This is a genomic window from Kribbella sp. CA-247076 (assembly GCF_050942445.1).
Taxonomy (GTDB): domain Bacteria; phylum Actinomycetota; class Actinomycetes; order Propionibacteriales; family Kribbellaceae; genus Kribbella.
On sequence record NZ_CP192051.1, the window covers coordinates 7,296,766 to 7,517,013 of the forward strand.

The 220,248-nt window shown below is 70.0% G+C and carries 227 protein-coding genes and 1 riboswitch (2 of these 228 cut by a window edge); of the genes, 99 read left to right on the top strand and 128 right to left on the bottom strand.

The annotated features are described in order from the left end of the window. The 3 genes in view from ACQPYZ_RS34845 to paaN are tightly spaced (at most 14 nt apart) and all read right to left on the bottom strand, a layout consistent with a single transcriptional unit that may run on beyond the window. Positions 1–245, bottom strand: partial view of a flavin reductase family protein gene (locus ACQPYZ_RS34845; protein WP_433163526.1) — the 5' end (the start) only. 274 nt of this gene lie to the left of the window's left edge; the window shows 245 of its 519 coding nt (coding positions 1–245); it begins with the start codon at positions 243–245; its stop codon lies off the left edge, out of view. 14 nt (positions 246–259) lie between these two features. After that, a complete protein-coding gene (locus tag ACQPYZ_RS34850; RefSeq protein WP_433163528.1) occupies positions 260–1,645 on the bottom strand; it encodes a serine hydrolase in 1,386 nt (461 codons plus the stop codon). Continuing rightward, the gene (gene paaN / locus ACQPYZ_RS34855) at positions 1,638–3,305 is read right to left on the bottom strand and encodes a phenylacetic acid degradation protein PaaN (RefSeq protein ID WP_433163530.1); all 1,668 of its coding nucleotides are present in this window, start codon (positions 3,303–3,305) and stop codon (positions 1,638–1,640) included. Before paaN ends, ACQPYZ_RS34850 begins: the two co-directional genes overlap by 8 nt. Before the next feature lie 97 nt (positions 3,306–3,402). On the opposite strand from paaN, the gene paaI reads away from it, so the two are divergent. From paaI to paaK, 3 genes are read left to right on the top strand one after another with little or no spacing between them, the layout of a single operon-like run. Continuing rightward, positions 3,403–3,840 (top strand): hydroxyphenylacetyl-CoA thioesterase PaaI, encoded by a 438-nt coding sequence (gene paaI / locus ACQPYZ_RS34860; protein WP_433163531.1) that lies wholly within the window; start codon positions 3,403–3,405, stop codon positions 3,838–3,840. Beyond that, positions 3,837–5,042 carry a 3-oxoadipyl-CoA thiolase gene (gene pcaF / locus ACQPYZ_RS34865; RefSeq protein WP_433163533.1) on the top strand — a complete coding sequence of 402 codons (1,206 nt, stop codon included), beginning with the start codon at positions 3,837–3,839 and terminating at the stop codon, positions 5,040–5,042. Before paaI ends, pcaF begins: the two co-directional genes overlap by 4 nt. 15 nt (positions 5,043–5,057) lie before the next feature. Next, positions 5,058–6,359, top strand: coding sequence for a phenylacetate--CoA ligase PaaK (gene paaK, locus ACQPYZ_RS34870; protein WP_433163534.1), 1,302 nt, complete (start codon positions 5,058–5,060; stop codon positions 6,357–6,359). Positions 6,360–6,372: 13 nt separating this feature from the next. Here the strand turns inward: paaK and ACQPYZ_RS34875 are convergent, their stop codons facing one another. Then, positions 6,373–7,062 carry a hypothetical protein gene (locus ACQPYZ_RS34875; RefSeq protein ID WP_433163536.1) on the bottom strand — a complete coding sequence of 230 codons (690 nt, stop codon included), beginning with the start codon at positions 7,060–7,062 and terminating at the stop codon, positions 6,373–6,375. 227 nt (positions 7,063–7,289) lie between these two features. On the opposite strand from ACQPYZ_RS34875, the gene ACQPYZ_RS34880 reads away from it, so the two are divergent. Together ACQPYZ_RS34880 and ACQPYZ_RS34885 are read left to right on the top strand one after the other, a co-directional pair. Then, positions 7,290–7,823 (top strand): DinB family protein, encoded by a 534-nt coding sequence (locus ACQPYZ_RS34880; protein WP_433163538.1) that lies wholly within the window; start codon positions 7,290–7,292, stop codon positions 7,821–7,823. A gap of 100 nt (positions 7,824–7,923) precedes the next feature. Next, positions 7,924–8,550 carry a TetR/AcrR family transcriptional regulator gene (locus tag ACQPYZ_RS34885; protein WP_433163540.1) on the top strand — a complete coding sequence of 209 codons (627 nt, stop codon included), beginning with the start codon at positions 7,924–7,926 and terminating at the stop codon, positions 8,548–8,550. Here the strand turns inward: ACQPYZ_RS34885 and ACQPYZ_RS34890 are convergent. Beyond that, positions 8,537–11,788 carry a BTAD domain-containing putative transcriptional regulator gene (locus ACQPYZ_RS34890; RefSeq protein WP_433163542.1) on the bottom strand — a complete coding sequence of 1,084 codons (3,252 nt, stop codon included), beginning with the start codon at positions 11,786–11,788 and terminating at the stop codon, positions 8,537–8,539. The genes ACQPYZ_RS34885 and ACQPYZ_RS34890 overlap by 14 nt on opposite strands. A gap of 73 nt (positions 11,789–11,861) precedes the next feature. Between ACQPYZ_RS34890 and ACQPYZ_RS34895 the strand changes: the two genes are divergently transcribed. Continuing rightward, positions 11,862–13,211: a serine hydrolase domain-containing protein gene (locus ACQPYZ_RS34895; protein ID WP_433163544.1), complete on the top strand. Its 1,350-nt coding sequence runs from the start codon at positions 11,862–11,864 to the stop codon at positions 13,209–13,211. Positions 13,212–13,215: 4 nt separating this feature from the next. Here the strand turns inward: ACQPYZ_RS34895 and ACQPYZ_RS34900 are convergent, their stop codons facing one another. The 6 genes from ACQPYZ_RS34900 to ACQPYZ_RS34925 form a co-directional block, all read right to left on the bottom strand. Next, a complete protein-coding gene (locus ACQPYZ_RS34900; protein WP_433163546.1) occupies positions 13,216–13,638 on the bottom strand; it encodes a PPOX class F420-dependent oxidoreductase in 423 nt (140 codons plus the stop codon). Then, positions 13,626–14,150, bottom strand: coding sequence for a pyridoxamine 5'-phosphate oxidase family protein (locus ACQPYZ_RS34905; RefSeq protein WP_433163547.1), 525 nt, complete (start codon positions 14,148–14,150; stop codon positions 13,626–13,628). The genes ACQPYZ_RS34900 and ACQPYZ_RS34905 overlap by 13 nt, the downstream gene beginning before the upstream one ends. Before the next feature lie 118 nt (positions 14,151–14,268). Then, positions 14,269–15,084, bottom strand: coding sequence for an ABC transporter permease (locus tag ACQPYZ_RS34910; protein WP_433163549.1), 816 nt, complete (start codon positions 15,082–15,084; stop codon positions 14,269–14,271). After that, on the bottom strand, positions 15,081–16,070 hold the full coding sequence (locus tag ACQPYZ_RS34915) for an ATP-binding cassette domain-containing protein (RefSeq protein ID WP_433163551.1): 990 nt from the start codon (positions 16,068–16,070) through the stop codon (positions 15,081–15,083). The genes ACQPYZ_RS34910 and ACQPYZ_RS34915 overlap by 4 nt, the downstream gene beginning before the upstream one ends. 88 nt (positions 16,071–16,158) lie before the next feature. After that, complete coding sequence (locus ACQPYZ_RS34920) at positions 16,159–17,475, bottom strand: MFS transporter (protein WP_433163553.1); 1,317 nt, start codon at positions 17,473–17,475, stop codon at positions 16,159–16,161. Next, entirely contained in the window at positions 17,472–18,227 is a 756-nt protein-coding gene (locus ACQPYZ_RS34925) for a GntR family transcriptional regulator (RefSeq protein WP_433163554.1), read from the bottom strand. The genes ACQPYZ_RS34920 and ACQPYZ_RS34925 overlap by 4 nt, the downstream gene beginning before the upstream one ends. Before the next feature lie 284 nt (positions 18,228–18,511). Here ACQPYZ_RS34925 and ACQPYZ_RS34930 point away from each other — a divergent pair, with 284 nt between their 5' ends. The 3 genes from ACQPYZ_RS34930 (at position 18,512) to ACQPYZ_RS34940 (ending at position 22,264) form a co-directional block, all read left to right on the top strand. Beyond that, complete coding sequence (locus ACQPYZ_RS34930; protein WP_433163555.1) at positions 18,512–19,945, top strand: S8 family peptidase; 1,434 nt, start codon at positions 18,512–18,514, stop codon at positions 19,943–19,945. 186 nt (positions 19,946–20,131) lie between these two features. Then, positions 20,132–21,679, top strand: coding sequence for an MFS transporter (locus ACQPYZ_RS34935; RefSeq protein ID WP_433163556.1), 1,548 nt, complete (start codon positions 20,132–20,134; stop codon positions 21,677–21,679). Positions 21,680–21,700: 21 nt separating this feature from the next. Then, positions 21,701–22,264 (top strand): TetR/AcrR family transcriptional regulator, encoded by a 564-nt coding sequence (locus ACQPYZ_RS34940; protein ID WP_433163558.1) that lies wholly within the window; start codon positions 21,701–21,703, stop codon positions 22,262–22,264. Positions 22,265–22,276: 12 nt separating this feature from the next. On the opposite strand, the gene ACQPYZ_RS34945 is transcribed toward ACQPYZ_RS34940, so the two are convergent. The 5 genes from ACQPYZ_RS34945 to ACQPYZ_RS34965 form a co-directional block, all read right to left on the bottom strand. Beyond that, positions 22,277–23,113 carry an EamA family transporter gene (locus tag ACQPYZ_RS34945; RefSeq protein ID WP_433163559.1) on the bottom strand — a complete coding sequence of 279 codons (837 nt, stop codon included), beginning with the start codon at positions 23,111–23,113 and terminating at the stop codon, positions 22,277–22,279. 108 nt (positions 23,114–23,221) lie between these two features. Continuing rightward, complete coding sequence (locus ACQPYZ_RS34950) at positions 23,222–24,604, bottom strand: dihydrolipoamide acetyltransferase family protein (protein ID WP_433163561.1); 1,383 nt, start codon at positions 24,602–24,604, stop codon at positions 23,222–23,224. Continuing rightward, positions 24,604–25,581, bottom strand: a complete 978-nt coding sequence (locus ACQPYZ_RS34955) for an alpha-ketoacid dehydrogenase subunit beta (RefSeq protein WP_433163563.1) — start codon at positions 25,579–25,581, stop codon at positions 24,604–24,606. The genes ACQPYZ_RS34950 and ACQPYZ_RS34955 overlap by 1 nt, the downstream gene beginning before the upstream one ends. Continuing rightward, positions 25,581–26,747 (bottom strand): pyruvate dehydrogenase (acetyl-transferring) E1 component subunit alpha, encoded by a 1,167-nt coding sequence (pdhA, locus tag ACQPYZ_RS34960; protein ID WP_433163565.1) that lies wholly within the window; start codon positions 26,745–26,747, stop codon positions 25,581–25,583. The genes ACQPYZ_RS34955 and pdhA overlap by 1 nt, the downstream gene beginning before the upstream one ends. 342 nt (positions 26,748–27,089) lie before the next feature. Next, the gene (locus ACQPYZ_RS34965; RefSeq protein ID WP_433163567.1) at positions 27,090–28,289 is read right to left on the bottom strand and encodes a phytase; all 1,200 of its coding nucleotides are present in this window, start codon (positions 28,287–28,289) and stop codon (positions 27,090–27,092) included. A gap of 158 nt (positions 28,290–28,447) precedes the next feature. Between ACQPYZ_RS34965 and ACQPYZ_RS34970 the strand changes: the two genes are divergently transcribed. After that, positions 28,448–29,428: an EamA family transporter gene (locus tag ACQPYZ_RS34970; RefSeq protein WP_433163569.1), complete on the top strand. Its 981-nt coding sequence runs from the start codon at positions 28,448–28,450 to the stop codon at positions 29,426–29,428. A gap of 478 nt (positions 29,429–29,906) precedes the next feature. Further along, positions 29,907–30,494, top strand: a complete 588-nt coding sequence (locus ACQPYZ_RS34975; protein ID WP_433163570.1) for a hypothetical protein — start codon at positions 29,907–29,909, stop codon at positions 30,492–30,494. A 283-nt stretch (positions 30,495–30,777) separates the two neighbouring features. Here the strand turns inward: ACQPYZ_RS34975 and ACQPYZ_RS34980 are convergent, their stop codons facing one another. Together ACQPYZ_RS34980 and hisC are read right to left on the bottom strand one after the other, a co-directional pair. Next, complete coding sequence (locus ACQPYZ_RS34980; RefSeq protein WP_433163572.1) at positions 30,778–31,488, bottom strand: SDR family NAD(P)-dependent oxidoreductase; 711 nt, start codon at positions 31,486–31,488, stop codon at positions 30,778–30,780. After that, positions 31,485–32,564 (bottom strand): histidinol-phosphate transaminase, encoded by a 1,080-nt coding sequence (hisC, locus tag ACQPYZ_RS34985; RefSeq protein ID WP_433163573.1) that lies wholly within the window; start codon positions 32,562–32,564, stop codon positions 31,485–31,487. The genes ACQPYZ_RS34980 and hisC overlap by 4 nt, the downstream gene beginning before the upstream one ends. 175 nt (positions 32,565–32,739) lie before the next feature. On the opposite strand from hisC, the gene ACQPYZ_RS34990 reads away from it, so the two are divergent. Beyond that, positions 32,740–33,612, top strand: coding sequence for a dimethylarginine dimethylaminohydrolase family protein (locus tag ACQPYZ_RS34990; RefSeq protein WP_433163575.1), 873 nt, complete (start codon positions 32,740–32,742; stop codon positions 33,610–33,612). Here ACQPYZ_RS34990 and ACQPYZ_RS34995 read toward each other — a convergent pair whose 3' ends face one another. Then, positions 33,613–34,215, bottom strand: a complete 603-nt coding sequence (locus tag ACQPYZ_RS34995; RefSeq protein WP_433163577.1) for a PEGA domain-containing protein — start codon at positions 34,213–34,215, stop codon at positions 33,613–33,615. After that, a complete protein-coding gene (locus ACQPYZ_RS35000; protein WP_433163579.1) occupies positions 34,208–35,812 on the bottom strand; it encodes a phage tail tip lysozyme in 1,605 nt (534 codons plus the stop codon). The genes ACQPYZ_RS34995 and ACQPYZ_RS35000 overlap by 8 nt, the downstream gene beginning before the upstream one ends. 260 nt (positions 35,813–36,072) lie before the next feature. On the opposite strand from ACQPYZ_RS35000, the gene ACQPYZ_RS35005 reads away from it, so the two are divergent. Next, entirely contained in the window at positions 36,073–37,248 is a 1,176-nt protein-coding gene (locus ACQPYZ_RS35005; protein WP_433157307.1) for an IS110 family transposase, read from the top strand. Between the two features lie 80 nt (positions 37,249–37,328). Continuing rightward, on the top strand, positions 37,329–38,000 hold the full coding sequence (locus tag ACQPYZ_RS35010) for a GntR family transcriptional regulator (RefSeq protein ID WP_433163581.1): 672 nt from the start codon (positions 37,329–37,331) through the stop codon (positions 37,998–38,000). A 5-nt stretch (positions 38,001–38,005) separates the two neighbouring features. Here the strand turns inward: ACQPYZ_RS35010 and ACQPYZ_RS35015 are convergent, their stop codons facing one another. From ACQPYZ_RS35015 to ACQPYZ_RS35050, 8 genes are all read right to left on the bottom strand, one after another. Then, positions 38,006–40,048 carry a hypothetical protein gene (locus ACQPYZ_RS35015; protein ID WP_433163583.1) on the bottom strand — a complete coding sequence of 681 codons (2,043 nt, stop codon included), beginning with the start codon at positions 40,046–40,048 and terminating at the stop codon, positions 38,006–38,008. Further along, complete coding sequence (locus ACQPYZ_RS35020) at positions 40,045–41,259, bottom strand: enolase C-terminal domain-like protein (RefSeq protein ID WP_433163585.1); 1,215 nt, start codon at positions 41,257–41,259, stop codon at positions 40,045–40,047. Before ACQPYZ_RS35020 ends, ACQPYZ_RS35015 begins: the two co-directional genes overlap by 4 nt. A gap of 32 nt (positions 41,260–41,291) precedes the next feature. Beyond that, positions 41,292–42,065, bottom strand: a complete 774-nt coding sequence (locus ACQPYZ_RS35025; RefSeq protein ID WP_433163587.1) for an SDR family NAD(P)-dependent oxidoreductase — start codon at positions 42,063–42,065, stop codon at positions 41,292–41,294. 101 nt (positions 42,066–42,166) lie between these two features. Beyond that, complete coding sequence (locus ACQPYZ_RS35030) at positions 42,167–42,991, bottom strand: carbohydrate ABC transporter permease (RefSeq protein ID WP_433163589.1); 825 nt, start codon at positions 42,989–42,991, stop codon at positions 42,167–42,169. After that, the gene (locus tag ACQPYZ_RS35035) at positions 42,988–43,911 is read right to left on the bottom strand and encodes a carbohydrate ABC transporter permease (RefSeq protein WP_433163591.1); all 924 of its coding nucleotides are present in this window, start codon (positions 43,909–43,911) and stop codon (positions 42,988–42,990) included. The genes ACQPYZ_RS35030 and ACQPYZ_RS35035 overlap by 4 nt, the downstream gene beginning before the upstream one ends. Beyond that, entirely contained in the window at positions 43,908–45,191 is a 1,284-nt protein-coding gene (locus ACQPYZ_RS35040; RefSeq protein ID WP_433163593.1) for an ABC transporter substrate-binding protein, read from the bottom strand. The genes ACQPYZ_RS35035 and ACQPYZ_RS35040 overlap by 4 nt, the downstream gene beginning before the upstream one ends. 17 nt (positions 45,192–45,208) lie before the next feature. Next, positions 45,209–45,916 (bottom strand): FadR/GntR family transcriptional regulator, encoded by a 708-nt coding sequence (locus tag ACQPYZ_RS35045; RefSeq protein ID WP_433163594.1) that lies wholly within the window; start codon positions 45,914–45,916, stop codon positions 45,209–45,211. Then, a complete protein-coding gene (locus ACQPYZ_RS35050) occupies positions 45,913–47,070 on the bottom strand; it encodes a DUF4185 domain-containing protein (RefSeq protein ID WP_433163596.1) in 1,158 nt (385 codons plus the stop codon). Before ACQPYZ_RS35050 ends, ACQPYZ_RS35045 begins: the two co-directional genes overlap by 4 nt. A 137-nt stretch (positions 47,071–47,207) precedes the next feature. Between ACQPYZ_RS35050 and ACQPYZ_RS35055 the strand changes: the two genes are divergently transcribed. Further along, complete coding sequence (locus ACQPYZ_RS35055) at positions 47,208–47,597, top strand: phage holin family protein (protein WP_433163598.1); 390 nt, start codon at positions 47,208–47,210, stop codon at positions 47,595–47,597. 2 nt (positions 47,598–47,599) lie between these two features. Beyond that, positions 47,600–48,031, top strand: coding sequence for a low molecular weight protein-tyrosine-phosphatase (locus tag ACQPYZ_RS35060; protein WP_433163600.1), 432 nt, complete (start codon positions 47,600–47,602; stop codon positions 48,029–48,031). On the opposite strand, the gene ACQPYZ_RS35065 is transcribed toward ACQPYZ_RS35060, so the two are convergent. Beyond that, entirely contained in the window at positions 48,028–49,239 is a 1,212-nt protein-coding gene (locus tag ACQPYZ_RS35065) for a pyrophosphate--fructose-6-phosphate 1-phosphotransferase (protein WP_433163601.1), read from the bottom strand. The two genes, ACQPYZ_RS35060 and ACQPYZ_RS35065, sit on opposite strands and share 4 nt — an antisense overlap. Before the next feature lie 186 nt (positions 49,240–49,425). After that, positions 49,426–49,887: an Lrp/AsnC family transcriptional regulator gene (locus tag ACQPYZ_RS35070; protein ID WP_433163603.1), complete on the bottom strand. Its 462-nt coding sequence runs from the start codon at positions 49,885–49,887 to the stop codon at positions 49,426–49,428. A 63-nt stretch (positions 49,888–49,950) separates the two neighbouring features. Here ACQPYZ_RS35070 and ACQPYZ_RS35075 point away from each other — a divergent pair, with 63 nt between their 5' ends. From ACQPYZ_RS35075 to ACQPYZ_RS35100, 6 genes are all read left to right on the top strand, one after another. Beyond that, positions 49,951–50,850, top strand: coding sequence for a DMT family transporter (locus ACQPYZ_RS35075; RefSeq protein WP_433163605.1), 900 nt, complete (start codon positions 49,951–49,953; stop codon positions 50,848–50,850). Positions 50,851–50,931: 81 nt separating this feature from the next. Next, positions 50,932–51,624 carry a response regulator transcription factor gene (locus ACQPYZ_RS35080; RefSeq protein WP_433163607.1) on the top strand — a complete coding sequence of 231 codons (693 nt, stop codon included), beginning with the start codon at positions 50,932–50,934 and terminating at the stop codon, positions 51,622–51,624. Further along, positions 51,621–53,219, top strand: coding sequence for a sensor histidine kinase (locus ACQPYZ_RS35085; protein WP_433163608.1), 1,599 nt, complete (start codon positions 51,621–51,623; stop codon positions 53,217–53,219). Before ACQPYZ_RS35080 ends, ACQPYZ_RS35085 begins: the two co-directional genes overlap by 4 nt. A 110-nt stretch (positions 53,220–53,329) precedes the next feature. Then, positions 53,330–54,727 carry a trypsin-like peptidase domain-containing protein gene (locus ACQPYZ_RS35090; RefSeq protein ID WP_433163610.1) on the top strand — a complete coding sequence of 466 codons (1,398 nt, stop codon included), beginning with the start codon at positions 53,330–53,332 and terminating at the stop codon, positions 54,725–54,727. A gap of 106 nt (positions 54,728–54,833) precedes the next feature. Beyond that, positions 54,834–55,349: a DinB family protein gene (locus tag ACQPYZ_RS35095; protein WP_433163611.1), complete on the top strand. Its 516-nt coding sequence runs from the start codon at positions 54,834–54,836 to the stop codon at positions 55,347–55,349. A 5-nt stretch (positions 55,350–55,354) separates the two neighbouring features. Further along, complete coding sequence (locus tag ACQPYZ_RS35100) at positions 55,355–56,053, top strand: pirin family protein (protein ID WP_433163613.1); 699 nt, start codon at positions 55,355–55,357, stop codon at positions 56,051–56,053. On the opposite strand, the gene ACQPYZ_RS35105 is transcribed toward ACQPYZ_RS35100, so the two are convergent. After that, on the bottom strand, positions 56,050–56,382 hold the full coding sequence (locus tag ACQPYZ_RS35105; protein WP_433163615.1) for an L-rhamnose mutarotase: 333 nt from the start codon (positions 56,380–56,382) through the stop codon (positions 56,050–56,052). The genes ACQPYZ_RS35100 and ACQPYZ_RS35105 overlap by 4 nt on opposite strands. Before the next feature lie 136 nt (positions 56,383–56,518). Between ACQPYZ_RS35105 and ACQPYZ_RS35110 the strand changes: the two genes are divergently transcribed. Both ACQPYZ_RS35110 and ACQPYZ_RS35115 read left to right on the top strand, forming a co-directional pair. Then, the gene (locus tag ACQPYZ_RS35110) at positions 56,519–57,283 is read left to right on the top strand and encodes a VOC family protein (RefSeq protein WP_433163616.1); all 765 of its coding nucleotides are present in this window, start codon (positions 56,519–56,521) and stop codon (positions 57,281–57,283) included. A 198-nt stretch (positions 57,284–57,481) separates the two neighbouring features. Next, positions 57,482–59,389, top strand: a complete 1,908-nt coding sequence (locus ACQPYZ_RS35115; RefSeq protein WP_433163618.1) for a penicillin-binding transpeptidase domain-containing protein — start codon at positions 57,482–57,484, stop codon at positions 59,387–59,389. A gap of 38 nt (positions 59,390–59,427) precedes the next feature. Here the strand turns inward: ACQPYZ_RS35115 and ACQPYZ_RS35120 are convergent, their stop codons facing one another. After that, entirely contained in the window at positions 59,428–60,765 is a 1,338-nt protein-coding gene (locus tag ACQPYZ_RS35120) for an FAD-binding oxidoreductase (protein WP_433163620.1), read from the bottom strand. A 131-nt stretch (positions 60,766–60,896) separates the two neighbouring features. On the opposite strand from ACQPYZ_RS35120, the gene ACQPYZ_RS35125 reads away from it, so the two are divergent. Both ACQPYZ_RS35125 and ACQPYZ_RS35130 read left to right on the top strand, forming a co-directional pair. Beyond that, positions 60,897–61,295, top strand: a complete 399-nt coding sequence (locus tag ACQPYZ_RS35125) for a nuclear transport factor 2 family protein (protein WP_433163622.1) — start codon at positions 60,897–60,899, stop codon at positions 61,293–61,295. Between the two features lie 138 nt (positions 61,296–61,433). Beyond that, on the top strand, positions 61,434–61,727 hold the full coding sequence (locus ACQPYZ_RS35130) for a zf-TFIIB domain-containing protein (protein ID WP_433163623.1): 294 nt from the start codon (positions 61,434–61,436) through the stop codon (positions 61,725–61,727). A 9-nt stretch (positions 61,728–61,736) separates the two neighbouring features. On the opposite strand, the gene ACQPYZ_RS35135 is transcribed toward ACQPYZ_RS35130, so the two are convergent. Next, on the bottom strand, positions 61,737–62,150 hold the full coding sequence (locus ACQPYZ_RS35135; RefSeq protein WP_433163624.1) for a PaaI family thioesterase: 414 nt from the start codon (positions 62,148–62,150) through the stop codon (positions 61,737–61,739). A 33-nt stretch (positions 62,151–62,183) separates the two neighbouring features. After that, complete coding sequence (locus tag ACQPYZ_RS35140) at positions 62,184–62,498, bottom strand: WhiB family transcriptional regulator (RefSeq protein WP_433163626.1); 315 nt, start codon at positions 62,496–62,498, stop codon at positions 62,184–62,186. A gap of 140 nt (positions 62,499–62,638) precedes the next feature. Between ACQPYZ_RS35140 and ACQPYZ_RS35145 the strand changes: the two genes are divergently transcribed. Together ACQPYZ_RS35145 and ACQPYZ_RS35150 are read left to right on the top strand one after the other, a co-directional pair. Beyond that, on the top strand, positions 62,639–63,073 hold the full coding sequence (locus tag ACQPYZ_RS35145; protein WP_433163627.1) for a GNAT family N-acetyltransferase: 435 nt from the start codon (positions 62,639–62,641) through the stop codon (positions 63,071–63,073). Then, on the top strand, positions 63,073–64,176 hold the full coding sequence (locus tag ACQPYZ_RS35150; RefSeq protein WP_433163628.1) for a DNA polymerase IV: 1,104 nt from the start codon (positions 63,073–63,075) through the stop codon (positions 64,174–64,176). Before ACQPYZ_RS35145 ends, ACQPYZ_RS35150 begins: the two co-directional genes overlap by 1 nt. Here the strand turns inward: ACQPYZ_RS35150 and ACQPYZ_RS35155 are convergent. Beyond that, positions 64,173–65,012: an amidohydrolase family protein gene (locus ACQPYZ_RS35155; protein WP_433163630.1), complete on the bottom strand. Its 840-nt coding sequence runs from the start codon at positions 65,010–65,012 to the stop codon at positions 64,173–64,175. The genes ACQPYZ_RS35150 and ACQPYZ_RS35155 overlap by 4 nt on opposite strands. Before the next feature lie 55 nt (positions 65,013–65,067). Beyond that, complete coding sequence (locus tag ACQPYZ_RS35160) at positions 65,068–66,159, bottom strand: mandelate racemase/muconate lactonizing enzyme family protein (protein ID WP_433163632.1); 1,092 nt, start codon at positions 66,157–66,159, stop codon at positions 65,068–65,070. 105 nt (positions 66,160–66,264) lie between these two features. Between ACQPYZ_RS35160 and ACQPYZ_RS35165 the strand changes: the two genes are divergently transcribed. The 5 genes from ACQPYZ_RS35165 (at position 66,265) to ACQPYZ_RS35185 (ending at position 70,102) form a co-directional block, all read left to right on the top strand. Beyond that, positions 66,265–66,960, top strand: coding sequence for a GntR family transcriptional regulator (locus ACQPYZ_RS35165; RefSeq protein ID WP_433163634.1), 696 nt, complete (start codon positions 66,265–66,267; stop codon positions 66,958–66,960). Positions 66,961–66,985: 25 nt separating this feature from the next. Next, positions 66,986–67,849: a fumarylacetoacetate hydrolase family protein gene (locus ACQPYZ_RS35170; protein WP_433163636.1), complete on the top strand. Its 864-nt coding sequence runs from the start codon at positions 66,986–66,988 to the stop codon at positions 67,847–67,849. 37 nt (positions 67,850–67,886) lie between these two features. Beyond that, the gene (locus ACQPYZ_RS35175) at positions 67,887–68,483 is read left to right on the top strand and encodes a class I SAM-dependent methyltransferase (protein ID WP_433163637.1); all 597 of its coding nucleotides are present in this window, start codon (positions 67,887–67,889) and stop codon (positions 68,481–68,483) included. A 9-nt stretch (positions 68,484–68,492) separates the two neighbouring features. Beyond that, a complete protein-coding gene (locus tag ACQPYZ_RS35180; protein ID WP_433163638.1) occupies positions 68,493–68,861 on the top strand; it encodes a VOC family protein in 369 nt (122 codons plus the stop codon). A 494-nt stretch (positions 68,862–69,355) separates the two neighbouring features. After that, a complete protein-coding gene (locus ACQPYZ_RS35185) occupies positions 69,356–70,102 on the top strand; it encodes a hypothetical protein (protein ID WP_433163639.1) in 747 nt (248 codons plus the stop codon). A 316-nt stretch (positions 70,103–70,418) separates the two neighbouring features. Here the strand turns inward: ACQPYZ_RS35185 and ACQPYZ_RS35190 are convergent, their stop codons facing one another. The 5 genes from ACQPYZ_RS35190 to ACQPYZ_RS35210 form a co-directional block, all read right to left on the bottom strand. After that, complete coding sequence (locus ACQPYZ_RS35190; RefSeq protein ID WP_433163641.1) at positions 70,419–70,796, bottom strand: hypothetical protein; 378 nt, start codon at positions 70,794–70,796, stop codon at positions 70,419–70,421. Next, complete coding sequence (locus ACQPYZ_RS35195) at positions 70,793–72,052, bottom strand: alpha/beta hydrolase (RefSeq protein WP_433163643.1); 1,260 nt, start codon at positions 72,050–72,052, stop codon at positions 70,793–70,795. The genes ACQPYZ_RS35190 and ACQPYZ_RS35195 overlap by 4 nt, the downstream gene beginning before the upstream one ends. Positions 72,053–72,116: 64 nt before the next feature. Then, complete coding sequence (locus tag ACQPYZ_RS35200; RefSeq protein WP_433163645.1) at positions 72,117–72,668, bottom strand: histidine phosphatase family protein; 552 nt, start codon at positions 72,666–72,668, stop codon at positions 72,117–72,119. Then, positions 72,665–73,420, bottom strand: coding sequence for a CbtA family protein (locus ACQPYZ_RS35205; protein ID WP_433163647.1), 756 nt, complete (start codon positions 73,418–73,420; stop codon positions 72,665–72,667). The genes ACQPYZ_RS35200 and ACQPYZ_RS35205 overlap by 4 nt, the downstream gene beginning before the upstream one ends. A 4-nt stretch (positions 73,421–73,424) precedes the next feature. Continuing rightward, positions 73,425–73,622, bottom strand: a complete 198-nt coding sequence (locus tag ACQPYZ_RS35210) for a CbtB domain-containing protein (protein ID WP_433163649.1) — start codon at positions 73,620–73,622, stop codon at positions 73,425–73,427. A gap of 50 nt (positions 73,623–73,672) precedes the next feature. After that, a riboswitch (adenosylcobalamin (AdoCbl) riboswitch) is annotated at positions 73,673–73,743 on the bottom strand. Positions 73,744–73,890: 147 nt separating this feature from the next. Between ACQPYZ_RS35210 and ACQPYZ_RS35215 the strand changes: the two genes are divergently transcribed. Further along, complete coding sequence (locus tag ACQPYZ_RS35215; protein WP_433163650.1) at positions 73,891–74,532, top strand: LysE family translocator; 642 nt, start codon at positions 73,891–73,893, stop codon at positions 74,530–74,532. On the opposite strand, the gene ACQPYZ_RS35220 is transcribed toward ACQPYZ_RS35215, so the two are convergent. Both ACQPYZ_RS35220 and ACQPYZ_RS35225 read right to left on the bottom strand, forming a co-directional pair. After that, on the bottom strand, positions 74,513–75,895 hold the full coding sequence (locus ACQPYZ_RS35220) for an MFS transporter (protein ID WP_433163652.1): 1,383 nt from the start codon (positions 75,893–75,895) through the stop codon (positions 74,513–74,515). The genes ACQPYZ_RS35215 and ACQPYZ_RS35220 overlap by 20 nt on opposite strands. 127 nt (positions 75,896–76,022) lie before the next feature. Further along, positions 76,023–77,534: a DEAD/DEAH box helicase gene (locus ACQPYZ_RS35225; RefSeq protein ID WP_433163653.1), complete on the bottom strand. Its 1,512-nt coding sequence runs from the start codon at positions 77,532–77,534 to the stop codon at positions 76,023–76,025. A 347-nt stretch (positions 77,535–77,881) separates the two neighbouring features. Between ACQPYZ_RS35225 and ACQPYZ_RS35230 the strand changes: the two genes are divergently transcribed. After that, a complete protein-coding gene (locus ACQPYZ_RS35230) occupies positions 77,882–78,391 on the top strand; it encodes a DinB family protein (RefSeq protein ID WP_433163654.1) in 510 nt (169 codons plus the stop codon). Here the strand turns inward: ACQPYZ_RS35230 and ACQPYZ_RS35235 are convergent, their stop codons facing one another. From ACQPYZ_RS35235 to ACQPYZ_RS35245, 3 genes are read right to left on the bottom strand one after another with little or no spacing between them, the layout of a single operon-like run. Then, positions 78,392–79,060, bottom strand: coding sequence for a TetR family transcriptional regulator (locus ACQPYZ_RS35235; RefSeq protein ID WP_433163656.1), 669 nt, complete (start codon positions 79,058–79,060; stop codon positions 78,392–78,394). After that, a complete protein-coding gene (locus ACQPYZ_RS35240) occupies positions 79,032–79,445 on the bottom strand; it encodes a thiol-disulfide oxidoreductase DCC family protein (RefSeq protein WP_433163657.1) in 414 nt (137 codons plus the stop codon). Before ACQPYZ_RS35240 ends, ACQPYZ_RS35235 begins: the two co-directional genes overlap by 29 nt. Before the next feature lie 2 nt (positions 79,446–79,447). Beyond that, positions 79,448–79,843: a hypothetical protein gene (locus tag ACQPYZ_RS35245; RefSeq protein WP_433163658.1), complete on the bottom strand. Its 396-nt coding sequence runs from the start codon at positions 79,841–79,843 to the stop codon at positions 79,448–79,450. Between the two features lie 127 nt (positions 79,844–79,970). Here ACQPYZ_RS35245 and ACQPYZ_RS35250 point away from each other — a divergent pair, with 127 nt between their 5' ends. Both ACQPYZ_RS35250 and ACQPYZ_RS35255 read left to right on the top strand, forming a co-directional pair. Beyond that, entirely contained in the window at positions 79,971–80,330 is a 360-nt protein-coding gene (locus ACQPYZ_RS35250) for a YybH family protein (protein WP_433163660.1), read from the top strand. Between the two features lie 143 nt (positions 80,331–80,473). Then, positions 80,474–81,916 (top strand): ankyrin repeat domain-containing protein, encoded by a 1,443-nt coding sequence (locus ACQPYZ_RS35255; protein WP_433163661.1) that lies wholly within the window; start codon positions 80,474–80,476, stop codon positions 81,914–81,916. Here ACQPYZ_RS35255 and ACQPYZ_RS35260 read toward each other — a convergent pair. Beyond that, positions 81,882–83,027, bottom strand: coding sequence for a calcium:proton antiporter (locus ACQPYZ_RS35260; protein WP_433163663.1), 1,146 nt, complete (start codon positions 83,025–83,027; stop codon positions 81,882–81,884). The two genes, ACQPYZ_RS35255 and ACQPYZ_RS35260, sit on opposite strands and share 35 nt — an antisense overlap. Before the next feature lie 72 nt (positions 83,028–83,099). Here ACQPYZ_RS35260 and ACQPYZ_RS35265 point away from each other — a divergent pair, with 72 nt between their 5' ends. Beyond that, positions 83,100–83,603, top strand: coding sequence for an N-acetyltransferase family protein (locus tag ACQPYZ_RS35265; protein ID WP_433163665.1), 504 nt, complete (start codon positions 83,100–83,102; stop codon positions 83,601–83,603). On the opposite strand, the gene ACQPYZ_RS35270 is transcribed toward ACQPYZ_RS35265, so the two are convergent. Next, complete coding sequence (locus ACQPYZ_RS35270) at positions 83,604–84,485, bottom strand: LysR family transcriptional regulator ArgP (RefSeq protein ID WP_433163667.1); 882 nt, start codon at positions 84,483–84,485, stop codon at positions 83,604–83,606. A 74-nt stretch (positions 84,486–84,559) separates the two neighbouring features. Between ACQPYZ_RS35270 and ACQPYZ_RS35275 the strand changes: the two genes are divergently transcribed. Both ACQPYZ_RS35275 and ACQPYZ_RS35280 read left to right on the top strand, forming a co-directional pair. Then, positions 84,560–85,156, top strand: coding sequence for a LysE/ArgO family amino acid transporter (locus ACQPYZ_RS35275; protein ID WP_433163669.1), 597 nt, complete (start codon positions 84,560–84,562; stop codon positions 85,154–85,156). Positions 85,157–85,170: 14 nt separating this feature from the next. Beyond that, complete coding sequence (locus tag ACQPYZ_RS35280) at positions 85,171–85,971, top strand: MBL fold metallo-hydrolase (RefSeq protein ID WP_433163671.1); 801 nt, start codon at positions 85,171–85,173, stop codon at positions 85,969–85,971. Here ACQPYZ_RS35280 and ACQPYZ_RS35285 read toward each other — a convergent pair. After that, complete coding sequence (locus ACQPYZ_RS35285; RefSeq protein ID WP_433163673.1) at positions 85,968–86,879, bottom strand: SDR family oxidoreductase; 912 nt, start codon at positions 86,877–86,879, stop codon at positions 85,968–85,970. The two genes, ACQPYZ_RS35280 and ACQPYZ_RS35285, sit on opposite strands and share 4 nt — an antisense overlap. Positions 86,880–86,926: 47 nt before the next feature. Between ACQPYZ_RS35285 and ACQPYZ_RS35290 the strand changes: the two genes are divergently transcribed. Beyond that, the gene (locus ACQPYZ_RS35290) at positions 86,927–87,622 is read left to right on the top strand and encodes a TetR/AcrR family transcriptional regulator C-terminal domain-containing protein (protein WP_433163674.1); all 696 of its coding nucleotides are present in this window, start codon (positions 86,927–86,929) and stop codon (positions 87,620–87,622) included. Here the strand turns inward: ACQPYZ_RS35290 and ACQPYZ_RS35295 are convergent. The 3 genes from ACQPYZ_RS35295 to ACQPYZ_RS35305 all read right to left on the bottom strand — a co-directional run bounded on the left by ACQPYZ_RS35295 (position 87,541) and on the right by ACQPYZ_RS35305 (position 90,358). Then, complete coding sequence (locus ACQPYZ_RS35295) at positions 87,541–88,473, bottom strand: DMT family transporter (RefSeq protein WP_433163676.1); 933 nt, start codon at positions 88,471–88,473, stop codon at positions 87,541–87,543. The genes ACQPYZ_RS35290 and ACQPYZ_RS35295 overlap by 82 nt on opposite strands. A gap of 10 nt (positions 88,474–88,483) precedes the next feature. Then, positions 88,484–89,620: an MFS transporter gene (locus ACQPYZ_RS35300; RefSeq protein WP_433163678.1), complete on the bottom strand. Its 1,137-nt coding sequence runs from the start codon at positions 89,618–89,620 to the stop codon at positions 88,484–88,486. A gap of 159 nt (positions 89,621–89,779) precedes the next feature. Then, positions 89,780–90,358 carry a DUF4865 family protein gene (locus tag ACQPYZ_RS35305; RefSeq protein WP_433163680.1) on the bottom strand — a complete coding sequence of 193 codons (579 nt, stop codon included), beginning with the start codon at positions 90,356–90,358 and terminating at the stop codon, positions 89,780–89,782. 73 nt (positions 90,359–90,431) lie between these two features. On the opposite strand from ACQPYZ_RS35305, the gene ACQPYZ_RS35310 reads away from it, so the two are divergent. After that, positions 90,432–91,307 (top strand): hypothetical protein, encoded by an 876-nt coding sequence (locus ACQPYZ_RS35310; protein WP_433163682.1) that lies wholly within the window; start codon positions 90,432–90,434, stop codon positions 91,305–91,307. On the opposite strand, the gene ACQPYZ_RS35315 is transcribed toward ACQPYZ_RS35310, so the two are convergent. From ACQPYZ_RS35315 to ACQPYZ_RS35325, 3 genes are read right to left on the bottom strand one after another with little or no spacing between them, the layout of a single operon-like run. Continuing rightward, positions 91,294–91,692 (bottom strand): GNAT family N-acetyltransferase, encoded by a 399-nt coding sequence (locus tag ACQPYZ_RS35315; RefSeq protein WP_433163683.1) that lies wholly within the window; start codon positions 91,690–91,692, stop codon positions 91,294–91,296. The two genes, ACQPYZ_RS35310 and ACQPYZ_RS35315, sit on opposite strands and share 14 nt — an antisense overlap. An 18-nt stretch (positions 91,693–91,710) precedes the next feature. Beyond that, positions 91,711–92,697: a pyridoxal-phosphate dependent enzyme gene (locus ACQPYZ_RS35320; protein WP_433163685.1), complete on the bottom strand. Its 987-nt coding sequence runs from the start codon at positions 92,695–92,697 to the stop codon at positions 91,711–91,713. Positions 92,698–92,700: 3 nt separating this feature from the next. Further along, complete coding sequence (locus ACQPYZ_RS35325; RefSeq protein ID WP_433163686.1) at positions 92,701–93,057, bottom strand: helix-turn-helix domain-containing protein; 357 nt, start codon at positions 93,055–93,057, stop codon at positions 92,701–92,703. 124 nt (positions 93,058–93,181) lie between these two features. On the opposite strand from ACQPYZ_RS35325, the gene ACQPYZ_RS35330 reads away from it, so the two are divergent. Next, positions 93,182–93,751: a ClpP family protease gene (locus ACQPYZ_RS35330; protein WP_433163687.1), complete on the top strand. Its 570-nt coding sequence runs from the start codon at positions 93,182–93,184 to the stop codon at positions 93,749–93,751. 108 nt (positions 93,752–93,859) lie between these two features. Here the strand turns inward: ACQPYZ_RS35330 and ACQPYZ_RS35335 are convergent, their stop codons facing one another. Then, positions 93,860–95,014: a trans-sulfuration enzyme family protein gene (locus tag ACQPYZ_RS35335; RefSeq protein ID WP_433163689.1), complete on the bottom strand. Its 1,155-nt coding sequence runs from the start codon at positions 95,012–95,014 to the stop codon at positions 93,860–93,862. 139 nt (positions 95,015–95,153) lie between these two features. Between ACQPYZ_RS35335 and ACQPYZ_RS35340 the strand changes: the two genes are divergently transcribed. Beyond that, a complete protein-coding gene (locus ACQPYZ_RS35340; protein ID WP_433163690.1) occupies positions 95,154–95,657 on the top strand; it encodes an Lrp/AsnC family transcriptional regulator in 504 nt (167 codons plus the stop codon). Here ACQPYZ_RS35340 and ACQPYZ_RS35345 read toward each other — a convergent pair. From ACQPYZ_RS35345 to ACQPYZ_RS35355, 3 genes are all read right to left on the bottom strand, one after another. Beyond that, positions 95,644–96,663: an LLM class flavin-dependent oxidoreductase gene (locus tag ACQPYZ_RS35345; RefSeq protein WP_433163692.1), complete on the bottom strand. Its 1,020-nt coding sequence runs from the start codon at positions 96,661–96,663 to the stop codon at positions 95,644–95,646. The two genes, ACQPYZ_RS35340 and ACQPYZ_RS35345, sit on opposite strands and share 14 nt — an antisense overlap. Before the next feature lie 134 nt (positions 96,664–96,797). Then, on the bottom strand, positions 96,798–97,325 hold the full coding sequence (locus ACQPYZ_RS35350) for an NADPH-dependent FMN reductase (RefSeq protein ID WP_433163693.1): 528 nt from the start codon (positions 97,323–97,325) through the stop codon (positions 96,798–96,800). Between the two features lie 45 nt (positions 97,326–97,370). Continuing rightward, positions 97,371–97,775, bottom strand: a complete 405-nt coding sequence (locus tag ACQPYZ_RS35355) for a hypothetical protein (RefSeq protein WP_433163695.1) — start codon at positions 97,773–97,775, stop codon at positions 97,371–97,373. Positions 97,776–97,915: 140 nt separating this feature from the next. On the opposite strand from ACQPYZ_RS35355, the gene ACQPYZ_RS35360 reads away from it, so the two are divergent. Beyond that, positions 97,916–100,162, top strand: a complete 2,247-nt coding sequence (locus tag ACQPYZ_RS35360; protein WP_433163697.1) for a HelD family protein — start codon at positions 97,916–97,918, stop codon at positions 100,160–100,162. Here ACQPYZ_RS35360 and ACQPYZ_RS35365 read toward each other — a convergent pair. Together ACQPYZ_RS35365 and ACQPYZ_RS35370 are read right to left on the bottom strand one after the other, a co-directional pair. After that, entirely contained in the window at positions 100,159–100,731 is a 573-nt protein-coding gene (locus ACQPYZ_RS35365; RefSeq protein WP_433163699.1) for a hypothetical protein, read from the bottom strand. The genes ACQPYZ_RS35360 and ACQPYZ_RS35365 overlap by 4 nt on opposite strands. Before the next feature lie 13 nt (positions 100,732–100,744). Beyond that, positions 100,745–102,568, bottom strand: coding sequence for a histidinol-phosphatase (locus ACQPYZ_RS35370; RefSeq protein WP_433163701.1), 1,824 nt, complete (start codon positions 102,566–102,568; stop codon positions 100,745–100,747). Positions 102,569–102,977: 409 nt separating this feature from the next. Between ACQPYZ_RS35370 and ACQPYZ_RS35375 the strand changes: the two genes are divergently transcribed. Next, the gene (locus ACQPYZ_RS35375; RefSeq protein WP_433163703.1) at positions 102,978–103,379 is read left to right on the top strand and encodes a M23 family metallopeptidase; all 402 of its coding nucleotides are present in this window, start codon (positions 102,978–102,980) and stop codon (positions 103,377–103,379) included. Here the strand turns inward: ACQPYZ_RS35375 and ACQPYZ_RS35380 are convergent. The 6 genes from ACQPYZ_RS35380 to ACQPYZ_RS35405 all read right to left on the bottom strand — a co-directional run bounded on the left by ACQPYZ_RS35380 (position 103,327) and on the right by ACQPYZ_RS35405 (position 107,330). Further along, positions 103,327–103,914 carry a hypothetical protein gene (locus ACQPYZ_RS35380; RefSeq protein WP_433163705.1) on the bottom strand — a complete coding sequence of 196 codons (588 nt, stop codon included), beginning with the start codon at positions 103,912–103,914 and terminating at the stop codon, positions 103,327–103,329. The two genes, ACQPYZ_RS35375 and ACQPYZ_RS35380, sit on opposite strands and share 53 nt — an antisense overlap. A 61-nt stretch (positions 103,915–103,975) precedes the next feature. Further along, positions 103,976–104,629: a response regulator gene (locus ACQPYZ_RS35385; RefSeq protein ID WP_433163707.1), complete on the bottom strand. Its 654-nt coding sequence runs from the start codon at positions 104,627–104,629 to the stop codon at positions 103,976–103,978. After that, on the bottom strand, positions 104,626–105,720 hold the full coding sequence (locus ACQPYZ_RS35390) for a sensor histidine kinase (protein ID WP_433163708.1): 1,095 nt from the start codon (positions 105,718–105,720) through the stop codon (positions 104,626–104,628). The genes ACQPYZ_RS35385 and ACQPYZ_RS35390 overlap by 4 nt, the downstream gene beginning before the upstream one ends. A 178-nt stretch (positions 105,721–105,898) precedes the next feature. After that, positions 105,899–106,252 carry a YciI family protein gene (locus ACQPYZ_RS35395; protein ID WP_433163710.1) on the bottom strand — a complete coding sequence of 118 codons (354 nt, stop codon included), beginning with the start codon at positions 106,250–106,252 and terminating at the stop codon, positions 105,899–105,901. Beyond that, the gene (locus ACQPYZ_RS35400) at positions 106,252–106,701 is read right to left on the bottom strand and encodes a YdeI/OmpD-associated family protein (protein ID WP_433163712.1); all 450 of its coding nucleotides are present in this window, start codon (positions 106,699–106,701) and stop codon (positions 106,252–106,254) included. Before ACQPYZ_RS35400 ends, ACQPYZ_RS35395 begins: the two co-directional genes overlap by 1 nt. Beyond that, a complete protein-coding gene (locus tag ACQPYZ_RS35405) occupies positions 106,698–107,330 on the bottom strand; it encodes a DUF998 domain-containing protein (RefSeq protein WP_433163714.1) in 633 nt (210 codons plus the stop codon). Before ACQPYZ_RS35405 ends, ACQPYZ_RS35400 begins: the two co-directional genes overlap by 4 nt. A 58-nt stretch (positions 107,331–107,388) precedes the next feature. Here ACQPYZ_RS35405 and ACQPYZ_RS35410 point away from each other — a divergent pair, with 58 nt between their 5' ends. Together ACQPYZ_RS35410 and ACQPYZ_RS35415 are read left to right on the top strand one after the other, a co-directional pair. Further along, positions 107,389–110,028 carry an alpha/beta fold hydrolase gene (locus ACQPYZ_RS35410; RefSeq protein ID WP_433163716.1) on the top strand — a complete coding sequence of 880 codons (2,640 nt, stop codon included), beginning with the start codon at positions 107,389–107,391 and terminating at the stop codon, positions 110,026–110,028. A gap of 66 nt (positions 110,029–110,094) precedes the next feature. Then, positions 110,095–110,460, top strand: a complete 366-nt coding sequence (locus ACQPYZ_RS35415; protein ID WP_433163718.1) for a VOC family protein — start codon at positions 110,095–110,097, stop codon at positions 110,458–110,460. 231 nt (positions 110,461–110,691) lie between these two features. On the opposite strand, the gene ACQPYZ_RS35420 is transcribed toward ACQPYZ_RS35415, so the two are convergent. Continuing rightward, entirely contained in the window at positions 110,692–110,922 is a 231-nt protein-coding gene (locus ACQPYZ_RS35420; RefSeq protein WP_184800512.1) for a hypothetical protein, read from the bottom strand. 212 nt (positions 110,923–111,134) lie between these two features. Further along, positions 111,135–111,905: an SDR family NAD(P)-dependent oxidoreductase gene (locus ACQPYZ_RS35425; RefSeq protein WP_433163720.1), complete on the bottom strand. Its 771-nt coding sequence runs from the start codon at positions 111,903–111,905 to the stop codon at positions 111,135–111,137. A 95-nt stretch (positions 111,906–112,000) separates the two neighbouring features. Here ACQPYZ_RS35425 and ACQPYZ_RS35430 point away from each other — a divergent pair, with 95 nt between their 5' ends. Then, the gene (locus ACQPYZ_RS35430) at positions 112,001–112,582 is read left to right on the top strand and encodes a MarR family transcriptional regulator (RefSeq protein WP_433163722.1); all 582 of its coding nucleotides are present in this window, start codon (positions 112,001–112,003) and stop codon (positions 112,580–112,582) included. A 72-nt stretch (positions 112,583–112,654) separates the two neighbouring features. Then, positions 112,655–113,020 (top strand): VOC family protein, encoded by a 366-nt coding sequence (locus ACQPYZ_RS35435; RefSeq protein WP_433163723.1) that lies wholly within the window; start codon positions 112,655–112,657, stop codon positions 113,018–113,020. On the opposite strand, the gene ACQPYZ_RS35440 is transcribed toward ACQPYZ_RS35435, so the two are convergent. Both ACQPYZ_RS35440 and ACQPYZ_RS35445 read right to left on the bottom strand, forming a co-directional pair. Continuing rightward, positions 113,007–113,789, bottom strand: a complete 783-nt coding sequence (locus ACQPYZ_RS35440) for a DUF3152 domain-containing protein (protein WP_433163725.1) — start codon at positions 113,787–113,789, stop codon at positions 113,007–113,009. The genes ACQPYZ_RS35435 and ACQPYZ_RS35440 overlap by 14 nt on opposite strands. A gap of 118 nt (positions 113,790–113,907) precedes the next feature. Next, positions 113,908–114,387: a GNAT family N-acetyltransferase gene (locus ACQPYZ_RS35445; RefSeq protein ID WP_433163726.1), complete on the bottom strand. Its 480-nt coding sequence runs from the start codon at positions 114,385–114,387 to the stop codon at positions 113,908–113,910. A gap of 52 nt (positions 114,388–114,439) precedes the next feature. On the opposite strand from ACQPYZ_RS35445, the gene ACQPYZ_RS35450 reads away from it, so the two are divergent. From ACQPYZ_RS35450 to ACQPYZ_RS35460, 3 genes are all read left to right on the top strand, one after another. Next, entirely contained in the window at positions 114,440–116,005 is a 1,566-nt protein-coding gene (locus ACQPYZ_RS35450) for an LCP family protein (RefSeq protein ID WP_433163727.1), read from the top strand. A gap of 82 nt (positions 116,006–116,087) precedes the next feature. After that, the gene (locus ACQPYZ_RS35455) at positions 116,088–116,612 is read left to right on the top strand and encodes a helix-turn-helix domain-containing protein (RefSeq protein ID WP_433163729.1); all 525 of its coding nucleotides are present in this window, start codon (positions 116,088–116,090) and stop codon (positions 116,610–116,612) included. A gap of 8 nt (positions 116,613–116,620) precedes the next feature. Further along, positions 116,621–117,193 carry a PIN domain-containing protein gene (locus ACQPYZ_RS35460; RefSeq protein WP_433163731.1) on the top strand — a complete coding sequence of 191 codons (573 nt, stop codon included), beginning with the start codon at positions 116,621–116,623 and terminating at the stop codon, positions 117,191–117,193. 10 nt (positions 117,194–117,203) lie between these two features. Here ACQPYZ_RS35460 and ACQPYZ_RS35465 read toward each other — a convergent pair whose 3' ends face one another. Then, the gene (locus ACQPYZ_RS35465; RefSeq protein ID WP_433163733.1) at positions 117,204–117,971 is read right to left on the bottom strand and encodes an SDR family NAD(P)-dependent oxidoreductase; all 768 of its coding nucleotides are present in this window, start codon (positions 117,969–117,971) and stop codon (positions 117,204–117,206) included. A 15-nt stretch (positions 117,972–117,986) separates the two neighbouring features. Further along, the gene (locus ACQPYZ_RS35470; protein WP_433163735.1) at positions 117,987–118,589 is read right to left on the bottom strand and encodes a TetR/AcrR family transcriptional regulator; all 603 of its coding nucleotides are present in this window, start codon (positions 118,587–118,589) and stop codon (positions 117,987–117,989) included. 70 nt (positions 118,590–118,659) lie between these two features. Here ACQPYZ_RS35470 and ACQPYZ_RS35475 point away from each other — a divergent pair, with 70 nt between their 5' ends. The 4 genes from ACQPYZ_RS35475 to ACQPYZ_RS35490 all read left to right on the top strand — a co-directional run bounded on the left by ACQPYZ_RS35475 (position 118,660) and on the right by ACQPYZ_RS35490 (position 122,356). Then, entirely contained in the window at positions 118,660–119,487 is an 828-nt protein-coding gene (locus ACQPYZ_RS35475; RefSeq protein WP_433163737.1) for a Vgb family protein, read from the top strand. 63 nt (positions 119,488–119,550) lie between these two features. Further along, positions 119,551–120,465: a UbiA prenyltransferase family protein gene (locus ACQPYZ_RS35480; protein WP_433163739.1), complete on the top strand. Its 915-nt coding sequence runs from the start codon at positions 119,551–119,553 to the stop codon at positions 120,463–120,465. Between the two features lie 42 nt (positions 120,466–120,507). Then, positions 120,508–121,467 (top strand): prolyl aminopeptidase, encoded by a 960-nt coding sequence (pip, locus tag ACQPYZ_RS35485; protein WP_433163740.1) that lies wholly within the window; start codon positions 120,508–120,510, stop codon positions 121,465–121,467. A 46-nt stretch (positions 121,468–121,513) separates the two neighbouring features. Next, positions 121,514–122,356 (top strand): phytanoyl-CoA dioxygenase family protein, encoded by an 843-nt coding sequence (locus tag ACQPYZ_RS35490; protein WP_433163742.1) that lies wholly within the window; start codon positions 121,514–121,516, stop codon positions 122,354–122,356. On the opposite strand, the gene ACQPYZ_RS35495 is transcribed toward ACQPYZ_RS35490, so the two are convergent. Both ACQPYZ_RS35495 and ACQPYZ_RS35500 read right to left on the bottom strand, forming a co-directional pair. Then, positions 122,357–122,941, bottom strand: coding sequence for a YdeI/OmpD-associated family protein (locus ACQPYZ_RS35495; protein ID WP_433163744.1), 585 nt, complete (start codon positions 122,939–122,941; stop codon positions 122,357–122,359). After that, positions 122,938–123,906: a helix-turn-helix transcriptional regulator gene (locus tag ACQPYZ_RS35500; RefSeq protein ID WP_433163745.1), complete on the bottom strand. Its 969-nt coding sequence runs from the start codon at positions 123,904–123,906 to the stop codon at positions 122,938–122,940. The genes ACQPYZ_RS35495 and ACQPYZ_RS35500 overlap by 4 nt, the downstream gene beginning before the upstream one ends. An 88-nt stretch (positions 123,907–123,994) precedes the next feature. On the opposite strand from ACQPYZ_RS35500, the gene ACQPYZ_RS35505 reads away from it, so the two are divergent. The 3 genes from ACQPYZ_RS35505 (at position 123,995) to ACQPYZ_RS35515 (ending at position 127,041) form a co-directional block, all read left to right on the top strand. Next, on the top strand, positions 123,995–124,966 hold the full coding sequence (locus ACQPYZ_RS35505) for an ATP-binding cassette domain-containing protein (protein WP_433163747.1): 972 nt from the start codon (positions 123,995–123,997) through the stop codon (positions 124,964–124,966). Continuing rightward, positions 124,966–125,778: an ABC transporter permease gene (locus ACQPYZ_RS35510; RefSeq protein WP_433163749.1), complete on the top strand. Its 813-nt coding sequence runs from the start codon at positions 124,966–124,968 to the stop codon at positions 125,776–125,778. The genes ACQPYZ_RS35505 and ACQPYZ_RS35510 overlap by 1 nt, the downstream gene beginning before the upstream one ends. 93 nt (positions 125,779–125,871) lie before the next feature. After that, positions 125,872–127,041, top strand: coding sequence for a hypothetical protein (locus tag ACQPYZ_RS35515; protein ID WP_433163750.1), 1,170 nt, complete (start codon positions 125,872–125,874; stop codon positions 127,039–127,041). Positions 127,042–127,141: 100 nt separating this feature from the next. Here ACQPYZ_RS35515 and ACQPYZ_RS35520 read toward each other — a convergent pair whose 3' ends face one another. Together ACQPYZ_RS35520 and ACQPYZ_RS35525 are read right to left on the bottom strand one after the other, a co-directional pair. Then, the gene (locus ACQPYZ_RS35520) at positions 127,142–128,446 is read right to left on the bottom strand and encodes an erythromycin esterase family protein (RefSeq protein ID WP_433163752.1); all 1,305 of its coding nucleotides are present in this window, start codon (positions 128,444–128,446) and stop codon (positions 127,142–127,144) included. Positions 128,447–128,534: 88 nt separating this feature from the next. Further along, positions 128,535–129,377 (bottom strand): NAD(P)H-binding protein, encoded by an 843-nt coding sequence (locus tag ACQPYZ_RS35525; RefSeq protein WP_433163754.1) that lies wholly within the window; start codon positions 129,375–129,377, stop codon positions 128,535–128,537. Positions 129,378–129,468: 91 nt separating this feature from the next. Between ACQPYZ_RS35525 and ACQPYZ_RS35530 the strand changes: the two genes are divergently transcribed. Next, complete coding sequence (locus tag ACQPYZ_RS35530) at positions 129,469–130,410, top strand: cupin domain-containing protein (RefSeq protein WP_433163756.1); 942 nt, start codon at positions 129,469–129,471, stop codon at positions 130,408–130,410. Here the strand turns inward: ACQPYZ_RS35530 and ACQPYZ_RS35535 are convergent. Continuing rightward, positions 130,407–131,096 carry a dienelactone hydrolase family protein gene (locus ACQPYZ_RS35535; RefSeq protein WP_433163757.1) on the bottom strand — a complete coding sequence of 230 codons (690 nt, stop codon included), beginning with the start codon at positions 131,094–131,096 and terminating at the stop codon, positions 130,407–130,409. The two genes, ACQPYZ_RS35530 and ACQPYZ_RS35535, sit on opposite strands and share 4 nt — an antisense overlap. A 10-nt stretch (positions 131,097–131,106) precedes the next feature. Further along, the gene (locus ACQPYZ_RS35540) at positions 131,107–132,348 is read right to left on the bottom strand and encodes an MFS transporter (RefSeq protein ID WP_433163758.1); all 1,242 of its coding nucleotides are present in this window, start codon (positions 132,346–132,348) and stop codon (positions 131,107–131,109) included. An 82-nt stretch (positions 132,349–132,430) separates the two neighbouring features. Here ACQPYZ_RS35540 and ACQPYZ_RS35545 point away from each other — a divergent pair, with 82 nt between their 5' ends. The 4 genes from ACQPYZ_RS35545 to ACQPYZ_RS35560 all read left to right on the top strand — a co-directional run bounded on the left by ACQPYZ_RS35545 (position 132,431) and on the right by ACQPYZ_RS35560 (position 135,530). After that, entirely contained in the window at positions 132,431–133,327 is an 897-nt protein-coding gene (locus tag ACQPYZ_RS35545) for a LysR family transcriptional regulator (RefSeq protein ID WP_433163760.1), read from the top strand. Between the two features lie 153 nt (positions 133,328–133,480). Then, positions 133,481–134,557: an ABC transporter ATP-binding protein gene (locus ACQPYZ_RS35550; RefSeq protein ID WP_433163761.1), complete on the top strand. Its 1,077-nt coding sequence runs from the start codon at positions 133,481–133,483 to the stop codon at positions 134,555–134,557. A 33-nt stretch (positions 134,558–134,590) separates the two neighbouring features. Next, the gene (locus ACQPYZ_RS35555) at positions 134,591–135,019 is read left to right on the top strand and encodes a protein-tyrosine phosphatase family protein (RefSeq protein ID WP_433163763.1); all 429 of its coding nucleotides are present in this window, start codon (positions 134,591–134,593) and stop codon (positions 135,017–135,019) included. Between the two features lie 115 nt (positions 135,020–135,134). Then, entirely contained in the window at positions 135,135–135,530 is a 396-nt protein-coding gene (locus tag ACQPYZ_RS35560; RefSeq protein WP_433163765.1) for a RidA family protein, read from the top strand. 4 nt (positions 135,531–135,534) lie between these two features. On the opposite strand, the gene ACQPYZ_RS35565 is transcribed toward ACQPYZ_RS35560, so the two are convergent. Both ACQPYZ_RS35565 and ACQPYZ_RS35570 read right to left on the bottom strand, forming a co-directional pair. Further along, the gene (locus tag ACQPYZ_RS35565; RefSeq protein ID WP_433163767.1) at positions 135,535–135,936 is read right to left on the bottom strand and encodes a hypothetical protein; all 402 of its coding nucleotides are present in this window, start codon (positions 135,934–135,936) and stop codon (positions 135,535–135,537) included. Next, complete coding sequence (locus ACQPYZ_RS35570; protein WP_433163768.1) at positions 135,933–136,454, bottom strand: DoxX family protein; 522 nt, start codon at positions 136,452–136,454, stop codon at positions 135,933–135,935. Before ACQPYZ_RS35570 ends, ACQPYZ_RS35565 begins: the two co-directional genes overlap by 4 nt. Before the next feature lie 83 nt (positions 136,455–136,537). On the opposite strand from ACQPYZ_RS35570, the gene ACQPYZ_RS35575 reads away from it, so the two are divergent. Then, a complete protein-coding gene (locus ACQPYZ_RS35575; RefSeq protein WP_433169832.1) occupies positions 136,538–137,170 on the top strand; it encodes a MerR family transcriptional regulator in 633 nt (210 codons plus the stop codon). Here the strand turns inward: ACQPYZ_RS35575 and ACQPYZ_RS35580 are convergent, their stop codons facing one another. Next, a complete protein-coding gene (locus ACQPYZ_RS35580) occupies positions 137,171–140,764 on the bottom strand; it encodes a replicative DNA helicase (RefSeq protein ID WP_433163770.1) in 3,594 nt (1,197 codons plus the stop codon). It lies immediately after the preceding gene. An 18-nt stretch (positions 140,765–140,782) separates the two neighbouring features. On the opposite strand from ACQPYZ_RS35580, the gene ACQPYZ_RS35585 reads away from it, so the two are divergent. Both ACQPYZ_RS35585 and ACQPYZ_RS35590 read left to right on the top strand, forming a co-directional pair. Further along, positions 140,783–142,111 (top strand): MATE family efflux transporter, encoded by a 1,329-nt coding sequence (locus ACQPYZ_RS35585; RefSeq protein ID WP_433163772.1) that lies wholly within the window; start codon positions 140,783–140,785, stop codon positions 142,109–142,111. Positions 142,112–142,154: 43 nt separating this feature from the next. Next, on the top strand, positions 142,155–142,862 hold the full coding sequence (locus ACQPYZ_RS35590) for a hypothetical protein (protein ID WP_433163774.1): 708 nt from the start codon (positions 142,155–142,157) through the stop codon (positions 142,860–142,862). Between the two features lie 47 nt (positions 142,863–142,909). Here the strand turns inward: ACQPYZ_RS35590 and ACQPYZ_RS35595 are convergent, their stop codons facing one another. The 9 genes from ACQPYZ_RS35595 to ACQPYZ_RS35635 are packed head-to-tail and all read right to left on the bottom strand — an operon-like array spanning position 142,910 to position 152,621. Then, the gene (locus ACQPYZ_RS35595; RefSeq protein ID WP_433163775.1) at positions 142,910–143,284 is read right to left on the bottom strand and encodes a DUF4913 domain-containing protein; all 375 of its coding nucleotides are present in this window, start codon (positions 143,282–143,284) and stop codon (positions 142,910–142,912) included. Continuing rightward, complete coding sequence (locus ACQPYZ_RS35600; RefSeq protein WP_433163777.1) at positions 143,274–145,112, bottom strand: type IV secretory system conjugative DNA transfer family protein; 1,839 nt, start codon at positions 145,110–145,112, stop codon at positions 143,274–143,276. Before ACQPYZ_RS35600 ends, ACQPYZ_RS35595 begins: the two co-directional genes overlap by 11 nt. Beyond that, positions 145,112–146,725, bottom strand: a complete 1,614-nt coding sequence (locus ACQPYZ_RS35605) for an ATP/GTP-binding protein (RefSeq protein ID WP_433163779.1) — start codon at positions 146,723–146,725, stop codon at positions 145,112–145,114. The genes ACQPYZ_RS35600 and ACQPYZ_RS35605 overlap by 1 nt, the downstream gene beginning before the upstream one ends. 16 nt (positions 146,726–146,741) lie before the next feature. Next, positions 146,742–148,247: an SCO6880 family protein gene (locus ACQPYZ_RS35610; protein ID WP_433163781.1), complete on the bottom strand. Its 1,506-nt coding sequence runs from the start codon at positions 148,245–148,247 to the stop codon at positions 146,742–146,744. Then, entirely contained in the window at positions 148,234–149,898 is a 1,665-nt protein-coding gene (locus tag ACQPYZ_RS35615; RefSeq protein WP_433163783.1) for a hypothetical protein, read from the bottom strand. The genes ACQPYZ_RS35610 and ACQPYZ_RS35615 overlap by 14 nt, the downstream gene beginning before the upstream one ends. Position 149,899: 1 nt before the next feature. Then, complete coding sequence (locus ACQPYZ_RS35620) at positions 149,900–150,802, bottom strand: hypothetical protein (protein WP_433163784.1); 903 nt, start codon at positions 150,800–150,802, stop codon at positions 149,900–149,902. Then, positions 150,802–151,647: a hypothetical protein gene (locus ACQPYZ_RS35625; protein WP_433163785.1), complete on the bottom strand. Its 846-nt coding sequence runs from the start codon at positions 151,645–151,647 to the stop codon at positions 150,802–150,804. Before ACQPYZ_RS35625 ends, ACQPYZ_RS35620 begins: the two co-directional genes overlap by 1 nt. Positions 151,648–151,700: 53 nt before the next feature. After that, entirely contained in the window at positions 151,701–151,985 is a 285-nt protein-coding gene (locus ACQPYZ_RS35630) for a TrbC/VirB2 family protein (protein WP_433163787.1), read from the bottom strand. Between the two features lie 18 nt (positions 151,986–152,003). Then, a complete protein-coding gene (locus tag ACQPYZ_RS35635; RefSeq protein ID WP_433163789.1) occupies positions 152,004–152,621 on the bottom strand; it encodes a DUF6668 family protein in 618 nt (205 codons plus the stop codon). 306 nt (positions 152,622–152,927) lie between these two features. On the opposite strand from ACQPYZ_RS35635, the gene ACQPYZ_RS35640 reads away from it, so the two are divergent. Beyond that, complete coding sequence (locus ACQPYZ_RS35640; protein ID WP_433163791.1) at positions 152,928–154,343, top strand: hypothetical protein; 1,416 nt, start codon at positions 152,928–152,930, stop codon at positions 154,341–154,343. Between the two features lie 62 nt (positions 154,344–154,405). Then, positions 154,406–154,630 carry a hypothetical protein gene (locus ACQPYZ_RS35645; protein WP_433163792.1) on the top strand — a complete coding sequence of 75 codons (225 nt, stop codon included), beginning with the start codon at positions 154,406–154,408 and terminating at the stop codon, positions 154,628–154,630. A gap of 163 nt (positions 154,631–154,793) precedes the next feature. Here the strand turns inward: ACQPYZ_RS35645 and rplI are convergent, their stop codons facing one another. From rplI to ACQPYZ_RS35675, 6 genes are all read right to left on the bottom strand, one after another. After that, positions 154,794–155,240 carry a 50S ribosomal protein L9 gene (rplI, locus tag ACQPYZ_RS35650; RefSeq protein WP_433163794.1) on the bottom strand — a complete coding sequence of 149 codons (447 nt, stop codon included), beginning with the start codon at positions 155,238–155,240 and terminating at the stop codon, positions 154,794–154,796. A gap of 14 nt (positions 155,241–155,254) precedes the next feature. Beyond that, positions 155,255–155,488 (bottom strand): 30S ribosomal protein S18, encoded by a 234-nt coding sequence (gene rpsR / locus ACQPYZ_RS35655; protein ID WP_012924539.1) that lies wholly within the window; start codon positions 155,486–155,488, stop codon positions 155,255–155,257. An 80-nt stretch (positions 155,489–155,568) separates the two neighbouring features. Then, entirely contained in the window at positions 155,569–156,156 is a 588-nt protein-coding gene (locus ACQPYZ_RS35660) for a single-stranded DNA-binding protein (RefSeq protein WP_433163796.1), read from the bottom strand. A 64-nt stretch (positions 156,157–156,220) separates the two neighbouring features. Continuing rightward, on the bottom strand, positions 156,221–156,511 hold the full coding sequence (gene rpsF, locus ACQPYZ_RS35665; protein WP_145804544.1) for a 30S ribosomal protein S6: 291 nt from the start codon (positions 156,509–156,511) through the stop codon (positions 156,221–156,223). A 232-nt stretch (positions 156,512–156,743) separates the two neighbouring features. Beyond that, positions 156,744–157,403 (bottom strand): DUF4241 domain-containing protein, encoded by a 660-nt coding sequence (locus ACQPYZ_RS35670; protein ID WP_433163798.1) that lies wholly within the window; start codon positions 157,401–157,403, stop codon positions 156,744–156,746. Positions 157,404–157,412: 9 nt separating this feature from the next. Beyond that, positions 157,413–158,543, bottom strand: a complete 1,131-nt coding sequence (locus ACQPYZ_RS35675; protein ID WP_433163800.1) for an MFS transporter — start codon at positions 158,541–158,543, stop codon at positions 157,413–157,415. Positions 158,544–158,637: 94 nt separating this feature from the next. On the opposite strand from ACQPYZ_RS35675, the gene ACQPYZ_RS35680 reads away from it, so the two are divergent. Both ACQPYZ_RS35680 and ACQPYZ_RS35685 read left to right on the top strand, forming a co-directional pair. After that, positions 158,638–159,138, top strand: coding sequence for an Lrp/AsnC family transcriptional regulator (locus ACQPYZ_RS35680; RefSeq protein WP_433163802.1), 501 nt, complete (start codon positions 158,638–158,640; stop codon positions 159,136–159,138). 30 nt (positions 159,139–159,168) lie between these two features. Beyond that, a complete protein-coding gene (locus tag ACQPYZ_RS35685; protein ID WP_433163804.1) occupies positions 159,169–159,972 on the top strand; it encodes a deoxyribonuclease IV in 804 nt (267 codons plus the stop codon). Here ACQPYZ_RS35685 and ACQPYZ_RS35690 read toward each other — a convergent pair. Continuing rightward, positions 159,953–160,387 (bottom strand): hypothetical protein, encoded by a 435-nt coding sequence (locus tag ACQPYZ_RS35690; protein ID WP_433163805.1) that lies wholly within the window; start codon positions 160,385–160,387, stop codon positions 159,953–159,955. The two genes, ACQPYZ_RS35685 and ACQPYZ_RS35690, sit on opposite strands and share 20 nt — an antisense overlap. A gap of 108 nt (positions 160,388–160,495) precedes the next feature. Between ACQPYZ_RS35690 and ACQPYZ_RS35695 the strand changes: the two genes are divergently transcribed. Next, a complete protein-coding gene (locus ACQPYZ_RS35695) occupies positions 160,496–161,029 on the top strand; it encodes an NUDIX hydrolase (RefSeq protein ID WP_433163807.1) in 534 nt (177 codons plus the stop codon). On the opposite strand, the gene ACQPYZ_RS35700 is transcribed toward ACQPYZ_RS35695, so the two are convergent. From ACQPYZ_RS35700 to ACQPYZ_RS35710, 3 genes are read right to left on the bottom strand one after another with little or no spacing between them, the layout of a single operon-like run. Further along, the gene (locus ACQPYZ_RS35700) at positions 160,998–162,206 is read right to left on the bottom strand and encodes an MFS transporter (RefSeq protein ID WP_433163809.1); all 1,209 of its coding nucleotides are present in this window, start codon (positions 162,204–162,206) and stop codon (positions 160,998–161,000) included. The genes ACQPYZ_RS35695 and ACQPYZ_RS35700 overlap by 32 nt on opposite strands. A gap of 33 nt (positions 162,207–162,239) precedes the next feature. After that, positions 162,240–162,956 carry an SDR family NAD(P)-dependent oxidoreductase gene (locus tag ACQPYZ_RS35705; protein ID WP_433163810.1) on the bottom strand — a complete coding sequence of 239 codons (717 nt, stop codon included), beginning with the start codon at positions 162,954–162,956 and terminating at the stop codon, positions 162,240–162,242. A gap of 1 nt (position 162,957) precedes the next feature. Then, positions 162,958–163,524, bottom strand: a complete 567-nt coding sequence (locus ACQPYZ_RS35710) for a TetR/AcrR family transcriptional regulator (RefSeq protein ID WP_433163811.1) — start codon at positions 163,522–163,524, stop codon at positions 162,958–162,960. A 121-nt stretch (positions 163,525–163,645) separates the two neighbouring features. On the opposite strand from ACQPYZ_RS35710, the gene ACQPYZ_RS35715 reads away from it, so the two are divergent. From ACQPYZ_RS35715 to ACQPYZ_RS35725, 3 genes are read left to right on the top strand one after another with little or no spacing between them, the layout of a single operon-like run. Then, on the top strand, positions 163,646–164,563 hold the full coding sequence (locus ACQPYZ_RS35715) for an SDR family NAD(P)-dependent oxidoreductase (protein ID WP_433163813.1): 918 nt from the start codon (positions 163,646–163,648) through the stop codon (positions 164,561–164,563). Between the two features lie 59 nt (positions 164,564–164,622). Further along, positions 164,623–165,753 carry a lipid II:glycine glycyltransferase FemX gene (locus ACQPYZ_RS35720; protein ID WP_433163814.1) on the top strand — a complete coding sequence of 377 codons (1,131 nt, stop codon included), beginning with the start codon at positions 164,623–164,625 and terminating at the stop codon, positions 165,751–165,753. 4 nt (positions 165,754–165,757) lie between these two features. After that, a complete protein-coding gene (locus tag ACQPYZ_RS35725; protein WP_433163815.1) occupies positions 165,758–166,759 on the top strand; it encodes an alanine racemase in 1,002 nt (333 codons plus the stop codon). A 17-nt stretch (positions 166,760–166,776) separates the two neighbouring features. Here ACQPYZ_RS35725 and ACQPYZ_RS35730 read toward each other — a convergent pair whose 3' ends face one another. After that, entirely contained in the window at positions 166,777–167,142 is a 366-nt protein-coding gene (locus ACQPYZ_RS35730; protein ID WP_433163817.1) for a VOC family protein, read from the bottom strand. A gap of 118 nt (positions 167,143–167,260) precedes the next feature. Between ACQPYZ_RS35730 and ACQPYZ_RS35735 the strand changes: the two genes are divergently transcribed. Continuing rightward, positions 167,261–167,983, top strand: a complete 723-nt coding sequence (locus tag ACQPYZ_RS35735) for a methyltransferase domain-containing protein (protein WP_433163818.1) — start codon at positions 167,261–167,263, stop codon at positions 167,981–167,983. A 10-nt stretch (positions 167,984–167,993) separates the two neighbouring features. Next, positions 167,994–168,350 carry a VOC family protein gene (locus ACQPYZ_RS35740; RefSeq protein ID WP_433163820.1) on the top strand — a complete coding sequence of 119 codons (357 nt, stop codon included), beginning with the start codon at positions 167,994–167,996 and terminating at the stop codon, positions 168,348–168,350. Here the strand turns inward: ACQPYZ_RS35740 and ACQPYZ_RS35745 are convergent. Beyond that, on the bottom strand, positions 168,347–169,504 hold the full coding sequence (locus ACQPYZ_RS35745) for an NAD-dependent epimerase/dehydratase family protein (protein ID WP_433163822.1): 1,158 nt from the start codon (positions 169,502–169,504) through the stop codon (positions 168,347–168,349). The genes ACQPYZ_RS35740 and ACQPYZ_RS35745 overlap by 4 nt on opposite strands. A 156-nt stretch (positions 169,505–169,660) precedes the next feature. Between ACQPYZ_RS35745 and ACQPYZ_RS35750 the strand changes: the two genes are divergently transcribed. Further along, entirely contained in the window at positions 169,661–170,161 is a 501-nt protein-coding gene (locus ACQPYZ_RS35750) for a GtrA family protein (RefSeq protein WP_433163823.1), read from the top strand. Here the strand turns inward: ACQPYZ_RS35750 and ACQPYZ_RS35755 are convergent. Both ACQPYZ_RS35755 and ACQPYZ_RS35760 read right to left on the bottom strand, forming a co-directional pair. Beyond that, positions 170,061–172,268, bottom strand: a complete 2,208-nt coding sequence (locus tag ACQPYZ_RS35755) for a glycosyltransferase family 2 protein (RefSeq protein WP_433163825.1) — start codon at positions 172,266–172,268, stop codon at positions 170,061–170,063. The two genes, ACQPYZ_RS35750 and ACQPYZ_RS35755, sit on opposite strands and share 101 nt — an antisense overlap. A 44-nt stretch (positions 172,269–172,312) precedes the next feature. Beyond that, positions 172,313–173,212 (bottom strand): NAD-dependent epimerase/dehydratase family protein, encoded by a 900-nt coding sequence (locus ACQPYZ_RS35760; protein WP_433163827.1) that lies wholly within the window; start codon positions 173,210–173,212, stop codon positions 172,313–172,315. Positions 173,213–173,516: 304 nt separating this feature from the next. Here ACQPYZ_RS35760 and ACQPYZ_RS35765 point away from each other — a divergent pair, with 304 nt between their 5' ends. Next, positions 173,517–177,416, top strand: a complete 3,900-nt coding sequence (locus ACQPYZ_RS35765) for a GH92 family glycosyl hydrolase (RefSeq protein WP_433163828.1) — start codon at positions 173,517–173,519, stop codon at positions 177,414–177,416. Positions 177,417–177,614: 198 nt separating this feature from the next. Here the strand turns inward: ACQPYZ_RS35765 and ACQPYZ_RS35770 are convergent, their stop codons facing one another. The 4 genes from ACQPYZ_RS35770 to ACQPYZ_RS35785 form a co-directional block, all read right to left on the bottom strand. Further along, positions 177,615–177,911, bottom strand: coding sequence for a hypothetical protein (locus ACQPYZ_RS35770; protein ID WP_433163830.1), 297 nt, complete (start codon positions 177,909–177,911; stop codon positions 177,615–177,617). Positions 177,912–177,959: 48 nt separating this feature from the next. Next, positions 177,960–179,069 carry a mannosyltransferase family protein gene (locus ACQPYZ_RS35775; protein WP_433163831.1) on the bottom strand — a complete coding sequence of 370 codons (1,110 nt, stop codon included), beginning with the start codon at positions 179,067–179,069 and terminating at the stop codon, positions 177,960–177,962. Between the two features lie 179 nt (positions 179,070–179,248). Continuing rightward, on the bottom strand, positions 179,249–181,480 hold the full coding sequence (locus ACQPYZ_RS35780; RefSeq protein WP_433163833.1) for a transglycosylase domain-containing protein: 2,232 nt from the start codon (positions 181,478–181,480) through the stop codon (positions 179,249–179,251). A 160-nt stretch (positions 181,481–181,640) separates the two neighbouring features. Continuing rightward, the gene (locus ACQPYZ_RS35785; protein WP_433163835.1) at positions 181,641–183,125 is read right to left on the bottom strand and encodes a short-chain fatty acid transporter; all 1,485 of its coding nucleotides are present in this window, start codon (positions 183,123–183,125) and stop codon (positions 181,641–181,643) included. Positions 183,126–183,345: 220 nt separating this feature from the next. Between ACQPYZ_RS35785 and ACQPYZ_RS35790 the strand changes: the two genes are divergently transcribed. From ACQPYZ_RS35790 to ACQPYZ_RS35820, 7 genes are all read left to right on the top strand, one after another. Then, positions 183,346–183,930: a helix-turn-helix transcriptional regulator gene (locus ACQPYZ_RS35790; RefSeq protein WP_433163837.1), complete on the top strand. Its 585-nt coding sequence runs from the start codon at positions 183,346–183,348 to the stop codon at positions 183,928–183,930. Further along, positions 183,927–185,006, top strand: a complete 1,080-nt coding sequence (locus ACQPYZ_RS35795; RefSeq protein WP_433163839.1) for an inositol-3-phosphate synthase — start codon at positions 183,927–183,929, stop codon at positions 185,004–185,006. The genes ACQPYZ_RS35790 and ACQPYZ_RS35795 overlap by 4 nt, the downstream gene beginning before the upstream one ends. Before the next feature lie 32 nt (positions 185,007–185,038). Then, positions 185,039–185,869 carry a DUF72 domain-containing protein gene (locus ACQPYZ_RS35800; RefSeq protein WP_433163840.1) on the top strand — a complete coding sequence of 277 codons (831 nt, stop codon included), beginning with the start codon at positions 185,039–185,041 and terminating at the stop codon, positions 185,867–185,869. Positions 185,870–185,956: 87 nt separating this feature from the next. After that, entirely contained in the window at positions 185,957–186,175 is a 219-nt protein-coding gene (locus ACQPYZ_RS35805) for a hypothetical protein (protein WP_433163841.1), read from the top strand. 26 nt (positions 186,176–186,201) lie between these two features. Further along, positions 186,202–187,224, top strand: coding sequence for a hypothetical protein (locus ACQPYZ_RS35810; RefSeq protein ID WP_433163843.1), 1,023 nt, complete (start codon positions 186,202–186,204; stop codon positions 187,222–187,224). A 30-nt stretch (positions 187,225–187,254) separates the two neighbouring features. After that, the gene (locus ACQPYZ_RS35815; protein ID WP_433163845.1) at positions 187,255–187,674 is read left to right on the top strand and encodes a hypothetical protein; all 420 of its coding nucleotides are present in this window, start codon (positions 187,255–187,257) and stop codon (positions 187,672–187,674) included. Beyond that, positions 187,671–188,909 (top strand): M20 metallopeptidase family protein, encoded by a 1,239-nt coding sequence (locus ACQPYZ_RS35820; protein ID WP_433163847.1) that lies wholly within the window; start codon positions 187,671–187,673, stop codon positions 188,907–188,909. Before ACQPYZ_RS35815 ends, ACQPYZ_RS35820 begins: the two co-directional genes overlap by 4 nt. A gap of 232 nt (positions 188,910–189,141) precedes the next feature. On the opposite strand, the gene ACQPYZ_RS35825 is transcribed toward ACQPYZ_RS35820, so the two are convergent. Then, on the bottom strand, positions 189,142–190,581 hold the full coding sequence (locus tag ACQPYZ_RS35825; RefSeq protein ID WP_433163849.1) for a zinc-dependent metalloprotease family protein: 1,440 nt from the start codon (positions 190,579–190,581) through the stop codon (positions 189,142–189,144). Positions 190,582–190,766: 185 nt separating this feature from the next. Here ACQPYZ_RS35825 and ACQPYZ_RS35830 point away from each other — a divergent pair, with 185 nt between their 5' ends. Then, complete coding sequence (locus ACQPYZ_RS35830; protein ID WP_433163850.1) at positions 190,767–191,210, top strand: YciI family protein; 444 nt, start codon at positions 190,767–190,769, stop codon at positions 191,208–191,210. Here the strand turns inward: ACQPYZ_RS35830 and ACQPYZ_RS35835 are convergent. Both ACQPYZ_RS35835 and ACQPYZ_RS35840 read right to left on the bottom strand, forming a co-directional pair. Next, positions 191,192–192,298, bottom strand: a complete 1,107-nt coding sequence (locus tag ACQPYZ_RS35835) for a zinc-dependent alcohol dehydrogenase family protein (protein WP_433163852.1) — start codon at positions 192,296–192,298, stop codon at positions 191,192–191,194. The genes ACQPYZ_RS35830 and ACQPYZ_RS35835 overlap by 19 nt on opposite strands. Beyond that, positions 192,295–192,711 carry an acyl-CoA thioesterase gene (locus ACQPYZ_RS35840; protein ID WP_433163854.1) on the bottom strand — a complete coding sequence of 139 codons (417 nt, stop codon included), beginning with the start codon at positions 192,709–192,711 and terminating at the stop codon, positions 192,295–192,297. The genes ACQPYZ_RS35835 and ACQPYZ_RS35840 overlap by 4 nt, the downstream gene beginning before the upstream one ends. A gap of 23 nt (positions 192,712–192,734) precedes the next feature. Here ACQPYZ_RS35840 and ACQPYZ_RS35845 point away from each other — a divergent pair, with 23 nt between their 5' ends. Beyond that, positions 192,735–193,361, top strand: a complete 627-nt coding sequence (locus ACQPYZ_RS35845) for an alpha/beta fold hydrolase (RefSeq protein WP_433163856.1) — start codon at positions 192,735–192,737, stop codon at positions 193,359–193,361. On the opposite strand, the gene ACQPYZ_RS35850 is transcribed toward ACQPYZ_RS35845, so the two are convergent. Beyond that, positions 193,358–193,711 carry a VOC family protein gene (locus ACQPYZ_RS35850; protein ID WP_433163857.1) on the bottom strand — a complete coding sequence of 118 codons (354 nt, stop codon included), beginning with the start codon at positions 193,709–193,711 and terminating at the stop codon, positions 193,358–193,360. The genes ACQPYZ_RS35845 and ACQPYZ_RS35850 overlap by 4 nt on opposite strands. A 53-nt stretch (positions 193,712–193,764) precedes the next feature. Between ACQPYZ_RS35850 and ACQPYZ_RS35855 the strand changes: the two genes are divergently transcribed. Further along, entirely contained in the window at positions 193,765–195,123 is a 1,359-nt protein-coding gene (locus ACQPYZ_RS35855; RefSeq protein ID WP_433163859.1) for an MFS transporter, read from the top strand. Here ACQPYZ_RS35855 and ACQPYZ_RS35860 read toward each other — a convergent pair. The 4 genes from ACQPYZ_RS35860 to ACQPYZ_RS35875 form a co-directional block, all read right to left on the bottom strand. Further along, positions 195,025–196,182, bottom strand: a complete 1,158-nt coding sequence (locus ACQPYZ_RS35860; protein WP_433163861.1) for an ABC transporter permease — start codon at positions 196,180–196,182, stop codon at positions 195,025–195,027. The genes ACQPYZ_RS35855 and ACQPYZ_RS35860 overlap by 99 nt on opposite strands. 113 nt (positions 196,183–196,295) lie before the next feature. After that, a complete protein-coding gene (locus tag ACQPYZ_RS35865) occupies positions 196,296–196,988 on the bottom strand; it encodes an ABC transporter ATP-binding protein (RefSeq protein WP_433163862.1) in 693 nt (230 codons plus the stop codon). 75 nt (positions 196,989–197,063) lie between these two features. Next, the gene (locus ACQPYZ_RS35870) at positions 197,064–198,359 is read right to left on the bottom strand and encodes a peptidoglycan-binding protein (protein WP_433163864.1); all 1,296 of its coding nucleotides are present in this window, start codon (positions 198,357–198,359) and stop codon (positions 197,064–197,066) included. Next, on the bottom strand, positions 198,356–199,414 hold the full coding sequence (locus tag ACQPYZ_RS35875) for a hypothetical protein (RefSeq protein WP_433163866.1): 1,059 nt from the start codon (positions 199,412–199,414) through the stop codon (positions 198,356–198,358). The genes ACQPYZ_RS35870 and ACQPYZ_RS35875 overlap by 4 nt, the downstream gene beginning before the upstream one ends. 113 nt (positions 199,415–199,527) lie before the next feature. On the opposite strand from ACQPYZ_RS35875, the gene ACQPYZ_RS35880 reads away from it, so the two are divergent. The 3 genes from ACQPYZ_RS35880 to ACQPYZ_RS35890 are packed head-to-tail and all read left to right on the top strand — an operon-like array spanning position 199,528 to position 202,529. After that, the gene (locus tag ACQPYZ_RS35880; RefSeq protein ID WP_433163868.1) at positions 199,528–200,241 is read left to right on the top strand and encodes a response regulator transcription factor; all 714 of its coding nucleotides are present in this window, start codon (positions 199,528–199,530) and stop codon (positions 200,239–200,241) included. Then, positions 200,231–202,093 carry a sensor histidine kinase gene (locus ACQPYZ_RS35885; RefSeq protein ID WP_433163870.1) on the top strand — a complete coding sequence of 621 codons (1,863 nt, stop codon included), beginning with the start codon at positions 200,231–200,233 and terminating at the stop codon, positions 202,091–202,093. The genes ACQPYZ_RS35880 and ACQPYZ_RS35885 overlap by 11 nt, the downstream gene beginning before the upstream one ends. Before the next feature lie 10 nt (positions 202,094–202,103). After that, positions 202,104–202,529, top strand: coding sequence for an MmcQ/YjbR family DNA-binding protein (locus ACQPYZ_RS35890; RefSeq protein WP_433163872.1), 426 nt, complete (start codon positions 202,104–202,106; stop codon positions 202,527–202,529). Here the strand turns inward: ACQPYZ_RS35890 and ACQPYZ_RS35895 are convergent. The 8 genes from ACQPYZ_RS35895 to ACQPYZ_RS35930 form a co-directional block, all read right to left on the bottom strand. Further along, the gene (locus tag ACQPYZ_RS35895) at positions 202,526–202,852 is read right to left on the bottom strand and encodes a hypothetical protein (RefSeq protein ID WP_433163874.1); all 327 of its coding nucleotides are present in this window, start codon (positions 202,850–202,852) and stop codon (positions 202,526–202,528) included. The genes ACQPYZ_RS35890 and ACQPYZ_RS35895 overlap by 4 nt on opposite strands. 116 nt (positions 202,853–202,968) lie before the next feature. Then, positions 202,969–203,391, bottom strand: a complete 423-nt coding sequence (locus ACQPYZ_RS35900) for a hypothetical protein (protein ID WP_433163875.1) — start codon at positions 203,389–203,391, stop codon at positions 202,969–202,971. Positions 203,392–203,462: 71 nt separating this feature from the next. Beyond that, complete coding sequence (locus ACQPYZ_RS35905; RefSeq protein ID WP_433163877.1) at positions 203,463–204,410, bottom strand: LLM class F420-dependent oxidoreductase; 948 nt, start codon at positions 204,408–204,410, stop codon at positions 203,463–203,465. Further along, the gene (locus tag ACQPYZ_RS35910; RefSeq protein WP_433163879.1) at positions 204,410–205,153 is read right to left on the bottom strand and encodes an SDR family oxidoreductase; all 744 of its coding nucleotides are present in this window, start codon (positions 205,151–205,153) and stop codon (positions 204,410–204,412) included. Before ACQPYZ_RS35910 ends, ACQPYZ_RS35905 begins: the two co-directional genes overlap by 1 nt. 8 nt (positions 205,154–205,161) lie before the next feature. Next, positions 205,162–205,824: a histidine phosphatase family protein gene (locus ACQPYZ_RS35915; RefSeq protein ID WP_433163880.1), complete on the bottom strand. Its 663-nt coding sequence runs from the start codon at positions 205,822–205,824 to the stop codon at positions 205,162–205,164. After that, positions 205,824–206,870, bottom strand: a complete 1,047-nt coding sequence (locus ACQPYZ_RS35920) for a phosphotransferase family protein (RefSeq protein WP_433163881.1) — start codon at positions 206,868–206,870, stop codon at positions 205,824–205,826. The genes ACQPYZ_RS35915 and ACQPYZ_RS35920 overlap by 1 nt, the downstream gene beginning before the upstream one ends. Then, entirely contained in the window at positions 206,863–207,657 is a 795-nt protein-coding gene (locus ACQPYZ_RS35925; protein WP_433163883.1) for an SDR family oxidoreductase, read from the bottom strand. Before ACQPYZ_RS35925 ends, ACQPYZ_RS35920 begins: the two co-directional genes overlap by 8 nt. Continuing rightward, the gene (locus ACQPYZ_RS35930; protein WP_433163884.1) at positions 207,654–208,895 is read right to left on the bottom strand and encodes an acyl-CoA dehydrogenase family protein; all 1,242 of its coding nucleotides are present in this window, start codon (positions 208,893–208,895) and stop codon (positions 207,654–207,656) included. Before ACQPYZ_RS35930 ends, ACQPYZ_RS35925 begins: the two co-directional genes overlap by 4 nt. 56 nt (positions 208,896–208,951) lie before the next feature. On the opposite strand from ACQPYZ_RS35930, the gene ACQPYZ_RS35935 reads away from it, so the two are divergent. Both ACQPYZ_RS35935 and ACQPYZ_RS35940 read left to right on the top strand, forming a co-directional pair. Continuing rightward, the gene (locus tag ACQPYZ_RS35935) at positions 208,952–209,527 is read left to right on the top strand and encodes a TetR/AcrR family transcriptional regulator (RefSeq protein WP_433163886.1); all 576 of its coding nucleotides are present in this window, start codon (positions 208,952–208,954) and stop codon (positions 209,525–209,527) included. A 153-nt stretch (positions 209,528–209,680) separates the two neighbouring features. Further along, positions 209,681–211,579, top strand: coding sequence for a discoidin domain-containing protein (locus ACQPYZ_RS35940; protein ID WP_433163888.1), 1,899 nt, complete (start codon positions 209,681–209,683; stop codon positions 211,577–211,579). 1 nt (position 211,580) lies between these two features. Here ACQPYZ_RS35940 and ACQPYZ_RS35945 read toward each other — a convergent pair whose 3' ends face one another. Further along, positions 211,581–213,143 (bottom strand): alkaline phosphatase D family protein, encoded by a 1,563-nt coding sequence (locus tag ACQPYZ_RS35945; protein WP_433163889.1) that lies wholly within the window; start codon positions 213,141–213,143, stop codon positions 211,581–211,583. A gap of 143 nt (positions 213,144–213,286) precedes the next feature. Here ACQPYZ_RS35945 and ACQPYZ_RS35950 point away from each other — a divergent pair, with 143 nt between their 5' ends. Continuing rightward, a complete protein-coding gene (locus ACQPYZ_RS35950; protein ID WP_433163891.1) occupies positions 213,287–213,745 on the top strand; it encodes a GNAT family N-acetyltransferase in 459 nt (152 codons plus the stop codon). On the opposite strand, the gene ACQPYZ_RS35955 is transcribed toward ACQPYZ_RS35950, so the two are convergent. Further along, entirely contained in the window at positions 213,742–214,362 is a 621-nt protein-coding gene (locus ACQPYZ_RS35955; RefSeq protein ID WP_433163893.1) for a hypothetical protein, read from the bottom strand. The genes ACQPYZ_RS35950 and ACQPYZ_RS35955 overlap by 4 nt on opposite strands. Positions 214,363–214,380: 18 nt before the next feature. On the opposite strand from ACQPYZ_RS35955, the gene ACQPYZ_RS35960 reads away from it, so the two are divergent. Next, positions 214,381–215,157: an aminotransferase class IV gene (locus ACQPYZ_RS35960; RefSeq protein ID WP_433163895.1), complete on the top strand. Its 777-nt coding sequence runs from the start codon at positions 214,381–214,383 to the stop codon at positions 215,155–215,157. Here the strand turns inward: ACQPYZ_RS35960 and ACQPYZ_RS35965 are convergent. After that, on the bottom strand, positions 215,154–216,575 hold the full coding sequence (locus ACQPYZ_RS35965) for a CCA tRNA nucleotidyltransferase (RefSeq protein WP_433169834.1): 1,422 nt from the start codon (positions 216,573–216,575) through the stop codon (positions 215,154–215,156). The genes ACQPYZ_RS35960 and ACQPYZ_RS35965 overlap by 4 nt on opposite strands. A gap of 63 nt (positions 216,576–216,638) precedes the next feature. Here ACQPYZ_RS35965 and ACQPYZ_RS35970 point away from each other — a divergent pair, with 63 nt between their 5' ends. Continuing rightward, positions 216,639–218,981, top strand: a complete 2,343-nt coding sequence (locus ACQPYZ_RS35970) for a DUF6049 family protein (protein WP_433163897.1) — start codon at positions 216,639–216,641, stop codon at positions 218,979–218,981. Further along, on the top strand, positions 218,974–220,248 hold the 5' portion of the coding sequence (murJ, locus tag ACQPYZ_RS35975; RefSeq protein WP_433163899.1) for a murein biosynthesis integral membrane protein MurJ. Its footprint extends 372 nt past the window's final position; only the first 1,275 of its 1,647 coding nucleotides appear in the window; it begins with the start codon at positions 218,974–218,976; its stop codon lies beyond the right edge, outside the window. Before ACQPYZ_RS35970 ends, murJ begins: the two co-directional genes overlap by 8 nt.

Here is a 220,248-nt window from a genome sequence, read left to right on the forward strand (position 1 = left end):
GCGACCACCGCGGTCCTTGCCTGGCGCAACGTCTCCCAGAGGTCCGAGTCCGGGTCGACCAGCCCGATCACCGATCCCGGCTCGCCGTCGGCCACGAGCATCGACGACACCGTGAGCCCGGCGCGCTTGCCGTCGTACTGCGTGGTCCACAGCCCGACCGGGGACGGCAGCCGCCCGCGCAACCGCCGTACCGGGCTCCGCTCGGACTCGGGCGGCAGGAACGGATGATCGCCATGGATGGTCATACCCGGCACGGTACTTACTGCACGGTGAGCCGGGGCGGCAGGGTGAAGCGGTCGATGGGGTGGGAGAGCAGGCCGCTCGAGCCGCGGAGGGTCTCGACCCGGTCGTCGGCGTCGAAGGTGAAGCGGTAGAACTCGCCGTACGCGCCGTAGCCCGAGCCACCGGTGACCCGCAACGTGTCGCCCTCGACCTCGAGCGACTGCGGCTCGGCGCCGGGGTCCGGGGACGCCGGGTCGATCGCGTACAGGCGGCCGCCGAGCTCGACGATGTCGTTGACACCCCAGAGGTTCGCGTACCGGCCGGTGAACCGGCTCAGTCCGGCCGGGTCCCCGGGACGATCCTTGGACTCGGCCAGGTCGAGCAGCTTGAAGAACCCCTCGGTCAGTTGCTGCGCGGGCCCGTCGATCGCGTTCGTCAGCACGCTGACGACGAGCTTGGCCGACCCGTCGACCATCGACTTGGTGATGTGCCCCGGATAGCCGCCGGCGTGCCCGAACAGGTGCCGCTCGCCGATCTTCGCGACCTGCACCCCCAACCCGTACCGCGGCCAGTCGTCGGTCGCGGTCTGCCACAGCGGGTGCTGCATCTCGCGCTTCGAGGCGTCCGTCAGCAGCCGGTCGTCGCCGGGCAGGTGGGCGGAGAAGTAGGTGACCAGGTCGCGGGCGTTCCCGAAGAACCCGGTCGCGGACGCGAGCGCACGGGTGTCGACGTGGTCGATCGGGATCCGCGTGTCGGCGTACGCCAGCGCGCTGTAGCCGGCGGCGTACTCGTGGCCGCGGGCCGGGTCCAGCTCCGGGCCGAGTCCGGACAACCCGAGCTTGTCCACGATCGCGCTCTGCACGTAGGAGTTGTACGGCGTCCCGGCCGCGGCCTCGACCACGAGACCGAGCAGGCCGTAACCGATGTTCGAGTACTTGAAGCGCTCGTTCTCGGGCAGCACGGCGGACGACTCGACCCGCAGGACCTCGAGCAGCTCGTCACGGTCCGGGAACTTGCCGGCCAGCTGCCACCAGTCGGCCTGCAGGCTGTCCCGGGTGATCCCGCCGGCGTGGGCCAGCAGGTCGCGGACGGTCCGCTCGCCCAGCGGCGTACCGACGAGCTCGGTGACGTGCTGCCCGGCCTTGTCGTCCAGTCGCAGCCGGCCCTGCTCGACCAGCTGGAACACGGCCGTCGCGGTGAACGTCTTCGAGTGCGACGCGATCCTGAACAGGTGCTGCTCGTTCAGCGGTACGCCGTTCTCGACGTCCGCCAGCCCGTACGCCGCCGAGAAGGCGATCCCGTCGCCGGCGTACACCGCGGCCTGGACGCCGGGCACCCGCTGGTACCGCTGGTTGAACGCCAGCCAGCTGTCGTAGTAGGAGAGAACGTCGCGCAGGGTGTCAGGGTCCGGGGCGTCAGACATGTCGCCTAGACTGAATGACGCGGAAGCGACTCGCAACGTAAGAGCCGTCGGTGTATGTCGCGTTGGCGGCCGGATTCGCTCCGGTCCCGTGGAAATCGCTGAACGCGGCCGACTGGTTCACGAAGACCTGGCCGGTCAGGTTCTCCGACAACGCGACGCCGGCGTCCAGCGCGGTGTCGCGGGCCGCCTCCAGGGTCGGGGCGTCGGTCGAGTAGATCCCGGCCGTCATCGCCCCGCCGTCGACGACGGTCTTGCGGAACACGTCGATCGACTCCGCCGTGTCCGCGGTCCGGACCAGGAAGGACACCGGGCCGAAGCACTCCCGCCCGTACACCTCCTCGTCCTTGGCGTCGATCGCGACCAGCAGCGGCGTCCGGACGACCGCGTCCGGGAACGCCGGGTGCTGGATCGCCCGCGACTCCAGTACGACGTCGCCGTACTCCGGGGCGAGCTCGAGCCGGCTGACCACGGCCTGGTTGACGATCCCGCCGAGGATCTCGACCGCGCGGGCGTCGTCACCGAGCAGCTTGCTCATCGCGCCGGCGATCCCTGCGCCGACCTCGTCGAAGGACTTGTGGCCCTCGTCGGTCTCGATCCCGCCGGCCGGGACGAAGATGTTCTGGGTGGTCGTGCACATCTGGCCCGAGTACAGCGACAGCGTGAAGGCGAGGTTGCCGGTCATCGCCTTGAACGAGTCGGTGGAGTCGATCACGACCGCGTTCACGCCGGCCTTCTCGGTGAAGACGGTCGCCTGGGTCGCGTTCTGCTCGAGCCACTCGCCGAACTCGCTGCCACCGGTGAAGTCGATCAGCTTCACCTCGGGCCGGGTCGCCAGCGGCTTGGCCAGGCCGTCGCCGGCCCGCTCGGCCGCGAGCGTGACCAGGTTCGGGTCGAGGCCGGCCTCGGCGAGGACCTCGCGGCACACCTCGACGGTGATCGCCAGCGGCAGCACGGCCAGCGGGTGCGGCTTCACCACGACGGCGTTGCCGGTGACCAGCGACGCGAACAGGCCGGGCCAGGAGTTCCAGGTCGGGAACGTGTTGCAGCCGATCACCAGCGCGACCCCGCGGCCGGTGACGGTGAACGTCTTCTCCATCCGGATCGGGTCGCCCTTGGCCGGCTTCTCCCAGGTCGCCTCGGCCGGGTAGCGGTTCATCTCCTCGTACGCGTACGCGACCGCCTCGAGTGCCCGGTCCAGCGCGTGCGCGCCACCGGCCTGGAACGCCATCACGAACGCCTGGCCGCTGGTGTGCTGGACCGCGTTCGCCAGCTCGAAGACGCGCTTGTGCAGCCGGTCGAGGATCTCCAGGGTGACCCCGGTCCGGCCGTCGATCCCGGCGTTGCGCCAGTCCTTGAGCCCGGCCTGCGCGGCCGCGAGCAGCTCGTCGAGACCGTCCTCGACCATCCGCGGGTAGGCGATGTCCATGGCGATCCCGTACGGCGAGTGCTCGGTGACGACCTCGCCCCGCGACCCCGGGATCTCCAGCGGGAACGTCGTACCGAAGTAGCGCTCGAAGGCCGCCTTGCCGTCGGCGGCCGCGGTCTCGCCGTACACCCGCGGGCTGGGCGACTCCGGGAAGGCGGAGTGGTAGCCGCGGCCGTGGATCGCCGTCAGCGCGTCGTGAAGGCGCTCGCGGTGGGTCGCCAGCCAGTCGGTCATGGATCCTCCAAGCTCGGGGTCTGCGTCTGTGATGTTACAGTCGTTGGCGCGACCGGGGATAGAGTGTCACAACCCTTCGTCTCGAGAGGGCGTGCGGATGGCTGACGACCTGGCGGCCCGGGTGGCCGCGGCGATGTGGGCGGACGACACCGCCAGCGCCGGCCTCGGGATGCGACTGGTCGAGGTCGCCGACGGGTTCGCCCGGATCGAGATGCCAGTGCGCGAGGACATGGTCAACGGGCACGGTATCGCGCATGGTGGATTCGTGTTCTGTCTGGCCGACTCCGCGTTCGCGTTCGCGTGCAACTCGCGCAACCAGGTCACGGTCGCGCAGACCTGCGACATCGTCTTCGTCGCCCCGGCCAAGCGTGGTGACCTGCTGGTCGCCGAGGCTCGGGAGCGGACCGCCTTCGGCCGGAACGCGATCTACGACGTGACCGTGCGCCGCGGCGACGAGGTGATCGCCGAGTTCCGCGGCCGCAGCCGGCAGCTGTCCGGCACGATCATTCCCTCATCGGATCCGGAGGAGTCATGACCCGAGCGGCGTACCTGGTGGACGGCGTCCGGACGCCGATCGGTCGGTACGGCGGTGCGCTCGCCGCGGTCCGCCCCGACGACCTGGCCGCCCACGCGGTCTCGTCTCTGCTGGCCCGGCACAGGGGGCTGGACGCCGAGCGGATCGACGACGTGATCCTGGGGTGCGCCAACCAGGCCGGCGAGGACAACCGGAACGTCGCCCGGATGGCCGTGCTGCTGGCCGGGCTGCCCGCGTCGGTGCCCGGGACGACGATCAACCGGCTGTGCGGATCGGGTCTGGACGCGGTCGCCTCCGCGGCCCGGTCGATCATCGCCGGGGATCACGACATCGTCGTCGCCGGCGGGGTGGAGTCGATGTCGCGGGCGCCGTTCGTCATGCCGAAGGCGACCACCGCGTTCTCCCGGCAGGCGGAGATCTTCGACACGACGATCGGCTGGCGGTTCGTGAATCCGGTGCTGCAGGAGCAGTACGGGATCGACTCGATGCCGGAGACGGCCGAGAACGTCGCCGAGGACTACGGGATCTCGCGCGCGGACCAGGACCTGTTCGCGTTGCGCAGTCAGCAGCGCGCGGCCAAGGCGCAGGCGAACGGGCGGCTGGCCGGGGAGATCGTCGCCGTCGAGGTCCCTGGCAAGCGGGGCGCGGTGACGGTGGTGGACACCGACGAGCATCCGCGAGAGACGTCGCTGGAGGCTCTCGCGGCGCTGAAGACGCCGTTCCGGTCACCGGGCACGGTCACGGCCGGCAACGCGTCGGGGGTCAACGACGGCGCGGCCGCGCTGCTGGTGATGAGCGATGCGGCGGTCGAGCGCCTGGGTGTCACGCCGCTCGCCCGGATCGTCGGTACGGCGGCGGCCGGCGTACCACCGCGGATCATGGGCATCGGGCCGGCGCCGGCCACCCGGAAGCTGCTCGACCGGTGTGGGGTCGGCCTGTCCGAGGTCGGCGTGATCGAGCTGAACGAGGCGTTCGCCTCGCAGTCGCTGGCGGTCCTGCGTGAGCTCGGGCTGCCGGACGACGCCGAGCACGTGAACCCGAACGGCGGCGCGATCGCCCTCGGCCACCCGCTCGGCATGTCGGGGGCGCGGTTGGCCTTGAGCGCAGCGCTGGAGTTGCGGCACCGGGACGCCGGGTACGCGCTGGCCACGATGTGCATCGGCGTCGGGCAGGGCATCGCGACCCTGCTGGCCCGGCCCTGATCGGGAGGTGTGGTGATGCTCGGCCCAGCGTGCCCGCAGGACCTTCGGGACGACGGTGAGCGGCTGTCCGTCGACGAGCTCCGGTCGCGGCAGTTGTCGTTGCTGCGGTCAACGATTGCGTCGGCGTACGAGCGGGTGCCGCACTACCGGGCTGCGTTGGACGGCGTGGGGTTCGTTCCCGGTGATCTTCGGGAGCTGTCCGATCTCAGTCGGCTGCCGTTCACCGGGAAGGCGGAGCTGCGGGACAACTATCCGTTCGGGATGTTCGCCGTACCGCGGTCCGAGGTGGTCCGGGTGCACGCGTCGTCGGGGACGACCGGGCGGCCGACGGTGGTCGGATACACGCGGACGGACCTGGACAACTGGGCGGACCTGATGGCGCGGTCGATCCGGGCCGCGGGCGGTCGGCCGGGCGACGTGTGTCATGTTGCCTACGGCTACGGGTTGTTCACCGGCGGGCTGGGGGCACACTACGGAGCCGAGCGGCTCGGGTGCACCGTCGTACCCGTGTCCGGCGGGATGACCGAGCGGCAGGTCGACCTGATCCGTGACTTCGGCGCCCGGATCATCATGGTCACGCCGTCGTACTTCCTCGCGATCGTCGACGAGATGGAGGCTCGCGGGCTCGACCCGCGCGACACCTCGCTGCAGATCGGGATCTTCGGCGCCGAGCCGTGGACCGAGCAGATGCGCGCCGAGGTTGAACAGCGCACCGGCATGCACGCGGTCGACATCTACGGGCTGTCCGAGGTGATGGGCCCGGGCGTCGCGCAGGAATGCGTCGAGACCAAGGACGGGCTGCACATCTGGGAGGACCACTTCTACCCGGAGATCATCGACCCGGTCACCGGCGAGGTCCTTCCCGACGGCTCGATCGGCGAACTCGTCTTCACGACATTGACCAAGGAAGCCTTCCCGGTACTGCGCTACCGCACCCGCGACCTGACCCGGCTGCTCCCCGGCACCGCCCGCCCCGGAATGCGCCGGATGGAGAAGATCACCGGCCGCACCGACGACATGATGATCGTCCGTGGCGTCAACGTGTTCCCCACCCAGATCGAGGAACAGATCCTCCTGGTCGAAGGCCTCACCCCGCACTACCTCTGCATCCTCACCCGCCCCGGCCGCCTCGACGAACTCACCGTCCAGGTCGAAGCCGCCCCCGACCTCCCCGACCACACCACCGCCGCCAAGCACCTGGCCCACCGCATCAAGGACCGGGTAGGCGTCACCGCCACCGTCGAAGTCCTCCCACCCCACACCCTCGAACGCTCCCTAGGCAAAGCCAAACGCATCAAAGACAACCGCGGCTTCTAGGCCCGGCGGACGGTCAGAGTAGGGGGTTTGGGGTTGGGGTGGGGTGGCGGGGGCGGCGGGGGGTGGGTGGGCGGATGTGGGGGCGGATGAGGGCTTCTATTTCGAAGTCTTCGAGGGAGTACTTGGTGGCGAGGTCCCGGTTCGGGGTGCCGGTGCGGGCTTGGTGGATGACGTCTTCGACGAGGATGTCGGTGTCGGCCACCAGGGGTTGGCCGGCGGCTCGGGTGGGGTCTACGAGGACGTCGATGTCGTGGTAGGTGACCAGGCGCAGCGTGGCGGCATACCCGTCGTCGGACCAGGTGATGGCGGCGGAGCCTCGGCGGAGTACGCCGGGGAGGCCGCCTTGGGCGTCGCGGATGCGTTCCCAGCCTTGGTCGCGGCCTTCGGCGGCGATCTCGACGAGGAGGTCGCGGCCGTCGTGGGCGAGACCGGACCAGGCCAGTGGGTAGCGGCGGCCGGCTCGGGACCTCAGGGCGACGGCGGCTTCCCCGATCGCCTGGAGGGAGAGGCCGGAGTGACGGAGATGGCGGAGCATGTGCGTCTCCACCAGTCCGGCGAAGGTGATGGTCGGCTCGCCCCGGCCGGCGGTGGTCGACTCCAGGGCGCCGGAGCGGAGCCAGTCGCCGAGGGTGGTGGCGGGCAGGCCCAGGTGGAGGGCGACGTCGGCGCGGGTGTACAGCGGCAGGTCGAACCGTGGGTCCACGTCTCACCTCTTCGCGCGGTGCGGGCGCTGTCGGCACAGCGCCGTACGGTGCGCAGCGCTGTCCCGGACAAGACTGCCAGAAACCCGGTTCCGGTCCGGCCGTCGCGCCGATAGGGTGCAGGCACCAGCGGAGAGGAGGTGAGCGCGATGTCGTCCGACCGTCGTGCCGCCCGTCCGCCGTACCCACGGTTGAGAACGGGTGGCTCCAGCAACAGGAGCTGAACAGAATGACCGAAGTGTCCCGTCCCCCGCTGACCGCCGACGAGCGCGCACAGCTGACCGGATGGCTCGACCTGCAACGTTCCTTCGTGCGGATGAAGTGCGAGGGACTGTCCGAAGAAGATGCCCACCGCAAGCTTCTGCCGACCTCGCCGCTGACCACGGTGGCGGGCCTGGTGGCGCACCTGCGCTGGGTGGAGTACTCGTGGTTCCACCTCGGTCTGCTCGGTGTTCCCGACACCGGCCAGACCCCGTGGACCGAGGACGGCCATCCCGACGCCGAGATGTTCGTCGACGACGTACCGCTCGGGCAACTCCTCGACGAGTACGACGCCGAGTGCGCGCGCTCGAACGCGGCCATCGCCGACCTGCCGCTCGACGCCGTGGAGAAGGGCCTGCCCGCGGAGAAGGCCGCGTCCCTGCGCTACATCCTGTGTCACATGATCGAGGAGACGGCCCGCCACGTCGGCCATCTCGACATCCTCCGGGAGCTCCTCGACGGCGCCACCGGGTACACCGCGATGACCGCGACCGAGGCCTGACCCCGGACTGTCGCCAGGTGCCCCCGCGCACCTGGCGACAGTGCGCTGAGGGGTGGATAGGATGTCCGGCATCTGGCACGGGGTAGCGACAAGAGGTGTGATGAGGGAACCCTCCGTACGCCGTTATTCCGGGCGGTCAGTCGAGGAGTGGAAGGCTGCGCGGCGCGAGCGGTTGCTGGCCGCCGCGCTGGAACTGTTCGGGACCGAGGGGTATCCGGCGACGTCCGTGGAACGCCTGTGTACACAGGCGAAAGTGTCCACCCGGCACTTCTACCACGAGTTCCAGAACAAGGAAGCCGTGCTGCTCGCGGTGCACGCGCAGGTGATCGAGCTCGCGGTCCGCAGCACCGGCGACGCGCTGCGCCGGACCGCCGGCCGGCCGGTGCGGGAGCGGATCGAGGAGGCCGTCGACAGCTACCTGCGCACGGTGATGGCGGACCTGCGCCGGGCCCGGATCTCGTACGTCGAAGTGGTCGGGACCAGTCCGGCGGTCGAGGAGCAGCGGATCGCGTTCCGCGAGTTGCTGATCAAAAGCGTGCAGGACCTCGGCGACACCGCGGTCGGCCGCGGTGAGATCAAGGACAAGGACTTCCGGTTCCTCGGGCTGTGCTTCTTCGGCGCGGTGAACACGGTCGTCTACGACTGGATGCTGGCCGATCCGCGGCCGCCGGAGCAGACGGTGCAGCAGGCCCTGCGCGAGCTGGCCGTGCAGCTCATGACGAGCTGAACCGCTTGCGCAACTCGGCGATGGCGTCGTCCCGGGCCAGCGCCGCGCCGGCGCCGTACGCCGCCTCGAACGCCTCCGCACCGAGTACGTCGGTCAGCCGGTCGAAGCCGGCCCGGACGTCGGCGTCCGCGATGCTGCGCATACCGCGCATGGCCGCCGCGAGCCCGAGGGTCCGGGCCGCCAGCTCGTGGTCGCCGGCCAGGATGTCGACGGCCGCGGCCCCTTCGGCGACAGCCGCCGCCACCGGCATGTCGCCGGTGCCGAGACCGAGCTCCATCGCCTGGCGGTTGTAGTCGACCGCCTGCTCGAGCTCACCGCGCGCGACACTCACCCGGCTCAGCTGCGCCAGCATCATCGCCTGGCCGTGCGGCGCCATCCGCTCGGCCTCGAGGTCGAGCATCGAGTACGCGCGTTCGGCCAGCTCCTGGGCCTCGTCCAGGCGACCGGCCCGCAGGGCGATCCGCGACATCCCGGCGTACGCCATCCCCTGGCCGCTGCGCGAACCGGTCTCCTCGGCGAGCTGCATGGCGCGCCGCAGGTCGTCGCGGGCGCCGTCGAGGTCGCCCAGCTCGATCCGGCTGACCGCGCTCTGCCCGAGGATCTGGGTCACGCCGTCGGTGGTGCCGAGCTCCTGCAGCAGGCTGAGCGCCTCCTCCAGCGACGCGACCGCGCCGGCGTGATCGCCCTTGTTGCCCTGGTAGCTGGACAGGCCGCGCAGGGCGAGCGAGATGCCGAACCGGTCGCCGAGCGACCGGAACCCGTCGAGCGCGAGGGTCAGGTCGGCGGCCATCTGGTCGACCTCGCCCTCGTTCTCGCGGAACATCGCGGTCATCATCACGCCCATGTTCCGGGTCCACGGATCGTTGTGCTCCCGGGCCTTCTCCAGCTCACGGAAGCAGCCGGCCTTGTCCCACCGGATCATCGCCCAGATCGCGTTGGCGAACAGGCCGATGCCGGACGCCGCGACGGCGGCGTGCCGCCGGCTCAGCAGGCGTACTTCGGCCAGCCCGCGCAGCGCGTGCGGGAACGCGCCCGCCGGGTCGTCGCTCCTGGAGATCGTGCCGAGCGAGTACAGCATCAGCGCCGCCGCCCGGTCGATCGGTGAGCTCGGACCGGGTACGTCGAGGGCCGCGCGCAACCACGTGACGCTCTCGGACGGCCGGCCGCACATGTTCCAGTACTCGCCGAGCACCGAGACGAGTTGGACCGCGGTCCGCGCCGATCCGGTGTCGATCGCGGCCCGCAGGGCATCCAGCAGGTTCTCGTTCTCGGCGGTCAGCCGGGCGATCCACTGGGTCTGCTCGGCGGTCCGCAGTTTCGGCCGGGCCTGCCGCAGCAGCCGGCTGAAGTACGACGTGTGCGCGTGCCGGAAGCGGCCGTACTCACCGGAGTCCTTCAGCTGCTCGGCGCCGTACGCCCGGACGGTCTCGAGCATGCGGTAGCGCACCGATCTGTCGTCGGCCGCGGCCTCGACGAGCGACTTGTCGACCAGCGAGGCCAGCACGCCGAGCACCGACTCGGACGGCAGCTCGTCGTCGCTGCACACCTGCTCGGCCGCCTCGAGGGTGGCGCCGCCGGAGAACAGCGACAGCCGCCGCGCGACCGCCTGCTCCTCCGGGTCCAGCAGCTCCCAGCTCCACTCCACGACGGCGCGCAGCGTCTGGTGCCGCGGCATCGCGGTCCGCGACCCGCTGGTCAGCAGGCGGAACCGGTCCGCCAGCCGGTCGACGATCTGCAGCGGCGTCAACGCCCGGAGCCGCGCGGCCGCGAGCTCGATCGCCAGCGGCATCCCGTCGAGCCGCCGGCAGATCTCCGCCACGGCGCCGCGGTTGGTGTCGGTGAGGACGAAGTCCGGCCGTACGGCGCGCGCCCGGTCGACGAACAGCTGCAGCGCCGGGTACTCGTCGGCGGCGGTGTCGTCCTCGGGCGGCAACCCCAGCGGCCCGACCGGATGCAGGTGTTCGCCCGGGATGCTCAACGGCTCGCGGCTGGTGGTGAGAACGCGGAGCCTCGGACAGGCCGCCAGCAAGGAGTCGACCAGGCCGGCGACCTCCTGGACCAGGTGCTCGCAGTTGTCGAGCACGAGCAGGATCCGGCGGTCGGCGATCACCTCGACCAGGCGCGCGGTCGCCGCCCGGCTGGTCGGGAACTGTTTGGGCGCGAGCGTCGTCCGCAGCTCGTCGACGTACTCGGTCGCGCCGAGCGCGGACAACACCGTCGGCGCGACGTCGGCCGCGTCGCCCAGGGGAGCGAGCTCGACGAACCAGATCCCGTCGCCGCTCTGCTCGACCAGCGTCCGTCCGGTCTCGGTCGCGAGCCGGGTCTTCCCCGCTCCGCCCGGGCCGACCATCGTCACCAACCGCGTGCCGTTGCTCAGCAGTCGCGCCAGCTCGGTCACGTCCTCGCGGCGCCCGACGAAGCTGGTCAGCGGCGCGCGCAGGTTGCTGCGGGGCGCGGGCTTGGCCGGCGCGGGTACGACGGTCGCGGTGGCGGGCGGGTCGATCGAGTCTCCTCGCAGTACGGCGACGTGCAGGTCACGCAGCCTGGAACCCGGGTCCGCACCGAGCTCGTCGGCGAGCGTCTCCCGGACCCGCTCGTACGCCGCCAGCGCCTCCGCCTGGCGGCCGTCGGCGTACAGGGCCCGGATCAGCAACTCGTGCAGGCGCTCGCGGAGTGGATGCGCGGTGGTCAGGCGCTCGAGCTCGGCGATCAACTCACGGGCATGACCGCAGCCGACGGCTGCCTCGGCGAGGTGCTCGGTCGCGGCCAGCCGCAGCTCGGCCAGCCGGTCGGCCTCGATCGCGGCGAACGGGAGGTCGCGGAGGTCGGCGAGCGCGTCACCACGCCACAGCTTGTCGGCCTGGGTCAGCAGGGTCCACGCCTTCTCCGGGTCCGAGGCGATCAGCGTGCGGCCCCGACGTACCAGCTCCTCGAACTGGAGTACGTCGACACAGTCCGGCGGGATGGTCAGCGTGTAGCCGGCCGGTCCGGACTGGACGGAGATGCTCGACTCGGTCGCGGGCAGTCCGGCGCGCAGACGGGAGACGAGGGACTGCAGCGCGTTCGCACTGGGCGCCTCGCTGCCCCACAGGCCGTCCACGAGCGTCTCGACGCTGACCGGCTTGCCCGCGCTCAGGGCGAGCCTGGCTAGCAGTCCGCGCAGCCGGACGCCGCGGACGTCGAGCGGAGTCCCGTCGGCCGCCCACATCGCGAGAGGCCCAAGCACCGCTATGCGCACGCGTCCAGCCTCGCACATCGGTCCGACCAAAACCCCTGCCTTTTGTCACAGGGTTCCCATAGGGTCGGCAGTCGTGACAGCTATCGCCGCGCCCACGCAGACCGCGCTCACCCGCCTCGTCGCCGACCGTCAGACCAAGGGCCGCGTCCCCGGAGTGGTGGGCGCCGTCGCCCGCGCCGGCGCGTTGGCCTGGTCGCACGGAGCCGGGTCGGCCGACCTGGACGCCCCGGGCACACCGCCGACCGCGGACTCGCAGTTCCTGATCGCGTCCCAGAGCAAGACGCTGACCGCGGTCGCGATCATGGCGCTGCGCGACGAGGGCAGGCTCAGCCTGGACGACACGGTCGAGAAGCTGATCCCGGAGAGCAAACACGAGGGCGTCACCGTCCGGCAGATGCTCAGCCACGCCAGCGGCATGCAGCGCGAGCCGGTCGGCGACGTCTGGGACCTGATGAGGTTCCCGGACCGCGCCGAGCTGGTCGCCGGCTGGAACGAGGCGGAGCGGGTCGGCAAGCCGCACCACCGGTTCCACTACTCGAACCTGGTGTACTCGATGCTCGGCGAGATCGTCGCCCGGCTCGACGGCCGGTCCTGGTACGACGCGATCAAGGCCCGGATCCTGGATCCGCTGGAGATGCGCCGGACGACCGTCGGCATGGACGGCGGACCGGCCGCGGTCGGGTACTACGTGCCGCCGTTCTCCGACGTACCGGTCAAGGAGCAGTTGCTCGACATCGGCTCGATGGACGCCTGCGGCGGCCTCGCGAGTACGGCGGAGGACCTGGCCAAGTGGGCCATGTTCATCGCGGACCCGGTCGACGAGGTGCTCGCGAAGGACACCCTGGACGAGATGTGCCAGGTGCAGATCATGGCCGACCTGGACCGTTGGCAGCTCGCCTTCGGCCTCGGCTTCATGCTGCTGCGCCGCGGCGACCGGGTCTTCGTCGGCCACGACGGCGGCATGCCCGGTCACATCACCTCGACGTTCGTCCACCGGCCTTCGGGAACGGCGGGGATCGCGCTGCAGAGCTCCACCTCCGCGCCGGCGCCGAGCGCCCTGGCCACGGACCTGATCATCAAGGTCCTCGAGGACGACCCGCTGCCGTCCGAGCCGTGGGTCCCCGGGACGACGATCCCCGACGACCTGGCCGGCGTCCTCGGGACCTGGTTCTCCGAGGGCACGCCGTACGTGTTCTCGGTCAAGAGTGGGCAGTTGCAGGCGAAGTCACCGGCCGCCGCCGAGCACCTCGCCCCGGCCGTCTTCGAGCGGATCGCCGACGATGTCTACCGGACCGTCTCCGGCCGCGAGACCGGCGAGCTCCTGCGCATCACCCGCGACGCCGGCGGCATCCCGGTCAAGTTGCACTGGGCAACGTACCTCTGCACCCGTGACCCCCTGGCCTTCGGCGAACACCTGCGCTGAGTCATCAGCCGAGGCCGGAGCGTGCGATGACATTGGTGACGGTGATGTGGACCGCGCTGAAGCCTTCGTGCAGGAAGGCTTCAGCGACCTCGGCGGCGGGCTGGTCGGGGTAGTAACGGCCGGCGATGCCGGCGCCGACGTGTCTGACCTGGCCCGGCTCCGCGGAGACCCGGGCGTCACCTTCGATGGTGACGAAACTGTAGGGCTGCTGGTCGTCGCTGATGCAGACGGCCACGCGCCGGTCACGCGCCAGGCTCTTGCCCTTCACGCTGCCAGGTGAGAGGACAAAGGCCAGTTCGTCGCCGTCGAGCACGAAGCAGACCGGAGTGACGTGCGGTCGCCCGTCGGCGCGGGTGAGAGCGATGTGCGCCAGTCTGGTGCCCGTCGTGACGAAGGACCGCCATTCGCTCGTGGTCATCGTCGGCATTCCGTCGATCCCCTTTCGTTCGAGAAGCGCCAGCGGGTGGCGCTGAACCCGTGCTCCTTGCCGAACGCGAACACCTGCGCCGGCAGCACCGCGTAGACATGCCGGGGCTCGTCATCGGCCGGATCGTAGAACTCGCCGTCCCTGACGATCGGATGCCACCACGGATACTTGGCCGGGAACAGGTCCGCCACACCCTGGAGCCGGGCTTCGTCCCGAACACGATCGGCGGTTCCTTCGATCACCAGGTCGACATCGCCACCGGGCACGGTGACCGCGCAGCCTTTGTTGCGCTCGAGGTTGCGGGTCTTGCGGGATCGCCGGAAGGTGACGAAGCAGACCGTTCCTTCGAGCGATACCGCCAGCACCGGCACGACGTGCGGCCGCCCGTCCGCGTCGGTAGTGGCGAGCAGGTAGTCGTCCGCCTGGGCTGTGCGCGTCTGCACGTCTGCCCAGTCGAGCGTTGTCAGCGGCGTACCGGGCGGGCTGGACACTTGCTCGGGCTTCGGCTCCATCTCCACGACAGTAGGTTCGACTCCCGTTGTGGAAAAGCGACGATCTGCGATCGACTTGATCGCTGGGCGCGATGTCGCCGCGCGAAGGGCCGGAGACAACTCTCCGGCCCTCTTCCGATCAGGTACGGCGGCGGTAGGCGCGGATCGCGAGTGGGGCGAAGACCGCGACCAGGCCGACCATCCAGGCGAGCGTGATCAGCAGCGGCTGCTGGATCTCGCCGCCGAGCATCATCCCGCGCATCGCGTCGACCAAGTACTTGACCGGGTTCACGTTCACGAACGCCTGCAGGAATCCCGGCAGGGTGTCGGTCTGGACGAACACGTTGCTGCCGAAGGTCAGCGGGAACATCACCAGGAACGCGATGCCCTGGACCCCTTGCGCGGTCTTGAGCTTCAGCCCGAGCCAGACCCAGATCCAGCACATCGACAGCGCGAACAGCAGCACGACCACGAGTGCGAGCAGGCCGTAGCCGACCCCGTTCTGGAACCGGAAGCCGAGGGCGAACCCGGTGCCCATCAGGATCACGATCGACAGCGTGTACCGGACCGCGTCGCCGAGGACGGCGCCGATCAGCGGCGCCACCCGGGCGATCGGCAGGCTGCGGAACCGGTCGAACACTCCCTTGGCGAAGTCGTCGTTCAGCCCGACCCCGGTGCCCATCGTCGAGAAGACCACGGTCTGCACGAGCAGGCCCGGCAGCAGGAACGGCAGGTAGTCCCGCCAGGTGCCGCCCTGGGCGATCGCGCCGCCGAAGACGAACAGGAACAGCACCAGGAAGATGATCGGCTGGAACGTCACGTCCGCCAGCGCCTCCGGGTTCTGCCGGATCCGGACGATGTTGCGCCAGGCAAGCGTCAGGCTCTGCTCGACCCAGGCGAACGGCCTGACCCGGCGGCCGGCATGTGCCGGGGCTTCGAGGGTTGCGGTGGTCATCGGCCCACTCCTTCCAGAACGACGTCCGACGTCTTCTCCTCGGCGGTGTGACCGGTCAGCGCGAGGAACACCTCGTCCAGGCTGGGCAGCCGCAGCGCCAGCTCGGTGACCGCGATGCCCTCCTCGTCGAGGCGGCGTACCACCACGGGCATCGGCGTACCGTCGCTGACCGGGGCGCTCACGAGCGCGTTCACCACGTCGACGCTCGGCCGGACGCCGACCGACTCGGCGACGATCGCGGCGACCCGCTCGAGGTGCGCGGGCTCGGCCGGACGGACGTCCAGGGACTGCTTGCCGGCCTGCGCCTTGAGCTCGGCCGGCCGCCCGGAGGCGACCACCCGGCCCTTGTCGAACACCATGATCGAGTCGGCCAGCGCGTCCGCCTCCTCCAGGTACTGCGTGGTGAGCAGCACCGTGGTCCCGTCGAGGACCAGGTTGCGGACCGTCTCCCAGACGCCGTTGCGGGCGTGCGGGTCGAGGCCGGTGGTGGGCTCGTCGAGGTAAAGGATGCTCGGGTCGCCGACCAGGCTGGCGGCCAGGTCGAGACGCCGGCGCATCCCGCCGGAGTACGTCTTGGCGATCCGGTCGCCGGCATCGGTGAGCTCGAACCGCTCGAGCAGCTGATCCGCCTTCGCCCGGGCCTGTGCCCGCGAGTGGCCGAGCAGTCGGCCGATCATGATCAGGTTCCGGCGGCCGGACATGTCCTCGTCGACCGAGGCGTACTGCCCGGTCAGGCCGATGATCTCGCGGACCCGGCCGGCGTCCCGGACGACGTCGTACCCGCCGACCGTGGCGTGCCCCCCGTCGGGCTGCAGCAGGGTCCCGAGGATGCGGACCGCGGTGGTCTTGCCGGCGCCGTTCGGGCCGAGGACGCCGAGCACCGTGCCGGTGGGCACGCTCAGGTCGACACCGGCCAGGGCGGTGGTGTTGCCATATCTCTTGACCAAGCCGACCGCCTCGATGGCGACCTGGTTCGTTGTGGTCATCGGGTCCTCCCAGTCTGCTCACTTGACTGGGACCACCGTGCCGGGGCGGCCTGGCACCGCCCTGGCACTCCGCTGTCAGGCCGCTGTCTCAGCCCTTGAGGGGCATGACCCGGTTGGCCAGCAGCGCCTGGTACGCCTCCGGGTTGTAGCGCGCGAGGTTGCCGCGCGCCTTGCGGCGGTACTTGATGATCTGCCGGGTGCCGATCGCCCACAGCACGTATTGGAACGCGAACGCCCACTTGAAGTCGTCGATCGTCTGCGGTGCACCGCCCGACGACACGTCCAGCAGGATGCCGACCATGCCGATGGTGATCAGCATGGCGATGAAGCCGCCGGTGTTGACCATCCCGTTGGCCGCACCGAACCGCGTCGCCGGGTTGAACGTCCGGGCGTAGTCCAGCCCGAGCATCGACCCCGGTCCGCCCGCGGCCTGGACGACGATCAGCATCAGGAGTACGGGCATCGGCGCGCGGCCGGGCCACAGCAGGACGACGGTCCACATCAGCACCGAGCCGCCGATGACGGCCAGCACGATCCAGGACCGGTAGAACGGGAACCGAGCGGCGTACCTGCCGACCAGAGGCCCGTAGAACAGGCTCGCCAGCACCGGAAGGATGAGCATCGCGGCAGCGGTGGTCGGAGCGACCCCTTGGCCCTGCACGAGGAACGGGTAGCCCCACAGCAGACCGAACGTGCCACCGGAGAAGCTGGTGGTGAAGTGCGTCCACAGGCCCAGGCGCGTGCCCGGCTCCTTCCACGCCCGGCGCAGGTTGCCCCGTACTTCGGTCAGCGACTGCTTGGCTCGACGCAGCGGCTCGTCGTACGGCGTGTCCTTGATCAGGAGCAGTACGCCGAGACCGGTCAGCAGACTGAGGACGCTGGCAGCCGCGAACGTGGTCGTCCAGCCGAAGGCGTAAAACGCGGTGGCCATCGGCACCGTCGACACGATCGCACCGACACCACCGAGCATCCCGGTGGCCTGCGACATCACCGGCTGGCGCAGCGCCGGGAACCACGACATCACCACGCGCAGCACGCTGATGAACACCAGTGCGTCGCCGACACCCAGTACGGCGCGGGCGGCGAGCGCGGCCGGGTAGGAGTCGACCAGGCTGAACGCGGACTGTGCCGCGAACAGCAGAACCGACGCGGTGATCAGCAGCCGCTTGGACCCGTACCGGTCCAGCAGGATGCCCACCGGCACCTGCATGGCGGCGTACACAGTGAGCTGTACGACGGTGAAGCTGGCCAGTGCGGACGCGGAGATGTCGAAGCGTTCGGCGGCCTGCAGGCCGGCGACGCTCATCGAGCCGCGGTGCAGCACGGTCACCAGGTAGGTGAGGACAGCAGTGGCCCACACCGCCCAGGCGCGACGTCCGCCCAGGGGGAAGAGTAGTTCGCTCAACGGGTGCTCCGCAGGTCGGTCGCGGCCTCGTTGATGTGCGTGACGACCAACTCTCGGAACCGCTCGACGCTGTTGCCGTCGAGCGCGGCGATCATCTCCTGGTGCGCGGTGATCGACTTGTCCATCCGGGCGGGCTGCATCTCGATTCCGGGCACGCCCATCCGGACCTGGCGGTCGCGCAGGCTGTTGTAGAGCTTGGCGAGGATCTCGTTGCCGGCGGCACCGACGATCGCCTCGTGGAACGCGCGGTCCCCCTCGAGGAAGCTCTTCGCGTCGCCGGCATGGCGATGCGTGCGCATCTCCTCGACGCGCTCGGACAGGGTCGCGATCAGCTCCCGGCGCCGCGGCCAGACCTTGGCGGCCGCGTGCGTCTCGATCAGCTCGCGAGCCTCGAGGACGTCGTCGATCTCCTTCGGCAGCACCGGCTGCACGAGCGCACCCTTCTTCGGGTACAGCTTCACCAGGCCGGACTCCTCCAGCCTGAGCAGCGCCTCCCGCACCGGGGTGCGGGACACCCCGACCGCGGTGGCCAGCTCACCCTCGGTGAGCAGCACTCCGCCCGGGTACGCCCGGTCGAGGATGGCGGCCTTCACGAACGCGTACACGCGCTCGGCCGCGGGGATCTTCTCCACCCCCGGCGCCTCTTCGACCACCACCCGCGCGATCTCCGCGGTCTCGTCCCCGAGATGTACGTCGGTCCCGGTCTGGACCCTTGCCAGCGCCGGCTCGTGCTCCGGCTCCCCGCCTACCACTGAACTCCTTCACCCATACGACTCGTATCTCTGTTGTATCTATCCTACCAACGATGAGTCGTCCACCGTTGTTCCCCAGCTTGTCCACCAGTTATCCACAGGCAAATCCACAGATGTGGGCAACTCGCTGTGAACAATCGGACCGTGAGTAGTGACCGTGGGGTGCGGGTGGAGGGTTTCCCCTGCGTTGTGGAGGAAGAACTCCGCCGTCCGGCAAACCGGCCTAGAGTCTCGGGTTACCAAGCTCTTGGGGCCTCACCGGCCCCCGCCCTGGAGGAGTCCGCGTGACCCGAAGCTCCCGCTCCCACCGGCTGACCGCCGGCCTGGCAGCCGCCGCCCTGGCGCTGACCACCCTCGGTGCCACCACGGCGAACGCCGTACCCACGGCTGTTGCCGAGCAGGCCGCGGCGGCCGCGCCTGGGCCGCTGATGAACTACGTCGTCAACACCAAGGCCTCGCCGGGGCACGTCCGCAAGGTCGAGAAGGCCGTGGAGGCGGCCGGCGGCACGGTGCTGCAGGCGTACAGCCAGCTCGGCGTGGTGGTCGCGCAGTCCACCAACCCGGACTTCAAGGCGGCCGTCCGCGCGGGCAAGTACGGGCGTGAGGTGCAGTCCGTCGGCGCCACCCGCACCGCAGCGGTCAGCGAGGGACCGGCCACGTCCGGACTGAAGTCGCTCGGCGAGGTGGAGGCGGCGCCGGTGCCGGATCCGCGTGAGGGCGAGCAGTGGGACATGGTCCAGATCAAGGCGGACCAGGCGCACGCGGTCACCGACGGCTCCCGCCGGGTCCTCGTCGGCATCAACGACAGCGGGGTCGACGACGCCCACCCGGACCTCGCGCCGAACTTCTCCAAGGCCGACTCGGTCAGCTGTGTGGACAACGGCGTACCGGACCGGACCGAGGGCGCCTGGCGGCCGACCACCAGCGCGCACGGCACGCACGTCGCCGGCACGGTCGCGGCCGCCCGCAACGGCGTCGGCATCGTCGGGGTCGCGCCGGGCGTCCGGATCGCCTCGGTCAAGGTCGTCAACGACGACGGCTTCATCTACCCGGAGTACGCGATCTGCGGTTTCGTCTGGGCCGCCCAGCGCCACATGGACATCACCAACCACAGCTACTTCATCGACCCGTACATGTTCTGGTGCGACGACGACGGTGACCAGGGCGCGGTCCAGGAGGCCGTACGGCGTGCGGTCGACTACGCGACGGGTCGGGGCGTACTGTCCGTCGCGGCGGCCGGCAACGCGAACTACGACCTGGCCAACAAGACCACCGACACCACGAGCCCGAACGACACCACCCCGGTCACCCGCCCGATCACCAACGACTGCCTGGACATGCCGACCGAGCTCCCCGGTGTCGTCACCGTCGCCTCGACCACACAGGCCGGCGTCCGCAGCGGCTTCTCGAACTTCGGGCTCCGCAAGATCGACGTCGCCGCCCCCGGTAGCTCGATCCTGTCCACGCTGCCCGGCGGCGGCTACGGAAACATGAGCGGTACGTCGATGGCGTCGCCGCACGTCGCCGGCGTCGCGGCCCTGATGAAGTCGGCCCACCCGTGGTGGGGCCCCCGGCTGCTCGAGTTCGCCCTCCGCAAGCAGGCCGACGACCGGGCCTGCCCGACCGCCCCGGTCGACACCCGCTGCACCGGCACCACCGCCAACAACGCCTTCTACGGCGAAGGCCTCGCGGACTCCCTAGACGCAGTCCGCCGCTGACTGAGAGGGGGTCCCCCGCCCGGGACCCCCTCTCCTCCCACCCCCGGGGTCACCCACGCGCCGCTACGCGCGACTCTCCGTCGGCGCCGGACCAACTTCATCGCACCATCATCCACCCTTGCCTGCATCTAGTTGAACTATGGTACAAGTAGTACGTAAGTTCAACTATCGCGAGGTGTGGTGCGGATGCAGGCGGTGCGGGCTGGGTGGCGGGAGTGGGGTGGGTTGGGGTTGTTGGCGTTGCCCACGATGGTGCTCGGGCTTGATGTCACGGCGCTCTACCTCGTTGTGCCGAACTTGTCCGCGAGCCTGAACCCGACCGCTACCGAGACGCTCTGGATCATGGACGCCTACGGGTTCCTGATCGCGGGCTTCCTGATCACGATGGGGACCCTGGGCGACCGGATCGGGCGGCGGCGGCTGTTGATGATCGGGATGGCGGCCTTTGCTGCGACCTCGGTGCTCGCGGCGTTCGCTCCCAGCGCCCTTTGGCTGATCGTGGCGCGGGCGCTGCTGGGGGTCGCGGGCGCGACGCTCATGCCCTCGACTCTGTCCCTGATCAGCAACATGTTCGGCGACGTCCGGCAACGAGCGCTGGCGATCGGCCTGTGGGCGACGATGTTCGCCCTGGGGATGGCGGCCGGCCCGGTCGCGGGCGGGGCGCTGGTCGCCGGCTTCTGGTGGGGTGCCGTCTTCCTGATCGCCGTACCGATCGCCGTACTCGTGCTGGCCTTGGCGCCGATGCTGTTGCCGGAGTACCGAAGCCCGGCCGGTCCGATCGACCTGCTGAGCGTCGGGTTGTCTCTGGTCGCGATGCTGCCGATCATCTACACGATCAAGCATGCGGCCGCTCACGGTCTCGACCTCCAGGCGTTGGCCGCGGTCCTGGTCGGGAGTGCCGGCGCAGTCGGTTTCGTACGTCGTCAACTGCGTCTCCGCGAACCGCTGCTGGACCTGAAGCTCTTCACCGACCGGGCGTTCTCCGCAGCTCTGTCCGTGCTGCTGATCGGTCTGGTCGGCTTCGGCGGGGTGATGTTCCTGGTCACGCAGTACCTGCAACTCGTCGAAGGCCTCTCGCCCACGACGGCGGGCCTGTGGATGGGCCCGCCCGCGCTGGCCATGCTCGTCGGCGCCGTGGGAGCCCCGCTTCTGGCCGGCCGCGTATCACCCGGTGCCGTCATGTCCGGGACGTTGGCGCTGTCGCTCTCCGGGTACGCCGTACTCGCCGTCGCCGGCGTGGACAGCAGACTGAGCGTGGTCGCCGGATTCACGTCCGTCTATCTCGGGCTCGGGGTGATCGCCGCGCTCGGTACCGACATCGTCGTGGGTGCGGCACCGGCCGAGAAGTCCGGATCGGCGGCGGCGCTCTCCGAGACCGTTCAGGAGCTCGGCATCGCGGCAGGAGTCGCGCTGCTCGGAAGCCTCACCACGGTGATCTACCGCAGCAAGATCGAAGCACCGTCCGGACTGTCACCCTCCGCGGCGGACGCGTACACCGGCAGTCTGTCCGGAGCCTCCGCACTGACCGACGAACTGCCGGTCGAGGCTCTCGACCGGGCGCGGATCGCGTTCACCAGCGGACTGAACACGGCCGCCGTGGTGGCGGGCGTCGCCGTAGCGGCGGCAGCGCTGGTCTGCTTCACGACACTGCGACATCTCCGGCCCCTCGGCCACCCCGACCCGGAGGCGGAGCCGATAACCTCGACGAGCAGGAGCGGCGGCGACAACGGGTGAGCGACAACGGGTGAGCGAGTGATGGCGGCTGAACACGAGACTGTCGATGGGCGCAAACTCCGCGGTCAGCGGCGCCGGGCCCAGATCATCGAGGCGACGCTCGCGATCGTTCGGCGTGACGGCGCCACGGGAGTCACCCACCGCACCGTCGCGAAGGAAGCGGGCATCACGACCAGCCTGACCCTCTACTACTTCGCGACCTTGGACGACCTGCTGGTCGCCGCCGTGACCACCGTCACCGACGAGTACACCGATCGCATCCGCCAACTCATCGAGTCCGACGAGGATCCGGTCGAGGGTCTCGCTCAGCTCATCGCCGAGTCCGCCGGCTCAGGGCGGGCCCGCGCGCTCGCCGAACGGGAGCTGTCGACGCTCGCGGCCCGGCGGCCCGCCCTACGACCAGCAGCACGACGCTGGCGCGACAACGTCAGGGAGCTGGCGCGGACGCAAACCGAGGATCCCGATGCGATCGAAGCCTTCGTCGCCCTGTCCGACGGCCTGTGCACAGCGATCCTGCTCGACAACGACGAAGCCGACCCGGTCCACATCCGCACCGTCCTCGGAAAGGCCCTGCAGCAAACCTGACAGCTGATGCCGTCAGTCGGCGGTGCTGATGAGGATGATGCCGGCGACAACGACCGCGGCGGCGACGGCTCGGCGGGGGCCGAAGCGTTCGTGGAAGAAGAGGGCGCCGATGATGGCGCCGAAGATGATGCTGGTCTCGCGGAGGGCGGCGATGGCGGCCAGGGTGCCGCGGGTCTGGGCCCAGAGGACGAGGCCGTACGCCGTCATCGAGACCACGCCACCGCCGAGACCGGTGAGGACGGCGGATCGAGACTGGCGGAAGACGCTCGGACCGCGGACGCACAGGCTGACGATCGGGACCAGGAAGCCCTGGATCATGAACACCCAGCCCATGTACGTGATCACCGGCATCTTGTGGACCGCGATCCCGTCGACCACCGTGTAGGCCGCGATCGCGAGACCCGTACCGATTGCGGCCAGCAGCGCGCCGGTCTGTGCGCGTCCCGCGGTCCGGCCGACGAACACCAAAGCGATCAGCCCGGCCGAGATGAGCAGTACGCCGGCCAACTCGGCCACGGCCAGGCTGTGGTGCAGTACGACGATCGACACCACGGCCACCACCCACGGCGACGTACCGCGGGCCAGTGGGTACATCTGGCTGAACTGCCCCAGCTCGTACGACGCGAGCAGGCCGAAGTAGTACACGCAGTGCAGCACGACCGAGGCGACGATGTACGGCCAGGTGCCCGCCGGTGGCAGACCGACGATCAGCACCGCGACGAGCCCGATGACTCCCGTCGACAACCCGAGCAGCGCGAACCCAGCCAGCCGGTCCGGCACCCCGTGCGCCATGGCGTTCCACACCGCATGCAACACCGCCGCACCGAGCACCACCATCAACACCACCACCGCTACACCCTCTCACCGAGGCACGCACCGGTCAGACAGATTTCCGACGAGCAGACGAAGGCCCGGGCGCTACTGCTGCGCCCGGGCCGACCGTCGTACGTCGTACTGCTAGAACATCAGGGCTCGGGCGGGGTCCTCGAGGATGCCGGCGACGTCGGCGAGGAAGGTGGAGCCCTTCTCGCCGTCGATCAGGCGGTGGTCGAAGGACAGCGCGAGCGTGGTGATCCAGCGCGGGACGATCTCGTCGTCCACCACCCACGGCTGCTTGCGGACCGCGCCGAACGCGAGGATCGCGGCCTCGCCCGGGTTGATGATCGGTGTCCCGGCGTCGACCCCGAACACGCCCACGTTGGTGATCGTGAACGAGCCGCCCGCCTGGTCGGCCGGCTGGGTCTTGCCCTCGCGGGCGGTCGCGACCAGGTCGTTCAGCGCCGCGCAGAGGTCGGGCAGCGTGAGCGAGTCGGCGCGCTTGATGTTCGGCACGATCAGCCCGCGCGGGGTCGCCGCGGCGATGCCGAGGTTCATCGAGCCCTTGTAGACGATCTCCTGCGCTTGCTCGTCCCAGGCCGCGTTGACGATCGGCGTACGGCGGGCCGCCAGGGTGACCGCCTTCGCGACGATCAGCAGTGGCGAGACCTTGAGGTCCCGGAACGCCTTGTCGCCCTTCAGCCGGTCGACCAGCGCCATCGTCTCGGTGACGTCGACGGTGATCCACTCGGTCACGTGCGGGGCTGTGAACGCGCTGGCCACCATCGCCTGCGCCATCACCTTCTGCACACCCTTGACCGGCACCCGGGTGTCACCCTGTCCGGACACCACCGGACCAGCCTCGACGGGTGCCTCCTCAGGAGCCACCGCACCCGAAGCATGCGCCTCGACGTCACCCCGGGTGATGATCCCGCCGTCGCCAGTCGGAGTCACGGCCGACAGGTCGATCCCCAGGTCCTTCGCCAACTTCCGCACCGGCGGCTTGGCCAGCACATGCACGGACCCCGCAGGCTCATTGCTCTTGGCAACTACCGGCTCGGGCACCGGAGCAGCTACCGGCTCAGGCACCTGAACAGCAGCCGGAGCCGAGGCGGGTGCGCCCTTGCGGGGGCGGCGTTTGGCTTCGGTGGTGCGAGGGCCGTAGCCGACCAGGACGGCGGTGCGGCCGCCGGGGGCCTCGCCGCCGATCGTGCCGGCCTCGGGCTCGTCGGGGATGGCCGGGACCATGTCGTCGGCGAGCTGGCCCTCGTCGCCGGCGACGGACTCGGTCTGGACGGCGATGATCGGCGTACCGACCGGGACCGTCTCGCCCTCCGGCACCAGGAGCTCGGTGACGGTGCCGGCGAACGGCACCGGCAGCTCGACCAGCGACTTCGCGGTCTCGATCTCGACCACGGTGTCGTTCAGCTTGACCGTGTCGCCGGGCTTGACCTTCCAGCTGACGATCTCGGCCTCGACCAGGCCCTCACCGACATCGGGGAGCCGGAACTGCTGGATGCCCATCAGTACTCCATCACCCGGTCGACGCCGTCGAGCACCCGGTCCAGGTCGGGCAGGTACTCCTCCTCCATCCGCGACGGCGGATAGGGGGTGTCGAACCCGGCGACCCGCAGGACCGGCGCCTCGAGGTGGTAGAAGCACTCCTCGGTGATCCGGGCCGCGAGCTCGGCACCCGGGCCGAGCGTGTACGGCGCCTCGTGTACGACGACCGCCCGCCGGGTCTTCTTCACCGACGCGAAGATCGCCGGCAGGTCCAGCGGCGAGATCGTCCGCAGGTCGACGACCTCGAGCTGCCGACCGTCCTCGACCGCGGCGTCGGCGGCCTGTACGCAGGTCTTCACCATCGGGCCCCAGCAGAACAGCGTCGCGTCGGTGCCCTCGCGGACGACCTTCGACTGGTGCAGTGGGAGCGCCGGCGGGACGGCCTCGTCCAGCTCGGCCTTCTCGTGGTAGCGCCGCTTCGGCTCGAAGAACACCACCGGGTCGTCGGAGGCGATCGCCTGCTGGATCATCCAGTACGCGTCCACCGGGTCGCCGCAGGAGACCACCTTGAGGCCGGCCACGTGCGCGAACAGCGACTCCGGCGACTCCGAGTGGTGCTCGACCGCGCCGATGCCGCCGCCGAACGGGATCCGGATGACGACCGGCATCCTGATCTTGCCGAGCGACCGGTAGTGCATCTTGGCGACCTGGTTGATGATCTGGTCGTACGCCGGGAAGACGAACCCGTCGAACTGGATCTCACAGACCGGCCGGTAGCCGCGCAGCGCCAGGCCGACCGCGGTGCCGATGATGCCGGACTCGGCCAGCGGGGTGTCGATCACCCGGTCCTCGCCGAAGTCCTTCTGCAGGCCCTCGGTGACCCGGAAGACGCCGCCGAGCTTGCCGATGTCCTCGCCCATCACGACGACCTTCGGGTCGGCCTCCATCGCCGCCCGCAGACCCATGTTGATGCCCTTGCCGAGGCTGATCTTCGCCATCAGTGACCCTCACCTTCGAACGAGGCGGCGTACGCGGCGTACTGCTGCTTCTGCTCGGTCAGCTGTGCGGTCTGCTCGACGTACACGTGGTCGAAGAAGTCGGTCAGCGACGGGTCCGGCATGGACAGGCAGCCGGCCCGGAGCTCGGCGGCGATCTTGTCCGCGTCGGAGTCGATCTGGTCGAACCAGTCGGCGTCGACGCCGGCCGAGCGGGTCAGGTACGCGCGGACGCGGGCGATCGGGTCCTTGAGCTTCCAGTGCTCGAGGTCCTCGTTCAGCCGGTACTTCGTCGGGTCGTCGGAGGTGGTGTGCGCGCCCATCCGGTACGTGTACGCCTCGACCAGGGTCGGCCCGCTGCCCTCGCGGGCCCGCTTGAGCGCCTGCTGGCTGACGGCGTACGTCGCGAGGACGTCGTTGCCGTCGACCCGGACGCCGGGGAAGCCGAAGCCGGCCGCGCGCTGGTACAGCGGGATCCGGGTCTGCCGGTCGATCGGCTCGGAGATGGCCCACTGGTTGTTCTGGCAGAAGAACACGACCGGCGCGTTGAACACCGAGGCCCAGATGAAGGCCTCGTTGACGTCACCCTGGCTGCTGGCGCCGTCGCCGAAGTACGCGATCGTGGCCTCGCCGTTCTCGGAGTCGCCGATGGCGTGGTCGCGCTGCTGGCCCATCGCGTACCCGGTGGCGTGCAGCGTCTGTGCGCCGATCACGATCGTGTACAGGTGGAAGTTGTTGTCGCGCGGGTCCCAGGCACCCTGGTCGACGCCGCGGAACAGGCCGAGCAGCCGCAGCGGGTCGACGCCCTGGCACCAGGCGACGCCGTGCTCGCGGTAGGTCGGGAAGACCATGTCCTTGCTGTTGAGGGCGCGGCCGGAGCCGATCTGCGCGGCCTCCTGGCCGAGCAGCGACGCCCAGATCCCGAGCTCACCCTGGCGCTGCAGGGCGGTCGCCTCGGTGTCGATCCGGCGGACCAGGACCATGTCCCGGTAGAAGCCCTTCACCGCCTCGTCGTCCAGGTCGAAGGAGTAGTCCGGGTGCTCGACGCGCTCGCCCTCGGGCGTCAGCAGCTGGACGAACTCGACCTCCTCGGAGGCCTGGGGCGGACTGACCGGCGCCTCGACGGGCGCGAACACTTCCGGGGCAATTCCCGGCACCGACTCACTCACATGCACTCCTCGGGTTCGAGCGCGGGATCGCCGCGACCGCAACGTTGCACGGGGGCCGGCCCTTCAGCCGGGTGAGGCTTCGCAGGCAGGACCGCGTGGATCCAGGGGTTGATGCACTGTCTCTACACCCAGTAGACCTCCTCACCGGCCTCACTGGCTGCATTACTTGCCGGACACCGTACCCAGCAGGTGCCTGATCCGCTAACTGTCTGGACGCTCGCGGGTACCGGGGTACCGAAACCGGTCCTCGGCTGAGACACCAGTCCATCAAGTGGTCATATCTTCCCGCTCGTGTGACAGGATTCGTCGCATCGTGCGACGAGTGTCACAACTGAGTACCGATTACGGCAGCTTCTCCAGCCGGACGAGCTTGAAGTTCGTGCCCTCGCGATCACCGTCACCAGGCGTGTTCTCGCCGTCATGCACAGCGAACAGCCCGTGCGGGAACAGCGGTCCGAGCGGCTGAGTCGTCACCGCGGCCCCGTCACTGTGCTGTACGCCGTCCGTCCGCGACCCGTCCGTCACGCGGAAGCCGGAGCGGTACGACAACCGGTGCCCGGTGATCCGGTAGCTCGCGAACATCGAGTCACCCTGGCTCGAGGCGTACAACGTGCGTACGCCGTGCTTGTAGGCAATCGTCAGCCCTTCGGCGTCAGCACTCAGGTGCTTGCCCGCGTCCGGGCTGACCGGCCCGGTCGGCGCGCACTCCTCGGTCTCCTCGTCGTACGCGGCCGGCTGGCCGAACTCGCGCACCTTCTCGAGCAACTGGGGCTTGCCGTGCAGCGGGATACGCCAGACGCCGACGTCCTCCTGGGCGGCGTACAGGTCGTTCGTGGTGCGGTCGAACACCATGCCCTCGAGCTGCGGGCGGTCACCCGGCTCCTCGCACGGGGTCCAGGTGCTGCCGTCGGACAGGGTGAAGCTGCTGGGGAGATCGACCTTGCCGATCGGGCGGTAGGTGACCTTGCCCTTGCCGTCCGGGACCAGCTTGAAGAAGCCGACGCGGGTCTCACTGCGCCGCGTCACCGCGACGATCGGCTGCCCGTGGAGCGTGGTCGCGGCCAGGCCGTACGCGGTTCGCTGTTCCTGGACCTCCTCGGTGTCCTTGCTGAACACCAGTGGGGCGTCGGCACTGGTGACATCGGTCAGCCGGCCGGACTTCACGGCGTACGTCCGGAGTTGGTCCCGGCCGCGGTCCGTGACGACCGCGAGGTTGCCGACCAGGTCGACGTTGTTGAAGCGGCCTGGCTCCTGTCCCGGGGCGGGTGGCGGTGGGGTGTCGAACCGCTGCACCTCCTTGCCGGTGAGGTCGAAGACGGTCAGTCCGCCGTTCTTCAGCGTGCCCAGGACGACGCTGCGCTCGGGGTGCCTGGTGTCGATCCAGATGGCCGGGTCGTCCGCGTTGGCGTTGCCGCCCGCGTCGTCGTCCCAGTTCGGCGCGGTCTCGGCGGAGGCGGTCACCCCCGGCAGCTCACCCGCGTACGCCGGCTGGACTCCCAGCGTCACGACCAGCGCACCCACCACGACTCCGGCGATCCGCATCGCACTCTCCTCACTGTTAGGCACTCGGCACCCTGCCGGGTCCTGATGGCGTGGCGGGAAACAGCGGATTGCCGACCGGAAACTGCCTTGCGCCGGTCCGATCGGAGACTTAGCGTAATGACTGTTCTTGCACTACACCCCTGACAGTGAGGACGAGGATGGCCGCCGCTTCTTCCGCCGTTCTGCCCGACGCCGGTGGCCGCCAGGCGTCCACCGCGATGATCTGGTCCGCGCTCGCGGTGGTGTACGTCGTCTGGGGTTCGACGTACCTCGGGATCCGGGTGGTCGTCGAGGCGGAGATCCCGCCGATGCTCGGGATGTCGGCGCGATTCCTGGTGGCCGGCGTCCTGCTGGCCGCGTTCCTGAGCCTGAAGTCGGGGTGGCGGCGACTGCGGATCACCCGGCAGGAGGCGCTCGGCGCCGCCGTGGTCGGGCTCCTGCTCCTTGCCTTCGGCAACGGTGCGGTCGCGGTCGCGGAGCAGACCGTGCCGTCCGGGCTGGCCGCGCTGCTGGTGGCCGCGATCCCGCTGTGGCTCATCCTGCTGCGCGTCGGCGGTGGCGACCGGCCGCGTGCGCTGACGTGGGTCGGCGTACTGGTCGGCTTCGGCGGGGTCGCGCTGCTCGCGCTGTCCGGCGGCGACACGAGCGCGAAACCGCTGTCGGTGGCGATCCTGGTCGTCGGCACGATCTCGTGGGCGATCGGCTCCCGCTTCTCACCCCGGCTCGGCCTCCCCCGGGACCCGTTGGTGGCGGCGCTCTACGAGATGCTCTTCGGCGGTACGGCGATGGTGCTGATCGGCGTACTGCGGGGAGAGCCCGGACGGATCCACCTCGACCGGATCGACACGTCGGGGTGGATCGCGCTGGCGTACCTGATCGTGTTCGGGTCGCTGCTCGCGTACACGGCGTACAGCTATCTGCTGGCGAACGCGCCGATCTCGCTGATCGGGACCTACGCGTACGTGAACCCGGCGGTCGCCGTCCTGCTCGGCTGGCTGATCCTGGACGAGCACGTGACCTGGCAGATCCTCTTCGGCGGCGCGGTGATCATCCTCGGGGTCGCGCTCGTGGTGTCGGCCGAACGCCGGCCACGGACCACGGCCGTCCGCACCGAACCGGACGACGGCCGGTCGTCCTGACAAGGAAGAACCCGGGCCCCTGAGGACCCGGGTCTCCCACCGCTGCCGATGCGCGCGGCAGCGGGACCTGGTTGCCGGCCGGCGCTGTGCCCCGAAAAAACACGGCGCGAAACTCCGGCAATGGTTCCAACGATATTCCGATTCATCATGGTATTGCCAATTCGGCGACCACCGAGCCCACCGAGAACAATCTTCCGAATCACCGGGTTTCATCCGTCACCCGCGCACACTCAACGACGGACCCCGGCATCGGTTACGGGCCGCCGTCGAGGAAAAGTGAGCCGTGCTTCAAAACCCGGCCACTACCTGCAAGTTGCCTGGTCAGCGCGGACTTCGTTGCGCCGTCAACCAACTCATCACGTCGCGCCTATGGGCGCCGAGGTGGACCAAATAGTTGACGAAAAAGTTTGTAACCGGCCCCGCCAGGTGTCGTTACCACTAAGACGAATCCGTCAAACCCGAAAGGAAACCTGGCATAATGCAGGTAACTCGCAAGATCGCCGCTGCCGCGGCCGTGGCGACCGTCGCCACCCTGGGCCTGGCCACCGTCGTGAGCGCGAACATGATCGACGACGCCAAGAGCAACACCGGCCTGGCCGACGCGGCGTCCCTGGCCAGCAAGGGCTACGGCAAGGGCGGCAAGCACTGGTACTGGGTGAAGGGTGACGGCTCGCTCGTCTCCGTCGACCAGAACAACGTCGGCCCGTTCCAGGCCTGCCACAACTTCATTCCGGTCAACGCGGTCGGCGGCCAGGTGCCCGTCACCGACATCACCGGGATCGTCGGTCTGAGCAACGACGGCAACAGCGCGACCGCCGTCAAGACCTGCGAGCTGGACTCGGAGCAGAACAACGGCAAGTGGTACCGCGTCGGTGACGACGGCCTCGTGTCGGTCAGCCGCAACAACGTCGGTCCGTTCCAGGTCTGCCACAACGACGTTCCGGTGAACGCCGTAGGTGGGCAGGTCCCGGTCAGCGACCTGGCCGGCATCCTGGGCCTGGGCAACGACGGCAACTCCGTCGACGTGCTCAAGACCTGCGAGCTGGACTCCGAGCAGGACAACTGACCCCTCCCTGGTCAGTGATGCAGGACCCGAAGGAGTCACCTCGGTGGGGTGACTGATTCGGTAGCACCAAACGGCGGCGCCGGGAGAAAGCCTCACTCCTCCCGGCGCCGCCCCACGCCCGGCCCGTCCCAGCGCGGCCGGGCGTTTCTTGTGCGCGGGCGTACGGCGCGCGGAGTGATGACCAGCCCGGGGGCTTGAACAGGAATTGGTGGCAGACCACCCGAAATAACCTGTTCACGAGCACCGTCGGGTGATGCCTCCCCCGAGAGCCGGCAGCGGCTGGCTAGAGGTTTCGCAGGTCCACGCAGGTGCCGTTGGGGAGGTTGCGGGTGAGGAGGGACCAGATGCCGGTGGCTGCGGCGGCGGGGGTGGAGAGGGCGCCGGTGTTCTTGAGTTCGTGGAAGCGGCCGACCGTGGGGAAGTTCTCGGCGGAGGTGGCGCGGATCTCGGACTGCATGGCGGTGTCGACCACGCCGGGGGCTACGGCGATGACTCGGCAGCCGCCCGGGCCCTGTTCGGCGCCGACCGTCCGGACCCAGTGCTCGACGGCGGCTTTGCCGGCGTTGTAGGACGACCAGCCGGCGTACGCCGTCTTCGCCGCGCCGGACGAGAGCATGACCAGGTGGCGCTCGCAGGTCAGCGGTGCGGTTGCGGCCAGGAAGGCTCGGCCGAGGATCTGGGGTGCGGCGGAGTTCAGCAGGACCGCGCGGGTGTAGTCCTCGCGGTCGGCCTCGGCGGCCGGCCCGATCGGCGTGATCGTCCCGGCGTTGTGGATGAACACGACGCGCTCACCGTCGTACCCGGCGAGCTCCTCGCGGAAGTGTGCCTCGACCCGTGCCCAGTCGGCCGGGTCCGACAGGTCGGCCTTGAAGTGTTCGGCCGAGCCGCCGCTGCGCGACACGTCGATCACCCGGGCGTCGGCGTACGGGACCGACGCCGCCAGCGCCGCGCCGATGCCGGCCGAGGCGCCGGAGATCCAGACGAGCGAGCTCACTGGCGCCAGGCGCGGGCGACGGTCAGGAACAGGTCGTTGGCCTCACGTTCACCGATGCTCACCCGGGCACCGTCACCCGGGAACGGACGGACCGACACACCTTCCGCCTGCACCGCCTCCGCGAAGGCGACGGTGTCGTCGCCGAGTGGCATCCAGACGAAGTTCGCGTGCGTCTCCGGCACGTCCCAGCCGGCGGCGCGCAGCTCGTCGACCACTCGCGTCCGCTCCGTCACCAACGCCTCGACTCGCTCGAGCAACTCCTCCTCCGCGGCCAGCGACGCGATCGCGGCCGCCTGCGCGACGTGGCTGACGCCGAACGGGAGCGCGCACTTGCGGATCGCGGCGACGACCGGCGCATGCGCGACGGCGTACCCGACCCGGAAGCCGGCCAGGCCGTACGCCTTGGAAAAGGTCCGCAGTACGACGACGTTCGGCCGGTCGCGGTAGACGTCGATGCCGTCGACCACCTCGGGTTCGCGGACGAACTCGCGGTACGCCTCGTCGATCACGACCAGCACGTTCGACGGTACGACGTCCAGGAACGCGAGCAACTCGTCGCGGCGTACCACCGGTCCGGTCGGGTTGTTCGGCGTACACACCAGCACGACCTTCGTCCGCTCGGTGAGCGCGGCCTCCATCGCCTTGAAGTCGTGCCGGGCGTCCTCGGTCAGCGGCACCTGCACCGAGGTCGCGCCGGTGAGCTGGACCGCGATCGGGTACGCCTCGAACGAGCGCCACGCGTAGACGACCTCGTCACCGTCGGTGCACGACGCCTGCAGCAGGTGGTACAGCAGGGCGACCGACCCGGTCGCGACGGCGAGGTCGCTCGTCGGTACGCCGAACCGCGCCGACAGGGCCTCGAGCAGGTCGACCGCACCCATGTCGGGGTAGCGGTTCATCTGCGCAGCGGCCTCGGTCGCGGCGGAGAGCACACCCGGCAGCGGCGGGTACGGGTTCTCGTTGCTGGACAACTTGTACGTCGGCCGGCCGTCGGTGCGCGCGGGCGGACGACCGGGCTTGTAAGCCGCCACATCGTCCAGACAACCGCGGAAGCGAACCTCGTTGTCAGGGGTCATGCCCGCAGGTTAGTCCTTACCTCACCCCCGGACCAGCCTGGCTTGATCACATCCGGCGGCGGTGTTGCGCGCGAACCGACCAGGCTGCACACTGACTGATTGTCGGACAATCAGAGGATCTGGCAAAGCCGTCGAAGGCATCGCGACGCCGGTGTCAAGAGCCGAGGGAGTGGTCATGGGTGAGTCGCTGGGGTGGGGTCGCCGGTATCTGATGGTCCGCCCGGACCATTTCCGGATCGACTACGTGATCAACCCGTACATGTCCACGCACGACCAGCCGGACCCCGAGCTGACGCTGAAGCAGTGGGACTCGCTGCGGCAGGCGATCGTCGACGCCGGCGGTGAGGTCGAGGTGCTCGCGCAGCGGCCGGACTCGCCGGACATGGTGTACGCGATGAACCTCGGGCTGGCGACCGCGGACGGACGGGCGATGCTCTCGCACATGCGGTTCGCGCCGCGGCGGAAGGAGTCGCTCACCGCGGCCGACTGGTTCACCGGGCACGGGTTCGCGCTCGCGCGGACCGGGTCGGACGGGGTCGGGCCGCACTTCGAGTCCGGGGACGCGTTCGTGTTCGGCGACAGCCTGGTTGTCGGGTACGGGCCGCGCACCGAAGGTGAGGCGCTCAAGCACCTGGCGACCGAGTGGGGCGTCCGGGTGCGTGGGCTGCGGATCATGCACGAGGGCATGTACCACCTCGACCTGCCGTTCTGCCCGGTCGACAGCACGCACGCGATGGTCTACCCGCCGGCGTTCGACGCGGAGAGCCAGGCGGAGCTGTTCGGGATCGTGCCGGACCCGATCGTGCTGACCGACGAGGAGGCGTTCGCGTTCAGCGCCAACTCGATCGTGGTGAACGAGACGATCATCATGCCGGCCTGCTCCCCGCGCCTGCGCGAGATCCTCACCGGCCTCGGCCTCCGCGTGGTCGTGCTCGACCTCACCGAGTTCCACAAGGGCGGCGGGTCGGCTCGCTGCCTCACCAACCCCTTGGACTTCCCACTCACCGCCATCACCACCCCCGGCGGTGAGCTCGTCCTCCCGGCCTGACTACGTCGTCCAGATGAGCTCGAGGGTCTCGGGCTTGTACCCGTGGCCGGTGAGCCACTCGAGGGCCTTCTTGCGGCCTTCGGAGTCGGTGACCTTGATGTAGAAGGCGAGGTACTCGGGGTCACCGGGGTGCGCCTGGGAGATGCCCTGGTTCACGGTGAAGCCGGGGCCGATGTACGGGAGCTCCTCGAGGATCGGGTACTTCGCCCGGAGCCGGTCGTTCAGCTCGTCGAAGCGGCGGCCGGCCTCGGACTCGGCCTCGAGCGTCTCCCCCGGGTGCGACTTCTCCCGGGCGCGGCCCTCGGCGCTGTTCGAGAACAGGTACATCTTGAACCGTGAGTCCTCGGTGACCTGCACGGTCTGGGTGTAGCTCTGGAAACCGCGCCGCTCGCCGGTCAGCGTGTGGGTGCCCTCCTTCACCGTGACCTCGCCGTTGGCCGGGATCTCCTTGCCGTCCAGCGTGAGCGTCAGGTCGCTCGGGACCGAGCGCACGGACAGCGTGTGCTCGGGGTTGCCGCGGAACGCGAGGAACCCGCCGAGCACGACGAGCGCGACCACGACCACCGTGCCGCTGAGCAGGAACAGCCGCCGGTTCTCATCCATCAGCCGAAGCTCCCGATTGCTTGAGCCGGGCCACCGTGTAGTGGCCGCGGTAGTCGGAGAAGTACACGTGCGAGGCCTCCGGCACGTGACCGTACAACGACGCCGACGCCGCGTTGTACGTCCTCCCGTCGCCGCCTTCGTAGTTCCCGGTGTACAGGTAGGTGTGACCGTCGATGATGAAGATGTCGCCGGGTTTCAGCTGACCCTCGTTGTTCAGGTTCTCGAGGATGTCGTACTTGCCCGAACTGCGCAGGTAGTCGATCTGGACGCTCGTCCCGCGGACGGCGTACTCCGGGTCGGCCCCGCTCATCCGCATCACGGTCGCCACGAACACGCCGCAGTCGGTCAGCACGTCCTCGCCGGAGGATCCGTTGTGCTCCTGCACGGCCTGCTCGTAGGTGGGGTTGATCGGCTTGGGCGAGTGGCCGTGGCCCGGAGTGTCCCAAGCCAGCTGGAGCGCGGTCCGGACGATGTCGCCGTTCCCGGCGCCGCAGCTGGCGCCACCCTCGCCCGGCGCGGCCCCGCCGAAGGTGGACAGCACCTCCCGGGCGGCGGTCTTGCGCTGGGTGTAGCGCGGGTTGCTGAGGTCATCGGAGCCGGCGAACCGTTCGTAGTACCGGCCGAAGGCGACGGCCGCGTCCTCCGCGGTGTTCGTCCGCTTCAGCATCTGGCCGGCGTTCGCCTCCGGGATCGCGGTCTCGCCGTCCAGCTGCTTCTTGAGGAACTCCAGCTGGTACTCGAGGGAGCCGATGACCGCGTCGTCGACACCGGCGCCCCGGGACGGCCGGATCATCTTGCCGGCCGGGGTCCATTGCACGATGCCCCAGCCGAGCGGGCTGTCGATCGCGTCGGCCGGGTTGGTGACCTGGCCGGGCGGGGTGTTCTGCAGCCGGCCGGGCTCGACGCCCGACTCGTGGATCATGTTGCCGACGATGCCGGCGGCCTGCTCCTTGGAGTACCCGTTCGAGGTGAAGTAGTTGAACGCCTTCTGCTGGTTGTTCGACCCGACCAGGGTGCTGCAGCCGCAGCCGGACTCCGTCTCCCCGGTGTCCTCGCCGAACGTGTCGCCGTCCGGATCCGGGTCGACCGCCTCGAGCTCGCCGCCCTCGTCCTTCTGCACCCACAGCTCGAAGTGCAGGTGCTCGCCGGTCAGCCCCGGGGCCGCCTCGTCACCCGAACCGGAGGTGCCGATCTGGTCGCCGCGCTTGACCTCCTGGTCGACCCGGACGGAGATGTTCTCGAAGTACTTGTACCGGGTCTCGACGCCCTCGTCGTGCCGGATCCGGATCTGGTTGTCCGCGATCGAGACGACGGTGCCGTCCTCGGCCGCGTAGACCTTGCTGCCCGCGTCGACGTCGAAGTCGATGCCGCGGTGCGGGCTCTCGCCCTCGCCCGTCCCCTCCGACCAGCCCTGGTCGATCTCCTGCCGGTCGGTCGGCCAGCCGAAGGCCTTGCCCTCGGTCTGGGTGGGCGTGCACGCCTCCGCGCTCGCCATCCCGGCCAGGCCGCCGAGGATCAGCGCGATCACGATCAGCAACGGCAGGAACAGCACCAGCAGGACGCCGCCGGCGATCGGCAGTGCTTTGCTGTCACCCACGATCGGCTCCTCGCTGGCTCAGTGGCCCTCCACGCCGGCGGTGGAGAGGGGCGGCCACTGGGAAAATGCTGCCCCAAAACCAGGTCATCATGTCGAGAGTTATCCACATGGATGATGTGCTTGCCGGCCGGGTGACCCAGTTATCCACCGTCACCCCGAGCGGGGTTGACTTTTGCCTGATCTGTCTTTGGCCGGCGAGCTGCACGCACCGGCCGGACGGAACGTGACCTGATAGGAGCCTGTCTCAGAGGCCCGTCCATGTGCTGTCCGCCCAGCCGGCGGTGCGTGCCGTCCGTACCGGTTCGCAGATGGAAAGGACGGCTGTCTCTACGATGACAGACCCGATCAGCACTACCCACTTCGCCGTCACCGACATCGCGGGGCCAGGTCAGGTTGTCGGCGGGGTCGACACCCACCTGGATACCCACACCGCGGCGTGTGTGGATCATCTCGGCCGGCTGCTGGCCCATGCCCAGTTCCCGGCCACCACCGCCGGAGAGAAGCGGCTGCTGGCCTGGTTGGGCGGCCATGGCGAGCTAGCTGCGGTGGGGGTGGAGGGCACCGGCAGCTACGGCGCCTCACTGGCGCGGCTGCTGACCGCCGAACACGTGCAGGTGGTGGAGGTGTCGCGGCCGAACCGGCAGACCCGCCGCCAGCGCGGCAAGTCCGACCCGATCGACGCCGAGGCCGCGGCCCGCGCGGTCTTGGCCGGCACCGCGACCGGCGCGCCGAAGACCCGCACCGGTGTGGTGGAATCCATCCGCGTCCTGCGGGCCACGCGCTCCGGCGCGGTCAAGGCCAGAACCGCCGCGACCAACACGCTCAAGCACCTGGTCGTCACCGCCCCCGAGCCGCTGCGCAGCCAACTCGCCAGCCTGCCCACCGACCAACTCCTCGAGCACGCCATCGCGCTCCGCCCGGCGACCGATCCGGCCGACCCGGTCCAGGCCACCAAGACCGCACTGCGCCGCCTCGCCCGCCGCTGCCAGCACCTCACCGAGGAAATCACCGACGCCGACACCCAACTCCGCGCCCTGACCCGCCACACCGCACCCGCGCTGCTCGAGCGCTGCGGCGTCGGCCCCGAAACCGCCGGCCAGCTGCTGACCACCGCCGGCGACAACCCCCACCGCCTCCACAGCAACGCCGCCTTCGCCGCGCTCTGCGGAACCTCCCCCGTTGCCGTCGCCTCCGGCCGCACCCACCGCGTCCGCCTCAACCGCGGCGGCGACCGCCACGCCAACTCAGCCCTGCACACCATCGTCTTGGTCCGCATGCGCCACCACGAACCCACCCGCGCCTACGTCACCCGACGACGCGCCGAAGGCAAAACCACCAAAGAAATCATGCGCTGTCTCAAACGCGCCCTGTGCCGAGAACTCCTACCCCTCATCACCCAAGCCCTCACCCCGAACTTGACACCCGGCGCTCTATAGGAGCATCAGGTACGCCGTCAACCGTGCCCGCGGACCGGGTCGCGCGCGACAACGGACCTGGACTGGACGAGAATCTTCCCATGTACGAACGGCTGCGGGTGGACCGATCGACCACGGTGGACCGGGTGGTCGACGCGCTCCGCGCCGCCCTGTTCGCCGGTGATCTCGAGCCGGGTACGCCGTTGCGCGAACAACCGCTCGCGGAGGCGCTGGGAGTTGCCCGGAGCACCGTTCGCGAGGCGATGACGATGCTGGTCACCGAGGGGCTGGCGATCCGGGAGCCGAACAAGGGCGTCAGCGTGGCGATCCTGCACCCGGACGCGGTCGCGGACATCTGCCGGGCCCGGTTCGTGCTGGAGTCGGCCGGGATCCGGGCCTGGTTCGACGCCGACGAGCCCGCGCGGGAGCGGGTCCGGGAGGCGATGCGGGTCTTCGCCGCGACCGCGAAGGACGGCGCCGACCCGGAGGCGATGACCGAGACGCACCTGGCCATCCACCGCAGCCTGGTCGCGCTGACCGGCAGCGAGCGGCTGATCGCGACCGCCGACTCGGTCACCGGCGAGGCCCGGCTGGCGCTGGCGCGGGTCGACGCCCTGCGCCAGGACGCCCGCCAGCAGGTCGCCTCGCACCGCAAGCTGGTCCGCCTCCTGGAACGCGGCGAGCTCGACGAGTGCGTCGAGGAGCTCCGCCGTCACCTCGCCGGCGCCCAGGAATCCCTGCTCGAGGCCATCGCCACCCCTGACCCCCGCTGAGCGCGTCAGCCCGCTGGGGTGAGGCCGGACGCGGTGACGTCGTAGACCGCGGAGCCGACCCGGAGGCCGGTGAGGCGGGCGTTCGGGTCCAGGGCGCTGACCTGCGGTTTCGCGGTGACCGTGCCGTCCAGGGCGACCTCGACGCCGAAGACGCCCTCCAGGATCAGGCTGACCCAGGAGCCGGACGACGAGCAGGACCAGTCGATCAGGTACGGGTACTGCGGCGGCGACTTCCGCGCCCCGCCCGCCATCGCCGGCTCGGCCTCCTCGACGAAGTGGGCCTGACCGCACGGCCCCTGGTTCGCCGAGCGCGCCAGCCCGGGCAGCCAGTCGAGGACGACGTCGCCCCGCCCGAGCGCGAACAACGCCCGCCCCGCGTCGGCCGGCCAGGCCGGGTACGCGCCGTTCCACTGGTGGTCCGGCCGCAGGCTGAACGCGGCGTCCGCGTCGTACGGCGACAACGCGCGCATCCACGTCGGCGTCTGCAGCTCCCGCTGGAAGAACGACACCATCTCGGTCCGCTGCGACGGCGAGAGGTCCGCGGCGATCGTCGTACCCACGATGTTGAAGTCGTAGCAGTGCCGGACCGGGACCAGTGAGCCGTCCGGCTGGCGGGCGTGCCAGAAGCCCTCGCCCTCGATGTACAGCTCGCTGACGTGGCCGGCCTGCTCGTCGGCCTCCTTCAGCAGGAGGGTGGCGCGGTCGTCGTCCCCGGCGCGGGCGGCGACCTCGGCGGCCACGCGGAGGCACCAGACGTTGGCCGCGTTGAAGCTGGCCACCTCGTGCACGTAACTGCTGACGCACTCCAGGAGGTTGTCGATGCCGCCGTAGTCCGCCAGCGCGTGCTCGCCACGCAGGCCGCGCCACGCCGTCGCCCAGTCGTGCAGGTGCTCGGCCATCGGCTTGTCGCCCACCGACGCGTCCAGGAACCCGGCGTCCCCGGTGAACCGGACGTAGTCGCGCACCAGCCGCGTCATGGCGAAGTCGTTGACCGAGTACCAGTAACCGACCGGCCCACCGGTCAGCCACTCGGTGCCGAAATGCTTGTGGATGTCGAGGTCGACCCAGTGCTCGATGTGCTTGCGCATCGGCTCCGGGTCGAGCAAGGCGTGGGTCAACGACGAGAGGCTGTAGTCCCAGATGAACGTCGTCGTCTGCCAGTACCGCGGCATCAACGTGTCGTACGTCCGCCCGAGCACGCTGGCCGGGTTGTCGCGCCGGAACCAGATCACCCCGAGCACGCCCCACCAGTACAGCTTCCGCAGCGCCTCGTTCGAGGTCTCCAGGACCGGCAACGACCCGCTGAACCCGTCACCCTCAGGGTCGAAGGCGTCCGCCAGCGCCTTGTCCCAGGCGGCCTCCGACGCCGCGAACACCGCCGGTACGTCGGCCACGCAGGCGTCGAAGTGGTCCGTGGCCTCGGCCAGGTCACCGGCCAGCACGTGCACGTACCCGACCCGTCCACGCCCGGCGGCGTCCAGCTCGACCGTTGTCTCGAGCATCGACCGGTCCGCCGAGCTCGGTACGTCGAGGCCCTGGAGGCTCACCGCGGAGCCGGACTCCCCTGTCCCGACGACACGGCCGTCGACCGCGGTCAGTGTGTTCGGCTCCGACGGTGGCTCCGGCTTCAACCACCCGCTCGGCGAGCGGGTCGCCGTACTGTCCAGGGCGAAGCCGAGCCGGACGGTCCGACCCGGTGCGCCCTCCACGTCGAGGCGGACGACGACAGCCGGACGACCGGGTGCGCAGGCCGTGACCGACCGCAGCTTGAGCCCGTCGACGACGGTCGACCGGACCACGCAGTCCGGCCGCCACAGGACCTCCACGGTGCCGCCGTACGAGCGGGCCAGCCGGCCGTCGACGTACAACTGGCCGGTGATGCAGTCGCCGTGGGAGTACGGCGGGAAGTTGACCGAGCGGATCGCGAACACGTCCAGGTCGACCTGGGCGGTGCCCAGGAAGTTGGTCAGCCCGGGCGGGTTGAACATGTCGTCGTAGGTGTGCGTGAGGACGTCGCTCGCCAGGTCGGCGCTGGTGGGGATCGTCATGAGGGGTCGGCCCAATCGGTGTTCGGAAGCAGGGGGTACCAGTCCGGGCGTGCCGGGTCACGGTCGTACGGGTAGGGGCCGAGCTCGCGGAAGAGCTCGGCGTACTCGGCGAGCTTGTCGCGGTCGAGCTCGACCCCGAGTCCGGGCCCGTCGGGTACGGCGATCGCGCCGCCGGCGTACGGAAGCTTGCCGCCGGCAATGATGTCGTCGCGCAGGTGGTGGTAGTGCGCGTCGGCGGCGAACGAGAGGTTCGGGACGACCGCGCCGAGGTGCAGCATGGTGGCCAGCTGGATGCCGAGCTCACCCGAGGAGTGCACGGCGACGCCGAGCTGGAACGTCTCGCAGACGCCGGCGGCCTTGATGCACGGCCGGATGCCGCCCCAGAACGTGGTGTCCAGCAGGATCACGTCGACCGCGGGGTCGAGGACGTTGGCGGCGAGCTGCTCGAAGTTCACCACCACGGTGTTGGTGGCGAGCGGGATCGAGGTCTTCTCGCGGACGCGGCGCATCCCGTTCAGGCCCCAGGTCGGGTCCTCGAGGTAGTCGTTGTCGAGGTCCTCGATACCGCGGGCGAACCGGATCGCCTCCTCGACGCCGAAGGCGCCGTTCGGGTCGAACCGCACCCGGTGCCCGGGGAACGCCTCGGCGAGCGCGCGGAAGCACTCGCGCTCGTAGTCCGGCGGGAAGACGCCGCCCTTCAGCTTGTGCACGCTGAAGCCGTGCTCGTCGACGAGCTCCCGGGCGTGCTTGACCAGCTGCTCGGCGGTCCGGATCTCCCCGGTGCCGTCGTCGGCCGGATGCCGGAAGAACAGGTAGCTGGCGAACGGCACCTTCTCGCGGACCTTGCCGCCGAGCAGCTCGTGCACCGGGACACCGAGGGCCTTGCCCTGCAGGTCGAGACAGGCGAACTCGATCGCCGCCAGCAGTTGCGTGCGGTTGTTGTAGAGGCTCGCGGTCGGGTTGGCGAGCATCCAGCGCAACGCCTCGGTGCGTGCGGGATCGTGGCCGACCAGGTATGGCTTCAGGCCGGTCACTGCGGCCTCGGCACTCTGCCCGCCACCGCCCATCTCGCCGAGACCGATCAATCCGTTGTCGGCCTCGACCTCGACCACGGTCCGCACGAAGCGGCCCCAGTGCGCGCCGTTGCTGTGCCGCAGCGGCGCCTCGAGCGGCATCGTCACGGTCGTGGCGCGGATGTCGACGATTCTCATGGCTTTCCCCACCCCACCACCCCGGTCTGGCTTCACTTCTGGTCCTCCGGCAGTACGACGGCCAGCCCGGCGGTCAGCCCGCCGTCGACCTTGACGTCGGCGCCGGTGACGAAGGCCGCGGCCGGGGACGCCAGGAAATGGATGACTTCGGCAACTTCTCCCGGGGTCGCGACCCGGCCGAGCGGATGCGACCGGCCCCACTCCGCGACCACGTCGTCGGTCGAACGCCCGCCACCGAACTGGGCGGCCGAGGTCCGCAACATCGGCGTGTCCACGGAGCCCGGGCAGACCGCGTTCACCCGGATCCCGTCGGCGGCGTGGTCCACGGCCATCGCCCGGACCAGGGACAGCAACGCACCCTTGCCCATCGAGTACGCCGCCACACTCTTCTGCGCCGCATACGCCTGCACCGAGGCGACGACCACGACACTCCCACCCCGCGGGAGCTTCGGCACGAACGCCTGGCAGGCGAAGAACACCCCGCCGACGTTGACCGCCATCACCTCGTCGAACACCTCCGGCGGAGTGTCCACGACCGTCCCGTACCGCTGGACGCCGGCCGCGCAGACGAGCACGTCCACCCGGTCGAGCTCCGCGGCCGCGGCGGCGAGCGCGGACCGGTCACCGACGTCGACGACGAGACCACGGACGCCGAGTTCCTTCTCGAGCGCCGTCAGCGCATCCGCGTCCCGATCCAGGACGACGACGCTGTCACCGGCGGCGACGAAGCGCTCCACAGCACCCCGCCCGATCCCGGCGGCCCCGCCGGTCACGACGACTGTGCGAGTGCCGGACGCCAGGGCCATCACGAATCCCCGTTCCCGGCCGGCCGACGCTCACCGCGGCCGCCATCGGGCGATTGTGATGGGCTGGCGGTCCATAGCTGCTGCATGAATCCTCCGAGAGATCAGAACTGGCCGAGGGCGAGGCCTCGGGAGAAGAAGCGCTGGGCGGCCAGGAAGAGCACGACCGTGGGCAGCGAGACCAGCAGGCCGCCCGCGAGCACGGTCGGCAGCGCGGCGCCGCCGTACGTGCTCTGCAGGCCGGTGAGGGCCGGCATGATCGGGCGGACCGACTCGGACTGGCTCAGGGTCAGGCCGAGCAGCAGGTCGTTCCAGACGAAGGTGGCCTGCAGGATGAAGATCGCGGCCAGCGCCGACCCGGCCATCGGCAGGTAGATGCTGCGGAAGATCCGGAACATCCCGCCGCCGTCCACGATCGCCGCCTCGAAGACGCTGCGGGCGATCCCGGTGAAGAAGTTGCGCATCACGAACGCCGAGAACGGCACGCTGATCGCGGTGTACACGATGACCATGCCGGTCCGGGTGTCGTAGAGCCCGGTGTCGGCGTACCCGGAGAACAGCGGCATCAGCACCATCTGCAGCGGGAAGATCGTGCCGCCGAAGATCACGATGAACCACAGGAAGCCGTAGCGCAGCCGGAGTACGACGATCGCGTACCCGGCGGCCGCGCCGATCAGGACCGCGAGGATCGGCGAGACCACGCTGTAGATCGTCGTCGCCACCAGCGTGTCACTGAGGGCGGCCTTCTCCCACGCCTCGGCGACGTTGCCGAACAGCGAGAACCCGGACGGTTTCCAGACTGTCGCGGCGTCGTAGGAGTCGACGGACTTGGACGCGTTCACGATCAGCAGGTAGAGCGGCGCGAGCCAGATCAGGCCGAGGACGACGAGCACGGCCGTCCGGACCGGGCCGGAGGAGGTCTTGTTCACTTCGACTCCCCCAACTGGTAGCGCAGGTACAGGATCGAGGCGGCGAACGTGACCAGGCTGAGGAACAACGCGATCGCGGACCCTTGGCCGTAGTCGTTCAGCACGAACGTCTCCTTGTACATCGAGAGCGCGAGCGTCTCCGACGACGTCCCGGGACCGCCCTGGGTCATCACCCAGACGACGTCGAAGGTCTTCAGGCTGCCGACGATCGACAGGCCGATGACGACCGTGGTGATCGGCCGGAGCTGTGGCCACAGGTGGTGCAGGAACAGGCTGAAGCCCTCCGCGCCGTCGAGTCGGGCGGCCTCGAGCGGCTCGGCCGGGATGGACTGCAACCCGACCACGAACAGCAGTGCGTTCACGCCCGCCGCCTGCCAGGTCACCGCCACGATCATCATCAGCGTGTTGCCCGGACCGGCCTGCAGCCAGCCGGTGTGCTCACCCGGCAGCCCGAAGAACCCGAGCGCCTGCCCGAGCGCGCCGTCCGGCTGCAGCACGAATCCCCAGATGACACCGACGGCCACGCCGGAGATCGCGTACGGCAGCAGGAACGGCAACCGCAGCCACGTGCCCCACTTGTGCCCGTACGTCAGTACGGCGACCAGCAGCCCGAGCACCACCGGGAGCGTGATCATGCCGACGACCCACAGCAGCGTGTTCACCAGCGACCCGATCAGGTCCGGGTCGCTGAACATCGCCTGGTAGTTGGCCAGGCCGGTCCACACCGGCGAGGCCAGGCCGTCGTACTCGGTGAAGCTGACGTACGTCGTCCACAGGAACGGCAGGTACAGCAGCAGGGCGACCACGGCCACCGCCGGTACGCCGAACAGTGGCGCAGACCGGCCGCCGTGCCGCAACGGGCGGGCGCGGACCGGCGTCGGCTTCACCGGCGCCGGTCGCTGCAGGGTCGAGGAACTCACTTCTGCTTGGCCCAGTACGCGTCCGCCTCGGCCTGGATCTTCTGCAGGCCCGGCATCGGGTCACCCGGCTTGGTGACGAAGGCGCCGAACACCTCGAGCGCCTTGTTCGCGACCGGGACCGGCGTCGCCTCGAACCAGCGGTTGATCAGCCGGTACCCGTCGCCGCCGACGTCCTTGTTCAGCGCCGCCAGGCTCGGGTCCTTGACCTCGGCCTTCGGGTTGAAGGACAGGTCGCCACGGGAGTTCGCCCAGGCGGTCTGCGCCTGCGGCGTGACCCACCAGTCGGTCCACTTCTTCACCGTGCCGGTGTGCTCGCTCTGAGCGGCCGAGCAGACCGGGCCGGTCTCGAAGATCATCGAGGTCTTCGGCAGGGACGCGTTCACGTTCGGGATGACGAAGAAGTCGTAGTCGGTGCCGGCCTTCATCTTCAGCGAGTTCAGGTTGCCGCTGAACCAGGTGCCGAAGTTGATCATCGCCACGTCGCCGTTCTTCAGCTGCGCCTGCGGCTCGGTCTTCGAGCCCGGGTCGCTGAAGTAGCCGGCCTCGATCATCTTCTTCCAGTCGTTCATCACCTCGACCACACCGGCGTCGGTGTACTTCGCCTTGCCGGCCGCGAGGGCGTCGTACAGGTCCGGGTCCTTGCCGGCCAGCAGGGTCTCGAACCAGACGAAGCTGAACAGGATGTTGGTCTGGTAGAACGGCTTCACGCCGGCCGCCTTGACCTTGTCGGCGACCGCCAGGAGCTCCGGCCAGGTCTTCGGGGTCTGGGTGATGCCCGCCTTCTTGAAGACGGCCTTGTTGTAGTACATCACCCAGTAGCCGGCGTTCAGCGGGACGCAGTACTGCTTGCCGTCGTAGGTGAAGTACTGCTTGAGCTGCTCCGGGATGTTGCCGTCAGCAACCGCCTTGTCCCACTGCTCGGTGGTCTCGGCGACCAGCTTCTGGTCGACCAGGTCCTCCAGCTCCTTGCCGGTGTGCCAGGTGAACAGGTCGGCCTTCTCCTTGGTCCGGAACGACGACCGGATGAACGCGGTGTAGGTGTTGGAGTCGGAGTACCCGACCGGCTCCATCCCGACGCCGATGTCCTTCTTGCTGGCCGCGCCGACCTGGACGAACGCGTCCTTCCAGCCGCCCTTGTCGTTGTAGAACTTCAGCGAGTCGACCGGCTTGTCCTCGCCCTTGGCGGCCTCCGACCCGCCGTCGCCCCCACAGGCGGACAGCACGAGCGCACCGGCCACCGCCAGAGCGGTCAGTGCCTTCCGGTTGGTGATGCGTTGCATGGTGCGTCCTCTCAGCTTCAGGGGGTCTGAAGGCGGTGGTTGATGACGGCCAGGACGCCGTCGAGGTGTTCACGGGTGAGCAGCTCGGCCAGGTCCGGGTCGCCGGCCAGCACGGCCTCGTAGATCGCCCGGTGCTCGTCCAGGTCGGCCTGCCGGTCGCCGTGGATGTGCAGGATCTCCAGCTGCTCGCGAACGTTGACGACGGTGACGGACTCGACCACCTCGGCCAGCGTCGCGTTCCCGGACGCCTGCGCGAGCGAGCGGTGGAAGTCCATGTTGATCTCGGCCAGCCGGGCGTGGTCGCCGGCCGCGATCAACTCCGCGGCCGCGGTCAGGTCCTTGTCCATCCGGTCCAGCGCGGCCTCGGTCCGGACCCGGGCGGCCAGGGCTGCCACCGGCGGCTCGATCAGGGCGCGCGCCTGCAGCAGCTCGACCAGCCGGTCGGACGACGGGGTCGGCGCCAGCGGGTTCGGCAGCACCAGCCGGCCGATGTGCGGTCCGACGTACACCCCGGAGCCGTGCCGGAGCTCGACCGCTCCGGTGGCCTCGAGCCGGCGCAGCGCCTCCCGGACCGTCGGTACGGCGACCTTGAACCGGTCGGCCAGCGACCGGACGGACTCGAACTGGTCGCCCGCGGCCAGCTTGCGGTCCGCGATCAGCGCGAGCATCGACGTCGCCAGGTCGTCGAGCAGACTCCGGCGTACGACGCCTCCCGACGTACTCATCGGGCCGCTTCCAGGGCGACCTCGACGAACCGCGGGCGGTAGATGCTCACGTCGGCGTACAGGTCGGTGTTGGCGTCCAGGCTGTTGACGTTGTAGCTGACCAGGAGACGGTTCCCGCGGCGCCGGTCGGGGTGGTCGTGCGAGTTGTAGGTGATGATGTTGGCGTTGCCGTAGCTGCCGTCCGCGCCGGTCTCGGGGGTCTGGTAGAGCTCGACCGGCTTCACCCACGGGCCGGTCGGCGAGCAGGAGAAGTACCCGAGGACCCGCTTGCTGAACAGCTCGGTGGTGTCGTGCGTGACCAGCAGGTAGCCGTCCCGCCAGCGGGTCACGCTGTGCTCGTTGGCGACGCCCTCCAGCACCCGGGCCGACGCGGACTCGTCCGCCGACCAGCCGTTACCGGTCCAGTACTCCCACGGCTTCGCGAGGAGATCGGTGCCGCGGACCCTCGCGACGTGCTGGTACTTCGAGCCGCCCAGGTCCTCGACGCCGTAGATGTAGGTGTACGCGCCCTCACGCTGCAGCCACGCCGACCACTGCACGTTGGCCGCCGACGGGATCGGGGCGAGTTTGCGGAGCTTCAGCGTCTTGCTGTCGAACCGGGCGAGGTAGTTGCTGTGCCAGCGCCAGTCCCACTGCCCCGGCCCGGTCCTCTCGAACCGCAGGGCGACGACGTCGAGGTTGCGGCCGGCATTGCTGGTCTGGGCCGCGCCGAACCAGTACCAGCCGTTGGCCGGCGGCTTCACGAGCGCTGTCGGGTTGGCCGGCGTACCTCCGGTGACGGTCTTCAGCGAGTCGCCGCGTTGCACGACGAACGAGTTGTTGATGAACGGCGCCGTGGTCGGGCGGCTGCCGTCGGGGTTCACCGGGCCGAGGAACGTGTCGGAGAAGATCCAGACGGTCCGGCCGCCGGAGAGCTTCACCGAGTACGTGCTGTCGCCACCGGTCCAGCCCTTGCCGGTGTTGCTGTAGGCGTTGAGCAGGCGCTCGGGGTCGGCCTGTGGTGTCGCCCGCGCGGTCCAGTCGGTCCGGACCGCGTCGCACTCCGACGGGCCAGTGGCGTCGGGCTCGGCGGCCTGCGCGGTCGGGATGCCGGTCGCGACCAGCGCGAGGGCAGCCGCAGCTACGCCCAGTCTTCGTGACTTGTTGGCTCTCACGCTGATCCCCTCCGGCATCTGTTCACCTCACGAGTGAAAATGATCAGATCACTTGGTCATTAGCGTGTCAAGAGTCAGGGTCGACTCAGGGCGCGTACGGGGCTTGGCGCTACCGGTGGGGTGGGAGGATCGACCGCATGAAGAACTTGATCATCAAGTTGCTCGCCAACGCGGTCGCGCTGGCGATCGCGGCCTGGCTCATCAGCGGGATCACCATCCAGGGCGCGACCACCGGCCGGCGGATCCTGACGCTGCTGATCGTCGCGGCGATCTTCGGCCTGGTGAACGCGATCGTGAAGCCGATCGTCAAGCTGCTGTCGCTGCCGTTCATCATCCTGACGCTGGGGCTGCTGATCTTCGTCATCAACGCCGCGATGCTGCTGCTGACCTCGTGGATCACCGGGAAGCTGGACGTCCAGTTCCACGTGGCCGACTTCTGGCCGTCCGCGCTGCTCGGCGCCCTGGTCATCACGGTCGTCGGCCTGCTGCTGAACGCCGTACTCCCGGACAAGGCGGAGATCCGCTGACGATGCGGAAGGTAGAGGTCGTCTGCTCGGGCAACATCTGCCGGTCGCCGATCGGGGAGGTGGTGCTGCGGGCGAAGCTGGCCGAGGCCGGGATCGACGACGTGGTCGTCACCAGTTCGGGGACCGGCGGGTGGCACACCGGCGACCCGATGGACCCGCGGGCCGCGGCGGCGCTGCGCCGGCGTGGGTACGACGGGAGCGCGCACCGGGCGCAGCAGTTCCGGGCCGACTGGTTCGGCGACCGGGATCTCGTGCTGGTGATGGACTCCGGGCACCACTCGGAGCTGACGCGGCGCGGCGGGACGGTCCAGCTGTTCGCCGAGATCGACGTACCGGATCCGTACTACGGCGAGGACGACGGGTTCGACGAGGTCCTCGACCAGATCGAGAAGGCGGCCGACATCTGGGTCGGCCGCCTCCGCACTCCGTCCTAGGGCTGCTCGATCTCGGCCTTCAGGGCGACGAACCAGTCGACGCCGGGGTCGAACTCCTTGCCGCCGGCGATCCGCGGGAACTCAATCGCCCGCAGTTCGTCCCCGCGCTCTTCGTCGTGGCCGACCACGCCGCTCTCACCCCGCAGCGCGGCGTCGACGGCGAAGTCGGTGCACTCCTTGATCAGCGCGAGGTCGCGGTCGTTGGCCGCGGCCGAGCGGCTGAAGTAGCCGCTCTTCTGCACCATCGTCTTCTCGGCGCCGATCCGCTCGGCGAACTGCTTGGCGAACCAGGCCCCCGGATTGATGGTGTCCAGCTTCACGTGGCCGAACGGGTCCCGGGCGACCGTCTCACCACGAGCTTCGAGCTCCGCCACGATCGCCGGTACGCCGGCGCCCTCGGACAGGAAGATGTTCACACAGTCCTCGCGGTCCATCACCGCCTTGAGCCGCTCCGCCTCGGCGTCCAGGTCGATCGACTCCTCCGGCACGTACACCGCGTCGACGTCCCAGCGGCCGGCCGACAGGCCGATCCCCGGGTTCCACTCCTGCTCGGCCCACCAGTCCCGGTACGCCTTGGTTGTTGCCGCGGTCAACCATCCGCAGTTGCGGCCCATCACCTCGTGGACGATCAGCATCCGCGGGTTCGACGAGTGCTCGGCGATGATGTTGCGGGCGTAGTTCGCGCCCTGCTCGGCCGCCGTCCAGGCCCCCAGGCTCTGCCGGATCGGGACCACGTCGTTGTCGATCGTCTTCGGCAGGCCGACCACGGTCAGGTCGTAGTCGTGCTCGTGCAGGTACGCCGCCAGGTCGGCGGCCGTGGTGTTGGTGTCGTCACCGCCGATGGTGTGCAGGACGTCGACCCCGTCGGCCACCAGCCGCTCGGCCGCGACCTGGAGCGCGTTCTGGCCGTCGGCGATCAGGCCACGCTTGACCAGGTCGGCGGTGTTGGTCAGCTTGACCCGGCTGTTCCCGATCGGGCTGCCGCCGAACCTGTGCAGCACCGCGGCCTTCGCCCGGACGTCCGGGGTGACCTCGACGTGCCGGCCGCTGAGCAGACCGTGGTAGCCGTTCAGGTAGGCGATGATCTCCACGTCGGGCGCCACCTCGGTGTAGCGCTCGATCAGCCCGCCGACGGCGGACGACAGGCAGGGCGCGAGCCCGCCGGCGGTGAGCAGGGCAACTCTGCGGACAGGCTTGTCGGCAGCCATGGGTCAGGGTCCTTCCGAAGGTCCATGCAGGTCACTGAAGTCGCCACCAGACTAGTGAGGTAGACCACCTTCGGCGGTGGTTCGGCCCAGCTTTCGGACCGGCAGGCCATCACAACGTGCGGCGGCGCGGGCGGCTGAGCCGGAGGCGGGTCGGTCGGCGCGATTGTGATGGCCTGGCGGTCCGGGTCAGACCAGCGGGACCGGGCGGGGTGGGATCGGGGTGGAGACGACGAACGAGCTGGTGGTCTGGCCGTGCACGATGAACTTGTCCAGCACGTCCTCCAGCGCGGCGATCTCGGCGACCTGGACGCGCATCAGGAAGCAGTCCTCCCCCGAGATCCGGTGGCACTCGACGACCTCCGCCGTCCGCTCGGCCAGCTCGATGATCTTCGGGATCTGCCCGGGCCCGGGGCGTAGTCGCACCCAGGCCGCGACCGGGCGGCCGAGCGCGCCCGGATCCACGTCGAGCCGGTAGCCGCGGATCACCCCGGACTCCTCGAGCCGGGCGACGCGTTCGCGCACGGTCGGCGTGGACACCCCCAGCCGCCGGGCCAGCTCGGTGGTCCGCGACCGGGGGTCGGCGGTCAGCTCCTCCAGGATCCGGATGTTGAGCTCATCCAGCAGCTGACTTCTCGTTTCGGTAAGCAAAGCAGCCTCCCAGCCTCCGATCCGCCATGGGAACCAGCGGATCCAGTTCCTACGATAGTCAGCGTGACGACCCGCGCCGAGGCCCCTGCCCGTTCCACGCACGCGACCGCGGCGGCGGCCGTGACCGTCGTCCTCTGGGCCTCGTCCTTCGTCGCCATCCGGCACGCCGGCACCGAGTTCTCGGCCGGCGCGCTCTCGCTGGCACGGCTCGGGCTCGGCAGCATCCTCCTCGGTGCTCTCCTCTTCACCCGTCCCCGCCCGGAGGCCGCCGTTCGGCGGTGGCCGGCCAAGCGTGACTGGGCACCCCTGCTCGCCTGTGGCGTGCTGTGGTTCGGCGTCTACAACCTCGCCCTGAACGACGCCGAGCGCCGACTCGACGCGGGCACCGCTGCCATGCTCGTCCACATCGCCCCGCTGCTGATCGCCGTACTGGCCGGCTTCGGTCTCGGCGAGGGCTTCCCGCGGAACCTGGTCATCGGCGGCCTGGTCGCGTTCGCCGGCATCGTCGTCATCGGTACGTCGAGCTCCGACGGCCGCGCCGAGTTGTGGGGCGTCGTCCTCTGCGTGATCGCGGCCGTCTCGTACGCCGTCGGCGTGGTCACCCAGAAGCCGCTCCTCAGTCGCCTCCCGGCCGCGGAGGTGACCTGGCTCGCCTGCACCATCGGCGCGGTCGTCTGCCTTCCGTTCGCCCCGGCGCTGCTCGACGAACTGCGGACCGCCGACGCGACCACGATCTGGTGGGTCGTCTACCTGGCCGCCTTCCCCACGGCGCTCGGGTTCACCACGTGGGCTTTCGCCCTCCGGCGTACGAGCGCCGGCCGGATGGGCATCACCGTGTACGCCGTTCCCGTCGTCGCCATCATCCTCGGCTGGCTCTTCCTCGGCGAGACCCCCGCCGCCCTGGCCTTCGTCGGCGGCGCGCTCTGCCTCGCCGGTGTCGCCATCTCCCGCCGCGCGGCGTGAACCAGCGGGTTCTCAGGCGTTTCTCAAACAGACGGCCTACGCTCGCGGAAAGGCAACTTTCGAGCGGAGCGGGGCAGGATCATGCGGGTACTGGTGGTGGACGACGACCGGGCGGTCCGGGACTCGCTGCGCCGTTCGCTGGAGTTCAACGACTTCGAGGTGGTGACCGCGGCCGACGGCGCCGAGGCGCTCGCGGTGATCGGCAACGTCGAGCCGGACGTCGTGGTGATGGACGTGATGATGCCGCGGCTGGACGGGCTGGAGACCACCAAGGCCCTGCGGGCCGCGGGCAACAACGTGCCGATCCTGGTGCTGACCGCCCGGGACGCGGTCGCCGACCGGGTCGACGGCCTGGACGCCGGCGGCGACGACTACCTGACCAAGCCGTTCGCCCTGGAGGAGCTGCTCGCCCGGCTGCGCGCCCTGCTCCGCCGCAGCACCGTGCCCGGCGAGGGCGGCCAGCGTGGCGAGGTGCTGCAGTACGCCGACCTCGTGGTCGACGTGGACGCGCACGAGGTGCACCGCGGCGACATCCCGATCCCGCTCACCCGGACCGAGTTCTCGCTGCTCGAGCTGCTGATCCGCAACCCGCGCCGGGTGCTCGAACGCGCGGTGATCCTGGACGCCGTCTGGGGTTACGACTTCCCGACCACCGCCAACTCCCTCGAGGTCTACATCGGCTACCTGCGCCGCAAGACCGAGGTGAACAACCTGCCGCGGCTGATCCACACCGTCCGCGGCATCGGCTACGTCCTGAGAGACACCCCACCGTGACCCCCACCAACCCCGACTTCCCGTCCTACACCAACCACCCCGAACCCCAGCACCCCGGCCGGAACCCCTCACCGGCCGGCGAACAACCTGTTGCCAACAGCAATGGAAATCGGGTGGCGGCGACCGCCGCCCGGACCCAGACCTGGGCGCAGCAGAAGCTGCACCGGCTGAGTCTGCATGCTCGGGTCACGCTGCTGGCCGCGGTCGCCGTCGGCCTGGCGGTCGCGTTCGTCAGCGCGGCGGCCTACCTCACGGTCCGCCAGCAGATGTACCGGAACCTGGACGAGAGCCTGACCGACCGGGCGACTCAGGCCGCGAACAAGGGGGTGCTGACCGATCTCCGCAATCTGGAGCGGATCCCGTCGGACGCACTCGGGCTGAGCGACATCCAGCTGGGCGTGCTCACCGCTGACGGGCAACGGTTCGGGGCGACCGAGAGCTACATCCCGCCGATGGGCGAGCTCGAGCTCGCCGTTGCCCAGCAGCAGGAGGAATCGAGCATCCGGACTGTCGGCGTGCGCAACGGCGCGCACTTCCGGGTCGTCGCGGTCCCGGCGAAGCTCTGCACACCGACCAACAGCCCGTGCGGCTCCCCCGAGGAGCTCGAACCGGCAGCCCTCGTGGTCGCCCAGTCCCTCGCGCCCATTGACCGAACCCTGCACAACCTCGGGATTGTGTTGTGGGCTGTTGGGTTGCTCGGGGTGATCGGGGCCGCGATTGCCGGGAATGCGGTGGCTGCTTCCGGGTTGCGGCCGTTGGCTCGGTTGACGGGGGCGGCGGAGCATGTGGCCCGGACGGAGGATCTGCAGCCGATCCCGGTGACCGGGACGGACGAGATCTCCCGGCTGGCGCAGGCGTTCAACGCGATGCTGGCCGCGCTGGCGCGGTCGCAGGACCGGCAGCGGCGGCTGGTCGGGGATGCCGGCCACGAGTTGCGGACGCCGCTCACCAGCATCCGGACCAACCTCGACCTGCTCGCCCAGGCCGACAAGCGCGGCGGCCTCCGCCCGGAGGACCGGCAGCAACTGCTGGACGACGTACGCGCGCAGATGGACGAGCTGACCACGCTGATCGGCGACCTGACCGAGCTGGCCCGCGACACCCCGCAGGTCCGCAACGCCGAGCTGATCGAGCTCGCCAACGTGGTCGAGGACGCCGTCATCAAGGTACGACGCCGCGCGCCCGGGCTGGAGTGGGACGTGCAGCTCGCGCCGTTCCCGGTCTGGGGCGACGAGCGCCTGCTGGGACGGGCGGTGACGAACCTACTCGACAACGCCGCGAAGTACAGCACTCCCGAGGACGCCTCCACGCGTCCCGACGGGCAGCCGGTCGGCCACGTCACGGTGCGACTGCTGGACGGCGTACTGACGGTGACTGACTCCGGTCCGGGCATCGCCGAGGCGGACCTGCCGCACGTGTTCGAGCGCTTCTACCGCTCCAGCGAGGCGCGCAGCCGCCCCGGCTCCGGCCTCGGCCTGGCGATCGTGAAGCACGCGGCCGAGCAGCACGGCGGCATGATCTACGCCCGCAACCTCCCCGGAGCCGGCGCCCAGTTCACCCTCTGGCTCCCCCACGCCGCCACCCAGACCCGCTGAGCTGTCTGAAGAGGGGCTGACAGGTCCTTCAGGGGATCTTCATGGAGTTCTTCGGTAGCTCTGACGGGATCTTCAGGGGCTTCTCAGGTCGGGCCGACAAAGTACTCGTCATGACCGAGAACCAGCCGCAGCAGCCGCAGAACCAGCCGGGTCACGACCCGCAGCAACCGGAGCGGACGCAGCAGATGCCTGAGCGGACGCAGCAGTTGCCGATGGGCGGCTACGGCCACCACCAGCAGCAGTTCGCGCCGGGCGCTGGGCAGCCGCGGCCGGGTCAGCACCCATCGGGCGGGAGTGCTTACCCACAGTTCGGTGCCCCGGGGCCGCATCAGGGGGCGTCTCCGGGCCCGAACTGGCCCTTCGGTCCGCAGCCCGCGCAGAGCGCGGCGGCGGCGCCGGCCAAGCCGAAGCGGATGGGCCTGGCCCTGGTGGCCGCGACGGCGCTGCTGGTCGGCACCGCGGGCGGGGTGGGCGGCGCGGCCGTCTACTCCGCGACCAATGACTCCGCCACCAACAGCCCGTCGGTGACCGCACCGCTGAACGGCAACCAGGCCGCGCCGGCCTCGGCACCGGACGGCTCGGTGCAGGCCGCGGCCGCCAAGGTCCTGCCGAGCACGGTGAAGATCGCGGTCGCGACCTCGCGGGGCTCCGCGGGCGGGTCGGGCATCGTGATCAGCAAGGACGGCCTGATCGTCACCAACAACCACGTGGTCGCGGGAGCCGGCGACGGCGGCCGGATCTCGGTGATCCTGAATGACGGCCGGACCGTCCCGGCCACCATCAAGGGCACCGACCCGCTGACCGACCTGGCGGTGATCAAGGCGGACGCGACCGACCTGACCCCGGCCACCCTCGGCAGCAGCGGCAAGCTCGCCGTCGGCCAGGGTGTGGTCGCGATCGGTTCGCCGTTCGGCCTGGAGGCGACCGTGACCAGCGGCATCGTCTCCGCCCTGGACCGGCCGGTGACCTCGGGCGACGACGATCCGGGCAGTACGACGGTCTTCCCCGCAGTACAGACGGACGCCGCCATCAACCCGGGGAACTCCGGTGGCGCCCTGATCGACCTCGCCGGCCAGGTGGTCGGAATCAACAGCGCGATCAAGACCGCCGGCGGATCGGGACAGTCCGAAGGCGGCAACATCGGCCTGGGCTTCGCGATCCCGATCGACCAGGCCAAGCCGATCATCGACGAGCTGGTGGCCAAGGGCAAGGCCACGCATGCGCGGCTCGGAGTGACGGTCGGCGACGCGCAGTCCTCCGACGGGCTCTCGAACGGAGCACGCCTCGGCGAGGTGACGTCCGGCGGTGCGGCGGACAAGGCCGGTCTGCAGTCGGGTGATGTGGTCACCGCTGTGGACGGCAAGGCGATCGCGTCAGGGGACGCGCTGGTCGCCGCGGTCCGTTCGCACCGCCCGGGCGACGAGGTGAAGCTCACCGTCATCCGGGGCGGCAAGACCCAGACGGTGACCGCCACCCTCGGCTCCGACAACGGCAACCCCACCGGCTGACCCCCAGTCATCCCTCCCTGGTCGGGACTGCGGCCGCCCACCGAGCGGCCGCAGTCCCTTGTGTTAATCCGGTGCGCGGCGGGGGCCGGCAGGCTACGGTCCGGCCATGACTTTCTCGCGGGAGCGGCCGCCGTTCGTGGCCGATGAACGGACCCAGTTGGTGGGCTGGCTGGACATGCAGCGGGCGCTGGTGCGCTGGAAGCTGGAGGGCCTGGCCGAGGCCGACGAGCACCGGGCGGTGCTGCCGACGTCGCCATTGATGACGCCCGCCGGGCTGGTCTCGCACCTGCGCTGGGTCGAGCACTGCTGGTTCAACGTGCTGTTCCTGGGTGAGTCCTCCGAGGGCAACCCGGGGTTCCAGGAGGAGCCCGAGGACGCTGACATGATGGTCGACGGCGTACCGCTCGCGCAGCTGCTGGACGAGTACGAGGCCCAGTGCCACCGGTCGAACGAGATCGTCGCGGCGCACTCGCTCGACGACGTCGGCAAGCACCCGGACTTCGGTTCGGCCCAGGCGACGCTGCGCTGGATGCTGATCCACATGGTCGAGGAGACCGCCCGCCACGTCGGTCACCTGGACACCATGCGCGAGCTCCTCGACGGCCAGAAGGGGTATTACTAGACCCCATGGAGATCCGGCGGGCGGACGAGCGGTTCCGGACCGTGAACGAGTGGCTGGACTCGCGGCACTCGTTCTCGTTCGGTCCGCACTACGACCCGGCGAACGTCGGCTTCGGCTTCCTGGTCGCCCACAACGACGAGATCGTTGCCCCCGGCACCGGTTTCGGCACGCACCCGCACCAGGATCTGGAGATCGTCACCTGGGTACTGCGGGGCACGCTGGCCCACCGGGATTCGCAAGGCAACAGCGGGGTCGTGCATCCCGGCCTGGCGCAGCGGATGAGCGCCGGCTCGGGTATTCAGCACTCCGAGTGGAACGACGGCGGTGAGCCCGTGCACTACGTGCAGATGTGGGTCCGCCCGGAGGAGCTGGACCTGACCCCGTCCTACGACCAGGCCGAGGTCGAGCTCGGCACCGGCGAGTTGGTGCCGATCGCGTCCGGCCTGCCGAAGCACGCGAGCACGGCCGCGATCCACCTCAACCAGCGGTCCGCCGGAATGTCGGTCGCCCGGCTGGGTCCGGGTGACCACGTGGACCTGCCGTCGGCGCCGTACGTCCACCTCTTCGTTGCCCAAGGCACCATGGGCCTGGAGGGCGCGGGCGACCTGGGTACGGCGGACGCCGTCCGGCTGACCGGAGTCGACGGGCCACGCGTCACCGCGGGACCGGACGGCGCCGAGCTGCTCGTGTGGGAGATGTACTAGTCCCGCTGCTCGCTCATGGTCCAGACGTGCCGTAGGGCCTGGCCGGCCACGCCTTCCGGGTTCTGCGCGAAGCCCTCGACGAACTGGCTCATGTGCTGCTGCCAGCGCTGGTCGACCGGGTCGTCCTTGAGCCGGGCGACAGCGGCCTCGAAGTCGGCGCACACGACCAGGTGGAACAGGTCGCGGCCGCTGCGCCAGATAGACCAGTCGTCGATGCCGGCGGCGCGCATCACGGTGATCAGTTCCGGCCAGACGCGGGCGTGCTCGAGCTCGTAGGCCTCTTCGGTCCCGGGGATCAGGCGGCTGTGGAGAGCTAGGCGGGTCGTCACAAGGGAGCAGGATACGCCGGGCCCCGGCAGGGGTGACCGAACCGTTACGCAGCCAGTTGGTCTGTTCGTCTCGACGTGACGCCCCGGTCACTGGCAGGTTTGGGGGCTCATCGGACAACGCGTTCCCGGAGGGCTGATGGGCGAGCGGACCCGGCCGTGGCCGGCTGGTACGCCGAACTGGGTCGACCTGTCGGCCGACGATCCGTCGGCGGCGACGGCGTCGTACTCCGACCTCTTCGGCTGGAAGTGTGTACGCCGGGGCGCGCAGGAGTACTGGGTGTCGTCGCTGGACGGCCGGGACGTCGGCGGGATCGGCGCGAAGCGGACCGGGGACGCGCCGAGCCGGTGGACGACGTACCTGGCGACCGACCAGGTCGACCGGACGCTCGACGCGGTGGTCGCGCACGGCGGCCGGGTGGTGGCCGGGCCGCGCGACCTCGACGAGCACGGGCGGCTGGCGCTCGCGGCCGATCCCGACGGCGCGGTCTTCGGGCTGTGGCAGGCGGGCGAGCACATCGGCACCGAGCGCCGTACCGATCCCGGATCGCTGGTGTGGAGTGAGGCGCTGAGCCGCGACTTCGAGGCCGCGAAGGCGTTCTATCTCGCGGTGTTCGGCTACGAGGCCGAGGAGATCGGCGGCGACGGGCCTCGGTACGCCGCGCTGTACGCCGGTGGCCGGCCGGTCGCCGGGGTCGCGGAGTTGCACCCGGACCTGCCGGCCGGAGCGCTGCCGCCGCAGTGGTTGCCGATCTTCGCGACCGACGCGACGGACGCGGCCGTGGACCAGGTGTGCGCGCGGGGCGGTGACGTGGTCTGCGCGCCGTTCGCCACCGACTTCGGCCGGATGGCGATCCTGCGCGACGCCGAGGCCGCGCCGTTCGCGGTCATCCACCTCGGGTGATTCGTCCTGCCTCTTGCCACTGATTCGCGGTGGCGATCACTCCCTGCCGGATCAGGTGTTTGCGCGGATCGGTGCCAACTCCGGCCGCGGACCGTGCGTCGTACTTGAGTGGCTTGAGTAGTTTCGCCCTCGTGGGCCGGAGCCACACGCCGAAGACTGTGTCAGGCCTCCATCCGTCGTCGTGCGAGAGTTGGGAACGTGAAGCGAACCACTGCGATCGTCTGTCTGAGTAGTCTGCTGATCACCGCCGGTTGTTCCGACAGCACCTCTGGCAGCGACGGTGCACCGGATCCGAACGACGAGAAGCAGGCGTCCGCCGAGGTGGTGAAGCAGTTCGCCGCCGCCTGGATCGCCGCCTGGGCACCGGACGGCAAGCCCGACGCGGCCGGCGCGCTGACCGACAACCCGACAGTGTTCGCCAAGCGGCTGGACGACGTCGACTCCGCCCTGGTCGCGAGCACCGTGAAGGTGGAGCCCCAGGGCGAGCCCGAGTGTGCCGACGACACCAACTGCACGCAGGACCTGGCGGTCGAGGCCGAGCTGCGCGGCATCGGCCCGATGAGGTGGACGAGTACGGCGACCGCGACCAAGGTCGGCGACGCCTGGAAGATCAAGGCCGCCGGCGACACGATCTACCCGGGGCTCGGGGACGCGAACTACCTGAAGCGGGTCCGCGCGCTGCCGGCCCGGGCGTCGATCCTGGACCGCAACGGCGCCGCGCTGACGGCGAACCGGCCGGTCGTGATCGTCGGCGTCGCCTCCGGCTCCGTGGCCACGGCCGCGACGTACGCCGCGTTCACCAAGAACCTCGACGTGGACGGCGCCAAGCTCGCCGCCCGGGCGAAGGCGGCACCGGCCGGTCAGTTCGTCGACGCGATCACCATCCGGGCCGAGGAGTGGCAGAAGCTGCGGCCGACGATGGGCAAGCTGCCCGGCGTGCTGACGATGGGCGGCACGCAGTCGCTGCCGCCGACCTCGACGTTCGCCCGGTCCGTGATCGGCACGATGAAGACCGCGACCGAGGAGACCCTGAAGAACGCCGGCCCGACCGCGTCCGCGCAGGACCAGGTCGGCACCACCGGTCTGCAGTACGCCTTCCAGCAGCAACTCGCCGGGACGCCGGGCGGCACGGTCACCCTGCGGGACGGCAAGACCAAGCTGACGATCAAGGTGGTCCACGACCAGAAGGGCACCGTCGGCAAGCCGGTCAAGACCACCCTCGACCTGGGCCTGCAGAACGCCGCCGAGGCCGCGCTGGCGACCAGCAAGCTGCCCGCGTCCCTGGTCGCCGTCCAGGCCTCGACCGGCCAGATCCTGGCCGCCGCGAACGGGCCGACCGCGACCAACTACAACCGCGCGTTCCAGGGGCACTACGCGCCCGGGTCGACGTTCAAGATCGTCACCTCCGCGGCCCTGCTCGGCAGCGGTCAGACCGCGGCGACCTCGCTCCCGTGCTCGAACACGATCACCGTGTTCGGCAAGTCGTTCAAGAACTACGACGGCCTGGCGGCGTACGGCGCGGGGACCATGCAGAAGGCGTTCAACGAGTCCTGCAACACCGCGTTCATCTCCCAGCACGGCCGGCTGCCGAAGGACGGGATGACCAAGGCGGCGGCGATGTTCGGCATCGGCCCGGAGCTGAAGCTGTCGATCCCGGCGTACGGCGGCGAGGTGCCGGCGCCCAAGGACGACGTCGCCGAGGCGGCGTCGATGATCGGCCAGGGGACGGTGACCGCGAGCCCGCTCGGGGTCGCGATGATCGGTGCGGCGGTCAAGCACGGGACGGCGATGAAGCCGGTGCTGGTCCCGGAGAAGGACGCCGCCGGCCCGGCCGCGTCTCCGTTGCCTGCAGCAACTGTTGCGGCGCTGCGGACGTTCATGCGGACGACGGTCACCGGCGGTACGGCGAACGTCCTGGCGGCGAACGGCGCCGTGGCCGCGAAGACCGGCACCGCCGAGGTGGTGCAGAACGGCAAGGTCGTCACCAACGGCTGGATGGTCGGCTACCGCGGCGACGTGGCCTTCGCGGTCATCGTCGAGGGTGGTGAGTCCGGCAGCAAGGCGGCCGGACCGATCCTGAAGAACTTCCTCGGACGGTTCAAGTAGAACCGGCGGCCCCTTGGCAGGGGCCGCCGTTCCACTGTCTACGGCCGGACGTTGTGGTTGCCGGCGAACAGGTTGCCCGGGTCGTACTGGCGCTTGACCGCCGCGAGCCGCTGGTACGTCGCCGCCGGGTAGACGGCCTCGACGTCCTGGTCGGTGGCGGTGGTCAGGAAGTTCGCGTACGCGCCGCTGACGTGCGGTGCGAGCCGCGCCCAGATCGCGTCCAAACCGGCTCTGGCGCCCTCGACCACCGGCTCCGGACCCACGACGGTGGTGACGATCATCAGCTCCGCCTGCCGGTGCGCGTAGGCGGTGGCGTCGGCCGGCACCCGGGCGACCGCCCCGCCGACGCTGCGGACGGCGATGAACGGCGGGCGCTCGGACGTCCCCACCTCGGCGAGGATCCGCAGCGCCTCGGCCACGGACTCCTTGTCGACGAACCCGCTGCGGGTGAGGATCCGGATTCCGGGCGGCGGGACCATGCCGTCCTCGAGGATCTCCGCCGCCGGCCGCAAGGTGACCGCGTCCTCGAGCACCGTGCCGAGCCGGCGGATCGGGTCGATCGCGGCCGCGGCGGCGTCCGGGTCGTCGCCGTCGAACGCGACGTGGAGCTCGACCGGCGCCTCCGGACCGCCGGCGAACGGGTTCGCACAGTTCGCGATCGCGGTCAGCTCCTCGGGTGCGGTCCGCTGGTACTCCGCCCAGCCCTGGAGCACCGTGGCCGCCTCGGCCGCGGGGAACGTGATCCGGCCGAAGAAGATGTCCGTCGTCGGGTGCGCGGTGAACTCGAACGCGGTCACGATCCCGAAGTTGCCGCCACCACCCCGGAGGGCCCAGAACAGCTCCGCGTTCTCCGTCGTACTGGCCCGGACGACGGATCCGTCGGCGGTGACCACCTCCGCGGCGACCAGGTTGTCCAGGGCCAGGCCGTACTTCCTGACCTTCCAGCCGATGCCGCCCGACAGTGTCAGGCCGCCGACGCCGACGCTCTTGGTGTCGCCGGAGGAGATCGCCAGCCCGTGCGGGGCGAGAGCGGCCGCGACCGCTCCCCAGGTGGCACCGCCGCCGATCCGGACGAGGTGACGGTCGGCGTCCACGACCTCCACGCCCGCCAGCTTTCCGAGGTCGATGACGACGCCGCCGTCATTGGTCCCGAAGCCAGGGAAGGCGTGCCCGCCGCCGCGTACGGCGAGCGCGAGCCCGGACCCGGCCGCGAACTTCACCGCTGCCTGCACGTCCTCGATACTCCCCGGCCGCAGTACACAGGCCGGGCTCCCCACCACCAGCACCGACCGAGCGGCCGCGTCGTACTCCGCCGCCCCCGGTTCGATCACGTCTCCGCCGAACCCTCGGCGCAGCTCCTCAAGCGCTGAACTCATCACGTCATCCCTCACTGCCGATCCGGTTCTCTACACCCCACTGACGAGAGCGGCGACCCAGATGTGAGACCACCGGGATATGACCTGGGTCACCCCACGGAAATGTCGGCGGCACGGTCTACCGTGCGGGGATGAGCACACGGGACGTGGTGGAGCGGTACTTCGAGACGATGCGCAGACGGGACTGGGACGCGTTCGGGGAGGTGCTGGCGGACGACGTCCGGTACGAGCTGCCGCAGACCCGCGAGGTGATCTCGGGCAAGGCGAAGTACGTCGCCTTCAACCGGGAGTATCCGGGAGACTGGGAGCTCACGCTGACACGGCTGATCGTGGACGGGGCGACCGCGGCGGGGTCGATGAACTTCCGGGTGGGTGAGCAGGACCTGGTCGGCCTGGTCTTCCTCGAGGTCCGGGACGGGCTGGTCGCCACGGTGACGGACTTCTGGCCGGAGCCGTACGAACCGCCGGCCGGGCGGGAGCATCTGGTCGACCGGGAAGCCGCGTCCGTCGACCGGCTCTCCGTCCCCTGACGCGGCGACCGGTTGCGCGGGCCAACCACCTCTGCCCTGGATTCACCTGAGAGTTCCCTGAGGTGGCGGCATTTCGGGGAAATTCTCACTTAGGGTGGCTGGATGGAGAGCCTGACCTGTCCCAAGTGCCGTGGCGCGATGCGTACCTACGAACGCAGCGGCGTGACCGTCGACCAGTGCACCGAGTGCCGCGGGATCTTCCTCGACCGCGGTGAGCTGGAGCGGCTCGTCGACGCCGAGCTGAAGTACAACGCACCGGCCCAGCAGCAACCTCGCTACGAGGAGAAGCGGTACGACGACCGGCGCGACGACCGCCGCTACGACGACGACCGCCGGCGGTACGACGACGATCGCCGCTACGACCCGCGGTACGGCAACCAGCAGTACCCGCGCAAGAAGAAGAAGTCGTTCCTGGAGGAACTCTTCGACTGACCCCACCCGCTACCGGCGGACCGCGAGCACCGTCCCCTGGGCGATCGCGCACACCCGGGCGGAGCCTGCCTCGTCGACGGTCGACAGCTCACAGGTACACGTGGCCTGTCGACTGCCGGCGTGGGCGACCTTCGCCTCGGCCCGCAACCGGACCCCTCGGGCGGGTCGCAAGTAGCTGATCGTGAAGCCGCCCGTCAGCACCTCGGGTCCCAGGGCGGTGCCGGCGGCGAACGTGATCGCATTGTCCGCGGCGTACCCGAGCACGCCGCCGTGCAGGAAGCCGTTCTGCTGCAGCAGCTCCGGGCGGATGTCGAGCTCCAGCGTCGCACCGCCGTCGCCGAAGGCGGTCAACCGGGCTCCCAGCAACACACTGAACGGCTGCTCGGCCAGAACCTTCTCGGCGACGTCCGGGGTCAGCTCCATGCCCCCAGGTTAACCAGCGGGTAGCTCTTCAGCTCAGTGCTGACGGGCGTGCAGCGCGGGTTCGCGCTCCTCCTCGGTGGTCCCGCCCCAGACGCCGTACGCCTCGCCGACGACCAGCGCGTGCTCGCGGCACTCGCGCCGTACCGGGCAAGTGCCGCAGAGTGACTTCGCGAGCACCTCGCGGGCATGTTTGCGCAGCCCGCGCTCGGACTCGGCGGCGAAGAACAGCTCGGGGTCGACGTCGCGACAGGCGGCGCGGTCCTGCCATGCCCAGTTGTCCATCAGCGGGTACGGCAGGCCGACGGGTGCTTTCGCGACTGCCCCGGCGGGCGGTTTGCGCCGTCTCATGACGGGCTCCTCACGTGCGACCTGATCACGTGTTCTGGTACCCGCAGGGCAAACCCCGGAGCTATGGTCGCCCCATGACCGTGCCGCCTCCGCCGCCCAGGCCACCTACGCCGCCCACGCCGCCCGTCACGCTCCGTCCGATGACCGAGACCGAGTTCGAGGCCTGGAAGCACCGCAACGCCGAGTCGTTCGCGGCCGGCATGGGTCCGGCCCGCGGGCTGGGCCCGGAAGAGGCGATCGAGGTCGCGCACCGCGAGGTGGAGAAGCTGCTGCCGGACGGCCGGGACACCGACAAGCACGTGATCTGGATGGCCTGCGACGGCGACGAGCCGGTCGGCAGCCTGTGGATCACCACCAAACCGCGGATCCCGTTCGTCTACGGTCTCGAGGTGGACGAGAAGCACCGCGGCAAGGGGTACGGGCGTTCGATCATGCTGGCCGGCGAGGAGGAGTGCCGCCGCCTCGGCCACCGCCAGCTCGACCTGAACGTGTTCGGCAACAATGCCACCGCGATCAACCTCTACACGTCGCTGGGTTACACGGTCACCTCCCAGCAGATGCGCAAAGAGCTCTGATGTCGCGCGCGCCGGACTGGTGGCTCCTGCACGTGGACATGGACCAGTTCATCGCGGCGGTGGAGATCCGGCGCCGGCCGGAGCTGAAGGGTTTGCCGGTCGTCGTCGGCGGGTCCGGGGACCCGACGCAGCCACGGCAGGTGGTCGCCACCGCGTCGTACGAGGCCCGCGAGTTCGGGGTGCACTCGGGGATGCCGGTGCGGGCGGCGTACAAACGGTGCCCGCAGGCGGTCTTCCTGCCGTCGGACCCGGCCGCGTACGAAGCCGCGTCGACCGAGGCGATGGACACGCTGCGGTCGTTCCCGGTGGTGGTCGAGGTCTGGGGCTGGGACGAGTGCTTCGTCGGCGCGCGGACCGACGACCCCGAGCGGCTCGCGGCCGAGCTGCGCGCGGCGGTGGTCGAGCGGACGACGCTCACCTGCTCGATCGGGATCGGTGACAACAAGCTCCGGGCCAAGCTGGCGACCACGTTCGCCAAGCAGCCGCGGTCGCACGCCGGACCGTTCGAGGAGGCCGGCCGGCGCGAGGTCGAGGGCGTCTACCGGCTGACCGGCGACAATTGGCGCGAGGTGATGGACCACCGCGCCGTGCGCGAGCTGTGGGGAATCGGCAGCCGGATGGAACGCAACCTCAACGAGCTCGGGATCGTGACCGTGGCCGACCTCGCCGCCGCCGACCTCGACGTCCTCCGCAAGCGCTTCGGCCCGAAGATGGGTGCCTGGTACGCCGCCCTCGGCCGCGGTCTCGGCGACACCGAGGTGACCGACGTACCGCGGGAGCCGGTGTCCCGCAGCCGGGAGGAGACCTTTCCCCAGGATCTGGCCGAGCGTGGTGAGATCGTCGATCAGGTACGCCGGATCGCCGTCGAGGTCACCCGGGACGTCGTCGCCGAGGGCCGCACGATCCAGCGGATCGCGGTCAAGGTCCGGTTCAGGAACTTCTACACCCCGATCAAGAGCCGGAAGCTCCCGGAGGTCACCCAGGATCCCGAGGTGGTCGCGGCCGCGGCACTCGAGGTGCTGGAGAAGTTCGACCTGAACCGCCCGGTACGCCTGCTCGGCGTCCGGGTGGAGTTCGCCCAGGCCCCGGCCGACGCCGGCTAGAGCTTGTAGGTGCGGGTCGCGGTGTCGGCGAAGACTGCCGTGCGTTCGCTCGGGGTGAGGTCGGCGGTCAGGGCTTCGGCCGTTTCGACGACCTCGGCGTAGGTGGCGGCGAGCAGGCAGACGGGCCAGTCGGAGCCGAACATGACCCGGTCGGGCCCGAACGCGTCGAGGACGACGTCGGCGTACGGCTGGAGGTCGGCGGGTTTCCAGTCGGTCCAGGACGCCTCGGTGACCATGCCGGAGAGCTTGCAGGTCACGTTGGGGAGGGCGGCCAACTCGCGAAGGTCGGCGGCCCAAGGATCGAGGGGTTCGCCGATGACCGGCTTGGAGATGTGGTCGACCACGAACGTCAGTTCCGGGAAGGAGCGGGCGGTCTCGATGGCGGCCGGAAGGTGCGGCGTCTTGGTGAGCAGGTCGTAGACCAGACCCGCTTCGGCCACCGCGCGCAGGCCGTGGTGGACGTCCGGTCGCACCAGCCAGTCGGTGTCCGGCTCGTCGTGGACCTGGTGCCGGATTCCTTTCAGGTACGCGCCGTCCGGCCGGGCCTGCAACCCGGCCAGCTGGTCGGCGACGTCGGTGGCGGTCAGGTCGACCCAGCCGACCACGCCCGCGACCAGGTCGTTGCCAGCAGCAACCTCGAGGAACTCGACGGTCTCGTCGACCACACCGACCGTCTGCACCAGCACGGTCGCGGTCACGCCCGCGGCCGCGGCCTGCGGGGCCAGGTCGTCGATCGAGAAGCTCCGCCGGATGGGGTCCAGTTCCGGGCCGATCATCCAGCTCTGCTCGCGGACGGACAGGTCCCAGACATGGTGGTGGGCGTCGACCCTGCTCATGCGGCTCCTCTCAACACCGGCGATTCCGGTCATCCCTGAACACTGGCGCTCGCGATCATCCGACCCGGCGGTCGTCGATCGCGTCCCGGTCCCAGTCGATCCCGAGCCCGGGCGTGTCCGGGGCGACCGCGTGACCGTCGTCGACCACCATCTCGGACCGGGTGATCGCCCGCAACTGCGGGATGTGCTCGACGTACCGCCCGTTCGGTACGGCGGCCGTCAGGCTGACGTGGAGCTCCATCAGGAAGTGTGGACAGACCTCGAGGTTGAAGGTCTCGGCCAGGTGGGCGACCTTCAGCCACGGGGTGATCCCGCCGATCCGGGCGACGTCGGCCTGGACGATCCCGGCTCCGCCGGCGGCGACGTACTCGCGGAACTGCGAGACCGAGTACAGCGACTCGCCGACCGCGATCGGGATCGAGGTCGACGCGGCCAGCCGGACGTGCCCGGTGAGGTCGTCGGCCGGGAGCGGCTCCTCGAACCACGACAGGTCCACGGCCTCGAACGCGGCGGCCCGTCGTTTCGCCTCGGCGTACGTCATCGACTGGTTCGCGTCGACCATCAGGTCCATCGACGGCCCGACCGCGTCCCGGACGGCCTGCAGCCGCTCGATGTCCTCGTGCACCCGCGGCTTGCCGACCTTGAGCTTGACCCCGGGCCAGCCGGCCTTCTGCGACGCCAGCGCGCCGGCGACCAACTCGTCGGTTGTCAGGTGCAACCAGCCGCCCTCGGTGTCGTACAGCGGGACGCGCTGCCGGTAGCCGCCGGCCAACCGCCACAACGGCTCGCCCGCCCGCAGGCACCGCAGGTCCCACAGCGCGGTGTCGACCGCCGCGAGCGCCAGCGAGGTGATCGCACCGACCGTGGTCGCATGTGTCGACCAGAACAGGTCCGACCACAGCGCCTCGACGTTCCGGGCGTCCTGTCCCTTCAGTCGCGGCAGCAGGTGGTCACGGAGCAGCGCCAGTACGGCGGTGCCGCCGGTGCCGATCGTGTAGGAGTACCCGAGCCCGGTGAGCCCGTCGGCGGTCTCCAGCTCGACGAAGATGGTCTCCTGCTTCAGGAACGACTGGACCGCGTCGGTACGGACCGTCTCGACCTCGAGGTCGACCAGGAACGCCTCCGCCCGGACGATCGGCGTACTCACCGGTTGGCCTCCACGATCCTATAGGATATTGCCAACCTGATGGTGCCGCTTCACACTGGAGCCGTCAAGTGTGGGGCAGAATGAGAGCCTCTGGGAGGAGTGACGGTGACGGATGCGCATGTGGGTCTGGCGGGGCAGCTCACGCGCCTGCCCCAGCGACAGGTACTGAGCGACGACGTCTACGAGACGGTCAAGGGCCTGATCATGGACAGCGTGGTCGAGCCGGGCACCCGGCTGAACATCGACGCGCTGACCCGCGAGCTGGGCATCTCCCAGACCCCGATCCGGGAGTCGCTGGCGCGGCTGGAGTCCGACGGCCTGGTGATCAAGGAGCCGCTGCGCGGTTACCGGGTGTCCTCCCGGCTGACGCTGGCCGAGTTCGAGGACCTGTTCGAGTACCGGCTGCTGATCGAGCCGTGGGCCGCCGGCCGGGCCGCCGAGCGGGCCGCCGCCGACGACCTGACCCGGCTCAAGGCCGAGATGCTGAGCTACACCGACGTACCGGACCGGCCGGCGTACGAGAGCTACCGGGCGATGGCCGCGCACGACCAGCGCTTCCACGACCTCGTGCTGGAGCTGTCCGGCAACGAGACCGCCCGGCTGTCCTTTGCGCGGACACACTGCCACCTGCACCTCTTCCGGCTGTACTACGGTGGCGGCATCGCGACAAAGGCGTTGCGTGAGCACAAGGCGGTGGTGACCGCGGTCCGCAAGGGCGACCCCGCGGAGGCGTCCGCCGCGATGCGGGCGCACATCGAGGCCTCCCGGGCCCGGTTGCGGCCGATGTTCGACCGAGAGTGATCCGTCCTCATCCAGGGAGAATCCTGTGGAACTGCTGCGCCTCGGCGCGGTCGGCGAGGAGCGCCCGTACGTGCGCGCCGCCGACGGCACCGTTCACGACCTGAGCCCGCTCACCCGTGACACCGGCGGCGACATCGACGGCGCGTTCCTCGCCGCGGACGGCATCGCGCGGACCCGCGCCGCACTTGAGGCCGGTGAGCTCCCGGTGGCCGACGTCGAGGGCCTGCGGGTCGGCGCGCCGATCGCCCGGCCGCCAGCGGTGGTCTGCATCGGCCAGAACTACGCCGCCCACGCGGCCGAGTCCGGCGCCGAGCCGCCGAAGCAGCCGATCGTCTTCTTCAAGCACCCGAACACGGTCGTCGGGCCGTACGACGACGTCCTCGTGCCGCGCGGCGCGACCAAGACCGACTGGGAGGTCGAGCTCGCCGTCGTCATCGGCAAGGAAGCCCGGTACGTCGAGACCGACGAGGAGGCGCTGGCCTGCATCGCCGGGTACGCGGTCTCCAACGACGTGTCCGAGCGCGCCTTCCAGATCGAGCAGTCCGGCGGGCAGTGGTCGAAGGGCAAGTGCTGCGAGACGTTCAACCCGCTCGGTCCGGCGCTCGTGCCCGCCGACGAGGTCGACGACGTACAGAACCTCGAGCTGAAGTCGTTCGTGAACGGCGAGCCGCGGCAGGCCTCGAACACCCGGGACATGATCTTCACCGTCGCGGCGCTGATCCGCGACCTGTCGCAGTACATGACGCTGAGCCCGGGGGACATCGTCAACACCGGCACCCCGGAAGGCGTCGCGCTGTCCGGCCGCTTCCCGTACCTGGCGCCCGGCGACACCATGGAGCTGGAGATCCAGGGCCTCGGCAAGCAGAAGCAGACCCTCGGCAAAGCCTGACGCCGTAGTGTCCCCGGTCGGCCGTAGGGTCGGCCGGGTGACCGACTTCCTGGACGACATCCGCACCTCCTACGACACCGTCGCCTCGTCGTACGCCGACCTCGTGCGGGATCCGGCGCCCGGCGAGCCGGAGTGCCTCGACCTGTTCGCGTCGTTGGCCGTCGCCGGGCCGGTGCTGGACGCCGGCTGCGGACCGGGCCGGCTCGCCGGTCACCTGCACGCGCGCGGTCTCCAGGTGATCGGCATCGACCTCTCGCCCGGCATGATCGAGATCGCCCGCCGCGACCACCCCGACCTGGACTTCCGCGTCGGCTCGATGACCGCGCTCGACCTCCCGGACTCATCGGTCGGCGGCGTGGTCGCCTGGTGGTCGATCATCCACCTGCCGCGCGACGTCGTACCGCAGGCGTTCGCCGAATTCCACCGCGTGCTCGCCCCCGGCGGGGTGCTGCTGGCCGGCTTCCACGTCGGCGAGGAGTCGACCCACAAGACCTCCGGGTACGGCGGTCATCCGATGAACGTCCACGTGCACCGGTGGACCGCGGCCGCGCTCACCGACCTCGCGGTCGCCGCCGGCTTCACGCCGTACCCGGATCCGGTAATCTCCGACGACCGGGTGTGCTTCCGAAAGTAGGGTCGGCGCATGACCTCGCGCGTGCGTACCGTGACCTTCGACAGCCACAACCCCTACGAACTGGCCGGCTTCTGGCTGCAGGTCCTGAAGGCTCCCCGCCCCGACGACGACCACCCCGGCGACCCGTACGCCGCCGTCGTCACCGACTCCGTCACCCTGCTCTTCGAGCAGAACGACGACGAGAAGGCCGTCAAGAACCGCGTCCACCTCGACCTCGAACCCGACGGCCCCCGCGACGAGGAAGTCGAATGGCTCCTCACCCTGGGCGCCACCATCGCCCACGACCGCCGAGAACCCGACGGCACCGGCTGGGTCGTCATGCACGACCCCGAAGGCAACGAGTTCTGCGTACTACGAAGCGCCGCCGAGCGGGGGTGAAGCTGTCCCCTGCGTTCTGCGCGGGGGATGAGTCTTCCCACGCGTGCTGCGCGGTGGCTCCTTCTCGCAACCGCTCCGCGCGCTCCCGCCCACCCAGTTGAGTCAGCGGGCTACCGCCCGCACGCCGCGCTGCCGCGCGGAATCGGCGCTGCCGCGCCGGGTCGGCGATGCGGCGCGGGTACGTGTTGCTGCCGCCGCCGGACGCATCGGCCACCGCACCGGACACCTGCGCTGGAGACCCGTGGTTGACACGATTCATCCACGCGCTGGTCCGGGCGTGTTCCGGACGCTCGCGAGCCCGCCTGCGGCGGCTGGAAGACGCGATCGGCGGCTCGCTTTGATAGACCCCCGCAGTACGTAATACGTTTCGGCATGCGAAACACGCACGGGAGTTCTCATAGCGACCAATACCCCCGTGTCGATGACCCGGTCCGCGACCAACTCCAGGCCGCGTCCGCGGTCCACCCCAGCCACCGGACCGGAAGGTGACCAGCATGCGCGTTGGGGTCTACATCGACGGGTTCAACCTCTACTACGGCGGCAAGTTCCTCGTGGGCGGCGGCGGCCTGCCGGGGTGGCGCTGGCTCGACCTACGCGGGTTGGCCGCCAAGATCATCGCCGCGAACTCGGGCTGGGCTCCGGCTACCGCGATGCGCGTCGTCTACTGCACCGCCAGGATCCGAGCCGACGCGAACAACCCCGGCGCGGCCGGCCCGCGCGAACAAGACGTCTACCTGCGCGCCCTGGCCGCGTCGAAATCCGTCGACGAGATCACGTACGGCACCTACGTCAGCCGCGTCGCGACCGCGCCCCTGGCCACCGCCAATCGCCGTGGTCGTCCGACGCTCGCCCGCCCCGGTTGGCCCGTGATGATCAAGGACGGCACCTGCTCCACAGACATTCCCGACGCAACCTTCATGGCATCGGTGGCCCGCAGGGAAGAGAAGGGCAGTGACGTGAACGTCGCCGCGCACCTGCTTCTGGACGTCCTCCAGCACGACGTCGACGCCGCGGTTGTCATCAGCAACGACAGTGACCTTGAGTTCCCCGTCCGTCAGGCTCGCGATCGCGTGCCGGTCGGCACGGTCAACCCGACCAAGGGCTATACCGCAGGCGCACTGAACGGCGCGCCCAGCGACGGTGTCGGCGGGCACTGGTGGTACCAATTGACCCCTGCGGACCTCTTCGGATCCCAGTTGCCCACCACGGTGGGGAATCTCAAGAAGCCGGCTCCGTGGTGACCCCACGGGCAGCCTCGTCACCATGCTGGAGGCAAAAGTAAACCCGTCCCACGAAGGAGACGGGCGGTATAGAAAGATCTTAGCCGGGCCGAGGCCGTGCTGACAAACGATGCACAGCGCGGCGAGAACTTCCCCGCGCTGGCCGCTGCCTGAAACGAGTGCCGATACCCGCGGCCGGAACCGCAGTCGGCTCCCGGCATCACGCCGACCCCGTGCACTCGACCGCGGGCGGCAGCCCGCCAAGAAGACAGGGTGGGCGGGAGCGCGCGGAGCGGTTGCGACGAAGGAGCCACCGCGCAGCACGCGTGGGGAAGATCTATCCGATGCGTGGGGTTTCGCCGGACACGGTTAGGCGCCAGTCGTTGTCCCAGGCGTGGACGGTGACCTCGAAGCCGTCTCGGCGGGCGGTGGCTCGGTGGTGGCCGCTCTCGACCGGCGCCACCTCGGCGGACCAGCCGCGCTCCGTCAAGGCCGCGACCGCAGCAGCGACCTCGCCGGCGGGGTCGGTCACCGCGGGGTCGCCGTTCTCGACGGTGATGGAGCAGACCGTGTCCGGGCCGGCGCCGTCGGAGAGTACGTCGGGGTTCACCGGGCCAACGTCGCTGGTGACGACCCCGTCGTACCCGGGGACGGCGGCCGCCGCGACCGCGAGGAGTTCGGCGCGGAGGAAGTCCCGGGCCTCGGTCAGCGTCATCGTGCGGGTCCTTCCGGTGTGCGTGCGGTGGTGCTGCCGTCGCGGCGCTGCCGGGCGCCGTCGAGCGCCTGGCTCCGGGACGGCGTCGTACTGATCGTGCGCAGCGTCGCGAGACCATCGAACACCTTGGAGATCGGCGCCGCCGCATCGGAGTGCGCCAGGGTGCGCAGCGGGCCGGCCCAGGACACGCCCAAGACCCGGCTCTCCTGCTCGGGGGTGGTGTTCGCGGCCCGGGTGACCGCGTCGAGGTCGCCGCGGATGATCCGGCCGATGTTGATCATCGACTCGCTGTTCTTCTCGAAGTAGCTCATGTGCCCGGTGATCGAGACGGACTCGTTGTCGGTCTCGAAGCGGAACACGTCCGCGAAGCCGGCCGGGTCCGGGCCATGCTGCTCGGCGTACGAGACGTAGTCGCCCCGGGTGCGGGCGACGAAGAGCAGGGTGCCGGGCGGGGTCAGCTGGGCGGCCGAATGGATGCTCGGGTCCACGCCCGGGCTGCCGGTCAGGATCACCCGGTCCGCGCGGACGCCGGCCATCATCGCCCGGCCGACGACCTGGGCGCCGTAACTGTTGCCGATCAGCGTGCTCTTCGAGTACGGCGCCTTGACCACGTCCAGCCCCGCCTGGAACCGGCACAGCTGCGGAGCGGCCGCCCGGGAGCTCTCGGTCGACCGGCCGGCGGTCAGCCCGATCGGCGCGTGGTACCCGAGCCAGACGACGGTCGCGGTCTTCCGCGGATTCGCCTGCTCGCGGAGCTCCTTGGCGCGGACCGACTGCGAGCGGACCCGCTCGAGGTCGTTGTTCATCCCGGGGACCAGGACGGCCACGTTCTCGGCCCGCTCGAGGTCGCCCTGCACCTCGATCATCCGGCCCTGGCCTTCCGGGTCGACCAGCAGGAACTGACGGGGCTCGGGCACCTCGATGCGGTTGCCGTCGGCATCGACGTCCAGGCGGGTCGAGATCGGCTTCAGCATCTCCGTCAGCGTGACCAACCGCCGGCGTTGCTCCGGAGTCGCCTGCCGGCTCTCAACCAAGGCATGAAGCCGCTGCTGGGCGGCGACCAGGATCAGGTGGTTGGCGCGGTACCGCAGCTGCGGCGGTGCCCCTTCCAGCGGGCCGACCTGCTCCGGCCGGCTCTCCGCCAGCGCCCGGGCAGTGGCCTCAGGCAACGACCGGAAGAAGTCGTTCACCTCCCGGACCGCCACCTCGTCCGGCAGACGCTGCGTGCGAAGGATCAGTTGGTCGAGCTCGATCATGACCCTTCCTTGTCCCCAGGAGTCGTTCAAGACAAGCGGTCGACGGTTAACCGTAGTGGGTGGGTCAGTGGAAGGCGAGTGACCAGGAGCCGGCGTGCAGGGAAAGTGTGACCGTGGCGAGCGGCCGGACGTCGACGTGCCGCAGCGACTCCGGCGGGGCGTCGAGGACGTACAGGACGGTCGCCCGGACGACCGACGGGTGGACGACGGCCACGACCGTACGGCGCTCGTCCTCCTGCGGAACCAGGTCGCCGAGCCAGTCCGCGACCCTGGTGAGTACGTCGTTCTCGGTCTCACCACCCGGTGTCGCGGTGTGCGGCCGCTCGAGCCAGGCGGCTGCCCGGTCCGGCTCGGCGGCCAGCAACTCCTCCAGGTCGCGTCCGGCCCATTCGCCGTACTCGCGGTCGCGCAGCGCCGGCTCGACGACCGCGGTGAGGCCGAGCGCCTCGGCCGTGCGTACGGCGGCGCGCTCCGGGCCGGCGTACACCGTGTCGGCGGCGAGCTTCAACTCGCGGGCCGCCGCCAGGCTCGCCAGGTCCGGATCGGCGTCTCCCCCGAGGACGAGGCCGCGCAGCGCGGGTGTCAGGGCGTGCGCGACCAGCGTCAGTGTGCTCAAGCGGCGACCACTTTCTCTCGGGACAGCCGGCGGTCCACCGCGGCGGCGTACCCGAAACCGATCAGGAGCCACAGCGTCGCCTGCGTACCGAGTGAGGCGAGCCGGAACTGCCACAGCAGCGTAGCGGGGAACTCGCCCGGAACCTCGTTGATCGTGGGCAGGATCAGGTACGCCGCCACGATCGTCGCGAGGAACGCCGCGACCCCCGCACCCAGCCGGGCCAGGTCGCCGAAGCGAGCGGCCCAGCGGGAGGCCGCGACCCCCGCCCACACGGCGAGCAGGCCGATGACCACGGTCAGCAAGTAGGTGAGCGTCCGCTTGGTGATGGTCTCGGGGTCGCCGACCGCGGGCGGGTTGGGCGGATACTTCAGGAACGGCACGAGCACGATCCCGACGAACCCGGCGGCGGCCAGGCCGAGGGCGGCGTACGCGTCGTTGCCGGTCCGCAGCCGGCGCCGGAGCAGCGTGAAGGCGACCGCGAAGATGCCGCCGAGGACGACGCCGTACAGGGCGGTGGCCAGGAACAGGCCGGCCCGTTGGCCGTCCCGGGTGACGAGTGGCTCTTCCTCCTCCTGTGAGGAGGCAGCAGCGTCCCCGCCGTCGTCGTGAGTGTGCGCGCCGGCGGCTTCCTCGATCGCGATCGCGGAGTCGATGTGCGGTTCGCCCATCGAGTACGCGAAGGCTCCGGCCAGCAGGCCGGCGAGGACTCCGACGATCAGGCCGCGCACCAGGAGCGATCCGAAGGTGCGCATGTCGCTAGTGGCAGGGCACGCCGAGCAGGTGGCGCCCGTCGTGCATCAGCTCGTGCAGGTACATGCCCGACTGCGACACGGCCCCCTGGTCGAAGGCGACCAGATAGCCGAGCAGGAGCAGCAGGCCGACGCTGAGCAGCGCCACGGCGAGCAGACGGGGTGAAACAGCCGGTACGGCGACCGAGCGGGCAGGAGCTGCCATCTGAACCTCCTGGGGAAGTGCGCGTCCCCTTCGAAAGGCTGCTGGTGCCCGAGCGTCCTGACTCACGAGCAGTGCTCGCTCACAGTGGCGCGGCCGTGCCGGACTCTCACCGGCTTCCCTCCTGGCACCGCAGGTTGTCCCACGCACCGTAGGCCCCGGCAAGGACGGCGGTCAACGGATGGCGGCGTGGCGGTGACCTATCCCACCCGCCGTCCCACGCGGCGAAATCACCGGTGCGCGGCGGGCGCCCGGTACTTACTCTGAGGGCATGCCGTCCGCTCACCACCTGGTCGCGTTCGCGATCACCGCGTTCATCATCATCGTCGTGCCCGGTCCGAGCGTGCTGTTCATCGTCGGTCGCGCCCTCGCCGTCGGCCGCCGGGAGGCGGTGCTGACGATGCTCGGCAACACCGTCGGCGCCGCGGTCATGCTGGTCGCGGTCGCCCTCGGCCTCGGCACGCTGATCGCCGCCAGCGCGATCGCCCTGACCGCGGTGAAGCTCGCGGGTGCGGCGTACCTGATCTACCTCGGGGTGCAGGCGTTCCGCAGCCGCAAGTCGCTGGTGGCGGCGATGACGAGTGGCGTGCAGCCGGGCAACAGCCGCAAAACGATGCGTCAGGGCTTCCTGGTTGGGGTCACCAACGCCAAGACCGCGGTCTTCTTCGCGGCCGCGCTGCCGCAGTTCGTCGACCCGGGCGCGAGCAGCCCGGCGTGGTTGCAGATCCTCATGCTCGGCCTGATCTTCATCCTGATCGCACTCGTCTCGGACAGCGTGTGGGCCCTGGTGGCCGGTACGGCGCGCGAGTGGTTCGCCCGCTCGCCGCGCCGGCTCGAGCTGGTCGGCGGCACTGGCGGCCTGATGATCATCGGCCTGGGTGCGAGCATCGCGGTCACGGGATCGAAGGAGTAGTCCTCCGGCCTGCCAGTACGCCGAGAAGCGCGAGCAGCGCCGGGAGTCCGAAGGCGACCAGGTAGGCGGTTGTCGCGGAGTGCGGCTCCAGGACGGCGAAGAGTGAGCCGCCGACGGCCAGGACCGTTGCGGTGGACAACGAATCGCTGAGCTGCAGCGCGGAACTGTTGGCGCCCTGCTCGTCCCGCTCGGAGTACTCGAGCACCAGCACCGACAGGGTCGGGAAGACCGTCCCCATGCCGAGCCCAGTCAGGCCCCAGCCGAGGATGCCGATGGCGACCGGGACGTTGTCGTTCAGGGTCAGGGCCGCGGTGACGATGCCGAGCAGGATCGCGACCATGCCGGCCTGGAGGAAGACCGCGTGCGAGAACGGCTGCTCGGGCCGACCGCGGTACCAGGAGGCCGCCGTCCAGCTCAGCGCGCTGACGGTCAGCACCAGACCGGCCAGCGCCGGCGACAGGCCGCGCTCCCGGGTGAGCATCAACGGCAGGAACACCTCGGCGCCGAACCCGGCGGCAGCGACCAGGCCGCGCAACGCGACCACGGACGGCAGACCTGCCCGGAACGTGAAGGTCCCGCTGGGCAGCAGCCGCGGAGCGAACGCGACCACGCCGGCCAGGCCGACGGCGAGCAGGCCGAACTGGAGTACGCCGTGCTGATGGCCGCCGTAGTGGAGCAGGCCGACACCGATCGCGGCCGCAACCGCCCAGAGCGCTCGGTGGTCCCACAACCGACCCTCGCGCGCCTCGTGGGCGTCGCCGCGGGCGAGGCCGGGCCGCATCACCAGCGCCGCCGGGATCGCGATCGCGGGTACGGCCAGGAACACGATCCGCCAGTTGGCGTGCTCGACGATCAGCCCGGCGATCGCGGGACCGACCAGCGACGGCACCACCCAGCCGGTGGCGAAGGCGGCGAAGATGCGCGGCCGGAGCCTGGCCGGGTACAGCCGGCCGACGACGACGTACAGGGCGACCGTGAGCAGGCCGGACCCGAAGCCCTGGATGATGCGGCCGGCGACCAGCACCTCCATCGTCGGGGCCAGGCCGGCGATGATCAGGCCGGCCAGGAACCAGGCGGTCCCGTGCCAGAGCGGGCGGGTCGGGCCCTTCAAGTCACTCCAGGTGCCGGAGATCACCATCGCGACCACGGCGGATGCGAGTGGTCCGCCGAAGGCTAGCGCGTACAGGTACAGCCCGTCGAGCGCCTGGGCGACGGTCGGCATCGCGGTCGTCACGGCCAGTGACTCGAACGCGACCAGGGTGATCAGGGCGACCATGCCGATGGTCAGCGCCCGGTACTGCGGCGAGAGCACGCCACCGGCCGGCGTGCCGCGATGAGCCGAGGGCTCGACAGTTGTCGTCATGCCGAGAACCCTCGGACATCAAGTCGACTTGAAGTCAACTCCACGACCGCGGCGAACGCCGGCGGTGTCAGCGACCGCGGCGAACGCCGACAGTCGGTCAGCGACCGCGGCGAACGCCGACAGTCGGTCAGCGGCCGCGGCGGGTGCTGCCTGCTCGGGTGCCGGCGGAGAAGGCTGCGGCGCCCGCCGTGCGGGTGCTGGCTCCTGGCGTGCTGGTGCTGTAGGTCTTCGGCGTGCTCGCGGCCTTGGCACGTCCGCGGCCGCGGCCACCGGACCGTCGGTTGCCCGGGCCCTGACCGGTCGGCAGCTGGTCCCCCGGCCGCTGCTCGGCCGACGGCTGGGCGCCGCGGCGCCGGCGGTTGCTCCGGCCGGTTCCCCGGCCCGTGCCGCGTGGCGTCGGGGCGGACTCCGTCCTGGCGGGCGGCTCGACGAAGGTGCGTTCGCCCGGAGCCAGCTCGGACAGCAGTGGATCGCCGGTGGACAGCTTGGTGACCGTCGGCGCGATCCCCGCCTTCCGGGTGAGATCACGGACGTCGCGGACCTGGTCGTCGGTCATCAACGTGACGACCGTGCCCTCGGCGCCGGCCCGGGCGGTGCGGCCGCTGCGGTGCAGGTACGCCTTGTGCTCGATCGGCGGGTCCGCGTGGATCACCAGCGCGACGTCGTCGACGTGGATCCCGCGGGCCGCGATGTCGGTGGCTACCAACGTCTTCGCCATACCGTTGCCGAACGCCTCCAGGTTCCGCGTGCGGGCGCCCTGGGAGAGGTTGCCGTGCAGCTCGACGGCCGGGACGCCCTGGGCGATCAGCTTCTTCGTCAGCGCCTTCGCGCCGTACTTCGTCCGCGTGAAGACGAGCGACCGGCCGGGCGCCGCGGTCAGGTCGACCAGCACCGGCAGGCGGGTGTCGGCCTGGACGTGCAGCACGTGATGGGTCATCTTCGCGACCGGTGACTGCGCCGAGTCCACGCTGTGGGTGACCGGGTCGGTCATGAAGCGCTGCACGAGTACGTCGACGCCGGCGTCCAGCGTGGCCGAGAACAGCAGCCGCTGCGCGCCGGCCGGGGTCGCCTCGAGGATCCGGCGTACGGCGGGGAGGAAGCCGAGGTCGGCCATGTGGTCGGCCTCGTCGAGCACGGTGATCTCGACCGCGTCGAGTTTCGCGTGCCCGGCCTGGAGGTGGTCCTCGAGCCGGCCCGGGCAGGCCACCACGATGTCGGCGCCCTTGCGCAGACCGGTGATCTGCGGACCGTGGCCGACGCCGCCGAAGATCGTCATCGTGCGCAGGCCGAGCGCGTCGGCCAGCGGGGTGATCGAGGCCTGGATCTGGGTCGCGAGCTCGCGGGTCGGCGCGAGGATCAGCGCGCGCGGATGGTTGGGCCGGCTCTTCGCCCGGCTCGCGGCCAGGCGGGCGAGCACCGGCAGCACGAACGCGTACGTCTTGCCGGAGCCGGTCCGGCCACGGCCGAGGACGTCCTTGCCGGCCAGCGAGTCCGGCAGCGTCGCCGCCTGGATCGGGAACGGCCTGGACACGCCGGTCGCAGACAGCGCGGTCACCAGCGGAGCGGGTACGCCGAGATCGGCGAACGTGAGGTCGTCCGGAACGACCATCGGCGCGACCTCGTCGTACGCCGCGACCATCTCGTTGCTCTGAGCAACCGAATTGTTGCGTGCGGCACCGGACCGGCGGCGTCGGCGCGGACGCCGCGCACCGGCGGAGTCCTGCGAGGGGTTGGTGGATCGGTTCTGGGGGGATGTGGACGTGGGGCGGCGGGCCGCCATGTGGTACTCCAAAGCTGTCGGGGGGTCGTCCTGCCCGGCGCGGCTCCGGCCGCGGCGCGTGGTAGTCGACTGCTGGCGCAGTGTGTTTGCGCTCACCGGCCCGAGGCAGAACTGGGCGGGCCGTCCCCGACAGTCTACGGCACCGAGGGCCACGAACCAGCGGGTTGTTCACCGGAGCCACGTCACACCGGCTAGGTTCATGCCCTGTGACGACTGAGTTCCGGGTGGATCCGCCCACCGCCGCCGGTGAACGCGAGCTCCTGCAGGGCTTCCTCGACTTCCATCGCAGCACGTTGCTGTGGAAGGTCTCCGGACTCACCGGAGAGCAGCTCGTTCAGCGCAGCGTCGAGCCGTCCAGCATGTCGCTGATCGGCCTGGTCCGGCACCTGTCCGAAGTCGAGAAGTACTGGTTCCACCGCGCGCTCGCGCAGGCGCCGTCGGAGCCGAAGTTCTGGACCGACGAACACCCCGACGGCGATTTCGATCTCGCCGACCCGGCGCGGGCCGAGCAGGATCTCCAAGACTTCCGGGAGATCGTCAGGACCTCCGACGAGCTCGCCGCCCGGTTCCAGCTCGACGACACGTTCGCCCGGCCGGGCCACCCGGGCGACTACTCGCTGCGCTACCTCTACCTGCACCTGATCGAGGAGTACGCCCGGCACAACGGCCACGCCGACTTCCTTCGCGAGCGGATCGACGGCCTCACCGGCGAGTAGCTACGGCTTGATCGAGCGGATGAGGCCGACGATGTCGTTCGTCACCCCGCGCACACCCGGGATGCGGGTCAGCCGCAGCAGGCGGTCGACCAGCGGCACCGACCGGTCGACCAGCGCCCTGGTGCGGCGTACGTCCGCGCTCTTGTCATGCACCCAGAACAGCACGATCCCCATCTGCATCAGCCACAGCAGCTCGGGCAACTCCGCCTTGAGGTCGGCCGGCAGCTTGAGGTCGGAGCCATCGACGACCCGGCGGAAGATCTCCACGCTGGCCTCCCGGGCCGGCCGCGACTCGTCGCTGAACGGCGACAACGGGCTGGTCGGCTCGGCTGCCGTCTTGAAGAACGTCCCGGCGAACTCGTGGTACGGCGCCGAGACGTCGAGCCACGCCCGCAGTACGCCGGCCAGCCGCGGAACGAACGCCTTCTCGGTGGTGAGAACCGACTCCACCGCGTCCCGGTGCTGCTCCAGCAGGTGGTCGTAGTACGCCTGCATCAGGTGCTCTTTGGAGCTGTAGTAGTAGTACGCGTTGCCCACCGAGACACCGGCCTCGGTGGCGATCGCGCGCATCGTGGTCTTGCCGTACCCCTGCTCGCGGAACAGCCGCAGCGCGGTCGACAGGATCAGCTCCCGGGTCTGCTCACCCTTGGACGTCGCACTTTCCGTCACATCCGTCAGCGTAGTCACCACCCTTGGTCAGGCTACGCAGACCGGCGGCGGCCTGAACCATCGCCCGCGCCACCGGCCGCATCGCCGGACCCGACAGCCGTACGGCCGTGTGCCGGTGCTCCCACGTGGTCCACAGGCACACGATCCACGCCCGGTCGCCGACGTACACGGACCCGTCGTCGGCGACCACCGTCACCTCGCGCAGCGTCGCCGCGTGGTCCAGACCGGGCAAGAGCGCCCTGGCGTCCGCCGACCCCGCCGCGACGAACCTCAGGCGCAGGACCCCGCCCTGCCCGTCCGGCGCCGGCCGCTGCGCCGCCAGCCAGGACCTGAACCGGCGGCACAGTCCGCACTCCGCGTCGTACAGGACGGTCAGCTCCCGCATGGTCAGTAGCCCGCCGGGAGAACTTCGTTCGGCGGGACGGGCGGGCTCGTCATCTCCCGCAATTGGCTGCGGTTGCGGATCTTGTTGAAGACCCAGACGTTCGTCAGGTGCAGGCCGCCGAGCACCAGCATCACGATCCCGAGCTTGACGCTGAGCTGCTCGAACACACCCCGGGCGTCGACGACCACCTTGTCGGCGCGCAGGAAGAGCGTCACGAACCCGAGGTTCACCAGGTAGAACCCGACCACCAGCAGCCGGTTCACCGCGTCGGCGAAGTCCTCGTTCCCGTGGAACACGTCGACCAGGAAGATCCGGCCGTTGTGGCTCAGGGTCCGCGCCACCCAGATCGTCAGCGGCACCGCGATCGCCAGGTACAGCAGGTAGGTCACCACGGTCATGCTCACCACGTCCTCACTATTTGAACACGTTCAAAACCTGTTGAGCCCGACTCTAGGCCGAGTTTTTGAACATGTTCAAGTACGTCGTGACGTGAGCTGGGTCTCCTCGTCGGGCAGGATGTGGCTCGTGCGGGAGAAGCAGCTCGACCGGTGGGTGGCGAAGTACCGGAAGGCGTGGGAGACCAACGACCCGGCCGACGTCGCGGCGCTGTGGACCGAGGACGCGGCCTGGTACCGGCGGCCCGACGAGGAGCCGGTGCTCGGCCGGGACGCGATCGTGTCCGCCTGGCTGGAGGTCGCGGACGCGCCGGGCGAGACGACCTTCGAGTACGAGGTGCTCGGGTTCGGTGACGGCGTCGGGTTCGTCCGCGGGTGGACGACGTACCGGACCCAGCCGCCGGCCGAGTTCAGCAACCTGTGGGTGATCCGGCTGGACAAGGACCGCGCGTACGAGTTCGTCGAGTGGTGGATGGAGAAGCCCGCGTGAGCTAGCCTTCCGGGTAGGCGCTCAGGGTGCCACCGGTCCGCGGGAAGGGCTCAGCCCACCTGGATCACGCAGCTGTGCGGCACGTGTTCACCTCCTTTCTCGCCTGACGACGCGGACAGCAGGCTCGTAGAGAGGAGGTCGGTATGCCGACCCGGAATCTCCCGAACGACCCGCACCTGGACCATCTGCGCAAGCAGGCCAAGGCCTTGCTCAAGCAGGTCCGCGCCGACGATCCCGCGGCCCGTGCGCTGGCGGACGAGTTCCATCCCGTGCGGACGCTGGCCGACGCACAACTGGTGATCGCGCGGAGCTACGGATTTCCCAGCTGGCCGCGGATCGTGCGGCATCTCGAGTTGGTCGACCGGTACAGCCGGGCGCCACACCGCCAGCAGGTCGGCGGTCCGCTCGACACGCCCGAGCAGCGCGCCGACGAGTTCCTCCGGCTCGCGACCTTGCACTACGGCGAGGACGATCCCGCCCGGCAACGGTCCGCGCGGCAGCTGCTCGACCGCTACCCGGAGATTGCCTTCAGCAACATCTACACGAAGGTGGTGGCCGGTGAGCTGGACGCCGTCCGGGACGAGCTGCCCCAGTGGGCCCGGGAGGAAGGCGGGCCGTACCGCTGGGAGCCGCTGCTCTACCTGACCTACAGCCGCCTCGATGCACCCCATCAGGTGGAAATCGCCCGCCTGCTGCTCGAGCACGGCGCGGATCCGAACGCCGGCTACCTGTGGCAGGGGCTGCCGTCACCGTTCACCGCGCTGACCGGCGTCTTCGGCCGCGGGGAAGGTGATCAGCCACCGCATCGCGACCGGCTCGAGCTGGCCCGCCTGCTCCTCGACGCCGGCGCCGACCCGAACGACAGCCAGACCATGTACAACTGCGGCCCGGGGTCTCCCCCGCCGTACGACGAGGTCCACCTGGAGCTCCTGCTCGAGTACGGCCTCGGACGCGGCGACGGCGGCCCGTGGCACAAGCGGCTGACCGCGGCGCACCCGACGCCACAGCAACTGCTCGAGGACGAGCTCGTCTTCGCGGCCTACCAAGGACAGCTCCGCCGCGCCGAGCTGGTTCTTGCGCAGGGCACCGATCCCGAAGGCAAGGGCACCGAACACCCGGCCTACCACGGACACCGTCCCTACGAACTGGCCGCGATCCAGGGCCACACCGAGGTCGCCGCATTGCTCCGCGCACACGGCGCCGCGCCGCTGGACGACGTCCACGAGGTGTACGCCGCGATCATGCGTGGTGAGACCCCGGACATCAGCCCCGAGCTCGCCGCCCGGGCCATCGCTCGCAACCCGTATCTGCCGATCCGGGCGGCCGAGATCGGCCGGACCGAAGCCCTGCAACCGCTGCAGGATCTGGGGTTCGACCTCAACGTCAACCGGGGCACCACGCCCATCCACCGGCCCGCGCTCAACGGGCACCTCGACACCGTCAAGAAGCTGATCGAGCTGGGCGCGGACCCGACCGTTCGGGACACGATGTACGGCGGGGACGCGCTGAGCTGGGCCGAGCACAACCACCAGCAGGAGGTGGCCGACTACCTCAGGGGCTTACCGCGAGGAACAGGAACGCGCTGAACACCATCAGGTGTACGGCGCCTTGCAGCAACGTCGCCCGACCGGTGGCCAGCGTCAGCATGCTGGTCACCACGGTCAGCGCGAACAGCACCATCTCCTTGCCACCCAGGCCGAGCACGAGCGGTCCGCTGAGCCAGATGGACGCGATCGCGATGGCCGGGATGGTCAGGCCGATGCTGGCCAGCGCCGAGCCGAGGGCGAGGTTGACGCTGGTCTGGAGGCGGTTGCGCAGGGCGGCGCGGACTGCCGCAACCGTCTCCGGCAGCAGCACCAGCAAGGCGATGAGAACGCCGACCACGGCCAGCGGCGCGCCGGCCGACTCCACCGCGGCCTCCAGCTTCGGCGACACCGTCTTGGCCAGTCCGACGACCGAGACCAGGCAGACGAACAGCAGTCCCAGGCTGATCAGCGCGATCTTGCCGCTCGGCGCGACGGCGTGCTCGTCGTTGTCCTCGTCGACGGCGACGGCCAGCTCTTCGACGTCGCGGTGCCGCTGGACGTCCGGCGTACCGGACGAGACGGGGAGGAAGTAGTCGCGGTGGCGGACGGTCTGCACGAAGACGAAGACGCCGTACATCACCAGTGAGACGACCCCGGCGAACGCGAGCTGCGCGGCGCTGAACTGCGGCCCCGGCGCGCTGGTGGTGAACGTCGGCAGCACGAGGCTGAGCGTGACCAGAGCGGTCATGACGGCCAACGCGCTGTTGGACGCGCGCACGCGGAACTCCTGCACGTGGTGGCGCAGCGAGCCGACGACCAGTGACAGACCGAGGATGCCGTTGCAGGTGATCATCACCGCGGCGAACACGGTGTCCCGGGCCAGTGACGCCGCCTTGTCGCCGCCAGACGCCATCAGCGTGACGATCAGCGCGACCTCGATCACCGTCACCGCGAGGGCCAGGATCAGCGTGCCGAACGGTTCGCCGACTCGGTGGGCGACCACTTCGGCGTGGTGGACGGCGGCGATCACCGCGGTCCCGAGACCCGCGCAGACCAGGATCAGCAGGATCGCGCCCAGGTCGCGGCCCCAGGACAGCAGCAGGACGACGAATGCGAGCGGGGGCACGGCCAGACTCCAGCGCGGCAACCCATGGACCACCGTGTTTGTCATCCTCAGCAATCCTATGCGCTCGCGCGATAACCGCTTGGCAACCTCCGCCTGGCAGGTGATGCTTCTCGCATCATGTCAGTACGAATCAGAGATGCGGTCGACAACGACTGGCCGGCGATCTGGCCGTTCTTCCGCGACATCGTCACCGCGCGTGAGACCTACGCGTATGACCCGGACCTGACCGAGGAGCAGGGGCGGGCGCTGTGGATGTCGCCCTCGGCGGATCCGCTCAGCCGGACCACGGTGGCGGTCGATGCCGACGGCACCGTCCTGGGCAGCGCGAACATGTACCCGAACCGGCCGGGGCCCGGGTCGCACGTCGCCAGCGCCAGCTTCATGGTCGACGCGGCGGCGCGCGGGAAGGGTGTCGGGCGACTGCTGTGCGAGGACATGATCGCCTGGGCGGGCCGCGAAGGCTTCCGGGCGATCCAGTTCAACGCGGTGGTCGAGACGAACGAGCCGGCCGTCCACCTCTGGCAGGAGCTCGGCTTCGCCGTCATCGGCACGGTCCCGGAGGCCTTCGACCACCCCAAGCACGGGTACGTCGGCCTGCACGTCATGCACCGCTCGCTCTGATCAGCGCAGTCCCGCCGACGCCGCCCGCAGTACGGCAGCGGTCAAGGCGTCCAGGAGCCCGGACTGGAGTTTCCAGTGCTGCCAGTAGAGCGGGACCTCGATGTACTTGCCAGGAGCAACATTCACCAATCGGCCGGCCGCCAGCTCCGGCTGGGCGACCTCGTCCTCGATCATGCCCCAGCCGAGACCGATCCGGACCGCCTGGTGGAAGGCACCAGGCGCGGGCACCGCGTGCGTCGGGGGATCGAGCTTGCGGCGGGTGACCTTGCGGAGCAGCCGGTGCTGCAGCAGGTCCTTGGTGTTGAAGACCATCATCGGTGCCTCGGCGAGCGCGTCGGCCAACGGCTTCCCGGCCAGCCACCGGTCGGCGTACTCCGGCGTCGCGACCGCGAGGTAGCGCATCTTCCCCAGCGGTACGACGCGACAGCCCTGGACCGGCCGTGGATCGGCGGTGACCGCGGCGAGCACCGTGCCGTTGCGCAGGAACTCGGCGGAGTGCTCCTCGTCCTCCTGGTGCACCACGAACCGGGCCGCGTGCTGCTCGGACAGGTCGAGCATGGCGGGCAGGAACCAGTTGTTGAGCGAGTCCGCGTTCACCGCGATCGGCAGCCGGAGCGTGTCGGCCCGGCCGCGGACGGCGGCGATCGCCTCGAGCTCCAGCAGCGAGACCTGCCGGGCGAGCCGCAGCAGCGCCTCTCCCGCCTCGGTCGGTCGCGCCGGCTTGCCACGCATCACCACCACCTGGCCGAGCCTGCCCTCCAGCGCTTTGATGCGCTGGCTCACGGCCGAGGGCGTGATGCTCAAGCGCCGAGCCGCCGCGTCGAAGCTGCCTTCGTCGACCACGGCCGCGAACGTGTCGAGCTGTGCTGAGTCGATCTGCATGATGAAGCCATGCTAATGCCGCTGCAGAATCTTTAGCTGGTGTGACCGAGCGTCGGATGCCTAACGTCGACGACATGCCCCTCCTCGCCGGCTTTGCCACGACGTTGTCCCTAATCGTCGCGATCGGAGCGCAGAACGCGTTCGTTCTGCGGCAGGGCCTGCGCCGCGAGCACGTCCTGCCGGTCGTGCTGGTCTGCTCGCTGTCCGACGCGCTGCTGATCTCCAGCGGCATCGCCGGTCTCGGCGCTCTGTTGACCCGCAGCGAGGTCGCTCTCGGCATCGCGAAGTACGGCGGCGCCGCCTTCCTCTACGCGTACGCCGCCTTCGCCTTCAAACGTGCACTGAAGCCGGGCGCGATCAGCCCGGCCGACCACGCGCCCGCCGCGTTGCGTAGCGTCCTGCTCACCTGTCTCGGGTTCACCTACCTCAACCCACACGTCTATCTCGACACCGTCGTCCTGCTCGGCTCGCTCGCCAACCAGCGCGGCGCGGACGGACGGTGGATCTACGGCCTGGGCGCGGTGACCGCGTCGTTCAGTTGGTTCTTCGCGCTCGGCTTCTTCGCGCGCAGGCTGACGCCGCTGTTCGCCCGGCCGCGCGCCTGGCAGATCCTCGACTCGGGGATCGGGGTGGTGATGGCCGGTCTGGCCACGTGGATGCTCCTTCCCTGACCCACACTGACTCCGTGGACGTGACAGTGTTGTGTGACGCGGTGGCGGTGTTCCCGGAGCCGATCGACGAGGCGTTACCCGGCTGGACGCCGACGCACGCGGAGTGGACGGCCGAGGTGATGCCGGGCAACGTCCAGGGCAGCGGGTGGTGGCTGCACTTCCACAGCTACCTGCTGACCGGCGAGGCCGGCGTCGTCCTGGTCGACGCGGGCATCGGGCCCGCGGGTGGCGAGGCGGCGACGTGGCTCGGGGTGAGCGGCCGGTTGCCGGCGCTGCTCGCGAAGGTGGGCGTCCAGGAGTCCGACATCGACACCGTCGTGCTGACGCATGTCCATCTGGATCACGTGGGGTGGAGTGCCGAAGGTGAGCGTCCACGGTTCACCAACGCGGAGTACGTCGTCCAGCGCGACGAGATCGAGCACGTGCGCGGCGGGACGACGTACGAGCGGATGATCCGGCCGATCGTCGAAGCCGGTCAACTGCGGGTTGTGGACGGCGAGACCGCGTTGCCCGGGATGCGGCTGCTGCCGACGCCGGGGCACACACCCGGGCACCAGTCGGTCGTGACTGAACGGGCAGTGCTCGGCGGTGACGTGTGGGTGCACCCGGCGCAGGCCCGGTGGCCCGAGCTCACCTACGTGTACGAGCGTGATCCCGCCAGGGCGATCACCTCGCGGCGAGAGGTGCTCGCGGTGGCGGCCGCATCGGGGATCCCGATCGCGGCCGCGCATCCGCATGCGGCCCTGTCCGGTGACGTCCGTCCACTGTCGACACCGACGGCCGGCGTCGAGGTGTGCCCGCCGTACAGGCTTTAGCGGTAGCCGGTGGTGTCGGCCGGCTTGCCCGGGCCCTGGACCTCGACCATGTAGCGCCAGGCGTCCGGGCAGCTGCCGTCGAGATCGGTGAAGCCGTACAGCCGGGCGAGCTCGCCGCTCGACGTGGACTTGCCGTTCCAGCGGCGTACGTCGGGATCCGCGGCCAGGGCGGCCACCGCGCGGCCGACGTACGACGGGCTCTCGGAGATGGCGAAGTGCGGGATCCGCTCGGTCGCGTCCCGCCAGGTGTCCTCGGTCACGCCGAAGCCCTCGAGCATCGCCTCGGACCGCAGCCAGCCCGGGGTCAGCAGGACGGCGGTGGCGTCGTACTTGTCGAGCTCGTGCGCGAGGGCGAACGCGATCCGGCTGACCGCGCCCTTGGCGACGTCGTAGAAGAACGAGACCCGGTAGTTGTCCGCGTTGTACTCGTTGGTCCCGTCGGTCATCTCGACGACCAGGCCGCCCGGTGACTTGATCAGCAACGGCAACGCGAAGTGGCTGGTGATCACGTGCGTGTCGACACCGAGCCGGAGCAGCCGGAGACCGGCGTCGAGGTCGCTCTCCCAGACGGTCTTGTCCCACTCGGGCTCACCGAACTGACCCCAGATGTCGTTCACCAACAGGTGCAGCGCGCCCTGCTCGCGCTCGATCCGGTCGACCAGTGCGCGGACCTGCTCCGGGTCCAGATGGTCGGTCGGTACGGCGATGCCGTGGCCGCCGGCCCGGTCGACCAGCTCGGCGGTCTCCTCGATCGTCTCCGGCCGGTTCATCTCCGACCGCCTCCCCTGCGTACTGCGCCCGGTCACGTAGACGGTCGCGCCGGCGGCCCCGAGCTGGACCGCGATCCCGCGCCCGGCCGCCCGGGTCGCCCCGGTCACCAACGCCACCTTCCCCGCCAACGGCTTCATCGCCCACTCCTTTTCCATACGTTGTATGGTTATGTACCATACGGCGTATGGTTAATGCTGGCAAGCGGTCTGGACGGCCCCGGGCCGGCGAGGAGCGGCTGAGCCGGGAGGCGATCCTGGCGGCGGCGCTACGGCTCGTCGACGACGAGGGCATCGAGGCGCTCACCATGCGCCGGCTCGCCGCGACCCTCGGGGTCAACCCGATGTCGCTCTACCACCACCTGCCGAACAAGGCCGCCGTCCTGGCCGGCCTGGCGGAGCTGGTGTTCGCCGACCTGGAGCAGCCCGATCCGGGCGACGCGGTGCCGTGGCAGGACCAACTGAAGGACGCGGCCCGGACCTACCGGAGCGCGCTCCAGGCGCATCCGAACCTCGCCCTGCAGGTGCTGTCCGACCCGGCCGCGGTGTCGGACGTGGTCGTCGTGACCGTCGAGCCGTTCTACCGCGCGCTCGACCGCGCCGGCTTGTCACCGCGCCAGATCTTCGAGTCGGTGAACACGCTCGTCGACTTCATCCACGGCTTCACCCTCGGCGAGGCCGCGGTGCGCGCCGAGACCTTCGAGCTGGCGCCGGACCTGCTCACCCGGGTGCGGAGCCTGCCCGCGGGCAAGGCGCCGACGCTCGCGCGGATCGTCGGCGAGCTCGGCCCGGAGGGTCTCGCCTACGACTTCGACAGCGGCTTCGAGTCCGGCCTGACCGTCCTCACCACCGGCTTCGCCGCCGTCCCCCGCCGCGCCCGGTAACGCGAGACCGCGACGCCGATCAGGCAGAGCGCGCCGCCGAGGTAGGCCAGCGGTGCCGGGCTCTCGTCGAGCAGCAGCCAGCCGAGGAGGATCGTCAACGGCGGGACCAGGTACGTCGTCGCGCCCATCCGCCCCGCCGTCGTCCGGGCCAGCGCGTACGCCCAGGTCGTGAAGGCGATCGCAGTCGGGAACGCACCGAGGAACACGACCCACCAGATGGTCGACGGTCGTGCGTCAGCCGTCTCCCGGACCAGCGCGGGCGTGAAGGGCAGGCAACTCACCGTACCGATCACGCACGCCAGCCAGGTGACCTCGAGTGCCGGCAGTCTGGCCAGCAACGGTTTCTGCGAGACGACCCCGATCGCGTACGCCGCCGCCGCGACGAGGCAGAGCACCACACCCCAGGTCTCGGCCCGGCCTTCCGACGAGGACAACCCGATCAGGACGACCCCGCCGAACGCGGCGATGCTTCCGAGCACCAGTTGGCGCGGAAATCCCTCGTGCAGGAGCACGCCGGCCAGCAAGGCGATCAGCAGCGGGCCGATGTTCACCAGCATCGCGGTCGTGCCGGCGTCGAGGCGTTGCTCCGCCTCGTTCAGAGCCAGGTTGTAAACGCCGAACCACAGCAGGCCGCAGACGAGCAGGAACTTCCAGTCACCTCGGGCCGGCCAGCGGCGTGGGCGGGTGAACGCGAACACGCCCAGCAGCACGCTGCCCACCAGCAACCGGCCCAACGACAGCGCACCGGCCGAGAACTCGTGCCCGACGTGACGGATGGCCACGAAAGCCGACGCCCACAGCACCACCGTCACCGCCGCGGCACCAGCCGCCAGCACTGCCTCCTTCTTCATGCTTGCCAGGCTAGGTGTCCGATAGTTCGGCGGGCACCGAATTCTTCGCCGGTGGGAGCGCGAAGGGTACGACGGCCGCCGTGAGCAGCACGGGGACCGTCAACGCGGCCACCAGGACCGCCAGGCTGAACCACAGCGAGCCGAGGGCGAAGCCGGCGTACACCGCGACCGCGAAGACCTCGGCGAAGAACCCGGACACCGAGGTCACGGTCGCCCGCGCCCGACCGGTGATCGAGTCCTGCAGTCGCGCCTCCGCGATCACGATCACCAGCTGCATCACGCCGTACCCGAGCGCGATCGGCGCGAAGCCCCAGGCCGACCCGCTCAGTGCTCCCCAGGCGATCAGTCCCGCGGTCGCGCCGAGACCGACGGCGAAGGTTGCTGCAGGCAACTTATACGCCGGTCCCGCGAGCGCACCGCCGATCGCCTGGGCGGCCACGGTGCCCGCGATCAGGAGCGGCACGATCGTCGTGGACGCGCCGGCGTCCCGGGCGAGCAACGGGAAGTACTCGTCAAATGCCAGGAAGCCGCCGAGCAAGGCCACCAGCGCCACCGCCCTCCGCACCGGACGACTGGTCAGCGCCTCGGTCACACCGGCCTTCAGCGTGGACCAGTACTCCGCCAGGGCCGCCCGGGTCGTGGTCGGCTCCGGCTCGGCCTCGGGATCCCCCGGCTCCTCGGCCGAGGTGGCCCGGGGTGCCTCCGGGAGCGACCACGCCACGACCGCCTGGGCGAGACAACTGAGCACGCTGACGACACCGGCCAGCACGTAGCCACCGAGGTCGAACAACGGCGCGGCCAACGCGGTCGCGGCCAGGTTCAGGGCGAGGGCGGCCGACCGGGCCCGGCCGAGCAGTCCGGCGTACCTGTCGGTGCGGTCGCGTGCGGCCAGCTCGTCGTACACGAAGGCCTCGAACGTGCCGGAGATCAGCGCGGACGACATCCCCCACAGGACGAAGCCGAGCGCGAAACCGGCGAACGAGGGCACCGCGATCCAGGCGGCGTACCCCAGCCCGCTGATCAGCGCGCCGAGGATCAGCAGCTTGCGTCGCGAGTACGTGTCCGCCCAGGCGCCCGACGGCACCTCGAGGACGAAGGCGGTCGTCGACCAGATGACGAACAGCAGCGAGATCTGGGCGGGCGACAACCCGTGGTCGGCGAACAGCAGCTGGTACAGCGGATACAGCGGGATGAAGTCCTGCAGCGCCTCGAACGCGACGATGCGGGCGGACAGGCTCTTCGGTAGGCGGTCAGGGCGTCAAAGGTGCGGGCTCGTGTACTTCATGTCTGGAAAGATACGGCGAAATCACCGCCCGAGCAGGTCCTTTCTGCCGGGTGTGGACAAGTGCAGCACCTGGTACCGCGTGCCGGGCACCACGCCCGGCTCCGCCGAGCTCCACAGGGTGAAGTGCACCAACTCCCAACGCGTCGGATCCACCGCCAGCGCGGCCGAGTGGACATCGTCGCGCGCCGCGGTCCGCCGCAGCGTCTCGAGCGCCTCGGCGACCGGATCCGCCGGGTCCACATCGCTTGCCAGCGTCTCCACGTGCTTGGTTGCGCTCAACGCGGGCAGATCGACGTCCGGCCCGGGCAACGCCTCCACGCCGGTCCAGTGCCGCACCGGGGGCCGGCCGAACGACGTGCAGATCGCGGTGAAGAAGCCGCCGCCCCAGAGGAACCGGCTCATCCCGGCCGGGTCGTTCCAGAGGTAGAACGGCGCGTACTGGTTGACCATCGCGCCGTTCGCCCGGTCCTGGATCAGGTACGCCTTGATCCCCAGGCCCTCGAAGTCGTCCAGCCGATGCCCGGTCGTCTCCACCCGCCGCCGGATGATCCCCAGGTCGTAGTCCGCCGGCAACGTGATCTCGTACTCCATCGCATCCATGAGATCCAACATACTAGTAGGTACAGAGGTAAATGAGGAGCGCTTTCGGCCCGTGCTCGGTCAGAGTGGGGTGATGGGAGCTGTGAGTGAGCGGGTCTGGGCAAGGCTGCCCGAGGGCGCCCGGGACGTGCTGGTCGACGGACTCAGTCAGTCCGACCTGCAGTCGGTGCTGCTGGACGTGAGCCGGGAGCGGGCGGCGAAGGTGACGCCGGCACGACTGCTGCAGCGTTGGCAGCAGGACCGGTTCGTACAGCCGTCCGAGACGGATCCGCGGCGGCTCGTGCAGACCCAGCAGCGGCTGTGGGAGCTGCTGCCCGAGCGGTTCGCCGGGGTCGAGCTCTCGCCGGTGACACCGCTCGGCACGTGCTCGGCGATCGCCACCATCAACCAGCACCAGGTGCTCACCACGATGCGCAGTACAGAGGTCGCCAGCGATCCGACCAACGAGCTCGCGCTGGAGGCCGCTGTACGGCGTCGGGCCGGGCAGGCGCGGGTGGATCTGGCCGCGTGTCAGCGGGTCGTCCGGGCGCAGGCGGTCGAGGGGCCGGGGATGTTCGCGCACTTCCAGCTGTTCGCGCTGGTGTCGAGTGCGCGGGACACCGGCTCGGGCCGGACCGAGGCGGAGATGCTGATCGACCACCTGCGGTTCTGGCGCGACGTACTGGGTGATTCCGCCGAGCTGACCTTCACCACGTTCACGCCGTCGGCCGTCCGGGAGCGCATCGACGACACCGTCCGCCCGGCGCTGAAGACCGACCTCGTCGAGGACACCGAGCGGACCACAGGCGCGAACTACTACTCGGGTACGGCGCTGGGCATCGCGGCCGGTGGTGCCGGGCTCGGGGACGGCGGTTTCACCACCTGGACCGCCGATCTGCTGGGCGACGCGAAAGAGCGGTGCCTGACGTCCTGCATCTCGACCGAGCGGCTTACCGCTATCTCAGCTTGAGCAGGCCCGCGTCGGTGGGCCGGAAACCGCAGGCCTCGAGGTAGAAGGCGGTCAGGTGCGGCTCGAAGTCCACGTGCAACCACTCGCACCCGGCGGCCTGCGCCTCATCCGCCGCGGCCAGCACCAGCCGCTTCCCGATCCCCTGCCGCCCGTGGTCGGGATGGACGGCTGTGTCCAGGACGAACGCGTGCCCACCGCCGTCCCAACACACCTGGACGAATCCGATCAGCTCATCGTTGCTGAAGGCACCCACCCAGGTCAGCGCCCAGCGCTCCAGCCGCTCCCGCCACGGCTGCATCGTCACCTCGCAACCGAACGCGATCCCGTGCAGCGTCGACAGCTCCCTGTCGTCGACCGGAAACCGCACCACAAGCTCGACGGACATGACGGAACACCACCTGCTTCAGTTGTGGGCTGCTTCGGTGCTGACGAGGACCACCGTGCTGTCCGCGGTCAGGGCGAGGTGTTCTCGCGCCGCGCGGACACCTGCGAGGGTTGCGGCTCCGCTGGGGCCGGAGGAGATGCCGGCCGCGGCCAGGTCGGCCACGGCCTGCAGGGCTGAGTCGTCGTCGACCGTGACCGCGTGGTCGAGGCCTGACCGCAGTACGGGCCAGGCGAGGCTGGACGGCGTACCGCAGTTCAGACCGGCCATCACCGTCTTGCCGGTCGGGACAGTCATCAGCTCACCGGCCAGCAGGCTCGTGGTGACGCAGGAGGCGCTGGCGGGCTCGACACCGAGCACGGCCGGGGTGGACGAGCCGCTGCGGTAGTGGGTGACGGCCGCTTGCGCGATCGACCCCACACCCATCGGCACCACGACCAGGTCGGGCTGTACGTCGAGCTCGCGGAACAGCGTCGAGTAGCCGTCGACGATGTGCTGCGGCACCACGTCGTACCCAGGCCAGGCGGAGTCCTGGATCAGCAGCCGGTCGTCCACCGCGTACGAGGCTGCCTCGGCGACCGCGGCGTCGTACGAGTCCGGTACGACGGTCACGGTCGCACCCTCCGAGCGGATGGCGTCGATCGCCGCGTCACTCACGACGTCCGGCACGAACACGTGGGCCGGCAGACCGAGCATCGCGGCCCGGCGGGCGACCGCGCGACCGTGGTTGCCGTCGGTCGCGGTGACCAGCTCGACCGGGCCGGGGTGGTCCTGCAGCACGCGGTGGATCGCCCACCACGCGCCGAGGGCCTTGAACGCGGGCAGGCCGAGGCGCTGCGACTCGTCCTTCACCAGCACCTGGCCGACACCCAGCTCCGCGGCCAGGGACGGAACGGAGGTCAGCGGAGTCGGGCGGTGGCCCGGGAGCGTCTGGTGGAAGGCGAGCACCTCGGCCGGCGCAGGGGTCGTCCGCCAGGCCTGCGCGGCCGGGTTGTCGTACCGACGCACCAGCTAGGCGACCAGGCAGAACGCGTCGGCAGAACCGGAGTAAACACGCGGGGAGGAGGTGATCCGGCGCGGGGCCGACTCCTGGACCCGGATCGCGGCGGTCTGCAGCCGGACCGGCAGGGTCGACCGGACGGCGGTGGTCAGGTCGAACTGCACCTCCGCCAGCAGGTCGGTCAGCTCGAGGTCCAGCGCCCGGCAGATCGCGGCCAGGATCTCGGACGACGGCTCCTTGCGGCCGCGCTCGATCTCGGACAGGTACGGCACCGACACCTGCGCCAGCTCGGCGAGCTCGCGCAGGGTGATCCCGCGCTCGCGCCGCAACCGGCGGAAGACGTTCCCGATCACCTGGCGTAGCAACACGTCTGGCCTCCTCGCGTGCGATGTCCTGTACCGAGTGTGCCATCCCGGCCAGGTCTGCGGTGGGCAGATCTGCCACGGGCAGATTCCCGGGCCGTTCCGGGCGGTCCGTGCCCAGGCTGGAGGCATGGAGCTACCGAACACCCTCGACACCCATATCTACCAGCGGCTGCTGTGGCAGCGGATCCTCGTCCTCGGCGACGAGATCAAGGACGAGAACGCCAACGCGCTGTGCGCCCAGCTGATCCTGCTGAACGCCGAGGACCCGAAGGCGGACATCTCGCTCTACATCAACTCCCCCGGCGGCTCGGTGTCGGCCGGGCTGGCGATCCACGACACGATGAACTTCATCAGCAACGACGTGGCGACGTACGCGATGGGACTGGTCGCGTCGATGGGTCAGGTGCTGCTCACCTGCGGGACGCCCGGGAAGCGGTACGCGCTGCCGCACGCGCGGATCATGATGCACCAGCCGACCGGCGGGATGGGTGGTACGGCGTCCGACATCAAGACCCAGGCGGAGCAGGCGATCAAGGCCCGCGAGGACCTGGCTCGCTTGATCTCCGACCGCACCGGGCAGCCGCTGGACCGGATCGAGACGGACTTCGACCGGGACCGCTGGTTCACGCCGGACGCGGCCCGCGACTACGGGATCATCGACCGCGTCCTCACGCGACCCACCCCGGTGCCGGCCTGACGGCCGGCACCGGGGGGAGGAGAAGGAGGAGCCGCGGGCGCTCGGTCGGGGACGGGCGGCCGGAGCGGCTCGGCACGGTGCGGACGGTCGGGGCGGGGTGCGGGCGGCTCAGGGTTGGGGGAGGGCTTGGGCCAGGTCGGCGGTGAGGTCTTCGGGGTCTTCGAGGCCGAGGCTGAGGCGGAGGAGGCTTTCGGACGGTTTGGCCTCGGGCGTGACCAGGCGGTGGGTGAGCGCGGCGGGATGCTGGATGAGGGTGTCCACGCCGCCGAGTGAGACCGCGTGGGTGATGAGCTTCAGACTGCCGGCGACCCGGGCGGCGGCCTCGTAGCCGCCGGCAACGGTGAAGGCCAGGACCGCACCGGGCCCGGACTGCTGCCGGCCGATCAGCGCCTGCGGGTCGGACAGCCCGGGGTAGAACACCTCCGAGACCGCCGGCTGCGCGGACAGCCAGTCCGCCACCTTCCCGGCAGTCGCCTGCTGCGCCCGCACTCGCACCGGCAACGTCTGCAGTCCCCTGTGCAGTTCGTACGCCGCCAACGGGTGCAGCAGGCCGCCGGTGACCGCCCGGATCTGGCGCAACCGGGCGATCCATTCCGCGTCGGCCGCGACGACGCCGCCCATGACGTCTCCGTGGCCGCCGAGGTACTTGGTTGCCGAGTGCAGCACCAGGCTCGCCCCGTGACGAGCCGGTTGCTGCAGGACCGGTGTCGCGAACGTGTTGTCCACGAGCACCGGCACGTCGCCCGCCTGCCGCTTCACCGCGGCCAGGTCGACCAGCTCCACGGTCGGGTTCGCCGGCGTCTCGACGATCACCAGCCCCGTGTCCGGCCGGAGCTCCGCCGCGACGGACGCGGCCGACGTGTAGCTGACCGTCGTACCCAGGAGGCCTGTGGACAACAGGTGGTCCGACCCGCCGTACAACGGCCGGACGGCGACCACGTGCGGACGGTCGGCGGCGACGGTGGCGAGCAGGCAGGCGGTGAGCGCGGCCATGCCCGAGCCGAAGGCGACCGCGCCGTCGGTGTGCTCGAGCTCCGCGAGCGCCTCCTCGAAGCGGGCGACGGTCGGATTCCACAAGCGCTGGTAGACGAGGCTCCCGCCGTCCGGGCCGTCGCCCTGGGCGAGCGCGTCGTACGACGTTCCGCCCGCCGCCACCCCGGGCAGCGGGTACGTCGTGGACAGGTCGATCGGCGGGACGTGGACGCCCAGCGCGGTCAGGTCGTCGCGGCCGGCGTGCACCGACCGGGTGTCGAACTGGGCCATGCGTGCCTCCTCGCGGCTCTGTGGGTAACGCAACGAGAATGGAATCTTCTGCAGATGAGACGCAAGGGTTCCGAAGAAAATTCATCCACAGGCTCATCCACACGCTGTGGATTCTGTGGAGGAGTCCTACAGTGGTGGCATGCCGAAGGATCGTCGGGCCCCCGGTCCCGCTCCGCGCGCGGCCCCCGGCGGGGTCGACGAGGTCGACCGGGAGCTGGTCCGGCTGCTGGCGGCCGACGGCCGGATGCCGAACAACGCGCTCGCCGAGGCGGCCGGGATCGCACCGTCGACCTGCCTGATGCGGGTGCGGTCGCTGCGGGACCGCGGCGTGATCCGCGGGTTCCACGCCGACGTGGACCTGGGCGCGCTCGGGCAGCCGCTGCAGGCGCTGGTCGCGGTGCGCATCGGCGCGCACTCGCGGGACGAGATCAACCGGTTCCGGACGAAGGTGCCGGGCCTACCGGGTGTGCTGTCGCTGTTCCACGTCAGCGGGGCGAACGACTATCTGCTGCACGTGTCGGCGGCGTCGCCGGACGCGCTCCGCGAGTTCGTGCTCGACCACCTGACCGCCGATCCGGCGGTCGCTCATGCCGAGACGAGCCTGATCTTCGAGCACGTCCGCGGTGGCACTACCGGGGCTTGAGACTCCAGGCGGACGCGAGGTGGGTGAAGGACGCGCGGCGCTCGGCCGGGTTGTGGATGTTCGTGGTGATGATGAGTTCGTCCGCGCCGGCGGCGGACGCCCGGCGGGACAGGTCGGCGGCCACCTGGGCCGGCGTACCGACGGAGACCAGGCCGGACCACTCCTCGACCGCAGCGCGTTCGGTCTCGCTCCACGGATAGGCCGCAGCCTCCTCGGGTGACGGCAGCGGGCCGGGGCGGCCGGAGCGCAGACGGAGCATGGACAGAGCGTTGGCGTCCGCGAGCTGCTGCGCGCGTTCCTCGGACTCGGCGACGATCGCGGCCAGCGCCAGGATGACGTGCGGCTCGGTCTGGTGGTCCGACGGCTGGAAGTTCTCCCGGTACGACGCGATCACGCCGGCCGGGTCGAGCGTGCCGAAGTGGCCGGCGTACGCGAAGCCCGTCCCCAGAGCGGCCGCGGCCTGACCGCCGTACGTGCTCGAGCCCAGGATCCACACCGGCGGCAGCGGTACGTCGTCCGGTTGCGCGGAGATCGGCGCGAACGGGTGACCCGTCGGGAAGCCCTCGGCGTACGCGCGGAGCTCGGCGTACTGCTCGGGGAAGTCGTCCGCGCCGAGCGCCTCGCGGCTGCGACGCAGGGCGAGCGCGGTCCGCTGGTCGGTGCCGGGCGCGCGGCCGATGCCGAGGTCGATCCGGCCGGGATGCAGGCCAGCCAGCACGCGGAACGTCTCGGCGACCTTGAGCGGCGAGTGGTTCGGCAGCATGATGCCGCCGGAGCCGACCCGGATCCGCGAGGTGGAGGCGGCGACGGCCGCGATCATCACCTCGGGGGTCGAGCTGGCCACGCTCGGGATGTTGTGGTGCTCCGCCAGCCAGAAGCGGTGGTACCCGGCGGCTTCGGCGGTCCGCGCCAGCTCCAGCGTCTCGTGCAAGGCCTCGGACGGTCGCGTTCCGGTCGGGACCGGCGAGAGGTCGAGCACGGACAGCGGCAGCGGTTCGGCAGTCACGTTCAACCTCCAACCCCTCGGCGCCGGGCCCTATTCCAGGACGCGGACCGCCAGGCCATCACATTCGTCCGCCTCGGCCGGTTCTCAGCGGGCCGGCGGTCGAGTCGCCGCGATTGTGGAGTGCTGGAGGTCCGCTATCCCGGGTACGGCGTCTGGGCGCGGGCGTCCCGGAGTGGCCGGGCCCACCACGCGAGCTGGTCGAGCAGCGCCGTCGCGGCCGCCGGCGTCGTCGGGTCGACCGGGTCGCCGTCCGGGGTGAACGCGTTCTCGGGGAAGCCGAGGGTGTCCCGGATCGTGACCGCGTGCAGCTCGCCGAAGACCAGCCGGAGCTGCTCGGCGGCCCGCAGTCCGCCCGAGCGGCCGCCGTACACGACGAAGGCGATCGGTTTGCCGTACCAGGGCCGGCGGACCGCGTCGATCGCGGTCTTGAGGTCGCCCGGGTAGGCGTGGTTGTACTCGGCGGTCACGATCACCGCGGCATCGGCCTCGTCGATCCTGGCCGGCAGAGCGTCCAGCGGTACGGCGCTCAGGTCGATCAGATCGAGTTTGAAGTCGTCGGACCGCTCGACCTCGCGGGCGAACCACCGGGTGACCACGGTGCCGAAGCGGCCGGCGTCGACGGTGCGGCTGAGCAGGGCCAGCCGCAGCGGATGAACGGTCACGCCGGCGACCGTAGTACCTCAACAACGCTTGAGGTCAAGCTCGTCTCAGCGGCGGTCGAGCGGCGGGTGCGGCGGTTCCGGCAGCCTCGACGGGACGACGCGCAGCCCCGCGAGCGCGAGCGCGGCGACCAGCAAGAGTGCGCCGACGATCGACCACAGGACCAGCCCGGGCAGCAGGCGGCCGACCAGGACGGCGAGGCCGGCACAGCAACAGGCGGCAGCGAGAGCGGTCCCGAACCCGGACTTCCGCCGGCCGATCAGCAGGGTCAACGCGATCAGCGAGATCCCGACGACGACGGCGACCGGCAGGACGCTGAAGATCGCGACGTACCCGTGCGGGTCGCACCGGGGGCCGCACGGCGCGTGCAGGATCGCGACCGGCTGGACGATCGCGGCGGCTGCCGTCACCAGCGTCGCCACCGCGTTGGCGGGATACAGCCAGTGAGTCACGAACGTCCCCACGCTTCGGACCGGCAGTACAGAAAATGCGCCATCCGGGATAACATCAAGGATTTGTGGATACCACCGGAGGAAATGCGGAAATGTCCTTCGGGAACCAACGGGTGGCATTTTATCACGAGGGGTTTGAATTGCCGAATCCGGTCCAGGCCGAGCAGCGTCACCTGACGACCTTCTACGCCGCGCTCGACGCCGAGCGCGAGCGCGCCGAGGCCCGCAAGCAGGACGAGCAACTGGTCCAGACCCGCAACGCGCAGGCGCTGCACCAGCGTGACGGCCGGATCCGTGAGCTGAACGTCCGGCTGGCCCGGCTGAACTCCGCGGAGGAAGGCCTGTGCTTCGGCCGGCTGGACGACGCCGACGGCGAGACCCTGCACGTCGGCCGGATCGGGCTGCACGACGCCGACTACGAGCCGCTGCTGGTCGACTGGCGCGCTCCCGCCGCCCGGCCGTTCTACATCGCGACCGCGGTCGCGAACGAAGGAGTGGTCCGCCGCCGGCACATCAAGACCCGGCTGCGCACGGTGGTCGACGTCCAGGACGAGCAGCTCGACCTCGACCGGGCCGCGCCGGACGCGTCCAAGCCGGGCACCGGGGTGATGGGCGAAGCGGTCCTGCTCGCGGCCCTCGACGCCCGGCGGACCGGCCGGATGGAGTCGATCGTGCAGACGATCCAGGCCGACCAGGACCGGATCATCCGCTCCGAACTGCCTGGAATCCTGGTCGTGCAGGGCGGACCGGGCACCGGGAAAACCGCGATCGCGCTGCACCGCGCCGCGTATTTGCTGTACACCCACCGTGAACAACTGGAAAAGCGCGGAATTCTCGTCGTCGGGCCGAATCCGGCGTTCCTCCGATTCATCGGCGAGGTGTTGCCGTCCCTCGGTGAGGACGGCGTCCGGCTGGTCACGGTCGCCGAGCTGATCCCGGGCCTGACCGCGACCCGGCCCGAGGACGCGGAGAGCGCCGAGGTGAAGGGCCGTCCGGTGATGGCCGAGGTGATCGCCAAGGCGGTCGCCGACCGGCAGTGGGTGCCCGAGCGGCCGATCCGGGTGACCGTCGACCGCACGGTGCTCCGGCTCGACCCGTCGTACTGCGCGGACCTCCGGGACCGGGTGCGCGAGCGGCACCTGACGCACAACCAGGCCCGGCCGTTCTTCCTGACCGAGATCGTCGACTACCTGACGAACCAGTACGCCGAGCTGATCGGTGCGGACCCGCTCGGCGGCGAGAACCTGCTGGACGAGTACGACCTGGCCGAGCTGCGCAAGGAGGTGCTCGCCGAGCCGGCCGTGCAGGCGCTGCTCGACCGCCTCTGGCCGCTGCTCAGCCCGCAGCAACTCCTCGAGGACCTGTACGGCGACGAGGATCGGCTGGCCCTGGCCGCACCACAGTTGAGCGTGCTCGACCGCGAACACCTCCTCCGGTACGGCGCCGACTGGAGCCCGTCCGACGTACCACTGCTCGACGAGGCCGCCGAGCTGCTCGGTGACGACGGGCAGGAAGCGGCTCGGGAGCGGGCGGCCCGGGCCCGCCGGATCGCTTACGCACAAGGGTCGCTGGACGTGCTGACCGGGTCGGCGTCGACCGACTTCGACGACGAGGACGAGTCGGAGGTGCTGACCGCGAAGGACATCCTGGACGCCGAGATGCTCGCGGAACGGTACGAGGCCGAGGACGACCGGACGCTGGCCGACCGCGCCGGGTCCGACCGGCGGTGGACGTATGGGCACGTGATCGTCGACGAGGCGCAGGAGCTCACGCCGATGGCGTGGCGGGCGATCGCACGCCGGTGTCCGTTGCGGTCGATGACCGTGGTCGGTGACGTCGCGCAGACCGGTGCGGTCGGCGGCGGGACGAGCTGGCAGGGTGCGCTCGGGTCCACGTTCGGCGACCGGTGGCGGCTGGCCGAGCTCACGCTGAACTACCGGACGCCGGCGGAGGTGATGGAGCTGGCGGGCGACGTACTGCGCGAGGTCGATCCCTCGGTCGAGGCGCCGCGATCGGTGCGGTCGACCGGGGTCAAGCCGTGGCACGCGGACATCGCGGCCGCGGATCAGGCGGCGTACGTGCAGAAGGTCGCCGCGGAGGAGACGCAGCACGGGAAGGTCGGTGTGATCACGTCACGCAGCCGGCTCGAGCTGGTGCAGGAGGCGGTCGCCCACCTGAGCGAGGTGACGGTCCTGAGCGCGGCCGGCGCCAAGGGCCTCGAGTTCGACTCCGTCCTGGTCGTCGACCCCGACGGCATCCTGGTCGAGTCCCCGCGCGGTCTCCGCGACCTGTACGTCGCCCTCACCCGCTGCACCCAACGCCTCGGGGTGGTCGGCCCTCTTCCCGACGTACTGCGGTCTTCCACCGCTTGGGACGACCGGCGTTAGTGATCGGCGCAGCACTGCTGCTGGTGCTGGGATTCGAAGGGGATGAGGAGGTTGCCGGCGGCCGGCTGGAGCTGGAGGGTGAGGCGGCCGGCCCGGCGGAGGGGGCGGAGGAAGTCGCGGGTGTCGATCAGGGTGTCGTCGGTGACGGGTACGCCGCCGACGGCTTCGAGGTGGTCGATCCCGCAGCGGGTGCGGAGCTCCGCGGCCGGCAGGATGCCGTGCGCCTGTTCGTGTCCGGGCCAGCGGACCGCGCGACCCGCCGTCCCCAGGGCGGCTTCGACGGCGGCGACGTACGCGCCCCGGACGAGCTGACTCGGGCCGGACAGCTCCGGCTCGGACGCGCCCGGCCGGGTGATCGCCAGGCCGACGCGGCGATCGGCGAAGTGCGCGCGGACGGCGTCGGCCAGGTCGGCCGCGCTCATCAGCGAGACGGCGACGTGCGGCCGGTCGCCGCCCGACACCATGTGGGTGCAGGCGACGACCGGTTGGTCGACGACGCCGAACAGGTCGTACAGCAGGTGGTCGGCCTCGGCCGTGTCCCTACTGTCCGCGTCGATCGCGATGATCACTGTCCTCCTTCGGCTACCGGGGCAGGACCCAGATCGGGTTGGTGTAGAACCACAGGTCGACCCACGGGTCCGCGTCGCCGACCACGTCGAGCTGCGGCCCGGCCGGGTCGATCGCGGCGCCGTGATAGCCGGGCCGGCTGCGGTTCCCGTCGGTGCCGCGGACGCGGACGTAGAACGGCGCCTCCGCCCGTCCCAGCGGGTACACCAGCTCGAACGTGCCGCGCTTGCCCGACGTGTCCCACTGCCGGACGACCTTGGTCTTCGGCGCGGTGAACGTGTCGCGGTCGGTGACCGGCCCGGTGACGGCGCCCTGGATGACGTCGACCCGGTTGAGCGCCGGGACGAAGTTCGCCCAGTTCGGCATCGTCTGCGCGGTGATCCGGACGACCAGCTCGAGCGCCCGGCCCTTGCGCGTGATCAGGGCCCCGCCAAGTGGTTCGCCAGACCGTTTGCCGACCTCACGGACCTCGACCTCGACGCCCTTGACCAGCGCGCCGTGGTCGACCCAGACGCGGCCGTTGCGCAGCCCCTCCATCACCGCGAGGTAGTCGCGCCGGTCCGCGCCGACGTGCGTGCGGCTGTAGAACCCGGGCCAGAAGTCGCCCGCGGTCCGGTTGACAGTGTTGCCGTACACCGGGTCCATGTACCGGCCGTCGCGGTCGAACTGCGCCTGGCTCGAGCCGTCGGGGCGGCGGGCGGTCTCGTTCCAGTTCACGTGCGAGTCGGAGTTCGCGCTGATCCACCACGGCTTGCCCTCGGCGAGCAGGCTGTCCCACAGACCGCCGACGGTCGCCGTCATCCAGTCGAACCCGCCCCAGGTCCGGTAGCTCTCGGCCGGGTAGCCGGGGAACGAGTTCGGGTTCGGCGAGTTGCCGTAGAAGCCGCGGGCGCTCGCGCCGCCGATCCCCTCCGGCAGGCCGGCCGCCTGGTGCCCCGGCGCGCCCTCGAAGCCGACCGCGATCCGCGGGTCCGCGTCCCGCCAGTTGCGGATCTCGTGCGGGCTGTCGATGCCGTTGCGGGCCGGGTGGTTGGCCAGGAACAGCGCGTCCGCGACCCGGCGGCGGTCCACCTGCTGACCGAGCCACTGGATGCCGGACACCGCGAGCGCCTCGTTGGCCGGCGTGTTCGCCCCGGCGCCGCGCACGCTGCCGTCGTACGAGTTCTCGAACTGCTTGAGTACGTCGACCTCGCGGCTGCCCGGGGCGACGAAGACCGTGCCGTGCTCGGCGGCCGGGATGTTCCACTCCAGGCCCTGGAAGATCAGCGTGTTCCGCAGCTCCGAGCGGGCCGCCTTGATCTGCGGGTTGACCAGGTCGACGCCGATCCGCGCGTGCGTCGCGCCGCCGTGGTCGGTGATGACGAGCCAGTCCAGCCCGTACGCCGCCGCGTGCCGGGCCTGGTCGATCACCCGGTACAGGCCGTCGGAGCTCAGCTGGGTGTGGATGTGGTGGTCACCGGCCAGCCAGACGTTCGGGCGGCCGCCCGGCTTGAAGATCCAGCCGTCCCGGTCTGCGGACGTGGCCGCGGCCACCTGCGCCCCGGTGACCGCGAGCGCCGCCGTACCGCCGAGGATCCCGGCCGACCGCAGCAGCGCCCGCCGCGACACCTCACTCGGCGACAGGTCACTGTCCGGCACCGACTCGTCCAACGCCACCAACGTCGCCGAGTCCAGTTCGGTGTTCGGATGATGGTGATCGTGCCCGTGCCCGTGATCGTGCGCGTGGCTGTGTCCGTGGTCGTGGCTGTGACCGTGATCGTGGCTGTGCGCGTGGTCGATCCCGTGTGCCGGGGCCCGGCCGTGGTCGTGCGGGTGCGCGTGGTCGTGCGAGTGCCCCATCAGCTGTCCTCTCGGAGGCGGAATCCGCCGCGATCATCACCCCTCCCCATGACCACCACCTGACACCCCGGTGAACACCCGCGGTGGACAATCCGGCGCTCCACCACTTCAATAACCCGGGATGACGACTCGCCGAGCGAGGCTCCGAGCGGCCGCGGCGACTGTGTTCGCGGCCGGTGGTCTGATCGCGCTGCCGGCCTGCGGCGACACAGCGTCCGAGAGCCCCGCGCCGGCACCACCTCCGAGCAGTTCTCCACCCCGTACGACGCCGTTGCCAGCAGCAAGGGTTAGCTACGTGTTTCCGGTGGGTGGGTGTGTGGGGGCTGCTTCGGAGAGTCATCATGATTATCCGGCGTCGGACATCTTTGCGGGGAAGGGGTGCCGGTTCGTCGCGCCGGTGGCGGGGCGGGTGGACGAGGTGGTTCGGGTGGATGCGTGGGAGCCGGGAAGCAACGTCGGGCGGGACCGGGGTGGGTTGTCGGTGTCGGTGGTCGGGATCGACGGTGTTCGGTACTACGGGTCGCACCTGGCGGCGATCGCGGCCGGGATCAGACCGGGAGTGCAGGTCCGCGGCGGGCAGACGCTCGGGTTGATCGGGAACACCGGAAGCGCCCGCCCGACGCCGCCTCACCTGCACTTCGGGATCAGTTGGCCGACCCCGCCGGGCAGGTGGTGGATCCGCCGCGGCGCCGTGTCGCCGCAGCCCTATCTCAAGGCGTGGCGAGAAGGCCGGCAACTGTCCCCGGTCGCCGCGGTGGCTAAAGCGCGGCGGGTGTACGGCGTCGATCGCGGCTGCCGGTCGTACTGCTGACGAACGCGAGCCCGAGCAACGCTCCACCGAGCGGCATCAGGTCGAGGTTCGCCGAGATCACCACGAAGCCGGCCAACAGCAGCACCGGCGACCACGCCGGCAGCTGCCGCTCGACCACGAGCAGCACCGCCAGAGTCAGCAGTCCGGCCAGGAACAGCAACGGCCCCACGGTGTACAGCGGCTCGTAGATCCCCAGATCGCCCGGCCACCGCTCGTACAGATCCCCGATCCGCGACTTCTCCGCATGGTTATCAGCCCGGAATCCGACGATCAGATCGACCACGATCACCCGTACGAACGCCGCCACCCCGACCATCCCCACCACGACAGCCGCCGTACCCACAGCCCGCCGCCGAGTCAGCACCTGCCGAGCCCGCACGAGCAGTACGCCGTACAACACGAACCCCACGAGAATCAACAGATGCCCCACCGTCCAAGCCACCCCCGGCCCGTGCTGCCCATCAACCCCGTCCGCCAGCCGAACAATGCCATAAGCAACCAACAACCCCGCCGCAACCAAACCAATCGTCTTCATCCCCCGATCCTCACCACCCCGCCCCGCCCGAACATCACCGCCTAGAGCGAGATTTCTCGACCTACTGGTTCGTGGGGGTGATGAGGCCGGATTCGTAGGCGGTGATGACGGCTTGGGCTCGGTCGCGGAGGTTGAGTTTGGTGAGGGTGTTGCTGACGTGGGTTTTGACGGTGTGTTCGCTGACGGTCAGGGCGGCGGCGATCTCGGCGTTGGTGAGGCCGCGGGCGAGCAGGACGAGGGTTTCGCGTTCGCGGGCGGTGAGTACGTCGAGGGCGGCGGGCGGGCCGGATCGCGGGCGGTTGCGGGTGAGGTCGGCGATCAGCCGGCGGGTGACGCTCGGGGCGAGCAACGAGTCGCCGGCGACCACGACCCGGACGGCGTGCACGAGGTCGTCCCGGCGGACGTCCTTCAGCAGGAACCCGCTCGCGCCGGCGTACAGGGCGTCGTACACATAGTCGTCGGAGTCGAAGGTCGTCAGCATCACCACCTTCGTCGCAGTGCTCGCGCAGATCGTCCGCGCGGCCGCGAGACCGTCGACGCGCGGCATGCGTACGTCGAGCAACGCGACGTCCGGCGCCAGCGAGCGGACCAGCGCGACCGCCTCCGCGCCGTCGGCCGCCTCGCCGACGACCTCGATGTCGGGCTGCGCGTCGAGGATCATCGCGAACCCGCTGCGGACCAGTTCCTGGTCGTCGGCCAGCACCACGCGGATCATGAAACCCCTTCTGGACAAGGAAGTCTGGCCCGTACCTCGAACCCACCACCCGGCAGCGGCCCGGCCGTCGCCACACCACCGCACGCGGCCGCCCGCTCGCGGATCCCGACCAACCCGTGCCCACCACTCGCCGGCGGACCTCCGACTCCGTTGTCGGTGACAACCAATTCGACCGCATCCGCGGACCAGTCGAGCCGTACGGCGACCCGCGTCGCGCCGGCGTGCTTGACCGTGTTCGTCAGCGCCTCCTGGACGATCCGGTAGACCGCGACCTCCGTGTCCGCCGGCAACGGCCGCCGTACGCCGCTCTCCTCGAAAGACGTCCCGCGCACGAGCGCCGGCAGGTCGGCCAGCGTCGGCTGCGGTGCCCGGTCCTCGCCGGCCTTCAGTACGCCGAGCAGCCGCCGCAACTGCACCATCGCGTCCCGGCCCGCGTCGGCGATCGCGTCGAAGGCCCGTTCGGCCCGGTCCGGATCGGTGCGTACGACGACCGGCCCGGCCTCGGCCTGGACGACCATCAGGCTGACCGCGTGCGCGAGGATGTCGTGCATGTCGCGGGCGACCCGGGCACGCTCCTCCGCGGCCGCGCGGGCAGCCTCGGCGACTCGTTCGCGCTCCAACTGGTCCGCACGTTCCCGCAGGACCGCGGCGTGCTCGCGGTGGCTGCGTTCCAGCGACCCGAGCAGCCAGGCGGCGACCGGGAGCAGGAACGTGAACATGAACTCGTCCAGGTCGTTGTCCTTCAGCAGCAACGACGCCGGCGGGAACGTCACCAGGATGACGACCAGCACCCCGATCCGCTGCCACCGCTTCCGGCCGAGACCGGCCAGCGTGTAGATCGCGACCAGGCCGCCGTACTGCAGGTTCTGCCCGGGGTGGTGGTGCAGCGAGACCAGGGTCGCGGCCGTGCCGACAACGACCATCACCCCGAACGGCCACCGCCGACGCCAGAGCAGCGGCACGACCGTCCCCAGGTTGAATAGCACCCCCAGCCAGGTGACCGACCCCGGCGCCGGGTCGATGAACGGCACCGAGGTCGCGATCGCCACCGCGAGCACGACCGCGCCGTCCACCACCCGCGGAGCCACCATCTGCCCAGTCTGACCCAGCCGCCCACCCCGAACCTCACTCCCACGACGGAGGCCGGCGAGCGACCTCCGTCGTCCGAGCGAGCAGCCGGCGCGACTACGCGGACCCGAACGAGCAGCCGGCGCGACTACGCGGACCCGAACGAGCACCCGGGCTACTGCGAGGACCCGAGCGGCCGAGCTACTGCTCGGGCCCGAAGATCTGGCGGATTTCGGACTCGCCCTCCCAGCCGGGCCAGGCCCGGCGGTGGAGGTCCATGAATCGCTTGGTCCAGTGGATGACCTCGTCGCGGGAGGCGTCGTACACGGCATATGCACCGAGGGGGTTCGGGTCCTCGAACGGGCCGTCGGCGACGGTCAGCCGGCCGGCGGAGACGCCGACGCGGGTGGCGGTCGCGATCGGGAGCAGGCCGGCCGAGTCGACGAGGACTCCGCTGCGGGCGGCCTCCGCACCGAGCGCGGCCATGCCTTCGTGCAGCTCGGGCGGCGGGAAGCCGTGGGCCTCCGACGTCCGCAGGACGGCGATGAAGCGCATCAGCGGGCCCGCCCTTCGCGCAGCATCCCGATCGACTTCTCGATCCGGCGGGTCCTGGTCTCGTCGGTCTTCGCCGACGTCACCTGCAGCACGTGCCACTGCTGCTTGCTGTAGCTCAGCGTCTCCCAGAACTCCTGGGCCTTGGCGTCCGCCGCCAGCGCCGCGGCCAGCTCCTCGGGTACGTCGACCTCGCGCGGAGCGGTGTCGAGCTCGACGTCGACCTCCAGCACGTCCCCGGCCGAGACGCCCGCCTCGGTACGACGCTCCGCGCTGACGCCGAGCAGGTACCGGCCGCCCATCCGGGCGATCGAGGTCCGGAACGTGTACCCCTGGACGGTCACCTTGACCTTCGGGTGCGCGCCTCCGCCGAGTGTCTCCACCACCTCGGCGGGGACCTCGAAGCCGGCCGTGGTCTTGCCGGTGGACTCGAGCTCGGCCGTGAACTTCATCGGAGACTCCCCTCTGCGCGGGCGCGCAGCATCAGCATGGTGATCCAGGTCCAACCCAGGATGACAGCGACCGTGAACCCGAGGTTGACGACGGCGGTGCCGCTGCCGGCGCCGAGGCCGACCAGGGCGAGGAAGTAGACGATCCCGGTCACCAGCGAGAACCGGGACCAGCCGGTCGAGCGCCGCCGGCCGAACCACCGGCTGAGCACGAAGCACGCGACGATCAGCCCGATGAATCCGACGGACCCGGCGATGACATGGCCGAACCCGTGCCAGCTGATCGTCTCCGGCAGCTCGTCCGGCGTGCCCGGCGGGAAGCCGAGCGCCGGATCGGCACGCATCAACCCGGCCGCGGCGACACCGGCGCCGTACACGAGCAGCCCGCCGACCGCCCAGCGCGACCGCTGACCGGGCGGGAAGGACCGGCTCAGGCCGATCGCGCCGGCGACGGCGAGCAGGCCGGTGCCGACGAGCATGGCCGAGTGGATCCAGCCGTTCGTCCCGTTGGCGAGCAGGCTCAGGGAGTGCTTGCGGATGTCGAATCCGTCGCGGACGATCGCCTCGACCGTGCCGATTCCGACGTACAGGGGTCCGGCGAGGGCGCCGGCGAGGAGCAGTGGTCGTGTCATGCGGTTCAGCCTGGGCCGAACACCTTCAGAAAGACTTTTGAAGTCCTAGGCTGCGCGCATGCGATTCGGTGTGTTGGGGCCGGTGACCGCGTGGACCGACGACGGCCGGGCTGTGCGGATCCCCGACCGTAAGGTCCGGGCCCTGCTGGCGGACCTCCTGCTGCACGCGGGCCGTCCGGTCGCGGCGTCCGCGATCATCGACGACCTCTGGGGCGACGAGCTGCCCGTCAACCCGACCGCGACGCTGCAGACGAGGGTCTCGCAGCTGCGCAAGGCACTCGACGACGCCGAGTCGGGCGCCCGGGACCTCGTCCGGACGACGCCGGCCGGTTACCTGATCAGCGTCGCCGCGGAGGCGGTCGACTCGGGCCGTTTCCGCTCACTCGCCGCCCGGGCCCGGCAGACCGGCAGCGCCCGCATGCGGGCCGCGACCCTGGCCGACGCGCTCACGCTCTGGCGAGGTCCGGCGTACGCCGATGTCGCGCAGGACGCGTTCGCGCGGGCGACGATCGACCGGCTCGACGAGGAACGGCTGGCGGTGCAGGAGGCGTACGCTGAGGCGCGGCTGGTGCTCGGTGAGTACGACGAACTGGTCGCCGAACTGACCGAACTTGTCGCGCGGAACCCGTTACGTCAACGGCTGCGCGCCGTACAGCTGAAGGCCCTGTACCACGCGGGTCGTCAGGCGGACGCGTTGGCGAGCTATGCCGACCTTCGGCAACGGCTGGCCGACGAGCTCGGGCTCGATCCCGGACCGGAGCTGGTCGCGCTCCACCAGGAGATCCTCACCAAGGAGCCGGCGGCCCGCGAGCCGGTGCGGACCAATCTGCCCGCCGAGGTCGAGCTGATCGGCCGGGAGGCCGCAGTCGACGAGGTGGTCGGATTGCTGACGACGGCGCGGCTGGTGACCTTGACTGGTGCCGGTGGCGTCGGGAAGACCAGCCTGGCGTTGACCGCCGCTCGCCGTACTGGCGACGAGGCTTACCTGGTCGAGCTCGCCGCGCTGGCCCCGGGCGCCGAAGCCACCGACGTCGCGGCGTTGGTCGAGACCACGAGTGGCCTGCTGGTCCTGGACAACTGTGAGCATGTGATCGACGCGGCCGCTGAGGTTGCCGTGCGACTGCTGCGCGAGTCCCCAGACCTGCGGATTTTGGCGACGAGCCGGGAGCCGCTCGCGGTCGCCGGTGAGCATCGCCGGCCTGTGCCGCCGCTCGACCTGCCGTCAGCCGAGGCGGATGCGGCCGCGAGTCCGGCGGTTCAGCTCTTCGTCACACGGGCATCGGCGGCGGATCCGCGGTTCCAGCTGACCGCCGACAACACTGCGGCGGTGGTCGCGCTGTGCCGCCGGCTCGACGGCCTTCCGCTCGCTCTGGAACTGGCCGCGAGCCGTGTTTCCGCGATGGACGTCCGCGACCTGGCCGAGCGCTTCGACGACCGCTATCGCGGCCGGGGGCTGCCCGATCGGCAGCAGACCCTGTCGGCCATGGTCGAGTGGAGCTGGGACCTGCTCAACGAACCTGAACGAGCGGTGCTCAGACGGCTCGCACCCCATCCCGGCGGCTGCACGCTGGCCGCGGCCGAGGCGGTGTGTGCGGGCGACGACGTACCCGTGGCCGAGGTCGCCGAACTGCTGAGTCACCTGGTCGATCGGTCACTCGTCGTCCGCGTCGACGGCACGTCCGGCTCGCGATACCGCCTGCTGGAGACCGTACGGGCGTTCTGCCTGCAACGGCTCGCGGAAGCGGACGAGGTCGAGACCACCCGCAGACGGTACGAGCGCTACTTCGAAGGACTCGCCGCCCATACCGAGCCCCGGTTGTACGGGCACAGCGACCTGTTCGCCTACCTCGGCGGCCTGTACGGCGACGCCACGCCGCGCGCCTCCGGGCCGCCGGCGATGTTGCCGAAGACAACGACTGTCACATCCGCCGATGGCACCCCGATCGTGCTGGAGCGGTACGGCGACGGCGGCCCGGCGATCGTGCTCGTCGGCGGAGCACTGAACGACCGGCGGACCTTCGTCCCCCTGGCCAAGCGGCTCGCCGGCCAGTTCACCGTGGTCACCTACGACCGGCGTGGTCGCGGCGACAGCGGCGAGGTGCTGCCGTGGGCAGTCGAGCGGGAGATCGAGGACTTGGCCGCGGTGGTCGACGCCGCCGGCGGGACGGCGTACGCGCTCGGTGTCTCGTCCGGTGCGGTGTTCGCGGCCGAGGCGGCGGCGCACGGCGTACCGATTCTCGGGCTGGTGCTGATCGAACCGCCGTTCATCATCGACGACACCCGGCCGCGGCTCGGGCCCGACTTCCCGGCCCGGCTGCGCGAGCTCGTGGAGCAGGATCGGTACGGCGACGCGGTCGAGCTGTTCCTCGTGCATGCCGTGGAGATGCCGGCCGAGGTACTCGCGCCGATGCGCTCGGCACCGCTCTGGAAGGACCTGGAAGCGCTCGCGCCGACGTTGGCGTACGACGTCCTGGTGATGGGCGACTTCACGATCCCGGACCACTGGGCGACCGCGATCACCGTGCCGACGCTGGTGATCGACGGCGGCGAGAGCCGGGACTGGCGCCGCAACACCGCGCAGGTGGTCGCGGACCTGCTCCCGGAGGGTTCGCGGCTGACCATGGACGGTCATCCGCACGACGTCGAGCCCGACGTCCTCGGCCCGATCGTGGAACGGTTCGTCGCCGTGTCGAGCTGACGGCGGCGGCTCCGACGTACCGGACGGGTGAGCTGATCGGCAGCTCTCCGGACGAAGGATCGACGCATGGGACAGCCCGTTCTGAACAGCATGTTGCTCGGCAGCACCGACGCGGAGCGGCTGAAGGCCTGGTACCGCGAGGGTTTCCGGGCCGAGGTCGACGGCTACGGCAACCTGGACCTCGGCGGCTTCGGCCTGGTGATCGAGCAGCGCGACGACGTCGCCGCCAAGGCCGCCGAACCCGGCCGGTTCATCGTAAACTTCGCGGTCGACGACATCGAGGCGGCGGCCGCCCACCTGCGCGCCCTCGACGTCGAGTGGCTGGTGCACCCGGAGGACCGCGGGATCGGGTGGTTCGCCACCCTGGTCGACCCGGACGGCAACTACGTCCAGCTCATCCAGATGAAGCCGGAGTACTACGCGAACCGCTGAGCCCACGACAACGTCCGCACCGGCCTTGGGGAACCGGTGCGGACGGGGTCAACTGTTGTCAGGCGCATTTGTCTGTCGGGAAGAACGGCGGCAAGCGGGGGGCAGAGCGCCAGCGCCCGCTTGCCGCCCAACGGCATCGTCGGTTGATCGAGGTGAGGTGCTCGACCGGGTCGCGTGTCCGGGTGGGTTGTCTGGTGAGAAACGGAAACGCGTGATGATGCCGGGTGCTTCTCAGCGGGGTGCTACGTCCCACATGCGCTCGCCGGGCAGGGGGTCGGGGAGCCGGTCGACGGCGGGCATCGGGTCGTTGGTGACCCGAAGACCGGCGAACCGACGGCTCATGGCGTGTGCGTACCGCTCGGCCAACGCCGGCTCGGCGTTGTAGTCGGCGATCACGTGCTCACCGAACCAGACACGGACGCGTCGGCGCTCAGCGGTCTGGGTGGCGGTGGCGGTTGTCACTGGTCCTCCTGGCTGTTGCTCGAGGTGTGGTCGGCCTGGGAACGCGGAGCGAGCGCGGTGCCGGTGCGCCGTGTGTTCACCGTCACGTCAGATCCAACGGAGGACGCCGACCCGAAGTCACGCCTCGATCAGAATTCGGAACGGTTTTTCGAGACCAGCCAGGGCCGATTTCTTCGATCCTTTGTTCGATTGTTTCTGCAGCTGAACGGTTCTCAGCCGAAAGGCCCTCTGGTCGAGACGCCGCCGTCGACGACGAGCTGCTGGCCGGCGACGTAGCCGGACGCGTCCGAGGCGAGGTAGATGACCGCCTCGGCCATCTCCTCCGACCGGCCGAGCCGGCCGACCGGGATCTCGTCCACCCATTCGCCCGCGGTGTCCGTGTGCTCGTTCGCCACCGCGGTCGCGATCGCACCACCGGCCGCGACGTTCATCCGGATCCCGTCGGCGGCGTACTCGGCCGACACCGTCCGGGCCAGGCTGACCAGGCCGGCCTTCATCACGCCGTACGCCGCCTGCTTCGGCGCGGCCATCAGGCCGGTCACCGAGCCGACGCTGACGATCGTGCCGCCGGACCCCTGGTCGAGGAAGACCCGCACGGCCGCGCGGACCGCGCGCATCACGTACCGGAGGTTGACCTCGTAGATCGTGTCCCAGTCCTCGTCGGTCATCTCGTGCAGCTTGACCGCGGGCACGAACGCCACCTGCCCGCCGACGACGGTGACGAGCACGTCCAGCCCGCCCAACTGCTCGACCGCACTGTCGACCATGGCCTCGATGTCGGCGGGCGCCCGCACGTCGCCGGACACCGGGTACGCCGTACCGCCGGCGAGCCGGACCGCCTCGGCCGCTTCGGCTGCCCGCTCGGCGGAGATGTCCGCGATCGTGACGGCCGCTCCCTCGGCCCCGAACGCGTTGGTGACGGCGCGCCCGATCCCGGCGCCCCCTCCCCCGATGACGAGTGCACGCTTACCGGTGAGTCGCATGTCCGCGACCATAGATGATCACGGCAACGACATTCACAGGGTTTCCTCAGGAACGACACGCCGAGCTGTCAGAACGACTCCGTACGCTGGACGACGTGACCATCGAAGACGCTGGAACGAAGTCCCTGGCGGTGCCGGAACTGGTGGCCGGTGGGGTCGTGGAGGCACCCGAGCGGGTCCAACCGAACGGCTTGGCCGCCGTTCAGACTGAGCAGTTGATCGGTGATGTCGGGGACGCTCTCCGGTTGCTCGACGCGGTCGAACGCGTGCGTGGCCACGCCCATCCACTCGTCCTCGGTCTCCAGGACGCGGTCGGGATGAAGATGCCGGCGGCCCTCACCCTGAGCGCGATCGCCAACGGCCGCGCCACCGCCGACGAGGTCGCGGAGCAGGTCGGCACGACCGTGGGTGAGGCCGAGCTGGCGATCGCCGAGCTCGAGGCGCTCGGCATGGTCCGGACCGGACCGCGCCTGGCCGTCACCTCGCTGGGCCAGGCCCGCCTCTCCCAGCTCGACGCGCTCACCGTCCGTGTCCTCGACGTGGTCACCGGCATCCTCGGCCCGACCGACGCCGCCCACCTGATCCGCCTGCTGCACACCGTGGCCGACGGTCTGGAGTCCGCGGCCGGCTCGTCCGCGGTCACGCAGGCGCTCCCGCAGGTCGCGCTGCACAACTGACCACTCGGTGTCGAGGTCGCCCGGCCGGCACCGACGTACCTGGTGAAAGCACCCCAACCAGGGAGGTACGTGATGTTCAAGGACACGAAGGCGTACAGCGGCTTCTCGGTCGACGACACCGGCGTGGCCAAGGAGTTCTACGGCAGCACGCTCGGGCTCGACGTGACCGAGGACCACGGGATGCTGCAGCTGAACCTCGCCGGCGGCGCGCAGGTCCTGGTCTATCCGAAGGACAACCACGTCCCGGCCGAGTTCACCGTGCTGAACTTCCCGGTCGACGACATCACCGCGACCGCCCGCGAGTTGGCCGGCCGCGGCATCACCTTCGAGCGGTACGACGACAAGCACGACGCGGACGGCGTCCACCGCGGCGACGGCCCGCCGATCGCCTGGTTCAAGGACCCGGCGGGCAACGTGCTGTCGATCATCGAGGAATAGGGTCGTCGTACTGACCCGGCCGGCCCTGGTAGCGGACCCCGTCACGGTAGGGCCAGGAGTACGGCGTACAACCGTGCATCCCCAGCGTCTGCTGCTGCATGACCGGCGCCGGCCGGCCGCGCCCCGGGCACAGCTCGTGGCCGCGGCCGAGCCGGTGACCGGTCTCGTGGTTGATCATGTACTGCCGGTACGCCGACAGCGAGGCGCCGTACTGCGGTACGCCGTGCACCCAGCGCGCCACGTTGAGGACGACGCGATCGCCGATCCGGCAACTGGTGTAGCGGTCGTACCCGTCGCGGCAGACGGCGTCCCGCGTCGCCGGAGTCACGAGCATCACGGTGAAGTCGGCGTCCTCCCCCGGACCGACCTGACGGAAGCGGAACTTCCCGCCGGACGCCCACCCCTGCGGAGCGCCGTACGTCGCCCGGACGAACTGCGCGAGCGCGGTCCGGTCGATCCCGTTGATCCCGCCCTCGATCGCGAGCTGGTACGTGTACAGCCGTCCGGAGCGGCCGATGACGGCTGGGTTCCCGGGCAGGACGCCGTACGAGCCGGTGCCGCGCGCGGGATAGGTGATCGCGGGCCGAGAGCGCGCGGGCGCCGAAGCCGACCGGTCCCCCGGCTCCACCGGCCTGACCGGCACCTCGGCGTCTGGCTCCACGACGTCGGCGGCCGGGCGGGCCGGGTAGCCGTGGCCGCCCGACGGGCCGGCGGGTAACTGGTACAGCCCCGCGACCGCGACCACCACCACGGCCGCCGACCCGGTCATCCTGACGACACTCCAACGGCGCATTCGGCGAGCTCCTCACAGCGCCCCTCTAGGCGCATTCTCACTCTCTTCTTGCCCGTGTGCCCAGGAACGCTTCTCGATCCACGCGCGGAGCGGGTCAGGTGAGGCGCAGCCGCAGCGTCGGGAAGTTCGCCTCGATGAATCCGAGGGCGCGGTAGAGGTCGATCCCGTCCTGCGTGGCATGCAGCTCAATCAGGCCGACAGCGGTCTCGTCGCGGAACCAGTCGAGCAGCGCGACCACACAGGACCGCGCGAGGCCGCGCCGGCGGAAGTCCGGCTCGGTGCTGACGTTGTACAGGTGACCACGCACGGTGCTCTGGTCCCGCGGGCCCGGCGGGTGCACGTGGACGGTGCCCACGGCTCCTGCGACCACGCCGACGGCCGGGTCGTCGACGACGTACGCCGCGAAGGTGTCGGGAGACGTGAGTTGCTCGGCGAACCACTGCCGCGCGATCGTCCGCCAAGGAGCGTCGGAGCCGCCGACCTCGGCGCCCATCGCGGCGAGCATCAGGGCGCGGAGCCGCACCAGGGCGTCCGCGTCGTCCGGCTTGGCCCGTCGTACCTGGACTTCGGTCACGACCACAGTCTGGCGAACTTTTTTCCGGGTCAGGGAATCGAAGGAAGTGGACGTGCACCGGGGACGCGTCCACTTCGTCCTGTCGCCGAGTGGGGGGAGCGCCGTGACCCCGAGCAGCAGAGCCCGCCGCGCCCGTTCCGGCCGGGCTCGGCGGTCCAGGCCGAGGCAGCGGTCCGCTGTCGGCGCGCTCGTGCTCGCGGTCCTCGGGGCGCTCGTGCCCGGGACGGCGTACCTGGTCGCGCGCCGGTTCCGGCTCGGCGGCGTGGTGACGGCGCTCAGCCTCGCGGCGTACGGCGTGGCCGCGTACGTCGGCCTGATGCGGCGGGACGACGTGATCGCGTGGGCACTCGACCCGGACCTGCTGCTGTGGATGGTCGGCGGACTGACCGCGGTCGCGCTCTGCTGGGTCGTCGTACTCGTGACGTCGTACAAGATGCTGCGGCCGCTCACGACCCGGCCGGCGTCGCGGCTGTTCGGCGCGGTGGTGATCGGGCTGGTGTGCTTCGCGATGGCGTCGAGTACGGCGCTCGGAACGCAGACGTTGATGGCGCAGCGCAGCCTGGTGCGGAAGGTGTTCTCGGGCGACGAGTCGAAGAGTCAGACGCGGCCGACGGTCGCGAACACCGGGGACGTGTGGGCGCAGTTCCCACGGCTGAACGTGCTGCTGCTCGGCGCGGACGACGGCGAAGGCCGGGACAACACCCGCACCGACACCGTCATGATCGCGAGTATCGACACCAAGACCGGTGACACCGCGCTGATCTCGCTGGCGCGGAACTGGATGCGGATGCCGTTCCCGAAGGACTCGCCGCTGCACGAGCTGTACCCGACCGGCTTCTGGGACCCGGACGGCCCGCCCGAGCAGTCGAGCTTCTACCTGGACGCGATGTACCGGATGGTGCCCGAACTGCATCCCGGCGTCCTCGGGCCGTCCGACAACGAAGGCGCCGACGTCCTCAAACTGGCGGCCGGCGAGGCGCTCGGGCTGAAGCTGCACTACTACGTGCAGATCAACCTGGCCGGGTTCGAGCAGCTGGTCGAGGCGCTCGGCGGGATCACCGTGAACATCAACTACCCGGTCCCGGTCGGCGGCAACGACGACAAGAACATCCCGCCCAACCGCTACCTCGAGCCGGGTCCGAACCGGAAGCTGAACGGCAAGGACGCCCTCTGGTTCGCCCGCGGCCGGTACCGCGTGCCCGGCGCGGACGTCGCCCGCCAGGCCCGCCAGCGCTGCACGATCAAGGCGATCGTCGAACGCGCCACCCCGCAGAACATCCTCGCCAACTACCAGTCGATCGCCGCGGCCGGCGAACAACTCATCCGCACCGACATCCCGGAGAAGCTCCTCCCGCACCTGCTGCCCCTCGGGAAGAAGGTCAAGACCGCCAAGATCACCACCATCGACCTCGACAAGAAACGCAACTACCCCACCGGCCAGAACCCCGACTACGCCGCCATGCGCACCATCATCCGCACCACCCTCAACCCCACCCCCAAACCGCGCCCCACCCCCACCCGCCGCACCCCAACCAAGCCCACCACCAAGCCGCCCACCACCCCACCCCCATCCCCACCCGCCGACCTCACCCAAGACTGCGCCTACAACCCCAGGTAGCCGGCGAGTTGTCGGAAGCCACCGGACCGGCGTACTATTCGAATGTTTCGAAACCACGTTCCTTTCGTTCGTTGGAGGGGTGATGACCGCCGAGGCCCTCGAGCAGCAGACGTACCTGCCGGAGCAGCCGGAGCAGTTGGCCACGGTGGCCAGCTTCCTCGCAGCACACCAGAGTCGACGGGGGACGGCGCCCGAGCCGCGGTACTTCCTGGCCGGCTCACAGGAGGGCGATCAGGTCGAAGTCCCGGAGGCGCTGCACATGGTTCTTCTGCAGGTGGTGGAGGCCTTGAAGGCCGGCCACGCGGTCACGGTCGCCCCGCAGAGCTCGAAGCTGACCACGCAACAGGCGGCCGATCTGCTCGGGGTCAGCCGGCCGACGGTGGTGCGGCTCATCGACCAGGGGGACCTCCCGGCCGAGCGGATCGGCACTCGCCGGAAGGTCCTGTTGCGCGAGCTCCTCGAGTACCGCGATCGGCGACGGCAGCGTCAGTACGACGCCATCGCCGCAACGGGTGTCGACCTCGACGCGGAGGACGATCCGGTCGCCGTACAGGAACAACTGAGAGCGATCCGCAAGGAGCTCGCCGACCGCCGCCGCACCACCTGAGCGCCGGCGTGTTCAGCGCAGTCCTCGACACCTCGGTCCTCTGGCCCAGCACCCAACGCGACTTCCTGCTGTCGCTCGCGGTGGAGAACCTGTACCGGCCCCTGTGGAGCAGCGCAATCCTGGAGGAGTTGCGCTACACCAACGTGCGCAAGCAGTTGGCGCGGTCTGTCCCGACGGCTCAGGCCGAAGCACATTCGGCGCGGCTCATCGAACAGATGCGTACGGCGTTCGACGACGCCGAGGTCACCCACTGGGAGCCGTACGAAGGGACGTTCGGCCTACCCGACTTCGCCGATGAGCACGTCCTGGCTGCGGCACTAGCCGGCGGCGCGGGCGCGATCGTCACCGAGAACCTCAAACACTTCCCACCGACATGCCTGCCCCGCGGCATCCAGGTGCTGGCCGCCCGCGACTTCGCCGCCGATGCTGTCGCGGTTCATCCGCCGCGAGCATTGAAGGCTATTGCCTCGATGTCTGCGCGCCGGCGGTGTCCGCCTGAGTCTGTCGACGATCTTCTGCTCGTGCTGCGTGAGCGGTACGGCATGGAGGAGGCCGTTGGTCTGCTCGAGGATGTTCTGTGAGCGGCGTGGTTCAGGCGTAGCGGATGCCGAGGCCTCCGTCTACGGACCAGTTGGCGCCGGTGACGAAGGCTGCGGCGGGGGAGGCGAGGAAGCAGACGACCTCGGCGACGTTCTCGGGGGTGCCGATGCGGCCGAGGGGATGGACGCCGAGGGCCTTCTCGCGTTCGCCGGGGATGGTGTCGAAGAACTCCTCGAGCAGGTCGGTGCCGATGTAGCCGGGGCTGACCGCGTTCACGCGGACCTGGTGCGGGGCGACGTCAAGGGCGAGGCTGCGGGTCATGCCGACCAGCCCGGACTTGGCCGCGGCGTACGGGAACATGCCGGCCGTGGTCAGGCTCGAGTGGATGGACGCGATGTTCACGATCGAGCCGTGCCGGTTCTCGATCATCGACGGCAGCACCTGCCGGGCCATCAGCCAGGCGCCCTTGAGGTCGACGTCGAAGACGCTGTCCCACTCGGCCACGGTCATCTTCGTCGCGTCGGCGTACGCGTTCTTGCCGGCGTTGTTGACCAGCACCGTAACCGGCGCACCCAGGTCGTCGGTCAGCTTGTCGACGGCCTGGCGGACGGAGGTCTCGTCGGTGATGTCGCCGACCGCGGCCGCGACCTTCGCGCCGGTCTCCTGGAGCTCCGCGGTGGTCGCGGTCAACTGGTCGGCCAGTACGTCGACCAGCGCGACGGCCGCGCCTTCCTCCGCGGCCTTGGCCGCCACCGCCCGCCCGATCCCGCGCGCGGCCCCGGTCACCAGCACGACCTCGTTCGTCAGACGTCCAGTCAACGCAGTCTCCTCAAGCTAGGCGTGAGACGACCCTAATCCCGACCGGGCGGCAACCGCGGCCGCTCTCGCGTAGCGGTCGGCGGCGGCCCGGGACAGTGGCTGCCGGAGGAGGACGAGTTGGTGGTAGAGCGGTGCGGTCGCCGCCACGACGACCTCGTGCGGGTCGACCGATGCGGCCACCTCCCCACGGTCGACGGCCCGCCGTACGACGACCGCCGACCGCCGGTACCGGTCCGCCCAGAACGCGGTCAGCGCCTCGGCGGCCTCCGGCGTACGGAAGGACGCGGCGATCACCGCCCGCGTGACGGACGGTTCCTCGGTCAGCGCCGCATGCACCTCACGGTTCAGCCGGATGAGGTCGCCTTCGAGCGTCCCGGTGTCGGCCGGCTCCCACGCGTCGTCGAGCCCGGCCCGCAACAGGTCGACGAGCAACCCGGCCACAGTCTTCCACCGGCGATAGACGGTAGTCCGGTGTACGCCGGACCGCGCCGCGACCCCGTCGATCGTCAACCCGTCGTACCCGTGCTCGGCCAGCTCGGCCTCGACCGCCCCGAGCACCTCGGCCCGGACCCGAGCAGTCCGCCCACCCGGCCTGCTTGCACGCTGCCCGTCGCTCATGACATCATCTTAACGCAACATCCGTCGCATTAATCAAGACCACGGTGCCACAACCTCGAGGAGGTCAGTCATGGCTGTCACCGAATTCACGGTCGGCGGACCGAACGAAGGTCCGTACGGCGTTGCCGTCGTCGGGGGCGAGGTGTGGACGACGCTCGTTCACGCCGGCGTGGTCGCGCGGCTGTCCGGCGAGCGCATCGACCTGGAGGCTGCGAACGCTCGGCCTTGCGTGATCGTGCCCGGACCGGACGGCGTTCCGTGGTTCACCCGCAGCGGTGACAACCGGGTCGGAACCCCGAAGCAGTCCTTCGAGGTGCCCGGATCGCCGTACGGGATCTGTGCGGGACCCGACGACGCGGTGTGGTTCACGCTGATGGACACCGACCACCTCGGACGGATCACGGTCGACGGCGAGCTGACGACGTACCCGATCGGAACGAGTGGCGCGTTCCCGTCGATGATCACCGCGGCGGACGACCTGTGGTTCACGCTGAACCAGGGCAATGCGATCGGGCGGATGACCACGAGCGGCGAGGTGACGACGTACCCGTTGCCGACCGACGCGGCCGGACCGGTCGGGATCAGCGCGGGCGCCGGCGGTGTGTGGTTCGTGGAGATCCTCGCCGGCCAGGCCGGGCGAATCACGGCCGACGGCACGATCGAGGAGTTCCCGCTGCCGGCCGGGTCGAAGCCGCACGCCGTGGTGGCGACAGACGACGGCGGTTGCTGGATCACCCTTTGGGGTGCCGCCGCCCTCGCCCGGTTGGATGCTGCAGGCAACGTCATCGAGCAGATCGGCCTGGGTACGGGCTCCGAGCCGCACGGTCTGGCGCTCGACACCGACGGCTCGGTCTGGGTCGCGCTCGAGCGGGGTTCCGTTGCTCACATTCAACCGTGAGAGTGAGCGGGTTCACTCTCCGGACGGAGGACCGCGCCCTGCGGACGGGAGCACAGTGGCTGTGTGACCACGACCGTGGGACTTCGGACAGCGGCACCCCGGGTGCGGGACGTGCTCGCGGTCGGCCGGCCGGCGTTCTGGGTGGTGTCGATCGTGCCGTACTACGTCGGCATCCTGCTCGCGACCCGGAGGCTCGTCCCACCGCTCGAGGATTGGCCGCGGCTCATCGTCGGCGCCGTCGTGATGGGCCCGCTGGTCTGGCTCGCGGTGCTGGCGATCAACGACGCGTACGACCTGCCGAGTGACCGCCTCAACCCGCGCAAGTCGAAGTCCCCGCTGCTCGACGGCCGGATCACGTTGCGAGCGGTCAAGCGGATCGCGTTCGCAGCGGCGGTCGCCGCGGTCGGGATCAGCCTGCACGTCGGCGTCGTGTTCGCCCTCGGGGTGCTGCTGGCCGTGCTCCTCGGATACGCCTACAGCGTGCCGCCCGTACGACTGAAGACCCGGGCCGGCTTCGACGTCGCGGTCAACGCGCTCGCCCTCGGAGCCTTCGGACCGCTGGCCGGGTGGGCGGCCGTGAATCCCGACCTCAGCGACTTCCCGTGGCTGATGGGTCTGCAGGGGACGCTGGCCGCGGTCGGGCTGTATCTGCCGACGACCCTCGCCGACCTCGAGGCCGACCGGGCCGCCGGGTACCACACGATCGCGGTCCGGTTCGGCGCGCGGACGACGTACCGGATCGGGTACGGCGCCTGGATCGCGGCGGCGGCATTGTCGGTGCTCCTGGCCGCGACGGACACGATCATCCCGCGCGGGATGCTGGTGCTCGAGGTGGTGATGGTGCCGGTGCTGATCGTCGCCTACCGGCGGCTGATCGGGCCGGGGCAGACGTTCCGCGGCGTGATCGTGCTGGCCTCCCTGTTCCTCTTCCCCTGCGGCACCTTCGCGCTGACGTACACCGGAGTGGTGTCGATCTAACAGCACTGTTACATTAGATGTAACAGCACTGTTAGGAGTTGCATGTACCCCGAGATCGAGCCTTACGACCACGGCCTGCTCGACGTCGGTGACGGCCACCGCGTCTACTGGGAGGTCTGCGGCAACCCCGACGGCAAGCCGGCCGTGGTGATCCACGGCGGGCCAGGTTCCGGGGCGAGTGCCTGGTGGCGACGGTACTTCGACCCCTCGGCGTACAAGGTGGCCCTGGTCGACCAGCGGAACTGCGGCCGCAGTACGCCGGACGCCGCCGAGCCGGACGTGGACCTGAGCACGAACACGACCGCCCACCTGATCGCGGACTTCGAGCAGCTCCGCACCCTGCTCGGCATCGAGAAGTGGCTGATCCTGGGCGCGTCCTGGGGTGCGACGCTCGGCTTCGCGTACGCCGAGCGGCATCCGGAGGCGGTCTCGGAGATCGTGCTGTTCAGCGTCACCAACACGACCCGGCGCGAGGTCGAGTGGATCACCCGGGAGATGGGCCGGATCTTCCCGGAGGAGTGGGCCCGGTTCCGCGACGGCGTACCGGCCAATCAGCGGGAGGGGAATCTGGCGCTGGCGTACAGCCGGTTGCTGCACGACCCGGATCCAGCCGTCCGCGAACAGGCCGCGCGGGACTGGTGCGACTGGGAGGACACGCACGTCCGGACCCATCCGGGCTGGAAGCCGGACCCGCGGTACGACGACCCGGTCTTCCGGCTGCGGCTCGCCCGGCTCGTCACGCACTACTGGGGTCACGCGGCGTGGTTGGAGGAGGGCATCCTGGAACGCGAGGCGGGCAAGCTGGCCGGGATCCCGGGCGTGCTGATCCACAGCCGGCTGGACATCAGCAGCCCACCCGACATCGCCTGGCGGATGGCTCAGGCCTGGCCGGACGCCGAGTTGCACCTGGTCGAGCAGGAAGGTCACGGATCGGGCGGGACCACGACGAGGGAGCTGATCCTGGCGGCACTGAACCGGTTCGCACAAACCGCAAAGATTTGATCACTGATCTTTACAGCGATGCATCGGCCGTGAACCCTAAGGTCCCATGTCAGCGCTGGATACCTCGCCCACCCCACCGCCCCGGTCGACCCGCCCAGAGCTCGTGGCCGACTACGCCCTCAGCCGGTCGTCCATCGCGCAGTTCGCCGAGCACGGTTTCGTGAAGCTGAAGAACGTGCTCAGTCCGGAGACGATCGCGGCGTACGAACCGGAGATCACCGGCAAGGTGATCGAGCTGAACACCCAGCACCTGCCGCTGGAGGAGCGCGACACCTACGGGAAGGCGTTCCTGCAGGTGACGAATCTGTGGCAGGACAGCGAGCAGGTGCTCGAGTTCGTCTCGTCGCCGCGGCTGGCGCGGATCGCGGCGCAACTGCTCGGGGTGCCGTCGGTCCGGCTGTACCACGACCAGGCGCTGTACAAAGAGTCCGGCGGCGGAGTCACGCCGTGGCACGCGGACCAGTACTACTGGCCGTTCGCGACCGACCGGTGCGTGACGGTGTGGGTGCCGTTGCAGGAGACGCCGATGGAGATGGGCCCGCTGTCGTTCGCGGCCGGCAGTCACGTCTTCGAGCACGGCCGCGACCTGCCGATCAGCGACGAGTCCGAGCGGGTGCTCCAGGCGGCGCTGGCCGAGCAGGACTTCCCGGAGATCTCGGAGCCGTACGAGCTCGGCGAGGTCAGCTACCACCTCGGCTGGACCTTCCACCACGCGCCGCCGAACCGGTCCGACGTACCTCGGCGGGTGATGACGATCATCTACGTCGATGCCGCCATGGAGATCGCGACACCGTCGAACCGCTACCAGGAGGCCGACCTGGCCTCGTGGATGCCGGGCAACAAGCCCGGCGACCAGGTCTCCTCACCCCTCAACCCGGTCCTGTACTGATCAAAGCGTCCGCTTCTGCGGATAGATCGTCTCGCCGCGCGCGAGCTGCTCGACGAACTGCGCGATCCGCCGGGCCCGCGTCTCCGCGCGCTTGGCCGAGCTGACCTGGTACACGACCGCGAACCGGTTGCCCTTGGTCAGGATCTCGAACATCGCCTGCGCCCGCGGTACGGCGGCCAGCGCCTCGGCCAGGTCGGCCGGCACCTCGAGGTCGCTGGAGCCGCCGTACGCCTGCTCCCACCGGCCGTCGGCCTTGGCGCGCTCCACCTGCTCGCGCCCGGCGTCGACCATCCGGCCCTCGCGTTCCAGCCGCGCGACGATGCCCACGTTCCGCTTCGACCACAGGCTGCGCGCCCGCCGCGGGGTGAACCGCTGGACGAAGGTCCGGTCGTCGCGGCCCTTGCGCTGCCCGTCGATCCAGCCGTGGCACAACGCTTCGTCGAGCGCCTGGTCGTAGGTGAGGCTGGTCGGGTCCGTGACGTTCTTCTTGGCGAGCACCAGCCAGATGCCGTCGTTCACTTCGTGCTCTTCGCTCAGCCAGGCGTGCCACGCATCCACGTCGGCGACGATCAGCTCGACGGTCATGAGGCGGCCACGTGGTAGCGGGCGGCGAGTTGCGTGGCCGCGTCCTTCAGTTCCTGCGGGCCGACGAACTCGAGGTCGCACTCGAACATGCCGAAGCTGGCGGCCAGGCCGGTCCAGGACCAGGCGGACAGGATCAGGCGGCAACTGGTCGGGGTGATCTCCTCGACGATCGCGTACCGGCCGGCCCACTGGACGACGTCGGACGCCTTCGCCTGCAGGATCGCCTCGCCCCGGCATGGCCACTGCTCCTGCGTCCGGAACCGGCTGGAGATGTAGGTCGCCACGTCCGGCGCCGGCAACTCCCGCGGGGTGAACCGCGGACCGGTCGGCGTCTTCGGCGTCATCCGGTCCACCCGGAACGTCCGCCAGTCCTTCCGGTCGAGATCCCAGCCGACCAGGTACCACCGGCCGCCCCACGTCACCAGGTGATGCGGCTCCACCTTCCGCGGCGGTTGCCACTCCTCGTCCGCGGATCTAGGTGACGCGTAGTCGAACCGCAGTACCTCCCGGGCGCGGACCGCCATACCGATCGCGATCAGTTGGTCGGAGTCCACCTTCGTACGGCGCGAGTCGGCGTACCGGTCGACCGTGGTGACCTGCAGGGCGTCGACCCGCTGCCGGAGCCGGGCCGGCATCACCTGGCGGACGGTGGCGAGCGCGCGGAGCGCACCCTCCTCGATCCCGGTGACCGTGGTGGTCGCGGTCTGCAGGGCGACCGCGACCGCGATCGCCTGGTCGTCGTCGAACAGCAGCGGCGGGAGGTCCGCGCCGGCGTCGAGGCGGTAGCCGCCGTCCGGTCCCTTGGTCGCGCGCACGGGGTAGCCGAGGTCGCGCAGCCGATCCACGTCGCGGCGGACGGTACGCGGGCTGACCTCGAGTCGTTCGGCCAACAGCGCGCCCGGCCAGTCGCGGCGGGCCTGCAGCAAGGACAGCAGCGAGAGAAGTCGGGCCGAGGTTTCGGACATGTCCTCAGATTGCCACGAGTAACGGCCAGAACCTGTCCTCTACTGCTGGAAATGTCCTCCTCAACGGATCAAGACCGAAGGAGACATCGTGATCAGCACCCGAGAGCTCACCCGCGACTTCGTGGTGAGCCGCACCGAGACCGTGCACGCCGTCCGCGGCATCAGCCTCGACGTCGAACCCGGCGAGCTGGTCGCCGTCCTCGGCCCGAACGGCGCCGGGAAGACCACCACCCTGCGGATGCTCACCACCCTGATCGCCCCCACCTCCGGCACCGCGACCGTCGCCGGGTACGACGTGACCACGCATCCCAGCCAGGTCCGCCGGAAGATCGGGTACGTCGGCCAGGGCAACGGGGCCGGCCACAACCAGCGGGCCGGCGACGAACTGGTCGGCCAGGGCGTCATCTACGGACTCGACCGGCGGACGGCCAAGCGTCGTACCGGCGAACTGCTGGAGGCGCTCGAGCTCACCGAACTGGCCGGGCGGAAGGTGTCCGAACTGTCCGGCGGCCAGCGCCGGCGGCTGGACGTAGCGATGGGCCTCGTGCACGCGCCGAAGCTGCTGTTCCTGGACGAGCCGTCCACCGGTCTCGACCCGCAGAACCGCGCGAACCTGTGGGACCACATCCTGCGGATGCGCGAGCAGTACGCGATGACGATCGTGCTGACCACGCACTACCTGGACGAGGCCGACTCGATGGCCGAGCGGGTCGTCGTGGTGGACCACGGCGAGGTGATCGCCGACGACACCGCCGAGGCGCTGAAGACCAAGCTGGCCGGCGACCGGCTCGCCGTCACGGTGGCACCGGGCAACCTGTCCGCGATCGCGGAGCTGGCCGGGAAGTTGCCGGGAGCCCGCGAAGTGGTTGCCGCCGGCGACGAGCTCAGCGTGCGGGTCGCGGACGGCCCGGCGGCGCTGCCGGCCCTGATCGCCGCCGCCCAGGAGCGGGGCCTTCCGGTCGCGGCCGCGCAGGTGCACCGCCCGACCCTCGACGACGTGTTCCTCAACCTCACCGGCCGCAGCCTCCGCGAGGCCGACTCCAACGGAAAGGCAGCCTGATGACCACCCTGACCCTCGCCTCCACGCCGGTCGACATCGCGGCCGAGCCGCAGCGGAACTTCTTCCGCGACGTCCGGATCGTGATGACCCGGGAGCTCAAGCCGGTGCTGCGGGACCCGTTCTCGCTGCTGTTCGGGATGATCCAGCCGCTGGTGTTCCTCGCCCTGTTCGGGCCCCTGCTGTCCGGGTCGATGGGCGGCACCTTCGGCGACGGCGTCTGGCAGTGGTTCGTGCCGTCGATCCTGGTGATGACCACGCTGTTCGGGACGTCGACCACCGGGGCGAACCTGCTGTTCGAGTTCCAGACCGGTGCGCACGAGCGGATGCTGGTGACGCCGCTGTCGCGGTCGTCGCTGCTGGTCGGCCGGGCGCTGAAGGAGATGGTGCCGCTGTTCGGCCAGGCGGTGATCGTGATCGCGGTGATGACGCCGTTCGCGTTCGACCTGCATCTCGGCGGCGCGTTGGTCGGACTCGCGCTGCTCGCCGTGTTCGGGATCGGCCTGGGTGCCTTCAGCTACGCGCTGGCGATCGCGGTGCGGAAGCAGGACTGGATGTTCTGGGTGGTGCAGCAGACGTTCCTGTTTCCGCTGATGATCCTGTCCGGGATGCTGCTCCCGCTGGAGACCGGGCCGGGCTGGATGAAGGTCGCGGCGAAGTTCAACCCGCTGTCGTACGTCGTCGACGCCGAGCGGACGCTGTTCTCCGGGGACGTGTTCTCGAGTGCCGCGCTCTGGGGTTGGGTCGCCGCGATCGTGACGGCGGTCCTCGGACTGACCGTCGGCATCCGGGCGATGCTGCGCTCGGCGAACTGACCCAATCGGGCCACTGGCTCTCCTGAGCCGCCCTGAGTGAGCCAGATCACCTACGGTGGCGGACAGATCACCCACCGCCCACAAGGAGATCTGATGAGGCCCCGCCCCGCCCTGCTCACCATGCTCGGTTCCCTGGCCGCCGCCGCGCTCGCCGCCACGAGCGCGGTGGCCGCCGTCCCCCCGTCGGCCGACGAGCCCGCCCGCGCCGTCGCCGCACCCCTGGCCACCGACACCGACGGCGACTCGTTGCCCGACACCTGGGAGACCAACGGGTACGACGCCAACGGTGACGGCTCCATCGACGTCAACCTGCCCGCGATGGGTGCGTCGCCGACGAAGAAGGACCTGTTCGTCGAGATGGACTACATGTCCGGCCGGCTCACGAGCACCGCCGGGCTCGACCGGATCGTCCAGGTGTTCGCGAGCGCGCCGGTCAGCAACCCCGACGGCACCACGGGGATCAGGATCCACCTCGACGCCGGTGCGGCCGGCGGATCGGCGTACAACCTCGGCGGTGGCAACCAGGTCGCGTACGACGACAACCTGCAGCCGTCCGGCTCGCAGACCACCGCGATCAAGAACGCGAACTTCGCCAGTGCGCGCCGGGCCGTCTTCCACTACATGCTCTGGGCCGACAGCTACGACGGCGGCTGCAGCAGCGGCCAGGCGTTCGCGATCCCGAACGACACCTTCATCGTCACCGTCGGCCCGAAGTGCGGCTGGGCCGGCACCGACGACCAGGAGGTCGGCACCTTCATCCACGAGCTCGGGCACAACCTGGGCCTGCGGCACGGCGGCACCGACCACGGCAACTACAAGCCGAACTACCTGAGCGTGATGAACTACTTCTTCCAGCTCGGCGGCGTGATCCGGGCCAACGGCACCCTCTACTGGGGTTACTCGAACGTCGCCCCGGCGGCGCTGAACGAGGCGAGCCTGCGCGAGTCCGTCGGTCTCGGCAGCTCCGCCTCCGGGTTCCGGACGAAGTGGAAGTGCCCGAACGGCACCACCCGCACGACCAGCGGCGCGGCCAGCAGCCCGATCGACTGGAACTGCGACGGTGATGCCACCGACACCACCGCGGCGGACATCAACGACGACAACGCCACCTCGACGCTGACCGCGCAGAACAACTGGGCGAACCTCGTCTTCGGCGGCGGCGCCGTCGGCCAGGGCGCGAACGTCCAGGCCAAGACCGCCCCGTCCGAGCTGCGGGAGATGACGCACTCCGAGTACGTCGAGCTCCAGCACAGCCACCGCTGACACCGAACCGCCAGTACTCCACAATCGAGCCGGCGGCGATCGCCTGAGCGTGCGATCGTCCGCGCGACCACGATTGTGGAGTGCTGGCGGTCCGTAGTTGTCAGCGCAGGTGCGCCGCGGTGACCCGGTGCAGGTGGATCAGGACGTCGTACGTCGCGCCCAGCTTCACCGGGAGGTCCGGCCACGGGTACGCCGTACCGATGTCGCGGGTCGGCCGGGCGACCTCCAGCCAGTCGCGGGTCTTCTTCGGCAGCGTGCGGAGATCGACCAGGTAGTCGCGGTACGGGACCTGGTCGAGGGTGTGCTCGTTGTTGCCGGCCGGTGCGGGCGGGACGGTGAAGGTGCGCAGGGTGCCCTGCGGGTCCTCGGTGTCGTTGGCGTTGAACGAGCCGCTGTCGAAACTGAAGCCGACGTTCACGTAGTCCCGGCCGAGCTGCTCGCGCAGGAACGCGCCCTGGATCTTCGGGTACTGCGACGGCATCGACGAGTCGTACCCGACGTGGCCGTTGTGCGCGGACAGAACCGCCTTGTCACCGGTGGTCCGGGTCCACCAGGCCGTGTTGTCCGCCATCGCCTGGTCGCGGAACAACATTGCCTTCGGCAACTCCTTCGGGTTCTCGACGTCGAACGAGTACAGCTTCGACGTCTGCCAGATCGCCCGCGCGTGCTGGATCGCCCAGCGGTCCCCGGTCCGCTGCACGAGTCGCAGGGCGGCGCGGGTCGACCTTTCGATCGCCTGGCGTTCGCCCAGCGACTTGGCGAAGTACGCCGTACTCCAGTCCTTGTACTCCGCGGTCGAACGGATCCCGGCGTACAGGCGGACGAGGCGCGGATCGCCCTGGGCGACCCGGTCGATCAGCGACGGGCTCGCGTAGCCGACGTCGTCGCCGACGAAGCGGAGCTTGCGGGCGTGCGTGCGGTTGTACGAGCGCATCCACTCGATCAGGTCCAGGTACTCCTGGGTGTTCCAGAACTTGTACGCGTCCTGGAACTCGCGGCGCATGATCTCGCGCGGGTCGCCGACGCCGGTGACGACGTACCGGTCGAGCTCGAGGCCGGTGCTCCAGCTCGCCTCGAGGACGAAGGCGCTGAATCCCTTCTGCTCGACCAGGGTCCGGAAGATGCGGTGCTTGAGGGTGAAGAACTCGTGCGAGCTGTGCGTCGCCTCGCCGACGCCGACGACCTTCGCCGTACCGACCATCCTGGTCAGCGGGCGCAGGTCCCAGGCGTTGCCCGAGGGTTCGGTGCTCACGAGCGGGTGGGCGGCGCGGGTCAGCGCCGGGATCGGGCTGGTCGCTTGCCGGGTGGACGGTGGTGCGGTCGCTGTGGACGGTGTTGCGGTCGCTGTGGACGCCGGCAGGGCGACTGCGGCGAGCAGGGCGACAGCGGCCGGGATTCTCTTCATCGAAGCCTCCTTGGTGGTTGCTTCAACCCTGTCCCGGCCGGCTGCCGCTCCCCATCCCGCGGACTGCCCAGTGGGGGTGGAGCCTGCTCTACCCCCAGATCCCGGTCTTCGCGGTCGCCTCGGCCCAGTCGGTGAAGTCTCGCGGGGCCCGGCCGAGGACCTGCTGCACGCCGTCGGAGACGAACTCCGAGCGGTGGTTGCGGATCACCGCGAACAGGTCGCGGACGGCCTCGGCATCCTCCTGGTCGAGCCCCTGCTCGACCAGCTCGGCGACGTGCGCCTCCGGCTCGAGATCGACGTAGCTGAGCGGTCGGCCGGTGGCTTGGGAGATCTCCGCGGCGACCTCGGTCATGGTCAGGTAGCGCGGTCCGGAGATCGGGTACGTCGCGCCGGTGTGCGTCTCGTCCAGGAGTACGGCGGTCATCACGTCGCCGACGTCGTCGGTGTCGATCCAGGCCTCGCCACCGTCGCCGGCGGACACCCGGATCTCACCGGCGAGCACGTGGTAGCGCAGGAAGTCCTCGCTGAACCCCTGCGCGAACCACGCCGGCTGCACGATCGTCCAGTCCGCACCGCTCGCCTTGACCGCGTCCTCGAGTGCCACCGACCCGTCGTACACGGCGAAGTCGCGGCCGGGGCTGCCCACGCCGCGGCCGGACAGCAGCACGACCCGGCGGAGACCTTCGGCCGCGGCCTGCTTGATGAACCGGCCGGCCTGGGCCAGCCCGGTCGGCCCGACCGGCGGCGCCAGGTACGCCGTGTCGGCGCCGGCGATCGTCGCGGACCAGGTGCTGTCGTCGTACCAGTCGAAGCGCTGCTCGCTCGACCGGGAGGCGAGCCGGTAGGGCACCCCACGGGCCTCGAGTTGCTCGACGACGCGGCGGCCGGTCTTGCCTTTACCACTCAGGATCAGAATCGGTGTCGTTGTCATGGCTCAAGTTCATCGCGGTTCGGTGAGCTGAACCATGGTTGTTCTGCGCAATTCGATGTCTGAAGCGCTCACGGTGGCGTAGGGTGGGCATATGGACGTGCTCGACGATCTGCTGGCCGGGACCCGTGCGCGCGGCGGCGTGTTCAACCTGACGATCTTGGATCCGCCCTGGGCGCTCGAGATCCGGGACCAGGCGGCGCTGTCGCTGGCGACGCTGGTCCGCGGTTCGGCCTGGGTACGGCGGGACGGGATCGAGCCGATGCGGATGGAGCAGGGCGACGTCGCGGTCTTCACCGGCACGCAGCCGTACTTCGTGGGCGACGCCCTGGCGACCGCCCCGCAGCTCCGCATTCATCCGGGCGGCGTGTGCGAACCGTTGCCGGGCGCTCCGGTCGACTACAGCGCCCGGCTGGGGGTCCGGACGTACGGCGGGCGCGCCGAGGGCGAGGCGATGATTGCCAGCGGCACCTATCAGCTGGCCGGAGACGTCAGTCAGCGGCTGCTCGCCGCGTTGCCGTCGGTCCTCGTCGTACCGGCGGCCGACGTGGCCGGATCGGTGATGGACATGGTGCTGGGTGAGATCCAGCGGGACGAGCCCGGTCAGCAGAGCGTGCTGGACCGGTGGCTCGATCTGGCGTTGATCACCACGTTGCGGGCGTGGTTCGCCCGTCCGGAGTCGCATGCGCCGGGGTGGTACCAGGCGCAGAGCGATCCCGTAGCCGGGTTGGCGTTGCGGCTGATCCACGAGGAGCCCGCGCACCCCTGGAGCGTCACCGAGCTGGCCGACCGCGTCGGCGTCTCCCGGGCCAGCCTCGCCCGCCGCTTCACCGCCCTCGTCGGCGAGGCCCCGATGACGTACCTGACCGGCTGGCGCATCACCCTGGCCGCCGACCTCCTCCGGTCCACCCGCGACACCGTCGAAACCATCGCCCGCCGCGTCGGCTACGCCAACGCCTTCGCGCTCAGCGTCGCCTTCAAACGCGTACGAGGTACCACCCCCACCGCCCACCGCCGGACGGCCACCGCGGCCTAGTGCGTGGTGGTTCTCATGAAGGCCAGGGCTTGCGGCCAGGCGAGGCGGAACGCATCGGCGTTGACCGGGTTGGTGTGCCGGGCCTTGTCGGAGAAGCCGTGGTCGGCGCCGGGGAAGTACTGGGTGAAGGTGGCGCCCGTGGGCCGGGCCTGGAGCGCGGTCTGAAGAGCTTCGAAGTCGGCCTTCGGTACGGCGGTGTCCGCACCCGGGTAGCTGACCAGCACCGGCGCCGTGATCGCGCCGGCCTCGGCGATGGCGTCGTACGTGTGATGTGACGGCCGGTCCGACGGCACCGTCGGATGGAACGCGACCACGTTGGTGACCCGCCGATCCCTTGCCGCGAGCAACAAAGCGAAGCGCCCGCCGAGGCACCACCCGATCACCCCGACCCGGTTGCAGCCCAGCTCGCCCAGCAGGTAATCCAGCAACTCGCCCTGCTCGGCCAGCGCCTGGTCGTCGTCCAGCTTCCGCGCCAACGTCCCGAGCTCTTCCCGGGAGGCGTTGTCGGTACTGCGCCCCTTGAACGGATCCCACACCAGCGCGGTGATCCCCTCACCGGCCAACTCGTCCGCCCACTCCCGAACCTGCTCACCGACCCCGGTGATCATCGGCAGCAACAACATGCCCGCCCGCCCCACCCGCGCCAGATAAGCGTCCTGCTCCCCCGCCCGCACCTTCACACCCATAGGCCGAATCCTACGAGCGCGGACGGTCTCCTTGCGCCGCCAGCATCCGGAGTACGGCGACGTTCACCAGCAGCAGGATGATCGCGGAGAAGACCAGCAAGGCGAGTTGGGCCGGGAGTACGGCGATGCCGGCGCCGATGGCGAGCACCGGGAGGGCGAGGCCGGCGTACGCGATCAGGAAGAGGGCGGCCAGGACCTCGCCGCGCGCGCGAGTGTCGGCCAGGGAGGCGGCAGTGGCGACGGCACCGCGGAAGACCAGACCGGCGCCGGCACCCGCGACGACACCGCCGGCGACGAAGACCCACAGGCTGGGCAGCAGACCGCCGACGGCGACCCCGATCAGACCGAGCGACATGAAGACCAGGCCGAGCCTCAACTGGCCGGGGCGAGTCACCCGCACGAAGGCCGCCTGACTCACCGCACCCGCGATGAACACCAGGAACGTCACCCCACCGGCGAGCACCCGCGAGGTGTGGTGCAGCGTCCCCGCCAGGAACGTCGGCGCCAGCGAGGTGAACAACCCCAGGATCGCGAACGCCGCGAACGCTCCGGCCGCGGACGCGAAGAACAGCGGCTTCGCCGACGAGGGCAGCGCGATTCGCTGTGGCCGGTACGCCGGCCGCTCCTCCAGCCGCTGCACCGTCTCCGGCACCAGCGCGATCCCCAGCGCACTGACCAGCAACAACACCAGGAAGACCTCGTACGGGCGCTCGAGCGGTGACGACACGTACTGCGCCAAAACCCCACCCACCAGCGGACCGAGCGCCAGGCCGCCCATGTTCACCATGCTGGAGACCAGCGCAGACCGGCTCGGGTCCTCCCCCGGACGCGCGACCTGCCGCAACTCGGACAGATGCGCGGTGGCGGTCGCGGTCAGCACGCCGACTCCGACACCGCAGATGAAACGCGCCAGCAGCAACCCCGGCACGTCCTGCCAGACCAGGAACACGACCGCCGACAACGCCTCCGCCAGGACGGCGAGCAGCGCGATCCGCCGGCGCCCGAGCCAGTCGCTGACGTGACCGGCCAGGTACAGCGCGGCCATCACCCCGACCGCATAGCTCGCGAAGATGATCGTGATGACGTACGTCGGGAAGCCGTCGCGGTGCTGGTAGATCGCGTAGAGCGGGGTCGGGACGGTCGAGAACGCCATTGTGGTCAGGAACGCCGCGGCGATCACCCAGAACCCGGGTCCGTGGGCGATCCTCCGGGAGTCGACGGAGCGCGGACTGGTACTGGTCAGAGCGGACATGTCTTCAGGATCGCCCGGCCGATCTATCGAGTCCAACGAAAGTTCTTGCATGCTCTTATCGCGGCTTCCGATAATTGCCGCCATGGACAGTCGCCAGTTGGAGTACTTCGTCGCCGTCGCCGAGGAGTTGAGCTTCACCCGCGCGGCGCAGCGACTGTTCACCGTCCAGTCCACGGTGTCGGCCGCTGTCCGGGCGCTCGAGACCGACCTCAAGACGACCCTGTTCGACCGATCGACCCGGCGGGTGACACTGTCCGCGGCCGGCGCCGCCCTGCTGCCGGAGGCCAAGGCCGCGTTGGAGGCGCTGGACCGGGCCCGGGCCGCGGTCGAGGAGGCGTCGGCGGGTCTGCGCGGCAACATCCGGATCGGCACGTTGGCCCGGCTCGGCCTGGTCAACCTCGCCGAGCTGCTCGGCGCGTTCCACCGGACGTATCCGCTGGTCGACGTACAGGTGACGACGTCGCCGACCGGGTCGAGTGGTTTGGCCGACGACGTCCGGCACGGGCGGCTCGACGTGGCGCTGGTGGGGTTGGCGCGATCGGAGTTGCACGGGTTGGAGGTCCGCGATCTCGCGACCGTCCCGTTCGTCGTCCTGCTGCCGTCGTCGCATCCGCTGGCCGACCGGCCGTCGATCCGGCTCGACGAGCTCCGGGGCGAGCGATTCGTCGACATGCCGCGGGGGTTCGGGAATCGCAGCATGGTCGACCGGGCCTTCGACACCGCGGGCATGCCGCGCCGGATCCAGGTCGAGGTGCCCGAGCTGACCACCATCCCCGACTACGTCCGGGTCGGCCTCGGCGTGGCCGTCGTACCTCAGCTGGAGCCTGCGTCCGCTCCAGGCGTGGCTCAGCTGCCGATCGCCGGAAACGACCTGAGCTGGACGCTGTCGGTGATCACGGTCAGCGGCCGGCAACCGACCCGTGCGGTGACCGCCCTGCTCGACCTGATGTCCACCTCCGTCCGTCCCGGCTACTTCTGAGCCCGCATGTATCAGGAAGGAATGTAAGTTGCCGCCGCAGCGTTGGACCAGATGCTTTGGTGATACGTCATCGAAGTAGACACCCCACACACCTGGGGGCCTTTGCTACGGACCGTCCGGCACGTTCCTGCCGGCGAAGGAAGGAAACGCGACATGGCAACTGTGTCGTTCAAGGGAGCCACCCGGGTCTACCCGGGAACCGACATCCCCGCCGTGGACGAGCTCGACCTGGACATCCAGGACGGCGAGTTCATGGTTCTGGTCGGGCCGTCGGGCTCAGGGAAGTCCACCGCTCTGCGGATGCTGGCCGGCCTCGAAGAAGTCAACGAGGGCTCCATCTACATCGGCGACCGCGACGTGACCAACGCCCCGCCGAAGGACCGGGACATCGCGATGGTGTTCCAGAACTACGCGCTCTACCCGCACATGACGGTCGCGGACAACATGGGTTTCGCGCTCAAGATGCAGGGCGTCCACAAGGACGACCGGATCCGGCGGGTCGCCGAGGCGGCCAAGCTGCTCGGCCTCGAGGAGTTCCTCGACCGCAAGCCGAAGGCTCTGTCCGGTGGCCAGCGCCAGCGCGTTGCCATGGGCCGCGCGATCGTCCGTAATCCGCAGGTCTTCCTGATGGACGAGCCGCTGTCGAACCTCGACGCCAAGCTCCGCGTCCAGACCCGCACGCAGATCGCGGAGCTCCAGCACCGGCTCGGCGTGACCACGGTGTACGTGACCCACGACCAGGTCGAGGCCATGACGATGGGCGACCGGGTCGCCGTCCTGAAGGACGGCGTACTGCAGCAGGTCGACACCCCGCTGAACCTGTACGACCACCCGAAGAACAAGTTCGTGGCCGGCTTCATCGGGTCGCCGGCGATGAACCTGATCGAGGCCGAGATCGTCGACGGTGGCGCGAAGATCGGCGACTACGTGGTCCCGATCGACCGCACCCTGCTGGCCAAGGCCGGTGACGACAAGACGCTGACGCTGGGCATCCGGCCGGAGGCGTTCCACTTCGCCGACGAGGGCCTGCCGGTGAAGGTCGCGGTGATCGAGGAGCTCGGCTCGGACGCGTTTCTTTACGGCACCGCCGAGCACACCGCGACGAGCCAGCAGATCATCGCCCGCATCGGCACCCGCCTGCACAACGACAAGGGCACGATCGTCCACCTCGCCCCGGACCCGGAGAAGCTGCACCTCTTCTCCTCCTCCACCGAGGAGCGCCTGAACTAGGGCCCGGCTGGTGGCTCGGCCTAAGGTGGCCGGGTGACGACCTGGGGCAAAGACGAAGCCGGTGTGATGGTCCTGCCGTCGGGACGGACGGTGCGCGGACGCGGTCTACGCGCCGGCCCGCCGGCGGGACATCCGCCGACGTACGGCGTGTATCTCCTCGGCGAGCAACCTCCGCCGACCGAGTGGGAGTCGCGCTGGCTGCGCTGGCCCGACTTCCGGCTGCCTGCCGACCGCGCCGAGGCGCGCTCGGTGTTCGAGGACGCGCTGGAGCGGACTGGGTCCGACCGCGTCGAGTTCGCCTGTGGCGGAGGGCGTGGCCGGACGGGTACCGCGCTCGCCTGCCTGGCTGTCCTGGACGGAGTATCTGCTGACCGGGCCGTCGCGTACGTCCGGGAGCACTACGACCGGCGTGCCGTCGAAACCCCCTGGCAGAAGCGCTACGTACGCCGCTTCGACCGATAACCTCACGGCTCCGCGCCGCGGACGCTCGCGATTGCATGGCGGCTTGGTGGCTTGGTGGCTTGGCGGGGCGTAATCCCGTTGACCTGAAGGCTAGGCGTGGCGTTGGCTCGGGTGCGTGACGATCGAGCGCACCAACCCTGACGGCCTCCACCCGACCCCGGGCTACCACCACGTGACGCGGGTCCAGGCCGACACTCTCATCTACCTCGCGGGCCAGTGCCCGCTCGACCCGTCCGGCGTGCTGGCCGAAGGCGGGCTGGTCGGTCAGACTGCCCAGGTCATCGAGAACATCCTCGTCGCCCTCGACGCCGCGGGCGCCACGCCGGACGACGTCGTACGCACGGTCATCTACGTCGCCAGCGCGGACCGGGACGAGCTCGCCGCGGTGTGGACGCAACTCAACGACTCAGCCCTCGCCCCGGCCTTCACCTCTGCCAGCACCCTGCTCGGGGTCGCCCAACTCGGCTTTCCCGGTCAGCTCGTCGAGATCGACGTGACCGCGGCCCGCTGATCGGTCAGGCGACGATCAGCCCGACGCCGAGGGTCAGTACGCCGACCGCGAGCGACGCGGCGCCGAGCCAGAGAACCCACAGGAACTGGTTCGGCTGCGTGCGGTCCTTGCCCGCGGACGAGGCGAAGAACCCACCGGACATCAGGATCGCCGCGACAGGGATCGCCAGCCGCGCCACCCACAGCCAGAACCCGGTCAGCCCGGTCTGGTCGACGTACAGCAGACCGACGAGGCTGAGAATCACCAGTACGCCGGCGTGCGCGTGACCGGCTCGGGCGAACGACTTCTGGAAGTCCGTCATCGGCACCTGGCCGCGGACGATCCTGGTCATGAAGTAGCCGCCGAACTGGATCGTCACGATCGTGAGCAGGACGACTCCGGCGATGATCCGTGACTCGTCGGTCATGAGGGCACGCTCTCCTTCTCGCGCCGGGTGAACAGTTCGCGCGTCGGCGTACTGTCCGCCGCGCGGGCGATCCACAGCGCGACCGCGAGGTAGAGCAGCTGCTCGGGAATGCGCTGCCACAACGGGGTCGCCGGCTCGCCGTTGGCGAAGGCGACGTCCCCGGTCGCCGCGTAGATGTTTGCCGGGAGCAACGTCACGAACAGCGCCGCCAACCCGATCGAGGCCGGCCAGCGGGTCGCGGTCAGGACCAGCCCGGCCGCGCCGAGGAACTCGAGGACGCCGGTGACGTACACCAGCGCGTCCGCGAACGGCAGGAACGGCGGCACCATCCGGGCCAGGTCGGCGTGGTTCGGCATCACCGTCACGCTCGCCGGCACGAAATGCGCGCTCGCGGTGAACAGCAGCATCACCGCCATCCCGTGCGCCGCGCTGACCGGCCAGCTCGCGAACCGCCGTACACCGAGCGCACCCAGCGCCCGGAATGCCAGCGTCGCGAGGACCAGAACTGCGGGAATCATCTGACCTCCTTCCTATGGATAGTTGCACTATCCGCTTATGGATACTGCTACTATCCATCACGACCGCGAGGAAGGCAAGCGTGATGCGAATCGGGGAGCTGAGCCGGGCCACCGGCGTACCGGTGCCGACTATCAAGTACTACCTGCGGGAGGGCCTGCTCCCGCAGGGTGAGCTGACCAGCCCGAACCAGGCGTCGTACGGCGAGGCGCACGTCCGCCGGCTGCGGTTGATCCGGGCCCTGGTCGAGATCGCGCAGGTGCCGGTCGCGCAGGTGAAGGACATCCTCGAGTCGCTCGACTCCGACGACGTACCCCTGCACGAGCAGATCGGCCGCGCCCACCGAGCCCTCACCCCGCGCCGCAAACCGACCGCCTCCGACGAGGCCCGCGAGGCGGCCACCGCTCAGGTGACGGACCTGATCGCCCGCCGCGGCTGGTCCGTCGAGCCCGAGGCCCCCGCCCTCGCCACCCTCGTCGAGACCGTCGCCGCCTTCCGCACCCTCGGCCAGGACAACCTGGTCACCTTCCTGGACGCGTACGCCGAAGCCGTCGAACGCTTCACCGAGCTCGAGATCGACGCCGTCTCCACCAACCCCACCCGGGACCAACTCGCCGAGTCGGTCGTCATCGGCACCATCCTCGGCGAGACCCTCATCTCCTCCCTCCGTCTGCTGGCCCAGGAATCCATCTCGGCCAACCGCTGGAAGAAGCGCTGATCACCCGTCGTGCGCCATGTCCACGAACCGCGAGTAATGCCCCTGGAACGCCACCACCACATCAGCCGTAGGCCCGTTGCGGTGTTTGGCGACGATGAAGTCCGCTTCGCCCGGTCGGGTGGATTCCCGCTCGTACGCATCCTCCCGATGAAGCAGGATCACGACGTCGGCGTCCTGTTCCAGTGAGTTGTGGGTAGCGATGCCTTCGGCAACGAAGTTGTGGGTGCCCAGGACGGTGGCGTCGTAGACCTCCTGCTCGCCGAGCGACTCGATCGAGGTGATGGTGTCCCAGAAGATGTCGTTGGTGGCGAGGACTTCGAGGTCGGCGTCGTCGAGGATGTCGGCCACCTTGGCGAGGCGCTGCCGGCTCGGGGCGTGCTTCCACATCGTCGATCCGGAGAACTGCGTGCCCATGGCCGAGGCGAACTCTCGGTGGGTGACCTTCCGGTCGGCGAGCACCTCGCGAACGCGCGTCCAGACGTCCTTGGGAACGGTGTCGAGGTTGGTGTTGCTCCGGATGCCGCGCAGGGCCGTGGCGACCTCCAGGACCTTGAGTCCGCGGAGCCCGTGCACGCCGATCTCGTCACAGAAGCGCAACTGGTTCTCGGCGCCGTAGATGTGCAGGTGGTAGCTGTCGCGGTAGCCGGGTTTCTTGGCGGTCTTGATGCGGGTGAAGATGTTGTGGCGGAGCAGGAGTCGGGCCAGGTCGTCGACGAGCCGGCGGCTGGTGGACGCGTAGTAGATGCGGCCCTGGCCGGCCTTCGCGTCCCAGCGGACCGATCCGTCGGTGGCCCAGAGGTGCCGGACGAACTGCGCGACGTGCTCCTTCGGGAGTGCGAAGACGCCGGCGGGGATGAACTTCTCGTGGCTTCGAAGGCCGAAGAGACCGAGACCGTCGAGCCACGCCGCGATCGGGTTGCGCTTGCCGCGCGCCAGTCGGTACGGCGCTGGGAGGCGCAGGCTCGTCACCCGGGCGGCGGCGTGCTCGTCACGGATCGCCGTGATGCCGAAGCGCCGGTGAGCCGCCTCGGTGACCGCGGTCAGGTTGGCCTCGTCGATGCTGGCGTAGCGGATCGGCTGACGCCTGACGAACGAACCGTCGCCGAGCAGGTGCGCGAGCAGCGTGATCTCGTCGTCGTCCCAGGGCTTCAGCTCGAGCGGCGGCGGAACGTGCCGGAGCGAGCCCACCCGTGCTCCCGGGACCAGGTCGCCCAGCGGCTTCCAGCCGTCGTACGTGAGGAACGGGTGGTTGGCCGTCGCCTTGATCTCCCGGCCGGAGGCGAGCTTCAGCCGGAAGACTTCCTTCACACCGCTGGGGAAGGCGTGCGTCAACGTCCGCGGCACCAGCTTCAGCCGGTCGTCGAGCGACCAGACCGGGACGTCCCGCGCGCCCGTCGCCAGCAGCTCGCCGAGCGAGATCTCGGCGCCGGTGTCCGCCCGCAGCAGCCGGGTGTCCGCGGTCAGGCAGCCCGATTCGCGGAGGTCGGAGGCCATGGGGCGTTTGTCGGAGCGTTGTTCGGAGCCTCGGTTGAGCTGGCAGATGGCGACGACGGGGAGCTCGAGCTCCTTGGCGAGGAGCTTGATCGAGCGGGAGAACTCGGAGACCTCGAGCTGGCGGGACTCGACCTTCTTGCCGGACGTCATCAGCTGCAGGTAGTCGATCACGATCAGCCGCAGGTCGTGGCGCTGCTTGAGCCGGCGGGCCTTGGCGCGGATCTCCATCATGGTCAGGTTGGGCGAGTCGTCGATGAACAGCGGGGCCTCGGAGACCTCGCCCATCTTGCGGGCCAGCCGGGCCCAGTCCTCGTCGGTCATCTTGCCGTTGCGCATGTGGTGCAGCGGCACCTTCGCCTCGGCCGAGAGCAGCCGCATGGTGATCTCGTTGCGGCTCATCTCCAGCGAGAAGATGCACGAGGTGAGGCCGTGCCTGATCGACGCCGAGCGGGCGAAGTCCAGCCCGAGGGTGGAGTTGTGGGTCGGGATCATCGTCTTGCCGGCCAGGTACAGGTGGTCGGGGTTGTCGACCTCGACGCAGCGCACCGGCACGCTCTCGACCTGCTCGAGCCACTCGACCCGGCGCTCACCCTCACCGGCCAGTGCGGCCGGAAAACCATGCCCGGTGATCCGACGCGGCGCCGACCCGGGGATCGGCGGTGTCAGCCCGGGACTCGCGGACATCGCCGTGAACAGGTCGGCGGTCGTGCAGACCACCGGGCGGCCGCCGTCCTCGACCCGCCACTGGTGCTCGGCGTCGGCGACGATCGTGCTGCCGTCGGAGAAGAACAGCCGGAAACACGGCCGGTCGACCATCACCTCGGTCGCCGCGACCACCGTGGTCGGCCGGCCGTCGGCGTCCAGCAGCTGGTCGCCGACCGCGACCTCGGCCATCGTGGTCCAGCCGGTCGGCGTCGGCAGCGGGGTGTCCAGCGCGAGCGCCTTCCCCATCGCGGGCCGGGCGGCGACGATGATCATCTGGCCCGGGTGCAGCCCGTTGGTCAGCTCGTCCAGGTCGGTGAACCCGGTCGGTACGCCGACCATCGCGTCACCGCGGGAGTCGATCGCCTCGATCTCGTCGAGGGCGCCCTCCATGATGTCCTTCAGCGGTGCGTAGTCCTCGGCGGTCCGCTTCTCGGTGACCGAGTAGATCTCCGCCTGGGCCTCGTCGACGACGTCGTCGACCTCGCCCTCACCGGCGTACCCGAGCTGGACGATCTTGGTGCCGGCCTCGACCAGGCGGCGCAGGATCGCCTTCTCCCGGACGATGTGCGCGTAGTACCCGGCGTTCGCGGCGAGCGGGACGGAGGCGACCAGGGTGTGCACGTACGGCGCGCCGCCGATCCGGGTCATCTCGCCCCGGCGGGTCAGCTCGGCCGCGACCGTGATCGCGTCGGCCGGCTCACCGCGCGCGTACAGATCGGTGACGGCGTCGAAGACGATCTCGTGGGCCGGGCGGTAGAAGTCGGTGCCGCGCAGGGTCTCGATCACGTCGGCGATCGCGTCCTTGCTCAGCATCATCGCGCCGAGCACGCACTGCTCGGCCGCCAGGTCCTGCGGCGGCGTGCGGTCGAAGCCCATCTCCGGGTTGCGCTCCTCCTGGCCGCCGCCCTGCCCCCCGCGGAACTCCGCCACACTCACTTCGCCCGACCTCCTCGTCCCACCGGGCCCACACCCGGCCGAACCACAACGGCGCCAATCGAACAACCGTTCGAACCGTATCCGAACCCGCCGACAGTTTCCACTGCCCCACCACGCCGGTCGGACAGGCCCTCGCCGGCGCCATCCGCAGGCGGACTCGCCCCCGAGACTGCGGGCGGACGGCGTCAGTCCCGCGACCGTACGCCGGTCGGGTCGCCGGGTGGTAGTTCGCTGTCCACACCCCCTGTGGACGAACTGTGGGAAACCCCGTGACGAGGTGTGCACAGGTTGGGCATATTCCTGTGGATATCTGGGGACAACCTCCCAGAACCCGCCTCTGACCTGCGGTTTCACCAGTGCACAACTGTGGAGAAGAAAAAGTCGGGTCCCACTTTCCGGACTCCTGGGTCCGATCGGTTGTACACAGCCTGGGTCAGGCACAATGAAGCCCATGCTCATGACAGGTCGATCGGACCGGTGAGGTCGAGGCTGCGCCGGCTCGTCGGTGAGCAGGACCGGGAGATCCTGCGGCTCGCGATCCCCGCGTTCTTCGCGCTGGTGTCCGAGCCACTCATGCTGCTCGCCGACTCGGCCATCGTCGGGCACCTCGGTACGCCGCAACTCGCCGCCCTCGGGGTCGCCGGCACGATCCTGCAGACCCTGGTCGGCGTCTGCGTCTTCCTCGCCTACGGCACCACGTCGGCGGTCGCCCGCCGGATCGGGGCCGGCGACCACCGCGGCGCGCTGGCCCAGGGCATCGACGGACTGTGGCTGGCGTTGCTGCTCGGCGTCGTACTGGCCGTGGCCGGGCTGATCTTCGCGCCGGCCGCGATCGCGGCGTTCGACCCGTCGCCGGACGTCGCCGACCACGCGGTCACCTATCTGCGGATCTCCTGCTTCGGCATACCGTCGATGCTCCTGCTGCTGGCGGCGACCGGCGTACTGCGCGGCCTGCAGGACACCAAGACCCCGATGGTGGTCGCGATCAGCGCGAACCTGGTCAACATCGGCCTCAACTTCCTGTTCGTCTACGGCTTCGACCTGGACATCGCGGGCTCGGCCATGGGTACGGCGCTCGCCCAGACGGCCGCCGGGGTCGCACTGGTCGTCGTCGTGGTCCGGGGCGCCCGACGGGACGGCGCCAAGCTCCGGCCCGACCGCCCCGGCATCCTCGCGTCCGCGCAGATGGGCGTGCCGCTGATCGTCCGCACCCTGACGTTGCGAGTGGCAATCATCCTGCTGACGTTCGTCGCCACCGCGCTGGGGACAACGTCCGTCGCGGCCCACCAGGTCGCCTTCACGCTGTGGTCGTTCCTGGCCCTGGCTCTCGACGCGATCGCGATCGCCGCGCAGGCGCTGACCGGCCGTTCCCTGGGCGCGGGCGACGTCGCCGGAACCCGGGCCATCACCCGCCGGATGATGTGGTGGGGCCTGTTCTCCGGTCTGCTCGGCGGCCTGGCGCTCTGGGGGCTCCGGGACGTCTACGTGCCGTGGTTCACCGCTGATCCCGAAGTACGTCGCACTCTGGCCGCCGTGATCCTGGTGGCCGCGCTATGGCAGCCCGTGAACGGCGTGGTGTTCGTGCTGGACGGCGTACTGATCGGAGCGGGTGACGGCCCGTACCTCGCGGTGGCCGGAGTGATCGCCCTCGTGCTGTACGCACCGCTGGCGTTGAGCGTGCAGTGGTTCGGCGGGGACATCGTCGCGCTGTGGTGGGCGTTCGGTGGATTCATGCTGCTGCGACTGCTCACTCTGGTCACGCGGGAACGCCGCGACGCCTGGCTGGTGACCGGAGCTACCCGCTGACCCTGCCGGTGCGGCATCGTGTGGGTGGACCGAAAGGAGCGGCATGGCCGACACCGACGACGAGCAGACGGTTGCGCTCGAGCCCGAGCAGCGCGAGCAGGGGGACGACGACAGCCCCGAGGCGCTGAGTGAGCGGCGCGGCGCGGGCAAGTGGGTGCGCGCGGCCGCGGTCCGGTCGTTGGAGAACGAGAGCCGCCGTGACCAGGAGGAGCTCGAGGAGCGGATCCGCGAGGAAGAGATCGAGATCGCGACGGACGAGCGCGAGTTGGAGGAGCTCCGCTACCGGCGCGAGGCGCTCGACGCCGCCGCCGAGACCACCGAGGCGATGCGCCTGGCCGATGTCGCCGAGCAGAAGCGCGACCGTCTCCGCGACGACGCAGCCGCTCAGCGCCGCCAGGGCCGCAGCGACCGTGCGCACGGCCGGCACCTGCGTGACGAAGCCGCCGCCCGGCCCGACGAGCCCGGCGCGGATGCGACCGCGGCCGCGGGCCGGCGCTACGAGCGCGCCGCTGACCGCGAAGAGCGTGGCGCGAGGTACGACGAGGGCGCAGCGGACCGCTACGACGCCGAAGCGCGCGACCGGCGTAGCGAAGCCGCCCAGCAACCCGGGCAACCGCCCGCCGCGGACGCGGTCCGCAACCCACCGTCGGAGACGCCGAAGGCACGTAAGTTCGTCCAGCGCCGGAAGAACCTCAAGCAGAAGCGGAAGACCCACCCCGGTGAGCTCAAGGACATCGGCCTCGGCGACTGACCGGCGTCAGGGGTCAAAGATGCCCAGGGCAACCAGCCTGACCTGCTTCAGATACCGCGCAGGTTCGGCTGGCGCTGGTCGAAGAACAGGCCGGCGGGCGGCTCCTCCACCGGCAGCGGCGGGATCGGGTAGTCGGTGTGCGCGCCGCGGCAGGCCGCGAACGGGCCGTCGGGGTCGAGCAGCGCCATCATGTGCGGGTCCGCGTGATCGCGCCACCAGACCGACATCCCGGTGGCCGGGTCGAGCCGGAGGTGCTCCCAGGCGCGCCAGATCGAGTCCAGCCGACTGAGCGCCTCGGCGTGCCGGTACCACTCCGGGCACCAGACGTACTGCTGCCCGATCCGGCGCGTGTACAGGTAGACCAGCCGGTCCTCGACGAACGCCGCCACGTGCGGATAGAAGAGTTCCTGTTCACCATCCACGGCGCTGCTCCTCACTCTGCTCCCAGACCGGCACGCCGGTGGGCATCGCGGGCGGTGCCGACGGCGGCCGGCTGCCGGCCGCGACCCACGGGTTCGCGCTCTGCGGCGCACCGGTGCCCGGATCGTACTTCGCCAGCGACGCCTTCACCGCACCCGCGTCCGGCCGGGTGAACCACGGCACCGTCTTCACCATCGTGGCCGGGATCCCGGACGGGAACACCACGGCCCGGCCGGGTGGCATCGACGCCAGGTCGGACACCTCGAGGATGTGGTGCCGCTGCGTCTGCCGGCTGGTGCCGCGCTCACCCTTGTTGTACGAGACCGAGCTGGAAATGATGTCGTAGTCGCCGATCAGCTTGCTCAGCTTCTCCAGGAAGTTCGCGTCCGACGCGCCACCGCCGTACACCCGGACGTTCGCCGACGACCAGAGCTTCTCCATCCCCTCCGCGCCCCAGCACTCCACGCCCTGCGGCCAGGACTGCAGGATCGTCATCAGCACGATGCCGCGGGACCCGAAGTGGCTGTAGAGGTCGGGCAGGTTCTTCCAGCGGCAGACGTTCGCCGCCTCGTCCAGGACGCCGACCAGCGGGTTCGGCATCCGGCCCATCGGGTTGCCCTTGGCGAACTCCTCGGCCGCCTCCACGACCGCCACCGTCAACGCGGTGACCAGCGGTCCCGCCGTACCGGCGCCTTCCTTGGAGAGGCTGTAGAGCGTGCCGCCCTTGCGGACGAACTCGTGCGGGTTGAACTGCGGGCGGGTGTCGTTCGGCCCCTGCGGGATGACCCAGCGGGTGACCTTGCGGTTGACCAGGAACTGCGCGCTCTGCTGGGCCGTGCCGTACACACCGGCGCGCTGCTTGTCCGGCGCGTTGATGACGCCGGCGAGCGCGTCGGCGGACAGGTGCAGGCCGGGGGTGTTGCGCAGGATCCGCTCCGGCTCGTCGTTGCGCTGGTCCGCGAGCCAGCTGTAGACCTGCGTGATCGGCCGCTTCGCGACCGCGGCCGCGAGCAGCAGGCCGGCCAGCAGGTCGGTGCCGGCGGCATCGAAGAACGCGTCGGTCTGGGCGTTGCGGTCCTTGCGCTGCGAGGCGACGAAGTGCTCGGCCAGCTCGCGCGCCTTGGTCTCGTCGGTGATGTAGGTCAGCGGGTTCCACCACCAGTTCGGCGGCTCCTCGCAAACCTCCTGCGGGTCGAAGACCCAGACCGGGCCCTTCTCCAGCCGCGGCCCGCGGGTGGCGTCGACGATGTCGCGCTTGTTCGAGGTCGCGATCACCGCGCCGGGCGCGTCCAGGATCGCCGGGACCGCGCGCGACGTCGTCTTACCGGTCCGGGGACCCCAGATGTCGACGTGCATGTCCTCCCAGGACCCGAACACCTCCAGGTCGTCGCGGACCGTCCGGCCGATCAGGATGCCGGGACCGGCGTGCCCGGCGCCGAGCCGGTCGGCGATCCCCTGCGCACCCTCCCGGGTGAGCTTGTAGATCTCCGAGCGCTTCGACATCAGGTGCGCCTGCCGGTCCACCCGGCCGATCGACTTCTCCCGCTTGCGGACCAGCAGGTAGCCGCCGCCCGCGAGCAGCACCAGCACGACGAGCTCGAGGATGAACACCCCGGTCGCCACCGCCGACCAGCGCAGCCGGCCCTCGATCAGGTCGGTCATCGTGGCCAGCGGGTTGCCGACGGCGCGGGTGTCGTTGATCGCGGCCGCGACCTTCAGCGCGCCCCAGATCCCGCCGACGACGACGGCGAACAGGCCGATGCCGATGAAGACGATGATCGACTCGACGGACAGTCCGCCGGGTCCGGTGCTCTTCCTGCCCTGGGCCATTACTCGTCAACTCCCGTTCGGGCGACCACGCGGGTGGTCGGGTCGGGCGGCGGCAGCATGGTCGGGTCGTCGAGGCTGTACTCCTCGAGGACCTCCTCCGACCCGTCGGCGGCCACCTCCACCTTCAGTGGCTTGCCGTCGGCGCCGGTCCTCCACAGCTTGTTGGTGTCGTTGATCTCGCGCTCGACCGAGGTCAGCCCGACGTGCACCGGGATGCCCGGGCGGCCACCGACCTTGACCAGGAAGTTGCCTCGGCCGGGAGGCGCCGCCTCCTCACCGGTGGCCGGGTCCCACGCGGGCGGGTCCTGCCAGCCGATGAGCATGTTCTGCTCCTCCTCGGACATCGGCACGACCTCGGTCAGGTTCTCCATCTCGGCCCGCGGCAGACCGCCGCAGATGACCATCCCGGACCGCTCGACGAAACCCTTCGCCTTCATCCGGTCCTCGGGGTGCTCGAGCGCGAGCAAGTCGGACATGGTGTGCGAGATCATCGCCATCCCGACACCGCGCTGCCGGTTCAGCCGGGTCAGCGCGTCCACCCGGTCGACCAGGCCGCGACCGGCCCGCAGCACGCGCCACAGCTCGTCGAGGATGACGAAGTAGTGCCGCCGCGGCTCGAGCCCCGCCTCCGCGAGCGCCTGCGAGACCGCGACCGCGCCGAACCCGTAGGACCAGCAGGCCAGCAGTACGGCGGCCTGCAGGCTGGTCTCTGAGTCGTCGATGTTGGACACGTCGAACACCACCGGACGGTCCATCTGCATCGGGTTGTCGGTCTGCTCGGAGAAGATCTCACCGAGCCGGCCGCCACCGACCAGACCGATCAGCGAGGCCTCGAGCCCTTCGGTGATCTGCCGGTACCGGTCCAGGCTCCCGCGGTCCAGGGCCACGTTGCGGACCCGGTCGGGCGCGTCCTGGATGACCCGGAGCAGGTCGCGCAGCAGCGGCGTACCCTGATGCCTCTCGTCGAGGACCTTGAGGGCCTCGTCGATGATGGTCTCCTCGCGGTCCGACGGCGGGGCCGAGCGCATGATCGAGATCAGCGCGGACACCATCGTCTGCCGGCGGCCGTGCGCGTCCGCCTGGATCGCCTCGCGGGCCTTGCCGGTCAGCCGGAGCGCGGCCTGGCGGGACTCGCCCGGATCGAGCACGTTCAGGTGCCCGCGGCCGCGGCCGAGCTGGATGACCTGGCCGCCGAGGGCCTCGATCAGGTCCTTGTAGTCGGGCTTGAGGTCGCCGAGCACCAGCGGCTGGATGCCGTACCCGGCCAGGCCGAGCGCCATCCGGCGGGTGATCGTCGACTTGCCCAGACCGGGCTTGCCGAGCACGAACATCGACGGGTTCGAGATCAGCTTGGCGCGCATGAACCAGCTGATCGGGTCGCAGCACATGGTCGCCCCGGACAGGATGTTCCGCCCGATCGGTACGCCGACCATCGGGCTGCCGGTGCCGGCCGCGAACGGCCACAGTCCGCACACCTGGACCGTCGTACCGCGCCACTCGGCCGGCGCCTGCAGGTACGTCGAGTAGCCGCCGCCCGCCCCCGGCCAGCCGCGCGGCATCGGCCGCTTGCCGCCACGCGACGGGTCGACCGGCTTCTTCGTCTTCTTGCTCATACGGACTCCCCAGCGGTCATAGAGCTTCCCGCAGCCCGGCCGGCACCGACAGGTGGCTCTGCAGGACGACGCCGAGCGGCAGCCCGGCCACGAACGCGGAGTCCTGCGACCCGTACGCCGGACGCAGCAGGATGCGCGCGGTCGCGCCGAGGTTGTCGATCGCCGCGATCATGTCCGGGATCTGCTCGGCCGTCATCACGGTCCCGGTCACCACCATGCCGAAGTTGACCAGGCCGGCGCCGCGGGCCTCCTCCTGGGCGGTCCGGTCGGCGGCCCGGGCCTCGGCGATCGTCCGGGCCGTGGGCCGGCTCGACGTGGTCGCCCGGAAGGACGCGTTGCGCTTGTCCGCCTCGACCATCCGGGCCGCGGTGGCCGCGTCCAGCGGACGGTAGAGCAGGGTGACGCGCTTGCGGTCGATGTCGGCGTGCGGCGCGACCAGCTGCGACAGCACCGAGGAGAACACCTCACCGCGCGGCGCCTGGGTCATCTGCCAGGTCACCGACCAGGCCGAGTCGTGCCGGTACTTGTCCCAGAACGCCTGCGCACCGGCCGGACCGACGTCGGTCCACTGCAGCTCCGGCGCCATCCCCTGACCGCGGGCCTCGTCTATCAGGACCGCGGCCGCCGGGTCGTACGCGATCCGCACGGCCTCGCACAGCTCCTGGGCGGTGACCGGACGGGCGGCACCCGCGCCGGTCGCGTTCAGGCTCTGGGTGAGCGCCGGCAGGCGGGACGCCAGCTCGCGGCCCATGTCGTCTTCCTTGCGGCGCTTGCCGTTGCGGTCGGTGCCCTTGAAGGTCAGCGCGACCCGCGCGGACACCAGCGCCGAGCCCTCCGGGTAGGTCTGCACGACCTCGGTCAGCATCGCCCGGGCGATCGCCGGCGTACCGTCCATCATGTTGTTGCCGACCTCACGGCGCAGCCGGATGCCGGTGTCGGGCGCGCTCTCCACGGTCACCGACGCGGCCACGATGCCCGGCTCGTGGCCGAGCGACGCCAACCACTGGCCCCAGTGCGCGACCCAGACGTCGACCTGCTCCTCGTCGACCAGCGACGCACCGTCGGGCTCGGCGTTGATGATGACGGTGAAGTGCCGCGTGCTCGGATAGAACAGCAGCGCGAACGGCCGGCCGTAGGAGTCCTTGAACTCGCTCAGCTGCGACGCGGCGGCCAGACCGGGGAGCTGGAACTTGCCCCACGCGGTCCGCCCGAGCGGACCGGAACGGTAGAGGTTGTGCTTCGCCATCTTTGCTCGCTGCCATCCAATGCGGGTCGAGAGCCGTTGCAACGCGGACAGGCCGTGCTTGTCCTTGGTCATCAGCATCAGCAGACAGACCGCGAGGATCAGCAGCGTGATGACCGCGGCGATCACGCCGCCCGCCATCATCGCCAGGATCGTCGCGATCAGGCCGCCCATCATCAGGGCGGTGCCGAGCGTGCCCAGCCCGGCGATTCCCGCCGAGGCGGGTTGCCGCCAGTTTCCGTAGGTGCGCGGGGCGCGCACGTTGTCAGCCGCTGCCACGTGGTCCGTCCGAGTCTCGTTGTGCGTCGCGGCGGGACTGGTCGTCCTGCCAGCGGAGGTTCTGCTGCTGCTGGGCTCGGGCCCGGTCGTTGTCGCGGCTCATGTCACGGGCCGAACCGCCGCTGCCCGACGGGCCGCCGCCCCCGCGGCCGTCGCCACCGCCACCGCCACCGCCGCCACCTCCGCCGCCCCCGCCACCTCCGCCGTCGTCCATGGCGTCGTTGTCGAAGGACTCGGAGGCGGCCATCTGGCCGGCTTCCTTGGTCTTGTCGACACCCATCTTGACCGCGACCACGGCAGCCGCCGCCGGCCCGGCCGCGGCTGCGGCACCACCACCGGCCGCCGCTGCGCCTCCACCGGCCGCGGCTCCACCGCCACCGGCACCACCCGCGGCAGCAGCACCGCCACCGCCGCCCCCACCAGCGGCTGCCGCGCCGCCACCACCACCACCACCGCCTGCTGCGCCGGCCTGACCGCCCCCGCCGCCCGCACCGGCTTGGCCACCGCCGCCACCGGAGCCGGAACCACTCGGGCTCTGCTGGCTGGCACGGCCGACGTTGCGCGCGCCGCTCGGGCCCTGGCCACCGCTGTTGTCGGCCCCACCCTGGTCGGCTCCCTGCTGCACCTTGTCGGCCAGCTTGTCCATCCCGGTCATCTTGGCGGCGAGCATGCCCGCCCCCGCGCCGCCGGCGGTCGCGGCGACCATCGGGACGATGAAGCGCATCAACGCCGGCAGCGCGAACAGCGCGAGCACCAGCATGGTGAGACCGGTGACCATGTTCATCACCTGGACCCCGACGGACTCTTCGGAGCTCCCGAAGTTGAGACCCTCGCCGTTGTTCGAGGTCAGCCTGATGGCGGTCGCGTAGACGATCGCGGCCACCGGTTTGTAGAGGATGAAGGCGAACAGCCAGGCGATGATCCGCTTGAACCAGGTCCGGCCCATCTCGGTGTTGGTGGCCGCGGCCGCGATCGGCAGGACACCGAGCAGCAGGATCAGCATCGCGCTGCGGACGATCATCAGCACGATCTGGATCACCCCGGCGATGATCGTCAGGATGCCGATCGTGATGGCCAGGCCGATTCCGATCGGCCCCGCCACCGCGGACAACCCGATCATCGCGGCCATCGTCTCGCCGAAGCTGGTCCCGACGTCGCTCCCCATGCCGCACTGCCAGCCTTCGCCGGAGTCGGTCAGTGCGGTGGTCACGATGCAGTCGGAGAACTTGTCGCCGAACTCGATCAGCGCCTGCGCGACCGCGACCGACAGCAGGGACGCGATCGCCAGCGTGAGCAACGAGCGGAGGATGTCCCGGGCCGCCTCACCGCGGTGGTTCCAGGCCATGTGCATCCCGCCGACCAGCAGGCCGATCATGGCGATGAACGCGGCGATGTACTGCGTGTGCTCCCAGACCCAGCCGACGGTGTCGTTCGCCGGCCGGCCGGTCGCCATGCTGCCGACGTCGGGGGTGTCGACGTACACCCAGAAGGTGCCGATGGTGCCCATCACGAGTGTCACGGCCTTGAAGACGGCCTCGAGAATCGGTTCGAAGATCAACTCGATCAGTCCTTCGACCACTGGTGCGAGGGCCGCGCTGACGATGGACGTGAGGCATTCGAGCCAGCCGTCGCTGCATCCGAGCGCGATCATGTCAGGACGTCCTCGGTGAGACGAACCGGAGAATGGCGGGGAGCGAGACCACCGCGATGATCATCATGGTCACGCCCATGACGACCTTGAGCGTCTGCGGCGTACCCTCCGGTGCGCCCTCGGGCGTCGGCGGACTCGCCATCAGCTTGATCGCGGTGGCGTAGATCAGCGCCGCCACCGGTTTGTAGATGATGAACCCGGCCAGCCAGGCCACCGCCCGCTTGAACCACATCATGCCCATCTCGGTGTTGGTCGCCGCGGCCGTCAGCGGGAGTACGCCGACCAGCAGCACGAGCATCCCGTACCGGACGATCATCAGGCCCAGCTGGATGATCGCGGTGATCACCATCAGGATGCCGACGAAGATCACCAATGCCACGCCGAGAACCTCGGCCGGATCCTTGAGCGGATCGATCATCAGGTCGGCCAGCTTGCCCGCGAAACCGTGCTCGTCGGCGTCCAGCGCCTCGCTGATGATCCAGGAGGAGAACTCGTCCGCGGCCTGGATCAGCGTGGCGGCGAAGACCGCGCCGGCGCTGGAGACGACCACCATGATGAGCAGCGACTTGAGGATGTCGCGCAACGGCTCGCCGCGGTGCGACACGGCCATGTGGATGCCGCCGACGATCACCGCGATGGCGGCGATGGTCCCGAGGATGTAGTTGGTGTGCACCTGGACGAAGCCGACCGCCCCGTTGTTGGCCACGTCCGGGGTGTCGATCTGGATCCAGAGGAAGCCGACCGCCTCCATCACGGCCTCGACGGCCGCGACCACGACCGCCCGGATGGCGTCGAAGATGACGTCGAAGAACGTGCCGAAGGCCGCTTCGACCGCGTCGCCGAGGAACTGCTCGACGCAGTCGTCCCAGTCCCAGGGCGCCCACGAACAGCCGAGGGCGATCATCACGCCCCCCTGAAACGGATGTAGCCGTCCAGCGACTGCAGCACGTCCGGCTGCACGCTGCCGTTGAAGCTGCCGTCGTCCTGCAGCACGACCCGCCAGTCACCCTTGGACCAGATCAGCGTCACCGGCAGGGACGCGATCTTGGTGGACTCCAGCCGGACGGCGACGTACACGATGGCACGGTTGGTCGTGTAGTCGATCACCTTGAAGCCGGTGAACTGCGAGGCGTCGCCCTCGTTGCGCGGCGTCCGGGTGACCCGGGCCTCGCTGATGGCGCGCTCGCGGCCCGGCCCGGGCGCGATCCGGGTGGCCAGCACGCGGTCGGTCAACTCCGGGTTGCGAATCTGGCCGAGGGTGACCATCGCCGCCAGCACGGCGCCGGTCGGCGAGTGGGCGAAGCAGGAGCGCACACCGGCAGCGTCCATGACGGCCGGACCACCTTCCTGCTGGAGCGGAATGAGCATGTTGGCCTCGAACTGCCAGGTCACCGCCGACGGAGCCACCCGCGGGCGTGCCTGGTCCGGGTTCTTGGTGTAGCAGCCACCGCGGCCGGACGCGGGCGGCCCGGACGGGGTGGACGAGGAGGTCGGTTCGGCCGTGGGCGTGGCGGGCGGCACGGTCGGTTCGCCGGTGGGCTGTTCGGTCGGCTCGACCACGCTCGGCGAGGTTGTCGGCTGGGTGGCCGGCGTCCCCGGGTCCCGGGCGAAGAACCAGACCAGCAGGCAGACGACCACGGCTCCGACGACGATCGCCGAGGCGACGAAACCTCGCTCCTGCCAGAAGCCGGGCGCCTCACCCCCGGCGTCGTCGTCGGTGGAACCGGAGTCCCTGCTGAACAGACCCACGGGCGATCAGGCTCCGGCTGCGCGAGTCTCGGGGCGGTCGCAACAGCCTCGGATCACGTCAGGCCGTTCACGAGCATCGAGGCCGAGCCGATCACGATGCAGGCCGCGAGGACCCAGCCGAGCCGGGCCGCGTGCTCGCCACCCTCACCGCGACGCTGGCCGACGGCCATCATCGCGCCGGCGATCACGATGCCGAGCAGGCAGATGCTGAAGGCGATCCAGGTCACCCAGCCGATCACCTTGTTGAACTGGTCCGAACCGGGAGGCGCCTGGCCGGTGCCCGGGTCGTCGACGAGCGGAAGCAGGCTCGCGGCCTCCGAGATCAGATGTGCCAACATCATCGCGGTATATGCCTTTCAGTACGGGGCGGGGTAGTCCGCTGGGTTTGACGCGCGAAGAGCGTAGATGGATTCAAGGACTTCGAAAACCTCGTCAGGGGTGTTGTCAGGGGTGGGTGCCTCCCCTCGGCGCCACTCCTCGATCCACGGGACGTCCCACACCCTCGGCACGCCACCGCCGACGATGTCGGCGAAGTCGTCGAGGACGCGGGGCAGCCGGCCGGGCGCGTCCGCGATCAGCACCAGGCCGAGTACGGCGACGCCCTGGACCACTCCCGATGCCCACTCGATCGCGGCCCGCTGGGCGGCCCGCAGACCCGAACCACTCGTCCGGGCGACCAGGATCACCGGTGTCGGCACCGGTGGCGGCGGGATCGGCCAGCGATGGTTGGCCGCCCGGGTGCCGGGCAGCAGTTGCGCCATCGTCGACTCGCCGGAGCCGCCGTGGACGCCGACCCACCAGAGCGTGTCCGCCGCCGGGATGGCGAACTTCGGGAGTCGCTGGTCCTCGGCGGGCGCGGGAACACCGTGCTGCGGCGCGGACGGGCCGCGCGGCATCCGGTCCGCAGGCTGCGGCGGGGCCTGCTGCGGACCCGGGGTCGGCGATTGCTGCCGAGTCCACGGGTTCTGCGTCATGGCCCCTCCTCTCGCGCTGCGTCACAGGCTGTCGCCCACAGTATTCTCTCGCTTTCCGGGTGTACTTTCGTGACCCATCCACAGGCGAGGATGTTTCTACCCCCTTGTCGGGGTCAGTCGAGCCGCAGGCTCGCGTCGTCGGGCCTGCCAGGACTACCGGCATGCCATTGGTGCGGTGGACATGCTAATGGTCTACTTTGCCGGTGACTCGGGCGGTGGCTCGGCGACACAGCGGTCTGGACCACTACGGCCGGTGTGACCGGAGCGAATGAATGAGGAGTCGAGTGGCGGGAATGAGAGGGCGGCGTGGCTGACAAGATCCCGTCCTGGCCCAAGGTGACGATCCGGCTGTACGACGACCACAACGCCGAGGTGAAGATCGCCGGGCGCAGTCACCCGGTCAACCATCACGATCCGCGACAGGCGGCGATCGCGCTGGTCAGCGAGCGGGCCGGGCAGCTCGGCCGGGCGGTGAAGGCGACCGCGGTCGAGTCCGACGGCGCCTCCTGGCCGCTGATCATCCACCCGGACGGCCGGGTCGAGGCCGTCGAGGTGGACAGCAAGGGCCGCTCCGGCTCGGGCGCCAAGCCGATCTGGCCGATCGTCCTGGCCGCGATCGTCGCCTGTGTGCTGATCATCGGGACCGTGCTGTACGTCGCCGTGTTCAGCAAGCTCGGAGACGGCGTACCCAAGGCGACCGAGTCACCGAAGCTGCCGGCGTTGCCGGAGCCGAGCGTCGGGCCGGACCAGTTCCCCGCCCGCCCCGCCCCGCCGGGCTGGTCCACCCAGGCGAGCTGGACGGTCGACATCGCCGAGAACACCAAGCCGGCGGTGAAGCCGGACGGGACCGAGGTCGCCGTACTGACGCCGGACCAGAAACTCGCGGTGTTTGACAGCAACGGCAAGGTGCTGTGGCAGGACAAGGTGCCGAAGGACTCCAAGAGCCCGGTGTACACCACGATCGACTCCAAGCCGGTGCTCGCGGTCGCGACGCCGGACACCTTGTACTACTGGGCCGGGGACGGCGCGCTGCCGGAAGAGGTCGAGCTGCCGAACTCGGCCGACGTACAGTTCTTCGGCAAGTCGCCGCTGGTCCAGCTGGGCACCGAGGGCGGCGCGGCCGTCGTGTCCGGCGGTGAGCTCAAGGCCGTGCCGGATCAGCCGCGGTTGTCGACCATCCTGCTCGCGGACGGCGAGCGGGCGCTGATGGCGCGGTACGCCGGGCCGCTCTACTGGAGCCAGCCGGGCAAGGAACGGCAGGAGCTGGCACTCAAGCCGCCGACCGGCCTGAAGGAGATCGACCACGTGGTGGCCGCGAGCCCGGACTTCGCGCTCGCGCTGTGGAAGACCAAGACCGCGGACATCGTCAGCCCGGTCGTGCACTCGAGCGCCGACGGCTCGGTCGTCGCCGTCTGCAAGCCGACCAAGAAGAACGCGGCCGACCGGTGGCGATGGGTCCCGGACACGTCCCGCAAGGTCGCGGCCTGGGGTGAGTGCCTGATCGACTTCACCGCCGGGACGACGTTCAGCAGCCCGGGCTTCGAGCCGCTGTCGATCACCGGGACGGTCATCTACGGCACCAACAACCAGGAACTGGTCGCCACCGCCCCCGGCCGCCCGGCGCACGCCCTCCCGAAGAACTCCGCCCGTCCCTGGGGCCTCGCCGGAAGCCACGCCATCGTTGTCCACAACTCGGTCCTCTACGCCCTGGACAAACCATGACCCCTCGCCGGCGGAGAGCTGCTCGGACGGTCGGCCTGACCAGGCGGTGGCGGGTTTTGCGGGTGGTGGGTTTGCTGGGGGTGTTGTTGGTGGTGCCGTCGGGGGTGGCGGTTGCTGCGGACGATCCGGATCCGGTGCAGTGGCCGACGATCGAGGTACCGGCCGCGACCGGCGGTGCGGCCGACCCGGCACCGACCGACTGGCCGCCCGTGGAGCCGCCCGAGGGCAGCACAGGCACCGGCACCGACCCCCAACCCGAGTCCTGGCCGGCCCCCCAGCCGGAGTAGCCCGAGTACGTCGAGCAAGCCCTCGAACACCCGGCCCGCGCCTCGCCGGGTGCGGGGCTCACGCTCCCGCGCATGCACGAAACCCCGCTCGCTCCGGTGGAGTGCGGGCATGACGAAGGCCCGCGCTCCGTGGAGTGCGGGCCTTCGTGGGGTGGTGCTGAGGTCAGCCGGCGGCTACCTCGAGGCGGACCGTGGCGGCCACCTCGGGGTGCAGCTGGACCGAGACCTGGTGCTTGCCGGTGGTCTTGATCGGCGACGCGATCGCGATCGCGCGCTTCTCGACCAGCGGACCGCCGGCGGACTTGATCGCACCGGCGATGTCGGCCGGGGTGACCGAGCCGAACAGCCGGCCGGTGTCACCCGCCTTGACGTCCAGCGTGACGACGAGCTGCTCGAGCTGGTTCTTGACCTCGCTCGCGTGCTCCTTGCCCTGGATCGCCCGGGCGTCGCGCGCCCGCTTGATCGACTGGATCTGCTTCTCGGCGCCGCGGGTCCAGCCGATGGCCAGGCCACGCGGGACCAGGTAGTTGCGGCCGTAGCCGCCCTTCACCTCGACGATGTCGCCGGGAGCCCCGAGGCCCTCGACCTCCTGCTGCAGGATGAGCTTCATGTGCCGGACCTCCCTCAGCGAGCCGTGCTCGTGTACGGCAGCAGCGCCACCTCACGAGCGTTCTTGATAGCGGTGGCCACGTCGCGCTGGTGCTGCACGCAGTTCCCGGTCACCCGGCGGGCGCGGATCTTGCCGCGGTCCGAGATGAACTTCCGCAGCAGCGCGGTGTCCTTGTAATCGACGTACGTCGCCTTGTCCTTGCAGAAGCCGCAGACCTTCTTCTTCGGCTTCCGAATGATCTTGGCCATTGTGGTGCTCTCTTCCTTCCAGAGCCCGGCACAGGTGCCGGAATGGTCACTCTTGTCTGTTGGTCACGACCCGGACCGGATCAGAACGGGGGCTCCTCCATCGAGCCGCCGCCCTGGCTGGCCCAGGGGTCGTTCTGCGAGGCGGACTGGCCGCCGCCGCCTTGTTGCTGGGGGGTTGCCCAGGGGTCGTTCTGCGGGGCGCCACCCTGGCCGCCGCCGTAGCCGCCGCCCTGGTTGCCACCGCCGAACCCGCCACCCTGGCCACCGCCGGCACCGCCACCACCGAAGCCACCGCCGTCGGAGCGCGAGGTCTTGGAGATCTTCAGCGTCGCGTAGCGCATGCTCGCGCCGATCTCCTCGACGTCACACTCGAAGACGGTGCGCTTGTTCCCGTCGCGGTCGTCGTAGCTTCTCGCCTTGAGGCGACCGTGCACGACGACCCGGGAGCCCCGGGTCAGGGACTCGGCGACGTTCTCGGCGACCTGCCGCCACACCGAGCACGAGATGAAGAGCGTCTCGCCGTCTTTCCACTCGTTGCTCTGCCGGTCCAGCGTCCGCGGCGTACAGGCGACCGTGAAGTTCGCAACCGCGGCCCCGGACGGCGTGAACCGCAGCTCGGGATCACCTGTCAGGTTTCCGATCAGCGTGATGGGTGGTTCACCGGCCATGACATCTTCCTCCTGTACTGCAGACGATGGGTGGTGTGACGCCAGACCACCTGACGCCTGAGGTTCAGTGCTGGTCCGGCCGGATGACCTTGGTGCGGAGGATCGACTCGTTCAGCGTGAGCTGACGGTCGAGCTCCTTCACCACCGCCGGCTCGGCGGTCAGGTCGATGACGGCGTAGATGCCTTCGGCCTTCTTCTTCACGTCATAGGCAAGCTTGCGACGACCCCAGATGTCGAGCTTCTCGACCGAGCCACCTTCCTTGCGGACGATGTTCAGGTACTGGTCGATGGACGGCTCCACGGTGCGCTCATCGAGCTCAGGGTCGAGGATCACCATGACTTCGTAACGACGCATGCGCGAACTCCACCTCCTTCGGACTTGGCGGCCACGGTCTCTCCGTGGCAGGAGGGCGATGCGATGGGCTTCACGCCGGCACTTGCCGCCGACGCCAAGCAATGAGCCCGGTCGATGGACCGGGCCACATCCAAGAGAATACCAGCGTCCGGACGCCCTCTTGACCATATCCACAGGCCAGTTCCCGGCGATTCGGCCACCAGGCAGTCACCACGCGGTCACCAGGTGTTGGTCAGTCGTCACTCTCCGGTCCGACCACGAGCAGATCGATGTGTACGCCGAGCGTCCGGCCGTCGGCGTCGACGGTCCGGACCACCGGATACGCACCGTCACCCCAGCCCGAGTGCGCGAGGACGACGTTCTCACCCTGGGTCGCCAGCGGCAGCACAATGTTCGCGCAGCCCTCGCGGACGTGGTCGGGCGAGTCCATCAGCGCGAACCAGCTGTCGTCCCGGCCGTTGTCGAACACGTCTTCGTACCAGTCGCCCGCCGGCATCCCGGTCCGGACAGCCTCCGCGTCCACGAAGGCGACCGTGCCCGCGTCCACGCCGACCATCCAGAACTCGTCCTCGCCCAGCGCCTCGTCGGGACTGGTCGCCGCCTCCACGCGAGCGACCTCGCCGTCCGCCAAGTGGAGCGACAGGAACGCCTCACGGAGATGACTGCCGTCCTGCGCCTCTGACACGTCCGCGACGGTGACGTGCACCGGATAGTCGCCCGGCGGTACGTCGAACACCGGCGCCGCGCCCAGGGTGACGAACGGATCGCAGGCCTCGAGCCGGCCACTCGGGACCCGCAGGACACCGAGCTCGTGAACGGTCAGCGTCCACGTCCGCCGGTCGACCTCGACAGGACCGGGACGGAGGGCCCGGAAGTTCTCAGGACTGATCACGAGCCAAGGTTAGAGCCGCACTCGCGGAGAAGCGCGCCGCACAGTCAGGAGTAGGAGCGGGACGGCCAGCAGTGAGGCCAGGCCGGCGAGCAGTGGGAATCCGCCGAGCGTGAAGAGCCAGGGCGACGTACCCGAGGCCAGCGCGGCGACTGCCCAGATGGACGACTCCACTCTGCTCTCCTGCGCGGCCGACACCAGATGCGCACTGCCGCCGAGGTAACACAGGTTCCAGGCGTAGCCGAGCAGGAAGAGCGCCGGTGTGAACACCAGACCGGTCTGCGTCGCCAGTACGGCGGAAGCGATCAACAGCACCAGGCCGGAGATCATCACCGGTCGCGCGCCGGAGCGGTCGATCCACCAGCCCGTCAACGGAGACAGGGCGAACATGCCGAGCGTGTGCGCCGACAGCATCACTCCCAGCACCCCGAGCCCCTCGCCGTGCAGATGCGTGTGCACAGGGACGGAACTCATCAGCGCAACCATCACCAGGTGGCCGACGATCATCACCCCGGCCGCAAGGAAGAGCGGCGTACGACCGGCGCCCGCCATCCGCGCCCGCTGCTCCAGTGGGGGCTCGTCACTCACCCGGCTCGCCCGGATGTAGACCGAAGCCACGAGCGCGCCGAACACGGTGGCCAGTGCGAGCAGGAACGGCCCAGCCTGCGCAGGCAGGCCGAGCGACCTGGCGAAGGACTGGGACGGCGCCATCAGGAACGGTCCGCCGACTGCGCCGGCCGTACTCGCCCAGACGACCGTGCTCATGGCCGAAGCGCGTCGAGCGGCCGGTACGGCGTCCGCGGCGGCGTACCGCGACAGCAGGCTCGCGGCGTTGCCGACTCCGATCAGGAACATGCCGGCGAAGAGCAACGACAGGTGAGCACCCACCGCGGTCAGGACGCACAACGCTCCGCCGGACACGCCGACGCCGTACCCGATCCGCAGGGCCTGAGCGCGGCCTTGATGCGCGGTCCAGCGTCCGACGGCGAGTGCACCGGCTGCGGTCCCCAGGACGCCGGCGGTGTTCGGCAGCCCGGCCAGGCCCGGGCTCAGCCTGTCGGCGACCAGGATGGTGCTCATCGCGCTGGCAGCGACCATGGCAGCGTTCATCAGCGCTGCGGCCAGCACGACGGGGATCAACATACGTACCACGTTAGAAAGCCGGCTACCGATGCTGAAGAGCTGACGTAAGGCGTTCGGGCTTGTGTGGTTGCAAAACCGAAGGTGTTCTGGGGACATGACCTTTCAGGAGCGTGAGCTGGACGCAACCGACTGGCAGATCCTGGCCGAATTGCAGGCCGACGGTCGGCTGTCCTTCAACCAGTTGGGCAAGCGGGTCAACCTGTCGCCACCCGCCGTCGCGGACCGGGTACGGCGGCTGGAGGACTCCGGCGTGATCGTCGGCTACCGGGCCCAGGTGGACCCGGCTCGCGCCGGCCAGCCACTGTCCGCCTTCGTCCAGATGCGCTGCACGACCGGGCGCTGCCTGCTCAAGACCACGCGGGCCGAGGACTTCCCCGAGGTGCTCGAGATCCACAAGCTCAGCGGCAACTCCTGCTCGATGCTGCGGGTCCGCGTGACGTCGATGCGACACCTCGAAGGCCTCTTCGAACGGCTCGGCGAACACGGCGAGATGAACACGCACGTGGTGCTGTCGACCGAGTTCGAAGGCCGTCCGGTCCAGCCTCCGGCACACGATTCCCGTCCGGTGACGCGGTCGGTCGGCTGGGGTTCCTGAACTGTCGGTCGCCGGTCTTAGGGTGGGTCCATGACGTTGAAGCTGGGTGCGCACGTGGATCAGCAGGACCCGCTGGCCGAGGCGGCCGACCGGGGAGCCGACCTGGTCCAGTTCTTCCTGGGCAACCCGCAGGACTACAAGGCGCCGAAGCTCGCGTACGCCGACGGCGAGGAGGCGCTGAAGGAGCGGGCGGCCGCCGCGGGCGTCGACCTGTACGTGCACGCGCCGTACCGGCTGAACGTGGCGAACACGAACAACCGGATCCGGATCCCGAGCCGCAAGCTGCTCCAGCAGACCCTGGACAAGGCGGCCGAGATCGCGGTCAAGGGCGTGATCGTGCACGGCGGGCACGTCGGCGACGAGGACGACCCGGAGGCCGGATTCGACAACTGGCGCAAGTGCATCGAGCGCGCCGAGCTGCCGGTGCCGCTGCTGATCGAGAACACGGCCGGCGGGGAGAACGCGATGGCCCGCCAGCTGGACCGGATCGCCCGGCTGTGGGACGCGGTGCAGTCGTCCGGGAACGACCGGCTGGAGAACGTCGGCTTCTGCCTGGACACCTGCCACTTCCACGCGGCCGGTGAGGAGCTGCCGACGATCGTGGAGAAGGTCATGGCGATCACCGGCCGGATCGACCTGGTGCACGCCAACGGCTCACGGGACGAGTTCGGCTCCGGCGCGGACCGGCACAGCAACTTCGAGGAAGGCCATATCGACCCGGCCGACATCGTCGCGGTCGTGCAGGCCGCGGGCGCGCCGGTGGTGGTCGAGACGCCGAACGCCGACCACGGTCAGAAGGCTGACATCGACTACCTCAGGGCTCATCTGAAGTAGGTGTCTCCAGCCCGTGCACCCAGTAGCTGATGCCCCACGGCAGCAGCAACGCGAGGGCGGTGGTGTTGCGGGTCGGGATCAGGACGCCGGCGGCGACGGCGACCAGGAGCAGCACGGTCGCGAGCCGGAACACGTCCAGCCGGCCGATCAGCCGGGTCCGCAGCGTGGCCCGGTCCAGCGCGCAGGCGCCGTACAGGGCGATCATGCCGAGGAGGGCGAGGAAGCCGACGATCACGCCGGCCCACGCGGCGGCGCCGTACTCGTCGGCACCGTCGATGATCTCGCCGAGCTGGAAGACGCCGACCAACCCGGTCAGCGCCGCGCAGCCCGCGAGCAGGCGCCCGGTGGTACGACGTGCGTCCTCGACGTCGGGCCCGTCCGGCTTCGGGTCGGCGTCCGGGGTGGGCTCACGCACAGGGTCAGGCGCAGGGTCCGGGGTCGGATCGGGCGCAGGGTCCTGGGATGGGTCCGGTGATGGGGCCGCCATGGGGGGACGGTAGCGCAGCGCGGGACAATGCTCGGCATGCAGACCTGGCCCGAGCGGTTTCCCGAGCTCTTCGCGCCGGACTACTGGGCCTGGGGTGAGCTCGACGTCCGGTTCCAGACCGAGGAGCCGCCGGACGAGCTGATCAGCAACGTGCACGTCCTCGGCCGGACCGCCGGTGGGATCGTTGTCTGCGGCAACGACCTCGGCTGGCGGTTCCTCCCCGGCGGCACCCGGGAGCCGGGCGAGACGATCGAGCGGACCGTCGAACGCGAGCTGCTCGAGGAGGCCGGCGCCCGGCCGGCCGGGCCGATGACCTGGCTCGGTGCGCACCGCGCCGAGCACCGCCGGCCCGAGCCGTACCGCCCGCACCTGCCGCACCCGGTCTCGTACTGGGCCAACGTGGTCGCGGACGTCGTGATCGAGCAGGAGCCGACCAACCCGGACGACGGCGAGCAGGTGATCGAGGTGCTGGTGCTCCCGCCGGACAAGGCGATCGCCTACCTGGACAAGCAGCCCGACGGGATCATGGGCAACGTGGTCAGACTGGCTCTGGCAATGGGGCTGGTCTAGCCGCCTTCCACGGCAGCACGAAGGCGCTGGTCAGACAGCACGCACCAGCGACCCACAGGGCACCGCGAAGCCCGATCAGCGCGGCCAGCACCCCACCCAGCGCCATGAACGCCGGTTGAACGCACCGCGAGGTGATCGCCCACGAGCCCACCACCCGCGCCATGAACCCGTCCTCGGTCACGTCCATCCGGTACGTCGCGAACGACGGGTTGAACGCCCCGGCGGCCACGAGCAGCCCGGTCTCGGCGGCGGTGATCACGACGAATCCGCCCCAACCGTTCGGCGCCAGCGGCAACAGCAGCAACCACGGCGCCCGCAGTACGCCGAACAGCAGCAGCATCGTGTGGAGTCCGTACCGCCGGGTGAGCCGGGGCGCGAGCCGGGCGCCCAGCACGCCGCCCAGACAGCACACCCCGAGTGAGACGCCGTAGTTCCACGCAGGGAGCCCGAGATCGCGCAGCATGAAGACCGTCAGCAGCGGTGACGTCATCATCACCGGACCGCCGAACAGTTGCGAGTTCCAGAACAGCGCGCGCAGCCCGCGATGACCGAAGATGTACCGCCACCCGGCCGTCAGGTCCGCCCGCCCGACCCGTCGTACCGGCTCAGGCTCGGGCTGCCGGATCCGCCGGATGCCGAGCGCCGATCCGAGGAACGACACCGCGTCCACCGCCAGCGTGATCGTCGCGCCGACCAGGCTGACGAGCGCGCCGCCGATCGCCGGGCCGACGCTCAGCGAGATCCAGTTGGTCTGCTCGAACCGGCTGTTCGCCTCGGCCCGCCCCTCGGCCGGGATCAACGCCTTCAGGTGCGCACCGCTCGCGGCCTGGAACGCGATCGTCGCCGCCGCCTGGACGACACCGACCACACACAGCTGCGCGTAGGTCAGTACGCCGAACGCCGCCGCGACCGGCACACTCACCAGCACCGCGAACCGCACCAGATCGGCCGCGATCATCACCGGCCGCTTCCGCCGCTGCTCGATGACGTCGCCCAGCGGCAACGCGAGCGCGGCCCCGGCGACCGCGGACAACGCCGCCAGCATGGACACCTGGAAGGTGGTGGAGTCCAGCGCGAGTACGGCGATCAGCGGCAACGCCCCGAGGCCGACCGCCGATCCGACGGCGCTGACGGTGAACGCGACCCACAGCCGCCGGAAGTCTCGACCCAAGGACACGGCCGCGATCGTAGGGGGCCGCACCGACAGAACTCAGCGGAGATTCAGCCCGCCGTCGAGCAGGATCACCTCGCCGGTGAGGTAGGAGTTGTGGACGACCGCCGAGATCAGGTCGGCGACGTCGGCGGGCTGCGCCGCGCGCCCCATCGGACTCGAGCTTTTCCACAGCTCCTGGGCCGCCGTCCAGGACGCCGTGAGCGGGGTGTCGACGAGACCGGGCGCCACCGCGTTGACGCGGACCGACGGTCCGAGTGCGGCGGCCAGCAGTTTCGTCACGTGATTCAGCGCGGCCTTCGAGGCGGCGTACGCGACCGAGCTTCCCTTCGGCCGGACGCCGGCGTGGCTGGTGACGTTCACGATGCAGCCCTCGGACTCGCGCAGGGCGGGCAAGGCCGCCGTACACAACAGCCAGGGCGCGATCAGGTTCACGTCCAGGAGCCGGCGCCAGTCGTCCGCGGTCAACGCGTCCAGCTCCGCGTGCGGCACCGGCCAACTGATCCCGGCGTTGTTCACGAGGACGTCGAGCCGCCCGTGCTCGGCCAGCACCGCCGGGACAAGATCCGAGGCCGCCACGTCGTCGGCCAGATCGGCCTGGTGATAGCTGCCGCCGAGCTCGTTCGCCAGCGCGATCCCTGCGTCCCGGCTCGATCGTGAGTGGACCGCGACGGTCATCCCGTCCGCGGCCAGCCGACGGGCGGTCGCTGCGCCGATCCCGGACGCCGACCCGGTCACCAACGCGACTGTGCGCACGTCACGAACCCTGGTAGCGCAGGCCGTCGATCAACAGGTTGAGGGCCCGGTCCGCCTGGTCGCGGTTCTTCCCGGCGGCCAGGGCCACCCCGCTGATGCTGACGAGGACGTCGTCGGCCGAGACGTCCGAGCGCAGGTCTCCGGCCGCGGCGCCGGCCGCCAGCAACGGCTTGATCGCGCCGACCAGCAGCTCGAAGCTCTGCGCATACGGGTTGGCGCCGGATGCGATCACCGCGCGCAGTGCGTCGGCCATGCCGAGCTTCCGCGTCATGTAGTCCATGTAGCGGTCCATCCACGCCCGCAGCGCCGCCGCGGGCGGCATCGAGTCGAGCAACTCGGGTGCGGCGTCGCAGATGGCCGCCAGCTCGTTCCGGTACGCCGCCTCGATCAGCAGCTCACGCGTCGGGAAGTGCCGGTAGAGGGTGCCGATGCCGACACCGGCGTCCTTCGCGATCCCCTCGAGCGTCGCCTCGAGGCCGCACGTCGAGAACGCCCGCGCGGCCGCGGCCAGAATCTGGTCCCGGTTCCGCTGCGCGTCCGCCCGCAGGGGGCGCTCGCCAGTGCCCATCTCCCCTCCCTTCCGCCCTCAGAACCTATCGGACTTGATTACCGGAGGACCCTCCAGTTAACTGGAACTCCTACCGGAGGATCCTCCGGTTAATCCTAGCTCGCAGAACAGGACCCACCTGATGAGCAGAATCACCACCCCCTTCGGCGCCGACGCGACCGCCGCGCAGGTGATCGCCGGCGTCGACCTCTCCGGCCGTCGCGCGGTCGTCACCGGCGGCGCGTCCGGGATCGGCGTCGAGACCGCCCGCGCCCTGGCCGCGGCCGGCGCCGAGGTCACCCTGGCCGTCCGCAACACCGCCGCCGGTGAGCGCACCGCGGCCGACATCATCGAGACCACCGGCAACAACCACGTCTTCGTCGCACCGCTCGAGCTCGCCGACCGCGCGTCCGTCCGGGCGTTCGCGGAGAACTGGGACGGCCCGCTGCACATCCTGGTGAACAACGCCGGGGTGATGGCTGAGCCGCTCAACCGCACGCCCGAGGGCTGGGAGCACCAGTTCGCCACCAACCATCTGGGCCACTTCGGTCTGGCCACCGGACTACACAGCGCTCTTGCGCAGGCGGGCAGCGCCCGGGTGGTTTCGGTGAGCTCGAGCGCACACCTGCGTTCGGACGTGCACCTCGACGACCTCCACTTCGAGCGGCGCGCGTACGACCCGTGGCTGGCGTACGGGCAGTCCAAGACCGCCAACGTGCTGTTCGCCGTCGAGGCAGCCAAGCGCTGGGCGAGTGACGGGATCGTCACCAACGCGCTGATGCCGGGCGGGATCCGGACGGCGCTCCAGCGGCACCTCGAGGCCGAGCAACTGGACGCCTGGAAGGACTTCCCGTGGAAGACCCCCGAGCAGGGTGCGTCGACCTCGGTCCTGCTGGCCGCGTCCCCGCTCGTCGACGGCGTCACCGGCCGGTACTTCGAGGACAACAACGAGGCCCTGCCCCGCGGCGACAGCGAGTACAGCGGCGTCGCGGCGTACGCGCTCGATCCGGAGTCGGCCACTCGCTTGTGGGAGGTCTCGGAGGACCTGCTCGCGCGGTAGTCCCCAGGGAAACCGGCTCGGCTACGGTTCACAGCGCCGGGCCGGTAACCTGACCGACCGTGAGTGACTTGAGCATCCGGACCATCTCGGCCGACGAGCACGCCGCCTACATCGCGACGCAGCCGTCGGCGAGCTTCCTGCAGACCCCCGGGTGGGCGGCGGTGAAGAGTGAGTGGAAGGCGGAGTCACTCGGCTGGTTCGACCCGGCGAACCCGGCCGACCTGGTCGGCGTCGGCCTGGTGCTCTACCGGCAGATGCCCAAGGTGAAGCGGTACCTGGCGTACCTCCCCGAGGGCCCGGTGATCGACTGGGACGCGATCGACCTCGCGAAGTACCTGCGCCCGCTCGCGGCGCACCTGCAGGAGCGCGGCGCGTTCGGCGTCCGGATGGGCCCCCCGGTGGCCACCCGCCGCTGGAGCGCGAAGACGATCAAGGACGCGATCGCCGGCGGTCAGCAGCCGAAGCTCGGTGACGTCCGGGCGGACGTGATCGAGCCGTCCGGCGCGATCGTGACCACCCAGCTGCGCGCGCTCGGCTGGAAGGCGCCGCGGACCGGCGAGGGGTTCGCCGCCGGGCAGCCGCAGTACGTCTTCCAGGTCCCTCTGGCCGGCCGCGGCGAGGACGACCTGCTCAAGGGGATGAACCAGCTCTGGCGGCGCAACATCAAGAAGGCCGAGAAGGCCGGCGTCGAGGTGACCCAGGGCGGCGCCGAGGACCTCAAGGCCTTCCACCAGTTGTACGTCGAGACCGCGGAGCGGGACCACTTCACGCCGCGGCCGCTGCCGTACTTCGAGAAGATGCATGCGGCGATGGCGAACCAGCCCGCCGACTGCTGTGACTTCCGGATCTACAACGCCTACCACGAAGGCGATCTGGTCGCTTCGACCATCTGGGTCCGGGTCGGCGGTCACTCCTGGTACTCCTACGGTGCCAGCTCGACCGCCAAGCGGGACGTGCGCGGATCGAACGCGATCCAGTGGCGCATGATGTCGGACGCGCTCGCGGCGGGCGCGTCCGTGTACGACCTACGGGGCATCACCGACACCTTGGACCCGAACGACCCGCACGTCGGGCTGATCCAGTTCAAGGTCGGCACCGGCGGCGAGGCCGTCGAGTACGTCGGTGAGTGGGACCTGCCGTTGAACAAGGCGCTCTACACCGCATTCGACCTCTACATGAGACGGCGTTGACACCATGCCCCTAGTCCTGCACGTCGATTCCGATCGATGGCGCGAACATCTGCGTTCCACGTGGAACCCTGACATCGTCCCGGTCGCCAAAGGCAACGGGTACGGCTTCGGCAACCACCGGCTGCTGGCCGAGGCCCGCGCGATGGGCGCGCGCACGGTCGCGGTCGGCACGTACTTCGAGGTGCCGCCGGACCCGCGCGAGGACGTCGTCGTCCTGTCGCCGTGGCGGCCGTTCCACGAGATCCCGCAGAGCAAGAACGTGATCCACACCGTCAGCCGGCTGGCCGACCTGGTGTCGATCCCGGCCGGCAGCCGGGTGCTGATCGAGGTGCAGACGTCCATGCGGCGGCACGGCATCGGCGCCCGCGAACTGCGGCACACGATGCTGTTGAACGCGCTCGACCGGATCCGCTTCGAGGGCTGGTCGCTGCACTTCCCGATGGGTGCCGGCGGTACGTCGGCCAACCTGCGGGAGGCCACGGAGCTGGGCAAGGCCGCCCAGGACGTCCGCCGGGGACCGCTCTGGGTGTCGCACGTCCCGGCGCAGAAGCTGGCCGACATCGGCGACGACGTCCGGTTGCGGATGGGCACCGGTCTCTGGCTCGGCGACCGCGGCGCGCTGACCGTGCGGGCCACCGTGCTCGACGTGCACTCCGTCCGGCGCGGCGAGCGGGTCGGCTACCGGCAGCGCCGGGTCAACGGTGACGGCCACATCCTGGTGGTGTCCGGCGGGACGGCGCACGGCGTCGGCCTGGAGGCGCCGACCGCGGCCGCGTCCGTGCGCCAGCGCGCGATCGCGATGGCCAAGGGCAGCCTGGACGCGGCCGGGATGGCGCTGTCGCCGTTCACGATCGAGGGCAAGCAGCGCTGGTTCGCCGAGCCGCCGCACATGCAGGCCAGCATGCTGTTCCTGCCGTCGGCGGTGGCGCCCCCCGCGGTCGGCGACGAGGTCGGCGTCGACGTCCGCTTCACCACCACCAGCTTCGACAAGGTGTCGATGGACTAGGGCGCCACTGCCGGCCCTCAGGCCGGCGAGGCGAGGTCGACGACGGTGCCGTCGGGGCAGCGCAGGTACGACGTGGTCTGCCCCCACGGCGACTTCTCCGGCTCCTTGACCGGCTGCGCGCCGGCGTCGACCGCTCGCCGGAAGTCGGCCTCGACGTCCTCGCTGGTCAGCGAGATCTCGAAGGCGACCGCGCCGGGTTTGCCGATCTCGGGCAGGTGCCCCTGGCCGAGCTCGTAGGTGGCGAAGTGGAGCTGTGTGCCGCCGGCGTCGACCATGCCGGCGCCGTTGTCCCAGTACGTGCCCTTGAAGCCGAAGGCGCGCTCGAAGAACTCGATCGACGCCTTGGCGTCCTCGACGTAGACGATGGTCTTCGCGAACTTCATCACTGGTCTCCCGGTTTCGAGGTGGTGGCAGGACCGTCCCGCCACCCAGCCTGACGGATGCCGGCCGGGAAGTGTGACAGGTTGACTTCAGGTGGACCTGAAGTTTCAGCCTGGATCCATGAGCGTTCTGGAACGGATCGAGGAGCGGCCCAGGGCGGCGGAGCTGCGGGCGGCGTCGTACCGGTTGCTGGGCCTGGGCCGCGGCGCGACCGTCGTCGACGTCGGCTGCGGCGCCGGGCACGCGGTCGCCGACCTGGCGGCGGACGGGCTGAAGGTCGTCGGGGTGGACGCGGATCCGGCCGCGATCGAGGCTGCCCGGACGCGGGTGCCCGAGGCGATGTTTCACGTGGCACATTCCGACGACCTCCCGCTGGAGGACGCGTCGGTCGACGGGTACCGGGCTGTCCGGCTGTTCCACCTGCTCGACGACCCGGTTCCGACCGTGGCCGAGGCGCGCCGGGTGATCCGGCCGGGTGGACGCATCGTGCTCGGCGGACACGACTACGGGTTCGTGCTGGTCGACAGCTCGGACCAGGACCTGACCGACGTCGTGCTGCTCGGCCTCGAGTCCCGGTCTCCGGCTCCGCGGGCAGCCCGGAGTCTGCGCGACCTGCTGCTCGACGCCGGGTTCCACGACGTCGAGGTCGTCGTCCACACCGACGTGGTGACCGACCACGGTGTGCTGACGCGGCAGCTCGAGCTGGCGGCGGCCGCCGCGGTCGAGAAGGCGCTGATCACGCCGGACGACGCGGACGGGTGGCTGGCGGAGCAGGCCGACCGTGGGCGGCAGGACCGATTCCTTGCCGTTCTTCCGACACTTCTTGTCGGTGGGCGCCGTTAGCGTGCGGAGAATGATTCCACTCAAGGGAGTAGTGCTGGACGCGCCGGACCCGCGGCAGCTCGCGCGGTTCTACTGCGACCTGCTCGGCTGGAAGCTCGGTGACGACGACGAGACCTGGGCGACCGCCACCGGTCCGAACGACACCAAGCTGTCGTTCCAGTCGGAGCCGGCGTACCGCACGCCGACGTGGCCGAGCGACGCGCGCGAGCAGCAGATGCAGCTCCACCTCGACTTCAAGGTGGACGACCTGGAGGCCGCGCACGAGCACGCGACCTCTCTCGGCGCCCGGCTGCAGGACTTCCAGCCGCAACCCGACGTCCGGGTGTACGCCGACCCGGTCGGCCACATCTTCTGCTTCTTCGTCTAACCCTGCTTCAGGTGGCCCTTCCACCGGACCGTCGGGAGCAGGGCCGCGGGGTCGACGCGGTCCTTGTTCGCGGAGACGATGTCGAACATCGAGTCGATCAGCGTGTCCGACAGCAGGTGCGGCTCGAGCCCGAGGCCGACCAGGCCGGTGTGCTTCACGTTGTAGTAGTGCTCGGCCTGCTCGACCCGCGGGTTCTCCAGGTGCTCGACCTGGACCGGGCCGGGGAAGCACTCCGCGACCTTGTCGGCGAGCTGGGAGACCGAGTAGCTCTCGGTCATCTGGTTGAACACCCGGAACTCGCCGGCGTCGGCCGGGTTCTCGACCGCGAGCCGGATGCACTCGACGGTGTCCCGGATGTCCAGGAAGCCGCGGGTCTGACCGCCGGTGCCGTAGACGGTCAGCGGCTCACCGAGCACGGCCTGGATGACGAACCGGTTGAGCACGGTGCCGAAGACGGCGTCGTAGTCGAACCGGGTCGCCAGCCGGCTGTCCCGCACGGTCTGCTCGGTCTCCTGCCCGTAGACCACGCCCTGGTTGAGGTCGGTGACCCGCATTCCCCAGATCCGGCAGCCGAACTCCAGGTTGTGCGAGTCGTGCACCTTGCTCAGGTGGTAGAACGAGCCCGGCTTCTTCGGGTAGAGCATCCGGTCCTTGCGGCCGTTGTGCTCGACCTCCAGCCAGCCTTCCTCGATGTCGATGTTCGGCGTGCCGTACTCGCCCATCGTGCCGAGCTTGACCAGGTGGACCTCCGGGTTGGTCTCGGCGACGGCGTACATCAGGTTCAGCGTGCCGACCACGTTGTTGTGCTGGGTGTAGACCGCGTGCTCCCGGTCGATCATCGAGTACGGCGCCGCCCGCTGCTCGGCGAAGTGCACGATCGCGTCCGGCTGGAACTCCCGCAGCACCCGGTAGACGAAGTCGGCGTCCAGCAGGTCGCCGACGTACGCCGGCATGGTCTTGCCGGAGACTTCCTCCCAGGCCGCGACCCGGGTCTCCAGCTCCTGGATCGGGACCAGGCTCTGCACCCCCAGCTCGCGGTCGTAGCCCCGGCGGGCGAAGTTGTCGAGGACGGCCGTCTCGTGGCCGCGGTCCGACAGATGCAGGGCTGTCGGCCACCCTAGGTAACCGTCACCGCCCAGAACGAGTACGCGCACGGCTCGGCCGCCTTCCTGTGGGTCTGTCGCCTTCACAGTCCTTCCTATCCCGAGTACCCGGTCTCCTAACGTGACCGGCCCCACTCGGAAGCTGGCAATTGGCTGTGAATCCGGCGCGACGGGCTCAGTTCACGCTGGAGGTGCACAATAGGCCCGATGGGGATTCTGACCAAGCTGTCGAACGGATCCGGCCCGAGCCGGACCCGTTTGTTGCTCTGGGCGAAGTACTCGGCCTCCTCGGTGGTCGCCACCGTGCTCAGCCAAGCGGCGTTCGCGCTCTGTTACTGGTTCGGTACGGCGGCGCTGGTGGCGTCCCTGGTCGCCTGGGTGACCGGGACGGTGCCGAGCTACCTGATGAACCGGCGGTGGACGTGGGGTCACCGCGGCCCGGCCGGCCGTGACCTGTTGCCGTACGCAATCATCGTGGTGACGTCCGCGGTGCTGGCGGCGATCGTCACCACGGTCACCGACCGCCTGGTCCAGGACTGGACCGTCTCGCACGCCTGGCAGACGGTGATCGTCAGCGGCTCCTACCTCGGCACGTACGGCGTGCTGTTCATCCTGAAGTTCGTGCTGTTCGACCGGTACGTGTTCGCCAGGAAGCCCGCGCCGGACGCCGCCGAACCCGCCGGAGAACGTACTCCCGTAGCCACGTAGTCGTCATCACCCGCGCGTAGTTCGCGCCGTACACCAGCCCGGGACCCTTCTTGCTGGTCCCGTCGCCGCGCCGGCGCATCGTCATCGGCAGCTCGACCACGCGCGCGCCGAGGGCGAGGGCCCCGAGCAACAGTTCCGAGGACTGGTACTGCGGCTCACGCAACGTCACCGCGGTCGCGAGGTCCGCCCGCACCGCACGGAACCCGAAGGACGTGTCGGTGAGCTTCCGCCGGGTCAGCACCGACGCCAGGACCGCGAACACCCGGACTCCGACCCACCGAAGCCGGCTGTCGGCGTCCTCCGCCCCGAGCCGCCGGGACCCGGTGACGAAGTCGGCCCGGTCGAGCAGGATCGGCTCGAGCAGTACGTCGAGCTCGTCGTTGTCGTATTGCCCGTCCGCGTCCGTCGTCACGACGTACTGCGCTCCGCCCTCGGCCGCGAGGTGGTAGCCGAGCCGCAGCGCGGCGCCCTGGCCGCGGTTGCTCGGGGCAACGCAGACGTACGCGCCGTGCTTCTTAGCGACCTCGGCGGTGTCGTCGGTCGCGCCGTCGACCACGACCAGTACGTCGACCGGGAGTCCGGCGCACGTCCGCGGCATGTCGGTCAGCACCGGCCCGATCCCGGCCGCCTCGTTGTACGCGGCAATGACCACGACGATCGGCGCGAACGACGGCGTACCGAAGTCCTTCACCGCGAGCGAGTCCACCTCGTCCGGGTAGTCCGCCATCGCCGGGCGCGCCTGGTCCTTGCCCAGCAAAGCGCGCAGCCCGATCGCGCCGGCCAGCGGGAAGAACACGAGCGCGGGCAACTGGTAGCGCCACGAGAACTCGAAGGCGGCCGAGCCCAGGAGCAGGATGAGACCGGCGGCCGCAGGAAGGAGGGCGGCGGACCTGAGGCCGGACGTCTTGGCCCGGCCGAGCCCGGCCACAGCAGCGAGTGCGATCAGCACGCAGAGTCCGAGCACCAGGCCGGACGTGTAGCCGCCGTTCAGTTGGTACGCGCGCAGGATGACGGCCGGCCCGTGCGCCACGTGCGGCTCGGACCCACCCCATTTCACCGCGGCCTTGGCGGTGTTCGGGTCCTCCAGGTTCGGGTACGTCGTCTGGAACTGCCAGCGCTCCAGCGGTACGTCGTTCGGCGACGTGGTCCGCGTCGGCGCGAACCCCTTGAAGAAGTCCTTCAGCGCCGCCCAGGTGACGTCCAGCGGCTGGTGCCGGATCACCAGCCGCGCGAACTCCGAGGCGAGCTCCTGCTTGGTGGTGCCGGGTGGCAGCGGTCCCGGCCAGTTGGGGTCGCCGTAGTGGTTGTGCGCGTACTTGTCCACTCCGAGGCGTTCACCGAGCGGCTCCTTGGGACAGAACAGCCTGGTGCCCTCGTTCAGCGGCAGCTTCGCGCAGTCGGCCACCACGGCGGTCCGGCCGTACAGCACCTGGTTCTCCGCGCCGGTGAATCCCCACCGGCCCGTCTCCGCGTGGAAGTACGTCGCATAGGCGCCGAACACCACCGCGAATCCGGCTATGGCTGCCGCCGTACGCCGTACCACCTCGAGGCGACGGTGACGCCAGGCATTGCCCACGACCACCAGGTAGAGCACGACCGCGATCAGCAGAGTCATGCCGATCGCCCGGACCGCGAACGCAGCCCCGATCAGCAGGCCTGCCCCGAGTGCACGCTTCCAGCCCGGTGTCCCCCAGCCGAGCAGCAGCCAGAGCATGGCGACCAGCAGTACGTCGAACGTCGTCTCGGCCATGATGTTCTGCTCGATCTGCACCTGGTAGGCGTCGAGCAGGAGCGGTGCGGCGGCGACCGCGGCCAGCCAGCGGTACACGTTGAGCCGACGGGCCAGTGCGTAGATCGCGATGCCGAGGAGCAGTCCGACCAGGTGCTGCACGATCACGACGGTGGTGACGCCGCCTAGGGCCTGCAGTGGACGCAGGACGAACTCGTAGCCGATCGGGTTCAGCGCGTCCGGCTTCAGCGCCTTCATGTTGTTCAGGTACTGCACCGAGTCGGTGTAGATGATCGCCGGCCGGTAGGCGACGGTCGCGAGCACGCGCAGTACAGCGCCCACCGCCAGGAAGGCGGCGAGCAGCCAGTGCTTCCTCAACACCCCGCCCGCGAGGGCAGCGAGGGGGCGGGGTCCTTGGGGTTTCACGTGGAGCGGAAGTACTGCCACGTGCGCGCGAGCCCGTCGTCCAGCGACACCGTCGGCGAGTAGCCGAGGTCGTTGGTGATGTCGACGACGACCGCCGGCATCTCCCCGGCCGGCGCCTCGACGTGCTCGGCGGGGACCGGGCGGCCGGTGACCGCTCGGACCGTCTCGACCAGCTCCAACACCGAGACCGACCGGCCCGAGCCGATGATCGCCCGGCCGTCGTACCCCTTGTCGAGCGCGAGCAGCACGCCCGCGACGACGTCGTCGATGTAGACGAGGTCGCGCCGCTGTTTGCCGTCACCGTAGATCCGGACGCCCTCGTCGTTCAGGGCCGCCTTCATCATCCGCGGCACGAAGCTGTCCTTGTGCGACATCCCCGGCCCGTAGACGTTGGTGAACCGCAGCGCGGCGGTCGTCATCCCGTAGCTGCCGGAGTACGCCGACAGCAGCATCTCGCAGGCCGCCTTGGTCGCGCCGTACGGCGTGAGCGGCCTGAGCGGGAGGTCCGCGGTGATGGTCGACGTCCCGACGTTGCCGACGACGGCGTTGGTCGACGCGAGCACGAACCGGTCGACACCGCTGCCGCGGGACAGCTCGAGCAGGACCTGGGTGATGGTCACGTTCTGTGCGAACGTCTGCATGGGCGCGTCGACCGACTTCAGCACCGAGGTGAGCGCGGCGAGGTGGACCACGGACGTCGGCCGGGTCTCGAACGCGCCGACGCACACCTCCTGGTCCGCCAGGTCCCCGGTCACCACGTGCACGCCGTCGTCCCAGGAGACGTCCGGGGGCTCACGGTCGACCGCCGTCACCAGCACTCCGCGCTGTCGCAGCGCCGCCACCACAGCCCGCCCGATGAACCCTGCGGCGCCGGTCACGAGCACACGTTCGTCCATGCCCTCAACCTACCGCCGGAGTGTCGATCCCTGGTCACGGGTCGACAGTGCGCTACGAACTATTGACCAGGGGTGACGATGCTGGGCAGGATCACCCCGGGCGCGGGCTGACAAGCTTGTCATCGGGGCCGCGCAACCCACACCGGCGGACGGGGGTCCCGTGGTGCCGGCCGGCCGTGCAAGGAGCGCGTTGATGAATCTCCGCCGCCCACTGGGGCTCGTCGCGTCTCTCGGACTCGTTGTGACAATGTCGACTGTCATGACGCCAGCGAATGCTGTCTCACCCACGTCGGAGGACCGTCCGGTGGTCACCGGGTCCTCCTTCTTCACCTCGTTCGAGTCCGGGCAGCCGCAGCCCGGACCCGCCGACACGGTCGAGACCGGCCCGGACGGGAAGCCGCGCACCGACGGCGTCCGCGGTCCGACGCCGACCGGGATCGGCGGCAGCGAGATGGACAAGGTCACCAAGGTGACCGCGAACGGCGAGAACACCGGCGGCGGCGAGATCGCCACCAACGCGGCCGACGGTGACAAGTTCACCAAGTGGCTGGTGTTCGAGCCGACCGGCTGGCTGGTCTACGAGACCTCGGTCCCGGTGGTGATCCGCAAGTACGCGCTCACCTCGGCGAACGACGCCGACGGCCGCGACCCGCAGAACTGGACCGTGTCCGGCTCGAACGACGGGACCACCTGGACCACGCTGGACACCCGGACCGGCGAGAGCTTCGAGACCCGGTTCCAGACCAAGGAGTACAGCTTCACCAACGAAGCGCCGTACAAGTTCTTCAAGCTGGACATCACGCTGAACCACGGCGAGAACATCGTCCAGCTCGCCGACTGGTACCTCTCGAACGGCGCCCCGCTCCCGCCACCCGGCCCGGTCGCGGAGTCGCGGCTGGACTCCGGCCCGACCAGCGCCTACAACGCCCGCGCCCGCGTGGGCTACACCGGCGTCAAGTCGTTCCGGTACGCCGGCCACCAGACCGCCGAGGGCCGCGGCTACACCTGGAACCGGATCGCCGACGTCGACCTGAAGATCGGCCGGGACACCCGGCTGTCGTACAAGATCTTCCCCGAGCACACCGAGGGCGACCTCAGCTACCCGAGCACGTTCGCCGCGCTCGACCTGGCGTTCTCCGACGGGACGTACCTGAGCGACCTGCGCGCCAAGGACCACCACGGCTTCGAGCTGAGCCCGCGCGGTCAGGGTGACGCCAAGGGCCTGTCCACGAACCAGTGGAACAACGTCGAGGCCGATCTCGGCAAGGTGGCCGCCGGCAAGACCGTGACCCGGATCCTGGTCGGCTACGACAAGCCCTCCGGGCCGGCCGAGTTCCGCGGCTGGATCGACGACATCCGGATCGCCGCCGCGATCAACCCCGACCGGGCCGCCCAGAAGACCGCGGCCAAACACCCGTCGGACCTGGCGATCACCACCCGCGGGACGAACTCGACCGGGGGCTTCTCGCGCGGCAACAACTTCCCGGCGACCGCCGTACCGCACGGCTTCAACTTCTGGACGCCGGTGACGAACGCGGGCTCGACGTCCTGGCTGTACGACTACGCCAAGGGCAACAACGAGGCCAACAAGCCGACCATCCAGGCGCTGTCGATCAGCCACGAGCCGAGCCCGTGGATGGGTGACCGGCAGACCTTCCAGGTGATGCCGTCGACGGCCGCCACACCGACCGCGGACCGCAAGGCGCGGGCCTGGTCGTTCAGCCACGACAACGAGATCGCCCGGCCGTACTACTACGGCGTCACCTTCGACAACGGCAACGCGGCCGAGATCGCGCCCACCGACCACGCGGCGATGCTGCGGTTCAGCTTCCCGGCGGGCAAGGCGTCGCTGATCTTCGACAACGTCAACAACAACGGCGGCCTGACGCTCGACCCCGCGACCGGGGTGGTCACCGGCTTCAGCGACGTCAAGAGTGGCCTGTCCACCGGCGCCGGCCGGCTGTTCGTGTACGGCGTGGTGGACGAGAAGGTGATTGCCTCCGGCAAGCTGTCGGACGGCGGCGGGGCGAACGTCGGCGGCTACTTCAGGTTCGGGGCGAAGACGACCCAGGTGGAGCTGCGGATCGCGACCTCGCTGATCGGCACGGCCCAAGCGAAGAAGAACCTCGAGCTGGAACTGCCGGCCGGGTCGAAGTTCGGCAAGGTGAAGGACGCCGCGCAGGCGCAGTGGGACGCGAAGCTGCGCACGATCGAGGTCGAGGGCGCGACGGCCGACCAGCTGACCACGCTCTACTCGAACCTCTACCGGCTGTTCCTCTATCCGAACAACGGCTCGGAGAACACCGGCACCCGCAAGGACCCGGTGATCAAGTACGCGTCGCCGACCTCGCCGAAGATCGGCACCGACACCCCGACCACGACCGGCTCGAAGATCGTGGCCGGCCAGACGTACGTGAACAACGGTTTCTGGGACACCTACCGGACGGTGTGGCCGGCGTACGCGCTGTTCGCCCAGGACTCGGCCGCCGACCTGGTGAACGGGTTCGTCCAGCAGTACAAGGACGGCGGCTGGATCTCCCGCTGGTCGTCACCGGGGTACGCGAACCTGATGGTCGGCACCAGCTCCGACGTCGCCTTCGCCGACGCCTACCTCAAGGGCGTCAAGGGGATCGACGTCCAGGCGATGTACGACGCCGCCCTCAAGAACGCGGCCGTGGTCCCGCCGTCGCAGAACGTCGGCCGCAAGGGTCTCGACCTGTCCACCTTCAACGGCTACACGGCCAACACGACCGGTGAAGGCTTCAGCTGGTCGATGGACGGCTACATCAACGACTTCGGCATCGCGAACCTGTCGAAGCACCTGTACGACACCGCGAAGAAGAGCGACACCCGCAAGCAGGAGTACCTGGACAACTACAAGTACTACCTGAACCGGGCCCGCAACTACGTTACGTTGTTCGACCCGGCGATCGGGTTCTTCCAGGGCAAGGGCCCGGACGGCGTCTGGGGACACTCGCCGACCACGTTCGACCCGCGCGACTGGGGTCACGACTACACCGAGACGAACGCGTGGAACATGGCGTTCTCGACTCCGCAGGACGGCGCCGGCCTGGCCGCGATCTACGGCGGCCGCGACGGGCTGGCGAAGAAGCTGGACGAGTTCTTCAGCACGCCGGAGGACGCCCTGCACCCCGGCGGGTACGGCGGCACGATCCACGAGATGCTCGAGGCGCGCGACGTACGGATGGGTCAGTACGGTCACAGCAACCAGCCGTCGCACCACATCGCGTACATGTACGACTTCGCGGGCCAGCCGTGGAAGACGCAGGAGAAGGTGCGCGAGGTGCTGTCGCGGCTCTACCTCGGGTCCGAGATCGGGCAGGGATACCCGGGGGACGAGGACAACGGTGAGATGTCCGCGTGGTACCTGTTCAGCATGCTCGGGTTCTACCCGTTGCAGATGGGCTCGCCGACGTACGCGATCGGGTCGCCGCTGTTCACCAAGGCGACGGTCCGGCTGCCGGGCGGCAAGAAGCTGGTCGTCAGCGCACCCGGGAACGACGCGCGCAACGTCTACGTCAAGGGCGTCCGGGTGAACGGGAAGAAGTGGACCTCGACGGCGCTGCCGCACGACCTGATCGCGAACGGCGGCAAGATCGAGTTCGAGCTGACCGACAAGCCGACGCGGTGGGGCACCGGCCGGAACGACGCGCCGCCGTCGATCACCACCCCGGGCGAGGACCCGAAGACCTGGCGGGACTCCACCTCGGACGAGGGTGCGGTGGTCGGGGCCGGCGGCCTGGACGTCACCGCGCTGACCGACAACGACGCGAAGACCCAGGTCACGCTGACCGGGGCGAACCCGGCGATCACGGTCGCGCTGCCGCAGGGCCGCCCGGTCGGGATGTACACGCTGACCAGCGGCGCCACCGGTGCGGCACCGTCCGGATGGGTCCTCGAGGGTTCGAACGACGGTACGACGTGGTCGCCGGTGGACCGCCGCACGGGCGAGAAGTGGGCCTGGGCGTCGTACACCCGGTCCTTCAGCGTCGCCTCGCCGAAGTCGTACACGCAGTACCGGCTGGTGCTGACGGGTGCGACCGGTGGGGTCACGCTGTCCGAGTTCGAGTTGCTCGGGACGCTGAAGGGGGTCGAGGCCGGGACGCACCCGAGCGAGAAGCGGGTGGCCGAGACCAAGCCGAGCCCGACGCCGTCGCAGTCGATCGACCGAAACTACGGCTGACACGTCAGCGGGGCGGTGGCTGTGAGCCACCGCCCCTGCTGTGACGATTCTCCGGCGGAGCCTGCCCCTGAAAGGTTCCGCCGGACGAGTGAGGAGGGGTGGCGGTCCCCGCCCGGACTGCCACCCCTTCACCCTTAACGACGTCCGAACCGTCCGTAGGGTTGCCTGAGTGCCGAAGAGTCCACATGCCGGACAGGTTCAGGCGGTCGCGACCGCGAACCAGGCCAGATTCAGTCCGATCGCGGCCGCCGCGGACGCCACCGTGGGCAGCCAGCCGAGCCCGGCTCGGCGGGCGTAGACGGGCAGTGCGAGCGCCAGGGCGAGCCCGAAGACCTGCACGGTGAACAGCACCCCGAGCAGGTCGGCCACACAGTGCCGCGCGGACGGGGCGCACAGCGGCGCGCCGCTCCGGACCATCACCTCGTACGCGAGCGCCGCCACCACCCCTGTCAGCGCCGCCTGCAGCAGACTCTTTCCGAACGGCCGGGTGTCCATGCGATCACGCTAGGCGGCTGGGCGGACGGCGTACCTGAGCAGAACTACTCAACCGGACCAGCGGCCGGTGAAGAACGCGGCGGCCCAGATCGCGGCCAGGGGTATCGCCAGCGCGAGGTAGAAGCGGCCGAGCCAGGGTTTTCGCTGGACGAGGACCGCGAGGCCGATCCAGAGCGGCCACCAGAGCAGGGTCGCGCGGGTGAGCGAGTAGATCCAGAACGACGTACAGAAGGCGCCGACCGTGGCCGCGATCCAAGCGGCCTCGCCCCAGGAGCGGCGCCAGAGCAACCAGGCGAGCAGCAGCAGACCGATGGCGAGGGTGACCAACTCGGCCCGGAACATCCAGGTCCAGTCGCTGCGGTCGGCGGCGAAGTGGCCCTTCGTGGCAGCCTCGAGCGTGTGCGTGATCGAGGTCCATGGCCAGGTGAACTCACGGGCCCAGCCCTTCTCCTGTGCGTCCTGCCAGGCGAACCACGAGCCGTGGATCTGCTTCAGGTACGCCATGAAACCGAGCACCGGGACGGCCGGCAACGCCAGCCACGGCAGCGACAGCCAGTCCCGCTTCTTCGAGGTGACGAACTCGACCACGAGAGCGAACGCGAGGAAGATCCCGGACACCCGGACGGTCGACGCCATCGCGACCAGGAGCGCGGCCCGGGCCCAGCGGCCCTGCCGCGCCGCCAGCCAGGCCGGGAAGGCGAACGCGCAGAACAACGCCTCGGTGTAGCCGGCCGCGAGGAAGACCCCGACCGGCGCGGCGAACCAGACGACCGCCGCGTTCGGGCCGAGGTTCTTCAGCTGCGGGAACTCGTACTGCGCCAGTCGCGCCAGGTACACGCCCGCGACCGCACTCGCGACCGCGGACACGATGATGCCTGCGGCAACGTATCCGACGCCGATGAAGCTGACGAGCCGGACGAGCGCCGGGAAGCCGGGGAAGAACGCCGCCAGCGGTGCACCCGACGGTTCGCCGTTCGCGTACCCGAACTCCGCGACCGCCTTCAGGTGCCAGACGTCCCACTGCAGCCACGCGCGCCAGACGTTCGGGTAGTCGGTCCCGCGGTTGAACAGCAACGGCGCGGAGATCGACAGCAGGAACAGACCGGCCCGGGTGACCAGCCACCATCCGAGCACCTCCCGGGCCATCGCGGTCGGCATCCACCGCTGCCACCGCACCCCGTCGACCCGGGCGCGGCGCGCTCGCCCAGGTTTCTCGGGTCGCGGCTCACCAGCCGTCCGCTCAAACACAGACGCACCCCGCGAGAACCACCCGAGCCCGACTCACCACCCCATGCTAGAAGCAACCGGCGGCACCCGAGGGGTGCCGCCGGTCAGGGCTACTGGTCTCCGCCAGGTCTCCCGGGTCTGTCCGGAGTCTGACTGGGCTCCGTGGTCGGCCCGGTCGGCAACGACGGCCAGCTCGGCGTCGGCCTGGTCGGCTTGGTCTTCGTGGGCGGTGTGTTCGTCGGCTTGTCGGTCGGCTTGTCCGAGGGCTTGCTGGGCGGAGGCGTGCTCGGCGGCACGCTGGGAGGCGTGCTCGGCGGCGTCTTCGACGGCGTGGGCGTCGGCGTCGGGCTGTCCTTGATCTCGTCCTCGTCCGGCTCGGCGAACTCTTCCTTCGGCAGACCCTCGTGCGCCGCCTCCATGTACGCCAGCCACGTCTTCAACGGCCAGCCACCACCGAAGAACGCCTTCTCGTCGGAGTACGGGTCGAGGTCGGACTCACCGGTCTTGCCGGCGCGGTAGAGCACCGAGGTCGACAGCTGCGGCGTGTACGCCGTCCACCACGACGTCAGCGTGTCCGCGCCGTCCTTGCAGCCGCCGCACTCCGCGTTCTCCTTGCGGTGCTCGACGCCTACACCACCCGCCGTACCGGTCTTGCCGGCGACCGCGCGGTCGAGCTCCTTGGCGTCCCGGCCGGTGCCCTTCTGGACCACGTCCTGGAGGACGTAGTTGACCATCCGGGCGATGTTCGGCTCGAAGGCCTGCTTCTCCTGCTTCTTCAGGCTCGCCTCCGACCACAACACCTTGCCGTCCGGGCCGACGACCTCCTTGATGGTGTGCACCGGGGCGTACTTGCCGTCGGCCGCGAAGGTCGCGTAGGCGTTCGCCATGTCGACCGGCGAGGCGTAAGGGTCCGGGCCGAGCACCGTGGACGGATTGTCCCGGCCGACCTCGAGCGCCTTCGTCTTCGGGATGCCGGCGGCCTCGGCCGCGTCGACGAGCTTGTTCGGGCCGTCCTCCATCTGCTGGTCGACGAGGTCGTAGAAGGCGGTGTTGACCGACTCCTGGGTCGCGTAGAGCAGGTTGACGTCGCCGTAGTCGCGGTCGAACTCGTTGTTCAGCTTCTTGCCCTGGACCTCGATCGGGCTGTCGCCCTGGAACGTGTCGTAGATGGACGTCCCGTCCTGCAACGCGGCGGCCACCGCGAACGGCTTGAACGACGAACCCGGCCGGGCCTTGAGCGTCGCCCAGTTCAGCTGGCTCTTGAGGTAGTCCGGCCCGCCGTACATCGCCAGCAGCGCGCCGGTGCCCGGCTGGACGGTGGCCATGCCGACGTGCAGGTTGTCCCGCTTCTCCGGCAGCTCCTTGGTCGCTGCTTCGACGATCTTCCTCTGCTGACCGTAGTTGAACGTCGTGGTGACCTTGAGGCCGCCGCCGCTGATCTGGTCCTCGTCGAACCCCAGCCGGATCAGTTCCTTGCGTGCCATGTCGAGCAGGAAGCCCTTCGGGCCCCGGTAGCGATCGTTTCGTGACTTCTTGTCGATGTCCGGCAGCTTGTTGCTGTACTGCGCGGCCTGGGCGTCGGTGATCGTGCCCATCTGCCGCATGCCGTCGATGACGTACTGGTACCGGGTGATGATCCGCTTCTGGGTCCGCGGGTCCTTGTCGTCGATGTCGAAGACCGTCGGATTGTTCAGCACGGTCGCCAGGAACGCGGCCTCCGGCACGCTCAGCTTCTTCGGATCCGGTTCCTTGAAGTACGCCTCACCCGCGGCGGAGATGCCGTAGGCACCCTCCCCGAAGTAGATGGTGTTCAGGTACCCCTCGAGCGTCTTGCTCTTGTCCTGCTGCCGGCTGAGCTTCGTCGCGATGAACAGTTCCTGGAACTTCCGGGAGACCGTCCGCTCCTGGGTCAGGTACATGATCTTGACGTACTGCTGGGTGATCGTCGATCCGCCCTGGAGCTGTTCACCCTGCGCGATCTTGAAGGCCGCGCGGGCCATCCCCGACGGAGAGATGCCGGGGTTCGTCCAGAAGGTCCGGTCCTCGGCCGCGATCACCGCGTCCTGGACGTGCTTCGGAATCTGCGCCAGCGGGACCGTGTGCCGGTTCTGGTCGTAGAACGACCCCAGTGGGTTCGTCTTGTCGGCGTAGGTCACCGTGGTGGTGTTGGTGGCGAACTCCTTGTTCGGGTCCGGGATCTTCGTCGTCTGGTAGACGATGAAGAACGTCGCGACCGCGCCGATGATGCCGACGAAGAAGATCGCGAGGAGCCAGCCGAGGATCCGGAGCGCCCAGTGCCTCTTGCGCCGGACGGGTACGGCCTTTCTACGAGCTTCACTCACAGTGCAATCCTCGACGATCTCGCGGAAGTCATTGCCCCACAGACTACGGTGGGTGTGGTAACGGCCCCGAATCCGCTCCGGATGCTAACAAGCGCCGCGCTCACCCGCGACGCCGCCGGGGTGTGCCTTACCCAGATCTTGCGGACGCGTCAGCAAGCGGTTACCCGGTGACGTGCGGTGCGAGCAACGTCACGGCGATCAGGGCGGCCGGGAAGCAGGCCAGGAACATCGTGAACGTGTACCCCATGATGTCGCGCGCCTTCAGGCCGAGGATTGCCAGCGTCGGCAGCATCCAGAACGGTTGCAGCAGGTTCGCGCTCGCCTCGCCCAGGTCGTACACGACGACCATCCAGCCCGCATCCACCTGCAGCTCGTTCGCGGCCTCCAGCACGTACGGCGCCTCGATCACCCACTTGCTGCCACCGCTCGGCACGAAGATCCCGAGGATGCAGGAATAGATCGCCACCAGCGGCGGGAACAGGAACTGGTTGCTTGCCTGCACCAACCAACCGGCCAGCCGGGCGGAGATCCCGGTGTACGCGATCATCCCGAAGATGCCGCCGTACAGCGGGAACTGCAGCAGTACGCCGGCCGCCGCCGGAGCACCGTCACGCACCGCCCGGGCCATCCGCCACGGCCGCCAGTGCAACAGCAGCGCGAGCAGGATCAGGTTCAGGTTGACCGTGTTCAGGTCGAGCGCGCTGAAGAAGTTCTTCCCGCTGAAGTAGCGGACCAGGTAGACCACACCGAGCAGGACGACGAGCAGACTGAACAGCGGCGAGTGCTCCAGCCAGTCGCCCGGCCTGCGCTGCTCACTCTCCTCACGCCGGCCGTTGTACGCCGAGCCGCGGCCGACGAGCGGTCTGAGCTCGATCCCGAGGTGTTCGGCGGTCCGCGAGTTGTCCTCGCCCGGTGCGATGAACCACGCCATCGCCACGCCGACGACGTACACCAGGAGCGTCGCGGCGAGCGCCTGCCAGGTGAAGATGGTGTCGCTGAGCGGGATCAGACCGCTCTCGCGGCCGCCGGCCTTGATCACCTCCTGCACGGGCGCCGGGCTGCTGCTCGCACTGGCGACCTGGAGCGCCGCCGAGCCCGACAGGCCTTGCGCCCAGACCGTGCCGAGGCCGAGGAACGCCATCGCGCCGAGGGCGCGGTAGTCGGCCTTCGGCACGTTGCGGGCCACCTCACGCGCCAGGATCGCCGCGAAGATCAGGCTGAACGCCCAGTTCAGGTACGACGCGAGCATGGCGACCGCGGCCACGAACGCGACCGCGGTCCGCGGCGTTTTCGGGACCCTCGCCAGGCGGGTGATCAACCGGGCGACCGGTCCGCTCGTCGCGACGGCGTACCCGCCGATGATGATCATCGCCATCTGCAGGGTGAAGGTGATCAGCGACCAGAACCCGATCCCCCAGGCGTCGACCAGGCCGAAGCCCTTGGTCGCGGCCGGGTCGTCCGGGCGCTTCAGCAGCGGTTCACCGGTGACGAGACCGAAGAGCAGCACGACGAAGGTGCCGACCAGGACGAACCCGAACGCGTCCGGCAACCACTTCTCGGTGAACGCGGTGAACCGCAGCGCCACCCGGGCCAGCGGCCCCTCCCGCTCGACGTCCTTGACGTGCTTCCCCTGGCTGTCAGCCATGCAGGTGACCCTCCGCTGCTGGACCACGACTCTGTGTGTCACCGATTTAACGCGGCTCGGCGGCTGACGTAACAGGTTTCCGGCGTGTGTGCGGTCACCGGCTGACATACCCGGACTTTGTCAGGTCTTGTCCACAGGTCACCGGTCTGTTTACAGTGGCGCCACGATGTATCGAGTCGATACATCAGGTCATGACAAACCGGACCGAGGGAGGTGGCTCATGGGAAACCGCAGTGGGGTCCTGGAGCTCGCCGTACTCGGTCTGCTGCACGAAGCGCCGATGCACGGTTACGAGCTCCGCAAGCGCGTCAACGCACAGTTCGGCTGGGGACGCGTGCTGTCGTTCGGATCGCTCTACCCGTGCCTGAAGGCGATGCTCCGCAACGGCCTGATCACGGCCGACTCCGGTACGCCGGAGTCCGGTCGCAGGCCCAAGATCGTCTACACGATCACCGCCGACGGCAAGGACCACTTCGCGCACGCGATGCACGACGCGGGTCCGTCGGCGTGGGAGGACGACACGTTCGGCGTCCGGTTCTCGTTCTTCGGCCGGACCGATCCGGCCACCCGGTTGCGCATCCTCGAGGGCCGGCGAGCCCGGATGGAGGAGCGGCTGGCCAACTTCCGGGCAGCGATGAGCCGGACCGCGGAGCGGATGGACGCCTACACCCTCGAGCTGCAACGGCACGGCCTGGAGTCGGCCGAGCGCGAGGTCCGCTGGCTGAACGAACTGATCGACGGCGAGCGGCGGCAACAGCGGCCCCCTGACCAGCACCAACCGCCTACCCAAGGAGATCCCAGATGACCTCGATCCGCGTAGCGATCGTCGGCGTCGGCAACTGCGCCAGCTCGCTCGTCCAGGGCGTGCACTACTACCGGGACGCGAAGCCCGAGGAACGCGTACCCGGCCTGATGCACGTCGTGTTCGGCGACTACCACGTCAAGGACGTGCAGTTCGTCGCCGCCTTCGACGTCGACGGCAAGAAGGTCGGCCTGGACCTCGCCGACGCCATCGGCGCCAGCGAGAACAACACGATCAAGATCTGCGACGTCCCGCCGACCGGCGTGACGGTGCAGCGCGGTCACACCCTCGACGGCCTCGGCAAGTACTACCGCGAGACCATCACCGAGTCCGACGCCCAGCCGGTCGACGTGGTCGCCGCGCTGCGTGAGGCGCAGGTCGACGTACTGGTCTGCTACCTCCCGGTCGGCTCGGAGCAGGCGGCGAAGTTCTACGCGCAGTGCGCGATCGACGCGGGTGTCGCGTTCGTGAACGCGCTGCCGGTGTTCATCGCCGGCACCAAGGAGTGGGCGGACAAGTTCACCGCGGCCGGCGTCCCGATCGTCGGCGACGACATCAAGTCGCAGATCGGCGCGACCATCACCCACCGCGTGCTGACCAAGCTGTTCGAGGACCGCGGCGTCACCGTCGACCGCACGTACCAGCTGAACGTCGGCGGCAACATGGACTTCAAGAACATGCTCGAGCGCGAGCGGCTGGAGTCCAAGAAGATCAGCAAGACCCAGTCGGTCACCTCCCAGCTGCGGGACGAGATCGACGACCGCAACGTGCACATCGGCCCGTCCGACTACGTGGCCTGGCTGGACGACCGCAAGTGGGCGTTCATCCGGCTGGAGGGCCGCAACTTCGGCGACGTCCCGCTGTCGCTGGAGTACAAGCTCGAGGTCTGGGACTCGCCGAACTCGGCCGGCATCATCATCGACGCGATCCGGGCGGCGAAGATCGCCAAGGACCGCGGCGTCGGCGGGCCGATCCTGTCGGCGTCGTCGTACTTCATGAAGTCGCCGCCGGAGCAGTACGCCGACGACGTCTGCCGCGAGCTGGTGGAGAAGTTCATCCGCGGCGAGGTCGAGCGCTGAGGTCTCGCTGGGTTGCTCGCTAGGTTGTAGGTGTGCGGCTTCACGTGGGATGTGCCCAGTGGACACATCCCGCGTGGCCGCAACCCTCCCGGGACAAGCTCCGGGCGTACGCCACCTGGTGCAACGCGGTCGAGAGCAACACGACCTTCTACGCGACGCCGTCCCGCTCGTCCGTCTCCTCCTGGGCCGACCAGACACCGCCTGACTTCCGCTTCGTGGTCAAGCTCCCGCAGCTCATCACCCACGAACGCCGGCTCTCAGGTGTCGAGGTCGAGCTGCGCGCCTTCCTGAACGCGATCGAGCCGCTCGGCTCTCGCACCCACGTCGTCTGGATCCAGCTGCCGCCCTCGTTCTCCCCGAACGACCTCGGCACGCTGGCCGCCTTCCTGCACCAGGCCCCACGCGACCACCGGTACGCCGTCGAGGTCCGCCATCCACTGTTCTTCTCCGACGCCCGGACCGCCGAGCTGCTGGAGCGCGTCCTCGCCCGCGTCGACGCCGAATGGATCCCGTTCGACACCGGCACGCTGTTCGCCCGGCGCCCGACCAGCTTCGCCGAACGCGACGCGTGGATGAAGAAGCCCCGCGTGGTCCGTCGTACCCGCGCGCTCACCGGTCACCCGATCGTCCGGTACATCGGCCGCGACTCCGTCACCGAGACCGTCGAAGGCTGGGCCTACCTCGTCGACCTGACCGTGCAGTGGCTGTTCGAAGGCCGCTCACCGACGATCTTCCTCCACACTCCCGACAACGCCGAGTCGCTCAACCTCGCCCGCCGCTTCCACGCCGCCGTCGGAGCCGTCCTCCCGGACCTCGAACCGCTCCCCACCCCGCTCGACCCCGAGCCACCGACGCTCTTCTAGGGGTTTTCCACAGCCGGAAAGTTCGTCGTCCGAGGACGGGCGAATCTCCATATGTTCTCCGCCGAGACCAACCTCGGGAGAACAGCCATGTCGTACGAAACCTTCGCCCCACAAGCAACCACCACCGTCGCCGATGCTCAGGCAGCGGCTGAGCGCTCCACGCCCGCGGAGCGGAAGGCCCGCGCGGAGTGGCTCGCCGCCGAGTTCCGCCGCCGCGCGGCGATCTGCAACGATCCGCACGAAGAAGCCAACCTCCTACGCTCCGCGGACTCCCTCCTCCGCCTGGCCGCGGCGTACCAGCCGTGACCGCCTCGCCCAGCTCGCCTCTGACTGTGGACGCAGCCGGCTCGTTGGAGGAGCTGCTCGCCCGCAGTGGGCCGGCGGCGGTCATGATCTCCGGCGCGGAGCAGTCGGCGTGGAGCGGCGAGATCGTCGAGGCGACCGGCGAGAGTCTCGGCCTCGCCCACTGGGACGGCACGCTGTACCTCGGCGAGCGGATCCTCGACCCGCTCCGCCAGATGTACGCACGATCCGGCGAGCGCCAACCGACCGCGGACCTCGTCCGCTACCGGGAGTCCCTCGCGACGATCCTGCACGAGCACGCCCACTTCCTCGGTCCGGCCGACGCTGACCAGGAGGCGGCTCGGGGCGCCTTCATCCAGCCCGGCGGCCGCCAGCTCGAAGAGGGCATCACCGAAGCCTGGGCGCGCGACCACCTGAACGACTTCCTCACCCACCTCGGCGTCGACAAAGTTGCCCCCGGCATCGAAGACGTCCACGCCGACGGTTACTACCCGGCGTTCGTGCCCGCCGCCCGCATTCTGACGACCGACCTGGAGAAGCGCACCAACCTCAACCGCGGCGACGTCCTCAACACCCTCAACCGCCAAACCGCCGAAGGCCAGCTCCCCACGCTGGTGGCCCTCCTGTACAACTCCACCCGCCTCCCGGACCTCGACTCAGCCGAGCAGGCCGCCGCCAACCGCACCCACCTCGAAGCTCTCCTCCGCGACGGCCTGGCCCGCCTGGACGCCTACCAACACCACCCACCCGGCTTCGCCGCCGCACGCTCCCGCTCCCTCACCGGCGAGCTCCTCACCCGCGTCCAAGCTCATCTCACCTCCGCCGAGTCCGCCCACCACCCCCACCCCACCGCCTGCGCCCTGCCTGCGCCGCGCCTTCCGACTCCCACGGCTCGTGCTGGACCGGACGCGAGGTCCTCGGCGCGCCTCGTCCCCTCTCCTGTCGACGCCGCCTTCTCCGGCCTGGCACCACCGACCGCGGTCTCCCCGATCCACGGATCGGCCGTCCCAGCGGGGCGCGTTCGCAGCCCGTCCCAGGCCCTGAGCCGCTGACCCCTGCCACCCTGCCCGCGATACTGAGGCATGGACTACGACGGATTCGATGCGGAGTACGGGCGGGTCCTGGCAGCCGCCAGGTCACTGGATGCGGCCTCGCTCGCGATCGAGGTCGAGCGGCTGCGAACGCTGGTGGAGACTGTTCAGCCTCCCGCGGAGCAGGAGGCCGCGCGGATGCTGATGCTGTCGCTGGACAGCGCCTTGAGCGTCGAGCAGCCGCCGCTGTCCGATGCCATGGCTGCCGCCCTCACGGTGCATCGCGCAGCACGTACGTCGCCGGGCACAGCAGACGAGCGGATCGCGCAACTCGGGGCTGCCATCGAGGAGATCGGCCGGATCGCTGATTCGGCCGACCCGGCCGAGCAGGGCCGCATCCTCGATCTGAACGAGTCGCTGTCGATGCTGCAGGAATCTCTACGGATCACCGCCAGTCGCGACGAGCCGTGAGGGCAACTGAGTACGCCGGGTACGGTGGCGGGACGTCGCCGTCGAGGGAGCTGTGGATGAACCTGGTCGAGGAAGCCGCCGCCGTCGCACCCGAGTTGGCCGAGCTGCGGCGGGAGTTGCATCGGGAGCCCGAGGTCGGGCTGCAGTTGCCGAAGACGCAAGCGATGGTGCTCGACGCGCTGGCTGGACTTCCGCTGGAGATCACCACCGGCAAGGAGCTGACGTCGGTCGTCGGTGTACTGCGTGGTGGTCAGCCAGGGCCGACGGTGCTGCTCCGGGGTGACATGGACGCGCTGCCGGTGGTCGAGGAGACCGAGCTCGAATACGCGTCCACCAACGGGAACATGCATGCCTGCGGCCACGACCTGCACACGGCCGGGCTCGTCGGTGCGGCCCGGCTGCTGAGCGCACATCGCGAGGAGCTTCGGGGCAACGTGCTCTTCATGTTCCAGCCCGGCGAGGAAGGTCTGGGCGGCGCGGGCTACATGCTCAGGGAGGGGTTGCTGCAGGCAACTGGCGACAAACCGATCGCCGCGTACGCGATCCACGTCTGGTCGATGGCCGCCAAGGGACTGTTCCAGACCCGGCCGGGCACGGTGATGGCCGGCTCGAACCAGTTGCACGTCACGGTGCACGGCAAGGGCGGGCACGGCTCGTCGCCGTACATGAGCGTGGATCCCGTGCCAGTCGTGGCCGAGCTGGTGCTGGCGTTGCAGACGTACGCGACCCGCAGGGTGAACGTGTTCGACCCCGTCGTGATCACGGTGACTCAGCTCGAGGCCGGGATCGCGGTCAACGTCATCCCGAACACGGCCCGCCTCGGCGCGACCGTGCGTACGCTCTCGAACGAGACCTTCGACCAGTTGTCGCGGGAGCTGCCGGCGCTAGCGCGGGGGATCGCGGCCGCGCACGGCTGCACGGTCGAGGCAACCTTCGCCAAGCAGTACCCGGTGACGATCAACGACGCGGGGCGTACGGCGGGGACCTCAGCGCGACTGACCGAGGTGTTCGGTGCCGAGCGAGTGACGCCGTTGGACGACCCGCTGATGGGGTCGGAGGACTTCTCGATGGTGCTGGCCGAGGTGCCCGGCACGTTCTTGATGCTGGGAGCGCGGCCGGACGACGTCGGAGAGGACGGTCCGTCCAACCACTCGAGCGTGGTGCGCTTCGACGACGCCGTCCTGGGTGATCAGGCAGCTGCGCTCGCGTCGCTGGCCGTCCACCACCTGACCTGACCGGCGCCTGATCTGACCGGCGTCTGCGGCGAGCTCGGGCCTGAGGTGAGCTCGGGCCTGAGGTGAGGTGGGGCCTGCGGCTGGTCGGCCCGCCAGAGGCCGGCCAGCCGCAGGGTTCAGCAGGGCGGTGTGCCGATGTACTACGTACCCGGCTCACGCGCGGGTAACCCGGGGCCGTCGGTCTCGGTGGGATCGGCGGCCCCGGGAACTAGGGCGTGTCTGACACGCCTGGTCAGCTGACGCGGACCGTGTAGCCGCCGCGGCTGCCGTAGGTGGAGTAGCCGGTGTTCAGCGGGTTGCCGTAGCCGGTGTTCTCGACCCGGAGGTAGTACCGCCCGGCGGTGACCTGGCGGCTGAGGCTCGCGCTCAGGCCGGTCGGCGTGGCCGAGTTCGACTGGCCGGCGGCCGGGTCGGCGGTGGCCAGGACGGTGCCGGCCGAGTTCAGCAGCTGGAGCTTGATATCGAGGTCGGCGCCGGACGCGGCCGCGTTCGCCGCGAACGTGAAGGTGCCGGCCGAGAGGTCGATCCGGAACATGTCGACGTCCGAGTCGCTCGCGTAGACACCGCTCACGCTGGTGCCGAGGGTGAGCGCGGTCGCGTTGCCGGTGGTGTCACCGTGCTCGTCGGCCCGCAGCGCCAGACCGTTCTGGCCGGCCACCGCGAAGTCGTCCTCCTTGTTGTTCGCGCCGGAGTACTCACCCTTGCTCCACTGGCTGATCGCCTTGGAGTAGCCGACGCCCATGATCGGGGCCCAGGCGCCGTGGCCCTGGTAGTACCCGACCGACGCCGTACCGTCGTGGCTCAGGCCGATGTTGTGGCCGGCCTCGTGCGACGCGGCCTCGGCGATGTTCTTCGCGCCGGTGCCGACGCCCTTCGTGAAGACCAGGGCCGGCTGGTAGTACGAGTGGTTGCTGGTGTTGTCGTACACACCGACGTACGCGACACCGCCGCAGCCACAGCCGGACTGGTACCAGGTGGTCGGGTCGATCAGCACCCGGGTGCCGTACTGCTGGTCGGACGAGCCCGACCGGGTGATCGCCGCGGCCGGCGGCTCCTGGGTGGTGACGTCCACGTCAAACGGCGCGTAGTCCTCGGCCACCCGGGTCCACACGTCGCGGACGACGTCCTGCTCGGCCGTGCTCCACGTGCTGGTGTTGCCGTTGGTGTCGTACGGCGTCACGTTCACGGTGGCCGGCTTGCCGTTGGTGTTCCACGCCGTACCGGTGATCGTGTGGCCGGTGAAGTCCAGGTAGATGACCCGATTGGAGCCCGGCTTGCTGTGCAGCTCGAACGCGGGTCCGGTCGCGGCGGCGACCGCCTTGGTGGCCCAGCGCGGGGACGGCGCCGCGGCCTGCTTGGTGCCGGAGACCGGCTCGCGGTAGAAGAGCCGGCCGTCCTTGTCCAGCCAGCTGGTCTTGTCGGTGGCCAGGATGCGCTGGAGCTGCGCGGCCGGGAGGCCGTTGCGCTCGGACACCTCGGCGAGCCGGGACTGGACCCGGCCGAGCGCGCTCTTGCCCTGGAGCTCCTGACCCAGGAGCTGGTCGATCGGGGTGGGGACGGCCTGCTGGGCGTCGGCCTGGTCGCCGGCGGCTGTGGTGGCCACGGCCAGCGCGCCGAAGACGACGGCACCGGCGCCGGCCAGGGCACCGATGCGGCGGAAACGGGTGTGCATTAGGGGGTCCTCCTCAGGGACTCCTACGCCTCACTTGTGACATGCCTCACGTGCGGTGGGCGGATCCGCACTGTGCGTAGCCTGCCCGATGGTTGCGCGGCTGGGAATAGCTTTCCGCCGAATTAACAGTCGTCTGCGGCCCGCCGCCGGGCCATGATGGGCCCGACGCGACGAGGGGAGATCCGATGCGGTTCATGATGATGTTCATGGCCAGCGACCAGTCCGAGGCCTGGGAGCAGCCGAGCGAGAAGAGCCTGACCGAGATGACGTTGGTGATGTCGGAGATGGCGGAGAAGGGTGTCCTGCTCGCCGGTGAGGGCCTGCTGCCGAGCTCGAAGGGCTTCCGGATGGAGCTCAGCAGTGGCAAGCAGCGGGTCGTCGACGGGCCGTTCGCCGAGACCAAGGAACTGATCGCCGGGTTCTGCCTGATCGAGGTCGCCTCCCGTGAGGAGGCGATGGAGTGGGGCTGGCGCTGCCTGGCCGCCGACGACGGCAACACCGGGCGGCTGGAGATCCGGCAGGTCGCGGCCGCGGACGACTTCGGGGACGAGTTCACCCCCGAGGCACGCGCCCGCGAGGCGCAGACCTTGGCCAAGGCGGCCGAGAACCTTCAGAACAGCAGCACCTGACGGATCGACGTCCCGGAAGCCAGCCGGTCGAAGGCCTCGTTGAGGTCGTCGAGGGTGACGGTCGAGGTCAGCAGGCGGTCGACCGGGAGCCGGCCGGCGCGGTAGAGCGCGAGGTAGCGCGGGATGTCGCGACTCGGGACCGACGAGCCCAGGTACGACCCTTTCACCGTGCGCTCCTCGGCGACCAGGCTGACCGCGGGCACGCTGAACGTCTGCTCCGGATGCGGCAGGCCGACGGTCACCGTGGTGCCGCCGCGCCGGGTGGCGGCGTACGCCTGCTCGAGAACCTTCGCGCTGCCCACCGTCTCGAACGCGTAGTCGGCCCCGCCTGAGGTCGCCTCCCGGATCTCCGCCACCGCGGCCTCGCCCCGGGCATCGACACCATGGGTGGCGCCGAGCGACCGGGCAAGCGCCAGCTTCTCCGGTACGACGTCGACGGCGACCACCGGATGCGCGCCGACCAGCACCGCCCCGAGCAGCGCCGACAGCCCAACCCCGCCGAGGCCGAAGATCACCGCGCTCCGAGCGGCCCGGACCTGCGCCGTGTTCACCACCGCACCGACCCCGGTCATCACCGCACACCCGAACAGCGCCGCGATCTCCGGCGGCAACTCCCCATCGATCTTGACCGCGGACCGCGCCGACACCACCGCGTGGTCGGCGAACCCGGACACGCCGAGATGGTGGTGTACGCCGTCGAGCCGACGTACGCCGTTCAGCAAGGTGCCGGCCGTATTGGCGGCCGCACCCGGCTCGCACAACGCGGCCCGCCCCTCGGCGCACGGACCGCAGTCGCCACACGCGGGCACGAAGGCGAACGCCACCGTGTCGCCCGGCGCGAACCCCGGCGCTTCCGACGTGACCACCTCACCCGTGGCCTCGTGGCCGAGGAGCATCGGCATCACCCGCGGCCGCGAGCCGTCGATGACGGACAGGTCGGAGTGACACAGCCCGGCGGCGCGGATCCGGACCAGCAGCTCACCCGGTCCGGGCGGTGCCAGCTCGACCTCTTCGATCCGCAGTGGACGCGATTCGGCGTACGGGCCGGGTAGACCCATCTCCCGCAGTACGGCGCCGCGCACGATCATCCGGTGATCCCTTCGAGTGCCTGGCGGATGCGGTCCGGGAGCGGAACCGGGCGGCGGTCCTCCCGGCCGACGAACACGTGCACGAACCGGCCGGTCGCCGCGGGCTGGTCCGAGCCCTCGCGGAACAGGCCGATCTCGTAGCGGACACTCGAGTTCCCCAACCGGCCGGCCCGCAGACCCGCGTCGACCGTGCCCGGGAACTCCAGCGACTCCTTGAACGTGCACTGCGACTCGACGCAGAGCCCGATCACGTCGCCGCGGTGGATGTCGAGCCCGCCGGCCCGGATCAGGAAGTCGTTGATCACGGTGTCGAAGAAGCTGTAGTACTCCACGTTGTTCACGTGCCCGTAGACGTCGTTGTCCTTCCACCGCAGCGTGATCCCCAGGAAGTGCGGGAAGGAGCTCCTGTCCATCGGCCCACCATAAGGTGATCCGCATGAGGTATGTCCTGATTCCGGGCGCGGGGTGTACGTCGTGGCACTGGCATCCGGTGACCGACGAGCTCCGCCGCCGAGGCCACGAGGTGATCGCGGTCGACCTCCCGTGCGACGATCCGTCGGCAGGACTGCCGGAGTACGTCGACGCCGTGCTGGACGCCGTACCCGAGGGAGAGCCGGTCGTGGTGGCGGCGCACTCGCTGGGCGGGTTCACTGGGGCGATGGTCTGTGAGCGGCTGCCGGTGCGGGAGCTCGTGCTGGTGGCGGGCATGGTGCCTGCGCCGGGCGAGCGGATCCACGAGTGGTGGGACAACACCGGCTACACCTCGGTCGACGACGGCCGCGACACGTTCTTCCACGACCTCCCGGCGGACTTCGCCGCGAAGGCCCGGGCACAGTTGCGCGAACAGTCCGACGGCCCGATGGACGATCCCTGCCCGATTGAACAGTGGCCGGACGTCCCGACCCGGGCGGTGATCGCCCGCGACGACCTCCTGTTCACCCCTGACTTCATGCGCCGGATGACCCACGACCGCCTCGGCATCATCCCCGACGAACTCCCCGGCGCCCACTTCCCCATGCTCGGCCACCCACTCCCCCTGACGGACTACCTGACGAGTGGTTAGTCCTGCCAGAGGCCGATGCGGTTGCCGTCCGGATCGAGCAGGACCGCCATCGTGCCGAGGCCCGGCACTGTCCACGGTGGAGTCGCGACTCGCGCTCCCAGCTGTTCGGCGCGGCTGATCGTCGCCTCGACGTCCGCCACAGAGAAGTACGTGGTGACGCCGGCAGGACGAGTCTCGTCGGCCGGTCCGATACCGCCCGGCAGCGTGCCCGGGCCGGGTTCGATCAGTGCGTAGTCAAGCGCTTCGACCGACCGGAGTCGCCAGCCGAACAACTCTGCGTAGAACCTGCGTGACGCGTCGGCGTCGGTGGCGGCGATGTCGATCCAGGCCGGGTGCTTGTCATCGTTCATGCCGGTACGTCGGAGCGGACCGCCTGTTCTCGACAGGGGGCTACAGTGCTCGCGTGCGGTTCATCCGGGATCTGGTGACGTTGTTGCGGCGGGGGGATTTTCGGCGGCTGTTCGCCGTGCGGTTGACGTCGCAGTTCGGTGACGGGGTGTTCCAGGTCGCGTTGGCGTCGTACGTGCTGTTCTCGCCGGAGCGGGCGCCGGACGCGGCGGCGATCGCGGGGCTGTTCGCGGTGGCGCTGCTGCCGTACTCGATCCTCGGGCCGTTCACCGGCGTGCTGCTGGACCGGTGGTCGCGGCGGCAGATCCTGTTCGCGGCCAACCTGACCCGGGCCGCCCTGGTCGTCGGGGTCGGCACGATCGTTGCGATCGGCAACGCGGGGGTTCCGTTCTACCTCGCCGTACTGCTGACGCTCGGGGTCAACCGGTTCCTGCTGTCCGGCCTGTCCGCCGGCCTCCCGCACGTGGTCGAGCGGGACGAGCTGGTGATGGCGAACGCGGTCACCCCGACCTCGGGTACGGCGCTCTTCCTCGTCGGCGGCGGGGTCGGCGCCGGGGTGAAGCTCCTGGCCGACTCCGACCTGGTCGTCCTCGGGCTGACCGTCGTCGTCTACACGACCGCCGCCCTGCTCGCCCTCCGGCTCGGTCGCCACCAGCTCGGGCCGGACCTGAACGGCGACGAGCCAGGCTTCTTCGAAGCGATCGGGACGATCGCGAAGGGCCTCGTCGACGGCGGCCGACACCTGCGGCAGCGCAAGCAGCCCGCGCTCGGGCTGGCCGCGATCGGTTCGCTGCGGTTCCTGTTCGGCCTCGTCACGGTCGCGATGATCCTGCTGTACCGCAACTACTTCTACGGCCCCGACCGCCTGGACGAGGCCTTCGGTGCGCTGGCCGTCGCGACCGGCGCGGTCGGCGCCGGCCTGTTCCTGGCCGCGCTGGTCACCCCGTGGGCGACCCGGGTGATGACGCTGCGGCAGTGGATCACGCTGCTGTTCGTCGCCGCCGCGGTGGTGACCGCGATGCCCGGCGGCCTCTACACCCAGCCCGCGCTGATCGCGGCCGGCTTCCTCACCGGCTTCTGCGCCCAGGGCGTGAAGATCAGCGTCGACACCCTCGTCCAGACGGGTGTCGACGACGTCTATCGCGGCCGGGTGTTCTCGCTCTACGACATGATCTTCAACGTCGGGCAGGTCTCCGCGGCCGCGCTCGGCGCGTTGATCCTGCCCGACGACGGGAAGTCGTACCCGGTGCTCGCCTTCGTCGTCCTCGGCTTCCTGGCCACCGCGGTCGTGTACGCGCGGCTCAGCCGCGACGGGTCAGGTGCCGCGGAGCGCGGTGATCGGCTGGATGGCGGAGGCCTTCCACGCGGGGTACGTGCCGGCGACCAGGCCGATGAACGCACCCAGCAGGGGTGACCCGAACGCGAGCCGGTTGTCCAGGATCGGGGTCCAGTCCCGCACCCAGGACACGCCCACGGTGAGCAGTACGCCGACCGCCGTACCGAGCAACCCGCCGAGGAAGCCGACGATCACGCTCTCCACCAGGAACTGGATCGCGACATGTCTTCGGGCCGCGCCGAGCGCCCGGCGCAGGCCGATCTCGGAGATGCGCTCGAGCACCGACAGCAGGGTCACGTTCGCGATGCCGAGACCGCCGACGAGGAGTGCAACCGCGCCGAGGAGCAGGAACAGCGCGTTCAAATCGGACTCGACGCCCGTGCGGACGGCGCCCTGCTTCGGCGGGGCGTCGACGTTCAGAGTGCTCGGGTCGTTCGGCTGGATCGCGATCGGGGCCTGACCGGCGATCAGCTGGGCCGCGCCGACCTGGGTGCGGATCTCGACGGCGTCCGGTGACTCCAGGTCGTACGCCGTCTTCGCCGTACCGTTCGGCATGATCACGGCGTCGTTCAGCTCGGCCCGGCCGGAGACGGAGTCGAGGATACCGATCACCGTGTAGGGCTCGTCGCCGATGAACACCGCGGGCTGGGAGTCGACCCGGTTGATGCCGAGACGGTCGGCGGCATGCTTGCCGAGGACAACCACCTTGTCGGCGCGCCGGTCGTGACCGGCGTCGAAGAACCGGCCGGTCCGCAGTACCGCGCGCACCGCGTCGAACAGCCCGGCCGAGCCCGCCATCACCTTCAGCGCGTGCCCGTTCTTCTGGCCGTCCAGCCCCGCGACACTGCGGACCAGGTCGTCGCCGACGTCCAGCGTGCTCACGGTGCCGGCGGCGTCGACGCCGTTCAGCCGCTGGATCCGGTCCGGGGCGTCCCACGGGAGCTGGGTCGCCGCCTCGCCTTCCTGCCCACCCTTCTCCTCCGGCTGGACGACGACCCGCGTCGCCGCCGCCAGGTCGAACCGCTGGGTGATCTGCCCCGCCGCGGTCTGCCCGAGCCCCACCGTCCCCACCAGCGCCGCGATCCCGAGCACGGTCCCCAGCGTGGTCAGTATCAGCCGCGTAGGCCGCGCCGCCACACCGGCCAGCGCCTCGTCGAGCAGATCCCGAACCGCAGGTCTGCTTCTGAGGCGCCGGCGGGCGCGGCGGGAGGTGGACGGCCCGCCGGCGGGATCCGGGGGGCCTGCTGGGGTTACCACTGGAGGGTTCCGTCGACGATGCGGACCTGGCGCTGGGCCCGGCTACTGACGTGGTCGTCGTGGGTGATGACGGCCAGCGTCATCCCCTCGTGGTGCAACTCGTCGAACACTTCGAGGATCGCCTCCGCGTTGGCACTGTCCAGGTTGCCGGTCGGTTCGTCCGCGAGCAGCAGGCTCGGCTCCGCGACCAACGCCCGCGCGATCGCGACCCGCTGCCGCTCACCGCCGGACAACGTGGTCGGCGCGAAGTCCATCCGATGCGCGAGCCCGACCCGCTCGAGCGCCACCCGTGCCCGCGCCATCCGCTCGCGTCGCGGCACCCCGACGTACACCATCGAGAGCGCGACGTTCTCCAGCACGGTCCGGTGGTCGAGCAGGTGGAACGACTGGAAGACGAACCCGATCCGCTCACCCCGCAGTACGGCGCGACGCCGTTCACGCAGACTCATCGTGTCCACCCCGTCGAGCCGGTAGACGCCGCCGGTCGGGTTGTCGAGCAACCCGAGCAGGTGCAGCAGCGTGGACTTCCCGGACCCGGACGGCCCCACGATCGACAGGTACTCCCCCTGCCCGATGATCAGGTCGACCTCCCGGATCGCCCGGACTTCGGGCGGCCCGGGGAAGAACCGCCGTACGCCGATCATCTCCACCACCGGCGCCGGCAGCGCGACCGCGGTCTCACTCATCCACGTCCTCGCTTCGCTCCGGGCGCGGATGAGGCACGAGCGCGCAGTGCTTGATGATGGCCTCGCTTCGCTCGGTCATCGCCCGACCACCACCTGGTCGCCCTCGGCCAGCTTGGCGTCGCCGGCCGGCGTGACCTGGGCGAACCCGTCGGCGGACAGCCCGACCGTGACCGGGATCAGCTCGACCTTGCCGTCGCGCAGAACCTCGACCCGCGACCCGCCGTCCGACCCGGACGACAGCGCGGCCACCGGTACGGCAAGCACCTTGCCGGCCGTGCTCTTGACCGGGATCGTCACCCGGACGTTCGCCTCGCGAAACAGCGCCAACTGCTGCGCGGTCAGCTTGTTCGGAGCCACGACGACGTCGTACTGGTCGCCGTTCTTGGTGATCCGGCGGACCTTGCCGGCGGCCGCGGTACCCTCACCGAGGTCCAGGGTCGCGGCCATGCCGGCCTTGAGCCGTTCGGCGGTCTGGGCGTCGACCTTGACCGTGACCACGAGCGAGGCGCCGCTGGCGGACATGACCACGCCGTTCACGGTGCCGCCGCGCTCGACCTTCACGTCGTCGACCCGGCGCGGAAGCGTCTTCACGTAGGCGACCTCCGAGACCGGGAGCGGCGTACCGGCCTTGAACTCGGCCTCGTTCAGCGCCTCCTGCGCGTCCGCCAGGTTCTCCTCGGCGTCGTCGACCGCGCCTTGCTGGACCGAGACGTCCGCGGCTTTAGCCTGCTGCGCCTGCTTCAGCTGCGACTCGGCCTGCCGGAGCGCGTTCTTCAGCTGGTCGACGGTCTTGTCCGCCTGCTCGACGGCCTGTGTCAGCTGTTCGGGCGGCTCCGGCGCGTCGTACCCGGCCTTCTCGTAGAGCCGCTCGACCGCCTGCGCGGTGTCGGTGTCGTACTCGTCGTCGACCTCGCCCGGGTCCAGCCCGAGCCGGTCCAGCGTCTGCTCGAGCTGGAGCACGTCAGGTCCCTGGCTGCCCGGCGACAGCGTCCGGTACATCGGGAGTACGCCGGCCAGCCCGATGACCGGTCGTCCGGTGATCTCCAGCAGGGCCTTGCCCTCGGTGAGCGTCGAGCCGACGGCCGGGACCTTGCCGGTCACGATCGCCGGCGTGTTCAGGCCGCTGGTCTCGACCCGGATGTTCACCGCGCCGTCGAAGGACGCGTCGCCGCGGCCGACCACCTTGCTCGACAGCGCCTTCTTCTCCACCGGTACGGTGATCTGGGAGGCCTGCGGCGCCGCGGTCTTGGCGGCCGCGTCCTCCGGCGAGGTGATCCGGCTGCCGGCGGCCACGCCCACGCCGAGCGAGACCGCCGCGACCGCGGACACCCCGACCAGCACCCGCCGGCGGGATCTGGGCGAAGCGGTCACCGGTTCGCCATTCCGTCGCGGTACGCCTCGAGCTCGGCCTTGTGCTGCTCGACGAACTCCTTCTCCTGCTCCCACTGGACGGTCTTGTAGGCCTCGTCGTACCCCTTGGCCCGGCACTTCTGGTCGGCCACCGCGAGGTCGATCTCGAACTTCCGCAGCTCGGCGAGCTTGGCCGCGTCCACCTTGTCGAACGACGGCGGGCCCATCACGGTCTTGCCCGGGCTGGTGCCGTTCTGCTGGTTGCCGGTCAGCTCATTGAGCTTCTGGTTGACCTTCTCCCGCGGCTCGTCGATCTTCTGGTACCCCGCCTGCCCGGCCTCGGCGAGGCAGTCGGCCCAGGCGGTGGTCGCGTCGACCACGCGCTGGTCGTCCTGGATCCGCTTCGCCAGCGCCTGGATGTCCTTGAACAGGTTCTCGTACTTCTTGAACTCGGCCTGGCGGTCCTCGCCCTTGCCGTAGACCTCCTCCGCGGCCTTGCCCCGGCAGCCGAGATCCACCTTGCCGCTGTTCTTCGGGCCCTCGCCCTCCTTCGGGGCCACCACGACCGCGCCGTTCGCGGTCGCGTTCGGGCCGTTCAGCGCCTTGTCGTACGCCTTCTGCGCGGCCGGCGAGAGCGCGTTCCGGATCGCGGTGTTCGGGTTGCTCTCGTCGCCGGCGCCGGCTTTGGACCAGTCGATCGTGCTGATCCCGTAGCCGTACTGCTCGGCGAACTTGTCCGGCGGGAGGTTGAACGCCTCGTTGAACTTGCTCTTCGGCTGCGACTCCGGCGGCACCGGGACGTACTCGAAGCCGGCCTCCTTCATGCAGGCCGCGGTCGCGTCCTCGACCTTGCGCTGCTTGGCGAGCTCCTCCTCGGACGACCCCGCGCCGCCGGCCCGGACCGCCATCCGCATCCCGCCACCGGGCGAACTGACGAACCCGTCGCCCATGTACTCCGCGAGCGGGCTCTTGTCACTTTTCTGATCACCCGTCGCCGCGCCCGGGTCATTGGAGTTTCCACACCCGGCCAGCGCGAGGACGGCGACCACGGCAAGTGCTGTTCGTGAGGTCTTCATGGCTGTGGAGCGTGCCGCCGCGGCGATGAAGAACGTGTGAAGGAGCCGTTTGCACCCGATGCTCTCAGCCGATCTTCATCGGATTCTCAAGATCTTCGGCGACATTGATCGGTATGCCAGCCCGGATTCTCGTCGCCGAAGACGATCTGAAGCAGGCGGAGCTGATCCGGCGGTACCTCGAGCGGGAGGGGCACCTGACCGTCGTCGTGCACGACGGCCGGGCCGCGATCGACGAGGCCCGCCGGCGCAGCCCGGACCTGCTGGTGCTCGACGTGATGATGCCCAAGGTCGACGGGCTGGACGTGTGCCGGGTGCTGCGGGCCGACCGTGACACCGGCGCCGACGTGCCCATCATCATGCTGACGGCCCGGTCCACCGAGGACGATCTGCTGCTCGGCCTCGACCTCGGCGCCGACGACTACCTGACCAAGCCCTACAACCCGCGGGAGCTGGTCGCCCGGGTCCGGACCGTGCTGCGCCGGACCCGGAGCCGGGCCGAGGGCGAGGTGTACCGGGTCGGCGAGCTCGAGATCGACCCGGTCCGGCACGAGGTCCGGCTGGCCGGCCGCCTGGTCGAGGTGACCCCGGCCGAGTTCAAGATCCTGGCCTGCCTGGCGGCCTCACCCGGGCGGGCGTTCTCCCGGCAGCAGCTGCTCGAGCACGCGTTCGGGTTCGACCACTACGTCTTCGACCGGACCGTCGACGTCCACGTGATGAACCTCCGGAAGAAGATCGAGCCGTCCCCGGGCAGTCCGGCGTACTTGAAGACCGTGTACGGCGTGGGCTACAAGCTGGCCGACAAGGTGGTGGCCTCCGATGCGTCGTAGCGTGCTCGTCCGGTTCCTCGGGCTGTCCCTCGCGGTGGCCCTCGGCGCGGTGATCGCGACCGCGGTGATCGCGACGTACAGCACGTCGGAGCAGCTCCAGGGCGAGATCGACGCGAACACGGGTCAGCTCCAGGTCGACGGCCGGATCTACGCCGAGCTGTCCAAGTACGCCGCCGACCACAGATCCTGGTCGGGGGTGGACAACCTGGTCCACCAGCTGGCCGACGATCTCGGCCGCCGGATCGCCCTGACCGAACCGGACGGCAGCGTGATCGCCGACTCGGCCCGGATGCTCGGCGCCGGGCCCGAGCTCCCGTCGGTGCCGGCAGCAACGATCGACGCACGGAACGACGGGGTGGGGAAGTTCGCCGGGGCCGTCAGCGCGTTCGCCGCGCGCAAGGCGACCATCTCCGCCAAGGCGAACGACTCGGTGATGATGTCGGCGCTCGTGCCGCCGTACCCCGCCTACCCGGACTGGGGCTTCACGGACGAGGAACTCCGCCAGCGCGAGAAGCTGGCCGAGCAGGCCGCCGACTGCTACCGCGCGCTCGGCCGGACCGCGACGGTCACGAGCGGCGGCCGCAGCATTCCGCAGGTCGTGGTCGAGAACGGCCGAACGCTGAACGGCACGACGGTGATGGAGGTCTCCAAGCCGACCGCCGCCGACGCCGACAAGTGCGCGTCACCCGGGCTGCGGGCGCCGAGCGCCAAGGCCAAGATCGTGAACGACGACGAGGTCCGCCGGGCGACCGCCTGCCTGAAAGACGCCGGCGAGCTCTACAGCCTCACCGACCTCGACGGCCTGCAGTACGTCGAGCCGAAGGCCAAACTGCCGTCCGACACCTTCGTCGCCTGTACGTCGGAAGCGCGGTCGCAGGCGCTGACGCCGTACGTCGCTCCGGCGGCGAAGCTCTATCTGGGCGCGAAGAGCACGTTCAACGTGTTCTCGGGCGAAGGCCTGCTGCGGACCGCGGCGACTGCGCTGGGGGTGCTGTTGATCGCCGCGCTCGTGATGGTGTTCGCCGGGCGGCGGCTGGTCCGGCCGATCGTCGCGCTGACCGGGGCGGCCCAGCGGATGCGGAACGGCGACCACGCGGCCCGGGTCCCGGTGACCGGGAAGGACGAGGTGGCCCGGCTCGGGCACGCGTTCAACGCGATGGCCGAGTCGATCCAGCGGCACGACCACCAGCGGAAGGCGATGGTGAGCGACGTCGCGCACGAGTTGCGGACCCCGCTGGCCAACATCAAGGGCTACCTGGTCGCGTCCGAGGACGGCGTCGTACCGCTGGATCGTGATCTTGTGAACTCCTTGCTGGAGGAGACCGGGCTGCTGGAGCACCTGGTCGCCGACCTGCAGGACCTGGCGCTCGCGGACGCCGGCATGCTCCGGCTGCACCCGGGTCCGCGGGACCTGGCCGAGGTCGCGCAGCAGGTGGTGTCTGCGCATCGACCGGCGGCCGAGTCGGCGGGGGTGTCGCTGACGGCCGACGTACAAGGGCCGGCGACGGCGTCCGTCGACAGCGCCCGGATCCGCCAGGCGCTCGGGAACCTCGTGTCGAACGCGATCCGCTTCACGCCGTCCGGCGGTCGCGTCGTGCTCGGCGTACGGCGTGTTGCCGACGGCTACAACCTGACCGTGACCGACAACGGGACCGGCATCGCGGACGAGCACCTGCCGCACCTGTTCGACCGCTTCTACCGCGCCGAGCAGTCGCGGAGCCGGACGACCGGCGGCAGCGGACTCGGCCTGGCGATCACCAAGCACCTGGCCGAGGCACACGGCGGCCGGATCACCGTCACCAGCCGCCTCGGCGCCGGGTCCACCTTCACGATCTGGATCCCGGCTGGTTAACCTCGCGGGTGTGGCAGCCAGGAAGGCGCGCGTCGCGGACGTGCACGAGATCGCGCGGGGAATGCCGCACGTCACCGTCTGGGAGCGGGACGACGGAACGAACCGGCCGGTCTACCAGGTCGGCGGGAAGTCGTTCGTGTTCTTCCGGACCGCGCGGCCGGACGCCGTCGACCCGGACACCGGCGAGCGGTACGACGACGTGATCATGATCTGGGTGGAGTCCGACGAGGAGAAGCTCGCCCTGGTGTCGGACGACTCCACCCCGTTCTTCACCACCCCCCACTTCGACGGCCACCCCTCCGTCCTCGTCCGCGCCAGCCACCTCGGCGAACTCACCAAACAAGAACTCACCGAAGTAATCCAAGACGCCTGGCTCTCCCGAGCCTCCACCCGCCGAGCCACCACCTGGCTGAAGGAACACCGCCTCCAGCGTTAGCGACCGGTCGCATAGAACGTCGCGAGTCGTTGAACCGCCTCCACCTTCGTCATGGCCCGCACCTCCGCTTCCGGGATGTGTGCCTCGGCCACGAGTGCTCGGACGACTCCCGCCGGAATGGTCTCTGCCGGAGCCTTTGGTGGTCCCTGTCGATCCGGCAGGACCTTGTCCTCGACGCAGGCCCAGAACTCTCCGGCGGTCACGGCGAGCTGGTCACGGAGGATGTGTGACCAGATGGACGGCCCGTAGTCGGTGCGATCGACCGGGTGGCTGATCCGCGTGTACAGGATGCGTCCGTCGGGCAGCGCGAACTCGTAGTTCACATGGTGGGTTCCTCGCGCACCCGTCGCGCGTTTGCGCTCGGTCCAGCCTTCGATGACGCAGAATCTCTGATGGTCCGTCCGGGTGGCCGGCCGGCGATGCTCGCTTCCCACGCGCGTCAGGCGAGCAGCCAGTCGCGCAACTGCTCATCCGAGGAGAGGGCCACGATCTGCACCAGACCCCAGTTCTCGGCGTGGTTGGGCGCCAGGCGCAGGTGGTCGGCCCATTCCTCGGCGTAGTCGCGGAGCGCGTCGATCATCTCGGCTACCGCGTCGTCGAGCGTGGGCCCGTCGGCGGCGACCGGAAGCCCGGGGATGAAGAGCGACCAGCCGTCGTTCTCGGCGACTACCTGAGCGCCGGAGGGCCGGAGACTGGTGAGGAAGTGAACCAGGCGGTCCGCGTCGACGGCCGCGACCCGGCGCGCGTCCCGGGTGACCGTCGCCGGGCGACCGTCGTCGGCAGCATCCAGGATGTCCTTGAAATGCTCACGCGCCTCACGCGCACTGCGGTACTCGACCTGCGAGCTCACGATCGCCTCCATCCTCCTACTGTGTACACAGCGTACACGCCACGGACCGCTTCCCCTAAGCCCGGGCCGCGGAGCGGTGTCCTTTAGCTGGGGGCTAGGGCTCGGGCGGTTTGTAGGGGGTTGGTGCCGGTGGGGAGGGTGGCGATGATGGGGGTGTCGAGGCCGTTGGTGACGTACTGGTTGATGCGGGCGCGGCACTGGGCGGGGGTGCCGTGGACGATGAGGTCGTCGATGACGTCGACGGGTACGGCGGCCATCGCGGCGTTGCGGTCGCCGGCGGCCCACGCCTCGCGGAGCTCCTTCATCGCGGCGCCGCGTCCCAGCCAGTCGTGGAAGGCGGCGTACCCGGGCACGGTCAGGTACGTCGCGATCAGGAAGCGCCCGATGTTGCGCGCCATTTCGGCGTCCTCGGTGACGCAGACGAAGATCCTCGCCGCCAGCTCCTTGTCCGGCCCGAGCTCGGCGCGGACCTGCCGGACGTCGTCCGCGGACAGCCAGTTCGTGATCGCGCCGTCGGCCTCCCGGGCCGCCAGCCGGAGCATCTGCGGCCGCAGCGCCGCGAGCATGATCGCCGGCGGCACGTCCGGCGCCTTCTCCAGCCGGAACCGCCGGATCGTGAAGCTGTCGAACTCGCCGTCCACCTTCTCCCCGGCGAACGCCTGCCGCAGGAACCGCAGCACGTCCCGCGTCCGCGCCAGCGGCGGGTCGTAGGCGATCCCGTTCCACCCGGTCACGATCGTCTCCGACGACGCCCCGATCCCGAGCACGAACCGCCCCGGCGCGAGGTCCGCCAACGTGGCCGCGCTCATCGCCAGCGCGGCCGGCCCGCGCGTGTGCACGGGTACGACGGCCGTCCCCAGCCGCAACCGCTCGTCCCACTCCGACGCCAGCACGAGCGGCGTGAACGCGTCCGCGCCGGCCACCTCCGCCGACCACAGATCGGTGTAGCCCAGGGAAGACAGCTCGGAGATCAACGCCCGGTGCTCCCGCAGCGGTACGCCGGTCAGCGGAACGGTCAGCCCCCAGCGCATCAGATCATCCTCTTCAGCAACGGCAGCGGCGCGTACTTCATCACCCGTGCCAGCGGGACCCACGGCCACGGCGGCACGTACGCCGTCGCCTTCTCGGCCTCGATCGCCGCGACGATCGCCCGTACGCCGGGAACGGTGTCGACGATCAGCGGCGTGTTCGCGACCCGGTCGTTCATCTCCGACCGGATGTAGCCGGGGTAGATCGTGCTGACCGCGATCGGCTTGTTCAGCAACTCCATCCGCAACCCTTCGGCCAGCGACGCCAGCCCGGCCTTGGTCGCGGCGTACGTCGTCACCGTCTTCGGCAGCCCGCGCAGCGCGGAGATCGAGGCGATGAAGACCAGGTGGCCGGCGTTCCGGGCACGGAAGAGTTCGAGCGCGGCCTCGGCCTGGGCGAGCGCGCCGACGAAGTTCGTCATCGCGGTCTCCAGGTTGGCGTCGAAGCGGCCGGTCCCGAGCGGTGCGCCCTTGCCGAGACCGGCGTTCACGACCACCCGGTCCAGCGTCAACTCGGCGTCGGCCTTGCGGAAGACCTCGAACACCTGGTCGTGGTCGTTGACGTCGAGGGTGTGCACGATCACGGTCAGCCCCGGATGCCGCTCGGTCAGCTCGGCGCGCAGAGCCTCGAGCCGGTCCGACCGTCGCGCGGTCAGCACCAGGTTGTGCCCCTTGGCGGCGAACTGCCGGGCCATCTCCTCGCCCAGGCCCGAGCTCGCGCCGGTGATCAGGAGGTTGCGTCGCATCACTGGTCCTATCTGTAGGAGAGCAGTCCGGTGCCGTCGAGGTGGGCGTGTTCGTTGTAGCTCACCACAGTCAGGCCGCTGCGACCGGACACGACCTTCGTGATCGCGGTGTTGATCGTGACCGGGTTCAGGCTCGGCCACAGCTCGTCGCCGCCGGACAGCAACCGACTCACGACTGCCGCGATCGGTCCGCCCGACGTGAACACGAGCGCGGTCTCCCCTTTGCCGAGTCGTTCCGCGGTACGACGTACCGCTGCCTCGGACCGTTCGCAGAAGTCGGTGAAGCTCTCCGTGTAGCCGTCACCACCCCGCGCCCACCGCTCGGTCGCGGCCGTGAACATCTCCTGGAAGGCGCGGCCCGGACGACCGGTCCTCGCGAGGTCGGCCAGCATCACCGCCCGCCGCCGGTACGCCGGCTTGTGCGCGACGATCACCTCTTCGTGGTCGAACTCGTCGAACCCCTGGTCGACCTCCGGCGTGAAGCCGGCGAGCGTCGCGGTCTGCGCGTGCCGTCGCATCGCGCCCGACACCACCAGCGCCGGCGTCACCCCGCGAGCGACCAGCGCCTTCCCGAGCAGGACCGCCTGCTGCTCGCCCGACGGCGAGAGCCGGTCGTAGTCGCTCTTGCCGAACGACGCCTGCGCGTGCCGGATCAGGTAGACGGTCGGCATCAGGCCCTCATGATCCGGCGGCACCGCCGCTCGAGCAGGTTGACCGGCACCCAGAGACCCTTGAACCGCGGGTTCCGGGTCTGCTTGTGGTGGTAGCGGTAGTAGATCTGCTGCGCGATCACCGCCAGCCGGAACAAGCCGAACACCTCGTAGAACGCCCAGTTCTCCGGCTTCAGCCCGGACCGCTCGGCGTAGTACTGCACGATCTCGTCCCGCGACGGCATCCCGGGCGCGTCCGACGGCTGCAGCCGGAACCGCCGGAATGCCCAGTCGTCGTCGGCCTGCACCCAGTACGCGAGCGCGCTGCCGAGGTCCATCAACGGATCGCCGAGCGTGGCCAGCTCCCAGTCGAGTACGCCGGCCACCGTCAACGGATCGTCCGGCGCGAGCACGAGGTTGTCGAGCCGGAAGTCGTTGTGGATGACGCAGGTGCCGACGTCCGCGGGCTGATTGGCGGCGAGCCAGCTCATCACGCGCTCGTAGCTCGGCACGTTCCAGGTCTTGGCCTTGCGGTAGCGCGCGGTCCAGCCGGTGACCTGGCGCTCGACGTACCCGTCGCCGCGGCCGAGGTCGGTCAGACCGGCCTGGTCCGCGTCCACCTGGTGCAGGTCGACCAGCGTGTCGATCATCGTGAAGCACAGTTGCCGGGTCTGCGCCGGTGTCAGGTCGACACCGAGCTCCTGACGTCGCGGGATGGTGCCGGCGATCCGCTCCATCACGTAGAACTCGGAGCCGATCACCGCCGTGTCATTGCAGTGGGCAACCATCTCGGGGACGTACGGGAAGACCGGCTTCAGGCCGGCCTGGATCCGGTACTCGCGGGCCATGTCGTGTGCGCCCTTGGCCTTGGTGCCGGCCGGCGGACGGCGGAGGATCAGCGCGTGGCCGTCGTACTGCAGCAGGTAGGTGAGGTTGGAGGCGCCGCCGGCGAACTGCTTGACCTCCGGCAGGCCGGCCGGCAACTCGGTGTGCTGCCGGAGCCAGCCGTCCATCGCCGGCACGTCGAAGGCGTCCTCGTCCCGGACCGCCCGCGCGCCATCACCCATTGCCGGACTCGGCCCGCTCCCGGGCCCGGGCGGCGATCTTGCGCATCTGGCGGTCGTAGAGCGGACGGGCGAACCGCTTGGTCCGCCAGGCCATCAGCGCCGGCCGATCGGGAATGATCAGGAACTGCTTCTTGGCGATCCCGGCGATCACCCCGGCGGCGACGTCGTCGGCCGACCGCGGCGACTTCTCGATCAGCTGCCGCGCGGTCGCCCCCATCGCGGTGTCGGCGCCCTGGATCGAGTCGCCGAGGTTCGTCCGGAAGAACGACGGGCAGACCACCGAAACGGTCACGTCGTACGGGTGCAGCTCGTGCGACAGCGTCTCGGACAGCGCGACGACGCCGGCCTTGACGGTGTTGTAGGAGCTCATCATCGGCGGGTGGACGAGCCCGGCCGCGGAGGCGGTGTTCACGATGTGGCCCGACCGCTGGCGCTTGAACACCGGCGTGAACGCGCGGCAGCCGCGGACGACCCCCATCAGGTTGATGTCGACGACCCGGTCCCACTCGTCCAGCGACTCGACGTCGATCCGCCCGCCGGTCGCGATCCCGGCGTTGTTGACCAGGATGTCGAGCCCGCCCCAGTGCTGCTCGCACCACTGGACCGCCGCGGCCCAGTCCTCCGGGCTCCGGACGTCCAGCTTCAGGTACGACGCGCCGTCGTCCGAACCGTCCGGCTCGGCGGCCGACACGTCGGTGCTGAGCACCTGGTGGCCTTCGGCAACGAACCGGGCGACCAGGGCGGCGCCGAGTCCACTGGCGCCTCCGGTGACGAGGACACGGCTCATCGGGCCTCCTGAGCCTGGGCCAGATACGGAGCCAACTCCAGCTTGGCGACCACGTTGCGATGGACCTCGTCGGGACCGTCCGCCAGCCGCAGCGCCCGGGCGCTCGTCCACGCGGCCGCCAACGGGAAGTCGTCGGACAGCCCGCCACCGCCGTGCAGCTGGATCGCCATGTCGATCACGTCCTGCGCCATCCGCGGTACGGCGACCTTGATCTGGCTGACCTCGCTCAACGCCCCCGCCAGCCCCTTGGTGTCCAGCAGGTACGCCGTCTGCAGCACGAGCAACCGTGCCTGGTTGATCGCGATCCGGGCGTCCGCGATCCGCTCGCGGTTGCCGCCGAGGTTCACCAGCGGTTTGCCGAACGCGGTCCGGCCGCTGCCCCGCTCGAGGGCGAGCTCGAGCGCCTTCTCGGCCAGCCCGATCAGCCGCATGCAGTGGTGCACGCGCCCGGGCCCGAGCCGGCCCTGCGCGATCTCGAACGCGCGGCCGGGCCCGACCAGGATGTTGCTCGCCGGCACCCGGACGTCGGTGAACGACACCTCGCCGTGGCCGTACGGCTCGTCGTACTGGTGCATCGTCGGCAGCAGGCGCTCCACCTTCACGCCGGGTGTGCTGCGAGGCACGAGCACCATCGTGTGCCGTGCGTACCGGTCGGCGTCGGGGTCGGTCAGGCCCATGAAGACGAGCAGCTCGCAGTCCGGGTGGCCGATGCCGGTGCTCCACCACTTCCGGCCGTTGATCACCACGTCGTCGCCGTCGGGGATCGCGGTCGCGGACATGTTGGTCGCGTCCGAGGAGGCGACGTCCGGCTCGGTCATGCAGAACGCGGACCGGATCGCGCCGTCCAGCAACGGCTCGAGCCACTGCTTCTTCTGCTCGGGCGTGCCGTAGCGGAGCAGGACCTCCATGTTGCCGGTGTCCGGGGCGTTGCAGTTGAAGACGTACGGCGCGAGGAAGGAGCGGCCGGTGATCTCGGCGATCGGGGCGTAGTCGACGTTCGGCAGGCCTTCGCCGTACTGCTCGTTGCCCGGCTCGGCGACCGGGAGGAACAGGTTCCAGAGTCCTTGGGCGCGGGCTTTCGCCTGCAGGTCCTTGAACACCGGCTGCGGGAGCCACGGGTCGGCGGCGGTCCTGGTCGCGGCGTGCAGCTCCGCCTCGACCGGTTCGATCTCGGTCCGGAGGAACTCCCCGACCCGGCCGACGAGGTCGTTCGCACGGGCGGAATGTTCGAACTCCATCAGACTCCCCTCGGTTTTCTTGACCGTAGCGCAGCGTCTAAGCAATGCTCAATAGCGTGAGTCAGCGCTGGACTGCGGATGATCGCCGCAAGCAACTGGTCCGGATCGGCCTGATGATGCTGCGCACGCAACCGATCCACGAACTGTCGATCGACGCGGTCGCGGGCCAGGCCGGGATCTCGCGCGGGCTGCTGTTCCACTACTTCCCGAGCAAGCGGGACTACTACGTCGCGGTCATCTCGGCCGCCGGCCGCCGGCTGCTGCGGGTCACCAAGCCGGACGAGTCGCTGCCGCCGCCGGTGCAGCTGCGGCAGATGCTGCTCGCCTTCGTTGCCTTCATCACCCGTCGGCGAGACGCCTACATCTCCTTCGTCCGCGGTGCCGCCGGCGGCGACAACTACGTCGTCGAGGTGTACGCCGACACCCGGACAGCGCTCACCAACCGCGTGCTCGACCTGATCGGCTGCCCCGACGCGTCCACCGCGGAGCGGATGACGGTGCACGCCTGGTTCGCGTACGTCGAGGACCTGGCCATCGAGTGGTCCGGCCTGCCCGAGGCCGACCGCCCTACCACGGACGAGGAGCTCGTCGACCACGCCATCACAGCGTTGGAGTCGCTCCGCAAGTTGTAACCCCAGACCACATCCCACCCCTCCCCGCGCACCTCGCACCCGCACTTGCGGGTGCGAGGTGCGTGACTTTCAGCAGGCCGTGCCTCGGGACGCCTTGACAGTGTTGACAGCCGGGCGTTTCCTGTGGCCGTTTGCTTTCCTTCGAGGAGTGCGATGAGAACACAGGCAGTCGCAGTCGCCCTGGCACTGGCCGTGACCTCGCTCACCGGTCCCGCCCAGGCCCATCCGCCGACCTCCACGGCCCGCGTCTGGGTCACCACCCCCGACCGCGCCGAGCTGCTGCACGAGCGCGCGCCCGTGACGTTCCGGCGCGGGGCGAGCGACCTCACCACGATCACGGTCGACCCGCGGACGTCGTACCAGAGCGTCGACGGATTCGGCGCCTCGATCACCGACTCGTCGGCGAACGTGTTCTACCGGCTCAGCCCGGCCGAGCGGGACAAGACGATGCGGGCGTTGTTCGACCCGCGGCACGGCATCGGCGTGAGCTTCCTGCGTCAGCCGGTCGGCTCGTCGGACTTCACCGCCGAGACCGAGCACTACACGTACAACGACGTACCGGCCGGGCAGACCGACTTCGGGCTGAGGCACTTCTCCATCGCGCATGACGAGCGGCAGATCCTCCCGCTGCTGCGGCGCGCCAAGCAGCTCAACCCCGCGCTGAAGGTGATGGCGACGCCGTGGAGCCCGCCGGCGTGGATGAAGACCGGCGACTCGCTGGTCGGCGGCCGGCTGAAGGACGACCCGGCCGTGTACGACGCCTACGCGCGCTACCTGGTGAAGTTCGTGCAGGCCTACACCCGGGCCGGCGTTCCGATCGACTTCCTCTCGATCCAGAACGAGCCGCAGAACCGCAACCCGAGCGGGTACCCCGGCACGGACCTGCCGGTCCGGCAGGCGGTCGCGGTGATAGAGCGGCTCGGCCCGCTGCTGCGGAAGGTGAGCCCGCGGACGAAGATCCTCGGCTACGACCACAACTGGACGACGCACCCTGCCGACATCGCCTCCACCCCGCCCGGCGAGGACCCTGAGACCGACTACCCATACAAGCTCCTGCGGTCCCCGGCCGCACGCTGGCTCGCGGGTACGGCGTACCACTGCTACTCCGGTGATCCGTCGAAGCAGACCGACCTGCACGAGGCGTTCCCGTCGAAGGGCATCTGGTTCACCGAGTGCTCCGGCTCCCACGGCCCGGACGACACCCCACCGCAGATCTTCCGCGGCACGCTCACCTGGCACGCCCGCACGCTGATGATCGGCACCACCCGCAACTGGGCGAAGTCGATCGTGAACTGGAACATCGCGCTCGACTCCACCAGCGGCCCGCACCTCGGCGGCTGCGACACCTGCACCGGCCTGGTCACGCTGCACCCGGACGGGACGGTCAGCAAGGACGCTGAGTACTTCACCATCGGCCACCTGTCGAAGTTCGTGAAGCCGGGGGCGGTCCGGATCGGCAGTACGTCGTACGGCACGACCGGCTGGAACGGCCAGCTGATGTCCGTCGCCTTCCGTAACCCCGACGGCTCGACCGCATTGCTGGTCCACAATGAGAACGACGACCCGCGGTCGTTCGCGGTAGCCGTCGGCGATCGCACCTTCGAGTACGAGCTGCCGGGCGGCGCGATCGCGACCTTCACCTGGGACCGTAACCCGCACACGCCCGACCCGGTGTCACTGGACGGCGCGACCGCGACCGCCTCGGTGAACCCGGCCGAGGCAGGCCTTGCGATCGATGCCGACGGATCGACCGTCTGGCAGAGCAAGCAGGCGCAGACACCCGGTCAGTGGTTGCAGGTGGACCTCGGGTCGCCGCGGTACTTCCGCAAGGTCGCACTCGACAGTGGCGGTCAGCTCGGGGATTACGTCAATGGCTGGCAAGTTGCCACGAGCAACGACGGCGTGCACTGGTCGAAGCCCGTGACCGGCCGGTCCACCGGGCAGCTCACCACTGTGGAGCTCAGGCCGACCAAGGCGAGGTACCTGCGGGTCACCTCGACGGCCACGAGCGACCACTGGTGGAGTCTCGCCGACGTACGCCTGTATCGCTGACTCAGACCTCGATCCGGGAGCTGCCGCGAGCCGTCCGGGCCTCGTAGCTGGTGGCCACGGGAGCGTCGGGGCGGAGCTTGTCCACCGCGCGGTAGGACAGCTTCGCCTCGTCGCCGGTCACCTCGAGCACGCCGTACCCGTGCTGCCGCATGTCGATCAGCTTCAGGTGCGGGTTGTACTGCAGCCGCTTCTGCTCCTCGGCCCGTGCACCGGCCGCACCCTTCAGGTCGCCGGTGTTGGTCGACGACACCGACGGTACGACGAACTCCACGCCGGACCGCTTCGTGCCCGCCGGGTTGCCCGGGCTGCCCGGGCTGCCCGGGGCGAAGCCGGTGTTCCACAGCTCGCCGGCGAACGTGTCGTGGTCGTCGCCGGTGACGACCACGAGATCTGGGACCCGGTCGGCGGCCAGCGACAGCAACTCGGTCCGCTCGGCGCCGTACCCGTCCCAGGTGTCCATGAAGGCGCGCTCGCCGGCGGCGCCGGTGACCATGCCCATCATCATGTTCGGGTTGGCCAGCACCTTCCATCGCGCACCGGAGCTCCGCAGTCCCTCGGTCAGCCAGGTCTTCTGCGCCGGACCGAGCATGCTCCGGCCGGAAGCGTCCGCGGCCTCGCACACGAGGTTCCCGCCGTCGTCGCACGGCTGGTCGTCCTTGTACTGACGGTTGTCGATGGCGAACAACTCGACGGTCCGGCCGAGCCGCAGCGAACGGTACGTCCGGGTGATGTCGCCGCCGTACCTCGGCACCGGCATCCGCTCGAACCAGGTGTGCCAGGCGGCGCTGCGCTTCTCCTTGAAGAACAGTTCGGGCAGCGTCCAGTTGTCCTTGCTGTAGTTGTTGCGGAACTCGTGGTCGTCCCACAACGGCAGAAACGCGTGCTGCGCGTGCATCGCCCGCAGGTTCGCGTCGCTGCGGTAGAAGGTGTACTTCGCCCGCATCGTCGCCAGCACCTGTGGATAGAGGTTCAGGTCGATCCCGCGGACCCCCGGCACGCTCGCCTCGTACACGTAGTCGCCGAGGCACACGACCAGGTCGAGGTCCTCCTCGGCGAGATGCCGGTGGGTGGCGTAGTACCCCTCGGTGAAGCCCTGGCAGGTGAAGAAGCCGATCCGCACCGGCTCGTTGGAGTCCGCCGGCCGCAGGGTCCGGAACCGGCCGACCGGGGAGACCGTGTCCTTCCCGCGGAACTGGTAGAAGTACTCCGACCCCGGCGCCAGCCCGGTCGCCGGGAAGTGAATGCAGCCGTCCCACTGCTTCTCCGCGATCGCCGTCTCGACGATCACCGGGCTGCTCAGGTCCCGGTTCTTCGAGACGACGACGCCCAGCTCGGCGTCGCCCTCGAAGACGCCCCGCGGGACCCTGGTCCACAACGTGGCGCCGTCGGTCCGCGGGACGCCGGCCATGATCCCCTCCGGGAACGTGGCGCCAGTGACGAGAGTAGCCGAGGCGTCGGCGGCCCGGCGCAGGACCGGCGTACCGGCGTGCGCCTGGAGCGGCACCGCGGCCGCTGCTCCGACTGCTCCGAGACTGCCGAGGACGGTTCTGCGGGTCAGCGTCATGCCGAAATACTGAGCGGTAATGATGAATTGTGGAAGAGCCCAGAGCGACGAGTTGGTTGCGCTCGGTTGCCTCACTGCTGTCCACTCGGCGCGAGAGATCTGTGAAACAGCAGCGTCATGCCTGATTGCTACCGTCTGGCCGCATGACGGTGGAACAGATCGACGGCGTGGAACTGCGCGCGGTCCCCGGCACCGACCCGGCCGTGGTGGCGCTGACGACCGCGCAGCAGGCGGAGCTCGCGGCGATGTACGGCGAGGACCAGCCGCTGATCGCCCTCCACCCGGACATCTCCTTCACCCTGCTGCTGCTCGACGGCACCCCGGTCGGCTGCGTCGGCCTGCAGCCGGTCGCCCCGGGCCTCGGCGAGATCAAGCGCATGTACGTCGACCCGTCCGCCCGCGGCTGGGGTCTGTCCCGGGTCCTCCTGGACGCCGTCGAGTCCCACGCCCGCGCCACCGGCCTCACCCGCCTCCGCCTCGAGACCGGCCCCCAACAACACGCAGCCCTGGCCCTCTACACCAACCACGGCTACCTCCCCACCCCGCCGTACCCACCCTTCGAACACGAACCAGCCTCCCGCTGCTTCGCCAAGATCCTCTAGGTGCGCGGGAGGTCGAGGACGAGGGTGTTGCCTTCGGGGTGGAAGCCGAGTTTGGTGAGGTAGGGGGTGGAGTCGCGCATGCGGGGTGGGGCGAGGACCTGGTGGAAGCCGTGGTCGGTGAAGACGTCGCTGCGGCGGTAGACGAACTCGCCGGGGGTGAAGTCGCGGTACTTCGGTACGACGTAGTCGAGGTCGATCTGGGCGCGGCCGTCGCCGGCGTCGTGGGCGAGGACGACGCCCACGGTGCGGTCGCCGTGCTGGACCAGGAACGCGTACGGGCTGCCGCTCGCGGTGAAGCCGGGGTTGAACCGGCTGATGTCCTTGTGGTGCTGCGCGAGCACGTGGCCGAGGTAGGCGTCGTCCCCGTTGACCTGGAGGACGGCGTACTCCGTCTGGTCGTGCCGGTGCCAGAGCAGCCGCCAGAGGTGGACCAGGTTGATGACGGCCAGGACCGCGTTCATCCCGACCATCGGCCAGACCGCGATCGCCGCGTTGAAGCCGATCAGGATCACGCAGCCGACGAGGTTCAGCAGGCGCAGCCGGAGGATCCGGGTCTGCAGCAGCGACAGTACGACGAGTGCGGAACCGCCCCACCCGATGATGCTCAAGACGTCCACAGACGCACACTAAGGCCTGTGACTGATTCCCTGCTGCTGCTCGACGGCACCCCCCGACGAACGGTCGATCCGGCGTTGCTGCGCGCAACGAGCTTCGGCCATTTCAGCTCGATGCAGGTCCGCGCCGGCCGCGTCGACGGTCTCGACCTGCACCTCGACCGCCTGGATCGCAGTACCCGCGAGGTCTTCGGCCGGCCACTGCCGGCCGATCGGGTCCGGTCCGACCTGCGGGCGGCCCTCGACCACGCCGGCTCCGGCGACGTCTCGCTCCGAGCCGCCGTCTTCGCCACCACCGACGTACACCTGCTCATCCACGTCGACCCGCCGATCGATCCCGGCGTACGGCCGCTCCGACTACGTGCCTTCCAGCACCAGCGCGCCGTCCCGCACCTCAAGCACACCGGCACCTTCGACCTCGTGTACTACGGGAAACTCGCCGAACAGGCCGGGTACGACGACGCCGTCTTCCACACCGCCACCGGCGAGATCTCCGAAGCCTCCATCTGGAACCTCTGCTTCGCCCGCGGCACCGACATCGTCTTCCCGGACGCCCCGATCCTCCCCGGCATCCGCCAGCAGGTCCTCCAGCGCGGCCTCGGCACCCACACGACGACACGGATCACGCTCGCCGAGCTCCCGTCGTACGACGCCGCCTACCTGACGAACTCGATCGACCCGGCGCTCCCGGTCGCGTCGATCACCACGGACGCCGGCACCACGACGTACGACGTCCACCCGCCGTCGGCCGACGTGATCGCCAAGGCCTACGCGGCTGTGGAGCCACAGGCGATCTAGGAGCGCTCGCCCCACCAGCGGAGGAGCTCCTCGCGGGCGCGGTCCTCGCCGAGCGGACCCTGGTCGAGCCGGAGTTCCATCAGGAACTTGTACGCCTGTCCCACCTCGCGGCCGGGGGTGATGCCGAGGATCTCCATGATCTGGTTGCCATCGAGGTCGGGCCGCAGCGCGTCGAGCTCCTCCTGCTCCTGGAGCCGCTCGATCCGGGCCTCGAGGTCGTCGTACGCGGACCGGAGTGCCTCGGCCTTCCGCTTGTTCCGGGTGGTGCAGTCGGCCCGGGTCAGTACGTGCAGGCGCTCGAGCTGGTCGCCGGCGTCGCGGACGTAGCGGCGTACGGCGGAGTCGGTCCACTCTCCGGTGCCGTAGCCGTGGAACCGCAGGTGCAGCTCGATCAGCGTGCCGACCTGGTCGATCTGCTCGTTGCTGAACCGCAGCGCCTTCATCCGCTTGCGCGCCAGCTTCGCGCCGACCACGTCGTGGTGGTGGAACGTCACCTTGCCGGCGCCCTCGAACCGGCGGGTCTTCGGCTTGCCGATGTCGTGGATCAGCGCGGCGAACCGAACGACGAAATCCGGCGTCGGAAGAGACAGCCGCGATTCCAGATCGATGGCCTGATCGAGGACGGTGAGGGAGTGCTGGTAGACGTCCTTGTGCCGGTGGTGCTCGTCGAGCTCGAGCCGGAGCGCGGGCAGCTCGGGCAGCACGTGGTCGGCCAGGCCGGTGGACACCAGCAGGTCCAGCCCGATCCGCGGGTGGTCGGAGCAGACCAGTTTGACCAGCTCGTCGCGGACCCGCTCGGCCGACACGATCGTGATCCGCTCGGCCATCGCGGTCATCGCGGCCACCACCGCGGGGTCCGGCGTGAAGCCGAGCTGCGCGGCGAACCGGGCCGCCCGCATCATCCGCAGCGGGTCGTCGGAGAACGAGTCCTCCGGCGTGCCCGGCGTGCGGATCCGGCCGGCGGCGACGTCCTCGATCCCGCCGTACGGGTCGACGAACGCGCGGCCGGGCAGCCGGACCGCCATCGCGTTCATCGCGAAGTCGCGCCGGGCCAGGTCGCCCTCGAGGCTGTCGCCGTAGGCCACCTCCGGCTTGCGCGAGGTGGGATCGTAGGACTCCGACCTGTACGTCGTGATCTCGAGCACCCACTCGCCCTTGCGACAACCGATCGTGCCGAAGGCCTTACCGATGTCCCACACGTGGTCCGCCCAGCCGGACAGCAACCGCTCGATCACATCGGGGTGTGCTGAGGTGGCGAAGTCGAGGTCCGTGCTCCCCCGTCCGAGCAGAATGTCCCGGACGGGACCCCCGACCAGCGCGATCTCGTGCCCGGCCCCGGCGAAGCGGGCACCGAGCTCGTCGACCACCGGAGCGATCTGCAGCAGAGTCTGGACCGCCCGCCGCTGCACGGCGGACAACGATCCGGCGGAGGCTGACTGGTCGGCGAAAGGTGACACGGGAAACTAGGTTACGGTGACGGCGTGTTGAGACGGCGACTGAGGCTCTCCGCTGCGGCGGTCGTGGGCCTGCTGATCGCTGCGTCGGCAGCGGTTCTCGGGACGGGGCCGACATCCGCGGCTCCGGTCGAGGACCCGGTCGTCGACGTCACCATCGACTCCTTCACCCCGGTCGCGCCGAAGCCCGGTGAACCGGTGGAGATCAAGGGCCGGGTGACGAACACCACCGACCTGACCTTCCGCGACCCGCAGGCGCTGGCGTGCATCGACCGGAAGCGGCTGGCCACCGGCGCGGACATCGCCGCCGTCTCCGCCGAGCAGGACGTGCCGATGAACGACCGGGTCAGTTGCGAACGGCTGGTCCGGTTCGAGACCGGGACGTTCCAGCAGTTCGGGGCGCCACTGGCGCCGAAGGCAACGGTCCAGTTCACGCTGACCGTGCCGTGGTCGGAGTGGCAGATCAGCAAGGCCACCGGGGCGTACGTGGTCGGCGTCGTGTTCCGCGGGCAGCCCGACGAGGACGACCCGGCGCGGGTCACCGCGGGTCGTGCCCGCACGCTGATGCCGGTGATCGGCAGCGAGCCGCTGACCCGGAAGGTGAACACGGCGCTCGTGGTCCCGCTGCGCCACCGGCCGACCCAACTCGGCGGCCGCAACTTCGCGAACGACTCGCTCGCCCAGTCGATGGCGCCGAACGGCCCGCTCGGCCGACTGCTCGCGCTCGGCCGGACCCGCAAGGTCACCTGGCTGGTCGACCCGGCGATGCTCGACGAGGCCCGCCGGATCAAGGACAGCAAGGACGGGTACGTCGTCACCGGCGACGGCGGCCAGACACCGGGCACCGGGCAGAAGGTGGTCACCGCCTGGCTGAACGAGTTCGACGAGAGCCGCAGCCGGGGCAACCAGGTCGTCCTGCTCCCGTACGGCGACCCGGACGTGGCCAGCCTGGTCGACGCCGGCGACCCGGTGAGCAAGATCGTCGGTGCCGCGCGGACCACCAGCGAGGGCTACCTCCTCGCGCCCGGCTCCTCGGTTCCGCCGGCGTTCACCAACGGGCTCTGGCTGGAGAACGGCGCCGCCCGCAGCCGCTACCTCGCCGCCGCCTCCTCCGGCTTCCCCGGCTCGACCGACGACGACCTCACCCTGATCGGCAGCTCGTCCTGGTCGACCGCCGAACGCCCGGACCTGAACAGTTCGCCGGTCTACAACCTGCTCACCCCCGAGGGCCCGAAGACCCAGGTCCGCGCCGTGATCGCGAACTCGGCGCTCACCACCGGCGGCCCGGACCCGGACACCGCCGAGAACCCCTTGCAGGTCCGGCAGCGGTTCGCCGCCGAGACCGCCCTGCTGGCCTCCGGCGGGAGGACGCCGGTGTCCGTGGTCGCGCTGCCGCCGCGCGGCTGGGATCCCGAGGGCAACGCGACCGCGGCGATCGCCGGCGATCTGTCGCTGCCGTGGATCACACCCACCGACGTCAACCAGGTCGTCAGCGCGGCGAAGCGGCCGCCGACGGCCAAGGCGCCGAACGCCGCCCGGCCGAACCCGGCGCTCACCGCCGACCAGATGGACGCCGTCGAGGAGCTCGACAACGCCACCCAGACCTTCCGGAACCTGCTGACCGCGTCGGAGAACCTGGACGAGAACATCGAGCGCGCCCTGCTGCGGTCGACCTCCAACGGCTGGCGCGGGTACGCCGACGAGGCCCGGCGGTTCACCGCGATCGAGACCGGCTCGGTGAACCAGCAGCTGAGCAAGGTGACGCTGGTCAACTCGAACGTCGAGCAGGGCGAGCACGGCGTGATCAAGGTGAACCTGGCCGGCAGCAAGGGCACGTTCCCGCTGACGATCTCGAACGAGCTGGACGAGTCGATCCGGGTCCGCATCTCGGTCACCGCGGCCAACCGGACCGACCTGCGGATCAAGCCGCTGCAGGCGAGGGTGCTGCCGCCGCGGGGCAAGGCGACGTACCTGATCGAGGCGAGTGCCGAGCAGAACGGTCTGATCAAGGCGAACGCCCAGGTGATCACCGCCTCGGGTCGTCCGGTCGGCCGCCCCCAGGAGCTGGTGATCGAGGCCGCGCAGTACGGCAGCGTCGGCTGGATCCTGGTCGGTGCCGCCTGCGCCCTGCTCTTCGGTACGTCGTTCGTCCGCATCTACCGGCGGATCCGGAGCGAGGGCCGCAGCCCCGAGTCGGCCGCGGCCGCCGAGCCGGCGACCGACCCGCTGCACCCCGCCCCGATCGACCCCGACCCCGGCAAGCCGACGCCCGGCGCTCCACAGCCCGGTGCTCCACAGTCCGGCGCCCCGGCCTCCGACGGGCCGGCCGACGTGTCGCTGAAAGAAGGAGTCGGTTCGAAGGATGGCTGACCGCACCCTGCGCTCCGCGGCGGTGATGGCAGCCGGAACGGTGCTGTCACGCCTGCTCGGATTCGTCCGGATCGCCCTGCTCGCGGCCGCCATCGGCACCGCGCTTCGCGGCGACATCTTCACCGCCGCGAACACGATCCCGAACAGTCTGTACATCCTGCTGGCCGGCGGGGTGTTCAACACCGTGCTGGTGCCGCAGCTCGTCCGGGCGATCAAGAACCACACCGACGGCGGCCGGGACTTCACGAACCGCGTGCTCACCTTCGGCTTCGTCGTCCTCGCCGTGGTGACCGTGGGCTGCGTGCTGCTGGCGCCGGCGATCGCCGAGCTGTACCTGCCGAAGGAGCTGCAGGACCCGTCCCGGGCGGCCGAGAAGGCGAACATGGTCATGTTCGTCCGGCTCTGCCTGCCGCAGATCTTCTTCTACGGCGCGTTCGTGCTGGTCGGCCAGGTGCTGAACGCCCGGCGCCGGTTCGGTCCGATGATGTGGGCGCCGATCGCGAACAACATCGTCGCCTGCGCGTCGATCGTGGTGTTCCTGCTGGTCTACCGGACCGGCGACGACCCGCCGACGTACAGCCAGGGCGAGGAGTTGCTGCTCGGACTCGGGCACACGGTCGGCATCGCCGTACAACTGCTGGTGCTGCTGCCGTATCTGACGGCGAGCGGGCACAGCTACCGGCCGAAGTTCGGACTGCGCGGGACCGGGCTCGGGCACACCGCGCGGCTCGGGATCTGGACGATGCTGTTCGTCGCGGTCAACCAGGTGACGCTGGTGGTCGTCACCCAGCTCGCGATCGCGGGAAGCGCCTCGGAGGACCCGGGCGCGAAGGCCGGTCTGTTCGCGTACAGCACGGCGATGCTGATCATCCTGGTGCCGCACGGCATCGTCACCGTGTCACTGGCGACGGCCGCGCTGCCGCAGATGTCGTCGCTCGCCGCCGACGGGGACGTCACCGAGGTGGCCCGGTTGTCGGCCCGGTCGACCCGGCAGGCGCTCGCGGTCGTCGTCCCGGCGGCGGCCGCGATGGTCGCGTTCGCCTATCCGATCGTCACCGTGATCGCCGGTTACGGCTCCGGCCGGAACAACCTGACCCTGATGTCGTACACGCTGGTCACGCTGGCGCTCGGGATCGTGCCGTTCACCATTCAGTACTTCCAGCTGCGGACGTTCTACGCGTTCGAGGACACCCGGACGCCGTTCTTCCTGCAGTGCGTGATCGCCGCGACCAACATCGCCGCGGCGCTGATCGGAGTCCGGGTGCTG

What these genes read in the sequence shown, in the direction of transcription:
- ACQPYZ_RS35100 (WP_433163613.1), top strand. Translation starts at nt 55,355, where the DNA reads ATGGAGATCCGGCGGGCGGACGAGCGGTTCCGGACCGTGAACGAGTGG.
- ACQPYZ_RS35095 (WP_433163611.1), top strand. Translation starts at nt 54,834, where the DNA reads ATGACTTTCTCGCGGGAGCGGCCGCCGTTCGTGGCCGATGAACGGACC.
- ACQPYZ_RS35880 (WP_433163868.1), top strand. Translation starts at nt 199,528, where the DNA reads ATGCCAGCCCGGATTCTCGTCGCCGAAGACGATCTGAAGCAGGCGGAG.
- ACQPYZ_RS35125 (WP_433163622.1), top strand. Translation starts at nt 60,897, where the DNA reads ATGAGCACACGGGACGTGGTGGAGCGGTACTTCGAGACGATGCGCAGA.
- ACQPYZ_RS35915 (WP_433163880.1), bottom strand. Translation starts at nt 205,824, where the DNA reads ATGCCGACCGTCTACCTGATCCGGCACGCGCAGGCGTCGTTCGGCAAG.
- ACQPYZ_RS35150 (WP_433163628.1), top strand. Translation starts at nt 63,073, where the DNA reads ATGTCGCGCGCGCCGGACTGGTGGCTCCTGCACGTGGACATGGACCAG.
- ACQPYZ_RS35635 (WP_433163789.1), bottom strand. Translation starts at nt 152,621, where the DNA reads ATGACGCAGAACCCGTGGACTCGGCAGCAATCGCCGACCCCGGGTCCG.
- ACQPYZ_RS35900 (WP_433163875.1), bottom strand. Translation starts at nt 203,391, where the DNA reads ATGGAGGCGATCGTGAGCTCGCAGGTCGAGTACCGCAGTGCGCGTGAG.
- ACQPYZ_RS35850 (WP_433163857.1), bottom strand. Translation starts at nt 193,711, where the DNA reads ATGAACGATGACAAGCACCCGGCCTGGATCGACATCGCCGCCACCGAC.
- ACQPYZ_RS35685 (WP_433163804.1), top strand. Translation starts at nt 159,169, where the DNA reads ATGACGTTGAAGCTGGGTGCGCACGTGGATCAGCAGGACCCGCTGGCC.
- ACQPYZ_RS35090 (WP_433163610.1), top strand. Translation starts at nt 53,330, where the DNA reads ATGACCGAGAACCAGCCGCAGCAGCCGCAGAACCAGCCGGGTCACGAC.
- ACQPYZ_RS35620 (WP_433163784.1), bottom strand. Translation starts at nt 150,802, where the DNA reads ATGATCGCCCTCGGCTGTTCGTGGGCGCCCTGGGACTGGGACGACTGC.
- ACQPYZ_RS35245 (WP_433163658.1), bottom strand. Translation starts at nt 79,843, where the DNA reads ATGACCGTGGTGACCTACCTGCTGTACCTGGCGATCGCGGTGCCGCTG.
- ACQPYZ_RS34905 (WP_433163547.1), bottom strand. Translation starts at nt 14,150, where the DNA reads ATGGAGCCGAAGCCCGAGCAAGTGTCCAGCCCGCCCGGTACGCCGCTG.
- ACQPYZ_RS35515 (WP_433163750.1), top strand. Translation starts at nt 125,872, where the DNA reads ATGAGGCCCCGCCCCGCCCTGCTCACCATGCTCGGTTCCCTGGCCGCC.
- ACQPYZ_RS35215 (WP_433163650.1), top strand. Translation starts at nt 73,891, where the DNA reads ATGCCGTCCGCTCACCACCTGGTCGCGTTCGCGATCACCGCGTTCATC.
- ACQPYZ_RS35525 (WP_433163754.1), bottom strand. Translation starts at nt 129,377, where the DNA reads ATGACAACGACACCGATTCTGATCCTGAGTGGTAAAGGCAAGACCGGC.
- ACQPYZ_RS35835 (WP_433163852.1), bottom strand. Translation starts at nt 192,298, where the DNA reads ATGATCGTGCGCGGCGCCGTACTGCGGGAGATGGGTCTACCCGGCCCG.
- ACQPYZ_RS35925 (WP_433163883.1), bottom strand. Translation starts at nt 207,657, where the DNA reads ATGAGCCGTGTCCTCGTCACCGGAGGCGCCAGTGGACTCGGCGCCGCC.
- ACQPYZ_RS35180 (WP_433163638.1), top strand. Translation starts at nt 68,493, where the DNA reads ATGACCTCGCGCGTGCGTACCGTGACCTTCGACAGCCACAACCCCTAC.
- ACQPYZ_RS35190 (WP_433163641.1), bottom strand. Translation starts at nt 70,796, where the DNA reads ATGACGCTGACCGAGGCCCGGGACTTCCTCCGCGCCGAACTCCTCGCG.
- ACQPYZ_RS35540 (WP_433163758.1), bottom strand. Translation starts at nt 132,348, where the DNA reads ATGTCCGCTCTGACCAGTACCAGTCCGCGCTCCGTCGACTCCCGGAGG.
- ACQPYZ_RS35630 (WP_433163787.1), bottom strand. Translation starts at nt 151,985, where the DNA reads ATGTTGGCACATCTGATCTCGGAGGCCGCGAGCCTGCTTCCGCTCGTC.
- ACQPYZ_RS35130 (WP_433163623.1), top strand. Translation starts at nt 61,434, where the DNA reads ATGCGTACCTACGAACGCAGCGGCGTGACCGTCGACCAGTGCACCGAG.
- ACQPYZ_RS34935 (WP_433163556.1), top strand. Translation starts at nt 20,132, where the DNA reads ATGCAGGCGGTGCGGGCTGGGTGGCGGGAGTGGGGTGGGTTGGGGTTG.
- ACQPYZ_RS35155 (WP_433163630.1), bottom strand. Translation starts at nt 65,012, where the DNA reads ATGAGCAGGGTCGACGCCCACCACCATGTCTGGGACCTGTCCGTCCGC.
- ACQPYZ_RS35940 (WP_433163888.1), top strand. Translation starts at nt 209,681, where the DNA reads ATGAGAACACAGGCAGTCGCAGTCGCCCTGGCACTGGCCGTGACCTCG.
- ACQPYZ_RS35530 (WP_433163756.1), top strand. Translation starts at nt 129,469, where the DNA reads ATGGACGTGCTCGACGATCTGCTGGCCGGGACCCGTGCGCGCGGCGGC.
- ACQPYZ_RS35545 (WP_433163760.1), top strand. Translation starts at nt 132,431, where the DNA reads ATGGACAGTCGCCAGTTGGAGTACTTCGTCGCCGTCGCCGAGGAGTTG.
- ACQPYZ_RS35370 (WP_433163701.1), bottom strand. Translation starts at nt 102,568, where the DNA reads ATGGGGCACTCGCACGACCACGCGCACCCGCACGACCACGGCCGGGCC.
- ACQPYZ_RS35490 (WP_433163742.1), top strand. Translation starts at nt 121,514, where the DNA reads ATGTCAGCGCTGGATACCTCGCCCACCCCACCGCCCCGGTCGACCCGC.
- ACQPYZ_RS34910 (WP_433163549.1), bottom strand. Translation starts at nt 15,084, where the DNA reads ATGACCACCGCAACCCTCGAAGCCCCGGCACATGCCGGCCGCCGGGTC.
- ACQPYZ_RS35825 (WP_433163849.1), bottom strand. Translation starts at nt 190,581, where the DNA reads ATGCACACCCGTTTCCGCCGCATCGGTGCCCTGGCCGGCGCCGGTGCC.
- ACQPYZ_RS35060 (WP_433163600.1), top strand. Translation starts at nt 47,600, where the DNA reads ATGCGGAAGGTAGAGGTCGTCTGCTCGGGCAACATCTGCCGGTCGCCG.
- ACQPYZ_RS35520 (WP_433163752.1), bottom strand. Translation starts at nt 128,446, where the DNA reads ATGAAGAGAATCCCGGCCGCTGTCGCCCTGCTCGCCGCAGTCGCCCTG.
- ACQPYZ_RS35840 (WP_433163854.1), bottom strand. Translation starts at nt 192,711, where the DNA reads ATGGACAGGAGCTCCTTCCCGCACTTCCTGGGGATCACGCTGCGGTGG.
- ACQPYZ_RS35740 (WP_433163820.1), top strand. Translation starts at nt 167,994, where the DNA reads ATGATTCCACTCAAGGGAGTAGTGCTGGACGCGCCGGACCCGCGGCAG.
- ACQPYZ_RS35410 (WP_433163716.1), top strand. Translation starts at nt 107,389, where the DNA reads ATGCGATTCGGTGTGTTGGGGCCGGTGACCGCGTGGACCGACGACGGC.
- ACQPYZ_RS34955 (WP_433163563.1), bottom strand. Translation starts at nt 25,581, where the DNA reads ATGGCGAAGATCAGCCTCGGCAAGGGCATCAACATGGGTCTGCGGGCG.
- ACQPYZ_RS35015 (WP_433163583.1), bottom strand. Translation starts at nt 40,048, where the DNA reads ATGACGATCCCCACCAGCGCCGACCTGGCGAGCGACGTCCTCACGCAC.
- ACQPYZ_RS35270 (WP_433163667.1), bottom strand. Translation starts at nt 84,485, where the DNA reads ATGCAGATCGACTCAGCACAGCTCGACACGTTCGCGGCCGTGGTCGAC.
- pcaF (WP_433163533.1), top strand. Translation starts at nt 3,837, where the DNA reads ATGACCCGAGCGGCGTACCTGGTGGACGGCGTCCGGACGCCGATCGGT.
- ACQPYZ_RS35550 (WP_433163761.1), top strand. Translation starts at nt 133,481, where the DNA reads ATGGCAACTGTGTCGTTCAAGGGAGCCACCCGGGTCTACCCGGGAACC.
- ACQPYZ_RS35735 (WP_433163818.1), top strand. Translation starts at nt 167,261, where the DNA reads ATGAGCGTTCTGGAACGGATCGAGGAGCGGCCCAGGGCGGCGGAGCTG.
- ACQPYZ_RS35565 (WP_433163767.1), bottom strand. Translation starts at nt 135,936, where the DNA reads ATGACCGACGAGTCACGGATCATCGCCGGAGTCGTCCTGCTCACGATC.
- ACQPYZ_RS35910 (WP_433163879.1), bottom strand. Translation starts at nt 205,153, where the DNA reads ATGCGACGCAACCTCCTGATCACCGGCGCGAGCTCGGGCCTGGGCGAG.
- ACQPYZ_RS35580 (WP_433163770.1), bottom strand. Translation starts at nt 140,764, where the DNA reads ATGAGCATGGGCTTCATTGTGCCTGACCCAGGCTGTGTACAACCGATC.
- ACQPYZ_RS35575 (WP_433169832.1), top strand. Translation starts at nt 136,538, where the DNA reads ATGCGAATCGGGGAGCTGAGCCGGGCCACCGGCGTACCGGTGCCGACT.
- ACQPYZ_RS35590 (WP_433163774.1), top strand. Translation starts at nt 142,155, where the DNA reads ATGGCCGACACCGACGACGAGCAGACGGTTGCGCTCGAGCCCGAGCAG.
- ACQPYZ_RS34970 (WP_433163569.1), top strand. Translation starts at nt 28,448, where the DNA reads ATGGCCGCCGCTTCTTCCGCCGTTCTGCCCGACGCCGGTGGCCGCCAG.
- rplI (WP_433163794.1), bottom strand. Translation starts at nt 155,240, where the DNA reads ATGAAGCTCATCCTGCAGCAGGAGGTCGAGGGCCTCGGGGCTCCCGGC.
- ACQPYZ_RS35145 (WP_433163627.1), top strand. Translation starts at nt 62,639, where the DNA reads ATGACCGAGACCGAGTTCGAGGCCTGGAAGCACCGCAACGCCGAGTCG.
- ACQPYZ_RS35135 (WP_433163624.1), bottom strand. Translation starts at nt 62,150, where the DNA reads ATGGAGCTGACCCCGGACGTCGCCGAGAAGGTTCTGGCCGAGCAGCCG.
- ACQPYZ_RS35440 (WP_433163725.1), bottom strand. Translation starts at nt 113,789, where the DNA reads ATGACCGGGTCGGCGGCCGTGGTGGTGGTCGCGGTCGCGGGGCTGTAC.
- ACQPYZ_RS35600 (WP_433163777.1), bottom strand. Translation starts at nt 145,112, where the DNA reads ATGGCCCAGGGCAGGAAGAGCACCGGACCCGGCGGACTGTCCGTCGAG.
- ACQPYZ_RS35335 (WP_433163689.1), bottom strand. Translation starts at nt 95,014, where the DNA reads ATGGCCCAGTTCGACACCCGGTCGGTGCACGCCGGCCGCGACGACCTG.
- ACQPYZ_RS35570 (WP_433163768.1), bottom strand. Translation starts at nt 136,454, where the DNA reads ATGATTCCCGCAGTTCTGGTCCTCGCGACGCTGGCATTCCGGGCGCTG.
- ACQPYZ_RS34995 (WP_433163577.1), bottom strand. Translation starts at nt 34,215, where the DNA reads ATGGATGAGAACCGGCGGCTGTTCCTGCTCAGCGGCACGGTGGTCGTG.
- ACQPYZ_RS35295 (WP_433163676.1), bottom strand. Translation starts at nt 88,473, where the DNA reads ATGAAGAAGGAGGCAGTGCTGGCGGCTGGTGCCGCGGCGGTGACGGTG.
- ACQPYZ_RS35210 (WP_433163649.1), bottom strand. Translation starts at nt 73,622, where the DNA reads ATGGCAGCTCCTGCCCGCTCGGTCGCCGTACCGGCTGTTTCACCCCGT.
- ACQPYZ_RS35795 (WP_433163839.1), top strand. Translation starts at nt 183,927, where the DNA reads ATGACCTCGATCCGCGTAGCGATCGTCGGCGTCGGCAACTGCGCCAGC.
- ACQPYZ_RS35725 (WP_433163815.1), top strand. Translation starts at nt 165,758, where the DNA reads ATGCCCCTAGTCCTGCACGTCGATTCCGATCGATGGCGCGAACATCTG.
- ACQPYZ_RS35305 (WP_433163680.1), bottom strand. Translation starts at nt 90,358, where the DNA reads ATGGATGCGATGGAGTACGAGATCACGTTGCCGGCGGACTACGACCTG.
- ACQPYZ_RS35805 (WP_433163841.1), top strand. Translation starts at nt 185,957, where the DNA reads ATGTCGTACGAAACCTTCGCCCCACAAGCAACCACCACCGTCGCCGAT.
- ACQPYZ_RS35845 (WP_433163856.1), top strand. Translation starts at nt 192,735, where the DNA reads ATGAGGTATGTCCTGATTCCGGGCGCGGGGTGTACGTCGTGGCACTGG.
- ACQPYZ_RS35185 (WP_433163639.1), top strand. Translation starts at nt 69,356, where the DNA reads ATGCGCGTTGGGGTCTACATCGACGGGTTCAACCTCTACTACGGCGGC.
- ACQPYZ_RS35615 (WP_433163783.1), bottom strand. Translation starts at nt 149,898, where the DNA reads ATGATCGCGCTCGGATGCAGCGACGGCTGGCTCGAATGCCTCACGTCC.
- ACQPYZ_RS35010 (WP_433163581.1), top strand. Translation starts at nt 37,329, where the DNA reads ATGTACGAACGGCTGCGGGTGGACCGATCGACCACGGTGGACCGGGTG.
- ACQPYZ_RS35285 (WP_433163673.1), bottom strand. Translation starts at nt 86,879, where the DNA reads ATGAAGCCGTTGGCGGGGAAGGTGGCGTTGGTGACCGGGGCGACCCGG.
- paaK (WP_433163534.1), top strand. Translation starts at nt 5,058, where the DNA reads ATGCTCGGCCCAGCGTGCCCGCAGGACCTTCGGGACGACGGTGAGCGG.
- ACQPYZ_RS35275 (WP_433163669.1), top strand. Translation starts at nt 84,560, where the DNA reads ATGCCCCTCCTCGCCGGCTTTGCCACGACGTTGTCCCTAATCGTCGCG.
- ACQPYZ_RS35140 (WP_433163626.1), bottom strand. Translation starts at nt 62,498, where the DNA reads ATGAGACGGCGCAAACCGCCCGCCGGGGCAGTCGCGAAAGCACCCGTC.
- ACQPYZ_RS35680 (WP_433163802.1), top strand. Translation starts at nt 158,638, where the DNA reads ATGACCTTTCAGGAGCGTGAGCTGGACGCAACCGACTGGCAGATCCTG.
- ACQPYZ_RS35340 (WP_433163690.1), top strand. Translation starts at nt 95,154, where the DNA reads ATGCCGAAGGATCGTCGGGCCCCCGGTCCCGCTCCGCGCGCGGCCCCC.
- ACQPYZ_RS35500 (WP_433163745.1), bottom strand. Translation starts at nt 123,906, where the DNA reads ATGTCCGAAACCTCGGCCCGACTTCTCTCGCTGCTGTCCTTGCTGCAG.
- ACQPYZ_RS35225 (WP_433163653.1), bottom strand. Translation starts at nt 77,534, where the DNA reads ATGGTCGCGGCGTACGACGAGGTCGCGCCGATGGTCGTTCCGGACGAC.
- ACQPYZ_RS35255 (WP_433163661.1), top strand. Translation starts at nt 80,474, where the DNA reads ATGCCGACCCGGAATCTCCCGAACGACCCGCACCTGGACCATCTGCGC.
- ACQPYZ_RS34850 (WP_433163528.1), bottom strand. Translation starts at nt 1,645, where the DNA reads ATGTCTGACGCCCCGGACCCTGACACCCTGCGCGACGTTCTCTCCTAC.
- ACQPYZ_RS35775 (WP_433163831.1), bottom strand. Translation starts at nt 179,069, where the DNA reads ATGCCGACCGCGATGGCCCGGGAGGTGCTCGGATGGTGGCTGGTCACC.
- paaN (WP_433163530.1), bottom strand. Translation starts at nt 3,305, where the DNA reads ATGACCGACTGGCTGGCGACCCACCGCGAGCGCCTTCACGACGCGCTG.
- ACQPYZ_RS35415 (WP_433163718.1), top strand. Translation starts at nt 110,095, where the DNA reads ATGGGACAGCCCGTTCTGAACAGCATGTTGCTCGGCAGCACCGACGCG.
- ACQPYZ_RS35770 (WP_433163830.1), bottom strand. Translation starts at nt 177,911, where the DNA reads ATGGACACCCGGCCGTTCGGAAAGAGTCTGCTGCAGGCGGCGCTGACA.
- ACQPYZ_RS35660 (WP_433163796.1), bottom strand. Translation starts at nt 156,156, where the DNA reads ATGGCCGGTGAACCACCCATCACGCTGATCGGAAACCTGACAGGTGAT.
- ACQPYZ_RS35380 (WP_433163705.1), bottom strand. Translation starts at nt 103,914, where the DNA reads ATGAAGACGATTGGTTTGGTTGCGGCGGGGTTGTTGGTTGCTTATGGC.
- ACQPYZ_RS35475 (WP_433163737.1), top strand. Translation starts at nt 118,660, where the DNA reads ATGGCTGTCACCGAATTCACGGTCGGCGGACCGAACGAAGGTCCGTAC.
- ACQPYZ_RS35110 (WP_433163616.1), top strand. Translation starts at nt 56,519, where the DNA reads ATGGGCGAGCGGACCCGGCCGTGGCCGGCTGGTACGCCGAACTGGGTC.
- ACQPYZ_RS35055 (WP_433163598.1), top strand. Translation starts at nt 47,208, where the DNA reads ATGAAGAACTTGATCATCAAGTTGCTCGCCAACGCGGTCGCGCTGGCG.
- ACQPYZ_RS35205 (WP_433163647.1), bottom strand. Translation starts at nt 73,420, where the DNA reads ATGCGCACCTTCGGATCGCTCCTGGTGCGCGGCCTGATCGTCGGAGTC.
- ACQPYZ_RS35785 (WP_433163835.1), bottom strand. Translation starts at nt 183,125, where the DNA reads ATGGCTGACAGCCAGGGGAAGCACGTCAAGGACGTCGAGCGGGAGGGG.
- ACQPYZ_RS35240 (WP_433163657.1), bottom strand. Translation starts at nt 79,445, where the DNA reads ATGCGGGAGCTGACCGTCCTGTACGACGCGGAGTGCGGACTGTGCCGC.
- ACQPYZ_RS34990 (WP_433163575.1), top strand. Translation starts at nt 32,740, where the DNA reads ATGGGTGAGTCGCTGGGGTGGGGTCGCCGGTATCTGATGGTCCGCCCG.
- ACQPYZ_RS35045 (WP_433163594.1), bottom strand. Translation starts at nt 45,916, where the DNA reads ATGAGTACGTCGGGAGGCGTCGTACGCCGGAGTCTGCTCGACGACCTG.
- ACQPYZ_RS35220 (WP_433163652.1), bottom strand. Translation starts at nt 75,895, where the DNA reads ATGACGACAACTGTCGAGCCCTCGGCTCATCGCGGCACGCCGGCCGGT.
- ACQPYZ_RS34975 (WP_433163570.1), top strand. Translation starts at nt 29,907, where the DNA reads ATGCAGGTAACTCGCAAGATCGCCGCTGCCGCGGCCGTGGCGACCGTC.
- ACQPYZ_RS35875 (WP_433163866.1), bottom strand. Translation starts at nt 199,414, where the DNA reads ATGAAGACCTCACGAACAGCACTTGCCGTGGTCGCCGTCCTCGCGCTG.
- ACQPYZ_RS35020 (WP_433163585.1), bottom strand. Translation starts at nt 41,259, where the DNA reads ATGAGAATCGTCGACATCCGCGCCACGACCGTGACGATGCCGCTCGAG.
- ACQPYZ_RS34965 (WP_433163567.1), bottom strand. Translation starts at nt 28,289, where the DNA reads ATGCGGATCGCCGGAGTCGTGGTGGGTGCGCTGGTCGTGACGCTGGGA.
- ACQPYZ_RS35315 (WP_433163683.1), bottom strand. Translation starts at nt 91,692, where the DNA reads ATGTCCGTCGAGCTTGTGGTGCGGTTTCCGGTCGACGACAGGGAGCTG.
- ACQPYZ_RS35905 (WP_433163877.1), bottom strand. Translation starts at nt 204,410, where the DNA reads ATGCGCTGGGGGCTGACCGTTCCGCTGACCGGCGTACCGCTGCGGGAG.
- rpsR (WP_012924539.1), bottom strand. Translation starts at nt 155,488, where the DNA reads ATGGCCAAGATCATTCGGAAGCCGAAGAAGAAGGTCTGCGGCTTCTGC.
- ACQPYZ_RS35310 (WP_433163682.1), top strand. Translation starts at nt 90,432, where the DNA reads ATGGGAGCTGTGAGTGAGCGGGTCTGGGCAAGGCTGCCCGAGGGCGCC.
- ACQPYZ_RS35945 (WP_433163889.1), bottom strand. Translation starts at nt 213,143, where the DNA reads ATGACGCTGACCCGCAGAACCGTCCTCGGCAGTCTCGGAGCAGTCGGA.
- ACQPYZ_RS35675 (WP_433163800.1), bottom strand. Translation starts at nt 158,543, where the DNA reads ATGTTGATCCCCGTCGTGCTGGCCGCAGCGCTGATGAACGCTGCCATG.
- ACQPYZ_RS35950 (WP_433163891.1), top strand. Translation starts at nt 213,287, where the DNA reads ATGACGGTGGAACAGATCGACGGCGTGGAACTGCGCGCGGTCCCCGGC.
- ACQPYZ_RS35435 (WP_433163723.1), top strand. Translation starts at nt 112,655, where the DNA reads ATGTTCAAGGACACGAAGGCGTACAGCGGCTTCTCGGTCGACGACACC.
- ACQPYZ_RS35760 (WP_433163827.1), bottom strand. Translation starts at nt 173,212, where the DNA reads ATGGACGAACGTGTGCTCGTGACCGGCGCCGCAGGGTTCATCGGGCGG.
- ACQPYZ_RS35330 (WP_433163687.1), top strand. Translation starts at nt 93,182, where the DNA reads ATGGAGCTACCGAACACCCTCGACACCCATATCTACCAGCGGCTGCTG.
- ACQPYZ_RS35730 (WP_433163817.1), bottom strand. Translation starts at nt 167,142, where the DNA reads ATGAAGTTCGCGAAGACCATCGTCTACGTCGAGGACGCCAAGGCGTCG.
- ACQPYZ_RS34950 (WP_433163561.1), bottom strand. Translation starts at nt 24,604, where the DNA reads ATGGGCATCCAGCAGTTCCGGCTCCCCGATGTCGGTGAGGGCCTGGTC.
- ACQPYZ_RS35830 (WP_433163850.1), top strand. Translation starts at nt 190,767, where the DNA reads ATGCGGTTCATGATGATGTTCATGGCCAGCGACCAGTCCGAGGCCTGG.
- ACQPYZ_RS35400 (WP_433163712.1), bottom strand. Translation starts at nt 106,701, where the DNA reads ATGAAGTTCACGGCCGAGCTCGAGTCCACCGGCAAGACCACGGCCGGC.
- ACQPYZ_RS34940 (WP_433163558.1), top strand. Translation starts at nt 21,701, where the DNA reads ATGGCGGCTGAACACGAGACTGTCGATGGGCGCAAACTCCGCGGTCAG.
- ACQPYZ_RS35080 (WP_433163607.1), top strand. Translation starts at nt 50,932, where the DNA reads ATGCGGGTACTGGTGGTGGACGACGACCGGGCGGTCCGGGACTCGCTG.
- ACQPYZ_RS35065 (WP_433163601.1), bottom strand. Translation starts at nt 49,239, where the DNA reads ATGGCTGCCGACAAGCCTGTCCGCAGAGTTGCCCTGCTCACCGCCGGC.
- ACQPYZ_RS35715 (WP_433163813.1), top strand. Translation starts at nt 163,646, where the DNA reads ATGAGCAGAATCACCACCCCCTTCGGCGCCGACGCGACCGCCGCGCAG.
- ACQPYZ_RS35195 (WP_433163643.1), bottom strand. Translation starts at nt 72,052, where the DNA reads ATGATCGAGCTCGACCAACTGATCCTTCGCACGCAGCGTCTGCCGGAC.
- ACQPYZ_RS35260 (WP_433163663.1), bottom strand. Translation starts at nt 83,027, where the DNA reads ATGACAAACACGGTGGTCCATGGGTTGCCGCGCTGGAGTCTGGCCGTG.
- ACQPYZ_RS35265 (WP_433163665.1), top strand. Translation starts at nt 83,100, where the DNA reads ATGTCAGTACGAATCAGAGATGCGGTCGACAACGACTGGCCGGCGATC.
- ACQPYZ_RS34880 (WP_433163538.1), top strand. Translation starts at nt 7,290, where the DNA reads ATGACCGAAGTGTCCCGTCCCCCGCTGACCGCCGACGAGCGCGCACAG.
- ACQPYZ_RS35790 (WP_433163837.1), top strand. Translation starts at nt 183,346, where the DNA reads ATGGGAAACCGCAGTGGGGTCCTGGAGCTCGCCGTACTCGGTCTGCTG.
- ACQPYZ_RS34900 (WP_433163546.1), bottom strand. Translation starts at nt 13,638, where the DNA reads ATGCCGACGATGACCACGAGCGAATGGCGGTCCTTCGTCACGACGGGC.
- ACQPYZ_RS35920 (WP_433163881.1), bottom strand. Translation starts at nt 206,870, where the DNA reads ATGGGTGATGGCGCGCGGGCGGTCCGGGACGAGGACGCCTTCGACGTG.
- ACQPYZ_RS34915 (WP_433163551.1), bottom strand. Translation starts at nt 16,070, where the DNA reads ATGACCACAACGAACCAGGTCGCCATCGAGGCGGTCGGCTTGGTCAAG.
- ACQPYZ_RS35385 (WP_433163707.1), bottom strand. Translation starts at nt 104,629, where the DNA reads ATGATCCGCGTGGTGCTGGCCGACGACCAGGAACTGGTCCGCAGCGGG.
- hisC (WP_433163573.1), bottom strand. Translation starts at nt 32,564, where the DNA reads ATGACCCCTGACAACGAGGTTCGCTTCCGCGGTTGTCTGGACGATGTG.
- ACQPYZ_RS35395 (WP_433163710.1), bottom strand. Translation starts at nt 106,252, where the DNA reads ATGCGCTTCATCGCCGTCCTGCGGACGTCGGAGGCCCACGGCTTCCCG.
- ACQPYZ_RS35470 (WP_433163735.1), bottom strand. Translation starts at nt 118,589, where the DNA reads ATGAGCGACGGGCAGCGTGCAAGCAGGCCGGGTGGGCGGACTGCTCGG.
- ACQPYZ_RS35495 (WP_433163744.1), bottom strand. Translation starts at nt 122,941, where the DNA reads ATGACCGTCGAGCTGATCGTCGCCGACGTGGATGCGTGGCACGCCTGG.
- ACQPYZ_RS35390 (WP_433163708.1), bottom strand. Translation starts at nt 105,720, where the DNA reads ATGGTGGCTCCGCGGGTGGTGGACGGCGCGGTCGTGCTCGCGGTGGCG.
- ACQPYZ_RS35710 (WP_433163811.1), bottom strand. Translation starts at nt 163,524, where the DNA reads ATGGGCACTGGCGAGCGCCCCCTGCGGGCGGACGCGCAGCGGAACCGG.
- pip (WP_433163740.1), top strand. Translation starts at nt 120,508, where the DNA reads ATGTACCCCGAGATCGAGCCTTACGACCACGGCCTGCTCGACGTCGGT.
- ACQPYZ_RS35815 (WP_433163845.1), top strand. Translation starts at nt 187,255, where the DNA reads ATGGACTACGACGGATTCGATGCGGAGTACGGGCGGGTCCTGGCAGCC.
- ACQPYZ_RS35120 (WP_433163620.1), bottom strand. Translation starts at nt 60,765, where the DNA reads ATGAGTTCAGCGCTTGAGGAGCTGCGCCGAGGGTTCGGCGGAGACGTG.
- rpsF (WP_145804544.1), bottom strand. Translation starts at nt 156,511, where the DNA reads ATGCGTCGTTACGAAGTCATGGTGATCCTCGACCCTGAGCTCGATGAG.
- ACQPYZ_RS35750 (WP_433163823.1), top strand. Translation starts at nt 169,661, where the DNA reads ATGGGGATTCTGACCAAGCTGTCGAACGGATCCGGCCCGAGCCGGACC.
- ACQPYZ_RS35040 (WP_433163593.1), bottom strand. Translation starts at nt 45,191, where the DNA reads ATGCAACGCATCACCAACCGGAAGGCACTGACCGCTCTGGCGGTGGCC.
- ACQPYZ_RS34885 (WP_433163540.1), top strand. Translation starts at nt 7,924, where the DNA reads ATGAGGGAACCCTCCGTACGCCGTTATTCCGGGCGGTCAGTCGAGGAG.
- ACQPYZ_RS35930 (WP_433163884.1), bottom strand. Translation starts at nt 208,895, where the DNA reads ATGGAGTTCGAACATTCCGCCCGTGCGAACGACCTCGTCGGCCGGGTC.
- ACQPYZ_RS35695 (WP_433163807.1), top strand. Translation starts at nt 160,496, where the DNA reads ATGCAGACCTGGCCCGAGCGGTTTCCCGAGCTCTTCGCGCCGGACTAC.
- ACQPYZ_RS35865 (WP_433163862.1), bottom strand. Translation starts at nt 196,988, where the DNA reads ATGAGTGAGACCGCGGTCGCGCTGCCGGCGCCGGTGGTGGAGATGATC.
- ACQPYZ_RS35455 (WP_433163729.1), top strand. Translation starts at nt 116,088, where the DNA reads ATGACCGCCGAGGCCCTCGAGCAGCAGACGTACCTGCCGGAGCAGCCG.
- ACQPYZ_RS35885 (WP_433163870.1), top strand. Translation starts at nt 200,231, where the DNA reads ATGCGTCGTAGCGTGCTCGTCCGGTTCCTCGGGCTGTCCCTCGCGGTG.
- ACQPYZ_RS35290 (WP_433163674.1), top strand. Translation starts at nt 86,927, where the DNA reads ATGGTTAATGCTGGCAAGCGGTCTGGACGGCCCCGGGCCGGCGAGGAG.
- paaI (WP_433163531.1), top strand. Translation starts at nt 3,403, where the DNA reads ATGGCTGACGACCTGGCGGCCCGGGTGGCCGCGGCGATGTGGGCGGAC.
- ACQPYZ_RS35425 (WP_433163720.1), bottom strand. Translation starts at nt 111,905, where the DNA reads ATGCGACTCACCGGTAAGCGTGCACTCGTCATCGGGGGAGGGGGCGCC.
- ACQPYZ_RS35510 (WP_433163749.1), top strand. Translation starts at nt 124,966, where the DNA reads ATGACCACCCTGACCCTCGCCTCCACGCCGGTCGACATCGCGGCCGAG.
- ACQPYZ_RS35605 (WP_433163779.1), bottom strand. Translation starts at nt 146,725, where the DNA reads ATGAGCAAGAAGACGAAGAAGCCGGTCGACCCGTCGCGTGGCGGCAAG.
- ACQPYZ_RS35405 (WP_433163714.1), bottom strand. Translation starts at nt 107,330, where the DNA reads ATGACACGACCACTGCTCCTCGCCGGCGCCCTCGCCGGACCCCTGTAC.
- ACQPYZ_RS35025 (WP_433163587.1), bottom strand. Translation starts at nt 42,065, where the DNA reads ATGGCCCTGGCGTCCGGCACTCGCACAGTCGTCGTGACCGGCGGGGCC.
- ACQPYZ_RS35535 (WP_433163757.1), bottom strand. Translation starts at nt 131,096, where the DNA reads ATGGGTGTGAAGGTGCGGGCGGGGGAGCAGGACGCTTATCTGGCGCGG.